Consider the following 191,926-nt stretch of genomic DNA (forward strand, 5'->3'; position numbering starts at 1 on the left):
GGTGGCGGCGGCGGCGCGGGTCGCGCCATCGGCGGCGGCGCCGGCCGAGCGACCGCCGCGGGGGGAGCCGGCCGTGCCGGTGGCGGCGGCGCAACACGCGGTGGAGGCGGAGGCGTCGGCCTCGCCACGGCCTGAGGCCGCGGTGGTGGTGCCGACGGCCGGGCAGCCTGGGCGGGAGCAGCGGTCGGCTGATGTTGCGGCCTGATCGGCTCCCGCGCCGCCTGGGGCGGCGGCGTGACCGGTCGTCCAGCTAGGCCGGGAGGCGGAGGCATGCGGGCAGCCGGCGAACCAGCCGGCTCGCGGGTCGCGGACTTGCCATGCTCCCCAGGCCCGGTCCCGGGCGGGGCCTGGGCCACTGGCGCCTTCGGCAGTTGGCCGGGCACGGCGGCCGGGTTTGTCGCCGTGGGCGCAGTCGTCGGCGCGCCGGTCGGTGCACCGGGATGCGCTTTCGGCGTGGTGCCAGCAGCAGTCGTCGGCGCCCCCGCAGGCGCCCCGGAATGGGTCGGCAGCGGCGCGCCGGGTGCAGTGGCCGTCGGCTGCCCGGGTCTGCCGCCTTGCAGTGGCCCGGCTCCCGCTGACGGTACAGGTGGGCCGCCTTGAGTGCCGGGAACCGGCAGCGTGTTGGCTTGGGGCAGCCTGGCCGGTGGGATGCCAGGTGGACTGGCAGGTGGAGTGGCAGGTGGCGTACCGGTCGGTGCGACATTGGCGGGCCTCGCCGGAGGCGTTCCTGGCCTCGTCGTCGGCTGCACCGTCGCGCTCGGCGGCATCGGCGCCTTGCCCTGCTGGATCAGGGCGGCGCGCTGCACGGCCGCCTGCGGCATGGCTGGACCAGCCGGATTGATGCGCCCGGCAATGGCCGGCGTGAGATTGCCCGGTCCGGCACCCGCCCCCACCGGCGCTGCCGGCGGCTGGTTGATCACCGTGTTGATGACCGTCCTGTTATGGATGTTCTGATAGATGATATTGTTCGGCGGCGGAGCGACATAGACCGGCGGCCTGACGAACACAGGAATCGGCACGAACATCGGCTGCGGCAGCACGAACAGGCCGATCACCGGCATCGGCGGCGACAGCACGACGAAATCCGGCGGCGGCGGCGGCAGATAGTAGACCGGCGGCGGCGGTGGCGGCGCGAAGCCAAAATCCGGATCGCTGAAATACAGCACCGGACGGTCGACATAGACCACCTCCTCCGGCGGCGGTGGCGGCACGTCGTAGTCGATCATCGCGAAGCTCGGCGGCGGCTCGGCCGGCGCGGTGAGAATCGCCAGGCGCCGGCGCGCATCTGCCGCATGCGGACCGCGCGAATAGCGACGCAGATACGACCAATAGGCTTCCGGCGTGTCGGTGCGATAGGTTCGCCGCCAGGTGATGGCCTCACGGCGCGCCGCGACGATCGCCATCACGCGCTTCGACAGCGGGTCGCCGGGATAGGCGGTGAGAAACTCTTCATAGGCCGGCAGCGTGTCGCGCGTGAGCGCGGCGGCATAGGCATCCTGCACGCCGAGATCGCGGATCGGCTTGTTGCGGATCGCGGCGACCTGGTCGGGTGCGGCCTCAGGCGGCGGCGCGTCGGGCCCGCGCTCGAAGAACGAGAATTGAGCGGAAATCTTCTGCTCGTTCCAGGGCACTTGCGCGCCCTTGCTGGCCTCGTTGACGCGCAGGCGAACGCGGTCGAACACCTCGGGCAGCGGCAGGCCGCCGGTGCGGATCATCTCCGCCAGCGACTGCGCATAGATGCCGTAAGGTCCGGGCTCCTCGAGCGCCACCGTGCCGGGCGCGGCGTTGAACGCGATCAGCATGTTGGCCTCGGGCTCGACCAGCGCAAGTCCGCTCGCGATCTGCTGGCCGCCCTCCACGAAGGGCTGGGCCCGCGCGGCGTCGAGCACGACGATGTTGGCCTTGAGCGGAACGGAAGCCAGCTGGCGGAGATAGTCGCCGATGCGCAGGCCTTCCGTCGGAATGTCGGTGTCGCGGGTGATGTTGGAATCGACCGGGATGAAATAGTTCTCACCCGCGAGCTGCACGCCATAGCCGGCGAGATAGACCATTGCGACGGTGCCCGGGCCTGAGGCCTGCGCCTTCTGGATGAAATCGCGAAAGCTCTTGCGCAGCGTGTCGCCGTCGAGATCGCGGGCGCCGACGACGTCGAAGCCCGCCGCCTGCAGCGTCTGCGCGATCAGGCCGGCATCGTTTGCCGTCGTCGCCAGCGGCGACTTGGCATAGGCGCCGTTGCCGACCACGAGCGCGATACGCTTTTCCTGCTGCTGCGCACGCGCCGGATCCGGCGCGCCCGCGGCAAGGACCGCGATCGGCAGGAGAAGGCAAATGAAGGCTCTGAGCGTCCCACGCATGGCTTGCTTGCCCGTTTTTGTTGTTGAGGTGCCACCACGCATCAGACGCGCCGCCAGCTGAATGGCACTTGAACGAAAGGCTTCCAAATAACGAAGGCTTGGATTGAGGCGGCGGCATGGCCACCCCGCGCCGGCGTCAGCTCCGCGCAAGTGACGCGGCGACGCACCGGTGCGAGGCGAGTCAGCCGGTTCAGCCCTGCGCGATTAGATCGACCGTTCCCGTCGTGAGCCGATAGATGCCGCCGACGACCTTCAGCTTGCCCTGCTCCACCGCCGCATTGAGGATCGGCGTTGCCGACTTCAGCTTCGTGACGTTGTCGGTGACGTTCTGCCGGATCGCCTTGTCGAGGACGTCCCCACCCTGCTGCATTGCAGCCTTGGCTGCGGGCGTGATCGCATCGACCAGCGAGGGAATATGGCCCGGCGGCGGCTTGTTGTCCTTGATCGCCTTGAGCGTCGCATCGACCGCGCCGCAAGCGTCATGGCCGAGCACGAGGATCAGCGGCGTATTCAGCACGGCCACCGCGTATTCCATGCTGGCGATGGTTTCGGTGCCGGCAAAATTTCCGGCGACGCGGCAAACGAACAGATCGCCGCGGCCGGCGTCGAAGGCATACTCCGGCGCGATGCGCGAATCGGCACAGCTCAGCACGGCCGCGAACGGATTCTGTCCGCCGACCAATGCCTCGCGCTCGTGCTTGAAATCGTGCCGCCGCGACACGCCGTCGACATAGCGCGCATTGCCTTCCGTCAGCCGCTTCAATGATGCGTCGGGCGACAGCACGTTCTGCGGCTTGGGCGGCGCCTTGGTCTCCTTGGCGAAGGCTCTGCCAGTGAGGGCGAGGCCGAGCGCCGAGGCACCAAACAACATCGCGGATCGTCGCGACGGCGCGATCCTCTCATGTGGGGATTCATTGCACTTGTCGCACATGTCACGTTACCTCCCGGCACGATGGACGAACGGCCTTACTGCGATCATAGCCGCAACAATGTGACGACACCACAAATGACGGTGCGGGCGGGGCCGAATTCGCGCGGGGCTATTCCGCCAACCGAAGCTCTGCGATCGTCGTCCTGGCGGCCGGTTCATCCAAGGGCAGGAAATCCAGCGGCCCCTGATTTTTATAGCCGGACGTCATCGCAAGCGTGAGACCCCAGCCCAGCACCCCCGTGCTCGCGTTCGCGATCATGGCGCTCTTGCGCTGACTGAAGCGCGCTACGAAGAACACGGTCTGCCCCGACTGAGCCGAGAAGTCCACGCGCGTGACGCCGAGCGCCGCCTCCTCTGCTACGAACTGGTGCTGGCCTGCCGGGCGATCGACATAGACATATGTCCCGGTCTTCAGACCCTTGATCGGCGTACCGTCGAGGGAAAATTCCCAGTCCGGATCGCCGATGCCGCCGAAGCCTTTCTCGCGAAACACGACGACGCGGGCCTGCCCGGCTTTCGGCGGACCCAGCTTTCGTACCGTCTCCGAATATCCGAGCCCGCTCCTCGCCGTCTCACAGCCGCACAGCAGTGCCGCAGCCACGAGCAATACCAGCCCACGCAATAGCATCACGCCCCCAGATTTTCCCCGAGTGCATGCTAACCGAAAACAGCGACAGGTTGCAACAGGGCCGCAGCATGTCCCGCGCAAGACATGCAACTGCCTGCAACACCGTGCGCGTTGCTAGAGCTGCTGCACGTCCACGACGCCCGCGACCGCCTTGATGGCGCCGGCGATCTGCGGCGAGACCTTGAAGCGGCCGGGCAGCTTCATCTCGACCTCGGTCTCGAGGTCGAGCATCATGACCAGCGAGACCTCGCCGTCGCCGTTGGAGCGGGGCGCGATGCCCGGACTGCCGACCTTCGGCGCGGCGCCGTTCGAAGCGGCCATGTCGGGGCCGGCGAGACGCTTGGCGATCGATTCCAGCGGCTTGGTGTCGCGCACGAAGATGCGCAGGCCCTTCTGCGTCTTGGCCGCGGCCTCGTCCAGCGGTTCGGCGTGCAGCACGCGCGCGCGGACGTCCTCGCCCTGGAGCTCGGCGCCGAGCTGGAGCAGCACCGCAGCGCCCGGCTCCAGCACGTCGCGATATTGCGCGAGTCCTTCGGAGAACAGCACCGCCTCAAAGTGACCCGTGGGATCAGAGAGCCCCATGATGCCCATCTTGTTGCCGGTCTTGGTGCGCCGCTCCATGCGCGACACCACGGTGGCGGCGACCTTGCCGGCGGTGGCGCCGGTCTTCACCGCGCGCGCGAACTCGGCCCAGGACTGCACCCGCAGCCGCTTCAGCACGGTGGCGTAATCGTCGAGCGGATGTCCCGACAGGAAGAAGCCGATCGCGTCGTATTCGCGGCGCAGCCGCTCGGCCGGCAACCAGGGCTCGATCTGCGGCAGCATGATCGTCGGCGCGTCGGCCGAGCTGCCGAACATGTCGTTCTGGCCGATGGTTGCAGCTTCGTTCGCCCGCTGGCACGCGGCGAGAATCGAGTCGGCGCCGGCGAAGACCCGCGCCCTGTTGGCCTCCAGCGTGTCGAAGGCGCCCGCGGCGGCGAGGCTTTCGATGATGCGCTTGTTGATCGCGCGCGGCGACACCCGCGCGGCAAAGTCGGCGAGCGAGGTGAACAGGCCGTTCTTGGTCCGCTCCGCGATGATCTGCTCGACGGCCGCGATCCCGACGCCCTTCAGCGCCGCGAGCGCGTAGTAGATGGTCTTGTCGCCGACCTCGAAAGTCGCGCCGGAGCGGTTGACGTTGGGCGGCTCGACCTTGATGCCGAGGCGCTGCGCCTCGGCGCGGAATTCGGACAGCTTGTCGGTATTGTTGAGATCGAGCGTCATCGACGCCGCGATGAACTCCACCGGGTAATGCGCCTTCATGTAGGCGGTGTGGTAAGATACCAGCGCATAGGCCGCCGCGTGGCTCTTGTTGAAGCCGTAGTCGGCGAATTTCGCCAGCAGTTCGAAGATGGTGTCGGCCTGCCCCTTCGGCACGCCGTTCTTCACTGCGCCTGCGACGAAGATCTCGCGCTGCTTCTCCATCTCGGCGCGGATCTTCTTGCCCATGGCGCGGCGCAGCAGGTCGGCGTCGCCGAGCGAATAGCCCGACATCACCTGCGCGATCTGCATCACCTGTTCCTGGTAGATGATGACGCCGAAGGTCTCCTTGAGAATCGGCTCCAGCACGGGGTGGAGATATTCCGGCTCCTCGTCGCCGTGCTTGCGCGCACAATAGGTCGGGATGTTCGCCATCGGACCCGGTCGATAGAGCGCGACCAGCGCGATGATATCCTCGAAACGGTCGGGGCGCATGTCGACCAGCGCGCGCCGCATGCCCTGGCTTTCAACCTGGAACACGCCGACCACCTCGCCGCGCGCCAGCATCTGGTAGCTTTCGGCATCGTCGATCGGCAGCGTCGCGAGGTCGACATGGATGTCGCGCGGCTTGAGCAGTTTGCACGCGACGTCGAGCACGGTCAGCGTCTTCAGGCCGAGGAAGTCGAACTTCACGAGGCCGGCCGGCTCGACCCATTTCATGTTGAACTGGGTCACCGGCATGTCGGATTTGGGATCGCGATACATCGGTACGAGTTCGCTCAAGGGGCGATCGCCGATCACGATGCCGGCCGCGTGCGTCGAGGCGTGACGGGTTAGGCCTTCGAGGCGCTGCGCGATGTCGAAGGCGCGCGCCACCACCGGGTCCTCGTCGCGGAATGCCTGGAGTTTCGGCTCGCTCTCGATCGCAGCCGCAAGCGTCACCGGCGCGGCCGGATTCTGCGGCACGAGCTTGGTGAGCTTGTCGACCTGGCCATAGGGCATCTGCAGCACGCGGCCGACGTCGCGGAGCACGCCACGCGCCTGCAGCGTACCGAAGGTGATGATCTGCGCGACCTGGTCGCGACCGTAGCGCTCCTGGACGTACCTGATCACCTCGCCGCGGCGGTCCTGGCAGAAGTCGATGTCGAAATCCGGCATCGAGACGCGTTCCGGATTGAGGAAGCGCTCGAACAGCAGGCCGAACTTGATCGGGTCGAGGTCGGTGATGGTCAGCGCCCACGCCACCAGCGACCCTGCGCCGGAGCCGCGGCCCGGCCCGACCGGGATGCCCTGGCCCTTAGCCCATTTGATGAAGTCGGAGACGATCAGGAAGTAGCCCGCGTATTTCATGCGCATGATGACGTCGAGCTCGAACGCCAGCCGCGCGCTGTAATCTTCTTCCGTCGTGCCTTGCGACAGTCCGTGCACGCGCAAGCGGTTGGCGAGCCCCTCCTCCGCCTGCCGCTTCAATTCGGCCGCCTCGACCGCGGCGGCATCGGAGCTTGCGGCGGCGCCGACCGTGAAGAACGGCAGGATCGGCTTGCGCGTCATCGGCCGGAACGAGCAGCGCTCGGCGATCTCGACCGTCGAGGCCAGCGCCTCCGGAATGTCGGCGAACAGCACCGCCATCTCGGCGCGGGTCTTGAAGCGGTGATCGGGCGTAAGCTGCTCGCGCTCGGTCTCCGCGATCAGCCGCCCGCCGGCGATGCAGAGCAGCGCGTCATGGGCTTCGTAATCGTCGGTCGCGGCGAAATACGGCTCGTTGGTGGCGACCAGCGGCAGGCCCTTGGTATAGGCGATGTCGATCAGGCTGCTTTCGACCCGCCGCTCCTTCTCGATGTTGTGGCGCTGCAATTCGATGTAGAGGCGGTCCCCGAACAGGCTGGCCAGACGCTCGCAGCGCGCCGCCGCGAGCTCGGTATAACCGCCCGCAAGCGCCAGCGAGATCGGCCCGTCCGGACCGCCCGTCAGCGCGATCAGGCCTTCGGTCTCGCCTTCGAGCCAGTCGAACTTGATGTGGGGAGCATGAGTGTCGGGCGTCTCCATGAACGCGCGCGAGTTCAGCCGCATCAGGCTGCGATAGCCGCGCTCCTGCGCGGCCAGCAGCACCACGCGCGAGGGCAGAAGCGCGTTGCGGGCAGTGGGGTCCTGGTCGCCGAACTCGATCGCGATTTCGCAGCCGACGATCGGCTGGATTCCGGAGCCCGCCATCTTGTCGGAGAACTCCAGCGCGCCGAACATGTTATCGGTGTCGGTCAGCGCCAGCGCCGGCTGATGGTCTTTCTTGGCAAGCTCCGCGAGCTTGGCGATCTTGATCGAGCCCTTGAGCAGCGAATAGGCCGAGTGAACGTGAAGGTGGACAAATCCGGCGCTCGGCATGGTCGCGTGACGGCCTCTTGCAGATGAGATGGAGCGGTCACCGGCACGGGAGGCATCCTGCACTCGCCCGGCCGACTCGCCTCACAATGGTGGGGCGTCATGGTGCCAGAGTCCACGCCGGAACGGCCGATCGGCCGCGTCGTCCTGCTTTTCCCCAACCTGGCCGCGCCTAGAGCTGCGGGAGCACCTGGGCCCAGATCGCGATCATCCCGACAAACAGCGCGATCGAGGCTAGCGCGGCGGCTTCTTCGACGAAAATCCTGAACATGGCTTACTCCATGGTGAGAACGTATGAAGAACATTGTTCTCATTTCGTTCTCGGGAGTCAAGCCATCTTCGCCATCTCGAAAGCGAATGGTTAACCTGCTGAACTTGAACAACAAAAAAGCCCCGGCCGATGGCCGGGGCTTTCGCCGACCGCTCGAAGTCGAGCGATCGATATCAGGCTTCTGCTCAGTAACGGCCGAGGCTCGGGCCGCCGAACTTGTAGTTCAGGCGGACGAGGCCCATGTCGACGTCCTGACGGATGCGGTCGGTCGAGGGCACCAGCGCGAAGGTGACGTCCTTGTCCTGCAGGAAGATGTGGTTGTACTCGACGCCGACTGACCAGTTCGGCGCGAAGCCGTACTCGAGGCCTGCACCGACCGTACCACCCCAGCGGGTCTGGTCGGCCGACGAGAGCAGCGCACCGCCAATGGTCGAGACTTCGTACTTGCCGCCGACGACAGCCGCACCGCCCTTGGCGTAAACGAGGACGTTGTTCCAGGCGTAGCCGATCTGACCGGTGATCAGACCAAACGAGTCGATCTTCGAGCGGTTGCGAGTCCCGAACCCCGGGATCGCGCTGACGTTGTCGCCCGAGAAGTCAGCCCAGTTGCCCTGACCTTCGATGCCGAACACCCACTGACCCGACTGCATGCGGTAGCCGATCTGACCGCCGACCGTGCCGCCGGTCGCATCGTGCGAACCCTCGCGGCCACCGCCGACGAGATCCCAGGTCGAATGCGCGGAACCGCCGCCGCCGTTGACGCCGATGTAGAAGCCGCTCCAGTCGTAGATCGCGGCAACCATCGCCGGCGCCTTGGTGTAAGGCCGCGCAGCGAGGTCAGCAGCCACCGCCGGTGCAGCCGCGCCGAGCGCGACAAGGCTCACAGCAGCAAGCAACAGATTCTTGTTCATTTGATTCCCGTTCCAGTTTCGTCGTTAGGCCCCCGGGCCGTGGCGTCGTCATAAACAGCGCTCGACGGAATTGCTGTAACCTCGACGCCACAGTCCGCGCCAAAGGATCGCGCTTCATTAATGAAGATTTACCAGCGCGCGCGGGAAACCCTTTGAAACAAGTGTTTTCATGAGTTCCATCGTCGGCTACACGACATCTGCAGCACGAGCGCGTGACAACGTCGCGCGCACGTTCGCGTGATTGGAGAATTGAATGCGCAGACGAACTGCTCTCCCCATTGTCGCCACATTTTCGCTCGCACTCGCCACATTTGCGCTAACGCTCGACGCAAGCACGCCGGCGCGCGCGTTCGGCACTCACCATGCCTTTTGTCTCACCGGCGATGAATGGCCGGGGCTGAGCAATTGCACGTTCGACACTTACGCGCAGTGCCAAGCGAGTTCGTCAGGCCGCGCCCTTACCTGCATCGCGAACCCGTATTTCGCGGGCCAGAGCGACGATCCCTATGCGTATCAGAACCGGCCGCGCGCGCAGGTGCCGGGTTATTCACCCGGCTACTACGTGCCGCGCTGAGATGCGCCTCGCGCTCCTTGCGACCGGCCTGCTCCTCGCGGGCGCGCCTGCGCACGCGCAGACCTACGATCCGAGCTATCCGGTCTGCATGCATATCTACGGTCCCGTCGGCTATTTCGATTGCCGCTACACCTCGCTCGAGCAGTGCAGATTTTTAGCCGTCGGTCGGTCGGCGGCGTGCGAGGCGAACCCGTATTTTGCGCAGAAGAAGCCCCCTCGCCGCTCGCGGCGCGTCAATTAGATCGGGACGCTGATATGCGGCCCGCCTCGCGTTGAGCTTCCGGCGCCACGCTCGGCAATCTGGTCGGCGAGACTAAGCACCGCCGCTGGCGCGGGATAATCGAAGTCGAAGCCATTCGGATGCTGCCCGAGATCCGGTGGCTTGAGGACGCCTCTTAACCAGCCATCGTAACGATCAACGGTCCGCTTCGGGTTGCGATCACGGTGTGCTCGTATTGAACGGTCGGCGCCTCGGGGCTGCTGTAGAGCGTCCACGGATCATCGCCATCCTGTGCCCATTCGGCGCCAAGGGACAGGAACGGCTCGACGGTGAACACGAGGCCTTCGCTCATGACGCGGCGTTCGGAGCGGTCCGGCCATGTTGCGATCTCCGTCGGCTCCTCGTGGAGCGACAGGCCGACGCCGTGACTGGCAAGGTTCCTGACCAGGCTGTAACCGTTCTTCCGCGCAAAGGTCCCGATGGCTTGGCCGATACCGGCGATCGGCTTGCCGGCTCCAACCTGCTGCAGGCCCGTCCACATCGCGCGCCGGCCATCCCTGCAAAGACGTTCGACGGCGCGGGTTGCGGGTGGAACGGCGAATGAGGCTCCCGTATCCGCAAAGAAGCCGTTCTTCTCGGCTGACACGTCGATGTTCACGAGGTCCCCACGCGCGATCCGCCGATCGCCCGGGATGCCATGAGCGATCTCCTCGTTCACGCTGATGCAGGTCGCCCCGGGGAAGTCGTAGGCCAGCTCCGGAGCCGAACGTGCGCCGGCAGCCTCCAGCAGCGTTCGGCCAATCCGGTCGAGCTCGGAGGTGGTCATGCCCGGCTCGAGCGCCTTTCCCATTGCCTCCAGGATATTGGCGACGATGCGCCCGATTTCTTTCAGGCGCGCGAGGTCGTTGTCGTCCGAGATTGTCATGTCGTGCTCTTCCGAAAGCCGGGACATAGCCCTTGTGAAGGCGGCTTGCAAACGGGAGAGATCGTTTGCAAAGCGCGTTCAGATCTCGTCGAGCAAGATGCGGACTTTGGCAGCCAGGTCTTCGATAGCGAAGGGCTTCGGAAGCAGATGCTTGCCGGCATCGAGCACGCCATCGTGAACGATTGCATTGCGTGTGTAGCCGGTGGTGAACAGCACTTTCAGCCCCGGGTATCGTCTCGACAGCTCGGCCGCAAGCTCGGCGCCGGTCATATCGGGCATGACGACATCCGTGAACAGCAGATCTGGAACGAAGCCATTCTCGATCGTCCTGATCGCGTCTTTGGCGCTGACTGCCTCGATGACGGTGTAGCCGAGTTCGCGCAGGCTTTCGGACGACATGCTGCGGACGCGCTCATCGTCTTCCACGACGAGAATGGTTTCGTTCTGATGGCTTGCACCGGCAGGTATCGCTTCCAGCGACAGATCTTCGCCCGCCTCCTCGCCGGCGAAGCGTGGAAGGTAGATCTTCACGGTCGTGCCAACATCGACTTCCGAGTCGATTTTGACATGGCCGCCCGACTGCCGCACGAAACCGTAGACCTGACTGAGGCCGAGGCCGGTCCCCTTGCCCACGACCTTGGTCGTGAAAAACGGATCGAACACCTTGCCGAGCACATCGGCCGGAATTCCGGTGCCGTTGTCCGTCACGACGACGAGAACGTACTGCCCAGGTGCGAGCGCATACTCGCGAGCATATTTTCGATCGATCGAGGCGTTGCTGGTTTCTATCGTCAGCCTGCCCCCCTTTGGCATGGCATCGCGCGCGTTGACCGCGAGATTGATCATGGCGCTTTCAAGCTGGGCCGGGTCCGCCTTGACCCGCCAGAGGCCAGCCGCCAGCACCGTCTCGAGGCGGATCAGCTCGCCAAGCGAGCGCTCGAGCAGCTCGCTCATCCCGCCGACCATCTTGTTGATGTCCACGATTTCAGGCGCGAGCGGCTGTTGGCGCGAGAACGCGAGGAGCCTCTGCGTCAACGTGGCTGCGCGATTTGCGCCGTCGATGGCGCCCTCGATGAAGCGGTCTATGCTGACCTCTCCCCTGCCGAGCCGCCGCTTGGCAAGGTTCAGGCTGCCGAGAATAACGGCCAGCATATTGTTGAAGTCGTGGGCAATGCCGCCGGTCAATTGCCCGACGGCTTCCATCTTCTGGGATTGCCGCAGCTGCTCTTCGGCTTTCATGCGCTCGGCAATTTCGTCGGCAACACGTTGCTCCAATCCGGCATTGAGCGCCTCCAGCCGGGTCAAGAGCTGGGCGTTGTCGATAGCGGTTGCGGCATGGCCCGCAATACCAAGCAATGCGGCCTCATGCTCGGCCTGGAATTTGCCCGTCTCGGCGTGACCGAAGAAAAGTCCGCCGAGGACTTCGCCGGTTCGCGAGATCACGGGGACCGCCAGGTAGGATCGGACCGGAAGATGCCCCGCGGGCATGCCTTTCCGCGGCGCGTTCTTGCCGTAGCGCGGGTCCTGCAGGATGTCATCGGACCTCATCACACCCGTGCCCTTGAACGTCGGCTCGAACACGGCGGTGTTGCGGGGCATCGGAAAGTTCTCGAAAGCCGACCGCGGCACACCGGACAGCGAATACAGCATGTAGCTGCCGCCATCCGGCGCAACGACATTGTAGAAGAAGGCCCCGAACTGAGCGCCAGTCAGCTCGACGCCGGCATCCGTTACGATCTGGACGATCTTCTCGAGATCGCGTTCGCGAGAGACCGAAGCCCCGGTATCATTCAGCAGTCTAAGATGACGCTCGGTTTTCTTTTGCGCGGTGATGTCCAGAACCGTTCCGATGAACCGAACAGCCTGGCCATTGGCAAAGATGGCTTGACCGGTCGCGGCGATCCAGCGTTCGACCCCATCCTCGATGCCGATGGTTCGGTATTCCATATTGTAGGTCGTCGGCGCGTGCGGCGTCAGGGCTGCGGAGACGGCCTCGTGGGCGCGCTGCCTGTCCTCGGGATGAAGGCCCTTCAGGAACGACCCTTCATAGCTGACTTCGGCGTCCGGCCGTAGACCGAACACCTCCCTGCAGCGGCTATCCCATCGAAGGACGTTGTTGACCGGGTCGTAGTCCCAGGTGCCGATACCGGCCGCCTTGTTTGCAAGCGTCAGTCGTTCGGCGGCCTCCCGCGCCGCCTGTTCCGATCGGACGCGCTCGATGTGGGCCCACGATCGCTCGGTCACTTCGGTGAGCAAGGCGAGTTCGCGCGGCGTCCACCGGTGCGGGCCGCGGTGATGAATCGCCATCAGGGCTGTCAGTCGTCCTTCCTTCACCAAGGGCATACAGATCGTCGAACCGATCCCGATGTTCTGGAAAGTGGCGGCTTCGTCCGGCGCAATCTCCCTCAAATTGTCATTGATGATGAGCGGCCTGCCCGCGCCCAACTCTCGCACCGCCTTCTTGCCAAAGTCGGCCAGACTGTAGTGACCGAGGATATGCATTGCGCCGGGCGCGGCCCAATCGCCGCGTATCGTGAAGCCGTCCTGGTCCGGGTCCATGTCGGCATAGGCGCAGTTCGAGACGCCGAGATGCTCGCCGACCATTTTGGTCGTGACCGCCATCACACCGTCGGCATCGCGAGTCCTGGCCGTCTCCTTGTTGAGTGCGTCCAGGAAAACCAGCCGGGCTTCGTTCTCCCGCACGGCCGTCTCCGCACGGCGGCGCTCGACCGCCGTGCGCGTGCGCTCGGCAACGTCGCGAATAAGCTCCAGCTCTTCAGGGCTCCATTCGCGCGGCCCGGCATTGTTCAAATACAGCAGCGCCACGACCCCATCGGGCTCCGAGATCGGCATGTTGACCAGCGCGCGCGCCGAGATCGCCTCGAGAGCTTCGGCACGATCGCCGACGCGAGGGTCTTTTTCCGCATCGGCACAGATGACGGTCTCGCCCCGCTTGAGATCTTCGATGTAGCTGCCATAGTCGCGGAAGCGCAGGACGCCTGCGAGGCTCAGGATGCCCGGTGCGTTCCAGTCGCGGACAATGGTGATGGTCTCGGCTGAGGTGTCGACCGTGCCGTAGCCCGCCCGGCTGACGTTGAGGCTGCGGCCGAGCAGTTCCGCCGCAGCATAGGCGAGATCGTCGGGATTGCTGATCTCTCGGATGTAATCGCCGAGTGTGGCTAAGACGGAATTGCGATCGGCCGAGCGGACCCCGGTCGCTGTCGTCATTGGTCTTCCCCTGCCACTTCCCTAGCTCCACGATGAGCTAGCTGCCTGATCGTCCCGCTGCTGTTCGCTTCAGTTAGCCCGCCTGAACTTCGAGTGATGCAGACGGGTCGCGCAGATTGTCTGCGCGATAACCGCATGATGGCATTTAGGTTCCCGTCATCACTGTCCCTGGCAGATTGCCGTTCTGCCTGCTTCCACGTGGCCGCCCGATTGCCAATCCAGGCCCCGTGGACAGAGCCGCGCGGACGCGCCACTTCAAGTTGTGGCAGTGCGGATCGTCGTGTAGCATCCATCTCTGCTTTTCACCGCGTGGTCCCCGTCGTTTCATGCTCGCCCGTAGTCTGCTTGTCCTGGCCTCGCTGTTGCTTCCCGGCGCATTGCATGCCGAAGGGACGCCGGCCGAGAAGGCTGGATTTGCGTCCAGGCTGACGATCTATCTTGCCAAGGGGTCACCTGACGCGTGCGGGCCGGGCTGCGACCGCTGGATCGCCATCGAGGGCGATATCGACCAGGACGCTGCGCCGCGCATTCGCCGCTTCCTCGCCGGCGTCAAGGACACGCAGCGTCCGATCTACCTCTATTCGCCCGGCGGAAACGTGGAGCAGTCCTATGTCATCGGGCGGCTGTTGCGCAGCCGCAAGGCGATCGCCCGGGTCGGCCGAACCATCGCGACGGCGTGCGCCGCGGGCACGCAGGTGGACGCCGCGTGCCTGAAAATCAAGAACTCAGGCGGCGAGGTGGACGCCGAACTCACCACGTACCATGCGATGTGCAACTCGGCCTGCGGTTACCTATTTATTGGCGCGACATCGCGCGAGGTTGCCCCGGACGCCGCACTGGCGGTCCATAACTCCAGGCTGGTCCTCGCCTTTCACGGGCACCCGGCTCCGGCGGCGGTCGCGGAATACAGACAGCGCCGGATGGCGACGGCCGATCGCGATCGCGCTGCGTTCATCGCGGCGATGGGGATCAGCCGCGAGCTTGACGATCTGATCCGGACAGTGAAGTTCGAAAACCTGCACATGCTGACGCGAGCCGAGCTCTATCGTTTCGGCATCGACACGCGTTCGATTGCCGAAACGGCGTGGAAGCTGGAGAAGGAATCGCGTCCCTTCGTCCGGAAGTTCGCGATGCTGAAGAAGGAGAACGGCGCTTCGTTCCGGACGATGGAATGGCGCCTGTCCTGCGAAAGCGGGAAGCGCGTTCCGCTGACATTCGCCAGCGAAGTCGACGAGACGGCTGCCGGCAAGAGCACCATCCTAGTGACGGCGGACGCCGAGCCGGACAAGACGGCCGGGGGATCTCCGCTGCGGGCCGGAAAATACGAAGTGTGGCGCGGCAGCATCGATCCTGACATGGTCAGGGTGATACTGGCGTCCCGCTCGCTGCATGTCCGCGAAACCACGCTGATGCCCGATGACGAGGCGGATATCTCGCAGTTTAACATCGACTTGACGGGCCTGACGTCTGTGTGGACGCAACTTGTCGCCTCGTGCGCGTCAGTAGCATCGGCTCCGAAAGGCTCCTGGCCGGCAGTCCCTTGGCAATCGACTGCCTGGCCGGTGACAGCCAATCCTGTCCCGAGCGGCGGGACAACGCCTTCGGCAACGCCGTCGCAAGGGGCGCGATGAGCAGCCTTGTTGGTACTCAGCTCATCGTCAACTCCCTTACACCGGCGTGTAGATCACGAGCTTCAGCGCCGGATCGTCATTGGCCTGAAAGCTGGTGTGCTCGAACCGGAGCACGCCCTTGGTCGGATGGTTCATGATCTTGAGGCCCGCGGCGGTGCTGCGGATCTCGTGTGCTTCCCACCATTTGACGAATTCCGGACTGCCCTGGCGCAGCCGCGTCAGCAATTCCGCAAAGGCGGGATCGCCGGCCCAGACGTCGTGAGTGGCGCGAAACATCGCAACCATGCTCTTCGCGACATCCGCCCAGCCGGCACCGTAGAATTTTCGCGTCTGCTTGTTCGTCATCACCAGCAGCAGCGTGTTGCGGTCCTGCTCGGGCAATTGTCCAAACCCGAAGATCTCCTCGGCCGCCGCGTTCCAGGCCAGCACGTCCCAGCGCCGCCCCGTGATGTAGGCCGGCTGCGCCAGGCTCTCGATCATCCGCCGAACCGGCGGGGGCACGATCTCGCGCGTGAACGCGCGCCTGTCGCCGTCGCGCGCCAGCGCCTTGAGATGGGCGTGCTCGGTCTTGCTGAGGCGGAGCGCGCGCGCCAGCGCGTCGACCGTGGTGACCGAGGGGCTGACGGTGCGGCCCTGCTCGAGCCGGATGTACCAGTCGACACCGATGCCGGCGAGCTGCGCGACCTCCTCGCGGCGCAGGCCCGCCGTGCGGCGCCGCAGGCCCGCGGGAAGCCCGACGGTCTTCGGCGACAGCTTTTCGCGGCGGGACCTGAGGAAGTCGCCGAATTCAACGCGGCGTGGGTCGGCCATGGTGACGTGCCTCGATGGAGGGCCCAGGGAATACTAGGATAATACCAGGCCTTCCCGGACCTGAAAAGCCGGCGCATATGGGCCTCACCCGAACATGAGGTGAGATCATGAAAGCTGCCGTATTGAAATCGTTTGGATCGCCGCTTGCGATTGAGGAAGCCGCGGAGCCTGTACTCGGCACGGGCGAGGTCATCGTGGACGTCATCGCAACGCGGGTGCTGTCCTACATGAACGAGGTCTTCAGCGGCGAGCGGAACTATGCGCTCGACCTGCCGATCATCCCGGGGCCAGGCGGCATCGGCCGGGTCCGCGCCGTCGGCCCGGACGCGACAAAGCTCAGCGTTGGCGACTGGGTGTTCTGCGATCCGACGGTGCGCTCGCGCGACGACGCCGCAGCGCCCGACATTGCCCTGCAAGGACTCACCGCACCCGGTGCCGGCGCCATGCGCCTGCAACAGCATTTTCGCCACGGCTCGTTCGCCGAGCAGATGCGGGTGCCGACGGAGAACGCGAAGCGTCTTGGCCAAATCACGTCCGACGAAGCCACGCGATGGTGCGCGCTGGGGACGCTGCTGGTGCCCTATGGCGGTTTCCTCGCCGCCAACCTTCAGCCCGGCGAGACCGTGCTGGTGAGCGGAGCCACCGGCAATTTCGGCAGCGCAGCCGTCTCGGTCGCGCTCGCGATGGGCGCCGCCTGCGTAGTCGCGCCCGGCCGCAACGACAAGATCCTGGCCGACCTCGTCCGCCGCTTCGGCGATCGCGTCAAGCCGGTCAGGCTCTCCGGCAACGAGGACGACGACCGCGAGAGCATGAAGCGCGCGGCGCGAGGGCCCATCGACTGCGTGCTCGACATCATGCCGCCCTCGGTGAGCACGAATGTGGTGCGCGCGGCGATCATGACGGTGCGTCCTTACGGCCGTGTCGTGCTGATGGGCGGCGTCGGCATGGCCGGCGGCCCGGGGCTCGAACTGCCCTACCCCTGGATCATGCGCAACTGCATCAGCATCCACGGCGTCTGGATGTACCCGCCGGATGCGGCAGGCCGCCTGATCGCGCTGGTGCGCGCGGGACTGCTGAGGCTGGAGGAGTACGAGGCCACCGCCTTCGATCTCGACCACGCCAACGAGGCGGTGGACCATGCCGCCGCCAATGGCGGACCGTTCAAATTGACGGTGATCCGGCCTTGAGGGCTCCGGGGGGCGCCATTTTTTTCGTCAGTCCGGCCAAGCACTTGGCTACTGTGCATGGGGTTGTTTTCGCGTTTCTTACTCGAGCTCGACCACCTGGCCGTTCGACAGCGACACGCGACGGTCCATGCGGCCGGCGAGCTCCATGTTGTGGGTCGCGATCAGCATGGAGACCTTGGTCGCCTTGACGAGCTGCATCAGCGCCTGGAAGACGTGGTCCGCGGTGTGCGGATCGAGATTGCCGGTCGGCTCGTCCGCAAACAGCACCCGCGGCGCATTGGCCACCGCGCGCGCGATCGCAACGCGCTGCTGCTCGCCGCCCGACAGCTCGGCCGGACGATGCGTGATGCGCTCGCCGAGGCCGAGATAGCCGAGGATCTCCTTGGCGCGCTTGACGCTCTCGGACTTCTTGAGGCCGCGGATCATCTGCGGCAGCATGACGTTCTCCAGCGCCGAGAACTCCGGCAGCAGCCGGTGGGACTGGTAGACAAAGCCGATGTCGGTGCGGCGAAGCTGGGTGCGCTCGATGTCGGGCAGTTGCGAGGTCGGCGCGCCATTGACGTAGACCTCGCCGGAATCGGGCGCTTCCAACAGTCCCGCGATATGCAGCAGCGTCGACTTGCCCGAGCCGGACGGCGCCACCAGCGCGACGGACTGGCCCGCCCACAGCGCGAGCTTGGCGCCGTCGAGGATCGTCAGCGGCACCTCTCCCTGCAAGTACTGCCGCTTTATCTCGTGGAGATAAATGACCGGTACATCTTCCGCCCCCTGGCTCTCCATCAGCCCCTCACTCGTACCGCAGCGCTTCGACGGGATCGAGGCGCGCGGCGCGCCAGGATGGATACAGCGTCGCCAGGAACGACAGCGTCAGCGCCATGATGACGACGGCCGAGGTTTCGCCGATGTCGATCTCGGCGGGCAGCTTCGACAGGAAATACAGCTCTGGCGAAAACAGTTCGGTGCTGGTCAGCCAGGACAGGAATTGCCGGATCGACTCGATGTTGAGGCAGATCACCAGCCCGACGATGAAGCCGACCATCGTACCGACCACGCCGATCGAGGCGCCCGTGATCAGGAAGATGCGCATGATCGAGCCTTGCGAGGCCCCCATCGTGCGCAGGATCGCGATGTCGCTGCCCTTGTCCTTCACCAGCATGATCAGGCCGGAGACGATGTTGAGCGCCGCGACCAGCACGATCATGGTGAGGATCAGGAACATCACGTTGCGTTCGACCTGGAGCGCGTTGAAGAAGGTCGAGTTGCGCTGACGCCAGTCGACCAGGAACACCGGCCGCCCCGCCGCCTCCGTCACGGCCTGACGGAACGCGACGATCTGATCCGGATTGGTGGTGAAGACCTCGATCGAGGTGACGTCGTTGCTGCGGTTGAAATAGGCCTGCGCCTCCGCGAGCGGCATGAACACGAAGCCGAGATCATACTCCGACATGCCGATCTCGAACACCGCGGCGATCTTGTACGGCTTGATGCGCGGTGTCGTGCCCATCGGCGTGACCGCGCCCTTCGGCGCCACCAGCGTGATGCTGTCGCCGGCGTGCAGCGACAGCTGGTCAGCGAGGCGCCGGCCGATCGCGACCCCCTGCCCGTCGTCAAAACCCTCGAGCGAGCCCTGCTTGATGTTCTTGGCGATCGAGGTGAGGTTGTTGAGGTCGTCGGAGCGGATGCCGCGCACCAGGACGCCGGAGGCGTTCCACGGCGATGACGCCAGCGCCTGACCGTCCACCACGGGCGCTGCGAGCCGGATACCCTGGACCTGGCTGAGCCGGTCGGCGACGTCCTTCCAGTCCGTGAGCGGCGATTCCAGCGGCTGGACCAGGATGTGGCCGTTGAGCCCCAGGATCTTGTCGAGCAGCTCCTTGCGGAAGCCGTTCATGACGGCCATGACGATGATCAGCGTCGCCACGCCCAGCATGATGCCGAGAAAGGAGAACCCGGCAATGACCGAGATGAATCCCTCCTTGCGGCGCGCGCGTAGGTAACGCGCCGACAGCATCCACTCGAATGGCGCAAAAGGCGCGGTTTGAACGGTTTCGGTCATGGGTTCATCCATCGCTTGATAGTCCCATGATTCGGGGTCAAATGTGGCCGGATTGGCGGCCGCGATCTCGGGCGATGAACAATATTCAGCCGACCAGCCTTATCAGCCCACAAGTCTTGCGACCGCGTCCGCAGGCGACATGGTCTCGCGGGCGCCGTCACTTCGCCGCTTGAGCTCGACCTTGCCGTCGGCGAGCCCTTTCGGCCCGATCATGATCTGCCAGGGGATCCCGATCAGGTCGGCGGCGGCGAATTTGGCTCCGGCGCGCTGGTCGGTGTCGTCGTAGAGCACGTCGACGCCCTTGGCGGACAGCTCCGCATAGAGCTTCTCGCAGGCCGCATCGACCGCGGCATCGCCCTGCTTGAGGTTGAGAATCGACACGCGGAACGGGGCAACGGCCTCCGGCCATTTGATGCCGGCATCGTCATGGCAGGCCTCGATGATGGCGCCGAGCAGGCGCGAGACGCCAACGCCGTAGGAGCCGCCATGGATCGGCACGTCGACACCGTCGGGGCCCGCGACCAGCGCCTTCATCGCGTCGGAATATTTCGTGCCGAAATAGAAGATCTGCCCGACCTCGATACCGCGGGTGTTCACCCGCTTGTCGGCGGGCACTTCCTGCTCGAAGCGCGCGGCGTCGTGAACGTCTTCCGTCGCCGCATAGACCGAAGTCCATTGCTTGATGATCGGCGTCAAGTCGCTCTCATAGTCGACGTCCTCGCCCGGCACCGGCAGGTCCAGCACGTCGCGATTGATGAAAACGCCGGATTCGCCGGTCTCGGCGAGCACGATGAACTCGTGGCTGAGATCGCCGCCGATCGGGCCGGTCTCGGCGCGCATCGGGATCGCCTTCAGCCCCATCCGCGCGAAGGTGCGCAAATACGCCACGAACATCTTGTTGTAGGCGACGCGTGCCGCGGCCTCGTTGAGGTCGAACGAATAGGCGTCCTTCATCAGGAACTCGCGGCCGCGCATCACGCCGAAGCGCGGGCGCTGCTCGTCGCGGAATTTCCATTGAATATGATAGAGATTCAGCGGCAGGCTCTTGTAGGACTTCACATAGGCGCGGAAGATCTCGGTGATCATTTCCTCGTTCGTCGGCCCGTACAGCAGCTCGCGCTTGTGCCGGTCGGCGATGCGCAGCATCTCGGGACCATAGGCATCGTAGCGGCCACTCTCGCGCCAGAGATCGGCAAGCTGGAGCGTCGGCATCAACAGTTCCAGCGCGCCGGAGCGGTCCTGCTCCTCGCGCACGATTTGCTCGATCTTCTTCAGGACGCGGAAGCCGAGCGGCAGCCAGGCATAGATGCCGGCGGCCTCCTGCCGGATCATGCCGGCACGCAGCATCAGCCGATGCGAGACGATCTCGGCCTCTTTCGGATTTTCCTTCAGGATGGGCAGAAAGAACCGCGACAACCGCATGGCAATACTCGAGGAATCAGTGATGGCTTGCAGTGAAACCGGATTGGGAGCCAAAACACAAGACCGGGAATGAGGAAAAGCCGCTAACGCAGCGGAATTCCTGTCATTTTTCGGTCGACTTCAGGTTCGACGCGAGGTGCCGAAGAGCCCGATTCAGCGCGCCGCCACCTCGAGCTCGTCCTCCAGCGTGATCTTCTCGAAATCGCTCACCAGAGCGTCGATCCGCACATGCCAGCGGCCGGCAAAGGGCAGCTCGACCTTGCGCACGTGCCAATAGCTGTCCGGCCCCAGCAAGGCGTTCCGCTCCATCGGCTCAATGCCGCGTTCGGGCAGGCTCAGCGTCAGCGTCACCTCCTTGGCCTCGAGCACCGCCCCCTCGCCGGTCATGAGCTGCAGCACGAAATCGTCGACACCCGCCTTACCCGGCGAGACCAGGACCTGGAACATTGCCCGGTCGGTGTGGATGTGGATCGCCAGCGGCGTCTCCGGGACGATGGTTCGCGGCGGCGGCGTGAAGCGCCAGCCGGCCACGACGCCGAAGATGCCGAGCGCGATGACGCATTCGAGCACAATCGAGCGCTTCAGGCTCTGCGCGGCCTTGTGATCCTCCGCCAGCGCCGGGGTCAGGTGAAAGCGGTTGAACGCGGCAAGCGCCAGCAGCACGAGGACCAGCGCAAGCTTGATCGAGAGGATCAGTCCGTAGCGGGTCTCGACCAGCGCAGACGGCTTTTCAAGCTGGACGATGGCGAGCGCCAGGCCGGTCAATGCGAGCACGCCAACGATCGGCGCGGCGACGCGAGCAAAGCGGTTTACGACAGGCAATGCCGCGGCGGGCCGCTTTGACAACAGGGCGACCAGCGGCGCGAGGGCACCAATCCAGAACGCGACACCGAGACCATGGAGAAAGATTGCCGGCCGGGTCAATAGTTCAGGCGATGCCGTAGCGGCGTGCCCGGTCATGGCCAGCGACAAGCCGACTCCGACGAAGGCAATGATCGCCAGAGCGCGCGCGCACCACGCGTTGCCTAGCGCCAGCAACGCGAACAGCATCGCGACGATGGCCACGAGCAAGGCTGGGCCCGCGCTCGTCCCGGATGCAACTTTCCAGGGAGCTATCGTCGCGAGACCCGATAGCGGTAGCCCGAGGAGATCCAGCCCCAACACACCAAGGGACACCACCGCGCTCGGGACGCCGATAGCGAGCGCCACGCACGGCACGGTTATGCCGGTCATCGACCACGCAACCCAGCGCGCAAAGAACACGCCGCCGACGCCGACGAAGAGGCCAAGGTAGAGACCGACCCGCGCCAGCCAGATCAGTACGTTCAATCCGGCATCGGCGGTTGCGGGAGGTTGCGTCCCCGTCGGCATGCCGATCGAGAAGATCACCGATCCCGCGACGGGATGGCCATCCTGCGAGATCACGTGATAGCTGACGACGGCCGTGCCCTGCGGCAGGTCCGCCGGCATCGCGACCGAGATGGTCTCGCCCGATGCGTCGACGCGCACATCATCCCGCGCCCTGCCCGCCCCGTCGATCAATTGGATGGCGCCCGGCGTGACCGCCTCGTTGAAGTGCAGCTCCACGGCCTTCGGCGCGCTCGCGAGCATGCTGCCGCTCGCCGGCTCGACCGCGACCAGCGCCGCGTGCCCCGAGGCGCCGGTCGCGAAACCGACAAAGAGGAGCAGCGTCGCGAACGCGGCGAGCAGGCGCATCAGGGCTTTGGCAGGAGTTGCAGGCCAGGCGCCGGAGAACTGCCCTCGTGCGAATGCTTCGCCCCCTCCGCGGGGATCTCGATCCAGCGGCTGACGCCCGTCTCGCATTCCTGGACGACAGGGAAATACAGCGTCGTGTTCGGCTTCAGGCTCGTGGTGAGGAAGCTGCTGACGACGAACTCATCGTAATTGTGGTCCGGCAGCTTGCCGCCGGACCAGGCCACCTCCTTGACGCCGGAGGAAAGCTTGTTGCCGTGATAGTCGTACTCGTTGGCGTATTTGCCCTCGAAGATATCGACGGTCCAGCCCGCCTTCGGCATCGGCTTCACAGCGATCACGCCTTCCGGAATCTGCACCCGGATCTTCACCGTGGGCGAGCCCTTGCAACCGTGCGGCACGGCGAAGACGGCCTTGTAGTAGGAGCCGACCGCCGCCTGTTTGGTCTCTAGCGTGATATGCGCCGCCGCGGGCGACGCTGCGAGCGCGGCGATCAGACTCGCAAGGATTCGATGCATTGTCATGGAAGGGTTGATCTGTTTCATCACATCTTCATTCCCGAATGATCAGGCATTTTCTTCATCATGTGCCCACTGTCGCCGGGCGCCTGCGCGCCGACGCCCTGGACATCGAGGGAGACGGCGACCTTGCCCGCCTTCTCGAACTGAAGCGTCACCGGCACCTTGTCGCCCTGCTTGAAGGGGCCCTTCAGCTCTTGCAGCATCAGGTGGTAGCCGCCGGGGGCGAACTTCACTGTCTTTCCGGGATCGATCACGAGACCCTTGTCGAGCAGGCGCATCTTCATCACGCCGTTCTCCATCGCCATCTCGTGAACCTCGGCCTTCCCCGCGATGTCGGCGGAAACGCCGACCAGCTTGTCGGCCACTGTGCCCTTGTTCTCGATGGTCAGATAGCCGCCGGCGACCTTGGCGCCGCCCGGTGTCGCCCGGCTCCACGCCTGCGAGATGACGAGATCGCCGGCCTTGACGTCGTCGGCCGCCGCTGGTGCCGTGCAGAGCGCGAGAGCGAACGCTGCGATCAGCACATCTTTCAACATCGTCTTCATATCGGTCTTCCCGTTTGCAGATTGACTTTCAGTGGTTGGTGAGTTGTTGCGCAGACCATTTTTCGAAGTCGGCTAGCTCGGCCGAGCCTTCAATCGTCGTGATGACTCCATCGCGCGATATGAGCATTGTCCGGGGAATGTCGCCCTGCCAGCCGGGGTCGATCTCGAACCTCAAACGCTCGACAAAACCGTCGTTGAAGATGAAGTTTTCGGTCGTCGACAGCCCCGCTTTATCGAGCATCGATTGCGTCGCCGCCGGTAGGTTCGGCACGAGATCCGCGCTGATCGTGACGACGTCGATCCCGGGATGATCCTTCGCAAATTGCCCGAGCAGCGGCAGCTCGACCTTGCAGGGCCCGCAGGTTACGCCCCAAAAATGCACGAGCGTCGGGCGACCCGCATGCCCCCTCAGCACGCTTTGCCACGTGCCGCGCTCGAAGGGCTTAAGGGCTGGCGCCGCTCCTAGCGCTGAGGCTGATGCGATTAAGATACCGAGGCCCAGAAGGCCCACAAACCGACGTTTCATGGTTGGTCCTCGATTGCCGTGAAACGATAGCCGTCCGCCTTCGTCATCCATGACAGGTAGGTCTGTCGGCCATTGGAAACGAGCAAGGGATGATCGGATGTATAGGTCGTGCTCGATATCGTCTTCGGCAGCGACCACGTCTCGCCATCGTCGCGGGAGATCGTCATCTGGACCGAGGTCCTCTCACCATCGAACTCTTTCCAGACCATCAGGGTTCCCGCCGGGCCTGCGAGCAAGAACGGGCGCGTCGGGTTGCGCCCCGGCTGCCCCAGCGCCATCGGCGTGGAAAAGGTGCGGCCTTCGTCGCGCGAGTGGGCGTAGAACAGTCCTTTCCGCACCTTTCCGTTCGTGTACCAGGCAACGTGATAGGTCCCGTTCGGCGCAACTGTGAGGCTCGGCCCGTGATGCGGACAGGCGTTGATCTGCCAGTCGTCGTTGCTGACGCGATGGATCTCGCCTGGTGTCGAGATGTCGGCAAAGGTCATGACTGCGTGATCGCGCACGCCGCCCTCGAAGATGTTTCTGAAGATCACGGCCGGCCGGCCTGCCGCTGCGAATGTCAGCCCCAATCGGCAACATTCGCAGGTGTTGTCACGCGCGAGACCAGCATCCGCGAAAGTGGCGCCCCCATCGCGCGACGAGGCAAAGAACAACCCTGCCCCCTCGTATTTTCGCCCCGCCTCCTTTGGAGGAACACGATTGCGCTTATCGAGCCAGGCCGCAAACACCGTTCCATCCTGATCGAGCGCGAGCGCCTCAAAACGCTGGCTCTCGTTGTTTGCGGTGATGGGCTTCAGCTCCGCAAAGTGCTTTCCGCCGTCTGACGAGCGGGTGTAGAGCACCTGGCCGTTGAAAGCTTCATCCCTGAAGATCGAGAACGCCAGCGCGATGCCCCCGTTTCGATCGACCACGATCTTCGGCCGGGCATCCGGCCCCCAATCAAGGTTGGGCCGCTTTGTCGTGACTTGGGTGGGAGGCGAAAAATTCCGCCCTGCATCCTGCGAACTCGCAACCAAAACTTGCCCGCCCGCCATCCAGGCGAGCCACAGCGTTCCGTCCGGACCGAATGCGGGGGTCGCCTTGGTTGCGCAGCGCAGCGTCGGCTCGTCACAAGCCGCTTCCGACGCATGCTGACCGTGCATCTGCGCGAACGCCGCACCTTGCAGGAACGCAAGAGCGACCATCCCGAGCAAACCACTTCGGATCATGGCCCTACTCCCATCGAGAGCCCGTATCATTTGAACGCCACCTTCATACCCGCGACGAACGTGCGCGGCGAGCCCGCGTAAATCGATCCCGTCGTGTTCGCCAGCACGCTGGCAAGATTTGGAAGTCCGGCTGTGGTCACCGTATTGGTGATGTTGTTTGCCGACGCAACATAAGTGCGATCAAATACGTTCCTGACTTCGAGAAACAGGTTGAGGGATCTGAAGGTGTCTGACACCAGGTCCGTCTTGTAGTGGACGTTCACGTTGATCAGCTCATAGCCCGGCGCTTTCAGCAGATTTGCATTGTCCATGTAAAAGGAGTCCTTCCACTGGACTTCGACAAAACCTCCGAGCCCCGCCAGCGACCCCGCGAATTCGTCGTAGCCGATCCTGGCCGTCAGCTCGTTCGGCGAGATTCCGGGGATCTTGTTGCCTGCCCGGTTGAAGCTGAACACCGCGACATTGGTGATGTTCTCCACATACTCGGTGTAGACCTCGTCGAGATAGGTATACGCCGCCATGAACCGCCAGCCCGGATGGAACTTCCAATCGGCAGCAAGTTCGACGCCCCGATGCTCGGATCGCGGTGCGTTGAACATGTAAGTCGCGTTGCTCGCGCTCGGGTTACTGACGGCCTGACTCACCAATTCATTTCGAAAAAACTCGTAAAAGGCCGTCGCGCTCAGTTTGACCGCACTGCTCGGCGTCCAGTCGAAGCCCAGATCGTATCCGACATTGGTTTGCGTCTGGAGCTGCGTGTTGCTGCCAAAATCACCGTTCGGAAGAACGAACAGATTCGAGACCTGCGGCGTTCCGTATCCGGTCGCCACACGTCCGCGAAACTGCCATTCTGGATTGAGCCTGTAGAGCAGCGCCAACTCAGGAGCCGTGTTCTCGATCTTGCGATCGGCGGCGGTAGGCACCGGTATCGTCGCTACCGGAACATTGAAGGTGTTGTATTTATAGAGGGTATTGACGCCTCTCAGAATTGTAGTTTCCCAACCGATTCCGGCTATCGCCGTCAAATCAGGAGTGAGCTTCAGTTCCTCCCTCGCCCGTATTCCATAGTTGGATGTATCGCTGAAGGTATTGGCCGAGATCAGTCCCAGTGTGGCGTTTCCGCCTGGCATGACGTTACGCGTATCGCTTGACGCCACGAGTGTATTGTACCAGGCGCCGACCAATGTGGTGGACTCCACGCCGAAGATTTCGCCACGCTTCGTAATGTCGCTCATGTAGTTGTAGGAGGGGAAATCGCCGATGGCGCTGGTCGCGCCGGTCGGCTGGCTGATGTTCCTGTCGTCGAAAACGAACTGGTTTCGCCACGTGGTCGTATTGTCGAAGTCGTGGTCCCATCGTGCTCCGACAATGGTTCGTCGATCGTTTCGCCCGAGACCGGCTTGCGTCGCTGTCTCGTTGTCCTTGCCGCCGTTGAAGCCGTTCTTGAAGAGAGACACGGTGGGACATCCGGCGGCCGCCGCCGTACCGCTCGTACACCCCTGCTGGTAGGGATTGGTGTAGAATTGGTTCAGCGACTGCCGGAGCGGCAACCGCGCACTCAGGTCATTGTTGATGATCTTGACCGTAAAGCGGTCGTCCGGCGTGGCCTTGAGCGTGCCGAGGAAGTTGACAGTCTGCGTATTGAACCAGCTATTGCCGATGTAGCCGTCGCCCCGCGTGTCGCTTGCGAACAGCGATCCCTCGAAATTACCGACCTTCTTTCCGGCCGCCAGGTAGTTGTTAAGATAGCCGTAGCTGCCGCCGTCGACGCCATACTCGACGCCGTCGATCGTGCCACCGGGCCGGGTTCGGAAATTGAGCGCGCCGCCGGTCGCGTAGTTTCCATAGAGAGCCGACGAGGGACCGCGGACCACGTCGATTTCCCCATAGGCATGCGGATCGATCAGATCGCTGCGCGACAGGCCATCCGGTTGCGTCACCGGAAAACCGTCGTCGAAGATCACGAGATTGCGGATGCCAAAACCGTTCCGGGCGTTGGATCCGCGGATCGAGATGCCGAAATCGCGGGGACCGTTCCCCTGTTTGATCGAAATACCCGGACTATCCCGCAGGACGTCGCTGACCGAAAACGACGGGCGGTTGTCGAACTGGCTCCGATCGATGGTCGTCGCGGTCTGACCGGCCGGCGCCTGATTGACGCCATCGCGGGCAGCGCTGGCCGTCACGGCCCTGTTTTGGGTGGATACGCTGACGCTTGCGCTTGGCGTCACGGGCCTTGCCGCACGGCCCACCGATGCGGAGCGCGGTTTCGACGGTCGGCTTATTGGTTTGGGACGGGCAGCCTGCGGGGCCACGACAGTCACCGCGGGAAGCTCGGTATTGCCGCTTTGGGCAAAGGCTCCGCTCGACGATGCAAGCAGCGCGGCCTGAACGGCGACGACGCTCGCGCCACGGCGGGCATGACAACATAACATGGGGCATTCCTGACGCCGGGCTTTCTCTCCGGCCATTCGACAGCATCAATCGCCTGCGGCGGACCGCGGCGATCACGAGAGTCGTCAGGAAAATTGAGGCGGCGCGCGCGCCTGGGCGTTTGTGCCTTTATGGGTCGCGCCGGCGGATGCCTCCACGGCGTGCCATACCACGCGCTCGGCGTGGCGGAAGGGAACGGAAAGCGCGGCGTGCGACGGCGAATCGAGCGACGCGCCCAATTGCGCCAAGCAACAGAGGGCGCATGCACCGGCATGTGCGACCGGCGTACCCGCCGGATCGTTCAGGCCGCCTTGCTCGCCTGCGCTGTGACAGATGATGGAGGCAGAAAGCGGATCGGCCACAGCCTGGCCGGCCGCCAGACAGGCGGCAATCGGCGCCAGCACCTGCATCACCAAAGCGAGCAGGACCAAGGGTAGGAATTTTTGCAGCCGTGCGCGCATCCGCCGAACCATTCGTTCGCCTACTAACTAAACACCGCGCTAGGGCCGAGTCGAGCCCGGTTCCGCCACCTCCTTAATCCAGCGCAAATTTCCCGGAAACTGTGGTCCGGCCGTCCCAAGGGAGGGGACCTCCGGCATTTGAGGCAGTCGAGCCCCTGCCCCATCCACAGATTTCTTATATTTGTCATATGCTTACACGGCGGGCCACCCGATCATTTCGTCAAATGCTCGAATTTTGAACATTCGTTGCCGAAAATGATGACAAGTGAGAAAAGTTGATCTAGCATCCCCTTGCTCAGGCTGGCCGCGAGGTCGAAGTCTGGTGGTCCAAGTCTCGGGAGGAGCCCCTGACGCGCAAAATGCAGCGTCGCCCCGCCAATCAAGATCAAATCTTAGAATCGGGGATAATAGGGTCGACACAATTTTCGAGCGGGGCTAGGGCCCCGCTCTTTTTTTGTCTGCGGGGCTCATGCGCCGATGAATCCTTCTCCCAATCTGGTCGAACAGAGCTTTGAACTTGCAGCCTCGCGCTGCACCGATCTCACGCCACACGTCTATCAGCGGCTGTTCGAACAGTATCCTGAAACGCGGGCGATGTTCCGCACGCAAGGCAGCGAGCTCGTGATGGGATCGATGCTCGCACTCACGATCGAGGCGATTCTCGACTTCGCCGGTGATCGCCGTGGGCAATTCCGGCTGATCGCGTGCGAGGTCGTGTCGCACGATGGCTACGGCACGCCGCGCGAGCTGTTCACCGCCTTCTTCGCCGTCATCCGGGATACGCTGCGCGATCTTCTCCGCGATAAATGGTCGCCGGACATCGCACAGGCGTGGGACCGACTGCTCATCGAGATCGACGCGTTCGCGGGTGTCCCGGCCTGACGCCTTGCGCTGCACCAACACGGGCTCGCGGCGACCCGCCGTTGATTGCGGATTGAGTGGCACCAACTCTTGTGAGACACTTTCGGACATCGGTCGCGCAATCAATGACGCGCCGAGATAAAATTGTATGGGAGCGAGCGATGTCCGGGACGAAAGATTTCTCGACGACGAGGCGCGATCTTCTTCAGGCGGCAGCAACCGCCGGCGCGGCGACTGCCATCCTCGGCAGCATGGGCATTAACTCCGCCCTTGCAGCCGAAGTCGGACGCAGCGAGAAGCCGCTCAAGGCGGCGTTCTCCAACGCAGGCCTCCAGGCGACCTGGTGCGCGCAGGGCAAGCAGGCCGCGGAATTCTGGGGCAAGCTGTTCAACGTCGAGGTCACCTGGTTCGACGGCCAGCTCGATGCGGTGAAGCAGCGCGCGGCGATCGACAACATGGCTTCGCAAAAATGGGACTTCGTCGCGATCCAGGCTTTCGGCATCGGCACCCTCACCCAGCCGGTGCAGAAGATGATCGACGCCGGCACGCCCGTGATCGACATGGACACGCTGATTGCGCCGCTGGACCAGATCAACGTCCACTCCTTTCTCGCCCCCGACAACGAGTTCATGGGCGCCTCGGTGACGCAGGCGCTGTGCAACGCCATGGGCGGCAAGGGCAAGATCATCATGACGCAAGGAGCCCTCGGCCACACCGGCGCGCAGGGCCGCGCCAAGGGCTTCAACAATGTCGTGAAGCAATTCCCCGGGATCGAGGTGCTCGACACCCAGCCGGCCGACTGGGATGTGTCGAAGACCGCGCGTCTCTGGGAAACCTACCTGACGAAGTATCCGCAGATCGACGCGGCGTTCTTCCACAATGACGACATGGCGCTCGCCGCCGCCAATATCATGAAGGCGCGGGGCCGCACCAACATCCTGATCGGCGGCGTGGACGCGATGCCGCCGGCGATCCAGGCGGTCAGCGAAGGCCGCATGTTCGCGACCGTCCGCAATCCGTCCTGCCGCATCCACGGCGGCGCCGTCATCGCGGGCGTTTCCGCCGTGGTCGGGGGCGAAAAGAGCGGACAGGGCATCCCCAAGAACGTCGTCACCGACGGACCGGTCGTCACCAAGGCCAACGCCGCAGGCATGCAGTGGATGCAGGATCACTTCCTGATCTGAGCCTCCAAGATCTGAAATTCCATGCGAGAGGATCGTTCGCCCATCCTGGAACTGCAGGGCATCACGAAGAGCTTCGGCGGCGTCGAGGCGCTTCGTGGTGTCGACTTCGCGCTCCACGCGAGCGAGATCCACGGTCTCGTCGGCGAGAACGGCGCGGGAAAAAGCACGCTGATGAAGATCATCGCCGGCGTGCACACCGAATTCTCCGGCCGCTTCCTGATCGACGGACAGGAGATGCATTTCCGCTCCGCCCGCGACGCGCACAGCGCCGGCATCGCCATGGTGCACCAGGAGCTCTCGGTCGCGCCCGACCTCACGGTGGCGGAGAACGTGTTTCTGGGCAACCAGCCGACCAACCGGCTCGGCTTGGTGCAATGGCGGCGGATGGCGCGCGAGGCCGGCGAGCAGCTCGCCCGCTTCGGCATCGACGTCGATCCGATGAGCAGGCTGGGCGATCTCCCGATCGGACTCCAGCAGCTGATCGAGATCGCGCGCGTGCTGTTCTCCGGCGCGCGCATCGTCATCCTGGACGAGCCGACCTCCGCCCTCTCCCCACCCGAGGTCGAGCGACTGTTCGCAACGCTGCGGCGCCTGCGCGAGGAAGGCACGGCGATCGTTTTCATCTCGCATTTCATCGAGGACATCTTGCGCGTCTCCGACACGGTGACCGTGTTCCGCAACGGACGGAAGGTCGCGGAAACGGCAAGTGCTGCGACCAGCAAAGGCGCGCTGATCGAGGCCATGATCGGCCGCGCCGGCGAAGCGCTCGAGCACAGCTACAGCGACGATCTGATGCTGCCCCAACCGAGCGATAGCTCGGTGGTCCTCAAGGTCGACCAATTGTCGCTGGCCCGCAGCCTGAAGGACATCTCCTTCGAGGCGCGCGCCGGCGAAGTGCTGGGCATCTACGGGTTCATGGGCTGCGGCCAGCAGGAGCTGTCGCGCATCCTGTTCGGCAAGCTGAAGCCGGACGGCGGCACGCTCGCGGTCGAGGGCAAGCCCAAGACCTTCGCCAGCACGGCAGCGGCGCGGCGCGCCGGCGTGGCGCTGGTGCCGGAGAGCCGGCGCGCGATGCTGTTTCACCAGGAGCCGGTCTACAAGAACATTTCAATCAGCATTCTCGATCGCATCTCGGCGTTGCTGCTCAAGCCGGCGCAGGAGCGCGACATCGCAAAGCGCCAGGTCGAGCAGCTCCAGATCAGGCCGCCGGTGGTCGGGCTCGATCTCGGCATGCTCTCCGGCGGCAATCAGCAGAAAGTCGCGCTGGCGAAATGGCTGACCTATCCGCCAAAACTCCTGGTGCTGTGCGAGCCCACCCGCGGCATGGATGTCGGCGCCAAGAACGACGTCATCAACATCGTCCGCGATCTTCGCGCCAGAGGACTCGCGATCATCGTGCTCTCGACCGAGCCGGAAACGGTGCTGTCGCTGGCCGACCGCATCCTCGTGCTCAAGCGCGGCGCATTGGTGCGCGAATTCACGAACGAGCCGGTCAGCAAGGACCGCCTGCTGGAAGCGGCGTGACGGAGAAGCACATGGCGAGCAGTGAGACGGCTTTGGCGGCGGGGCAGCGGGCGCGCGGCTTAGCGCCGTTCCTGCGCTCGCAGATGCGCAACATCGCCCCGTTCCTGACGCTGATCTTCCTGTCCGGCTTCTTTGCGCTGGCCAGTCCCTCCTTCGCGACGCTGGACAATCTCGGCAACATCCTGACGCAGGTGTCGGTCACAGGCATCATCGCCGTCGGCCTCACCTTCGTGATCCTCTGCGCGGAGATCGACCTCTCGATCGCCAGCATCGCCAACGTCACGGGCATCGCGGTTGCCTACTTCACGCTCCAGGAATCCTACGTCAACATTCCCAACATTCCCCTGCCCGGCGCCGCGGCGATCCTGCTGGCCATTTTGCTCTGCGCGTTGCTCGGCCTCGTCAATGCGCTCGGGCTGACCGTGATCGGCATCCCCTCCTTCATCATGACCTTGGCGATGATGCAGATCGCGGCCGGCATCTCGGCGCTGCTGGTGCGCGGCCAGATCGCCTACAAGGTGCCCGGCGTGATCACCACGCTCGGCTCCGGATCGATCGGCGGCATCCCATGGATCGTCATCGTCGCCGCGATCATGCTGCTCTCGGGACATCTGGTGCTGACCTACACGCGCTTCGGCCGCTACGTCTACATGGTCGGCGGCAACCGCGAGGCGGCCGAATATTCCGGCCTCAACGTCAAGCTCATCCTCGGCGCCGTGATGGTGATTTCGGCGGTGTGCTCCGGTATCGGCGGCATGCTCGGCGTCGCTCATTTCGGCAGCGCGCAGCAGAACGAGTTCGATACCTATCTGCTCGACTCCATCGCCGCCGTTGTGGTCGGCGGCACCAGCCTGTTCGGCGGCCGCGGCGGCATCGGCAACACCATCGTCGGGCTCTTCGTTCTCGGCGTTCTCAACAACGGCCTCGACCACGTCAACATCGACAGCTTCCTGAAGATCCTGATCCGCGGCCTGATCCTGCTGGCGGCGCTGGTGATCAACGTCTATGCGCAGCGGCTGAGGGAAAAGGCGGTGGAATAGCGGCCCCTCAAAACAAAAAGCGCGAAAACAACCCCATGCACAGTAGAGACTGTGAGGGAATTCAACGACTTACAAAAACCAGAAATTGTGTAGCTGCGACCGTGGCGGCGTTTGACTCGTCGGGCAAAACAGGAGCAGGATATCATCATGGCGATGTGCGCGGGTCGGCTCCGGACAGCGCCCCAACCTCCGTCATTGCGAGCGCAGCGAAGCAATCCAGACTGCCGCCGCGGAAAGATTCTGGATTGCTTCGCTGCGCTCGCAATGACGAGGTGACAGCAGGGGCAATCGAGCCTCACCTTCATCGCGGAGCATGAGAACGCGGCCTAACTCTGCGCTTTCCCATCCTGCCCAAGCCGCGAGAACCGGAAATTGCAATAGCTCGCACCGCCCGCTAGCGTCTGTGTCCTCTCCAGGCGGATGCCTCGCGCAGCGTAGGCGACGAAATCGAGCCCGCAAATATTCGGCAGGATGTCCTTGTCGTCATGGCGCGCCGCGAGTTTGCAGAAGCCGCAAGCCTTGTAATTGATGCCGAATTCAAAACTGTCATCCGTATCAGGCTCGACGAAATCGTAGACGAAATCTTCCGGAAATTCGGTCTGATGGCTTTCACTCGCGCTTCTCGCCGCCTGCGCGCGCAGCAAGGCCTGGTTCTCCGGCGACATGAACTGACGACCCGAAGCGAGACGTTCGGCTTCCGATACGGTGAGCAATTGCGCCTTGTAGGTGTCCCGCTCGATCTCGCCGATCACAGGCACCGGCACGCCGTGGCGTCGCAGCACCCGGCTGATCGCCGTGAAGCCCATCAGACGCATGAAGAAATCGCTCATGCGGCTCGCCGCGCCGCCGACATAGGGCATTTGGGTGAGCACGATCTCGAACTCGTCCATCACCTCCCGCCTGATGCCGTCGATCTCGGAGAGCTGCGCGCGCTCGCGCAACATCGCTTCGGCCAAATCGAGCCGCTCGCGCATAGCGGCCTTCATGGCACCGCGATGGGCTTCGTAAAACGGATGGATGATCTCAGCCATGGACACCTGATATGATTGGCTCATTGCAAAGTCGGCCGGTCTCACTCGGCGGCGATCGCCTCGATCTCCAGCAGCCATTTGCTGTCGACGGTCTCGACGATCACGACCGTCAGCGCAGGCTGGTGTTCGCCCAGCATCGCGCGACGAATGGAGCGGTTGGCTACGAGCTGATTGCGGTCGGTCAGGAAGGTGGTGACCTTGACCAGATGCGCGATGCCAAGGCCGGCGGCGGCGAGCACCTCGATCAAATTGCGCCAGGCCTGCTCGCACTGCGCCTCGAAACCGTGGGGCACGGTGCCGTCGGATCTCTGGGGCACCTGGCCGCTGATGAACAACAGGCGACGGTGCTGCGTCAGTTCAAGTCCCATGCAGTAACCGCCGGCGGGAGCGTGGACCGTTGCGGGATTGTGGCTGACGATGTGAGCTGGGGGCATAGGGTTTCTCCGGATTGCGGGTTCGACCGTAGCCGGCGCCATCGCCGCTCCGCAAAGCATCATTGCTGCGGTTCAACGCAAGAAAATCTATTGCAAGGCCACAGCCCATCAGTGTCAAAATGAAACCCGATGACCTACGCCCTTCCCCCACTCAACGCGCTCCGCGCCTTCGAAGCCGCCGCCCGGCATCTCAGCTTCAAGCTGGCCGCACACGAGCTGCACGTGACGCCCGCCGCCGTGGGGCAGCAGGTGAAGGCACTGGAGGCACGCCTCGGCGTGCAACTGTTCGAGCGGCTGCATAAGCAGCTGATCCTCACCGTCGCCGGTCAGGCCTATCTGCCCGGGGTCTCCGAAGGCTTTCGCCACATTGCGGAGGCGACCTCGCAATTGAAACCGGCAGGCGCGGTGCTGCTACAGCTAGGCGTCCATGGCAGCTTCGACCTCCGCCGCCTCGATCTGGCAGCGTTTCGCAGCGCGCATGCGGAGATCGGTTTGCGGGTGCTGCACCCGGCCGGTCTCCACGAATTGGTCGAGGGCAAGGTCGACCTGCTGATTGCCCGCGGCCTCGGCCACCATCCCGGCTATCGCTGCGACCGGGTCGATGAGGGATCAGGTCTGGGTGATTGGCTCGTTGCGCCTGAAGGCACCGCGGATTGCCCGGAGATCGTCAGTTTTCGCGCTTGGCTGCGGGCTTTGCCGGCTGAGAACGCAAACCGCCGCCCCTATGTGGTCGGTGTCAGACGATAGGCTTGACCGGAATCCATAGCCTTGCTGGGCCGCGCTTAATGGGTCGGGCGAAAACAGGAGCACGATCTCATCATGGCGATTGTGGCATCAGTGGTAGCTGCCCCTGAGGGAGCGGACGGCTGTATTGCGGCGGCTACAAAGCCTTGAAGGGGGTGGACCGCCGCTGGTGAGAGTGACCAACCCGGCTTGCGTTCGCGGAAAAGCTGCGTTCTAATAAATCAATCAACTTAAGAGGATTTCATGAAACCCTTCATCGTCGCTATTGCCTTTGCTCTTCTCCACCGGAGCCTTCGCTCAAGACAGCTCGATGTGCACCAACAGCGGGTTTTCCGTAAGGTGTTGTAAGCAGTCGCTTGCCAAGCACGGCCCGTTTGGCTCTGCCCATGGCCAGGCGAAGGCCGCACGGGAATCCGATATGCAAAAGTGTATGGCGGCAGAGACCGCAAAGAAGAAGTGAGAACGGTACCATGAAAGCTCTCTTTTTCGCAGCACTCATCGTAGTTGCGTCACATCCAGCTCAAGCAACGTCATGCTCGGAATACAAGGCGATTTGTGTATCCAGAGCGGCCAAGCCCGAACGGTGCGGCGCCGCATGGAAGCAGTGTATGAAGACCGGCATTTATATCGGTCCAGAGAGCGGGACGAACCACGGACAGGCCGATAAGCGTTGAAGACGGGGGTGACTTAAAAGCCCCGTTCAAAGCCCTGCCGAACTCGCGTTGAATGGTTTCCGCAGGACCAATGGTCGGTTTTTTGGCGGCGGGATCACTGTCCCCTGAGTGGAGTGGACGTCAGTCGGGCCGCCTGCTTAGCTGGGTTGATCGTCAAACACGCCCACCACTAAGGCTATCGACTCAGTGACAATCAATGCAGCGTACCGGAGCGGCAATATTCCGATCTTGCTCGCCGATTATCTTGCAACGCGACCGGCAGCGGGTAGCCACATCCAAATCCCGACCGTTGAAGAGATCAGGGCTCAAGATACCGTGGTCGCGTTAGTCCGCAAGGCGCGATTGATCCTGCCAAATCTAGTCGTGGCGGGCTCAGGCGATGGCAACGCCATCGAGATGATCTTTGAGAGACTCATTAATTTCGCGGTAGGTGGTCTCACAGTCGACGAGTGGCAGGGATACCTGGACCTTCAGGACGGCCTCGCCGACTGCACAATCATCGGCCATCTCGTCGATGACGCAGCCTATACCTTTCGCTGGAACTCGACGGATCGCAGCTTTCGACTCGACGAGAGATTCATTGAAGGCAACGGCCGTCGCTTATTCGCTGATGTTCTGCCTCACATCGATCTGGGACGGGCAGCAGATGGCTACGACTTCGAAGTAGCGCGCGAAGCCGCTATCAATGCCGTCACGACCCTCATCGGAAACGAAGTGAGCTCAGGCAATACCATAGCCGAAAAATTCGGCGGCGGCTACGACATCTACATCTGGGACGGACGGGGCTTCGTCCTCTTAGGTGACATCGTGTATCTCTTTTACAGGATAGCCTTCCCGAATGACCGAGACATTCGGATTTACCAAATGCCGTTCTACGTCAAGATATTTGCGATCGACGACTACATGGGCGTGATGACATTTCTATCCAATACCGCCGTGTCGAACCTGAAAGGCGATCCGCACCAGCGCATCAGCATTGTCTCTCCTTTACCCGCTTCGGCAAGGCCGGTCCCAGACCGCCAGATTGGGGAGATTCAACTGACGGCGCCACTCTACGGTATCGGAATAATTGGCCCAAACCTCGCAGGCCGCGACGAAATCTTTACGGCCGTTTTAGCGGGCAACGGCTATGGCGCCGAACTCGTCAAAATTTTCCTGACCGGCAATCAGAAGGAAAAACTGCACGAAGTCCGCTTCGAACTTCCCGAGGACGTGATGAACAACATCCTTGTAGCGGCAGTACGCCATCTTGGCCGGGAAGCGTGGTTTGGGCCACGCTCCTGAGATACTGGACAAACCGAGCCGGGCCGAGCGATTGAACTCTGGTCGGCATCCCAAGATCGGGCGCGACCGTATCGGCACGGGTGAAATTGTCTAGAACAGCCCATCCGCGCGCTCCCCCAAGGAGTGTGAACAATGCCCGTCATCACCGCAGCAACGGCGAAGCCGTAGTCGCTGAAGGTGCGAGGCCGCGACCCGAACGCATCGCACGCGGAGCAGATGCAGCGGGGCCATCGCCTTCGAGGGACGCTGAAGAAGTGGCCACTCAGAGTGACGGTGATAGGGCGACGCTCTCTCCACGAATCTCCTCACTTCGCCAGCACCTCACCGCATGTCCGTCAGCTCGCATCTCCAGCACCGGTCCCGGCTCACTCCGGCACACGGCTTCCGCATACCGACACCGCGGGCTGAAGGCACATCCGTTCGGCGGATTGAGCGGATTGGGAAGATCGCCGCCTGTCGTCGCCAGCGGTGCGTGGCGCAGTGGATCGGGGATCGCAGCGATCAGGGCTTGCGTATAGGGGTGCGCGGGCCGCTCGAAGATCTCGCGCCAGTGGCCGTTCTCGACGATGCGGCCGAGATACATCACGGCGACCTTGTCGCTCATGTGTTCGACAACGCCGAGATCGTGGCTGATCATGATGTAGGAGAGACCGAGGGTTTCCTTCAACTCCAGCAGCAGATTGATGATCTGGGCGCGGATCGAGACGTCGAGCGCCGAGACCGGTTCGTCGCAGATGACGATTTTTGGATTGAGGATCAGCGCACGCGCAATGCCGATGCGCTGGCGCTGACCGCCCGAAAATTCATGCGGGTAGCGGTCGGCCTGCTCCGGCCGCAGGCCCACATGCCGCAGCATCTTCGCGACGCGGTCCTCGATCTCGCTCTTGGCCGTGACGCCATGCACACGCAGGGGATCCTCCAGCGTGCGGCGAACGGTCTGGCGCGGATTGAGCGAGGCGTAGGGATCCTGAAACACGATCTGCACGATGCGGGCCAGCGCCTTGCGATCCCCGGATGGCCGGTTCGTCACGACCTGTCCGTCCAGCACGATGCGGCCGCGCGTCGGCGTCAACAGGCCAAGGATCGACAATGCGACGGTCGACTTGCCCGAGCCGGACTCGCCGACGAGGCCAAGACATTCGCCGCGCTTCAGGGTGAGATCGACGCCGTCGACGGCACGGAGCAGCCGACGACCGCGGCCGAGCAAGCCGCCTCCGAGCGGAAAATGGACGGCGAGATCCCTCACGCTGAGAATGACATCGTCGTCTGGCCGTGTCTCACCCAACCTGTCCTGCGGCTCATGCATGGTGATGACACCTCACCAGACCGCCGGCCTCCAGCACATCCGCTCCCGGCGCGGTGGTCCGGCAAATATCGGTCGCCTGCGCGCAACGCGGATTGAACCGGCAGCCCTCGGGGAAATTGGTGATGGCCGGGACCACACCCGCGATCTCCGTCAGCCGGGTCCGGCCAAGCGCGGCGCGACTGCCGAGCCGCGGCAGCGAGGCGACCAGGCCTCGCGTATAGGGGTGCGAGGGTGCCCGGAAAATATCGGCGGAGCCGCGCTCCTCGACGATGCGGCCGGCATACATCACGGCCACGCGGCGACAGACATTGGCGACCAGCCCCAGATCGTGGCTGATCATCAGGATGGCGGTTCCCCGCTCGGCGCACAAATTCCGCATCAGCTCGATGATCTCGGCTTGCACGGTCACGTCGAGGGCCGTGGTCGGTTCGTCGGCGATCAGGAGATCCGGACCACAGGCCAGCGCGATGGCGATCATCACGCGCTGACGCATGCCGCCGGACAGCTGGTGCGGGTAATCCTTCACGCGTCGCTCCGGCGCGGGAACGCGGACGCTCGCCAGCGCCTCGACCGCGAGTCTGTCGGCTTCCCGCCAGCTCTTGCCCTTGTGCAGCACGAACATCTCGGCGATCTGCCGGCCCACCGGCGAGACCGGGTTCAGCGCCGTCATCGGCTCCTGGAAGATCATGGCGATGCGATTGCCGCGTAGCTCCCGTTGCCTGGCGGCTGAAAGGTGCTGGATCTCCCGCCCCTCAAACCGGATGACGCCGCCGCCGATCGACAGCGGCTGCCGCAACAGGCCGATCAAGGCGAGCGCCGTGATGCTCTTGCCGCAGCCGGATTCGCCGACGAGGCCGAAGGTCTCGCCGCGATCGATGCGGAATGAAATGCCCTCGGCCGCCGCAACGCGCCGCGATCCATCGTCGAGATCGATGCGCAAATCCTCGACTTCGATCAGCGGCGCGTCGGTCATGTCCGCCGGCTCCGCGATTGGGGATCGAGAATGTCGCGCAGGCCGTCGCCGAGCAGATTGAGGCCGAGCACCGTCAGGAAGATCGCAAGGCCGGGAAACACCGAGAGCCACGGCGCCGTCGTGATCTGATCGCGGGCATCCGACAACATGCTGCCCCAGCTCGGAAACGGGGGCCGGACGCCGAGGCCGAGGAACGACAATGCGGCTTCCGACAAGACCGCGCTGCCCATGCCGAGCGTGCCGATGACGACGATCGGTCCCAGCATGTTCGGCAGCAGCTGGGTGATCATGATGCGCAGATCGCCGTAGCCGAGCACGGTCGCCGCCTGCACATAGCCTTGGCTCCTCAGCGACAGCGCCGACGCACGCGCGATCCGGCACGTGAAGGACCAGTTGGTCAAGCCGAGTGCGATGAGCAGGCTGGTCAGGCCGGGGCCGAGCACCGCCATGATGGCCAGCGCGAAGATCAGCGAGGGGATCGCGAGCATGAGATTGGTCAGGCCGTTGACGACATCGTCCCACCACCCGCCCCAATAGCCGGCGCTCAGGCCCAGCGCCACGCCGATGACGCTGTTGATGAGCTGCGAGACGATGCCGACCGTCAGCGAAACGCGCGCGCCATAGACGACGCGGGAATAGATGTCGCGGCCCTGGTCGTCGGTGCCGAACCACCAGGTCCAGCTCGGCGGCTCTTCCGCATTGAGCAGATTGGCGTCAAGGACAGGATCGGTATGCGCGAGCCAAGGCGCGAGCAGGCCGACCAGGATCGCAAGCGCGAACAGCGCGCCACCGATGATGAGATTGGCGCGGAGCTTCATGCGTATCTGATCCTGGGATCGATCACGCCGTAGAGCACGTCGATCAGCAGATTGATCGCGAGAAAGGACAGCACCACGACGAGAATGGAGCCCTGCACGGCCGGAATGTCGCGCTGCAGGACACTGTCGACCAGCAGCGAGCCGATGCCCGGCCAGGAGTACAATTTCTCGACCACGACCGCCTGCCCCATCAGCGCGCCGAACTGGAGGCCGACGGTGGTGAGAATGATGACGAGCGCGTTGCGCATCACGTGCCACTTCACGACCCGGGTCTCGCTCATGCCCTTGGAGCGCGCGGTGCGGACGAAATCCGCGGTCATGATCTCGAGCACCGCGGCGCGTGTCGTCCGGGCGAACAGCGCCATGGGCGAGACGCCAAGCGTCACGGCCGGCAGGATCAGATATTTCAGTCCGCCGTCGCCATAGCCGAAACTCGGCAGCCAGCCGAGCTTCAACGCAAACAGATACATCAGCACCAGCCCGAGCCAGAATTTGGCGATCGAAAGTCCGGATACCGCCACGACCATGGCCAACGTATCGACGATGCCCCCCGGCTTCAGCGCGGCGATGAAACCGAGGGGAACGCCGATCACGACAGAAAACGCCATGGCGGTGAAGATGAGCTGGAGCGTCGGCCATATCCGTTTGGCGATCATGAACCTCACAGGCTCGCGGGTCCGGAACGAGGTTCCGAAATCACCGGTCGCAAGCTTGGCGATGTAGGTGCCGAAGCGGACATAGACGGGATCGTCGAGCCCGAGCTGCTTCTTCATGCGCAGCTCGACCTGCGGATCGGCATCGTCGCTCATGGACGAGACGATGCTGCCGGGAACGACACTGAACAGCACGAACACCAGAGCCACCACGGCGAGCACGGTCGGAATGGTCTGCAGCAGGCGGCGGAACAGGAAAGAGAGCATCGGCAGTTTTCCTCTCTCCCTCCGTCGTTCATGGCGACAGAGGGAGCGCGAGAGCGCGTGTCACTTCGCGGGCGAGGTCTCGTCGACCCAGAGATCTTCGACGTTCTGATGGGTGAGTTCGGTCGCGTTCAGCTGAATCCCCTTGAGCCACGGCTGCACCGCCATGACCGCCTTGTTGTAGTTGAAGAACCAGACCGGCGCCTCCTCGTAGAGCAGCGCATTGGCCTTTCGCAGCAGCTGGGTGCGCTTGGCCGGATCGTCCGCCTGCCCGGCCTCGTCGATCAGCTTGTCGAACTCGGCATTCTTGAAGTTCATGTAGTTGCAGGCCGGTTGCGGCGTCGCCGAGTGGAAGCATTTGAGGGCAGCCTGCGGATCAGGGCCGCTCGCCTGGGAATAGATGAAGGCCTGGTAGTCGCCGCTGCGAACCACCTCCGCCAGCACCGCGGTCTCGACCTGCTTGACCTTCGCCTTGATGCCCACCCTGTCCAGCATCGGGATCACGGCCGAGACGATCGGCAGGCCCCAGCTCTCGTTCTGGCTGGTGGTCCATTCGAATTCGAAGCCCGAGGGATAGCCGGCGTCGGCGAGCAGCTGCTTGGCCTTGGCGGGATCAAAGGCGTAGGGCTTCATGGACTTGTCGTAGGCTGGCGAGGTCAGCGGCAGCCAGCTGGTGGCGCGGTAGGCCTTGCCCTTGACCAGCTTGTTGATGATCAGGTCGGTGTCGATCGCGTAGTTGATCGCCTGCCGGACCCGCTTGTCGGCAAACGGCTTGAACGTTGGATTCATCCCCATGTAGCGGGTGAAGACCTCGGCGACTTCGACGACGGTGCCCTTGAGGTCGGCGTCGTTCTGATAGGCGACATATTGCGCCGGTCCCAGCACGGAGGTGTCGATCTCCTTGTTGCGGAAGGCGACATCGCGGGCCGCGGCCTCGCCCATCACCGACACGATGATCTTGTCAGCGTAGGGCTTGCCGGGCTTGTAGAAGCGGTCCCAGCGTTCCAGGACGATGCGCGATCCCGGCACGTGCTCGACGAATTTGAAGGGGCCAAGACCGATCGGCTTCTGGAGAAAGCTCTCCTTGGCGGCTTCGTCGGCGGGATAGATCGACGTGATCGCGTTCCAGAAATAGAAGCCCGGATCGACTTTCTCGGTCAGCTTCATCTCGATCGTAAAGTCGTCGATTTTCTTCAGGCCGGAGATCTCCTTGGCCTGGCCCTTCTCGACTGCCGCCGCACCCTCGATCACGCGGACATAGCGCGCGCCGGGATAGGCCTTGGTGCCATCCATGATGCGGTTGTAGGTCCAGACGACGTCGTCGGCCGTCATCTTGCGGCCATTGTGGAAATAGGCGTCGTCGCGCAGCTTGAAGGTGTGAACGAGGCCGCCGCCCGAGACGACGTCCTCCTTGGCGAGCTCCAGAACCGGCTTGCCTTCCGCGGAATTCCAGATGTAGAGCGACCGGTGCAGGGCCTTGGCGTAGATCTCGTCCTGGGCGCGCTGCGTCGTATGAATGTCCAGGCTGGTGAAGCTCGACCCATAAGGCGCGGTCATGCGGATGGTTCCGCCCTTGCGCGGAGTCTGGGCCTCTGCTGAGGCGGCGAGTGCCAGTGCCAAACCCGCGACGATCGCCACTATCCTGAACATCATGGTCCCTCCGACAACGCAAGCCGTGCTCTGGTCCGAGAGTTGACCATCCACGGCAGGTCGAGCGCAAGCGCCTTGACGGGGTTGACGTATGCGAGCGTCGCGCGCGGGGCCCGCCGATTTGTGAGGAAGCCCGCTAGAACTCCGGCTGCCAGTCGCGCAATTTTCGCGCTGCGGCGGTGACATCCGCGATGGCCGGAAACGCCCCCGTCTCCAGCATCATCGTCCTTGCCAGCCTCACGGCCCTTGCTTCGCTGATCGCGCGCCGGCGCGGACCCTCGATCAGCTCGAAATCGATATTGTGGGCGAGACCGAAGATACGGCGGATGGTTTTTGCCGCGGCGAAGCCGACCGTGTCCGCGAACAGCCGCTGCATGTAGGCCTGCCGCTCGGCCTCCAGCCGTGCCGCGCCTGTCTCGCCGGCGAAGAGCGAGGCGGGATAGGCATCGCCTGCGGCGCCGGCGCGCCAGAGCTCGAGGAACTTGCGCGCGAACGCGTTCCAGACCTGTTCGACCGTTTCCAGCACCCAATGCTCGAACGCCGTCCGTTCGCCCGGCGAGCGTTCGTGACCGGCGGAAGCAAAGTAAGCCATCAGCAGGTTGGCCAGCACGGCACCGACATCGAAACCCATCGGGCCATAGAATGCGAATTCGGGGTCGATCACTCGCGTCTGGCCGTCCGTGACCATGATCGAGCCGGTGTGCAGGTCGCCGTGAAGCAGCGCCTCGGGGCTTGCCATGAACTTCAGCTTCAGCCGGGAGATCGCGACATGCAGATCCATGTCCTCGCGCAGCTCTGCGGCGAGCGCATCGAGATATGGCGCGGTCCAGCGGTTCTGCTCGGCGATGCGGTAGGGATCGGTGAAGATCAGATCCTCGGTGATCTTGCACAGCGCATGGTTGCCGGCGAAGTCGGCGATGCCCTGCTTCTTCTCGGCCGCCGACAACGCGAGGTCGGAGGTGAAGAACAATGTCCGCGCCATGAAGGTGGTGATGTCATCGGCAAAGCGCGGATATCGCGCCCCCGCAACCATCCCCTTGCGCATGATGATGTGGGGCTCGAGCAGTTCCATCACCGTCAGCGCCAGGGCCTCGTTATGATGCAGCAGCGCCGGCACGAGGCCGGGCGCGAGCTCGGCCTGCCGCGACAAAGCGAGATATTCGTAATGAGCGCGGGACAGCGGCAGCGGCCAGCTCTCGCCGACGAGGCGGACATAGGGCAGCGCCTGCTTCACGGCGACGCCGCCACGGCCGCCCTTGACGATGAAAACGAGATTGAGATTGCCGTCGCCGACTTCGGTGATCGACCAGGAGGCCGGCTCGCCACCGAGCGTCCCTGCGAGGTCCGGAACCCCTGCGAGATAATCCCGCAAGTCAGCCTCATGCAGAATCCGATAATCCCCTGCCCGGTCTCCGGTCATGACGATCCCATCCCATTGTTATTTGAGCATGATCTTGTCGGAAAACCGCTTCACACTTTTCCGGATCATGCTCCTGTATGGGCCGGATCGTTACTCCCGCTCCAGGAAGCTCGAGCCGATCTCGGCCTTTCTTTTGATCGGATCGTAATCACAATAGACGCTGTCCGCCACCAGCGTGTAGCTGGCGCTGACGGTGTATTTGTCTGTCTTGACCGAGTTCAGGCCGATCACCGAGGTGCTCTTGCCGCCGTTCCATTTGAACGGTGTCGAGCTCTTGGCCTGCTCGCAGGCGATGACGGCCTCGTTGAAGACGTAGCCCTCGACGAACGCCTTCAGGGTGCGCACCTGCACGGCCATCTTCCACTCGAAATAGCCGATGGCACCGAGGCCGGCGACGATCAGCACCAGAAGCGCGACGACGATCCGCTGAAAAGTCATTGGTCCCCCAACAAAGCCAACCAAAAATTCCTAGAACGGCATGCCCATCAATTTCGACAGGCGTTCGATCGAGAGATAGCCGGCGTGATAGGCGACCATGGCGATGGCGTAGATGATCGCCGAGATGATCGTGGTCCAGATCAGCTTGCTCCTCATTCGCGTCAGGATCGGCGCGCCGGGGTCGCTGCCCGGCACTCCGACGCCGTCCTCGTGCTGGCTGCGCACGCCGAACGGCAGCGTCAGGAACAGCGCGACCCACCAGATGACGAAGTAGATCGCGATTGCGGTTGAGATCTGGATGGCCATGGCTTCGGCCTATGCCTGCTCGATTTCGACCAGCGCGCCGGAAAAATCCTTCGGGTGCAGGAACAGCACCGGCTTGCCGTGGGCGCCGATCTTCGGCACGCCGTCGCCGAGCACCCTTGCGCCCTCCTTCACCAGCGTGTCGCGCGAGGCGATGATGTCGACCACCTCGTAGCAGACGTGGTGGATGCCGCCGTCGGCGTTGCGATCGAGAAACTTAGCGATCGGCGAGGCCTCGCCGAGCGGCTCGATGAACTCGATCTTGGTGTTGGGCAGCGTCGCGAACACGGTGGTGACGCCATGCTCGGGTAGCGCGACGGCCTCCGAGATCTGGGCCCCGAACGCGGCGCCATAGATTTTGGCGGCCTTGACGGCGTCCTTGGTCGCGATCGCGACATGGTTGAGCCGGCCCAGCATGTTTCTTCTCCCGTTACACTGTCAGGACGTGTACCAGACAGGGGGGCTTTTTGCCCCAATGTTCGTTGATCACGGAACGGACAGCGCGTCGCACCGACTCCGCCAGCGCATCCGCGTCGCGACGGCGCGCCTTCGGCAGGCCCTCGACAGTGGAGACCACGGCGTCGAAGACGATGTCGTCGAAGGGCTCGCCCGCTTTGTTCTTCTCGGGGATGCCGACGAGTTCGACCGCGGGATCGTCGGCAAGCTCGCCCTGCTCCGTCATGGCGATGGCGACAAAGGCGCAGCCGGAGAAGGCCATGCGACGCCGCTCGACCACCGCGCGGGACTTGGAGTCCTCCAGAATCGTGCCGTCCTTGTAGAGACGGCCTGCAGGCACTTGCCCAATGATGCCGGGATCGCCGGGGCCGAGCTTGATCAGGTCGCCGTTGCGGCAGACCAGCACGCGCGGCACGCCGGCGGCACGCGCGAGCTTGGCGTGCTCGTTCAGGTGCAGGGCCTCGCCATGGACCGGAATCAGGAGCTGCGGCCTGGTCCAGGCGATCATGTCGCGCAATTCGTCGCGGCGGGGATGACCGGAGACATGGACCAGCTGGTCGCGGTCGGTGATGACCTCCACGCCCTGCATGACCAGGCCATTGATGATCGCGCCGACCGCCTTCTCGTTGCCGGGAATGGTGCGCGAGGAGAAGATCACGCTGTCGCCGCGATTGAGCGTGATCTCGGGATGGTCGTCATTGGCGATGCGCGCCAGCGCGGCACGGGGCTCGCCCTGGCTGCCGGTGCAGAGCGCCAGCACCTTGTCCTGCGGCAGATGACCGTAGACGTCGGGCGAGCGGAAACTCTGCACGCCGTCGAGATAGCCGGTCTCGCGCGCGACCTGCACCACGCGTTCCATGGCGCGGCCGACCACGACGACCTCACGGTCGGCGGCCTTCGCGGCGATGGCGACGGCCTTGAGGCGCGCGACGTTGGAGGCGAAGGTCGTGACCGCGACGCGGCCCTTGGCGGCCTTGACGAGCTCGGTGATGGATTTGGCGACCTCGGCTTCCGACGGTGAGCGGCCGTCGCGCACGGCGTTGGTGGAATCGCCGATCAGGGCGAGCAGGCCCGCATCGCCGAGCTCGCGCAGCCGCTTTTCGTCGGTCGGGCGGCCGATGATCGGGGTCGGATCGATCTTCCAGTCCCCGGTGTGAAGCACCGTGCCGACATCGGTGTGAATCGCCAGCGCATGCGACTCCGGAATCGAATGCGCGACCGGGATGAACTCGACGTTGAACGGGCCGATATCGACGCGCCCGCCTGACGGCACCACCGTCACCGGGATCTTCGGCGCATTGCGCTCGGCGGCGCACTTGGCCTCGAACAGCGCGGCGCTGAACTGGGTCGCGTAGATCGGGCATTTCAGCTTCGGCCACAGGTCGATGATGGCGCCGAAATGGTCCTCATGGGCGTGAGTCAGCACCAGCCCCATCAGGTTCTTGCGTTCCTTCTCCAGGAAGCTGATGTCGGGCATGATCAGGTCGATGCCCGGCAGATGCTCCTCGTCGCCGAAGGAGACGCCGAGATCGATCGCCAGCCAGGCACGCTGCTGGCGGTTGCCGAGGCCGTAGATCGACAAATTCATGCCGATCTCGCCGACCCCGCCGAGCGGGGCAAATACCAGTTCTTCAGGCTTCGCCATCACGCAGCTCCCACGGAGGCGGCCGTGCCGAAGAACACCTCGCCGGCGGCCACCGGCACGCGCCGGCCCTCCGCGGTGCGGACGATCAGGCAGCCGGTGTCGTCGATCGTGTCAAAAATGCCTTCCAGCGTCATCACTCCCGTGTGGATCGCGACCCGCTCGCCGAGGCCGGCGGCGCGCTCCAGCCACAATTTGCGAATGTCGGCAAAGCCGCGGCCATTGTCCCAGATACCGCGGAATTCCACCCAGGCGTCCGAGAGCGCCGAGAACAACTCCTCCGCGCTGATCTGGACGCCGAGCGCGGCCAGTGACACCGCCGGCGTGGGCGTACCCTCGGGCGCGGCGACGACGTTGGTGCCGATGCCGACGACAATGGCAAGACGCTCGCCGATGGCTTCGGCCTCCAGGCCGATGCCGACCAGCTTCTTGCCGCCGGCCAGCACGTCGTTAGGCCATTTCAGGGTGTAGCGGGGACGGCCCTCGCCGAGGCGCAGTGCAGCCTCCAGGCTGACCTTCTCCAGGGCGGCCTCCTCGGCCAGCCCGGCCGCAAAGCCGATCGTCGCGGCGACGGAAGGGGCGACGTCGAGGACTTCGAGGACGCTGGCGGCAAGGTTACCCTTCGGTGCGATCCAGGCGCGTTGGCGGCGGCCACGGCCGGCGGTCTGCTCCGACGTCACGAACCACATCGGGCCGCGTTCGCCGCGCCTCGCGTGCTCGATCGCCTCGGTATTGGTCGAGCCGGTCCGTTCGAAAGCTGCGAGCTTGTAGCCCGCCGATGCCGCACGAGGACCGAGCGCGAATGCCATCCTAGAACAGCGACTTGGCGGCGGCGGAAGCGACGCTCACCACCGGGCCCGCGAACAGGGCGAAGAGAATGTTGAACAGGCCCGCGACCGCCAGCACCGTCTTGACTTCGACGCGCACCGGATCGACCTGTCCGGCCGGCTCGTCGAAATACATCGTCTTGACGATGCTGAGATAGTAGTAGGCGCCGACCACGCTGGTCAGCACGCCGATGACGGCGAGCGTGAACAAATTCGCCTTGATGGCGGCGACGAAGACGTACCATTTGGCGAAGAAGCCGGCGAGCGGCGGGATGCCGGCAAGCGAGAACAGCAGCATCGCGAACATGAAGGCGAGCAGCGGATTGGTGCGCGAGAGACCCGCGAAATCGCTGATCTGCTCGACCGGCTGGCCGCTGCGCTTCATGGCCAGGATGATGGCGAAGGAGCCCAGCGTCATCGCGACATAGATCACGATGTACATCAAGACGCCCTGCGCGCCCTCGACCGTGCCCGCCGCGAGCCCGACCAGGGCAAAGCCCATATGGCCGATCGAGGAATAGGCCATCAGGCGCTTGATGTTGCTCTGGCCGATCGCAGCGAACGAACCCAGCGCCATCGAGGCGATCGACACGAACACCAGGATCTGCTGCCACTGCGAGACGATGCCCGGGAATGCGGTTAGCGTAACGCGGGTGAAGACCGCGAGCGCGGCCACTTTCGGGGCCGAGGCGAAGAAGGCTGTCACGGGCGTCGGCGCGCCCTCGTAGACGTCGGGCGTCCACATGTGGAACGGCACCGCCGAAACCTTGAAGCAGAGGCCGGCGAGCAGGAAAACGAGGCCGAACACCAGGCCGACATTCGAGATCGTCGCGGCCGCCGCGATGCCGGTGAAGGCGACCGTGCCGGTGAAGCCGTAGATCAGCGAGGAGCCGTAGAGCAGCATGCCCGAGGACAACGCGCCGAGCACGAAGTACTTCAGGCCGGCTTCGGTCGACTTGGCGTTGTCGCGGTTGGAGGCCGCCACGACGTAGAGCGCCAGCGACATCAATTCGAGGCCGAGATAGAGCGAGATCAGATCGCCGGCCGAGATCAGCACCATCATGCCGAGCGTCGAGAGCAGCACCAGGATCGCATATTCGAAGATGCGGCGCGATGGATCCGACAGGAACTCGGTCGACAGCACCAGCGTCACCGCCGAGCCGATCAGGGCCAGGATCTTCATGAAGCGGGCAAAATCATCGACGATGAAGCTGCCGCCGAAGGTCACGTGCTTGCCCGCGGGCAACATGTATTCGAGCACGCCGACCACGATCAGGAGCAGCACCGCGAGCGTCGTGACCGTCTTGGTGGTCTCCTGCCCGCGATAGGCGCCGAGCATCAGGAGTGCCATGGCTCCGACCGCGAGCACGAGCTCGGGCAGCACCGGCGCCAGTTGATAACCTGCAGTCTCAAAGCTCATGGCGATATCCTGACCTGCCCGCTCACTGGAGCAGTGCGGCGGCCTTCACGGCCGTCACAGCGGTGTTGTAATTGTTGACGAGTTGCTGGACCGAGGCCGCCGACATGTCGAGCACCGGCTTCGGGTAGATGCCGAACAGGATCGTCAGCGCGATCAGCGGGAACAGCGTCAGGCCCTCCCGGAAGGTGAGATCCTTCATGCTCATCAGCGAGGGCTTGACCAGCGCCCCGAACACGACCTTGCGGTAGAGCCACAGCGCGTAGCAGGCCGACAGGATCACGCCGAAGGTGGCGAAGAACGCGGTCGGGATCGAGACCTTGAAAGTGCCGAGCAGCGTCATGAACTCGCCGACGAAGCCGGAGGTGCCGGGCAGACCGACGTTGGCCATGGTGAAGACCATGAAGGTCAGCGCGTAGAGCGGCATCCGGTTGACGAGGCCGCCATAGGCCGCGATCTCGCGAGTGTGCATGCGGTCGTAGACGATGCCGACGCAGAGGAACAGCGCGCCGGAGACGATGCCGTGCGAGATCATCTGGAACACGCCGCCGGCGACGCCCTGCATGGTGCCGGCAAAGATGCCCATGGTGACGAAGCCCATATGCGCCACCGAGGAGTACGCGATCAGCTTCTTCATGTCCTCCTGCATCAGCGCCACCAGCGAGGTGTAGATGATGGCGATGGCCGAGAGCGTGAACATCAGCGGCGCGAAGTCGTGCGAGGCCAGCGGGAACATCGGCAGCGAGAAACGCAGGAAGCCGTAGCCGCCCATCTTCAACATGATCGCAGCCAGCACCACCGAGCCTGCGGTAGGCGCCTCGACGTGGGCGTCGGGGAGCCAGGTGTGCACCGGCCACATCGGCATCTTCACCGCGAACGAGGCGAAGAAGGCAAGCCACGCCCAGGTCTGCAAGCTGCGCGGCACGGCGGTGTGCATCAGGGTCGGGATGTCGGTGGTGCCGCCGTTCCAGTACAGCGCCATGATGGCGAGCAGCATCAGGACCGAGCCGAGCAGCGTGTAGAGGAAGAACTTGAAGGACGCATAGACCCGGCGCGGACCGCCCCAGACGCCGATGATCAGGAACATCGGGATCAGGCCGCCTTCGAAGAACAGGTAGAACAGCACGAGATCGAGCGCCGAGAAGGTGCCGATCATCAGCGTTTCCAGGATCAGGAACGCCATCATGTATTCGCGGACGCGGTTGGTGATCGCCTTCCAGCTCGCGATGATGCAGAACGGCATGATGGCGGTGGTCAGGATCACGAGCGGCAACGAGATGCCATCCACGCCCATGTGGTAGGTGATGCCGGTGGCGAGCCAGTTCGCCTTCTCGACGAACTGGAAGTCGGCGTTCGACGCGTCGAACCGCATGACCAGGATCACCGACACCGCGAAGGTGATCAGCGTGGTCCACAGCGCGATCCAGCGCGAGTTGCGCCGCGCCGCCTCATCGTCGCCGCGGCTGAGATAGACGATCAGCGCGCCGACCAGCGGCAGGAACGTCGTGACGGATAGAATTGGCCAGGTCGTCATTTTACTGGCCCCCAAAGCCGAACATGAACCAGGTGATCAGGCCGGCGGCACCGATCAGCATGGCGAACGCGTAGTGGTAGAGATAGCCGGTCTGGATCTTCACGACGTTGCGGGTGACGTCCAACACCCGGGCAGAGACGCCGTCGGGACCGAGGCCGTCGATGATGAAGCCGTCGCCCTTCTTCCAGAGCTGGTAGCCAATCCACTTCGCCGGACGGACGAAGATGATGTCGTAGAGCTCGTCGAAGTACCATTTGTTGAGCAGGAACTTGTACAGCATCGGCTGCGTGTTCGCGAGCTCGACCGGCAGATAGGGCCGGCGGATGTAGAACAGGTACGACACCAGGAAGCCCAGCACCATCATCGCCGTCGGCAGGAAGGCGATGGTCTCGGGGATGTGGTGCATATCCTCGATGATGTGCGGGTTCATCTTCACGGATTCGCGGAAGAACTCCTCGATGCCGTGACCGGCGAACAGCTCCTTGAACGGGAAGCCGGCCAGGATGGAGCCGACCGCGAGCACACCGATCGGGATCAGCATCCAGATCGGCGCTTCATGCGCGGCCTCGTAATGGTGATCGTCATGCGGCTCGCCGTGGAAGGTCTTGAAGATCAACCGCCACGAGTAGAACGAGGTCAGGCCGGCCGCGACCACCGTCATCAGGAAGCCGTACATCGCGAAAGGATTGTGCGAGGCGTAGGCGGACTCGATGATCGCGTCCTTGGAGAAATAGCCGGCGGTCAGCGGGAAGCCGGTGAGCGCGAGCGTGCCAACCACCATCACCGCGTAGGTGTAGGGGATCTTGCGCCACAGGCCGCCCATGTTGCGGATGTCCTGCTCGTGATGCATCGCGTAGATCACCGAGCCGGAGCCCAAGAACAACAGCGCCTTGAAGAAGGCGTGCGTGAACAGATGGAACATGCCGACCGAATAGGCCCCTGCCCCCATCGCCACGAACATGTAGCCGAGCTGCGAACAGGTCGAGTAGGCGACGATGCGCTTGATGTCGTTCTGGACGAGGCCAATGGTCGCCGCGAAGAACGCCGTGGTGGCGCCGAAGAACATCACGACGGCCTGCGCGTTCGGCGCAAGCTCGAACAGCGGCGACAGGCGCGCCACCATGAAGACGCCGGCGGTGACCATGGTCGCGGCGTGGATCAGCGCCGACACCGGGGTCGGGCCTTCCATCGCGTCCGGCAACCAGGTGTGCAGCAGGAACTGCGCCGATTTGCCCATCGCGCCCATGAACAGCAACAGGCAGGTCAGGGTCAGCGCGTCGGCGTGCCAACCGAGGAAGTTGATGGTCTTGCCGGTGAGACCTGGCGCAGCGTGGAAGATGGTCTCGAAATCGGTCGAGCCGGCCAGCAGGAAGATCGCGAAGATGCCGAGCGCGAAGCCGAAATCGCCGACGCGGTTGACCACGAAGGCCTTGATGGCGGCGGCGTTCGCCGAGGGCTTCTGGTACCAGAAACCGATCAGGAGGTAGCTCGCCAGACCCACGCCTTCCCAGCCGAAGAACAGCTGCACGAGGTTGTCGGCGGTCACCAGCATCAGCATGGCGAAGGTGAACAGCGACAGATAGCCGAAAAAGCGCGGCCGGTTCGGGTCCTCGTCCATGTAGCCGATGGAATAGAGGTGCACGAGCGAGGACACGGTGGTCACGACCACCAGCATCACGGCGGTGAGCGTGTCGACCCGCAGCGTCCAGTAGACCTGAAGATCGCCGGAGAGGATCCACGGCAGCAGCGGAATGCGCATGTCGTGGTGCATGAAGCCGACATCGACCAGCGTCATCCAGGACAGCGCCGCCGACACGAACAGCAACGCCGTGGTGATCAGCTCGGCGCCGCGCGAGCCCGCCGCGGGCGGCTCGGAGACGTGGTGGTCATCGTGGCCGTCGCCGGGCTCGTGATGGGTCTCGTGAATGACCGACGCATCGTCGGTGATCGTGTCGGACGCATGGGCGTGCGCGCCATGACCGTGATCATCGTGATGCTCGACCGTGTCGCCCGAAGGGTTGCGGGCATGCGCGCCGAACAGCGCGATCAGGCCGGCCAGAATAGCGCCCAGCAGAGGCAGAAAGACGATTGCCTGGACCATGATTTAATCTTTCCGCACGATCTGGTCGGAAAACCGGTATCCACTTTTCCGGATCATGCGATCAGCCCTTCATCAGATTGACGTCCTCAACCGCGATCGAGCCGCGGTTGCGGAAATAGACCACCAGGATGGCGAGACCGATCGCGGCTTCAGCGGCCGCGACGGTGAGCACCAGGAGCGCGAAGACCTGCCCGACGATATCGCCGAGGAAGGTCGAGAACGCCACGAGATTGATGTTGACCGCGAGCAGGATCAGCTCGATCGACATCAGGATGACGATGATGTTCTTGCGATTCAGGAAGATGCCGAGGATCCCGAGCGTGAACAGGATCGCGCCGACCGCAAGATAGTGTCCGAGCCCGATCGTCATTTCACCCACTCCGCCGCGTCAGAGTCCTGGAGCCCCTGCCCCGGCGCCACCTTGCGTATCGCCATCGCGATTTCGGGCGTGCGCGCGTTCTGAACGTTGATGTCCTGCCGCTTGACGCTCGCCTTGTGCCGCAGCGTCAGCACGATGGCGCCGATCATTGCGACCAGCAGCACCATGCCCGAGAGCTGGAAGTAGTGGATGTATTTGGTATAGAGCACCAGGCCCAGCGCCTCGGTATTGGAGACGTTGGTCGGGATCGCCGCGGTGATCGTCTTGGCGACGCCGGGGTTGATGACCCAGAAGCCGACGGTGAGGAGCAGCTCGAACAGGAAGATGCCGCCGATCACGAGGCCGACCGGGAGGTACTCGATGAAGCCCTCGCGCAGCTCGAGGAAGTCGACGTCGAGCATCATGATCACGAACAGGAACAGTACCGCGACCGCGCCGACATAGACGACGATCAGGATCATCGCCAGGAATTCGGCGCCCATCAGCACGAACAGGCCGGAGGCGTTGACGAAGGCCAGGATCAGGTACAGCACGGAGTGCACGGGATTGCGCGAGACAATCACCATCACCGCCGAGGCGACGCAGACGCCGGCGAACAGATAGAAGAACAGCGCGGGAAGGATCATGCTCTCATCTCACCGGTACGGCGCGTCGAGTTCGATCGCTTTCGCGATCTCGCGTTCCCAGCGGTCGCCATTGGCGAGCAGCTTGGCCTTGTCATAGAACAGTTCCTCGCGGGTCTCGGTCGCGAACTCGAAGTTCGGACCTTCGACGATGGCATCGACCGGACAGGCTTCCTGGCAGAGGCCGCAATAGATGCACTTCACCATGTCGATGTCGTAGCGCACGGTGCGGCGGGTGCCGTCGTTGCGGCGCGGGCCGGCCTCGATGGTGATGGCCTGCGCCGGGCAGACCGCCTCGCACAGCTTGCAGGCGATGCAGCGCTCTTCGCCGTTCGGATAGCGGCGCAGCGCATGCTCGCCGCGGAAGCGCGGCGAGATCGGGCCCTTCTCGAACGGATAGTTCAGCGTCGGCTTCGGCTGGAAGAAATAGCGCATGGCGAGGAAGAACGCCGAGACGAATTCCGACAGCAGGAGCGAGCGTGCAGTGGCGTTGATGTTGATACCCATGACGGCCCTCACTTCGGCGCGATGCCGGCAAAGTGCAGCACACCGGCCACCACGATCACCATCGCCAGCGACAACGGCAGGAACACTTTCCAGCCGAGGCGCATCAGTTGATCGTAGCGGTAGCGCGGCACGATCGCCTTGGCCATCGCGAACAGGAAGAACATGAAGAACAGTTTCAGCGAGAACCAGATGATCCCCGGCACCCAGTTGAAGGGCGGCAGGTCCACCGGCGGCAGCCAGCCTCCGAGGAACAGGATCGTCGCCATCGCGCACATCGTGGCAATCGCGACATACTCGCCGAGCATGAACAGAAGATACGGCGTCGAGCCGTACTCGACCATGAAGCCGGCGACGAGCTCGGATTCCGCTTCGACGAGGTCGAAGGGCGGACGGTTGGTTTCAGCCAGCGCCGAGACGTAGAAGATCACGAACATCGGGAACAGCGGCCAGACGTACCAGTTCAGGATGGTGAGCTGCGGCAACCCGATCAAGCTCGCCAGGCCGCGGACATGCTGCGCCTCGACCACGGCGGAGAGGTTCAGCGTGCCGGCGCAGAGCAGCACCGTGATGATGACGAAGCCGATCGAGACCTCGTAGGACACCATCTGCGCCGCCGAGCGCAGCGCCGCCAGGAACGGATATTTCGAGTTCGACGACCAGCCGGCCATGATGATGCCGTAGATCGACAGCGACGAGATCGCGAAGATGAAGAGAACGCCGACATTGATGTCGGAGATCACCCAGCCGAGATTGGTCGGGATCACCGCCCAGGCAGCGAGCGCGAGCACGCATGAGACCAGGGGAGCCAGGAGAAACACGCCCTTATTGGCGCCGGACGGGATGATCGGCTCCTTCAGCACGAACTTCAGGAGGTCGGCGAAGGATTGCAGCAGACCCCAGGGCCCGACCACGTTCGGGCCACGGCGGATCTGCACCGCTGCCCAGATCTTGCGGTCGGCGAGCAGGATGTAGGCGATCGCCACGAGCAGGACGACCAGCACAAGGACGCTCTCCGCGATCATGATGATCAGCGGCCAAAGGAACCCGGTCCAGAATGCGCTTTCGAAGAATTCCATCAGCTCACTCCGCTGCGGTCAGCATCTGCCCGGAGGCAAGCCGCGAACACTCCGCCATCACGGCGGACGCACGCGCGATTGGGTTGGTCAAATAGAAGTCCTCGACGACCGGCTTGAACGGAGCCTTCTCCGTCGTGCCGCCCTTCCCCGCGAGTTTCTTGATCTGGTCGGCCGAGCCGGCCTCGATCTGGTCGAGACGGATCAGATGCGGCACCGCCTTGAAGATCGCCTGGCGCAGGGCCGACAACGAGTCATAGCCGAGCTTCTTGCCGAGCGCCTCCGACAGCGCGCGGACAATCGCCCAGTCCTCGCGAGCCTCGCCCGGCGGGAATGCGGCCCGTCCGGTCATCTGCACGCGACCTTCGGTGTTGACGTAGATCGCCGACTTCTCGGTATAGGCGGCGGCCGGCAGGATCACGTCGGCGCGATGGGCGCCGCGGTCGCCGTGGGTGCCGATATAGACGACGAAGGTGCCGTCCGACGGCTTGATCTCGTCCGCGCCGAGCAGAAACAGCAGATCGAGCGTCCCGAACGTCGTCATCTGCGCCGCGTTCAGCCCGCCCTGACCGGCGACAAAGCCGATGTCGAGCGCGCCGACGCGCGAGGCGCTCTCGTGCAACACGCCGAAGCCGTTCCAGCCGTCCTTGAGCGCGCCGACATCGAGCGCGAGCTTGGCGGCGGCTGCGAGAATGGCGGCGCCGTCGTGGCGCGAGGCAGCGCCAGCGCCGACCATGATGATCGGATTCTTGGCGTTCTTCAGCACGTCCATGAAGGAGTGCTTGCCGGCCGCGAGCTCGCCGAGGGTCTCGGTGCCTGCGCCGAGATGGTCATAATCGTAGGTCAGATCGGGCTTGGCGCCGATCACGCCGACCTTGAAGCCGCCGGCGCGCCAGCGCTTGCGGATGCGGGCGTTGAACACGGCCGCCTCTTTCCGCGGATTGGCGCCGATGATGAGCAGCGCATCGGCCTGCTCCACGCCGGCCAGCGTCGGATTGAAGATGTAGGAGCCGCGGCCGAGCGCGGGCTCGAAGGCGTCGCCGCCCTGCACCGCGAGATTGCCCGAGCCATACTTGGCCAGCAGATCCTTCAGCGCGAACATCTCTTCGACGCCGGCGAGGTCGCCCGCGATGGCGCCGATCCGCTTGCCGTCGGTGCGCGCCGCCTTGGAGGCGATCGCGGCAAAGGCCTCGGGCCAGCTTGCCGCGCGCAGCTTACCGGCTTCGCGGATATAGGGCCGGTCGAGGCGCTGGGTGCGCAGGCCGTCGACGACGTGGCGGGTCTTGTCGGAGATCCACTCCTCGTTCACGGCCTCGTTGATGCGCGGCAGGATACGCATCACTTCGCGGCCGCGGGTGTCGACGCGGATCGCAGAGCCCAGGCCGTCCATCACGTCGATCGACTGGGTCTTGCCGAGCTCCCACGGGCGCGCGGCGAAGGCGTAGGGCTTCGAGGTCAGCGCGCCGACCGGGCAGATGTCGACGAGATTGCCCTGGAGCTCAGACGTCAGCGCGTGCTCGAGATAGGTCGTGATCTCCATGTCCTCGCCGCGGCCGGTCGCGCCCATTTCGGGGGCGCCGGCCACTTCCGCCGAGAAGCGGACGCAGCGGGTGCACTGGATGCAGCGGTTCATCGACGTCTTGACCAGCGCGCCGAGATATTTGTCCTCGACCGCGCGCTTGTTCTCGGCGAAGCGGCTAGTGTCGACACCGTAGCCCATCGCCTGGTCCTGAAGGTCGCACTCGCCGCCCTGGTCGCAGATCGGGCAATCCAGCGGATGGTTGATGAGAAGGAATTCCATCACGCCTTCGCGCGCCTTCTTCACCATCGGCGAACGGGTGGAGATTTCCGGCGGCTCGCCCTTGGGACCCGGACGGCAATCGCGCACGCCCCAGGCGCAGCTCGCGACCGGCTTCGGGCCGCCCTTCACCTCGACGAGGCACATCCGGCAATTGCCGGCGATCGACAGCCGCTCGTGATAGCAGAAGCGCGGAATCTCGGCGCCGGCCGCCTCGCACGCCTGAAGCAGCGTGTATTCGGCGGGGACATCGATCTCTTTGCCGTCGATGATGAGCTTGGTCATTGTCTCTACTCCGCCGCGACCATGTTCACGGGATCGCGGACGCCGGCATCGTCGATGTCGGCCTTGTGCGAATATTGGTCGATGCGCGCTTCGATCTCATGACGGAAATGCGCGATCAGGCCCTGGATCGGCCACGCCGCGGCGTCGCCCAGCGCGCAGATGGTGTGGCCTTCGACCTGCTTGGTGACTTCCAGCAGCATGTCGATCTCGCGCTTGTGGGCGCGGCCGTCGGCCATGCGGGTCAAGACGCGCCACATCCAGCCGGTGCCCTCGCGGCACGGCGTGCACTGGCCGCAGCTCTCGTGCTTGTAGAAATAGGAGATGCGGGCGATGGCGCGGATCAAATCGGTCGATTTGTCCATCACGATCACGGCCGCGGTGCCGAGGCCCGAGCGCAGCTTGCTCAACGAGTCGAAATCCATCGGCGTGTCGATGATCTGCTCGGCCGGCACCATGCGCACCGAGGAGCCGCCGGGGATCACGGCCTTGAGGTTGTCCCAGCCGCCGCGGATGCCGCCGCAATGCTTCTCGATCAGCTCACGGAACGGGATGCCCATGGCCTCTTCGACGTTGCAGGGCCGCTCGACATGGCCGGAGATGCAGAACAGCTTGGTGCCGACATTGTTCGGACGGCCGATGCCGGCGAACCACGCCGCGCCCCGGCGCAGAATGTCCGGCGCAACCGCGATCGACTCGACATTGTTGACGGTGGTCGGGCAGCCATACAGGCCGACATTGGCCGGGAACGGCGGCTTCAGACGCGGCTGGCCCTTCTTGCCTTCGAGGCTCTCGAGCAGCGCGGTTTCCTCGCCGCAGATATAGGCGCCGGCGCCGTGGGCGACGTAGATGTCGAACGGCCAGCCGTTGACATTGTCCTTGCCGACCAGCTTGGCCTCATAGGCCTGGTCGATCGCTGCCTGGAGATGCTCGCGCTCGCGAATGAACTCACCGCGGACATAGATGTAGCAGGCATGCGCGTTCATCGCGCAGCTCGCGATCAGGCAGCCCTCGATCAGCAGATGCGGATCGTGCCGCATGATCTCGCGATCCTTGCAGGTCCCGGGCTCGGATTCGTCGGCGTTGACGACCAGATAGCTCGGCCGTCCGTCGGTCGATTCCTTCGGCATGAACGACCATTTCAGGCCGGTCGGGAAGCCGGCGCCACCGCGGCCGCGCAGCCCCGACGCCTTCATCTCGTTGATGATCCAGTCACGGCCCTTGTCGATGATGTTCTTCGTACCATCCCAGGCGCCGCGGCGCCGCGCGCCCTCGAGCCCCCAATCATGGAGGCCGTAGAGGTTCTTGAAGATGCGGTCCTTGTCCTCGAGCATGTCAGTGCTTTCCGATCAACGGTTGGCTTGCTTGTAGGCAAGCCCGGCGGCGCAGACGGCGAAGGTCAGCGCCCAGAGCAGACTGGATTCCAGCGACGCGTTCAGGGCGAAGCGCTGAAGCAGGAAAATGAACGTGGCCGCCACGGCGGAATGCATTGCGACGAAGCCCCACTTCTTCACAACACTGCTCCCTTCAACTGGCGGCGAGAGATCACGCATCAGGTGATCTCCTTCAGCGTGGTCGGCCCACCGGTCGGCGCCGAGAACTGGCGGCCGTTCTGCGGACCGGGCTTGGGCGGATTGCCAGACGCAAAGCCGTCGAGCACCTTGCCGAAGCTTTCCTTGGTCAGATCCTCATAGGTGTCCTTGCCGATCAGCACCATCGGCGCATTCACGCAGGCACCGAGGCACTCCACCTCTTCCCAGCTGAAATTGCCGTCCTTGGAGAGATGGAAAGGCTCGTGATGGATGCGGTGCTCGCAGACGTGGATCAGATCCTCGGCGCCGCGCAGGCGGCACGGCGTGGTGCCGCAGACCTGGACGTGGGCCTTCTTGCCGACCGGGGCCAGCTGGAACATCGTGTAGAAGGTCGCGACCTCGAGCACGCGAATATAGGGCATGTCGAGCATGTCGGCGACAGCGCGGATCGCGGCCTCGGACACCCAGCCGTCGTGCTGTTCCTGAACGCGCCAGAGGATGGCGATGACGGCCGAAGCCTGGCGCCCGGCCGGATATTTCGCGATCTGCTGCTTGGCGAACGCGAGGTTCTCCTCCGTGAACGCAAAGCTCGCGGGCTGGACTTCCTTCGGTGCTAATCGGCGAACGGACATCTCTTCAATCTCTCACTGCACGCGGCGCGCGGTTTTCGCATTCAGGGCATTGATCCTGTCCTGCCAGAATGCGCTTGCGGTGCCGAAAACATTGTAGCCGACGTGAGTCGAGACCTTGATGCGGTCGAGGATCGACAGCTCGGTCACCGTCTCCATACGCCTTGTGCTGGGATCGTAGACGATCAGCTTCAGCGGGGTGTGTTCGAGGATGTGGCGCGAGACCGCGTGCGAGCGGTCGCTGCCGTGCTCCTCGCACATGACGACGCTGTCGGCCTGGAGCAGCCGGGCGCCGCCCTTGATCGCCTCGATCTCGACGCCCTCGACGTCGAGCTTGATCAGGTACTTGCCGCTCGCGGCGATCTTGCCGTCGTCGATCAGATTGTCGAGCGCGATGACCGGCACGTCCTCGCCGCCTGCCGACGCGTCGCCGGCGATGCTGAAGGCCTCGTGCTTGGTGCCTGACAGACGCGCGGTGCCACGGGCCGCGCCGATCGCGCATTTCATGGTCTCGAAGCGGCTGCCGTTGATGCGGGCGTTATTGGCGAGCTTCGGATGGTTCTGCCCCGACGGCTCGATCGCGATCGCCTTGTGCGAACCGAACGGCTTGCTCGACACCAGCACCGACCAATAGCCGTAATTCGCGCCGCAATCGAGCAGCGTATAGTCGACGTCGATGGAGTCGGCGAACAACAGCTCCAGCTCGTCCTCGTAATTGTAGGAGCGGTTGAGCAGCTTGCTCCAATAGCCGTCGCCGTAGGGAAATTCGAACACGGCGTCGGGGTTGAGCTTGATCGCGATGTTGCGCTCGGCCAGCGTCTTGCGCAGCAGATTGGCGCAGGCGATGTAGCCCATATGCGAGAAATGCGAGGAGATCTTCGATCCCGTCACCAGCGCCAAGGCAGCCGTCCGCTCCCACAGGTTAGCCCCTTCAAGGGCCCCCGAGGCGCGGTCAAACTGGATCGGCGCCTGCGCCATCACCGATCGACCTCTCCGAACACGATGTCGAGCGAGCCGAGGATCGCGGAAACGTCGGCGAGCAGATGACCGCGGCAGATGTGGTCCATGGCCTGCAGATGCGCAAAGCCCGGCGCGCGGATCTTGCACTTGTACGGCTTGTTGGTGCCGTCCGAGATCAGAAAGACGCCGAACTCGCCCTTGGGCGCCTCGACCGCGGCGTAGACTTCGCCCGCGGGCACGTGGACGCCTTCGGTGTAGAGCTTGAAGTGATGGATCAGCGCTTCCATCGAGCGCTTCATCTCGCCACGGCGCGGCGGCGCGACCTTGTTGTCTTCGACGACGACGGGGCCCTTGCCGTCCGGCGCATTCAGCTTCTGGATGCACTGCTTCATGATGCGCACGGACTGGCGCATCTCTTCCATGCGGATCAGATAGCGGTCGTAGCAGTCGCCGTTCTTGCCGATCGGGATGTCGAAATCCATCTCGGCGTAGCATTCATAGGGCTGCGACTTGCGCAGATCCCACGCCGCGCCCGAACCGCGCACCATCACGCCGGAGAAGCCCCACTCCCAGGCTTCCTTCAGCGACACCACGCCGATGTCGACGTTACGCTGCTTGAAGATGCGGTTGGCGGTAAGCAGCCGGTCGAGATCCTCGACCACTTTGAGGAACGGATCGCACCAGGCGTCGATGTCGTCGACCAGCTTCTGCGGCAGGTCCTGATGCACGCCGCCGACGCGGAAGTAGGCTGCGTGCATGCGGCTGCCGGAGGCGCGCTCGTAGAACACCATCAGCTTTTCGCGCTCTTCAAAACCCCACAGCGGCGGGGTCAGCGCGCCGACGTCCATCGCCTGCGTGGTGACGTTGAGCAAATGCGACAGGATGCGGCCGATCTCGCAATAGAGCACGCGGATCAGCTGCGCGCGGCGCGGCACCTCGATGCCGAGCAGCTTCTCTGCAGCCATGCAGAAGGCGTGCTCCTGGTTCATCGGCGCGACGTAGTCGAGGCGGTCGAAATAAGGGATCGCCTGCAGATAGGTCTTCTGCTCGATCAGCTTTTCGGTGCCGCGGTGGAGCAGACCGATATGCGGGTCGACGCGGGCGACGACTTCGCCGTCAAGCTCCAGCACCAGGCGCAGCACGCCGTGCGCGGCCGGATGCTGCGGACCGAAGTTGATGGTGAAATTGCGGAGTTCTTGCGGTTGCTCGTTCATGTTCAGACCTTCGGCCCCGCTTTTTCATCGCCCGGAGGGACCGGATAGTCGGCGCCCTCCCACGGGGACAAAAAGTCGAACTTGCGGAATTCCTGGTTAAGCCTGACCGGCTCGTACACGACCCGCTTCTCCTGGTCGTCATAGCGGACCTCGAGGAAGCCGGTGGTCGGGAAATCCTTGCGCAGCGGATGACCCTCGAAGCCGTAATCGGTCAGGAGGCGGCGCATGTCGGGATGACCGACGAAGATCACGCCGTAGAGGTCGTAGGCCTCGCGCTCGAACCAGTCGGCGCCGGGAAACACCTCGATCAGCGACGGCACCTGCGTGGTCTCGTCGGCCTGGGCCTTGAGCCGGACCCGCGCGTTCAGGGTCGGTGACAGGAAGTGATAGATCACGTCGAAGCGCTTCTCGCGCGAGGGATAGTCCGCCGCTGTGATGTCGGTGAAATTGATGAAGCGGCAGTTCGGGTCGTCGCGGAGGTACTTGACCACCTCGACGATCTTGCTGGCCTCGACATCCACCGTGAGCTGATTGAAGGCCACCGAATGACCGATGGCGGCGCCCGGAAGCGCGCTAACGATCGTCTGCCCCAGGGCGTCGAGCTTGGCGTCGTCCATGACGTAAAACCTTAGCGTTCGATGGTGCCGGTGCGGCGGATCTTCTTCTGCAGCAGCAGCACGCCGTAGAGCAGCGCTTCCGCCGTGGGCGGGCAGCCCGGCACGTAGATGTCGATCGGCACGATACGATCGCAACCGCGCACGACCGAGTAGGAATAGTGATAATAGCCGCCGCCATTGGCGCAGGAGCCCATCGAGATGACGTAACGCGGCTCGGGCATCTGGTCGTAGACCTTGCGCAGCGCAGGCGCCATCTTGTTGGTCAGGGTCCCCGCGACGATCATCACGTCCGACTGACGCGGCGAAGCGCGCGGCGCGAAGCCGAAGCGCTCGACGTCGTAGCGCGGCATCGAGACCTGCATCATCTCGACCGCGCAGCAGGCGAGACCGAAGGTCATCCACATCAGCGAGCCGGTACGCGCCCAGGTAATGAGGTCGTCGGTCGCGGCCACGAAGAAGCCCTTGTCGGACAGTTCCGAATTGACCTCGAGGAAGAACGGATCATTGGCCCCGACCGGCTTGCCGGTCGACGGGTCCAGGATGCCCTTGGGGGCCGGCGCGAGCACCGGACCGGCGGACGACACAGGGTTCAATCCCATTCCAGTGCGCCTTTCTTCCATTCATAGGCGAACCCGACCGTCAGCACGCCAAGGAACACCACCATGGACCAGAAGCCGGTCGCGCCGAGCTTGCCGAACGCCACCGCCCAGGGAAACAGGAACGCCACCTCGAGGTCGAAGATGATGAAGAGGATGGCGACGAGATAGAAGCGGACGTCGAACTTCATTCGGGCATCGTCGAAGGCGTTGAAACCGCACTCATACGCCGACAGCTTTTCCGGGTCAGGCTGTTGGAACGCCACGATGAACGGCGCGATCAGCAGCACCAGGCCAATGAGGCCCGCTACCCCTATGAAGACGACGAGTGGAAGATAGTTCTGCAGAATGCCGCTCATTGACGAGCCCTTTTTCCCGCAGCCTCGGGACAGCCACGGATTCGTCCAGTTTGGAATTGTTCTGAGCCTTAGCGCAGTGCACCAATGGGCGCAAGACACGCTCTTTTTAGGCCCTTTGTCGCCCTCAGAACGGTGGAAATCCCGGAATCACCCCGCGGCTGGTATGGAGCAGATCGACGGCCCCAGCAAGGGCGCCCCGATCAGTCCACACGCGCTGGGTCGTGACGTCCGTTCTTGGGAAGGCTCACTTTATCTAGGCCGCGGCGCAGCAAAGTCCAGATTACAACGACGACAGGCGCACCCATTCTCGGGCGAGCGATCCGGGAGCCATGCATCACGATCGGACCCGGGCCCGTCTGGCGAATGCGTCGGGCGGGCGGCGCCCGCTTCTGCCGCCCAGGAAAATCAGCGGCGAGCGCGGCGGCAACGTTGGCTAGCTCGTCGCGCGCCGCGCTCGCATGAGCTTCGGGCCGGGGGGCATGGCCCGCGAGCTCATCGATCTCGTGGCGAAAGCCGGTGACGGGCCGGTCAGGCTCTCACGACGGCCTTCCCTCGCCCGTTCTCGTCATCTGCCTCACCACTTGTAGGAGACGCTGGCGGTCACGCGCCGGCGGTCGCCGTAGAAGCAAGAGGACGCCGCCGCGCAGCTCGCGACGTAGATCTTGTCGGTCAAATTGACCACGTTCAGCGCGGTGCGCCAGTTCTGCCACTCATAGTGGAGCGCGAGATCGCCGAGCACGACTGCGGGAACCTCGAGGGTATTGGCGGTATCCGCCCACGACGAACCGACATAGCGGACACCGCCGCCGAAGCCGAACCCCGCGAGCGGCCCGTCCTTGAAGGTGTAGTCCGCCCAGCCCGACACCAGGAGCTCAGGCGTGTTGGTCGGGGTCTTGCCGACCAAAGATGGGTCCAGATCCCTGCTGTTGAACAAATGGTAGGCCGTGAACGAGCCGATCAGCTTCAGCTCACGCGTGGCGTTCGCCACCGCTTCGAGCTCGATGCCGCGCGAGGTCACCTCGCCGGTCTGGTTCTGCAAGGTCGGGACGACAGGATCAGTGGTTGCCACGTTCTGGCGCTTCAGGTCGAACACCGAGGCGGTGAAATAGCCGTTAAATTCCCTCGGCGCGACCTTCACGCCGATTTCGGCCTGCTGGCCGGTCTCCGGCAGGAACAGCTGGTTTTGCGCGTTGAGGCCGATGATCGGATTGTAGCTCGTGGCGTAGGACACATAGGGCGCGATGCCATTGTCGAAATTGTAGATCAGCCCGGCGCGTCCGCTGAACCTGCTGTCGTCGCGGCTGGCGAGCGTGGCGCCAGTATCGCGGGCAGCCTGCGTCGTCTCGACCCAATCATTGCGGCCGCTCAGCACCAGCGTGAAATTGCCGAGCTTCATCTGGTCCTGAAGATAGGTGCCGGCCTGCTTCTGCGTGATCTGGAAGTTGCGGAACGGTGCGCCCGTCAATGGGATGTCAGACCCGTAGCCGGGATTGAAGACGTTGATTGAAGGGACAGTGCCGAAGTTGAAAGCCTGATAGTCGTCGATCTGATAACCCTTCAAATCGACCCCGAACAGCATCGTGTGCCGCACCGCGCCGGTGTTGAAGCGGTACTCCAGCTGGTTGTCGAGATTGGCCTGGTTGGCGGTGTTCTTCGCATACCAATTATAGCGACCGAGACTGGCCGTGTTGATGTCAGCCCAATTATTGCCGACGTAGCCGCGATAGGTCACGTCGACATGGGCAAACCGCGCATTCTGCCGGAACGTCAAATCGTCGGTGAGATTGCGCTCGAACTGATAGCCCAGCATCTCCTGCTCGCGCGTGAACTTGTCGACGCTGGGATCGCCGGCGAAAAAGCTGGTCGGGATCTTGCCAAACCGAGCGTTGGTCACCGTGCCCTCATAGGGCAGGAAGTTGATGCCGCGGGTTTCCTGCCGGGAAGCTGAAGCCAGCACGGTGAACGTCGTGTCGGCGTCCGGCTTCCAGGTCACCGACGGCGCGATGAAGTAATTGTTGTCCGGGGTGAAATTGACCTGCGTCGGGCCGTTCTGGACCTGGCCGACGACGCGGTAGAACAGCTTGCCGTTTTCGGGCTGGGTCGCGACCGGACCGCCGACATCGAAGCCGACATAGGCGTTGCCGAAATTGTTGACGCCGGTCTCGATGAAACGGACGGGCTCAGCGGGCGGCATCTTGCTGATGACGTTGATGATGCCGCTCGGGCTCGACCCGCCATAGAGCACGGCCGACGGACCGCGCAGCACCTCGACGCGCTCCATGTTGGGCGTCTGAAGCTTCCAGGTCGCATAGGACGTGGAGAACAGCTGCATGCCGTCGAGGAACAGTCCGACGTCGTCGGACTTGAAGCCGCGGATCAGCCACCAATCGTTGCGCGTGTCCGCGCCGAAGGTCCCGGCGCGGACGCCGGCCGTGTAGCGCAGGACCTCGTCGAGCTTGTTCGCCTTCTGGTCGCGGATCTGCTCCGCGCCAATCACCGACACCGCCTGCGGCGTCTCCATGATGGGCGTGTTGGTCTTGGTGCCGGACGAGCTTCGGCCGGCGACGTAGCCGTGCACCGGCCCTCGTGGCGTCTCGACGAAACCGACATTGCGCGGCGGCTGCGGCCTGCTTCGGTTGGCTGTCTGCTCGGATGATCGCGGCGGGCGGCGCTGGGCGGAGGTGGCGCGGCGGCGCGCTTCCGGCGCGGTGACGGTCACCGACGGAATGTTCTGCGCGCCACTCTGCGCAGGAGATTGTGCAAGCGATGCCTGCGGCAGCAAAACCCAAGCGGATGCGGTCGCCAATACGGCCGACCGCAGCATTCCAAGACTGTTCAACGCGCAACCCCAAAACTGCGTATTTTGATTTGCACATGCCGTCAGTCCCATGACGGCATGCGCTTGCGGTGACGCTTAGGGGAGCGCGCGCGAATTCCCTAATTGAAAGCCTCTTAGAGAGAGTCCTAGAAAGAGTCTTAGAAAGAGTCTTGGAAGCGATCCAACATGTCCCGGGTTGCCAAAACGTCAGCGCGAAATCTTCTCGCTCTCGAGCAGCTCGGCGGCGATCTTCGTCAATTGATCGACCTGCTGCAGCAGCGTCTCGAACTCGGCTTCGCTCAGATGTTCGCGCAAACGCCGATTGCGCTCCTGCGCACCGGCGACGATCGCATCATGCGCCGCAAGGCCCGTCGCGGTCAGCGAGACCAGCACCTCGCGGCTGTCTTTCGGGTTCGCTGATTTCGCGATCAGCTTGCGCGATACGAGTTCCGCAAGCGCGCGGCTGATTTGCCCCTTGTCCTGGCCGACGGCTTCCGCAAGCCGCGCCACGCTCATCGGCGGCCGCCGGCCGAGCGAGGCGACCAAGCCGAACTCGACCGATGACAATCCGGCGAGGCGCTTGTAGCGCAGGATGGCGCCACGCTTGAGCAGATTGGCCAGCACCATCAGCCGAGACGACAGCATGACGGTGATCGGCGCCGGCGACTGAATTTCGTCCGCATCGGACGATGTGCGCCCGGCCCTGCTTGATGTCTGGCTCATGAGCCACCTCTGCCAAGAAAGCCGCGGCGTGCCAAGTCTTGGTAGCGCAACCTCCCCAGCCCGATCCGAATGCGACTAAGAGGCATTTGGAAATTCGTTGACATTGTCATCAATCGGCCCTTCACTGGTGTTCAAGGCGTCACAAGCCGAGCCAGCAAGGCCGACAGCGGGAGGATCTGCATGACCATCACCCAGCGGGATCGCGATCTCGGCACGGCCTATGCGATGAAGCCCACGCACACCCGCACCGAGCTTACTTCGGTCGTGCGTGGCACGCCGATGGGCGAACTGCTGCGACGTTACTGGCATCCGGTCGGGCTCATCAGCGACGCCACCGACACCCCAAAAAAGGTTCGCGCGCTGGGCGAGGACCTGGTGCTGTTCCGCGACAAGCACGGCCGCGCCGGCCTGCTGCACGCCCGCTGCTGCCACCGCGGCACCACGCTCTATTACGGCAAGGTCGAGGAGGACGGCATCCGCTGCTGCTATCACGGCTGGAAGTTCGACGCCGAAGGTCACTGCCTGGAGCAGCCCTGCGAGCCCGAGGGCGGCCAGTTCAAGGACAAGGTGCGGCAGCCCTGGTATCCGGTCGAGGAACGCTACGGGCTGATCTTCGCCTATATGGGCCCGGCCGAAAAACGCCCGGTGCTGCCGGCCTATCAATGCCTGGAGACCATGGACGACGGCGAGTTCGTCGAGGCCGACGATTCCTCGATCGGCGGCGGTGGTCCCGCGATGATCCCCTGCAACTGGCTCCAGCATTTCGAGAACGTGGTCGATCCCTACCACGTGCCGGTGCTGCACGGCTCGTTCTCGGGTCCGCAATTCACCAACATGATGGCATCGATGCCGGAGGTGACGTTCGACAAGACCCCGCGTGGCATCGCCGTGCGCTCGATCCGCAAGCAGGATGACGGCCGTGTGTTTTACCGCGTCACTGAGGCGGCGCTCCCCACCTTGCGCGTCGTGCCGAACCCGCGCGTGGCGCAGTTCGCCCGCGTCGAGTCGATCGGCTGGACGTTGCCGATCGACGACACCTCGTTCCGCATCTACGTCGCCGGCCGCGTCAAGAACCCCGGCGACATCGGCCGCATGCGCTCGAAATTCAACGGCAAGTTCTGGTGGGACATGACCGAGGAAGAGCACCAGCAATTTCCGGGCGACTATGAAGCCCAGGTCGGCCAGGGACCGCAGACGATCCATTCCGAGGAGCATTTCGGCCAGAGCGACCGCGGCATCCTCATGATCCGGCGCATGCTGACCGAGCAGCTCGAGGCGATGGAAGCAGGCCGCGATCCGATCGGACTCTCGTTCGATTTGAGCGCGCCTCCGGTCGAATTCGAAGCGGGGAACTACATCCGCGACGCGTGAAGCGGCCAACGCCAATCAAAGCTGGACCGACAACGATAACAAAGACTAATTTGGGGGAAGCGATGGTCGATGTGACGTCACAAATGTCGGTGCAAACGGCCGCCGCGACAAAACCCTCGGCACGGCGCTATTACGTGCTCGGCCTGCTCACGATCATCTACGCGCTGAACTTCCTCGACCGCACGATCTTCAACGTCCTGATCGAGCCGATCAAGAAGGAGTTCCAGCTCAGCGACACCATGATGGGCTTGCTCGCGGGCTTCGGCTTCGCGCTGTTCTACTCCCTGCTCGGCATTCCCATCGCGCGCGTCGCCGACCGGCTCAACCGGCGCAATATCGTCGCTGCCGCCTTCGCCTTCTGGAGCGCGATGACGGCGTTATGCGGCGCCGCTTCGAGCGTCACTTCGCTGGCGCTGGCGAGGATCGGCGTCGGCATCGGCGAATCCGCAGGGTCGCCCGCCTCGCAATCGATCGTCGCTGATCTCTTTGCCAAGAATGAGCGTCCGCGCGCGCTCGGCATCTACGCCGTCGGCACCTATCTCGGCGTCTTCCTCGGCTATTTCGTCGGCGGCTACGTCAACCAGCACTATGGCTGGCGGATGGCGTTCTACGTCGCGGGCCTGCCCGGCATCCTGCTCGCTATCGTTGTGTGGCTGACGATCTCCGAACCGAAGCGCGGCGCCATGCAGGAAAAGTTCGTGCCTGAGCCGCTCGGCCCGACGCTGCGCTTCCTGGCCTCGCAACAGAGCTTCATCATCGTGTTGATCGGCTTCTGTCTCACCACTTACACCAACTACGCGACCGCGGCCTGGATCCCGCCGTTCCTGGCGCGCGTGCACCATCTGTCGAGCGCCGAGATCGGCACCTATGCCGGCACTTTCAAGGGGCTCGCCGGCATGGCGGGCACGCTGCTCGGCGGCTTCGTGGTGGCGCAAGTCAGCCGCCGCGACGATCGCTGGAAGCTGTGGGCGCCCGCCGTCACCTCGGGCCTTGCCGGCCCGGTGTTCGCGCTGTGCATGCTGACGCAGGACTTTGCGATGATGGTGGCCACGCTGGCGCTGACCTCGTTCCTGGTCGGCTTCCATCTCGGACCGATCTTCGCGATCGCGCAGACGGTGGCAAAGCCGAGCATGCGGGCGCTGGCCTCCGCCCTGATCGCGCTCACCGCGACCTGCTTCGGCCAAGGCGTCGGGCCGCTCGCGGTAGGCGTGGTCAATGATGCCCTGAAGGGCGCTTACGGCGCCGATGCCGTGCGCTATTCCTTGCTCTCGGCGGCGGTCACGACCACGCTGGGGGCGCTCCTGTTCGTCTGGGCGGCGCGCTCAATCCGGGACGATATCGGCCGGGCGGCCGCCTGAGGCCCGATCCGGGACGCCTCAGCCCGGCGAAACCGGCCGGCGGGGAGATGAAACCATTTTGCGGAACCCGCGAAACCATCCGGAAACAGATGGTCCTTACAAGAAGAGCCATAGACGGCGGCAAAGCCCGTCGGGAGGCTCAGATGAACCACTCCATTCACTCTGCTGATCGTGCGACGCACCTGAAGATCGTGGTGGTGGCGCTGGTGGCCGGCATCACGGTGGCCGGCTTCGGGATCGCAGCCCGCACCAATGCCGATTACAGCCAGACCGCCCAATCCGCCCACGTGATCAAGGCCGGCAAGCCGGTCGTGGTGACCAGCGCGGGGACGTCAGAGATCCGCTGAGGACGAAAAAGGTCCGGTTTGATACCAAACGGCCGCCTTCGGGCGGCCTTTTTGATTCAGGCGACGGCGAGGACGCCAACATGAAGCGGGTCAATAGCTGCCGCAGCAGTGCTTGAATTTCTCGCCTGAACCGCACGGACAGGGATCATTGCGGCCCACACCGCTCCGCCCATAACGCAGCCGGTTGAGGGCCTTCCTGTTCTGCTCCAGGATCATCTTGCGGCGCGTCTCCTGCACGCCGATCACAGCAGCATTGTCGCCGGCGTCCCAGAACGCCTGCGGCTTCAGATGGGCGAGCTTGCCGCCGACATAGACCGGATAGAACCAGCCGAGCGTTCCGTCGCGCAGGCGCTGCAGCGTCGTCAAATCGTAGAGGAAGAAACCTGCGTCCAGCAGCATCGTGTTGATGTCCTGGAAGTCGTCAACGTCGGTCTCGCAGACGACCACGCTGCAATTCTCGAGCACGCCGCGCGCGCCCTTCAGTGCGGCCTGTTCCGCGCCCTGCACATCGAGCTTGAGCAGGAACGGCGGCTTGAGCGACAGCTGCTCGACCAGCGCATCCAGCGTCGTCGCCGGCACTTTTACCTTGCTGGTGGAGAGGTCGTTGACCCGCGACCAGTAGACGTCGCCCGCGGGGCGCAGCGATGACCAGTAGGGATGCACGGATTCGGTGATCTCGATCTCGCCCTCGTGGTCGGTGATGGCGCAAATGCGATAGTGTCCGCCAAGCACCTCCTTGATCGCCTTGAGGGAGTCCTCATAGATCCGATTGGCGTCCACGTTCAGCGGCAACGCACCGCCGAGGCACGACTGATGGTTGAGCACGAAGTGCCCATCGGCGCAGCCCAGATCGATGACGGTCCCGTAGCGCACGCCCTTCGCGAACAAATTCTGCAACGTCGCGCTGAAATCGGCTGCCTGCATCAAATCGATCCGAACAATCCCGGATTGAGCGGTACCATCTGATCAACGGCGCAATCAACTCGATCGCCTGGCGGCCGTCGCGCGGACGAGGAATTTTGCGCAGGTCGAAGACCAAAAAGCAGGCAGAAGCCCGCTCGCGCATGACCCGGGATCGAAGCGAGATCAGGATTTGAAGGTAAGGGTATGAAAGGATTGCCAAAAATGGCGCGAGAGACGGGGCTCGAACCCGCGACCTCCGGCGTGACAGGCCGGCGCTCTAACCAACTGAGCTACTCCCGCGTGACACGCAAATGTCTGCGGAACGAGGGGGGACTTAAAGGCCGGACCTGTTGAAGTCAAGGATGTTGCATCCACTGCCGGAATGACCGGATTTCCGCTGATGGCGCGCACGAACGTGACCCTCGGCCGCGCGGGCTGACGTAGTCAGTCCAGCCCCGAATCGTCTACCCCTCCGGGAACTTGCGGGGTTTGGGGCCCTCATCCCGACCACCGGCAGGAATCGAGGAGGCCAGACATGGCTAAGAAAGACTTGGCCAAGAAGGATTCGGCGAAGAAGGCTGCCGCTCCCGCCACCATCACGCTCAAGCACCTCGCTGCCGACATCGCGGAGAGCCAGGATCTCTCGAAGAAGCGCGCTGAGGCCGTTCTGACCGACATGGTCGACCTCATCACCAAGCACCTGAAGAAGGGCGACCGTGTCCGGATCGTCGGACTTGGAATCCTCCAGGTTCGCAAGCGCGCCGCCCGCACCGGCCGCAATCCCGCCACCGGCGAGCCTATCCACATCAAGGCCAGCAAGAAGGTCGCCTTCCGCCCGGTCAAGGAGCTGAAAGAGGCGATCTGACCCCTCACGTTTCGTTAAGCCTGATCCGCGTCCTCCGGCCGCAACGCGGCTCGGTTTTCTGGTATACCGCCTGTCTCCCCTCACTCGGCGGTTTGACCAGAAATGTCCTCCCTCACCTTTTCGCATACCGTGACCGAGCGCTTCCTGCGCTACGTCACCATCGACACCCAGTCCGACCCGGAATCTCCGGCCTCGCCGTCGACCGAGAAGCAGAAAGATCTCGGCCGTGTGCTCGCCGCCGAGCTCAGGGAAATGGGGGTCGAGGACGCTCATCTCGACGATTACGGCTACGTCTATGCAACGATCCCGGCGAACACGGCCAAGAAGGTGCCGGTGATCTGCTTCTGCTCGCACGTGGACACCTCGCCCGACGTCACCGGCAAGGACGTCAAGCCGCAGATCGTGAAGAACTATCGCGGCGGCGATATCACCCTCCCAGGCGACACCAGCCAGGTGATCCGCTTCGCCGAGCATCCGGCACTGAAGAACCAGATCGGCAACGACATCATCACCACCGACGGCACCACCCTGCTCGGCGCCGACAACAAGGCCGGCGTCGCCGAGATCATGGATGCCGCGCATTTCTTCATCAACAACCCGCAAGTGAAGCACGGCACCATCAAGATCCTGTTCACGCCCGACGAGGAGATCGGCCGCGGCGTCGACAATGTCGACATCAAGAAGCTCGGCGCCGAGTTCGGCTACACCATGGACGGCGAGAGCGCGGGCTGCGTCGAGGACGAGACCTTCTCGGCGGACGGCGCCACCATCACCATCAACGGCGTCAGTGCCCATCCCGGCTATGCCAAGGGCAAGATGGAGCACGCGATCAAGATCGCCGCCGCAATCGTCGAGCGCCTGCCCCGGGAAGGCTGCTCGCCCGAGACGACATCAGGCAAGCAGGGCTTTCTGCATCCGATCGGGATCGAGGGGGCGCTGGAGCAGGCGACGCTCTCCTTCATCGTGCGCGACTTCACCGAGGAAGGGCTGAAGGAGAAGGAGATCCTGCTCGAGAACATCGTCAAGGACGTGATGAAGGAATATCCGCGCTCGACCTACACATTCGAGGTGCGGGAGCAGTACCGCAACATGAAGCAGGTGATCGATCGCCACCCGCACATTCTCGAATACGCCATTGAAGCGATCCGCCGCGCCGGCCTGCGCCCGATGCGCACCGCGATCCGCGGCGGCACCGATGGCTCCCGCCTCTCCTTCATGGGGCTGCCCTGCCCCAACATCTTCGCCGGCGAGCACGCGTTTCACTCCCGGCTCGAATGGGTCAGCCGGCAGGACATGGAGAAGGCGGTGCAAACGATCGTCCACCTCGCCATGATCTGGGAGGAGAAGGCCTAGCTCGCCACAGCGATGTGGCCGGGATCGCTCCCGGCCATCGCTGCATTCTTACGGCACCGGCATCGCGCGCGGATTGCGATGGAAGCGGTTCGAGCTTGCCATCCAGTTCGGCAGCGGCTCTCCATCGCGGTGCCGCCCGCCGGCCACCGCCGCAGCCCAGGCCACGGCAGCGCCGATCAGGGTTGCTGCGGCAACGGAGAAGGCGACGATGATGGAATTACGCCGCGCCCGATTGATGGCCGTCCTCGAATCCGCAATCGCCGCGTCGACCCGTCGTTCCGCGTCGGGTGCCGCGAGGCCCGTCAGCGCGGCCACCTGCTGCACGAGGTAGGCCCGGTCATCGGTGCTGACGCCGCTGTGGCTCGATGACGTCATCAGGATCCGTCCCGCTTCGGCACGAGGTTCCCTGAGGTCGGTGTTGGGAGGCCGCCGCGCTGCGCGAAACAGCTTGTCCAGCTCATAACTCAACAAAGGCTCGGCGGCGGAGGTATTGCTGGCCGAACTGCGCATCGGCGAGCGGTCAATCGCTGCGGCGCCGAGGATCGCGAGCAGAGCGGCACCAAGCAGCACGGCAAGCGCCCAGGACATCAGGCCATGCAGCCCGTCCCGCCGTTCGCCGTCGTCTTCGATCGTTGTGACCGCCGGGGCTGGTCGCGTTGTCCGGCCGGCGACATAGCCGCCGAAGCCGAAGCTGATCATCGCCTGGATGATCAGATACAGCCCCGACAGCAAAGCCAGCGCCGCCGATGCATCGCGCCATGTCGGCGAGGCTGAACTGACGCCCAGGCCGACGGCGACTCCAAAGCCGACCAGGATGAACGACATTGCGCCGGCAGCCAAAGCGCCTGCGATGACCGAGCTCCACTGGATGGTGCGCCGGTCGTCGGCAGCGACGCCGCCGCCTTCCATGATCTCTTCCCGTATGAGAGTTTCCATCGTCATCGCCGCTCTCTCAGCGCAGGCCGAAGAACGACAGGATCGCCATGACCACCACGATCAAGCCGATGAGATAAATCAATCCGTCCATGGTCCGTCCTCCTCGATTTCTCCTCGTCGCTAATCACAACGAAGAAAGAACGTTCCAAACTGGACCGAGCCTGCGGGAACGAACCGGCGCGATGCGGATTATCTGTCCAAGTCCCAAAGGATGAAGTTTGTGAGCACGAAAGCCCCAGCCGGTCAGTCCCGGCTGGGGCTTTCTTTTTGGGCGGCGGTTCCTGTCCTATGTTAACGACGCCGGCTCTCCGATCATCAAGGATGCGATCGGGGCGGAACCTCCGGATCGGGAGAGCCGCGTGGATCGCAGAACCGCGTGCCTTCATCAGGCAGATGCATTCCGGGAAAAGGCAATCGCCGATCCCGAGCACCACGACCAGTGGATCGATGAAGCCATCAAATGGCTGGAACGAGCCATGGAAGCGGGCTGTCGCGCCGTCGTCACGCTCGAAGCCGGCGATGCTGGCGACATAGCGGACGCAGCACGCGGTGCGGCAGCCGATGCTCGACTGAGCTTGATCACGCGCCAATGAGAAGCACCGGCGTCTTCGCGGCCGCTGCGGCAATTGTTCCAGGGACGTAACAATGTTGCGGGTCGACACTGTTCTCGCCCCCATGCTAGGCCGGGCGCAGACCGCAACGAGAGTGACGTCGTGCTCCCGAACCGCCAGCCCTCAGGATCATGCCGGCCGCGCAACTGGCGCGGGCTGCTGTCTGTGCTGATCGCGGTTGTCTACCTGCTCGCGGGAGCGCTGCATGGCCTGCACGACATCGACGTCACCACGCCCGGTGGCGGCTCGGAGATCAGCGCGGTCCTTGACGGCTCCACAGATCACAACGAGCACAAGGCCGTCGGCGGGCATCATTGCCATGGCTGCTTCTCGGTGACGGTGGCGCAGCCGGCGCCACCGGCCGGATCGATCGGGCTCGTGTCCGCATCGCGCCCGCAACGCGTAGCCCGGCTCGCCGGCATTGTCCCCGATACCGACTCCCCGCCTCCCAAACAGATGGCCTGAACGGATTTGGTCGGGCGCCCCGCGCGCCCATTGGGTTCATCCTTTACAGGTCGGTTTCATGTTTTGCAGGGGAATGGCCGCGCGCCTGGCGTGCGCGGCAGCGTGTCTGATTGCCGGATTGGCGCTTGCGCCGTCTCACGCCCAGACACTGACGATGCGGAGCGCGCTCTCGCGCGCGCTGGCCACGAGCCCGCGGCTGACCGCGGCGGAGCGCGATGTCGGCATCGCCACGGGCCAGCGCATCCAGGCAGGTGCGCTTCTCAATCCGGAACTGACCTACGAAAAGGACAATTCATTCGGGTCCGGCATCTATCGCGGCACGCGATCGGCCGAGACCACGCTCCAGATCAGCCAGGCCTTCGAGCTGTTCGGCAAGCGCGACGCGCGCATTGCAGCGGGTGTCGCCGGCATCGAGGTCGCCGCGATCCAGCGCAAGGCCGTCAGGCTGGAGGTGCTGTCGGAGACCGCGATCGCCTTCCTCAGCGTGCTCGGCGCACAGCGGCGCATCCAGATCCTCGACGAGCAGATCACCGCCATTGACCGGCTGACGCCGCTCTTGCGCCGCCGCGTCGAGGCCGGTGCCTCCTCGCCGGCCGAGACCGGCCGCGCGGAAGTGGCTTCCGCCCTGGTGAAGGCCGACCGCGAGCGCTTCAAGGCGACGCTGGCCAGCGCCCGGCGCGAGCTTGCGGTCCTGATGGGCGACGCCGCACCGAAATTCAGCGAGGTCTCCGGACGGCTCGACACCATGGGCCGGCCGCCGACATTCCAGTCGGTCGTCGCCGCGATCGATGCCAATCCGCAGCTGGTGCGCTGGACCGCGATCTATGCCCAGCGCAACGCCGAGCTGTTGCTGGCGCGGCTGCGGCCCTATCCCGACGTGCGGATCGCCGCCGGCTGGCGCCACTTCAACGAGACCAATGACGACGCTGCACGCCTCACCGTCTCGGTGCCGATCCCCGTGTTCGACCAGAACCAGGGCAATATCCTTTCGGCGCAGGAAAGCCTCGCCAAGACCAAGGCCGAGCGCGAGGCCAACCGCAACACGCTGATCGTGGTTGCAGGTCGCGCCTACGACTCGCTCCAGGGTTCGCTGCGCGAGCTCGCGCTGCTGCGCGAGAGCGCCATTCCCAAAGCCACCGAAGCCTCGGACGCCATCGCTCAAGGCTACGGCCAGGGCCGCTTCAGCCTGCTCGAAGTGCTCGATGCCCAGGCCAGCGTCACCCAGGCGCGGCTGCGCGAGCAGGAGGCGCTGCAGAATTTCCACGCGGGGGTGGCGACCATCGAAGGCCTCGTCGGCAATCCCTTCACGCTGGCGCGGGAGAGCGCACGATGAAGACGTCCTCCACCATCCTCGTCGCAATCGTTGCCAGCGCACTTGGCGCTTACGGCTATTCCCTGCTCAGTCCGTCCAGGGTCGAGCAGGCCGAACACGCCGCAGACAAGAAGCCGGAGAAGCCGAACGACCATGTCGAGCAGGACGAGCACGGCGCCGACCGGATCCGCATCTCCGACGTCAAGCTCGCAGCCGCGGGCGTGACGCTGGCGGAAGCCGGGAGCGTCACGCTGACCGACACGCTTGCCTTCAACGGCATCCTGCGCGCCAACCAGGAAGCCGTGGTGCAGGTGACGCCGCGCTTTCCCGGCGTCGCCAAATCGATCCAGAAGCGCATCGGCGATAGGGTCGGCAAGGACGATCTGCTCGCCGCGATCGAGAGCAACCAGAGCCTCACCGTCTACGAGCTCAAGGCGCCGCTTGCCGGCACCATCATCGAGCGGCAGATCTCGCTCGGCGAATACGCCTCCGAGCAGAAGCCCGCTTTCGTCGTCGCCGACCTCACCACCATCTGGGTCGATCTGTCCATCTACCGGCAGGATCTGCGGCGCGTCCGCCTCAACGACGAGGTGCTGATCGATCCCGACGACGGCCGCGGCGAGATCAAGGGCACCATCTCCTACATGGCCCCGATCGGCTCGAGCGAGACCCAGACCGCGCTGGCGCGCGTGGTGCTGGCAAATCCGGACGGACGCTTGCGTCCCGGCCTGTTCGTCACGGCACGGCTGATCCTCGCCGCGCGCGACGTCGCGGTCGCCGTGCGCAAAAGCGCGATCCAGACGCTGGAGAACAGGACCATCGTGTTCGTCCGCGAGGATGGCGACAAGATCGAGGCGCGCCCGGTGGAGCTTGGAGATTCCGATCCGCGCCATGTCGAGATCAGAGCCGGCCTTTCGGCCGGCGAGCATTACGTCGCGGAAAACAGCTTCGTCGTGAAGGCGGAGATGGGCAAGGGCGAGGCCGAGCATGATTGAGCGCCTCATCGCCGTCTCGCTGCAGCAGCGCTGGCTGGTCCTGCTGCTCGCGCTTGGCGCCGTCGCTTTCGGAGCCTGGAATTTCCAGCGCCTTCCGATCGACGCCGTTCCTGACATCACCAACGTCCAGGTCCAGATCAACACCCGCGCCCCCGGCTATTCGCCGCTGGAAACCGAGCAGCGCATCACCTTCCCTGTCGAGACCGCCATGGGCGGCCTGCCGAAACTCGACTACACCCGCTCGCTGTCGCTCTACGGCCTGAGCCAGGTGACCGTCGTCTTCAAGGACGGCACCGACATCTATTTTGCCCGCCAGCTCGTCGGCGAACGGATCAGCCAAGTGAAGGACCAGCTTCCGGCCGGCGTCGAGGTCGCGATGGGACCGGTCTCGACCGGCCTCGGCGAAATCTTCATGTACACGGTCGAGGCCAAGGCGGGCGCGAAGACCCAAGGCGGCCACGATTATTCGCTGACCGATTTGCGCACCGTGCAGGACTGGATCATCAAGCCGCAGCTTCGCAACGTGCCGGGGGTGATCGAGGTCAACACCATCGGCGGCTTCGAGCGGCAATTCCATGTGCTTCCCGATCCCGGCAAGCTGATGGCCTACCGGCTCGGCTTTCGCGACGTCATGACGGCGCTCGCCGCCAACAATACCAACGTCGGCGCCGGCTATATCGAGCGCAATGGCGAGCAATATCTGGTTCGCTCGCCGGGCCAGGTCGGCAATGTCGGCGAAATCAGGGACATCGTCATCGGCTCGCGCGGCGGCAATCCGGTCAGGATCAGGGATATCGCGATCGTCACCGAAGGCCGCGACCTGCGCACCGGAGCCGCGACGCGGGATGGCGAGGAAACCGTGCTCGGCACCGCCATGCTGTTGATCGGCGAGAACAGCCGCACCGTGGCGCGCCGTGTCGCGGCCCGGCTCGAGGAGATCGCCAAGTCGCTGCCCGACGGCGTCGTGACGCGGACCGTCTACGACCGCACTGATCTGGTCGAAGCCACCATCCGCACCGTCGAGAACAATTTGGTGGAGGGCGCGGCCCTGATCGTGGCCGTGCTGTTCCTGATCCTCGGCAACATTCGCGCCGCGCTCGTGGTGGCCTGCGTCATTCCGCTGTCCATGGCCATGACGGTCACCGGCATGGTCGAGACCAAGGTCAGTGCGAACCTGATGAGCCTGGGCGCGATCGATTTCGGCATCATCGTCGACGGCGCCGTGATCATCGTCGAGAATTGCCTGCGCATGCTGGCCGAGGCCCAGCGCGAGAAAGGCGGGCTGCTCACGATCTCCGAACGGCTGCGCGCGATCCGGCGGGGGTCGCGCGAGGTCATCAAGCCGAGCCTGTTCGGAACGCTGATCATCGCGGTGGTCTACCTGCCGGTGCTGACGCTGACCGGCGTCGAAGGCAAAATGTTCACGCCGATGGCGCTGACGGTGCTGATGGCGCTGGGTGCAGCGGTGCTGTTCTCCATCACCTTCGTGCCGGCGGCGGTCGCGATCTTCGTCACCGGCAAGGTATCGGAACACGAAAACCTGTTCATGCGGCTGGCGAAGCGCGCCTACCTCCCCCTGCTCCGGCTTGCGATCGACCATCGCCTCAGCGTCGCAATCATGGCCGCCATCATCGTGGTTGCAAGCTGCGTTGCGGCCGCGCGCATGGGCGGTGAGTTCATTCCGAGCCTGGACGAAGGCGACGTCGCGCTGGCTTCGATCCGGATTCCCGGCACCAGCCTGACACAGTCGCTGGACCTGCAAAAGGCGCTGGAAAAACGCATCAAGCAGATTCCGGAGGTGAAGGAGTTCTTCACCCGCATCGGCACAGCGGAGATCGCAACCGACCCGATGTCGCCGGCACAGACCGACGGCTACATTATGCTGAAGCCGCGCGCCGAATGGCCCGACCCGGGCAGGTCCAAGTCGGACGTGATCGAGGCCATCGACCGTGCCGCCGACGACATCCCCGGCAGCGCTTATGAAATCTCCCAGCCGATCCAGTTCCGTGTCAACGAGCTGATCTCCGGCGTCCGCAGCGATGTCGGCGTCAAGATCTTCGGCGACGACCTCGACATCCTGCAAGGCGCGGCGAAACAGGTGGAGGCCGCGATCCGCGGCATACGCGGCGCCAGCGACGTCAAGATTGAGCAGGTCTCGGGCCTGCCGATCCTCACCGTCCGTCTCGACCGCCAGGCGCTCGCCCGGTACGGGCTCAGCATCAGCGAGGTGCAGGGCATCGTCGAGATCGCGGTGGGTGGCAAGTCGGCCGGCAAGCTGTTCGAGGGCGACCGCCGCTTCGACATTGTCGTGCGCCTGCCGGAACATCTGCGCGGCAATCTCGAGGCCATCCGGGCGATCCCGATCCCGCTGCCGCCGGGTGAGGAAGCAACAATCGGTGCGCCGATCCGGACGGCACTGCCCGGCTCCCTCCTCGCCCAGATGCGCTATGTGCCGCTGTCGTCGGTTGCCACCGTCGATGCGACGCCCGGCCCGAACCAGATCAGCCGCGAGAACGGCAAGCGGCGCATCGTCGTCACCGCCAACGTCCGCGCACGCGATCTCGGCTCCTTCGTCACCGAAGCCGAGGCAGCGGTCGCGGAGAAGGTCAAGCTGCCGCCGGGCTACTGGATCGGCTGGGGCGGGCAGTTCGAGCAATTGGTCTCGGCGACCAAGCGGCTGACGCTGGTGGTGCCGGTGGCGCTGCTGCTGGTGTTCCTGCTGCTGTTCATGGGCATGGGATCGGCGGCGGATGCGGCGCTGGTGTTCTCCGGCGTGCCGCTGGCGCTGACCGGCGGAGTCATGGCGCTGCTGCTGCGCGGCATTCCCCTATCCATCAGCGCCGGTGTCGGCTTCATCGCGCTGTCGGGCGTGGCCGTGCTCAACGGGCTGGTGATCATCGCCTTCATCGAGCGGCTGCGCAGCGAGGGGCACCCCGTCGCCGACGCGGTGCGCGAGGGTGCGCTGACACGCCTACGTCCGGTGCTGATGACGGCGCTGGTGGCGTCCCTCGGCTTCGTGCCGATGGCCCTTGCCACCGGGGCCGGGGCCGAGGTGCAGCGGCCGCTTGCGACCGTGGTGATCGGCGGCATCATCTCCGCGACCGTGCTGACGCTGCTGGTGCTGCCGGCGCTCTACGTGCTGTTCCGCCGTGACGTGGCAAACGAAACGCCTACAATGGCGCCTGATTTGGCAGCGTCCGGGGAGCGGTAGAGGTGGGCAGCCACGACCATCACGGCCATCATCACCATGATCATAGCCACGGCCATGATCACGATCATGGTGGCCACGCGCATGTCCATGCCCCCGCCAGCTTCGGCAGGGCGTTTGCGATCGGCATCTCGCTCAACACCGCGCTGGTCGTGGCCGAGGCCGTCTACGGCTATATCGGCAACTCCACTGCCCTGCTTGCGGACGCCGGCCATAATCTTAGCGACGTGCTCGGCCTGGTCGTGGCCTGGTGCGCATCGATCGCGGCGCGGCGCGCGCCGAGCGGCCGCTTCACTTATGGCTTGCGCGCCTCCACCATCCTGGCGGCGCTGGCGAACGCGGTATTCCTCCTGGTCGCGACCGGCGCGATCGGCTGGGAAGCGTTTTTGCGCCTGCGCGAACCGGAGCCGGTCGCCGGCATCACCGTGATGGTCGTCGCCGGCATCGGCATCCTCATCAACGGTTTTACGGCCATGCTGTTCGCACGCGGACGCAAGGACGACATCAACATCGAAGGCGCCTATCTGCACATGGCGGCCGACGCCGCGGTCTCGCTTGGCGTCGTGGTCTCGGCGGCGCTGATCATCTGGACCGGCTGGCTCTGGCTCGATCCCGTCACCAGCCTCGTCATCTGCGCCACCATTCTCTGGAGCACCACCAGCCTGCTCCGTGGCTCCATCGACATGTCGATGGCAGCGGCTCCCAAAGGCACCGACATCGCCGCGATCAGGGTGTTCCTGCTGGCACGTCCCGGTGTGTCCGCGATCCACGATCTCCACGTCTGGCCGATCTCGACCACCGAGACGGCGCTGACCTGCCACCTCGTCATGCCCACCGGCGCTGGCGATGCATTCCTGATGGAGACGGCGCAAATGCTGAAGCGCTCCCACCGCATCGGCCACACCACCCTTCAGGTCGAGACCCATCCCGACAATGGCTGCGCTTTGGCGCCGGATGATGTGGTGTGAGGTAGTTGCGTGCGGGCTCCAATCTCCGGTGTCGTCCCGGACAAGCGCAGCGAAGCGGAGCGCTGATCCGGGACCCATAACCACAGGGAGTAGTTTAACGAAGGCTCGTGATTATCAGCCTCGTGCCGCACTTCTCCCTAGGGTTATGGGTCCCGGCCCCCGTGCGCAATTGCGCACTAGGCCCGGACGACACTGACTGTTTGGCGCGGGGACGCGTGAACAGCGACGCCTACGCCGCCTTCGCCGTCACGATCCAGATCGCGCCCTGGAGCGCCACGCTCTGACCCTTCAGGAACGGCGCGAGCATTTCGCGGATCGAGGCTTTTGCCGCGGCATACGTCTCCGGCGGATGGCCCTGCAGCGCGCGGCTGGCGGGGCCGATCTGGAGCGAGCCCTCGACCGCGGCATCGAGCCCGCCGCCGATCGCGACATCCATCGCGAGATTGTGCGGCTCCATCGCGACGTCGACGAAGCCCGCGCCTTTCAGGATGCGCGTCACGCGCTCTTCCGAGGCGAAGGCGAACGGGCCCGGCTCTTCAGGCCCGACCGGCGGCATCTTGGCCACGTGTTTGTAGACCGCCATCAGCGGCGCCATCATCCACGGATTTTCCTTCGGCTCGCGCCAGCAGGCAAATGCCAGTCGCCCCGTCGGCTTCAGCGCGCGGCGGAGGTTGGTGAAAGATGCGATCGGATCGGCGAAGAACATCACGCCGAACCGCGAGGCCAGCAGGTCAAAGCTCGCCGGCTCGAACGCATGCACCGTCGCATCCGCCAGCGCGAAATCCAGCGGCAGGCCTTTTGGCGCAAACGCGCGCGCCTGCGACAGCATCGGCTCGGAGACGTCGAGCCCGAGCGCGAAGCCATCAGGCGCGACAGCCTTCGCGAATGCGAACGTCGTCGCGCCGGAGCCGCAGCCGACATCGAGAACGCGCTCGCCCGGCTTCGGCCTGGCGCGGTCAATCAGCACATCGGCGATGGAGCCAAGCAGGCTCTCCTGCGCCGCATGGCGATCGGCCCAGCGCTGCCCGCTGGGGCCGTTCCAGTAAGCGATCTGGTCGGCGTTCTGCTCGTGTCCGCTTGGTTGTTGCATCAGGGCCTCTGTGTCTCGGTATTGCCCGCCTGCGCCTATCGGCTTCTGCGCGGCAGCCTTCGTTCGCTTCGCGCCAATAACGTGTGAGGCTGGCTCGCCGAGCCGAAGCTCGCGAAGCGAGCAAAGGCTGGTGGGCGGTGAGAGATTCGAACTCCCGACCCTCTCGGTGTAAACGAGATGCTCTAACCAGCTGAGCTAACCGCCCCTCGCCGCTTCTTTATCCCCACCTGCCCCGAACGGGCAAGCGCGGAACTGCACTTCCTCGGCCTCAATCCCCCGGCCGTCCCGGCAGCAGTGGCACCGCGTCGATCCACACCGCCGCCGACTGGCACCAGATCTGCCTGACGGGCCGCAATTTATCGCGCTGGCGGATGCTGCCCCAGCGGATGCCCCAATCGTCTTCCTGGTCGCCCTCGCCGCTCGTGAACAGCGGGGAACCGCACTCGGCGCAGAAGTGCTGGAAGCGCATCCGGCCGTTGTCGCCGCGCTTGCCGTAGATCCTGGGCGTGCCGGCGGTCAGCTTGACGTCGGCCTTGGTGCAGATCGCCGTCACCCGGAACGGCGACCCCGTTAGGGTCTGGCAGTCCCGGCAATGGCAGACCGACACCGTCTCCGGGTCGATCTCGGCTTCAAAGGTGATCTCGCCGCAATGGCATTGCCCGTCGATGTGCATCGTCGTCATCCGCTGCCCAAAACAAAATGCCCCACAACAAAAACGGCGCCCGAAGGCGCCGTTTTATCATCTTTTCGAGCTGCGATCTCAGTGAGCGGTCAGGCCGCCGGCGGCTTCGTCGCCGTCCGGCTTCACCGTCACCTTGGTGTCCTCTTCCCAGACGATCGGCACCGGCTTCTTGACCAGCGCCTTGGCGACGACATCGTCGAGGCGCGAGACCGGGATGATCTCCATGCCGCCCTTGATCGCATCGGAAATCTCCGTGAGATCCTTGGCGTTGTCCTCGGGGATCAGCACCGTCTTGATGCCGCCGCGGGCAGCAGCCAGCAGCTTCTCCTTCAGGCCGCCGATCGGCAGCACGCGGCCGCGCAGCGTGATCTCGCCGGTCATCGCGACATCGTGGCGGACCGGGATGCCGGTCATGACCGAGATGATCGCGGTGGCCATCGCCACGCCCGCCGACGGACCGTCCTTCGGCGTCGCGCCTTCCGGCACGTGCACGTGGATGTCGCGCCGGTCGAACAGCGGCGGCTCGATGCCGTAGACGATCGCGCGCGAGCGGACGTAGGACGCCGCCGCCGAGATCGATTCCTTCATGACGTCACGCAGATTGCCCGTGACCGTCATCTTGCCCTTGCCGGGCATCATGACGCCTTCGATCGTCAGCAGCTCGCCGCCGACATCGGTCCAGGCAAGGCCGGTGACGATACCGACCTGCGGCTCGCTCTCGATCTCGCCGAAGCGATACTTCGGCACGCCGAGCAACTCTTCCAGAGTCTTCTCGGTGACCTTGACCGACTTCTTCTTGGAGATCATCAGCTCCTTCACCGCCTTGCGGGCGAGTGTGGAGAGCTCACGCTCCAAATTGCGCACGCCCGCTTCGCGGGTGTAGCGGCGGATCAAAAGCAGCAGCGCGTCGTCGTCGATCGAGAACTCCTTGGAGTCCAGACCGTGCTTGGACACCGCGTTCGGGATCAGGTGCTTGCGCGCGATCTCGACCTTCTCGTTCTCGGTGTAGCCAGCGATCCGGATGATCTCCATGCGGTCCATCAGCGGTCCGGGAATATTGAGCGTATTCGCGGTCGTGATGAACATCACGTTGGACAGATCGTAGTCGACCTCGAGATAGTGGTCGTTGAAGGTCGCGTTCTGCTCGGGGTCGAGGACCTCGAGCAGCGCCGAGGACGGATCGCCGCGGAAATCGGCGCCCATCTTGTCGATCTCGTCCAGCAGGAACAGCGGATTCGACGACTTCGCCTTCCGCATCGACTGGATGATCTTGCCGGGCATCGAGCCGATATAGGTGCGGCGGTGACCGCGGATCTCGGCCTCGTCGCGCACGCCGCCGAGCGAGACGCGCACGAACTCACGCCCGGTCGCCTTCGCGATCGACTTGCCGAGCGAGGTCTTGCCGACACCGGGAGGGCCGACGAGGCACAGGATCGGGCCGGTCAGCTTGTTGGCGCGCGACTGCACGGCGAGATACTCGACGATGCGGTCCTTGACCTTCTCCAGCCCGTAGTGATCCGCATCCAGAACCGCCTGCGCGGCTTCCAGATCCTTCTTCACCTTGGACTTCTTGTTCCACGGGATCGACAGCAGCCAATCCAGATAGTTGCGCACGACGGTCGCTTCTGCGGACATCGGCGACATCTGGCGCAGCTTCTTCAATTCATGCTGCGCCTTCTCGCGCGCTTCCTTGGAGAGCTTGGTCTTGGAGATCTTCTCTTCGAGATCGGCGAGCTCGTCGCGACCGTCGTCGTCGCCGAGCTCCTTCTGGATCGCCTTCATCTGCTCGTTGAGATAGTACTCGCGCTGGGTCTTCTCCATCTGGCGCTTGACGCGCGAGCGGATGCGCTTCTCGACCTGGAGCACCGAGATCTCGCTCTCCATCAGGCCCAGCACCTTCTCCAGGCGCTGCGTGACCGACAGCGTCTCCAGGATGCCCTGGCGATCCGCGATCTTGACGGCGAGATGCGAGGCGACGGTGTCGGCGAGCTTGGCGAAATCGGTGATCGCCTGCACGACGCCGACGACCTCGGCCGAGATCTTCTTGTTGAGCTTCACATAGCTCTCGAAGTCGGACACGACCGAGCGCGCCATGGCCTCGGCCTCGACCGACTTCGCATCGGTGTCGGCGAGCGCAACCGCGGTCGCTTCGTAATAGTCGGCGCGATCGGTGTACTTCTGCACGCGCGCACGCTCGAGCCCTTCGACCAGCACCTTCACGGTGCCGTCGGGAAGCTTCAAGAGCTGAAGCACGCTGGCAAGCGTACCGGTCTCGTAAATGGAATCGGGTGCCGGATCATCGTCGGACGCGTTCTTCTGGGTCGCGAGCATGATCAGCGCGTCGTTCTTCATCACCTCTTCGAGCGCGCGGATCGACTTCTCGCGGCCGACGAAGAGCGGAACGATCATGTGCGGGAAGACGACGATGTCGCGCAGCGGCAGCACGGGATAGGCGTGCGTTTCGCCATGAACGATGGTTGGCCTGGGTTTTGGATTGGTCATGGCCTTTTCCTTTTGCTTTGCCCCCTTGCACGCAGCCCGCCATGCTCATGCGCAACCGCCACAAGGTGCCGAGGTGATCCGCTAAACCGGTCGGTCCTTTTGAGGTTGGACCGGCCTGCCGGATCGGAACTGAGGCGAATCTTGAAGAGAATTTTTGCTCGCCGCCGACATTAGGTGGCTATCGACTGGGGGGGTGTCAAGTCATTGAAAGACGCGCGCCATCAGGCGCTTACGCACGCGAATAAAGCGACGCAACACCGGCTGCGGAGATACCTTCCGCAGCCTTGCTTGAGGAGACGATTGGAGCGTTCCAGCGCCGAAATCAGGCGCTGGCGTTCTCGACGGCGCGATCGGACCGATCGGCGTAGATGTAGAGCGGACGCGCCGTTCCTTCCACGACTTCGCGGGAAATCACGACTTCTTCCACACCTTCGAGGCCCGGCAGGTCGAACATGGTCTCGAGCAGGATCGCCTCCAGGATCGAGCGCAGTCCGCGCGCACCGGTCTTGCGCTCGATCGCCCTGCGGGCAACCGCGCCAAGCGCCTCGTCGGCGAAGGTCAGCTCGATGTTCTCCATCTCGAACAGCCGCTGGTACTGCTTCACCAGCGCGTTCTTCGGCTCGACCAGGATCTTCTTGAGCGAAGCCTCGTCCAGATCCTCCAGCGTCGCCACGACGGGCAGACGGCCGACGAACTCAGGGATCAGGCCGTACTTCAGGAGATCCTCCGGCTCGACGTGACGGAAGATTTCGCCGGTACGGCGGTCTTCCGGCGCGAGCACCTGAGCGGCGAAACCGATCGAGGTCGACCGACCGCGTGCCGAGATGATCTTTTCGAGGCCCGAGAACGCACCACCGCAGATGAACAGGATGTTGGTGGTGTCCACCTGCAGGAATTCCTGCTGCGGATGCTTGCGGCCGCCCTGCGGCGGGACCGAAGCCACCGTGCCTTCCATGATCTTGAGCAATGCCTGCTGCACGCCCTCACCCGACACGTCGCGCGTGATCGAGGGATTGTCGGACTTGCGGCTGATCTTGTCGATTTCGTCGATATAGACGATGCCGCGCTGGGCACGCTCGACATTGTAGTCGGCGGCCTGGAGCAGCTTCAGGATGATGTTCTCGACGTCCTCGCCGACATAGCCGGCTTCGGTCAGCGTCGTCGCATCCGCCATCGTGAACGGAACGTCCAGGATGCGGGCGAGCGTCTGCGCGAGCAGCGTCTTGCCCGAGCCGGTCGGACCGATCAGCAGGATGTTCGACTTCGCAAGCTCAACGTCGTTGTGCTTGGTCTGGTGGTTGAGGCGCTTGTAGTGATTGTGCACCGCGACCGAGAGGACCTTCTTCGCATGGTTCTGGCCGATCACGTAATCGTCCAGCACCTTGCAGATTTCCTTCGGCGTCGGAATCCCGTCGCGCGACTTCACCAGCGAGGATTTGTTCTCCTCGCGAATGATGTCCATGCAGAGCTCGACGCACTCGTCGCAAATGAAGACCGTGGGACCCGCGATCAGTTTGCGAACTTCGTGCTGGCTCTTGCCACAGAACGAGCAATACAGCGTGTTCTTGGAGTCGCTCGTGCCGACCTTACTCATTCATGTCTCCGTCCGCGGTTCGATCCCGTCCGCTCGATCGCCCTATTCCGGCACGACAGCCGGTACAGTCCTTCAAATAGAGCAAATTCCGTACCAAAAAAGACCCTACGCGTTGCATGCCGTGCGAATCACGGTCACTCGATTCTCCGCGATCATAGCCGATCAGTCGTAGCGAACCATGCTGTCACCCGACTATCAAGAATTCGCTAATCGGGGGGCGCCGGCTACCCGTGACAATACCGTGATTTCCGGTCTTGGCACGGGCGAAGTGATCGAAATCACCCCGGCGTTGCTGGATTGCCACGAAAAACAAGCACGAAAGCGGAACTTTCTGCCTGTCGCAGGGCGCAAAACCGCGTTTTGCGACGCGCGCACGTGTCCTTAACGTGAACGCTCCCTGATGATGCCGGCGATCCCACAGGGATTGCCGGCACAGTAGTGCTACGGAGTCTTCGGCGCGGCGGTTTCCTCGGCGCGCTTGTCGATGACCTTGTCGACCAGGCCGAACTCCTTGGCGTCGCTCGCGGTCAGGAACTTGTCGCGTTCCAGCGCGTCCTCGATCGCCTTGTAGGTCTGGCCGGTGTGCTTCACGTAGATCTCGTTGAGCCGCTTCTTCAGGTTCAGGATTTCCTGGGCGTGCAGCATGATGTCGGTGGCCTGGCCCTGGAAGCCGCCGGAGGGCTGATGCACCATGATGCGCGCGTTCGGCAGCGAGAAGCGCATGTCCTTCTCGCCGGCGCAGAGCAGCAGCGAGCCCATCGAGGCAGCCTGGCCCGTGCACAGTGTCGAGACCGGCGGACGAATGAACTGCATGGTGTCGTAGATCGCAAGGCCCGACGTCACCACGCCGCCCGGCGAGTTGATGTACATCGAGATTTCCTTCTTCGGATTTTCCGCCTCAAGGAACAACAGCTGCGCGACGATGAGCGTCGACATGCCGTCCTCGACCGGCCCGGTCAGGAAGATGATGCGCTCTTTCAGAAGGCGCGAGAAAATGTCGTAGGCGCGCTCGCCACGGTTGGTCTGCTCGACCACCATGGGCACGAGGTTCATGTAGGTTTCAACCGGATCGCGCATGAGTCACCTAGGTTTTGAAGAGGCGGACATCGCCAGGCCCGGCTGCCAGTCGGAGCTGGATCTGCCGGAAGGCCGATGGACGTCCCGTGATGCAGGAACTTGATAGTAGAAGAGCTTGGTAGAAGCAGAAGGCGTAGCGACAGATATAGCCCAATTCGCGCCTGACAAGTGCGGAGCGAATTAAGGCTTAATCCGTGAGGCAGTTGAAGCTGATTCGTACAAAGAGGCCCAGCCGGCCAACTGGCTAGCTCGACCTCTTCGCTGATCATCCTTAATGCAAGGCTATCCCAAAGGCTCTCCTAAAGGCTCTTCGGGAGCCCTCAGGCGGCGGTCTTTTCCGTCTCGTCGTCCTTGTAGAGATCGTCGCGCGAGACCTTCTTCTCGGTCACCTTGGCAAGCTCGAGGATGAAGTCGACGACCTTGTCCTCATAGATCGGTGCACGAAGCTGGGCCAACGCTTGGGCGTTGCTGCGGTAATAGTCCCAGACCTCCTTCTCGCGGCCCGGCATCGAGCGCGCCCGCTCGATCACGGCGCGGCCGACCTCGTCGTCGGTCACGGAGATCTTGTTCTTCTCGCCGATCTCGGAGAGCACGAGGCCGAGCCGCACGCGGCGGTCGGCGATCTTGCGGTACTCTTCCTTGGCGGCGTCTTCAGTGGTGTCTTCGTCGGCGAAGGTCTTGCCGGCGGAGTCCATCTCGGCCTTCACCGAGTTCCACATCAGATTGAACTCCTCGTCGACCAGCGAGGGCGGGGCTTCGAAGCGATGGGCCTCGTCGAGGCGGTCGAGCAGCGCGCGCTTGACGCGCTGGCGCGTCGCGGTCGCGAACTCGGCGACCAGCCGCTCGCGCGCCGCTTCCTTCAGCTTGTCCAGCGATTCGAGGCCGAGCGTCTTGGCGAACTCGTCGTCGATCGCGAGATCCTGCGGCGCCTCGATCAGCGTCGCGGTGGTCTCGAACTCGGCTGGTTGGCCGGCGAGCTTTTCGTTCATGTAGTTCTTGGGGAACGCCACCTTCAGCGTGCGGGTCTCGCCCGCGCCGATGCCGGTGAGCTGCTCTTCGAAGCCGGGGATGAAGGTGTTGGATCCGATCACCACCTGGATGCCCTCGCCGGCGCCGCCCTCGAAGGCTTCGCCGTTGATGGTGCCCTTGAAGGCGACGGTGACGCGATCACCCGACTCGGCCTTGGCGCCCTCGTCCTTCGCGGCATACCCGCGGTTCGAATCGGCGATGCGCTTGATCGCCTCGTCGACGTCGGCGTCGGTGACTTCGGCGACGGGCTTCTCGACCTCGAAGGTCTTGAAGTCGGCGAGCGCGATCGACGGCACCACCTCGATCGCAACGGTGTAGGTCAGATCGGTTTTGCCGTTGAGCAGCTCCTCGACCTCGGCCTGCTCGGTGGGCATGGTGATCTTCGGTTCGGTCGCAAGGCGGAAGCCGCGCTCGGAGAACAGCTGCGTGTTGGTGTCGCGGATGGTCTGGTCGATGGTCTCGGCCATCACCGAGCGGCCATAGACCTTCTTGAGGTGCGTGACCGGCACCTTGCCGGGACGGAAGCCGTTGATGCGAACCTTGTCCTTGAGATCGACGAGCTTGGCACCGGCCTTGGCGTCGAGATCAGACGCGGGAACGCTGATCTTGAACTCGCGCTTCAAACCTTCCGAGAGGGTTTCTGTGACCTGCATGGTGTCCAATCTTCTTTTCGTTCGGTCCCGGCGCGCATGCGTCGGGACGCTGTCATTAATCGATCCGGCGCGAGGCGAACGCCTCAACGCCGGTGGTTCATCGGACCGGCTTCCGGCGGACAAACATCCGCGCGGGAGCAGATCGCGTAATCCGTGCAAACGCTGAAAGCGCTTGGTGCGGGCGGAGGGACTCGAACCCCCACAACTTTCGTCACTGGAACCTAAATCCAGCGCGTCTACCAGTTCCGCCACGCCCGCGTAAATTTGCATCAAGACCGGCCGCGATGCCGCGGGCGGCGGGCTTATAGCATGTGCCCGCCTGTTCGCAGCAAAAAAATGGCCCGATAGAGGCAGGCTTCACCTAGGCACGACGGCTGGACTTATCCAGCACGGCGTGGTCCGGATCGGCCATGAAAACTCGGATCTTCGACCCGACGAGGCGCGAGATTTTGGCCGGACTTGGCGCCGGACTTGGCGCCGGACTTGGCGCCTCTGCGGCCGGGCTGATGGCGGGCGGCGCAGTCCCGGCCATGACCGCCCAGCTCGCCCTTCAGGCAAGGCCGGCGACGCTGGCTCTGAGGCCGGGGCAGCCGGCTACACCCATCTGGGAGCTGGCCGCCGTAAGCCACCTCGGGGATGTCCGTCTCAAACGTGGCGACCGCTGCGAGGTGGTCTTCCGCAACGGCCTGCCTGTACCGCTTGCACCAGTCTGGTACGGCCTCAACGGCCCGGCCGCCGCCGACCCGCTTCGGGGACGCGCCCCGACGGCCCCGGAAGCGACGGAAACATCAATCGTTTCAGTGCCAAACGCGGGAACCCTGCTGGCCGACTTCCGGCTGTTCGAGGACGGCCTGAAGCAGCCCGCCCGCCCGCTTCCGATCATCGCCACCGAGACCAACGCGGTCGCCGCCGATCGCGACGTGGTGCTCTTGATCGAGGAATGGCGGCTGCGGCCGGATGGGACCGCGCTTACCCCAGGCCGGGACCCGAAGGACACATCCCCGCTCTTTACAATCAACGGAACGACTTCATTCGAACTCTCAGCTTCGACGAATGAGCGGCTGCGGTTGCGCTTTATCAACGGCTCGCAACGTTCTGTTCTGGCGATCAAATTGGAAGGTCACGAGGTCCAGGTGCTGGCCCTGGACGGACAGCCGGCCGAGCCGTTTCCGGCTCGCAACGGCGCGCTGGTGCTGGCTCCCGGCGCACGCGCCGACGCCTTCGTGGATGCGGCCACGTCGGCCCCATTCCTGCTGCATGACGGCAAGGAGGCGCGCCAGGTCGGCCGCCTGACCGTCTCCGGCAAGCTTGAGCGGCGCGCGCCGCTGTCGCCGCCGCAGCCGCTCCCTCCGAATGACCTGCCCGACCGGCTCGATCTGAGGGGCGCCCTGCGATTTGATGTCGCGCTCGGGGCGGCCGACGCCGGGTGGGTACGGCCCGCAAATTTCTCGACGTCCTCCGCCCCCGCCTTTCGCACCAAGGCTGGCCGCACCGTCGTGTTGGCCCTCAAGAACCCCGCACCCGTCGCCACCGTCTTCCATCTCCACGGCCACCATTTCCGGCTGCTCGACAAGCTCGACGACGGCTGGAAGCCCTATTGGCTCGACACGCTCGCGATCGAACCCGGCCAGACCCAGCGCATCGCGTTCGCTGCGGCCTCCCCCGGGCGGTGGCTGATCGAATCCGTCGTAACCGATTGGGCCGCGCCGCGGTTGGTGCGCTGGTACGGGGTGGAGTGAGCTATCGGCCTGGACGCATCCAAAGATAGCAAGCGTCCGGTTCTTTCTCCTCGTTTCGGGTCCCGTTGGTCTGCTCGATCAACGTAAACCCGCGCGCTTCATAGAAGCGCCTTGCGCGCGTATTGCGCTGAAAGGTCCAGAGCTCCAGCCGTTCGCTGGCTTGCTTGGCGACGTCAAGGAGTTCGGTGCCAGTCCCCCGCCCTTGAACAGCAGGAAGCACGTAAAGCTGCTCGATCAAGCCGTCACGGAAAGCGATGATCCCGCTCAGTACATCGGCATCGAAGCGTCCCCACACGCGGCACCTGGCGAACACACGCTCGGGGTAGAACCAGCGATCCTCGTCCGGCGTATGCAGCCCAGCGAGCCTGGGCATCGCATGGTCGAATGCGGCCCGGTGAACCTGCGCCGCCGCGCCCATATCGGTGAGCGCGAGCTGCCTGAGCATTAGTACTCGATCCCCAGCGCATGATAGATTCGTCGGTGCACGGCGGGCAGCGTCTCGGTGAGATCCTCCGCGATCAGGCCCGGCCCCGCCTCGCTCGCCGCTTCGCCATGCATCCACACGGCGATGCTGGCGGCTTCAAACGCCGGGACGCCTTGCGCGAGGAGGCCTGCGATGATGCCGGCGAGCACGTCGCCGGCACCCGCGGTGGCGAGCCAGGGCGGTGCGTTGGCGGCGATGGTGGCGCGGCCGTCGGGCGCGGCAATCGTGGTGTCCGCGCCCTTCAGCAGCACGACCGCGCCTGAGCGCTCGGCGGCGGCGCGCACGCGCTCGATCTTCGAGCGCCCCGGATGTTTATTGCTGAGGTCGGAGAACAGCCGCGGGAACTCGCCCTCGTGCGGCGTCAGCACCACCGCCTTGTCCTGCGACATCTTGATCGATTCGAACAGGCGCTCGGGATTGGCGGCAAAGCTCGTCAGCGCATCCGCGTCGAGCACCAGGCGCCGCTGCGCATTAAGCGCCGTGTGGACGAGATCGCAGGTGCGCTCGCCGACGCCCGCGCCGGGGCCGATGATGCAGGTGTTGTAACGCTTGTCGCCGAGCAGCTCGCCGAACTCGATGGCGGTATCGACGGGGCGAACCATCACCGCGGTGAGCGCAGCCGCGTTGATCGCGAGCGCATCACGCGGTGTGGCCAGAGTCACCAGGCCCGCGCCGGCGCGCAGCGCCCCGCGCGCGGCGAGCCGCGCCGCACCGGTCGCGGCCGCATCGCCCGAGACCGCCAGCACATGGCCCCGCGCGTATTTATGGCCGTCGATGCGCGGCACCGGAAAGGCGGCGCCCCAGAAGTCCGGATCGTTCTCGAATATCTTCGGCGCGATCTCGTCCAGCACCTGTGCCTCGATACCGATGTCGGCGACACGGACGTGGCCGCAATGCATGCGCCCCGGCAGCAGCAGATGCGCCGGCTTCTTGCGGAAGAAGGTGACGGTCTCGGTGGCGTTGACCGCCACGCCCAGCATGGCCGCGCTGGTGCCGTTGATGCCGCTCGGCAGGTCGACCGCGAGCACCGGCGCACCGTTGGCGTTGATCGCCTCGATCATCTCACGCGCCTCGCCCTCGACCGGACGGCTGAGGCCCGCGCCGAACAGCGCATCGACGATCAGCGCCGGCCGCCCGATCGCCTGCGGGTTGAACGGGAGCACCGGGTGTTTCCAGCCCCGCGCGGCCGAGGCCGCATCGCCCTGGAGCTGGTCGCGCTCGCACATCAGGATCACCGAGACCTCGCGGCCTTGCGCGGCGAGCTCGGCGGCTGCGACAAAACCGTCCCCGCCATTGTTGCCGGGGCCGGCCACGATCAGGATCGGCCCCTGCTCCACCAGCGCGTTGGCGGCCTCGGCGACCGCCTGGCCGGCACTGAGCATCAGCTTGAAGCCGGGGGTGCCTGCCGCAATGCTGAGCTGGTCGGCACGCTGCATTTCGGCGTTGGTCAGAACTTCCATGCCACTTCCCTGTCCAAAAGCCTTCTCAACAGGCACGTTCCGCGCCGGCCCATGCAACGGAACAACGATCTGCACAGATATTGAACCGTTTGCCTATTTCGTAGTCTGCGGTATTTTGTGCGGGTCGGCGTCACCTATCAGAGCTGCACGTTAAAAGGCTGATAACGCTCCAATAATCAGGGCATTTGCAACTTGGCATAGACCCTGCTTTCGCGGAAGTCGCTTCGGTTCGTCGTGCTCACTGGCATTTATCAGGGTGTGGCCGGCCGTTGTTGCCGGACTGGTCAGGGATCCCGGCATAGCGAAGACAAGATCGTGCGTCATGAAAAGCGCATCCTGACGAAGACGTTGCTATTTGTTCGAAAGGCCGGGAGGCGCGCAGTGAAGAAAATCGAAGCCATCATCAAGCCATTCAAGCTCGACGAGGTGAAGGAAGCGCTTCAGGAAGTCGGCCTTCAGGGCATCACCGTCACCGAAGCCAAGGGCTTCGGCCGGCAGAAGGGTCACGCCGAGCTGTACCGCGGCGCAGAATACATCGTCGACTTCCTGCCCAAGGTGAAGATCGAGATCGTGATCGGCGACGATCTGGTCGAGCGCGCCATCGACGCAATCCGCCGCGCCGCGCAAACCGGGCGCATCGGCGACGGCAAGATCTTCGTCTCCAACATCGAAGAGGCGATCCGCATCCGAACCGGCGAATCCGGGCTGGACGCTATCTGAGCCGGGTGCTATCCCGCATTTTGCGACATTCTGACAAGAAATAGGCTGCTTCGGCGGCCTCATTTTGTTTGTGCCTCGCGCGCCTCAAGAAGCGTGAACACGGTCGCTCGAAGTTTGGAAACCGACCCGCAGAGCCAAAAGGGGTATGCATGAAGACCGCCAAAGACGTCCTGAAATCGATCAAGGACAACGACGTCAAATACGTCGACCTGCGCTTCACCGATCCGCGCGGCAAGTGGCAGCACGTCACCTTCGACATCAGCATGATCGATGAGGACATTTTCGCCGAAGGCACGATGTTCGACGGCTCCTCGATCGCCGGCTGGAAGGCGATCAACGAGTCCGACATGTGCCTGATGCCCGATCCGGTGACCGCGACGATCGATCCGTTCTTCGCCGAGACCACCATGGTCATCACCTGCGACGTGCTCGAGCCGACCACCGGCGAGCCCTACAACCGCGATCCCCGCGGCATCGCCAAGAAGGCCGAGGCGATGGTGAAGTCGATGGGCGTTGGCGACACCGTGTTCGTCGGCCCCGAAGCCGAGTTCTTCGTGTTCGACGACGTGCGCTTCTCCGCCAATCCCTACAGCACCGGCTTCCGCCTCGACTCCTCGGAGCTGCCGACCAACTCCGACACCGAATACGAGGGCGGCAATCTCGGCCATCGTGTCCGTACCAAGGGCGGCTACTTCCCGGTGCCGCCGCAGGATTCCGTGCAGGACATGCGCTCGGAGATGCTCGGCGCCATGGCCAAGATGGGCGTCAAGGTCGAGAAGCATCATCACGAAGTCGCCTCCGCCCAGCACGAGCTCGGCATGAAGTTCGACACGCTGACCTTGATGGCCGACCACATGCAGATCTACAAATACTGCATCCACCAGGTCGCGCACATCTACGGCAAGACCGCCACCTTCATGCCGAAGCCGGTCTTCGGCGACAATGGCTCGGGCATGCACGTGCACCAGTCGATCTGGAAGGACGGCAAGCCGGTGTTCGCCGGCAACAAATACGCCGACCTGTCGGAGACCTGCCTCCACTACATCGGCGGCATCATCAAGCACGCCAAGGCGATCAACGCCTTCACCAACCCGTCGACCAACTCCTACAAGCGTCTGGTTCCGGGCTATGAGGCCCCCGTGCTGCTCGCCTATTCCGCGCGCAACCGCTCGGCCTCCTGCCGCATCCCCTACACCGCTTCGCCGAAGGCCAAGCGCGTCGAGGTGCGTTTCCCCGATCCGCTCGCCAATCCCTATCTCGGCTTCGCCGCGATGCTGATGGCCGGCCTCGACGGCATCAAGAACAAGATCGATCCGGGTCCGGCGATGGACAAGGACCTCTACGATCTGCCGAAGGAAGAGCTGAAGCAGATCCCGACCGTGTGCGGCAGCTTGCGCGAGGCGCTCGAAAACCTGGACAAGGACCGCGGCTTCCTGAAAAACGGCGGCGTGTTCGACGACGACTTCATCGACGCTTACATCGAGCTGAAGATGACCGAAGTCGCCCGCTTCGAAATGACCCCGCACCCGGTCGAGTTCGAAATGTACTATTCGGGCTAAGCGGCCGGAACGACTACGATGCACGAAAGGCGCCCCACGGGGCGCCTTTTTTGTGGTCATCAAGTTTCGTTCTGCGTCTGACTCCACCTCGTTCTCAAGGAACGAATCGGAATCGAGAAAACCGGCGCGCACCATTTCTTGATAGCTGGTTTATTCCGCCCGAGAGATCGAGGTCGCCTCCACGCCGTCACCCGACAGCGACTGGATTTGCTTCGCTGCGCTCACAATGACGATGGTTATAGGCCTCGGCGCGCCCTGCAGCTACGCCGCCGCGCGCTGCTTCGCAACCATGGCCTGACCGAACGCCTCGAACAGCTTGCGGTTGATCGGATTGTGCTGCGGATCGTACTCGGCGTGCCATTGCACGCCGAGCGCAAAGGCCTTGGCTTCCGCGATGCGGATCGCCTCGATGGTGCCGTCCTCGGCAATGCCCTCGATCAGCACGCGCTTGCCGGGATCGAGAATGCCCTGGCCGTGCAGCGAATTGACCCTGATCTTGTTACAGCCGAGCAATTCTGCGAACGCGCCGCCCGGCGTCAGATCGACATCATGACGATCGGCGAACACCACTGTCGGGTCGGGGTGGATCTCACCGTTCTCGAGCCTCGGCATGCGATGGTTCATGCGGCCCGGGATCTCGCGGATCTCGGGATGCAGCGAGCCGCCGAAGGCGACGTTCATCTCCTGGAGGCCCCGGCAGATGCCGAACAGCGGGATACCGCGGGCAACGCAGGCGACCGAGAGCGCCAGCGCCACCTCGTCGCGGTGGATGTCGTAGGGCTCGTGCGCCTCACACGGATCGACGTTGAAACGGGTCGGGTGCACGTTGGCGCGGGCGCCGGTGAGCACGATGCCATCGACGGTATCGAGCAGCGCGCCGATATCGGTGATGTCGGGCGAGCCCGCGAACATCACCGGCAGGCCGCCGGACACCTCGGCCACCGCGCGCAGATTGCGCTCGCCGACCATCTGGACCTGAAATCGACTTTCAACGCGATGGGCGTTCCCGATCACGCCGACGACCGGCTTTCTCATCTCCCGTTCAGACCTCTCCCGTAAGAAGATTCCCTAAACATGCCCCTGGGATGGAACAAATTCAACAGAAGGGTACGCGGGACGGCAATGCTATTTTCGCGCAAATGCCTCCCGGGGCTCGATCGCGCCGCCGAGGGGCAGGCCGGCGGCCTTCAGCGCGGTCGCCGCCGCGTCGCCCGGCGCGGCCAGCCAGGGCAGTTTCGCCTCGATTCCGCGCGTCACGGACTCCCCGAGCACGCCACCGAAATCAATCGGCCAAAGCCCGTTGGGCACGATTTCGGCGGTAAGGCCACGGAGTGCATAGCCGTCGCCCAGGACCGCCTCCGCATGGTCGCCGGTGACAAGCCGCGCGGTTGCAGGGTCGAGGGGATCGCCAAAGCTCACGAGCACGGGCATTAGATCCCCCTGCACCGCGACGACGCCGGTCTGCCGGTTGAGCTCGTTGAACGAGACGCGGTTGCCGCGCGCGGCGCCATAAGCGCGGAGCGCGACATAGTTGATGTCGTCGAGATCGAGCTTCGCGCCCTGCTGATGCGCGAGCAATGCCACCACATTCTTTCCCCGGCCGAGGTCGACGAACACAGCCTCGCCGCGCATCGTGGTGCGGCCGCCCCGGCTATAGCCGCGATCGGGCACGACGGACAGAATGCCCGAGCCGGTCTTGATCCCGTCAGGCGTCGTCACCTCGACCGTGAGGCGATATTTGTGACCGGGCCGGTTGATCCGGATCTGGTCGCCTATCACGAGCACGGCGAGAAGGCCGAGCAGACCGGCCCACTTGCTGATGAAACTCAAGCGCCCTCACCTGTTCTTTCCTCATCGCTCTGCACCGTTCACGCACCAGCGTCAAACCAGCGCGTTGACGCGGTCTTGATCCGGATCGCGTTTGTCGAAAGAGTGCGGTGCGCACCGCGCTGAAAAGGACCCGATGTGACCATTCCCGCAGATGAACGACCCCGGACCCGCACCGATCTGGCCTGGTCGATCTCGGTCGGGGGCATCGGAATCGTGCTGTTCACGGCAATGCTGGTCTTTACCTGGTATTTTGCCGCGACCCTGCTCCTGATCTTCACCGGAATGCTGCTCGGCGTCGGCCTCAACGCGCTGATCAACGCGCTTGGTCGCCGCGTGCACCTGCCCCACGCGGTCCGGCTCGCCATCGTCTGTGCCGCGCTGGCCGTGATGCTTGCGGGCGTTGCCTATCTCGGCGGCGCCACCATCGCCGAGCAGGCCTCGCTGCTGAGCAAGACGATCAAGTCGCAGATCACCAACGTCCGGTCCTTCCTCGAAAACCATGGGATCGACACCAGCTTCTTCGATCTCGGCAACGCCGCACCCGCTGCCTCCACCGATGTGACGCCGGCGCCGGCCCCGAACTCGGGCTCGCACGGCGGATTGCCGGGCGCTGGCGCGCTGGCCTCGAGCGGTGGGGCGATCGTGAGCCAGACCTTCAAGCTGCTGCTCGGCACCATCAGCGCGGTCGGCAACATCTTCATCGTGCTGTTCCTGGGGCTCGCCTTCGCCGCCCAGCCCGGCGTCTATCATGACGGCCTGTTGTTTCTCGCGCCGGCCAGGCATCGTACTCGCGTAGCCCTGATCATCGACCGAATCGGCGAGACGCTGGAGCGCTGGCTGATCGCGCAGATCGTCGTGATGCTTGCGGTCGGCGTGGTGACCTGGATCGGACTCGTCCTCATCGGCATTCCCGGCTCGTTCATCCTGGGGATCCAGGCGGGCCTGCTCGCCTTCATCCCGACCGTCGGCGCCATCATCGCCGGCGTCGTGGTCGTGCTGGCGAGCCTCGCCTCGGGATGGATTCCGGCGCTGTCGGCCTTTCTCCTCTTCATGGGCGTGCACGCCATGGAGAGCTATGTGCTGACGCCGATCCTCCAGCGGCAGGCACTGGACATTCCGCCGGCCACGCTGTTCGCGTTCCAGATCCTGCTCGGCGTCGTGTTCGGAATCTGGGGCCTGGCGCTGGCGCTACCACTGGTCGCCATCGCCAAAGTCATGATCGACCACTTCAAGACGTATGAAGCACCGCCTCTGGCTGAGGCGGCCTGAGCCGCCTCAGGTGGTGAGCACCGTTTCGGTGTGCTCGACCTCGGGGGGTGCCGCAAAATACTGGCCGACAAGGCCGCGCCACTCGGTGAAATTCTCGGAGCCGCGAAAATCGACGGTGTGGTTCTCCAGCGTTTCCCACTTCACCATCAGGCGATAACGCTGCGGCTTCTCGATCGACTTGTGCAGCTCGAAACCATGAAACCCCTTGGAGCGGCCGAAAGCGGCCTTGGCCTTGGCGACGGCGGCCTCAAAATCCTTCTCGCTGCCCGGCTTGACGTCGATTTGCGCGATCTCGGTGATCATCTGTTTCCACCCATTTTTGTTCGATGGGCGTGTCTACCGCAGCCCGCGACAAAGAAAAAGGCGCCGAAACGGCGCCCTGCCCGGTCCAGACATGCAGATCACTCAGGCGAGCAGCAGAACGGTGCCAGCCACCGTCAGCGCACAACCGGCGAACAGGGCGAGCGGCCAGTAGCTGCGGCCTTGCGTGTAACGCCCCTGGGCGCGGCGCTCGGTGATCAGCGCGCTCTCGTATTCGTCCGCGGTCGAGAACAGGCAGGCGAAGCCGCCGCGTGCCGAAGTCGCAGCGGCTTCGAGCGACATCAAGGCGGCCTGCGGATTCTGTCGACGGATCGATTCCATGTCCGCAATGGTAGGGATCGAATGGTAAACAGGGGCTTACCGCGAGGCCTCCTTAGCCTAAGCGGTCGCCGGTTGTGTCTTGGATTGCGTGTTGGGCATGCCGATCCGCGCCGCGCTCTGGCGGCGCCAGTTCTCCAGCGACAGTGGCAGCTCCTCCGCCGCCTCGACGCGGTTTCGGCCGCCGCGCTTGGCCTGGTAGAGCGCGGTGTCGGCCGAAGCCAGCAGCACTTCGAGCTCGGTGCCGGCCGGACCGCCGGCCACGCCGATGCTGACGGTGGTGTCGACCGGGCCCTCGTCGACGACGATGCCGGAGGTCTCGAAGGCCTCGCGCACGCGCTCGGCGACCAGCACGCCCTCCTCCAGCGAACACGGCAGGAGCGCTGCGAACTCCTCGCCGCCGATGCGACCGGACATGTCGCTGATGCGCAGATTGCTGACGACGACGGTCGAGAACAATTTCAGCATCTCGTCGCCGGCGGGATGGCCGAAGCGGTCGTTGATCGACTTGAAATGGTCGATGTCGAAGATCATCACGGTCACGGGACGGCCGGCCTTGGCCTCGCGCTCGATCACGCGTCCGCAGGCTTCCGAGAAGCCGCGGCGGTTGAGCATTCCAGTCAGCGGATCGGTGGAGGCGGCGGTCCGGTGCGCGGTGACGGTGCGCTCGGACACCAGCATGAAGATCACGAACACGGTGCCGACGGCATAAAGCACGAGTTCGACCGCGAACACGGTGACCCAGATGCTGTTGGCAAAACCTGCATCGTGCGGGCGCAGGAAGCTGCCGAGCAGGATCGGCAGCATCAACACGCAGCCGTGCATCACCGGGACCACGAAGGCCGGCCAGCGCCGCTGCAGGCTCTTGCGCCGCTCGACCCAGAGCTCGCTCGCGGTCAGCGCCGCGTAGATCGAGACGATGCCGGCGCCAACGATCATGCGCAGCATGGACGCGGAGGGATCGAGCAGCGTGGCGGCAGCGGCCCAGGCAAGCGCGCCGATCAGGAGACCCGGCCAGTTCGGCTTGCGACCATGAAAGACGCGCGCCGCGTTCCACACCATGCCGCAGGCGACGAAGCCGACCGCGTTCAGCGCAAGGTAAAGATGCGGCCCCAGTCTGTCGCCGGCCGCCGTCCAGAGCGCCACCGATGCAGCGCCGAGCAGATACGCGGTGCCCCACCATTTCAGCGCAGCGCTATTCTCCTGCCTTCCGAAAAACACCATCATGGCGCCGAGCAGTGCGGCAACCATGGTGGCGACCAAATAGAGCGTGATGCTATCGAGCGACATCATGTCGGCCCCCTTCTAGACATAGCAGTTACGCGATCGGCTCAGCCGATTTGCGCGCCCTTCCAAATGCGACGCTATGTCCAGCGGGTTCCATTCAGGTTTTCATGCGAGCCCAAGTTTTCAGGAAACACGCCATCAATTTGCATACAAACGAACAGCAAAAAGGGCGCTGAAATCAGCGCCCTTTTGCATCTCATTGAAGCCGCTTTCGCGGCGAATGCGACCGAAGCGATTAACGCTTCGAGAACTGGAAGGACCGGCGGGCCTTGGCCTTGCCGTACTTCTTGCGCTCGACCACGCGCGAGTCGCGGGTGAGGAAGCCGCCCTTCTTGAGCACGGTGCGCAGCTCCGGCTCGAAATAGGTCAGCGCCTTGGAGATGCCGTGACGGACGGCACCGGCCTGGCCGGACAGACCGCCGCCGGCGACGGTGCAGATCACGTCATACTGGCCGGACCGCGCGGCCACGGAGAACGGCTGCTCGATCATCATGCGCAGCACTGGACGGGCGAAATAGACCTCGACCTCGCGCGCATTGACCGTGACCTTGCCGGCGCCCGGCTTGATCCAGACGCGGGCGACCGCGTCCTTGCGCTTGCCGGTGGCGTAGGCGCGGTTGAACTTGTCGACCTTCTTCTCGTGCTTGGGCGCGTCGGGCGCGGCCGCCGTCTTGAGCTGCGAGAGCTGGTCGAGCGACTGGATGGATTCGGCCATGTTATGCGGCCCTCGTGTTCTTGCGGTTCAACTTGGCGATGTCGATCTTCTCGGGCGTCTGGGCCTCGTGCGGATGATCGGCGCCGCCATAGACGCGGAGGTTGCCCATCTGGACGCGACCGAGCGGGCCACGCGGGATCATGCGCTCGACGGCCTTCTCGAGCACGCGCTCGGGATGCTTGCCCTCGAGGATCTGGCGCGCGGTGCGCTCCTTGACGTGGCCGACATAGCCGGTGTGCTTGTAATAGGTCTTCTGCTCGCGCTTGCGGCCGGTGAGAACCGCATGCTGCGCGTTGATGATGATGATGTTGTCGCCGCAATCAACGTGCGGGGTGTAGGTCGGGAGGTGCTTGCCGCGCAGGCGCATGGCGACGATGGTGGCGAGACGGCCGACGACCAGACCCTTGGCGTCGATCAGTACCCACTTCTTCGTCACCTCAGCCGGCTTTGCCGAAAAGGTTTTCATGTCAGAGTTTCCGTGAACGGGGAGCATCGGCGCGAACACCGCACCGGACTGGCGGTTTTCTAGAGAACACAGGCGCCGCGGTCAATGCCCAAAGGCGGAATTTACTTGTTAAATATCAATGACTTAGAAATATGGTATCACGATACCCGCGAAAAGCTCAAACGTTTGGAATGGAATAGGTCGAGGTGACATGCGCAATCGGATCGGGCGAGGTGCCGGACAATAGCTTCACCTCACCGACTGCGAGGCGCTTGCCGAGCTTGAGCAGCCGCGCCTCCGCCAGCACGTCCTGCCCGGGCTGCCCCTTGCGCAGGAAGTTGATGTTGAGATTGGTGGTCACGGCGAGCCCGATCGGCCCGATCGCGGACAACAGCACCACGTACATCGCGAAATCGGCGAGCGCCATCAGGGTCGGGCCAGAAACGGTTCCGCCCGGCCGCAGCATCCTTTCGCTGTAGCGCTGACGCAAAAGGCAGGCCTGACCGTCCGCGCTCTCGATCGTGATGTCGTCGCCGCTGAAGGCCTGAGGAAACTCGTTGCGGAGGAACTGCTCGAGCTCCGCCACGCTCATTTTCGCTAACGCCATGCTCCCCCTCACCCTCGCTTCACGTCCCCTGTTACATTAAGTTATCTGCGTCATCCAATCGCAATAATCCAACCGGAAACACTTTGATGTCCGTCCAGGCCGCCCGCGCCCCCTCCCCGCAACCGCCGATCCTGCTGCGCGAGACCGTGGGCCCCATCGCGGTCCTGACCCTCAACCGCCCGGCCGCCCGCAACAGCCTGTCGGAGAGGATGATCGCAAGCCTGCATGCCGAGCTCAACGAAATCCGCGACGACAAGGCCGTCCGCGGTGTCGTGATCGCGGCCAACGGTCCCGCCTTCTCCGCCGGCCACGACATGAAGGAGCTGACCGCGCGCCGCGCCGACCCGGATCGCGGCCGGGCCTTCTTCGCCGAGATGATGACCGCCTGCAGCGCGATGATGCAGGCGATCGTGCGCCTGCCCAAGCCCGTGGTCGCATCGGTCCAGGGCATCGCCACCGCCGCCGGCTGCCAGCTCGTGGCAAGCTGCGACCTCGCGATCGCCTCCGAAGCAGCACACTTCGCTACCCCCGGCGTCGACATCGGCTTGTTCTGCTCGACGCCGATGGTGGCGCTGTCGCGCAACGTGCCGCGCAAGCAGGCGATGGAGATGCTGCTGACGGGCGAGCCGATCCCGGCCGCGCGCGCCCGCGAGATCGGGCTCGTCAATCGTGTCGTCGCCGCCGGCACCGAGCGCGACGCCGCCATTGCGCTGGCTGAACAGGTCGCACTGAAATCCGCCTATACCGTCAAGCTCGGCAAGGAGGCGTTCTATCGCCAGGCCGAGATGAGCCTTGCAGACGCCTATCGCTATGCGGCAGAGGTGATGACCGAGAACATGATGGCGCGAGACGCCGAGGAAGGCATCGGCGCTTTCATCGAGAAGCGCACGCCGACATGGCGGGACGAGTAATTCGTCATTGCGAGCGAAGCGAAGCAATCCAGAAATCCCACCTCGGAGGCGGACTGGATTGCTTCCTCGCTTCGCTCCTCGCAATGACGGCGAAAAAGATGAGCCCGAAAAGATGAGCCAATGAACCACGACGCGTATCCCGACAATTACATCCGGGGCATCCTCAACAACGTGAAATCGATCGCGATGGTCGGCGCTTCGCCGGCCAACGTGCGGCCGAGCTATTTCGCGTTCAAATATCTGGCCCAGCGCGGCTACGACATGATTCCGGTCAACCCCGGCCATGTCGGCAAGGAGCTGCTCGGAAAACCCTTCGTCGCCTCGCTGTCCGACATCGACCGTCCCGTCGACATGATCGACATTTTCCGCAACTCCAGCCACATCATGCCGGTGGTCGAGGAAGCCCTCACCCTCGATCCGCTGCCGATGGTGATCTGGATGCAGTTGGGGGCGCGCGACGATGCGGCGGCGCTGAAGGCGGAATCGGTCGGTATCAAGGTGGTGATGAACCGCTGCCCCAAGATCGAATATGGCCGCCTGTCGTCGGAGATCTCCTGGATGGGCGTCAATTCCCGCACGCTGAGCTCCAAACGCGCACCGGTGCCGACGCAGGGCATGCGCTTATCCCTCAATCGGATGAGTGTCGGGGGCGGAGACACCGCGGCATCGGACCGCGCCGCCAAAAACAAGAGCGAGCAAAGCTGACGCAATTGCGAAGGTTCATTTCGCGAACGCGGCAATGCGTAGCACGATCGTTCCGATGTGAAGCCGCGTCTTGACGGCAGCCGCGGCGCCCATCAGCATGCCGCGCGATTTCAGACCACGAGAACAGGACGCCCTCAATGAGCGATCGCCTTCCGGGATTTTCGACCCTCGCCGTGCATGCCGGTGCACAGCCCGATCCCACCACCGGTGCGCGCGCGACTCCGATCTATCAAACGACGTCGTTCGTCTTCAACGACGCCGACCACGCCGCCTCGCTGTTCGGCCTGCAGGCATTCGGCAACATCTATACCCGCATCGGCAATCCCACCAACGCGGTGCTGGAAGAGCGCGTCGCGGCCCTCGAAGGCGGCACGGCCGCGCTTGCGGTGGCCTCGGGCCATGCCGCGCAGGTCGTGGTGCTGCAGCAATTGCTCCAGCCCGGCGACGAGTTCATCGCCGCGCGAAAGCTCTATGGCGGCTCGATCAACCAGTTCACGCATGCGTTCAAGAGCTTCGGCTGGAATGTGGTGTGGGCCGATCCCGACGACATCGCGAGCTTCGAACGCGCGGTCACGCCGCGCACGAAAGCGATCTTCATCGAGTCCATCGCCAATCCCGCCGGCAGCATCACCGACATCGAGGCGATCTCGACGGTGGCGCGCAAGGCGGGCGTCCCGCTCATCGTCGACAACACGCTGGCCTCACCCTATCTGATCCGTCCCATCGACCACGGTGCCGACATCGTCGTGCACTCGCTGACGAAGTTTCTCGGCGGCCATGGCAATTCGATCGGCGGCATCATCGTCGACGCCGGCACCTTCGACTGGTCGACCGGCGGCAAATATCCGATGCTGTCGGAGCCGCGGCCCGAATATCACGGCATCCGGCTGCAGGAGACGTTCGGCAATTTCGCCTTCGCGATCGCCTGCCGCGTACTCGGCCTGCGCGACCTCGGACCGGCGCTGTCGCCGTTCAACGCCTTCATGATCCTCACCGGCATCGAGACATTGCCGCTACGCATGCAGAAGCACTGCGACAATGCGAAAGCGGTCGCCGAATTCCTCGCCGGCCATCCGGCGGTGGCCGCGGTGAACTATGCGGGCCTTGCAAGCGACAGGTACAACCAGCTCGCGCGCAAATACGCGCCGAAGGGTGCCGGCGCCGTGTTCACCTTCAGCCTGAAGGGCGGCTACGACGCCGGCGTCAGCCTGGTGTCGAAGTTGCAGCTGTTCTCGCATCTGGCCAATGTCGGCGACACCCGCTCGCTGGTCATCCATCCGGCCTCGACCACACACAGCCAGCTCGACGACGCTGCCAAGATCAAGTCCGGCGCCGGCCCCGACGTGGTGCGGCTCTCGATCGGCATCGAGGACAAGGAAGATTTGATCGCCGATCTGGAACAGGCGCTGGGCGCGTAGCCATCCTGGTCATTCCGGGGCGCCTGAGTGCGCCCCGGAATATGGCTCCAGTTAACAGTCATTAACCATATCTGCCGCATACATCGTCACTGGATCGCCCTTTTGATTCGGAGCCGACGATGCTGCGCTGGATGGTGCCTGCCCTTGCGGCGATGCTGACGGTCTCAGCCGCGATTGCTGCCGATTTGCCGGCCACGCCGAGGCGGCGTGCGGCCGCTCCGCCGCAGGAGCCGCCGCGGGTTTATGTCGAGACCGATCCGGATGCGCTGATCTCGCCGGCCTACGGCATCGGCAGCTACATCCGCAATTTGCCGGGTACGCCACTGCTGCCGGGCTCGCACACGCTGCCGGGCTATTACGGGCGCCCCTGGGACTACGATTACCAGGGCGCGTATTACGGCGGGAAGCAGGTCGATTATTTCTGGCGTCTGCCCTACTCGTGCGGCATCTACGGCTATTGCTGATCAGCCGGGCTGATAGTGATCAGCCGGGCTGACCGACGGGAACCGCGCGCGGCTGCGCTTCGGTGGAATGCCGTGGAGCGAGCCGCTCTGTCTGCATCACCGCAAGCGTCAGCACCACGATCGCGACCGCCTGATGCGCGAGCGCGAGATCGATCGGCACCTGGTTGAGCAGCGTGAAGATGCCGAGCAATGCTTGCAGGCTGACTGCGCCCAACAGCAAAAGCGCGCCGCTCGCCGCAGACCCCGCCCGTGAACTCATCGCATCGAACGCGTGCAACGCCGCCAGCGCGAACAGCGCATAGGCCGTCATGCGGTGCTCGAACTGCACTGTCAGCGCATTGTCGAACATGTTGCGCCACCACGGCGTCTCGAACCACAGCCGCTCCCCTGAGGGAATGAACGCACCGTCGATCTGCGGCCAGGTGTTGTAGGCGCGGCCGGCGCGCAGGCCCGCGACCAGCGCACCGAAATAGATCTGGATAAAGGTCACGACGAGGAGCAAGGCGCTGGTGAAGCGCAGCCGCGACGATGCCGCGATCTGCGGACGCCCGGCGAGCCGCCGCACCGTCCAGACAATGCCGGCGAAGATGACGAGCGCGAGCACAAGATGCGTCGCCAGCCGATATTGCGACACCTCGACGCGTTCAGACAGCCCCGAGGCCACCATCCACCAGCCGACCGCGCCCTGGAGCCCGCCGAGGCTGAACAACAGCCACAACCGCCGCTTCAACTCACCGGACAGGCCGCCGCGCCAGAGGAAGAACAGGAACGGCAAGAGATAGGCGACGCCGATGAAACGGCCGAGCAGCCGGTGGCTCCATTCCCACCAGAAGATCTCCTTGAACTCGGACAGGCTCATGCCGGCGTTGAGCTCGCGATATTGCGGGATCTTCTTGTAGGCCTCGAAGGCCGCCGTCCACTGCGCTTCCGAGAGTGGCGGCACGCTGCCCGTGACCGGCTTCCATTCGACGATCGAGAGCCCGGATTCCGTCAGTCGCGTCGCGCCGCCGACCAGCACCATCAGCGCGATTAGCGCAGCCACTGAGATCAGCCACCAGCGCACGGCGCGATGCGGTTCGGACGGGGCGGAAATCGTCGTCATTCGAGGCAAAACCAGAGCTTGAACCGACAAGGCTTGAACCAAACTGCGTGCCCCTTATAGTCCCCCGCTCCCGCAGCGCAAGTTTACGCGAAAGCCGCGATATTCCGTCATGACAATCCGCACGCGCAAGTTCCTCGGCACCATCCTGCTCCTGGTGCTCGCCACCGTCTGGGCCCTGCTCGGCATGGCGCTGGCGCAGATGCCGTGGATCGCCGAATCCGGCTGGCGGCAGGCGATCTATTACGTGGTGGTCGGCATGGGCTGGGTGCTGCCGGCGATGCCGATCGTGAGCTGGATGCAGCGGCCCGACCGGGCGAAAACTAATTCGTAGTTCCACCGGTCGGCTTCACCGGCGCAAAGGCAACCCCCGACACCAGCACCCGCATGATGCGCAGCGAGCGCACCCGGCCATCCCAGGAAATGCGCGGCAGCGCGCGCAGATTGGTGCGCCCCTCCGCATCCACGACGCCCGGGATCGTCGTCACCGCGCCGGCAAAGCCGGCCTCCTCCGCCATGATGACATGGCTGCGCCGGAACGAGGCGCGATCGCCGAACGGAAAGGCGAGATGCCGGATATCGCGATCGAAGGCCGCCTCCGCCACCGCCTTGCCCATCGTCATCTCGCGCAGCGCCGCCGCGTCCTTCATGTTCGCGAGAACGGGATAGTTCACGGTCGCACTGCCGATCGTCACCAGCGGATCGGCCGCAAGCCTCGCCAGATCCTCCCACTTCATCGATGCCTCGCGCGAGAGCGCGGCAAGGTCGATCCGGTAGCGCGTGCAGAGGTCTGCGATCGCAGCCGACACATCCGCCGGCGGCAGCGAGCGCAGCCAGGCATCGAGGAACGAAAACAGCGCCTGCTTCTCCGCGTTGCCAGTCACAGTGAAGCGCTGCTCCTTCTCGCCCATCATCAGGCTGACACGGCTCTCGCGCGCGATCACCTGTTCGAGTCCGAGCCACCACGCCTCACCGACACCGTCGGGAAACGCCGTGGGCACATAGACCGTGAAGGGCACGGCGTGGCGCGCCAGCACCGGACAGGCAAACTCGATCAGATCCTTGCCGGCGCCGTCGAAGGTGAGTGCCACGAAGCGCCGCTGTTCCGACAGCGTCACCGCGCGCCGGCAGACCTCGTCCATACCGAGAAAATCATACTTCCACCGCTTCAGCGCGCGAATGGCACGATCGAGGAAATGCGGCGTGATCTCGTTCTCGCGCAGCGGCTGAAACCCGCCGCGCCGCCTCGGCCGCACATGCGCAAAGCGCAGGATGGCGCCGGCACCACGGCTGCGCAGCGCAGCCTGGCCCGTGAACCAGGTCAGCTCGAGGCGCAGCCGTTCCAGCCATCTGTCGTCGGATGCCAATGTCCCACCTCGCGCCCGTCGGCGGCCGTTCCCCCTCTTATAGTCATTACTCTTTGTTGACATTTCTTTGCAAAGGTCGGCCACAGGCCGAATTACGCATATTTTTGATTTCTCGACAGGTTCGCGAATGACCATGGCTGCGGCGATGCAAAGCCGGACGGCAGAATTGCCAGCGCGGTCGAAAGCGGGCCGCATCGCGCATGTCGATATTGCGACAGATCTCGGCGCGACCGAGGCCGTCTGGCGCGCCTTCGAGCAGCCCGGTCACCTCTTCACGCCCTATCAGCGATTTGATCTGCTTAGTCCCTGGCAGCGTCTGGTCGGCGAGCACGAAGGCGCCCGCCCTTTCATCGTCGTTGCCCGCGACGCCGAGCATCAGCCGCTGCTGCTGCTGCCGCTCTCGCTGCGCCAAAACCACCGCGTGCGCACGGCCTGCTTCATGGGCGGCAAGCATACGACCTTCAACATGGGCCTGTGGAACGCCGAATTTGCAGCGCAGATCACCAGCGGCGATCTCGACGCGCTGTTTGCGCCGCTCGGCGAGCATGCCGACGTGCTCGCATTGACCCAGCAGCCGCTGCACTGGAACGACCAGCAGAACCCGTTCGCGCATTTGCCGCGCCAAAGCGCGGTCAACGGCTGTCCGCTGCTTACGATGGAACCGGGCGGCCCCCCGGCATCGCGGATCAGCAACTCCTTCCGCCGCCGCCTCAAGAGCAAGGAGAAGAAGCTCCAGGCGCTCGCCGGCTATCGCTATCATTTGGCGACCGCCGACGCGGACATCACCCGCCTGCTCGACTGGTTCTTCCGCGTCAAGCCGGTCCGGATGGCCGAACAGAAGCTTCCCAACGTCTTCGCTGAGCCCGGCGTCGAGCAATTCATCCGCAGCGCCTGCCTTGCGCCACGCGGTGACGGCCGCGTCATCGACATCCATGCGCTCGAATGCGACGACGAGGTGATCGCGATCTTCGCCGGCGTCGCCGACGGCCAGCGCTTCTCGATGATGTTCAACACCTACACGATGTCCGAGCACGCCCGCTACAGCCCCGGGCTGATCCTGATGCGCTACATCATCGACCGCTGCGCCGAGCGCGGCTACCGCTCGCTCGACCTCGGCATCGGCTCGGACGAGTACAAGCGGATGTTTTGCAAGGACGACCAGGACATCTTCGACAGTTTCGTTCCGCTGACGTCACGCGGAAAACTGGCGGCAATGGCGATGTCCTCGCTGAGCCACGGCAAGCGGCTGGTGAAACAGAACCAGATGCTGTTCGATTTGGCGCAGCGGCTGCGGCGGGCGTTCGGGTAAGTTCTCAGCCTCTTGATCTCTCGCCACTTGCGAGCTGCCCTCCCTTCTCCCCTTGTGGGAGAAGGTGGCGCGAAGCGCCGGATGAGGGGTATCTATCCTCACACTCAAAAGACGGTGGGACTCGCGGAGAGATACCCCTCACCCGTCTCGCCGCTATCGCGGCGAGCCACCCTCTCCCGCAAGGGGAGAGGGAAAAACAATCACGCCGCCACGACGCGCGGCGCGTCCCTCGCATCCGACGGCTGCACGGGTCTGCTCAGCATCGTCACTTCGCTGAAGCCGACGGCGCTGAGCTGCTCGCGCATCAGTGCGCGCGCATCCGGCGCCATCGAGGCGTCGGGCACCACGACGGCGCGGGCATTCGCCGTCAGGAGCTCGGCCGGGAGGTCGGAGGCACTGCCGGCATCGAGCAGCACGTGGTCGTAGGCGCGCAGCAGCGCGTCGACCGCGAGCGTCACGCGCGGCGACTGCAACAGGCTGCGATCGAAACCGGGGCGGCCGGCCATGACCAGATGCAGCCGCGAGAGCTTGTCCCGGGTGATGATCTGCGCGAACGACGCTTCGCCCTGCATCAGTTCGGCAAGGCCGGGCGCCGAGGCATCGACGGACACGGCGGCCATGGTCGGCGAGGACGCGGCGAGATCGACCACGACGACGCGCGCGTCGCGCGCCAGGTGCCGGGCCAATGTCAGCGTCGACAGCGTGATGGCTTCGCCGCTCGCGGTGCCCAGTACCGTGACCTTCTTCGCCAAGGCCCCGGCGGCGCGCAGGCTGTCGGCCAGACGCTCGATCTCCGCGAATTCGGTGACGTCGCCATCGGCCGTCATCTCCGGCTGCAGCGGCGCGGGTTCTACCATGACTGGATCGATGACCGGATCGACGAAGGGCTCGACCACCACCGGTTGGACGATCTGTTCCTGGCGAGCCGACGCCCGCGTCAGCGCTGGCGCGAACACCGCCACCGCACGGGGCGCGGTCTGGCGCAACAGCTCTCCGGTGACGACGACGCCGGACGAGAGCAGCAATGTCGCGATCGTCGCGATCAGCACGATCGGCAGCTTCTTCGGATAGGCCGGCGTGTTCGAGACGATCGCGCGCGAGATGATGCGGCCATCCGTCGGCGCGGTGTCGATGGTCTCGCGGGTGTTGGCTTCGCGGTACTTCGCGAGATAGGTTTCGAGCAGGTCGCGCTGGGCCTTGGCTTCACGCTCGAGGGCGCGGAGCTGCACGTCCTGGCCGTTGGTGGCCGTCGCCTGTTTCTTGAGCTGCTCGAGGCTCGCCGACAGTTCCTGGACGCGCCCGCTGGCGGCACGCGCATCGTTTTCGAGCGTGCGGGCGAGCTTGGCGGCCTCGTCGCGGATCTGGGTGTCGAGGTCGGCGAGCTGCGCCTTCAATTCCTTGATGCGCGGATGGTTGCCAAGCAACGTCGAAGATTGCTCGGCCAGCTGCGCCCGCAACGCCACGCGCTGCTGCGAAGGCGTGCGCATCGATTCCGAGTTCAGCACTTCCGACGATTCGATCGGCTTGCCGCTCTGGATCATCTCGCGGATCAGGCGCGCCTTGGACTCGGCGTCGGCCTTGAGCGCGCGCGCATTGTTGAGCTGGGTGTTGACCTCGCCCATCTGCTGGTTCGACAGCGTCGTGTTGTTGGTGCCGACGAACAGGCTCGACTTGGAGCGGAAGTCCTCGGCCTTCGCTTCGGCCTCGGAGACATTCCGCCGCAGCTCGTCGATCCTGCCGGCATACCACTGGCTGGCGTTTCGGGCCTGATCCTGGCGCGCATCCTGCTGGAGCACGAGATAGCCGTCGGCGATGGAATTGGCGACGCGCGCTGCGAGATCGGGATCGGCAGACTGGAATTCGATCACGATGACGCGGGACTTGTCGACGGCGTAGGCCTGGAGGCGCTCGTAATAGGCGTCCAGCACGCGCTCTTCCGGCGTCATCGAGAACGGATCGCGGCCGATGCCGACCAGCGCCGCAAGCGATTTCAGCGGCGAAATGCCTTGCAGCACAGGATCGAACTCCGGCCGTTCCGCAAGCTTGTTCTTCTTGATGATCTCGCGCGCGAGATCGCGCGACAGCACGAGCTGCACCTGGCTGGTGACGGCTTCGGCGTCGAGCGCCTGCCGTTCCTCGGCGCGATCGCTGTTGGGGCGCAGAAACACGTTCTCGCGGCCGTCGATCAGGATGCGGGATTCGGACTTGTAGCGCGGCGTGATGAGATTGACGATCGCGACGGATGCGACGAGCGCCAGCACTGTCGGCACAATGATCCAGCCGCGCTTGCGCGCCAATGCCGCGCCGAGCGCGTGCAGGTCGATGTCGCCGGATTCGACTGGCGCGGGGCGCGGAGCAACCGGCGCAGCCTTTGCTTCAATCCGGGGCTCGAGCTCGGCCCGCTTGGCTGCCGCTTTCGAGACAGCCCGCTCGACCACCGCCTTGTCCTTGCCGGCACGCCAGAACGCTAAACGCATCGAACACTCCCGCAGGCGCAACGCCACGAACCTACCTCAACCAGGGCGATTACACTCCATTAAGGTTGCCGCTGGGTTAATCGCGGCGTGCAGCAGCTCGCGCGTGCACGTCCGTCACCGTTTGTTAACCACGAGGGCTCTTAATCCGCCTCGATATTTCGTCAGATTGTTCGAGCATTCGCCGTCGAGCGCTGGTTTTGATCATGCCCCCCTCTCCCGACCAGCCGCTTCGCATCCTGCACGCCGTACGCGCTCCGGTCGGCGGCATCTTCCGCCACATCCTCGACGTCGCCAACGGCCAGGTCGATCGTGGCCATCATGTCGGCATCCTCGCCGACAGTCTCACCGGCGGTGAGCGTGCCGACAAGGCCCTTGCCGAGCTCGCACCGCGGCTGAAACTCGGCGTGCACCGGATGGCGATCCGCCGCGAACCGTCGCCTGACGATCTCCTGGTCTGGTTCCGCTTGCGGCGCCTGATCGCTACGCTCAAGCCCGACGTCATGCATGGCCACGGCGCCAAGGCCGGCGCTTTTATCCGCATGCGGCGACGATCCGACGACACCATCCGCATCTACACCCCGCATGGCGGCTCGTTGCATTATCCCCTCAACACCCTCAAGGGCGAGTTTTACGCGCGGCTCGAGCGTACGCTGATGGACGCTACCGACCTGTTCCTGTTCGAAAGCGCGTTTGCCCGCGACACCTATCAGCGCATCGTCGGCAAGCCGAAGGGCGTGGTGCATTGCGTCTTCAACGGCGTGACGCCGGAGGAATTCGAACCTGTCGTCATGGCCGACGACGCCACCGACCTCGCTTATGTCGGTGAGTTCAGGCACATCAAGGGCGCCGATCTGCTGGTCGACGCGGTGGCGCGCCTGCACGAGGGCGGCAAGAAGGTCACACTGACGCTCGGCGGCGACGGCGAGGAGACCGCGGCGCTGAAAGCGCAGGTCGAGAGGCTCGGCCTCTCGGGTGCCATCCGCTTCATCGGTCATGTCAAGGCACGCTACGGCTTCTCCAAGGGGCGGCTGCTGGTCGTTCCCTCGCGTGGCGATTCCATGCCCTATGTCGTGATCGAGGCCGGTGCCGCCGGCATTCCGATGATCGCGTCCAAGATTGGCGGCATTCCCGAGATTTTCGGCGCGGAGAACCCGGCGCTGTTTGCGCCGAGCAACGCGGAAGCCATGGCGGAGGCGATTGCGGCCGCGCTCGACAATCCGCTGGGAACAGCGCAGCGCGCCTCGTCGCTTCGCGAGCGCATCTCCGCGCATTTCTCCCAGCAGGCGATGGTCGAGGGCGTCCTCGCGGGCTATCGCGACGCGTTTACCAACCACTAACCATTCTTAAGACCGGCTTTAGAGAATCTTCCGATTTGTCCGATAATCCAAGGCCCAGGGGATGCTCGCCCGGGGCGCAAGGACGCGGTCCGCGGGTTTTTGGAATGGACGTGGACGCCCGTGGAACCGCTCAACGCACGCTCGATGCTCGATGCCGCGACCAGCGCCGCGGCGAAGCCGGCTGACCGGCCCTTTGTGGAGCGCCGCCAGCGGCTCTCGCCCGCCGCGCTCGACGTCGTCAACCAGAAGGTCGCCCGCGCCTATTCACCGATCGTGATCGCCGGCTTCGTACGGCTCGCCGATTTCGCGCTGCTGAGCCTCGTCGGCATCGTGCTCTATCTCGGCTATGTCATGCCGCACGCCGGCTCCTTCAGCTGGATCTATCCCGCGCAGGTCATCGCCGTCGCGGTTTCCGCCGTGGTCTGCTTCCAGGCCGCCGACATCTATCAGGTGCAGCTGTTCCGCGGTCAGCTCCGGCAGATGACGCGGATGATCTCGTCCTGGTCTTTCGTCTTCCTGACGTTCATCGGCATCTCCTTCTTCGCCAAGTTCGGCAGCGAAATATCGCGGCTGTGGCTTGCCACCTTCTACGTCCTCGGGCTCGCCGCGCTCCTCTGCGAGCGTCTGGTGCTGCGCTCGCTCGTGCGCGCCTGGGGGCGTGAGGGCCGGCTCGACCGCCGCACCATCATCGTCGGCTCCGATCGCAACGGCGAACAATTGGTCGGGGCGCTGAAGGAGCAGGAGGATTCCGACATCCACGTGCTCGGCGTGTTCGACGACCGCAACGACAGCCGCGCGCTCGACACCTGTGCCGGCGCGCGCAAGCTCGGCAAGGTCGACGACATCGTCGAGTTCGCCCGCCGCACCCGCGTCGATCTCGTGCTGTTCGCGCTACCGATCTCCGCCGAGACGCGGATCCTGGAGATGCTGAAGAAGCTCTGGGTGCTGCCGGTGGACATCCGCCTCTCCGCACACACCAACAAGCTGCGCTTCCGCCCCCGCTCCTATTCCTATATCGGCGAGGTGCCGACGCTCGACGTGTTCGAGGCGCCGATCACCGACTGGGACCTGGTGATGAAATGGCTGTTCGACCGCGTGGTCGGCACTCTCGCGCTGCTCGTGGCCTTGCCGGTGATGGGATTGGTGGCGCTGGCCGTGAAGCTCGACAGCCCCGGCCCCGTGCTGTTCCGCCAAAAGCGCTTCGGCTTCAACAACGAGCGCATCGACGTCTACAAGTTCCGCTCGATGTACCATCATCAGGCTGATCCGACGGCCTCGAAGGTCGTGACCAAGAACGACTCGCGCGTCACCCGCGTCGGCCGCTTCATCCGCAAGACCAGCCTCGACGAGCTGCCGCAGCTCTTCAACGTGGTCTTCTCCGGCGATCTCTCTTTGGTCGGGCCGCGTCCACATGCAGTGCAGGGCAAGCTGCAGAGCCGCCTGTTCGACGAAGCCGTCGACGGCTATTTCGCCCGCCACCGGGTCAAGCCCGGCATCACCGGCTGGGCCCAGATCAATGGCTGGCGCGGCGAGATCGACAATGAAGAGAAGATCCAGAAACGCGTCGAGTTCGACCTCTATTACATCGAGAACTGGTCGGTGCTGTTCGATCTCGTCATTCTGCTGAAGACGCCGATCTCGCTGCTGACCAAGAACGAGAACGCGTATTGAGTTGTGGTCTTCCGTCGTGCCTCGCGAAGGCGGGCACCTGGCGGTGTTTGTGTATGAGTTGCGTAAACGTATGAGCGTGTGATGGCGTATGCGGCAACAGCCGGGGAGATGAATGCAGCGGTTCGCGCTGCGCCCGGCGTGCTGGCGCTCCAGCGCGCGCTGGTATGGCTGGTCGGCGCCTCCGGCGCGATCGTCTTCATCGAGCCGAGCCCCTACGAGATCGTGACGCTGCTGGCCACCGTCACCTTCTTCGCCACCGGCCTGCGTCTGCGGCTCGCTTTGATGCCGCTGCTGCTGATGCTGGTCCTGCTCAATATCGGCTACACGATCAGCGCGATCCCGCTGTTTGAGCAGTCCGAGGTGGTGAGCTGGATTGCGACCTCCTGGTACATGGCGGTGACGGTCGTGTTCTTCGCCATGGTCACGTCGGAAGACACCGCTGCCCGGCTCGACATGCTCCGCCGCGGGCTCGTGGTCGGCGCGATGGTCGCCTCGCTATTGGCGGTCGCCGGCTACTTCCACCTGGTTCCCGGCGGAGACGACCTCCTCACGCTGTATGGACGCGCGCGCGGCACCTTCAAGGATCCGAACGTGCTCGGCGCCTTCCTGATCCTGCCGGCGCTGTTCTCGTTGCAGAGCGTCGTCTCCGACAAGGCCGGCAAGGCGTTCCGCAACGTCATCGCCTTCGGCACCATGTCGCTGGCGATTCTGCTCGCGTTCTCCCGCGCCGCCTGGGGCGGACTGGTGCTGACATCCGCTTTCATGCTGGCGCTGATGGTGCTGACCAGCCGCACCAACGCGCAGCGCTCGCGCATCATCGTCATGGCGATCCTGGCCGCGGTGCTTGGCCTTGCGCTGATCGCGGTGTTGATGTCGTTCGATTCCACCGCCGAGATGTTCAAGCAGCGCGCGAGCTTCGACCAGAGCTATGACGAAGGCCGCTTCGGCCGGTTCGGCCGGCACATCCTGGGAGCGGAGATGGCGCTCGACCTGCCGTTCGGCATCGGCCCTCTGCAATTCCACCGCTTCTTCCCCGAGGACACCCACAACTCCTATCTCAACGCCTTCATGTCGGGCGGCTGGTTGTCCGGCATCTGCTATCCCGCGCTGGTCTTCACCACCGTCATCATGGGCGTCAGGCACATCTTCGTGCCTGTGCCCTGGCAGCGCGCTTATCTCGCGGTGTTCTCCGCCTTCGTCGGCACCGTCGGCGAAAGTTTTGTGATCGACACCGACCACTGGCGGCATTTCTGGATGATGCTGGGCGCGATGTGGGGCATGATCGCGGCGGCGCAGATCTACAAGTCTAGGGCTGGCGACGAAGCTTCTTCAGCTTGAGAGTGGGCCGCTTTTCCGGCGGCGTATCGAGCAGGCCCTTCAGCGCTGCGGTCGCCGCGAGCACGCCCTGGTAGCCCTCATTGGCGAAACGCAGCAGCAGGCGCAATTCCTGGTCGGAATAGCCGCCAAAAACCTTCTCCATCGCCTGCTGCATCGGCACGTAGAACTGGCCGAGCCTTTGTATCGCCTCCGGCACGACGGTAATGAAAACCTTGCGACGATCGGCATCGTCCCGTTCTCGGCGCACCAGCCCCGCCTTTTCGAGGCGGTCGACCACGCCGGTGATGGCGCCGGTCGTGAGCCCCGTCACGTCGGCGAGACGGCCGGCAGTGACGCGGCCTTCGAGATATAGGATGTCCATGCATTCGAGATCGGAATTGGCAATTCCGGCAACGTTCGCAACGGTCTGCCCATAGAGCACGCCCTGCGCTGACGACCTGCGCATCGCCTCCTCGAGCTCCTGCAGCAGCGCGGCGCGCGCCTTCGTCCTTGACAAGGCAGACCTCGTATCTTAGTGGACATATATCTTAGTCACTAAGAGATTTAGCGACCGTAATTCTCATAGCACCACGGAAACGTCGGGAGCAAGCCATGTCCTATCGTCCCCGCAAGGCCCTGATCATCGGCGCCGGCATCGCCGGGCCCGTGGCGGCGATCCTGCTGCGCCGCGCCGGCATCGAGTCCGCGATCTACGAGGCCTGGCCCTATTCGAAAGGCATTGGCGGCGGCCTTCAGATCGCACCGAACGGCATGCAGATCATGGACGAGATCGGCCTTTCGAACGAGCTGATCAGCCGCGGCTCGATCGCGGAATCGTTCGACTTCTATTCGCAAGCCGGAGAGAGGCTCGGCTCGATCAACCGCGACATGGCGCGGCGCTTCGGCCAGCCCGCGGTCAATGTCTGCCGCGCCGCGCTGAACGACATGCTGATCGACAAGGCCTGGTGCGCATGCGTTTCACTCCATTTCGAGAAGCGCCTGATCAAGATCGAGGATCGCGGCGACCAGCCGATCATCGCCTATTTCGCCGACGGCACCACGGCCGAAGGCGACTTCCTGATCGGCGCCGACGGCGTGCACTCGGTGACGCGCCGCCAGGTGGTGCCGGACGGGCCGCAGCCGTTCGATACCGGACTGATCGGCTTCGGCGGCTTCGTGCCGCACGCCGTCCTCGACGGCCGGCCGATCGGCCGGCACGTCGAGACTACGTTCGGGCAGAGCGGCTTCTTCGGCTACGGCTATTGCAGCCCCGATCCGACCGACGGCGTGATGTGGTGGAGCACGCAGCCGGCGCACGGCATGGACGCGGCGATGTTCCGCGCGCTCGACCACGCGACGCTGAAGCAGCACCTGCGCGGCTTCCACCGCGGCTGGCACGATCCAATCCCTGGCATCATCGAGGCAGCCGAGAACATCGTGGTCACCGACACGCTCGACGTCGCCACCCTGCCGACCTGGTCGCGCAAGCGCTCGCTGCTGATCGGCGATGCCGCCCATGCAACCAGCCCCCACGCCGGCCAGGGCGCTTCGCTCGCGCTGGAGGATGCGATGCGCCTTGCCCGGTTGATGCAGGAGGGTCAGGAGCTCGGCGCCACCTTCAGGGAATTCGAGGCCGAGCGCCGTCCGCGCACCGAGAAGATCGTCGCCATGGCGCGACGCAACGGCAACAGCAAGCGCGAGTTCAGCGCCACCGGCGCCTGGATGCGAAATCAGATGATGAAATGGCTGCTGCCGCTCGGCGCAAAGGGCATGGATTTCATGTACGCCTACGACGCGCGGGCGGTGTAAGCGCATCAGGTCGAAACGAACTCGGCACAGGCGGCGCGAGAAGGACCAGTCGCAGAGCGTCACCACATAGTCGATGTCGGCACGACGATTGATCAAGCCTCTGTCGCACTCTCTTCGTCTTCAAGCTTCTTGCGCAGTGCCTTCATGAGGCGACCGGCGGTCCTGAGCTCTTCCATCGGCAGACCTTGCACGAGTGCGTTGATTCTGGGGTCGTACAGGCGGATGGCAGCGTCGTAAGTCTTCCGCCCCTTGTCCGTCAGCACCACGAGGTGGGCGCGACGGTGATGTGGATTGGGCTCGAACGTAACGAGCCCTTCCTGGGCCAGGTCATTGACGATGCGCTGAACGTTCTGCCGGTTCGCTCCGAGGTCTCGGGCGAGCCAGGCGACCGGCTGGGCGCGGTCCGCGGCTACGATTGCCCCCAGAATTTGCCAGCGCGCGCTGGTCAGGCCGAGCGGAGCGACCAGCCGGTCGCCCCACGTCACGGTCAGGTTGTTGACCCTGAACAGATCGAGAATGAGCTCAGTCAAAGCATCACCGGCCGGGGATCGCTTGGTAGCGCGCATATTGTTACCATACCTTAATTGACATCATAATGTCAATATGGCTCTCTGCAGCATAGATATCGACATCATCATGTCACATTGAACAGGCTGGCCGTCTTCGGTCAAGGGAACCCAATTATGATCAAGGTGATTCATCCCATCGCTGGCGCAATCGCGCTTCTGACCATCTCGACATTTTGGCTGTCGACCGCACTCAGCGAGCTTTTCGCATCCCAAGCCGTCATCACCGCCGTCAAGACCGCCATACCATGGGGCTTTCTTTTGCTGGTCCCGGCGCTGGCGGCGGCGGGGGGCACGGGCCTTACGCTGGCACGGGGTCGGCGAGCCGGCCTGGTCGGCGCCAAGATCAAGCGAATGCCGCTGATCGCCGGCAATGGCGTCCTGGTCCTCGTCCCCGCCGCACTGTTCCTCGCACATAAGGCGAGCGCCGCCGAGTTTGATGCAGTCTTCTATGCGGTGCAGGCTGTCGAGCTTGCCGCAGGAGCTGTGAACATCACCTTGCTCGTGCTCAACACGCGAGACGGCTTGAGGATGAAAGGTCGGTTTCGCCGCCCGGGAGAGGCGAAGGTGACGGCTACTCCTCCACAGCGAACGTCAGCCCAGCATTCTCCTGCAGCCGCTTGATCAGCTTGTGCTGCATCGCTGCGCCCGGCGTCCAGAAGCCGGCTGCGACGTCGGTCGTGTCGCGCAGCATGCAGATCGCGCATTCGGAGATCATCTTCGAGGTCGAGCCGTAGCCGGGATCGCGATCGCCGGTGACGCCGGCGCGAACCATGCGGCCATCGGGTGCGATCGCGATATAGAGCAGATCGAACAGACCGTTCTCGCGCTCTTCCTTCGACGGCCCCTCGCCCGGCTTCGGTGCGTCGGGGCCGGTCTTGCCCGCATTGGCAGCCATCACGAGCTTGGCGTTGGCCTCGCCCTTCTCGCCGGGACCGGTCAGGACCATCTCGTCGTAGACGAAGTCCTGGCCGTAGGGAAATCCCATCAGCATGTTGGAGCGGTGAACGTTGCGGGTGTTGATCAGCGCCATCATGAACGGCGCCGCCCAGGATTGCAGGTCCTCCTCGAAGGCGGCCCTGTTGCCTTTCGGCTGCTTCGGGCCGCTGAAGCCGGGCGTCAGCGCAAAATGATCGTTGAGAATCGCGACAAGGCTGAGATCCTGCGCCACGGCATCGAAGGTCGCCTTCGCGCTCGCGGCGGTGCCGCCCGAAAGCGTGCCGCGCATGTCGCGCACGCGGCCCTTCACGCGCGGGGCCGGCGCGCCGAAGGCACGTTTGGCCTCTTCCTGCACGAAGAACGTACCGAGCTCGAACGGCACGGAATCGTAGCCGCAGGAAAACACGATCCGCGCGCCGCTCTCTTTTGCAGCCGCCTCGTACTTGTCGATCATCTGGCGCATCCAGATCGGCTCGCCGCAGAGATCGAAATAATCCGTGCCCGTGGCGACGCAGGCGGCGAGCAGTTCCTCGCCATAGAGCTGATACGGGCCGACGGTGGTGATCACCGACATCGTCCGTTCCGCCATCGCCTTCAGCGAGGCCGGGTCCGACGCATCCGCGACAATAAGCTCCGTATTCCCGGGTGCGCCGATCGCATCGCGCACCGATTTCAGCTTGCCGAGGCTGCGGCCTGCCATCGCCCATTTGAGCGAATGGTCGCTCTTGTAATGCTGGGTCAGGTATTCGGCGACGAGCTGGCCGGTAAAACCGGTCGCGCCATAGACGACGATGTCGAATTTCGCAGAGCTCATGGTCGGCCTTCGCTTTACTTCTTCGCGTAGCTCACGCCCATGCCGGCACGGACGTCGCTTTGAACCCCATAGGGCGGGATCGGATAACGCAGGCCGTTCTTCGCCAGCGCCTTCATGCCCACAACTGCCTTGGCGAGATGTTCCGGCTTAAGGGCCATCAGCATCTCCTCGTCCGGCACGCCGCCATAGCGCCGTTCGGCATAGCATGGCAAGGACAGGCTGGGCTCGCCCGTCTTGAGCGCCCTGCCCCACGAATCGGCGCAAGCGGTCTCGCCGACCACGCCCCATTCGAACTTCTTGTAGCCGGTATATTGCAGCCCGTTGATCAGGATGATCATCTGCCCCGGGGTCGCATAGACGAGACAGATGTCCGGCGGATCGAGCCGGCCGCTCGCCAGCGGACTGACCGCGAGCGCCTGATATTGTCCGAACGGAACCACGTCCAGCGCCTCCTGGCGCTTGCGTGCGTCCTCCGCCGTGCCGTGCCAGACCCCGACATAGTTTTCGCCGGCGAGCCATTTCTCGTCCTGCGGTGCAAGGCCGATCACCGCGCGGCATTGCGCGCCGACGAGATCGTCGGCTGTGATGCCGACCGTCCAGCCCAGACGCGCCGCCATGCTGACGATCTGGTCGGTGGTGTGGACCGCGTTCGGCCGCCGGATTTTGGGGATTGCCTCCATGTCCGCGGTCCGCGCGAACAGCTTCATGCCGATCACCGTGGTCTTCAGCCGCAACAGGCTGTTGAGATCGGCGACGAGGCCGGCAAGATCGATGCGGTCTGCACTCTGCTGTTGCATGGCGTCCTCCCGGCCGGCAGTCGCGCGCCGGCGCTGTTATTGTTTCTTGAACGGTTCTAGTCCTTCGCCGGTCCCGGGAGCAACTCGCCAGTCCGGCCCATCAGGCGGTAGGCGACGAGTCCGATCCATTCGCGCACGGCGACCTCGGTTCGGCCGAGCCCGTCCGTGCCGACATTGGTGAAAGAGAAGAGATCGTCACGCCCGCCCATTCGCCAGTCCACGGGATAGGCTTCCACGTCAAATCCCGCCTTGCGAAAGATCCCCATCGAACGCGGCATGTGAAAGGCCGAGGTGACCAGGAGCCAGCGTTCGCCTGGCTTGGGCGCCACCAATTGTTTTGTAAAGATGGCATTCTCGTAGGTGTTGCGAGAGTCCCGCTCGAGGATCAGGCGCTGCTTGGCGATGCCCAGATTCTCCAGGATCGGCGCGGAGTAGTCGGCCTCCCGAGAGTCCGTCGAAACCAGGTTCGCGGTGCCCCCGGTGAAAACAACGCGCGTGTTCGGATAGCGGCGCGCGAGCTCGGCCGGCGCAAACAAGCGATCGGCCGCGTGCGCGACGACGGGCGTGCGGTGCGCCGCCGAAAGATCGGTATCGACCGAGCCGCCGAGCACGATGATGCCGTCGGGCGCACCGCGCGACGGATCCCACGGCGGGAAACGCGACTCCAGCGGATAGAGCAAAAGGTTGCCGACCGGCGAAAACGCGGCGAGCGCAAGCATGATCAGCGTGGCCGCGGCGAGCTTGCGGCCGAATGCGGCAAAGCGCGTCGCCATCAGGACGACCGAGACGATCCCGAGCTCGATCATGAAGTTGATCGGCAGCACCGCGGCGCCGAGGGTCTTGGACAGGACAAAAAGCAGGGGAGCCTCGCTGGAATGATCGTGCCTGTTGCGCGCGGGCTTGACCCGCCCGTCGATCTTCAGAAAGCTTCTTGGAAGAGGATCGATTGCCTGGTCAAGCCCGGGCCTGTGAAACGGAGGGACACCCCATGACCCATCACCACCTGCATTCCAGCCCCGAGACCTGTCATTGGGGCTTCTTCGAGGCCGCGCTCAAGCCCGTCCTCACCATCGCGAGCGGTGACGAGGTCACGGTCGATACCATCAGCGGCGGTCCGGACATGCTGCCCGACCGCAGCAAGTTTCACATTCCGCCCGAGATGCACGAGGTTCATGCCAGGAACGAGCGCATGCTGCCGGGCCATATCCTCACCGGCCCGATCGCGGTCGAGGGCGCCGAACCCGGCGACGTGCTCGCGGTCGAGATCCTCGACGTCCAACTCCGGCAGGACTGGGGCTGGAACATGATCAAGCCGCTGTCCGGCACCCTGCCCGACGATTTCCACGAGACGCGCATCCTGAACATCCCGCTCGACCGGTCGCGGATGGTCGCCCGCATGCCGTGGGGGCTCGACCTGCCGCTCAAGCCGTTCTTCGGCGTGATGGGCGTTTCGCCCCCTCCCGCCTGGGGCCGCATCTCCTCGCTGGTCCCGCGCGCCATGGGCGGCAATCTCGACAACAAGGAGCTTGGCGCCGGTGCGACGCTGTATCTGCCGGTGTTCGTCCCGGGCGCGCTGTTCTCCTGCGGCGACGGCCATGGCGTGCAGGGCGACGGCGAGGTCTGCGTCACCGCGATCGAGACCGCGCTTCAGGGCCGCTTTCGCCTGACACTGCGCAAGGACCTCAGGCTCGAATATCCCCGCGGCGAGACGGCGACGCATTACATGACCATGGCGATGGACCCCGACCTCGACCAGTGCGTGGTGCGGGCGCTGCGCGACATGATCGTGCTGCTCGGCGAGAGGCGCAATTTGTCGCGCGAGGACGCCTATACGCTGTGCAGCCTGGCGGCCGACCTGCGGGTCACCCAGACCGTCAACGGCTCAAAGGGCATCCATTGCATGATCGAAAAGACGATCGTGCACGGCTGAGCCGACCTGCCCACGCCTGACCTGTCGAGGCCACACCGCCGCCTGCCTGCCGCGCGGCGTGTCCTACCATGCCTGATTTCCCTCGCGATTCCAACGAGCTGACCAAGCGCCGCGGCCTGCATTTGACTTCCGCCCTCAAACCTAAATAGAGTCTTAATCGTTACTTTTATGTACCCAAGTAAGAGGCTAGCGTTTCGTCCATGGCCACCGAAAAAGCCGAGACTGACCGCATTCCCGTAACCTTGGCGCTCTCGACCATCACCTATCTGGAGAAGCTGGTGAGACAGGGCACCCACGGCACCAGCGTTCCCGGCGTCGCACGTACCCTGATCGAGGAAGGCATCCGTCTCGCCATCAAGGACGGGCTTTTGTCGATTCGCGACAATGGCAGGACGTGAGCGCGCGCCGAACGTGAGGCGGACGGATCTCGAGAGGCGGATGGCCGCCATCTGCAACCTGGGACCGCACCAATGCCTGTTCTCTCCCCGACCTGGACCGACGAAAGAATCGAACTTTTGAAGCAGCATTTCGAGGCCGGGCTCTCCTGCCGCGAGATCGCCGCCGACATCGGCGTCAGCCGCAATGCCGTGATCGGCAAGCTGTCTCGCCTCAATCTGACGCGCGGCCGGACCATCGACGATCGCAAAGTTCAGGACCGGGGCTTGGCGCCTTCGCGCACATCGCGGACCGTGCCGCGGCTGCAATACGAGATGCTCGCCACGATCTATGGCGAGCCTAGCGCGCCCGTAGTCACTGGCCCTATCGACGACGCCAACCGCTGCTCGCTGCTGGAGCTTGCCGAGAACCGCTGCCGCTGGCCGATCTCGACGCCCGGCGCGGACGATTTCTGCTTCTGCGGCAACTCCGCACCCGACGGCCAGTCCTATTGCGCCGGCCACAGCCGCCTCGCCTACCGGCCGAATTCCCGCGCGCGCGTCATGCGCGCTTAGAACCGTATTCTAGAGCCGTGTCCTCAAACGAAAAACCTCCGGCAGGGCATTGCCGGAGGTTTCTGGAGGTTTAGCATCAAGTCAGAGCCGCAACTTTCGTCATCGGCTGCGAGTTATATAGCTTAGTAACTCAGGTAAGTAAATAAATTTGGGGCGGTCGAATCGCATGGCTCGTCTTCGTCGCCCGCACAGGCCGCGGGATTTTCCGAAAGCCATCGTCGTACAAAAGCTCATCTCATAAAAAAGCCCCGGCGGTGTCCCGCCGGGGCTGCGTCATATCCGAAGATCAAGGCTTACCAGTTGCGCTGGGCGCGAACCAACAGGCTGTAGGTGTCCTGGTCCTTCAGCTCATAGGTCGCCGCAGGCTTGGCAACGCTGGTGAGCGCCGGCGTCGTGATCACGCCCGAGTACTTCTGGTCAAGATGGCTGTAGGTGAAGTCAGCCGAGAAGGTCAGGTTCTTGACCGGGGTCCAGCGGGTGATGACACCGATCTGGCCGATGTTGAAGTCCGGGTTGCAGGTGCCGGTCAGGGTCGCGAACGCGGCGCTGCCGCAGATCATGCCCTTGGCCGTGCCGCTGTAGTTGACGGCGGCCCACGCACCATAGAGCGCCGAGTTCCAGTACGGGCTCCAGTTGTGGGTGTAGGCACCACGGAAGCCGTAGGTCTTGGTCAGCTCGAGGCCGCTGCCGGGTGCGAACACCGCGTCAGACACGCCGGCGAAGCCGATGCTCTGATACGCGCCGCCCGAACCGCCGAACATCGAGTAGCTGGTCGCTGCCAGCTCCTGGAAGTTGTAGCGGCTCGCACCTTCGGTGTAGACGCCCGAGATGTTGATCACGTCGCCGGCACCGGTCGGGATGTTCTTGATCCCCAGAGCCAGCTGGACGGCCCAGCCCCACTTGTCTTCAGGGTGACCGGTGGCTTCGCTCGCGCCGTAATAGCCGACATGGTTGTCGTGCGCTGCGACCGAGGCCTGGAACAGGCCCCAGGCCTGGTCGACGCGGAGCGTGCCGACGAGATCGGGAGAGCGGGTGCCGCCGAGATCGTTGGAGCCGTAAGCACCGCCGAGGACGCCGGTGGTGGACATGCCGGCCGTATTCCAGAGCGCGGTCTGGAACACCTGCGTCTGGTCCTGGGCCGAGACGATCGCCGTCACGCCCTGGCCGAGATCGGCGGTGTAGGTGAACTGGGCAACACCGTTGGTGCTGCCGCTGCCGCCGACGAGCTGGTCGAAGTTGTTGCCGGGATAGTTGATCCAGGGCGCGTCGAACTGCGACACGGCCTTGCCCATGGTGAAGCCGGCGAACTGGATGAAGGCGTAGTAGACGCCGAGCGCGCCGCCGGAGGTCGTGCCGTCGGTGCCGTTCACCGCGCCGCCGGTCGAGCCGATCAGGCCCGTGCCTGCGGCGTTGAGCCCTAGCGTGCCGCTGTACTGGGTGGCACCCGTTCCCGAACCGGCGCCGACATAGTTGCCGGTCGTCCAGGTGAAGACCGCATCGAAATAGGTGCGGACAACGCCGTATTCGGTCGCGGTGCGGGTGTCGATGTTGAGATCTTCACGAGCGCGCATCGAGTAATAGTTGGTCAGGCGGTTGTTGGCCGCGAAGACGTTGTTGTACTGGGCGCTGTAGTTGCCGCCGGCATTGAGCGCCACTTCGGCACGCAGATAGCCGCCCAGCTTGATGCAGGTGTCGCTGCCCGGGATGTAGTAGAAACCCGCGCCGTAAAGCGAGCAGACCTTCACGTACTCGACCGCCTTGGCCTTCACCGGAAGATCAGCCGCCTGAGCTCCACCGACGGCGATCAGACCCGCCGCAGTGCCGAGCAAAAGGCTCTTCACCAATTTCATATTAAAACCTCCAAGTTGCTCATGTTACGAAGACCGGACCGTGAGGCCCCCCAGATCCCCGTCTTTCAAATCCGCTCGGCCGCTTTGCGCTTTCGGACACACCCTCTTTCCACGCGAGGGCCGTGAGCAAACCACCTGCAACGGGACGATCGAGTACCCCCCACCGTCAAGGAGCAATATGCCTGCGCCGTTCACTAATCAAAATACCTTATTTGGTAAGCTTTGTGGTTTCGCTAAACCTGTGCCCCCTGAGCAACACCGCTGCGAGGCGATTCCGTGAGCTGATCATCTTTGTAGTTTTAGTGACGAAATTACCCTGCTCTGCACTTGCGTCAGAGCAGGCTTGCGTGGACTATGGCTTGCACGACACCGGCCGCATACAAATCAGATCACGGGAGTGACGCTGTGTCAGCGACGAGGAAAGAAGGGGCGCGCCTCCGCTCCATCGGCAATCTGGATATCATCAGGCGCTTCACCTGGGAGATATCGTCGATCAACATGTACCTGGAGGAGCTGCGTCAGTTCTGGGCGAGAACGCTCGGCATCAGCGGCCCGCAATGGCTGATCCTGATGGCGATCTCCGACCTCGACAAGGACGACGGCATTCCGGTCAACGTCGTCTCGAAACTGCTCCACGTCGACCCGTCGTTCGTCACCACCCAGTCCAAGCTGCTCGAGAAGAAGGGCCTGTTGCGCCGTCGTCCCTCGCCGACCGACGCACGGGTGGTGCGGCTGTCCCTGACCGAGAAGACGCAGAAGCACCTGGCGAGCCTCAACGAGCAGTACAAGACAATCAAGGAATTCGTCTTCCAGGAGTTCGACGAGAAAGAGCTGACGGAATTTACCACCAAGCTCGCGATGCTGAAGACCCGTCTCGAAAAGGCCTGCGTCCGCCTGACCCTCGACTTCTGAGTCGACGTCCTCAGATGTGCCCCGCGGCGCCGAGCCGGGATTCGAGCCAGTCGAAGATGTATTCATTGGCGAGGCTCGGATTATCCGCATGGCCCTGCGCCGCGCCGGTTTCGGCCGCGGTGAAGACCTTCAACATGACATCCGAACTGCCGAGCCGGGACGTCTGGACGATCTGACGCGCCCGATCGGCCTTGAGCCAGCCGTCCTCACCCAGCGTGATCAGCACCGGACAGTCTGCGCTGGAGGCCATCAGCGGCGCATGCGGCACCGGAACGATGCTGACGTCGCTCATCGCGAACCGGCTGGCAAAGAAGGCCCGCTCGTGCAGGTCCCACAGGCCGCCATCGCAGACGGCGGCGGCAAGCCGCGGCTCCTGCAGCACCGCGCGCGCCACGAAGGAAGAGCCCCAGCCATCGGCGACGATCGCGACGCGCTCGAAATCGACGTCGCTGCAGGTCTCCAGATAGTCCATGACGCACGGAATCGCGCTCTCGAGATCCCGGCGCCGCAACAGCGCGTCGAGATAGTCGTCGCGCTGGTCGCCGAACAGATCCAGCGCCAGCAGCGAGAAGTCGCGCTCGCGCGCATGCGGCGCGAGCTTGAACAGAAACTCCTCCTTGCGGTGGCCCGGCTCGCCGATGCAGATCACGGTCGGGGCTCGCACGCGTCCCGACGGCGCGGGCAGGAAATAGCCCTGCAACGAATGGCCGTCGAGCCAGGGGATCGTCACGACTTCGCCGGCAGGCTCGCGCGCGGCGAGGAAGCGGCGGGCGCAATCCTGCATCGCGAGGACCGCGACCCAGCGGCGCTCGTCCGCCTGATCGAGCGGCATCGCGGCCGCACTGTAGTAATTCATGGCACGGAGCCAGTTGCGTTGCGCGGTCGCCCTGTGACCTTCCGCGAACGCGGCCTCGGCACGATGTCGATTGGTCTGCGCCAGCTTCTTCCACTCGCGGTGCCAGGACTGGTCGTCGCCCCGCTTCAGCTGCCGCGCGATCATCAGGCATTCCGCGATCGTGGCGCCGCCCTCCTGGGCCGCGGTCAGGAGCCGCGTGAACTCAGCGGAGATGTCCTCTCGCTCCGGGCAAAGGATCCAGTCGTCGGAGAGGCATGCGGGTATCATCGGGAGCTACGCTCTGGTCATCGCCTTACACATGACTGACTAAACTATTTTGGTTCCCTGACCAAGCTGCCGTGCGCCGAATGAGAGCCGTTGGAGATCACCATCGCTTGAACGCAGGGACGGGTCGCATGCGTGACATTCCTGTCCGTCATGAATGGCCGAACACGGGCAGGACGCCGGCAGCGAACTGGCAAGAGAACTGGCAAGAGGTGGCACGCGAAATTGCCTGCGCGCCTCTTGCTATGATGAGCATCATACCTATATCGGCGCGCCCGGCGGCCGCCTCAGCCGAGCCGCCAGCCGACCTCCTGCGTGAAGCTTTCGTAGAAGGATCTTTCGTAGGCCTGTTCCGGTGTAGCACGAACGCGCTCGTCAAGGCGCTTTGCGTCCTCGCCCACGAGAATGCGCCATTGCTCCGCCTTGACCCCGTCGAGAATGATCCGGGCGGCCTGCGCCGCCGTCGTCGGCGCATCCTCGAGGAAGCTGCGGGCGCGCTCGGTGAACACCGCCTGGATGTCTTCGTCCGACATCTTGTCGGCATCCGGCACGCCGGCCGCGACCATGCGCTTGCGGGTCAGCGCGACCTCGTCGGCGTTGAGCCGCTCCGAGCCGTCGGCGCTCTGCACCTTGCGCGAATTGGAGACGATCGAGGTGCCGATATGGCCGGGCATCACCACCGAGCATTTGACATGCGGCGCGTGCAGTCGGAGGTCGTTGATCAGCGCTTCGGTAAACCCCTTCACGGCGAACTTCGCCGAGCTGTAGGCGGTGTGGGACTGGTTCATGCCGATCGAGGCCCAGAAGCCGTTGACGCTCGCGGTGTTGACGATGTGGGCCTCGTCGGCCGCGACCAGCATCGGCAGGAAGGTGCGGACGCCGAGATAGACTCCGCCCCAGCAGATGTCGAAGGTGCGCTCCCACTGCTCGCGGGTGTTGGTGAACAGGCTGCCGCCGCCGCCGATGCCGGCGTTGTTGAACAGAAGATGGATCCGGTCGGTCTTCTGCTGCTCGGCGAGCTCGTCGCGGAATCGCTTCAGATGATCCTCGATCGAGACGTCGGCGACATGGGTCGTGACGCGCAGGCCCTGCGGCAGCTTCTCGACCTCGCACAGCCGCCTGGTCTCGGCCATCGCGCTTTCCGAGACGTCGCACATCGCGACATTGCAGCCCTCGGCGACGAGCTGCCGCGCAAGCTCGCGTCCCATTCCCGTGCCGCCGCCGGTGATGACGGCGATCTTTCCTGCAAAATCCTTCATGGGACTTTCGGCCCCTCCCTTGTCGGTATGTTTCTTCACAGCTCGCGCCGCGCGCATCTGAGCGCGCGCAAAATGTAGCAGCGCCGCATCCGCAGGTAAAAGCGGATCGGCGCTGCCGTGCTCACAGTTATTTCGGGGCGTGGACTATTCGGCCGCCTCGACGCGCCGCCCGTTCAACGCGCCGAGCCCGTCCAGCGCCTTGCGGATCGCCGCCTGCTGCACGGGCGATGCCTCCGGCATCGGTGCGCGCGGATAAGTCCTGGGCAGGCCCTGCAGCGTCTGCGCATAGCGCGTGCAGGCCGGCAGATTGTCGGCGATGACGGCGTTCCACAGCGTCAGCAGCTTCTTGTGCAGGTCGAGCGCGCGCGGATGGTCACCCGCCTTCACCGCATTCCACAGCGCGACCGAGGCGTGCGGCGCCGCGGTCAGGATCGCGGCGATCGAGCCATGGGCCCCCAATGTGTAGGACGGATACATCAGGGCATCGACCGCGCTGTAGATCAGCTTGTCAGGCGCCATCATCATGAGGTCCGCGAACAGCTTCAGGTCCCCCGCGCTCTGCTTGACGCCGACCACCAGCGGCACCTCGGTCATGATCCGCGTCAGCAGCGCCGGCGACAGATACGACCACGGCACCACGTTGTAGATGATGATGGGCATGCCGGTCTCATCAGCCATGGCGCGGAAATGCGCCACCATCGCCTCGTCGTCAGGCTTGAACAGATAATGCACCGGCGTGACCTGGAGCGCGGCGACATTCATGTCGCGCACCAGCTTGCCGCGGCGGATCGCATCGCGCGTGGAATCGACGATGATGCCGGCGATCACGGGAATGCGCCCCTTCACCGCCGCGACCGTCGCTTCCATCAGGTCGCGATATTCCTCGTGATCCAGCGTGTGCCCCTCGCCGGTCGAGCCGCCGGCCGCGACGCCGTGCGCGCCGGCCCCGATCATCCAGTCGACCTGGGGCGCCACGAGCGTGTAGTCGATCTCGCCATCCTTGCGGAACGGCGTCGTCATCGGCGGGATCACGCCGGTCGGTCGTGCCTTCATGGTCTGCCCTCGCGTTTCCATATCCCTTGTGGCGGTCCCGCTCTTTTGGCGGGTGCCCACGGTCCTTCCGAGCCTACCGGCTGCAAGCGGCCTGTGAAGCGCCCCCGGCGCGGCGCTGCCCCCACAAACGATCATCCCTGCGACTCACCCCTTACTCACCCCTGCCGGTTCCCGTATTTGCCCGGCTTCGGTTTAAGGGCAATTTTTTTACAATCCGAATCTTCAATGGACTCCGGACGCTGGGTCGAGTCGGCCAGGCCAGCGTGTTGTTTGTGTCACAGGCTCTGGCACTCCGCTTGCATCCTCTTCGTGGTCAGAAACTACCGATGAGGTGACTGGAATGTTCGTGACCGTCGTTGCCGTGCTCTGCCGGCTGAGTGCAGCCAGCTCAGGCAGTTGCATCGAGGAAATCGTGACCGACAGCAACATGACGCCCGAGATGTCGATGATGCAGTGTGCGATCGGCGCACAGGCCCCATTGGCGAAATGGATGGGCGAACATCCGATCTACCACGCCAACTGGCGGCTCGATCGCTACAAATGCGTTCCGGGCCACTACGAGATCAAGGGCCACGCCTAAGGCCCCGCAAAACTACTGATACCAAGACGACGGACCAAGACTAAAACGAGGAAACGCCCCGGAGGCCGACTGGCTTTCCGTGCGGGCACCGACAGCGCCAGACCCCATTGCGGCGGCGCGCTTTGTGACAATCACACCCACTCCTTAAGCCACTGCTCGCAAGATGATCACACGCGCACGCCGCCCATCCGGCGTCAGCGCGGGAAGCCGAATAGCGGTTGCCCGACGCTGGGGCCGAGGCCATACTTGGCGCCTCGATAGTCGTCGATGGCGAGCCCGGTGTCGAAGCGCTCTGTTCTTCCCCCCAGCCGCGGACCTCATCAAACCGATTTACGCGAGCACGCCACGCTCGCGCTGCGGATGCAGAATTTCGCCGAGGCTGAGCGGCTTGCAGCCGAAGTCTTGAAGACGAGCCGGAACGATATCGTCGCGACATGGGTTCTTGGCCGCGCCTTGCTCGCTCAGAACCGCGCAGCGGAGGCCATCCTGCCCTTGGACAAGGCGGCGCGCCGCACGAGTGATCCGGGCATTGAAACTCTACTTGGCGCGGCCTTGGGCGAATCCGGACGTCGCACGGAAGCCGTCGAACAATTGCGCCGGACCGCGGCGCGTCGCCCGCCTTTCCTGCCGGCGTTCCAGGAACTCGCCGGCCAGCTTGCCAAGGATCGGCGCCTCGATGAGGCCATCGCGGTGATCGGCAACGCTCTCGCGCTCGCGCCGGAAAGCATCGACCTACAACTGGATCTTGCGCGCCTGCATCTCGAGCGCAATACGCGCGGTGAGGCGCGCGCGATTCTCGTCAAGGCCCACGAGGTCGCGCCTGGGCGTCCCGATATCTCGACCCTACTTGCACGCGTGCTGCGCCAGGACGGTGACTATGCCACGGCCGCAGAAATGTACCGGCTCGCGCTGGCGCTGCGCCCTGACGATGCCATGGCACGCACCAACCTCGCGGCCTGCCTGTTCGAGTTGGGTGAGCGCGAAGCGGGCGAGGCGAGCCTTCGTTCGGCCTTACACGGCCGCCCTCGCATGCTGGCACAAGCCGCCTACACGCTCGTCCATTCATCGCACGGCCGCTTCTTCTTCCGCCCGAGCGCGCTCAAGAAGTTTCTGCAAGGCGAGGTACCGTAACGCGGCTCACGCACGGAACTGCCGTCGATAGGCGCCGGGCTCCTGCGCGACCGACTTCGTCACCTCGAACACCCGCTGCATCTCCTCTGCAGTCAGTGGTGCGGTCTGAGCGACCCAGGTTTCCCGCTTCACCGCCATGCATTGCGCAATCGGTGTCCCCTTCTGCAGCACGCCGTTGAAATTCACGTCGTGCCAATGCACCGGGAAGTGGATCCAGCTGTCACGATATTGATCGCAATCGACGAGGCCCGTCAGCGTCGTGAAGGGCAAATCAAACCGATTGATCGGATGCATGAACAGAACCGAATAGCCTTCCGGCGCTTCGATCAGCCATGGGTTACGAAACTTGATGAGAAGCCGGTCCGGCTCGAACAACGGCGATCCCGTGACCTGACTGGAGTCGTGAAATCCAACGGGAGAGCGCGGGAAATCGAGCTCACCACCGGCTGGCAGGTCATTGTCCCAGGAAATTTCCCCGTTCTCAAACCTGACATCGCACATCAATGGGATCAGGAAGCCGCTCGTCATGGCGTCGACGACCGGAGGACACCGCTTGACCGTATCCTCCTCGCGCTGATTGATCGCGTTGAACGCCTGCGTCGGCATCGCCTTCAGCCAGGCAGGCAGGCCTAAACTCGCAGGGACCGGCGGCGGCAATTTGTCTTCAAGACCCGGCGGACAGCGGAACTTGAGGGTCATCGGCTCGTCGGGCACTTCTGATGCTCTCATTGTCGCCGGGCGAGCCCTAGGCCTGATCGCGAACAGACAATGCATCCGTTGCGATGCTTTTCGCGCGTGTGCTCAGCCAAGCCTACGAACAAATGGTCGGAGCGAGAGGATTTGAACCTCCGACCCCTAGTCTCCCAGACTAGTGCGCTAACCGGGCTGCGCCACGCTCCGAACGTCGTTCCATTAGCTAGGATCGCCGGTTTGCGCAAGGCGAGGTGACACCATTTTGCTGCCTCCGCCGAAAGGCGCCGGAACTGACCCACAGCCGGGGAGATCCGGCGTCAGGCGTCCTTCAGCGCCTGATCCAGCATCTCGCGGCAGGCGATCAGTTCGGCGAGCACCCGCCCGAGGCGCTCCCGGTCGATGGCGCTGGGGCCGGCGGGCGCGGGGGTGCCGCCCTTGCGGAAGGTGGTGAGGATTTCCTCGTCGTCGGTCTCGGAGAAGCGGAAGTCGATGCCCTCCTCCTCCTCGCCCTGGTAGTCGTCATCGTCGCTGTCGCGGGCGCCGCGGACGCCGGTCTCCTCCTCGGGCTCCATCAAGCTGGCGCCGACGGCGTCCTCGATGGCGCCGAACGAGACCGCGGCCGCGCTGTCGGCGAGGCCCTGCACTGATTTGACGCCGTGTTCTTTCAGGATCCGCTGCACCCCGCGGATGGTGTAGCCCTCCCCGTAGAGCAGCCGGCGGATGCCCTTGAGCAGGTCGACGTCGTCCGGGCGGTAATAGCGGCGGCCGCCGCTGCGCTTCATCGGCTTGATCTGGGAGAATCGGGTCTCCCAGAACCGCAGCACGTGCTGCGGAATGTCGAGTTCCTGCGCTACTTCGCTGATGGTTCGGAACGCATCCGGCGCCTTGTCCAAATGCCAAATCCTTATCCGGAGGGCGGATTACGCCTCGGGTTGCGCCTTGCTGGCGTCGCCATTGGTGCGGTGCTGGCCGTTGATCCGCTGCTTCAGGATCGCCGACGGCTTGAACACCATGACCCGGCGCGGCGAGATCGGCACCTCGGTGCCGGTCTTGGGATTGCGACCGATGCGCTGACCCTTCTTGCGGACCATGAAGGAGCCGAACGAGGACAGCTTCACCGTCTCGCCTTTCTCAAGGCAATCGGTGATCTCCTTCAGCACGAGTTCCACGAAGGCAGACGATTCCGTGCGCGACAGCCCCACCTTCTGGTAGACGGCCTCGCACAGATCGACACGCGTTACGGTTTTACTTTGATCGGTCATCGCCCTGCCCCACATCACGGCGAACAATTGTTGTCTGAAATTATGAGCTTACGATACGGCGGTCAACAGCGCTCATCAATGCAGGCGCATCGATAATCCGATCTGATTCGGGCAAAATTTTATCGACTGTGGCTTACCAGCGCACCAGCGCGGAGCCCCAGGTGAAGCCGCCGCCCATGGCTTCCAGCAGAACCAGGTCGCCACGCTTGATGCGGCCGTCCTTGCGCGCCACCGACAGCGCCAGCGGGATCGAGGCCGCCGACGTGTTGCCGTGAAGGTCGACCGTCAGCACCACCTTCTCCGGCGCGATATGGAGCTTGTGCGCGGACGCGTCGATGATTCGCTTGTTGGCCTGGTGCGGCACGAACCAGTCGATGCTATCGGCATTGAGCCCGGTCGCCTTGAAGGCATCGACGATCACGTCGGTGATCATGCCGACCGCGTGCTTGAAGACCTCGCGGCCCTCCATGCGCAGATGGCCGACAGTCTGGGTCGAGGACGGGCCGCCGTCGACGAACAGCTTCGCCTTGTGGCGGCCGTCGGAGCGCAAATGCGTGGTCACGATGCCCCGGTCGGTCGCGGCATTGCCCGGCTGCTCCTGCGCCTCCAGCACCACCGCGCCGGCGCCGTCGCCGAACAGCACACAGGTGCCGCGGTCGGTCCAGTCGAGGATGCGCGAGAAGGTTTCCGCGCCGATCACCAGCGCGCGCTTGAAGGCGCCCGTGCGCAGGAAATTGTCGGCGGTGGCGAGCCCGAACACGAAGCCCGAGCACACCGCCTGAAGGTCGAAGGCCGCGCCATGATTGATGCCGAGCCCGTGCTGCACGGCGACCGCGCTTGCGGGGAAGGTGTTGTCGGGCGTCGAGGTCGCGAGCACGATCAGGTCGATCGACTGCGCGTCCACGCCGGCATCGGCGAGCGCAGCTTGCGCCGCCTTGAGCGCCAGATGCGAGGTGAACTCGCCCTCGGCCGCGATATGCCGCTCGCGAATGCCGGTGCGCTGCACGATCCACTCGTCGGACGTGTCAATGCGCGCCGCCAATTGGGCGTTGGTCACCACCTGCTCCGGCAAATAAGAGCCGCAGCCCAGCACGACCGAACGAATTTGAGTCACGAAACAGCCTCCTGCGCGGCCTGCACGGAATTGAGTGCACCACCTTCGCGGTTGAGCATCTGATTGATCTTGTTGAGGAGATCGAATTTGACCATCTCATAGCCAACATCAATCGCATAGGCAAAGCCTTCGGCAGCGATTCCGCCATGGCTCTTGACCACGATCCCGTTCAACCCCAGCAACACGCCGCCGTTGGATTTGTTCGGGTCCATCTTGTTCCGCAGGGCCTGGAAGGCGTTGCGCGCAAACAGATAGCCGAGCTTTGACAGCCAGCCCCGTTTCATCTCGTCCCGGAGCAATTCCGCCATCTGCCGCGCGGTTCCCTCCGCGGCCTTCAGCGCGATGTTGCCGCTGTAGCCCTCGGTGACGATGACGTCGGCCACCCCCTTGCCGATGCCGTCGCCCTCGACGAAGCCGAGATAGTCGAGCTCGGGCAGGTTCCTGGCGCGCAGGATTTCGCCGGCCTCGCGGATCTCCTCGTGCCCCTTGATCTCCTCGACCCCGATATTGAGCAGGCCGACCGTGGGACGCTTCTTGTTGAACAGCACGCTGGCCATCGCCGCGCCCATGATGGCGAGCGACACCAGATGATGCGTATCGCCGCCGATGCTGGCGCCAAGGTCGAGAACCACGGAATCGCCGCGCCTGGTCGGCCACATGCCGGCGATGGCCGGACGGTCGACGCCCGGCAGCGTGCGTAGGTGGAAGCGCGACATCGCCATCAGCGCGCCGGTATTCCCGGCCGAGACCGCAACATCCGCCTCGCCCTTTTTCACCGCATCGATGGCAAGCCACATCGAGGAGGTCCTGCGGCCGCGCCGCAGCGCCTGGCTCGGCTTGTCCTCGCCGCTGACCGCGACATCGGTATGAATGATCTTCGAGGCGGCCTTCAGCGCGGGGTGGCGGTCGAGCTCGGGCTCGATCTTGGCGCGGTCCCCGATCAGCAGGAATTCGATCTCGCGATGCCTAGCGAGCGAGATGGCGGCGCCTGGAATGACCACGGCGGCGCCGGCGTCGCCCCCCATGGCGTCAAGCGCGATGCGAACCTTGCTTGGCATAAAAGTCCTGGAAACCTGGTCTGGTGCGGTCTTGAACGAGCGGGGCCGCAAATGGGTTCGCCACGAACATGGCGGTCGGTCAAGCGCCACGCCGCACCCGGACCGGGGCGCGACAATAGCGTTTTGTTATCCCGAAACAACCTCTTGCCCCCAGCCTTTTGCATTCGGGAGCATCGGGCCGCGGACGGACTAATTCACGAGAAACACATCAAAATCAAACAGATAATTCGACCTTTCAAACCACCACCGCAAACACTTCGCGCCCCGTAGCAAAGCGGTCCTCTGGGAAAGACGGCAGCTATTGGTCTTTCTTCTTGCCCTGGAGTGCCTTCAGGACCGCAAAGGGATGGTCCTCCGGATCGGGGGCGATGACCTCGGGCTCAAACACCACCCCCGGCTTCCGCGGATAGGGATCGACCGCCAGAAACAGGGCGTCGGTGGCGAGCCGGCCGAGGTCGATAATTCCATTGACGATCGCCTCCGGGGGGTCGGCGACCTGCTCCTGATCGTCCTGCCCCTCCTCCATCAGGTCGGCCAGGCGGCGGACCTCCGCCTCGGGGGCAAATATCAGGTCCACCGCCTCGTCGATGTCGCTCTCCATCGGGTCAAGCGTGACCACACAGGTCTGGCCGATCCGGGCACGAACGTGGCCCGTAACCTGGATCCGGTTGCCGCTTTTCGGCACGACATCGAAGTCGGCCTGGACCGACACAACCTCGCGCAAGCCAGCCGTCTCGGCCATGGCCTGCCGCTCGGCGGCCGAGGCCTCGAGCTTGCGATGCAGGCCGGTATCCGGGATCTGTGCAACGATGACGGGCACCCGCCAGGGATCGGGCCCGGTTGCTGGTATCGGTCGGGTCATGGCGTGACATCCTCGGGAAGCGCTGGAGGAAACTTGAAGGACGCACCCAGCAGTGCGGCCTCGCCGGTCCGGCCGAGCTCGGCCTCGACAGCCCTGGCATAGGCCGCGAGCCGCTGCGCCTGGTCCATGCCGACCCCATTCAAGATATTCTTGCAGATCGCCGATGCCAGCGCCTCGCCGCCGCTTTCCATGGCCTGATCGTAGGCCTGGACCCGGCCGTAAAATGCCTCGCCGAAGGCTCGCATCCGCTTCGGAACGGTCTGGTCGCCTATCCCCATCTCGCGCAGATTGTCGTCCATGTCCTCGCAGAAGCGGTCGAACAGCGCCTGCGACAGCTCGGTGGCGCCGTGTCCGGGAGCGCCCTGGACCGTGCGCAGGCGGCGCAGCAGCAGCCAGAGGTGCAGCAGCAACAGATCGAAACGCCCGTTAACGGTATCCGGCACGCCCAAGTCGCGGTAAAATATGGGTTCTCGCGCCTGCGTCACGATCATGCCATAGATGGCTTCAATGGTGCCCGGCGAGGCTAGGCGGGGTTTCCTGAAGTGATTGAACGGCCAAAGCATTGTGGTTTCCGCAAGCGGGCGCGCGCGTGTTGCATTCAGAGCCTCCGCCCGGTACTTCAGCGCCTCGCGCGACGCAAGGGGACGGAATCAGTTCCGCTATGACGATAACGAACCAGACCAGCCTGCGTGCAGACAAGCGGCGCGGCCTTCATGCACATTGGCGCTGCTTGCGCCTGCTCGCGGCCGCGGCCCTGGTTGGCGTTGCGCTTGCCGGCTGCACCGGCGAGCAGTTCCAGAAGGGTTATATCCTGCCGCCTGGCGCGCTGGAGCAGATTCCGATCGGCGCGAGCCAGGACCAGGTGCTGATCGTGATGGGCACCCCCTCCACCGTGGCAACCCTCGACGGCGAGGTGTTCTATTACATCTCGCAGCGCTCCGAGCGCATGGTCGCCTTCATGAACCAGAGAGTGGTCGATCAGCGCGTCATCGCGGTCTATTTCGACAAGAACCGGCGCGTGCGCCGGCTTGCGAATTACGGTCTCCAAGACGGCAAGATCTTCGACTTCATCAGCCGGACCACGCCGACGTCGGGCCAGGAGATGAGCTACCTCACGCCGATCTTCAAGCTGCTCAGCTTTAACTGAGCCTTCAGCCTGCGGCTTCGTGCGGCTTGCCGTTGCGCGTCCTGTTCCATACGCTCCCTGCAAAACAAGATGCAGGGAGTGGATTCGTGCCCAATCAATTGCTGTCCCGCCGTCGCGTGCTCACCGGCGCTGCCGCCCTCTCGACCGCAGCGATCCTGCCGCGATCGAGTCTGGCGGACTGGAAGCCCACCGAAAACGTCCGCCTTGTCGTGCCGGCGGCCGCCGGCGGTTCGACCGACGTGATGGGTCGGCTTCTGGCGGCGCATCTGCAGACCGCCTGGGGCCAATCGGCCGTGGTGGAAAACCGGTCCGGCGGCGGCGGTACGATCGGCACAGCCGAGGTGGTCCGCGCCAAGCCTGACGGCCACACGATCCTGATAGGCAATCCCGGGCCGAACGCGATCGCCTACAGCATTTTCAAGAACCTCACCTACAAGCCGGACCAGCTCCAGCCGGTCTCCAACATGATCCGGATCCCGAACATCGTCTCGGCGCATCCCAAGACCGGCATCAAGTCGATCGCCGAGCTGGTCGCCTATCTCAAGGCCAATCCGGACAAGCTCAGCTACGCCTCCTCCGGCGTCGGCCAGAGCCCTCACCTCACCGGCGCCTGGTTCCTGCAGCTCACCGGCCTGAAGATGACGCACATCCCGTTCCGCGGCGCCGGTCCCGCGCTCCAGGCGGCGCTCGCCGGCGACATCCAGATCCTGTTCGACAACCTCTATCCGAGCCTGCCGCAGGTACAGAACGGCACCCTTACTGGCCTCTGCGTCACCACGACTGAGCGTAGCGACCTCGCGCCGAACCTGCCGACCATGCGCGAGAGCGCGCCGGAGCTCGCGGCTTTCGACGTCTCGTCGTGGTTCTCGGTTTTCCTGCCGAAGGGTGTGCAGCCCGCCGTTGTCGAGGCGCTCAACCTTCAAGTGAAGGCGATGCTCGAGCGTGACGATATCAAGAAGAACATCGTCGCCATGGGCGCCCGCGCCGACTACGGCACGCCCGACCAGTTTGCCGCCTTCGTGGACGCCGAGACGAAGAAGTTCGCCGGCATCATCCAGAAGGAAGGGCTGCAGATGGACGTGCAGTAGGTCCCGCTTGTGGCGCTGGGGATTTGAACCAGTTGAAGGCGAGGAGGATGGCCGCCGCCAGCGCGACTGCCAACATTGTGCGAGGCCCGGATTGCCGAGAGCCCCTTTGCGCCTTGCCGCAAGTTGGACAAACACTGTCTGCCGCCAACATGTCGCAGCCGCACCCTATACATCTGGTCGTCTCGAACTTCATGGCGACGGTCTCTTAGAGCGAACAACAAAAAACCCGCGGTTTGCACCGCGGGTTTGTCGCTTGTCGCGCACTGCAGGTTCAGTGCGCGAGGATCGCCAGCAGCAGCAGCGCCACGATGTTGGTGATCTTGATCATCGGGTTCACCGCCGGTCCCGCCGTGTCCTTGTAGGGATCGCCGACCGTGTCGCCGGTCACGGCCGCCTTGTGGGCGTCGCTGCCCTTGCCGCCGAAATGACCGTCTTCGATGTACTTCTTGGCGTTGTCCCAGGCGCCGCCGCCCGAGGTCATGGAGATCGCGACGAACAGGCCTGTCACGATCACGCCGAGCAGCATCGCGCCCACGGCCGAGAACGCCGCCGACTTGCCGGCCGCCCCGCCCCCCGCGATCGCATAGATCACGAAGTAGACGAAGATCGGTGACAGCACCGGAAGCAGCGAGGGGATGATCATTTCCTTGATCGCCGCCTTGGTCAAAAGATCGACCGCCTTGCCGTAATCCGGCTTGTCGGTGCCTTGCATAATGCCCGGCTTCTCGCGGAATTGGCGACGGACTTCCTCGACGATCGCGCTCGCCGCACGGCCCACGGCGGTCATGCCCATCGCGCCGAACAGATACGGCAAGAGACCGCCGAACAACAGGCCGACCACGACGTAGGGGTTGTTGAGCGAGAAGTCGGGTTTGACGCCGGCGAAGTAGGCGTGGTGCGCGGAATCCGCAATGAAGAACTTGAGGTCCTCGTTGTAGGCCGCGAACAGCACCAGGGCGCCGAGACCGGCGGAGCCGATCGCGTAGCCCTTGGTCACCGCCTTGGTGGTGTTGCCGACCGCATCGAGCGCGTCGGTCGACTTGCGGACCTCCTTCGGCAGGCCCGCCATCTCGGCGATGCCGCCGGCGTTGTCGGTGACCGGACCGAACGCGTCGAGCGCGACGACCATGCCGGCAAGCGCGAGCATCGTGGCGGTCGCGATTGCGATACCGAACAGGCCGGCGAGGCTGTAGGTGACCAGGATGCCGGCAATGATGACGATCGCGGGCAGCGCGGTCGATTCCATCGAAACGGCGAGGCCCTGGATCACGTTGGTGCCATGGCCGGTCACCGACGCCTGGGCGATCGACTTCACGGGACGATAGTCGGTGCCGGTGTAGTATTCGGTGATCCAGATGATCAGCGCGGTGACGGCGAGGCCGACCACGCCGCACTCGAACAGCGCCATGCCGGTGTAGTCGACGCCGGCGAGCTTGCCGAAGCCGATCAGGTAATAGATCACGCCGGCGATGCCGACCAGCGACAGGACGCCGGTTGCGATCAGGCCCTTGTAAAGCGCGCCCATGATCGACTGGCTCGGCCCGAGCTTCACGAAGAAGGTGCCGATGATCGAGGTGATGATGCAGATGCCGCCGATGGCGAGCGGCAATGTCATCATGTCGGCGAGGATCGGCGTCTTGGCGAAGAAGATCGCCGCCAGGACCATGGTGGCGACCGCGGTCACCGCATAGGTTTCGAACAGGTCGGCGGCCATGCCGGCGCAGTCGCCGACATTGTCGCCGACGTTGTCGGCGATGGTGGCCGGGTTGCGCGGATCGTCCTCGGGAATGCCGGCCTCGACCTTGCCGACGAGGTCGCCGCCGACGTCCGCACCCTTGGTGAAGATGCCGCCGCCGAGACGGGCGAAGATCGAGATCAGCGAGGCGCCGAAGCCGAGCGCCACCATGGCGTCGATCACGACGCGGCTGTCAGGCGCAAGCTTCAGCGAATGGACCAGGAAGCCGAAATAGAGGGTCACGCCGAGCAGCGCGAGACCCGCCACCAGCATGCCGGTGATGGCGCCCGCCTTGAAGGCAAGCTCGAGACCACCCGCGAGCGACGTGGTCGCCGCCTGGGCGGTGCGCACATTGGCGCGGACCGAGACGTTCATGCCGATGAAGCCGGCCGCCCCCGACAGGATCGCGCCGATGGCAAAACCGATCGCGACATAGAGCCCCAGGAAATAGGCGAGCAGCACGAAGATGACGATACCGACCATCCCGATCGTGGTGTACTGACGCCGCAGGTAGGCCTGTGCGCCTTCGCGCACCGCTGCCGCGATTTCCTGCATGCGCGGAGACCCCGCATCCGCGCTCAAGACCGAAGACGTCGCCCAGATCGCGTAGACGACGGAAAGCACTCCGCAGAGCACAATCAACCATAATGCTGTCATGTGATTTTTTGCCTCAGATCCTTGATGAACGTACCCCCGGCGCCTTTTGTTTTCCGTCGTGCGGTGCGGCGCCTTGATTTGAAAAAGGCCGCTCCTTGCCCGAAGGCGCGGCCCTAGTCGGTCACGACCTTGCCAAAATCAAATTGAGGGTGCAACGCCGGATGACCCGAAAAAGCCGATCTCGGCAAGTATTTAGGCCGGTCCGGAGTCGCCCGTTTGCCACAGAACAGGCAAGCGACCTACCGAAGGGACCGAGCCCAGCCGTGGCCAAGCCTAGGCCGCCGACCTCACAGGATGACGGGATGAGGACGCGATCTCGAAGGTCTGGCCATCATCCGTCCTCCGCGTAGTCGAGACCTTGATCTCATAGACGCCACCGTTCGGACCAGGCTCCAAACGAACTGCGATCGTCTGGTCGGGTGTCACGGGACCAAGCGCCACATCCTGGTCAGGCAAAACGAGTGTCGCCAGCTCGTTGACGAAAACGACCACATGCATGCCCTTCGGCATGTTCTTCGTCGCCCATTGCCGTAGGTGATCGTGATAGGGCTGTCGGCTCCATGCCGATGGCAGGCCTGGATCGACCTGGATCTGGATGTTCCGGCTGATCGGATGGATGGTGACCACCATCTTCGCCTGATCGGGCTTCCATTGCGCCGGCATCGCCGCATCCGTTCGCCAGAGGCAATTGAATTCCGCGCACTGGTCCGGCAGGCTGTCGTGGATCTTGCAGCCGCGCCCGGGCTTGCACTGCCCGCACCACTTGCCGGCAGGCTTCTGGATCTCAGGAATGTTGTAGACCTTGCAGCAGAGCGTGCAGCTTCCACATTCCCTGCCGGGAACAGGCTGCAGCTTGCTCGCGGTTGAGGTCGCTGTCATCCGAATCAAATCCGCCGGTTTGCGATTGCCGATAGTACCCGGTTGTCCCCAAAAAGCAGAGAGACTAGACGCGCCTGGCCGCACCAGGGCCTAGAAATGGCTATAGGATAGGCGGCGCAGTGTGATTTTGCGGCCTTCTGCGCCCGTCCATCGCGGCGCTTGTTGGCCGGCGATGATGGTGCCGATCGCCGTGACGCGGACACCAGCCTGCTCGGCCTCCCGTATGAAATCGGCGCAGCGCGATTCGGGAATGGCGCACAGAACTTCGTAATCGTCCCCGCCGGACACGAGCCTTTCAAGGCCGACGGCGGACATCGCAGCGGCTGGTGACAGCGGAACATGGTGCGCCTCGACCAAGGCGCTGACGCCGGAGGCGGCGCAGAGCTTGGCAAGATCACCTGCCAGACCATCGGACACGTCCATCGCTGCGCTGGCATGGGCGAGCACTGCCCCGGCCAATGCATTGCGCGGCCGAGGGAGGCGATAGCGATCGATCAGATAGTCCTGCGCGGCCTGATCTGCCGTCAGCATGGCCGCCATCGTCCCGCCCGTGAGCACATCGAGGCCGAGCGCGGCATCGCCGATCGTCCCCGTGACCAGGATACGGTCGCCCGGCTTCGCGCCGGTGCGGCCAACCATCCGCCCCTGCGGCACGCGGCCAAAGGCGGTGATCGAGATCATCTGCGGCCCCGGCGTCGACACCGTGTCGCCGCCGAGCAGCGGACAGGCGAAGGTCTTGGCATCCTCGCCTAGCGCATCGGCGAATGGCCTGAGCCAGGCGTCTTCCTGGCTGCGCAGCGCCAGTGTCAGCACGAAGCCGGCCGGCGCGGCACCCTTGGCAGCGAGATCGGACAGGTTCACCCGCAGCGCCTTGCGCGCGATGGTATCGGGCGGATCGGTGGCAAGATAATGCACGCCCTCGACCACCGCGTCTGTGGTGACGACGATGTCGCTGCCAAGCGCCTGCAGGATGGCGGCATCGTCCACCAGCCCCAGCGCGCCGGGATCAGTCGCCAGCGGCTTGAAATAGCGCGCGATGAGGGAGTCTTCGGCGGATACCGTTTCTTTGTCCTGCGTCACGGCACTAGACCCGTCATCCTGAGGTGCGAGCCCTTGCGAGCCTCGAAGGATGCGCGGCCGAGATGCACCTTCGGTGGCACGCCGCCGTCCTTCGAGGCCTCCGCTTCGCTCCGGCACCTCAGGATGACGGCTACGGCGGACGTCGTCTCAATCTACCCCCGCCCGAACTCGTCACCGCGAAACTGGCGGCCGATCTGGTCGAGCACCGCGTTGACCATGCCGGTCTCCTCGCGGTCGACGAAGGCATTGGCGACGTCGACATATTCGGACACGACGACGCGGCCCGGCACGTCCTTGCGGTGCTCCAATTCGTAGGCCCCTGCCCGCAGCACCGCGCGCAGGATCGCTTCGATGCGCTTCAAAGGCCAGCCCTTCGACAGCGCCTCGTCGATCAGCGGATCGAGCTTCTTCTGGTCGCGCACGACGCCGGAGACGACGTCGCGGAAGAACGCCGCTTCCGCCGGCAGATATGTGTCGCCCTCGACCTCGTTGCCGAGCCAGTGGCTCTCGAACTCCGCAAAAATGTCGTTGATGCCGGCACCGCCGATATCCATCTGGTACAGCGCCTGGACGGCTGCGAGCCGCGCCGCACCGCGCCGGTTCGCCTTCTTCTCCGTGCCGGCCGGCGGCTTCTTGTTGTTGTCGGCCATGATCAAGCCCGCGCCAGCCGGCGCTTGATGCGCAGCATCGCAATCGCGGCCCGCGCGGCATCGCCGCCCTTGTTCAGCTCGCTGGCGCGCGCCCGCGCCCAGGCCTGCGCCTCGGTGTTGACGGTGAGGATGCCGTTGCCGAGCGGCAGCTTTCGCGCCACCGCCAGGTCCATCAGCGCGCGCGAGGATTCCTGCGAGACGATCTCGAAATGGATGGTGTCGCCACGGATCACGCAGCCGAGTGCGATCGCGGCGTCGTAGGGCTTGCCATTGGCGGCCGCGGCATCAACCGCTATGGCGATCGCCGCAGGAATCTCCAGTGCGCCGGGAACCGTGATGACGTCATGGGTCAGACCGGCCGCCTTCAGCTCGGCCACCGCGCCTTCGAGCATCGCGTCCTGGAGATCGTCATAGAACCGTGCCTCGACAATCAGCGCGCGTGCGCCGGAGATGTCGGTCTGGTCCTTGAGGGGTGCGCGCCGCGCGTCTGCCATAGTCAAATCCGTTCCACAGGGGTTGGCGCTATGTAGTCGCCACCAGCGGGTAAGCCAAGTTCAAAGACGCCGTCACTTCATTTCCGTCAGCCGCGCCGCGTAGCGGGCCATCAGATCGACCTCGATATTGACCTCATTCCCCGCCTTCCAGCCGCCGATCGTCGTGACCGTCAGGGTGTGCGGGATGATCAGCACCGAAAAGCTCACGTCCTTCACCGTATTAACCGTCAGCGAGACGCCGTCGAGCGTGATCGAGCCCTTGGTCGCGATGAACCGCGCCAGCTCCCGCGTCGTGGAGAGCTCGAACCGCGCCATGTCGGACAGGTCCTCGCGGCTGACGAGGGTCGCGATGCCGTCGGCATGGCCGGCGACGATATGCCCGCCGAGCTCGTCGCCGATCTTGAGCGCACGTTCGAGATTGAGCCTGGTGCCGACCCTCCAGTGCTTTGCGGTCGTCAGCGCCAACGTCTCGGCCGCGGCATCGACGTCGAACCATGTCCTTTGAGCAGAGTCCTTGCCGCTTTCGACGCCGGACGCGACCACCGTCAGGCAGACGCCATTGCAGGCGATCGAGGCGCCGTCCGCAATGGTGGTCTGGTCGTAGCGGCAGGCGATGCGCAGCCGGTGCAACTGGCCCTGCGCGGTCGGCGTGAAGCCGACGATCTCGCCGATATCGGTGACAATGCCGGTGAACATTACGCGCGCTCGTAGATGGTGAGAATATCCTTGTCGAAGGTCTCGCTAGCATGAACCTTGTAGGCCTGCGACTGCGTGATTTTCGACAGCGGCAATGCGGCGAGCGCATCCACCCCGTCGGCGCCCACCGCCTCCGCGCCGCGAAACAGCCAGATCTCGTCAACGAGGTCGGCGGCGACAAAGGACGCGGCGACGCGGCTGCCGCCCTCGACCATCAGCCGCGTGATGCCCTTGCCGGCCAATGCATGCAGCACCGCCGCAAGATCGAGTCCCGAGGCGTTGCCGGGCGGCACGCGGATCACCTGCGCGCCGGCAGCACCGAGCCGCGTGGCGGCCGCGGCCTCCGCGAGTTCAGAACCCACCACCCACAGCGGAATCTCGCGCGCGGAGCCCACGAGCCTGCTTGCGCCGGGAATGCGCAGGTTCTGGTCGAGCACCACGCGCACCGGCGAGCGCACCGCCAGGCCCGGCAGGCGGCAGTCGAGCTGCGGATCGTCCGCCAGCAGCGTGCCGATGCCGACCAGGATGGCGTCACTCTGCGCGCGCAGGAGATGCACCCGGTTGCGCGCCGCCTCGCCGGTGATCGCGACCGGCTTGCCGCCAGCCGCGCCGATCTTGCCGTCGGGCGAGACCGCGAGCTTCAGGATCACATGCGGGCGGTGATCCCTGATGCGACGGAAATGCCCGGCATGATCGAAAGCGGCTTCGCGCGCGCACAGACCCACATCCACCATGATGCCGGCGGCGCGCAGGCGCGCATGACCTTGACCCGCGACTTCCGGATTGGGATCCTCGATCGCGGCGACCACGCGCTTGATGCCCGCGGCGATCACTGCGTCGGCGCACGGGGGCGACTTGCCGAAATGCGAGCACGGCTCCAGCGTGACATAGAGCGTGGCATCGCGCGCGGCCTCGCCTGCGCGCCGCAGCGCTTCAGGCTCGCCATGCGGCCGTCCGCCGGGCTGGGTCCAGCCGCGGCCGACGATCACGCCGTCCTTGACGATGACGGCTCCGACGGCGGGATTGGGCCAGGTACGTCCCTGCCCGCGCCTGCCGAGCGCCAGCGCAAGCTCCATGAAGCGCCGGTCGGCATCCCTGGACTCGCGCGCCTTTTGCGCGAATTGATCCTCCAGGATGCGAAAGATCATTTGCGGATCGCGGCGAGCCGCGCTTCCTCCTCACCGGAGAGCTCACCGAGCACGTCGGCGAAATCCTTGGCCTCGCGGAAATTGCGGTAGACCGAGGCGAAGCGGACATAGGCGACGTCGTCGAGCGTGCGCAAATGTTCCATCACGGTCTCGCCGATCACCTCCGATGAGATTTCGGCTTCACCCCCGGTCTCGAGCTCGCGCACGATGGTGGAGACCATTTTCTCCACCCTTTCAGGCTCGACCTGCCGCTTGCGCAAGCTGATCGACACCGAGCGCATCAGCTTGTCGCGCTCGAACGGCACGCGGCGGCCGTTGCGCTTGATCACCGTGAGCTCGCGCAGCTGCACCCGCTCGAAGGTGGTGAAGCGGAAATTGCAGGCGACGCACACGCGCCGCCTGCGGATCACGGAAGAGTCCTCGGTCGGACGCGAGTCCTTTACCTGCGTATCGAGACTGTTGCAGTTCGGGCAGCGCATCCGTTGACCTTGACCGGTTTTCTTGGATCTTACTGATAGATCGGGAAACGATCGGTGAGCGCCTTGACCCGTTCCTTGATCGCGGCTTCCACCAGCGGCGCTTTGCCGTCGGAGGATTGCGCGATCGCGTTCAGGACCTCGGCGATCATGCCGCCGACCTGCTGGAATTCAGCGACGCCGAAGCCGCGGGTGGTTGCCGCAGGCGTGCCCAGCCGAATACCGGAGGTGACAAACGGCGACTCGGGGTCGAAAGGAATACCGTTCTTGTTGCAGGTGATGGCAGCGCGAACCAGCGCCTTCTCCGAAGCATTGCCCTTCAGGCCCTTCGGCCGGAGGTCGACGAGCATCAGATGGTTATCGGTGCCGCCGGAGACGATATCGAAGCCGTGGCTCTTCATCGTCTCGGCCAGCGCCTTGGCGTTCTCGACGACGTTCTTCGCATAGACCTTGAAGTCCGGCCGCAGCGCCTCGGCAAAGGCGACCGCCTTCGCCGCGATCACATGCATCAGGGGGCCGCCCTGCAGTCCCGGGAAGATCGCCGAGTTGAATTTCTTGGTCAACGCCTCGTCATTCCACAGCATCAGGCCGCCGCGCGGTCCGCGCAGCGACTTGTGGGTCGTGGTAGTGGTGATGTGGGCATGCGGCACCGGCGAAGCATGCACGCCACCGGCAACGAGACCGGCGAAGTGCGCCATGTCGACGAGGAGGTAGGCGCCGACGCTGTCCGCGATCTCGCGGAAGCGCTTGAAGTCCCAGGCCCGCGAATAGGCCGAGCCGCCGGCCACGATCAGCTTCGGCTTGACCTCCTCGGCCTGCTTGGCGACGGCGTCCATGTCGATGATCTGGTCCTCGCGGCGCACGGTGTAGTGCGCGGCCTTGAACCATTTGCCGCTCATGTTGACGGGGGAGCCGTGGGTGAGATGGCCGCCGGCGGCAAGATCGAGGCCCATGAAGGTGTCGCCGGGCTGAAGCAGCGCCAGAAACACCGCCTGGTTCATCTGGCTGCCGGAGTTCGGCTGCACGTTGGCGAAGTTGGCGCCGAACAGCTTCTTGGCGCGATCGATCGCAAGGTTCTCGGCGACGTCGACCCACTCACAACCGCCGTAGTAGCGCGCGCCCGGATAGCCTTCCGCGTATTTGTTGGTCATAACCGAACCCTGCGCTTCCAGCACGGCACGGCTGACGATGTTCTCGGAGGCGATCAGCTCGACCTCATGACGCTGACGGCCGAGCTCGCCCTTGATGGCGGCTGCGATTTCCGGGTCAGCCTGCTCGAGCGAGGCGGTGAAAAACGAATCGGGCGCGGAGGCGGTTTTGGCGAAGGTCATCTTGCGAATATCTCCACCGCCGCAGCCTTTTGGCGGGCTACGGGCGGGTCTGGTGTGGCGATCGGAAGCGGCGAGCGCGATCTACCACATCGCCCGCAACAGGCCAAGGGTTTGCGGGTCGGACCTGTGATTTATGCAAGATATGGTGGGATTGGAGGATTTGGACGACCGGCCGGCATCCGGTCGTCCAATGTCCGGAAAGGCCCGCTTTGGGTTCGAAACGCCGCGGGGTGCGACCGGCTGACCGGCCGCCGGCCTCTACAGCCCGGTATACCCCGCCTTCACGGGATCCACGCTGCCGTCGAGCTGCCGCAGATAGGTCAGGCCGCACACGGTCAACCTGTGCGTGTCCTTCTCGCCGGCTTGCATCAAGGTATTTAGGTAGTTCGTCACCTTTTCCCGCGCCTCCGCGCTCGCCGCAGAGGTGCGGTTGGCGAGCAAATCGTAGGTATGCATGATCCGGTCGATGGCAGCTTCCATGGCACCCTCTGATTCTTGCCGCGTTTGGGAGTTGAGATCAGGCAACCGCTTTGGCCTCGGACTGCGCCTCGAACCTGACGATGGCCTTGTTGGCCAGCCTGATCTTGTTGAATTCGCCGTGCTGGAGCAGCTTGATGACGATTTCGAGCAGGTGTTCGTCGGTGACGAGGGTGTCCCGGATCGCGCCGGAGCGGCGAAGATAGTTCGCGGCGATGGCATAGGCCTCGCTCACGAGTTCCACGTTCATCACCCCCACGCCACGCTCGACCAGCATCGTCCGCCCTCCGATCGAAGGGGATAAGCACCGAACCGGGAACTCGTTCCCACCGGTTGGGGATTTTTTCGCAACCGCGAAATAGAAAAAACGCACCGGTCCGGACAGAGCCGGGCCGGCGCGCTTGGGGAAGCTCAGGCACGTTCGGGAGACTTGCCGGTCTTGTTGTGGGCCGGCTTGGCCAAATCCCGTCGAAGAGCTCAGAGACGATACAGGATCTGGTCGGTCCAGAACCGCTCGAGGCGATGCAGCGACTTGTTCAGGGTCGAGAACTCCTCGCCCGAGATGCCACCGACCTGCTCCACGGTCTTGACGTGCTTCTGGTAGAGCGAGTCGACGATGCGGCGAACTTCCTGGCCCTGCGGCGTCAGGCGAATGCGCACCGAGCGGCGATCGACGCGCGAGCGCTGATGATCGAGGAAGCCGAGTTCGACGAGCTTCTTCAGATTGTAGGAGACGTTGGAGCCGAGGTAATAACCGCGCGTGCGCAGTTCGCCCGCGGTCAGCTCCTTGTCGCCGATGTTGTAGAGCAGGAGCGCCTGCACCGAGTTGATGTCCGCACGGCCGCGGCGATCGAACTCGTCCTTGATGACGTCGAGCAGCCGGCGATGCAGCCGCTCCACCAGAGTCAAAGCTTCCAGATAGAGCGTCTGCACCGAACCCTGCTGGCCGGAGACGCGTTCTGCGGTATCTGCCGCAGTTGCGACGGCTTTCATCATGACACTTCCCCTGTTGTCGTTTTTATCGACACTCATTCGACGAAACTTGTGTCCCGTCTGATAGGTGCAACTTAAGGGGGCTCGTTTGAAGATCGGCTTAAATAAGAGAATAAAGAGATCATGAATTTAAGACAGTGAATTGCGGATTAAGCCTGTGCCACAAGCACTTTTCGCAACAGTCTGTTGACTCTCGAAAGGTCCTGTTCACCCTCCGTCCGCCCCGATTGTCGCATTCCAGAACAGCCCCGCCCCGTTTCGAAACGCCCGCGTAAGAGCTGTGGCGGAACAGGCTGGTTAGCGAAAACTTACGTCGAATTTTACGCAACGAACGGTCAACCAAGCGGGCACAACTGCGCCCTCGTGTCCCGGACGAGCGTAGCGAAGATCCGGGACCCAGGGGCTACAAACGCGCTTGTGGAGAGATGGGCCCCGGCTCAGCAGCGCATCACTACGTGCTGCGCAGCGTCCGGGGCACGAGAGAAAGAGAGAGAGAGAGAGAGAACGTTGAAATGACTTCGCCTATGGCGGCCGTTCGCGTGCGGCCATCCAGGCGAGCGCGAGATAGGCGGCGAGCATGAAGGCTTCGACGCCGACCACAATCAGGCTGCCGCCGTAGATGCCCGGGAACATCAGCTCGATCACCGCCATCGACACCACGGTCGTCAGCCACACCACGGCGCCCCAAGGTGTGGCGAGCCAGAGGCCAACCGCGGCAACGAGCTCGATCACGGCGAAGTAGATGGTTGAGGCCTGCCAGGCCATCGACTGGTTCTCGAACGCCTCGTCCTCGCCGCCGACGAAGCCCGTCACCTGCGCCCAATGATAGAGGCCCTTGAGAATCGAGAGCAGCGCCATCACCCGCAGGAACAGCACGAGCCGGCGCGTCCAGACATTGTCGTCGGACTCGGCCCGATCCGACGAGATCGCCGCCACCGACATTGCGCTGTCTCTGGCATTGTCTCGGACGGCATCCCTGGCGCTGTCGCGGGCCGCATCGCGGGTGGAGATCTCGGACATGCCCCCTTCTGGCTGCTTTGCCCCGCAAAATCAATCGGCTGCCATCTTTTGCGGCAGGTCAACCCGCGGTGACGGGAACCATGCGAGCTGGTATAAGAATAATTCCAGCCGGAGGAAGAGTGATGGCGATCAAGTACGGGCGTCCGATCGAATTGCGCGAGGTCTCGCGCCGGGATGGCACTGGGGCCTCCCCTGCCCTCGATCTGACCGTCCGCCCACGCCGCAACCGCAAGGCCGAATGGGCCCGGCGCATGGTGCGCGAGAACGTGCTCACGACGGACGATCTGATCTGGCCGCTGTTTCTGATCGACGGCAACAACAAGCGCGAGCAGATCGCCTCGATGCCCGGCGTCGAGCGTCTCAGCGTCGACCAGGCCGTGCGCGACGCCGAGCGCGCGATGAAGCTCACCATCCCCTGCCTCGCGCTGTTTCCCTACACCGACCCGTCCCTGCGCGACGAGGAGGGCTCGGAAGCCACCAACCCGAACAATCTGGTCTGCCAGGCGGTGCGCGCGATCAAGAAGGAATTCCCGGAGATCGGCATTCTCTGCGACGTTGCGCTCGATCCCTTCACCAGCCACGGCCATGACGGTCTGATCTCCGACGGCAAGATACTGAACGATGAAACCGTCGCCGTGCTGGTGCGTCAGGCCCTGGTGCAGGCCGAAGCCGGCTGCGACATCATCGCGCCGTCAGACATGATGGACGGCCGCGTCGCCGCGATCCGCGAGGGCCTGGATCGCACCGGCCTCCTTGACGTGCAGATCATGGCCTATGCCGCAAAATACGCCTCCGCCTTCTACGGCCCGTTCCGCGATGCCATCGGCTCGGCCAAGACGCTCACCGGCGACAAGCGCACCTACCAGATGGACAGCGCCAACACCGACGAGGCGTTGCGCGAGGTCGAGCTCGACATCGCCGAGGGCGCCGACATGGTGATGGTCAAGCCCGGCATGCCCTATCTCGACGTCGTCCGTCGCGTGAAGGACACGTTCGCAATGCCGACCTTCGCCTATCAGGTCTCCGGCGAATACGCGATGATCGCCGCCGCCGCCAACAACGGCTGGCTCGACGGCGACCGCGCCATGATGGAGAGCCTGCTCGCCTTCAAGCGCGCCGGCGCCGACGGTGTGCTGAGCTACTTTGCACCGAAGGCGGCGGAGAAGCTGCGCGCTCAGGGGTAGGCCCCAATGTCGTCCCGGCGAAGGCCGGGCACACCTGTCTCTTCATCGTCGTCCTGGCGAAAGCCAGGACCCATACCGCGTGATCTATCGAGAGCACGCGGTATCGATACCGGCGAACGTACCAACTTCCAGTCATCGCCAAACTACGCCCTGGGGTAATGGGTCCTGGCTTTCGCCAGGACGACACGGAGGGTGTGGCGCCGCCACCACCTCCACCGCCCCCGAATCGCCGGAATATTTCGTCTTGTTAATCCCGGCACCCTTGGCACGCGGACGGCCTATTCCCATGTGCTGCCACGGGAGTTTCCCCTCGGGAGGACGGTGATGTCGTATTCGGACTCGGGCAATGCCTGGCGCAGTGATGGTGCGGCTCACGCCTACGATCCCTATCTGCACCCGGAACTGTTCCGCGGCGTTGCGACGCGGCGCGTGTTCGCTTTCCTGATCGACATGGTCGTGATCTCGGTGCCGGTGATCCTCGGCTACCTCTTCATCGCGGTGTTCGGCGTGGTCACGCTCGGCATCGGCTGGGCGCTTTTCTGGCTGGCCTGGCCGGCCTCCGTGATCTGGGCCATCGTCTATTACGGCGCCTGCATCGGCGGTCCGTCGTCCGCGACCATCGGCATGCGCGTGATGGATCTTGAATTGCGCACCTGGTACGGCGCGCCCGGCTATTTCGTGCTCGGCGCCACCCACGCCGTGCTGTTCTGGGTGACCGTCTCGTTCCTGTCGCCTTTCGTCGTCCTGGTCGGCCTCTTCAACGGCCGCAGGCGCTTGCTGCAGGATTTCGTGTTGGGAACGGTCGTGATCAACAATTCCGTTCGCGCGCCGGTGCCTCAAGGCGCCAGGACATACTGATCAGCGACCTTTCGATCATGGACCCGCTGATCAAGAACCTATCAACCTGGACCCGCTATGCTGTCCGATCTGACCTGCCGAGTAGACCAATTGACCGGCGGCTTTCGTAGCGCGATGCTGATGCATATTTTGGAGGCCCACGACGTCCCTTGACCCAGCACTCGCGCGACACCCCACAATTTTACCTCACGGCGCCCTCCCCCTGCCCCTATCTGCCGGGCCGGCACGAGCGCAAGGTGTTTACGCACCTCGTAGGTGAGCGCGCCGGTGACCTCAACGACCTCCTGACCCATGGCGGCTTCCGTCGCAGCCAATCGATCGCCTACCGGCCCGCCTGCGACCAGTGTCGCGCCTGCGTCTCGGTCCGGGTGATCGCCAACGAGTTCCGCCCCTCCCGCAACTTCCGAAAAGTCATCGCGCGAAACGCCGACATCATCGGCGAGCAGCGCAGCGCGGTGCCGACCTCCGAGCAATATTCGGTGTTCCGCGCCTATCTCGATTCCCGTCACCGCCATGGCGGCATGGCCGACATGACCGTGCTCGACTACGCCATGATGGTCGAGGACAGCCACGTCGAGACCCGCATCATCGAGTACCGCAAGCGCGGTCCCGACAGCGGCATCACCGGCCGCGGCGAGCAGCTGATCGCGGTCGCGCTGACCGACGTGCTCAGCGACGGCCTGTCGATGGTCTATTCATTCTTCGAGCCCGGCGAAGTCAGCCGCTCGATGGGCACCTTCATGATCCTCGACCACATCGCCCGGGCTCGCCGGCAAGGACTGCCTTACGTCTATCTCGGCTATTGGATCGAGGGCTCGAAGAAGATGGACTACAAGGCCCGCTTCCTGCCTCAGCAGCGCCTCGCGCCGTCAGGCTGGCTGCGCATCGACGCACAGGGCGATGCCGCGTCCGAGCCGCAGGATTAGCTCTCCGTCATGCCACGCGAAAGCGGCGCATCCAGTACGCCGCGACGCCTCGGGTCATTCACAACTGTCTCTGGAATACTGGGTCGTCCGGTCGAGCCGGACGACGACAGCCGTGTTCACCCGAACAGCGTATCTGCGAGCAGCTTCAAGTTCAAAATCACAATGATGCCCGCGACGATCCACGCGATCGCCGCGACCCACACCGGGATTACGAACTTGCCCATCTTGCGACGGTCGGAGACGAAGCGGACCAGCGGGATGACCGCGAAGGGCAACTGCATCGACAGCACGACCTGACTGAACACCAGCAGATCGGCCGTGCCGCGCTCGCCATAGATTGCGGTGACGACGATCACGGGAACGATCGCGATGCCGCGCGTCAGCAACCGGCGTGCCCAGCTCGGCAGGCGCAAATCGAGAAAGCCCTCCATCACGATCTGTCCGGCGAGCGTCGCCGTCACCGTTGAATTCAGGCCCGAAGCGAGCAGCGCCACCGCGAACAGCGTCGAGGCGATGCCGAGGCCGAGCAGCGGAGACAGCAGCTCGAAGGCCTGGCCGATCTCGGCCACATCAGAATGGCCGCTCTTGTGGAACGTCGCAGCCGCCACCACGAGGATCGCCGCATTGATGAACAGCGCCAGCATCAGGGCGACGGTCGAATCCGTCGTCGCCCATTTGATCGCCTCGCGCCGGCCCGTGTCGTTGCGCTCATAGGCGCGCGTCTGCACGATCGAGGAGTGCAGATAGAGATTATGCGGCATCACGGTCGCGCCGATGATGCCGATCGCGATGTAGAGCATCTCGGGGTTGGTGAAGATCTCGGTCTTCGGCACAAATCCCTTCAGCATCTCGGCCACCGGCGGTGCCGCCGCGGCAAGCTGGACCGTGAAGCAGACTGCGATCACGACGAGCAATGCGATGACGAAGGCTTCGAGGAAACGGAAGCCACGATTCATCAGGATGAGCAGCAAGAAGGCGTCCAGCGCAGCGATCAGCGCGCCGCCGATCAGGGGAATGCCGAACAGGAGTTTTAGCGCGATGGCGGTGCCGATCACCTCGGCGAGATCGCAGGCGATGATCGCCGCCTCGCAGGCGATCCAGAGCAGGAAATTCACGGCCGGCGAATAGGTCGCACGGCAGGCTTGCGCGAGATCGCGGTCGGTGACGATGCCGAGCCGTGCCGCCAGCGATTGCAGCAGGATCGCCATCAAATTTGAGAGCAGGATGACCGAGAGCAGCGTGTAACCGAACTTGGACCCGCCGGCGAGGTCGGTCGCCCAATTGCCGGGGTCCATGTAGCCGACCGACACCAGATAGCCCGGACCGACGAAGGCGAGCAGCCGCCGCCACCACACCCCCGCGATGGGGAGGGCGACCGAGGCATTCACCTCGGCAAGGCTCTTGGTCGCAGGCGCGTCATTGCGCCAGCCGGCGGCGTCTCGGGTCAAATCGGGCGAGCGAGCATCCATGGGGCGAGAATACCGAAGTCGAGCCTTATTGCAACTCATTTGCAACTGCATCTAGCCGGGTGCGTTCCGGTGGCGGTCGCTATTTGGCGCCCTGTCGGGAACCGGGTGGGTTCGGCGGCCTCCCGAGGCGGATAGTGGCGCTAACCCGACTTTGCAGGAAATGAGCCATGTCAAATTCCCCACGCCTCCCCGAGACATTCAACCGCCTCGCCTGGTCGAACCTGGCGGCACAGTCGGCCGAACAGATCGCGCTGGCCGCGGCCCCCATCGTCGCGGTGCTGACGCTCGGCGTCGCCGAAGGCCAGACGGGCCTGCTCCAGACCGCGCTGACCCTGCCCTTCGTCCTCTTCGCCATCCCGGCCGGCCTGCTGGCCGACCGCATCTCCCGCCGTTCGCTGATGGCGGGCGCGGAGGCGCTGCGGGCCGCGGCCCTTGCAGCGATCGTGCTGCTGCTCGCACTCGGCGCGCTCAATCTGCCGCTGCTGGCTCTGCTCGGCTTTGCCGCCGTGTGCGGTACCGTCGTCTACAGCGTGGCCGCGCCGGCGTTGGTGCCCTCGCTGGTGAGTTCGGACCTGTTGCCGGCCGCCAATGCGCGGATCGAGCTTGCACGCACCATCGCGTTCGCCAGCGGCCCTGCGCTCGGCGGCGCGCTGGTGGGGTGGTGGGGCGCGGGCCCCGCCTTCGGCTTTGCGGCCGCGCTGTCCGCAATCGCCGTCGTGCTGCTCTCCGGCATCTACGAGCCCGCCCGCACGCCGGCGCCACGGCGGCATCCGTTCCAGGACATCCGCGAGGGCGCAGCGTTCGTGTTCCACCATCCGCTGCTGCGGCCGGTCTTCATCACCCAGTTCATCTTCAACACCGGATGGTTCCTGCAGATCGCGGTGTTCGTGCCCTACGCCGTACGTCACCTCGGCCTGACCGCTGCCGGTGTCGGCGCCGTGCTGACGATGTACGGCGTCGGCATGGTGATCGGCGCGCTGTTCGCCACCCGCGTGATGAAGCGCATCGCGTTCGGCACGGTCGTCGGCCTCGGCCCCGTCACCGGGTTCGTCGCCGCGATGGTGATGGCGCTGACGGTGCTGGTCCCCTCGCCCTGGCTTGCGGCGTTGAGCTTCTTCCTGCTCGGCGTCGGGCCGATCCTGTGGGTGATCTCGACCACGACGCTGCGCCAGTCGGTAACCCCGCCGCGCCTGCTCGGCCGCGTCTCCGCCATCAACATCATGAGCTACGGCGCCCGTCCGGTCGGCTCGGCGCTCGGAGCTATCGTCGGCGGTGTCTGGAGCGCGGAAGCCTGCCTGTATCTCGCCGCGGCGGTGTTCGGCGTGCAGGCGCTGGTGATCTGGCTCTCGCCCGCGGTGGCGCTGGACCGGCAGCCGGACATGGTGGGCGATGAGGTGGCGGCGCGGTGTTAGACAATTTCTCTGGCGTCGTCCTGGCGAAAGCCAGGACCCATTACCCAAGGGAGCAGTTTGGCAAGAAATCGCCAACTACAAGTCTTCGCAAAACTACAGTCGGTGGTTATGGGTCCTGGCTTTCGCCAGGACGACATTGGGGGAGCAGCCAGCCTAGCCCGCCAGATATCGCTCGTAGCTCCCCGTCACCGGCTCGCTCGCGTCCACCTCGGGATCGAGCGTGTAGAGATCCTGCGCGCGGCCGATGCCGCGCAGGGCGTAGCGGCCGGTGGAGACGAGATAGCGACGGCCGGCGGCGTCAAGGCCCTTGTAGAACTCCGCCGAGGCCAGCAGCTCGCGATCGACCGAACGGCTCATCGAGGCGATGCGACTGACCTCGTTCACGGTCGGACCGACCACGGTGAAGTCTAGCCGGTCCTCGCTGCCGATATTGCCGTAAAAGACCTCGCCGACATGCAGGCCGATATAGGCGGACGTGGTGGGACGGCCCTCGGCCCCCCGCCGCAGGTTCAGCGCAGCGACGTTCTTGCGGAACAGATGCTCGGCGCGTAGCGCCGCGCGCCGGGCATGCGCCATGTCCTCGCCGGTGAACATCGCGAGCACGCCGTCGCCGATCAGCTTCAGCACATCGCCGCCGGCGTCGTGGATCGCATCGATCACGGCCTGCGCATAGTCGTTGAGGAACGGGATGATCTCGTCGGGGCCGATGCGCTCGCTGATTCCGGTCGAGCCGCGCAGATCCGAATACCAGAGCACGGCGTTGATGCGCTCGGTGACGCCGCGCGAGATACGTCCGCTCAAAACCTGCTCTGACGCATCGCGTCCGAGATAGACGCGGCCGAGCGTGCGCGCGATGTCGACCTGCTGCGCCGACTTGATCGCGAGCCCCAGCACCGGCACGAGATCGCGCAGCGCCGCGAGCTCGCCTTCCGCGAAGCCGCTGTCGCGTCGCGTTGTCCAGGAGGAGTAGAGGCAGTCCATCTGCCCAAGCGCTCCGGTCTCGCCGAAGCGGTGCACAAAGGCCAGGAAATGGCGGTGACCCGTTTCGGCGAGCTCGCCGATCTGCGAAAAATCGAGCGAGGGCGCGTCGGCGAGGTCGATCACCATCTCGTCGTGGCCATGCTCGAGCAAATGATAGAACACCGACCGGCGCCAATTGTTGGCCGCGTCGCCCTCGGCCGTCGAGCCGTATTCGACCACGTCGCTCTCGTTGCTCGGCGTATCGCTCCAGCGGAAGGCGCGCCCCTCGTAGATCGGGTGCAGCGTATCGATGACGACAAGCCCACGCGAGAGTTCCAGCCCCTCGGCGCGGCAGCGCTCGCAGAAGCCGCGCAGCAGTTCGGGTTCGGGCAGGCCGGTGAGCCCCTGGCCGGCCAACCAGTTCATCAACGCAAGGCGCGAGGTCAATTGCATGCGCCATTATGCCGTGCATTCGTGACGAGCGAAAGGCGGGGCGCGACCTTGCGTCAAGGCTCCCACCCGCGGTAGGTCGCATATGTCGCGGACGCTGTTGACGCGCTGCCGCCTCGGGCCGCAAATGCGAATGATGACACCGCCGACCAGAAATACCGGGATATGAGCCAGCGCCAGCTTCCGATCATCCTGGCGCTCGGTACCACGCAGACCCTGGCCTGGGCCTCGAGCTACTATCTGCCGGCGCTGCTCGCCGATCCCATGGCGCGCGATCTCGGCATCTCCTCGAACTGGGTCTTTGGCGCGTTCTCGGCCTCGCTGGTGATCTCGGCGCTGCTCGGCCCGCGTATCGGGCGACAGATCGATCTCGTCGGCGGCCGGCAGGTCCTCTCGGTGTCGAACCTGACGATCGCCGCCGGTCTCGTTCTGCTCGGCCTCTCGCAATCGGTGGCGGTGATGACGATGGCCTGGCTCGTGCTCGGCATCGGCATGGCGATGGGGCTCTACGACGCCGCCTTCGCCGCGCTCGGCCGCATCTACGGCACCGAGGCGCGCAGGCCGATCACCGGCATCACGCTGATGGCGGGCTTTGCATCCACCATTGGCTGGCCGCTCACCGCCTGGGGCCTCGCCCATATCGGCTGGCGCGACACCTGCTTCGCCTGGGCCGCCGCCAATATCCTGATCAGCCTGCCGCTGAATTTCTTCATGCTGCCGACGATCAAGGGCGCGAGGCAGGCCGCGGCGACAGCAGAGAAGCCGCATCTGCCGCTCGACCGCACCATGATCCTGCTCGCGTTCGTCTTCGCCGCGGTCTGGACCGTCACCGGCGCGATGGCCGCGCATTTTCCGCGTATCCTGGAGACCACCGGCGCGACGCCGGTCGAGGCGATCGCGGCCGGAGCGCTGATTGGCCCTGCGCAAGTGGCCGCGCGGGTTCTGGAAGCAGGCTTCCTCAGCCGCTTTCACCCGCTGTGGTCGACGCGGCTTGCCTGCCTCACCCACCCGATCGGCGCGGTGGTCGTGGCGATCTTCGGCGGCGCCGCAGCCAGCGCGTTTGCGCTGTTCCACGGCTCCGGCAACGGCATTTTGACCATCGCGCGCGGCACGCTGCCGCTGTCGATCTTCGGCCCCAAGGATTTCGGCTATCGCCTCGGCATCATCGGCGCGCCGGCACGGATGGCGCAGGCCGTGGCGCCGCTGGCCTTCGGCCTGCTCATCGACGTCATGGGCGCCAAGGTGCTGATCGTCTCCTCCGCGCTCAGCCTCTCGGCGCTGGCCGCGCTGTTCATGATCCGCGCGCAACCGCGGCCGGATTGACCGGGCGGGAGCTTTCGCGCACAAGCGGAGCATGACCGAAGACACGCGCCCGCCCCGCACATTCAAAGGCCTCCTGCGCTGGGCGACCACGCCGCCGCAGGCCTGGGGTGTCTATCTCCTCGCCATCATCCTGGTCTGGCTGATCTCCTTCTACGCCGGCTCGCTGAAGCCGAAGAAGGCGCCGGACGCGAGCCCGCCCGCCGTGACCGCACCGAAAGGCTAGCCGCGCTAGTCGTAAAACTCCGGCGACATCTTCTGGCTGTCGCGCTGGGACTTGTCGTGGTTGATCCACAGCTGCGCCTTCTCCTTACTGAGCGTGTCGGCGATCTTCTGCATCGAGGCCGCGCTATGGTCCTTGTTGGCGTTCATGCTGGGCACGCGGCGGTTGTCCCAATTGTCCTTGAAATGCACCGCATCGCCCGACAGCACGACGGCGCCGGTCTTCGGCAGCTTTACCAGCAACGATTGGTGTCCCGGCGTATGGCCGGGCGTCGACAGGATGGTCACGCTGCCGTCGCCGAACACGTCCTTGTCGCCCGCAAGCAGCTCGACCGGATGTGACGGCTTGAACCGCGGCTCGTTGTTGGCGCCGGGCCAGTCATACTCGGCCTTCTGCACGTAGAGCGTGGCCTGCGGGAATAGCTCGACATTGCCAGTGTGGTCGGGATGGGTGTGCGAGACCGCCATCATCTTGACGTCATCCGGCTTGAGGCCGAGCTGTTCGAGCTGGGCGGCAAGCGTCTTCGGCCGGCGCCAGGTCACGGCTTTGGGATCGGCTGGCGCAAGGCCATTCGGCATCGCGGCGACTGCGTCGGTGATGCCGGTGTCCCACAGGAACCAGCCCTTGGCGTGCTTGATGAGATAGCAGCTGTCGACGAAGTCCATCGTCTTGCCCTCGTTGAGGCCGGGCGTCCAGCGCGAGATGTCGCCAGCGGTGCCCTCCCCGCAATTGAAGACGTAGAGCTTTTCGACACCCGTCTTTTCGGACTGCGCGAGCACCGCATGACCGGACAGAACGAGTGCAGCGACGGCGACAGCGAGCTTGGTCCTTTTGATCCTCTTGACCCTTGGCATCATTCGTCCCTCCCTTGCAGCCATGTCGACTGCCATGTCGGCTGTGACCGAAGATCAACCCCGGCCAGTCCGCAGAATTCCCGCAAAAGACATTGTCAACGCGGGCAGGTCTCGACCTCGACGGTAACGTGGCTCAGCCCCTTCAGTCCGGCGAGCCGCTTTTTGTAGACCGCCGGCTGCTTGGGCTTGTCCGACACCACGGACACCAGCACGGCGCAATGGCCGGGACCGACCTGCCACAGATGCAGATCGGTGACGCGGTCGTCGCCGACCTCCATGCGCGCCCGGATCACACGCTCGAGCTTCTCGTCGGCGCGCACGTCGAGCAGCACCGCGCCTGACGTCTTGATCAGACCGAACGCCCAGCTTGCGATCACGGCACTGCCGATCAGGCCGACCGCCGGATCGGCCCAGGCCCATCCCGAATACATGGCGACCACGAGCGCGACGATCGCCAGCACCGAGGTCGCTGCGTCCGCCATGACGTGGACATAGGCCGCGCGGAGATTGTTGTCGTGATGCTGGTGATGATGATGATCATCGTGATCATGATGATCGTGATCATCATACGCATGGCCATGATGGTGATGACCATGGCTGTCGCGGAGCAGCCAGGCACTGGCGAGGTTGACGCACAGACCGAGGGCAGCGACCGCGATCGCCTCGCCATAGACGATCGGCACCGGATTGATCAGCCGCAGCACGCTCTCATAGGCGATCTCGACCGCGATCAGACCGAGGATGATCGCGCTGGCGAAGGCGGCGAGATCGCCGAATTTCCCAGTCCCGAAGCTGAAATGCGAGCTCCCCAGGTGCCTCCGCGCAAAGCGATAGGCGAACGCGGCAATCCCCAGCGCCGCCGCATGCGTGCCCATGTGCCAGCCGTCGGCGAGCAGTGCCATCGAGCCGAACAGCGAGCCGGCGACGATCTCGCCGACCATCATGACCAGCGTCAGGATGACGACGAGCCAGGTGCGCCGCTCGTTCTCGTCGTGCTTGTCGCCCAGGAAGGCGTGGTCATGGGTCCATTGTTCGACGGAATGAGAATGCATCGCAAAGTCTCCGAAAGGCCCGGGCCGTTGACCCCTAATATAGACCTGCGAGTCTTCTGGGCAAAATCGCCGGAACGAGCCGATTGACAGGTAGGTGCCGTTTCGGTGTAATGAAGGCCATGGGGATTTGAGCGATCTCCCCACGAGGCGACATGCCCAAGTATCGCGTCCCGTTGTTTTTCACGAGGGCGCATCATGTCTTCCTACACGACGATATCATCTGACAAACTGGCACGGTTGATCGGCACGGCGAACGCTCCTGCCCTGATCGACGTGCGCACCGACGAGGATTTTGCCGCCGACCGGCGGTTGATCCCGGGTTCGATCAAGCTCAGTCACGACAATGTTCCGGAATGGGGTGCCGAATTCGCCGGCCGCACCGCCATCGTCTCCTGCCTGCGCGGCGCAAAGCTGGCGCAGGGCACGGCGGCCTGGCTCAGGCAGCTTGGGGTCCAGGCCGAGACGCTGGAAGGCGGCTTCGAGGGCTGGAAGGACGCAAAGCTGCCGCTCCTCGATACCCGCAAGCTGCCGCCGCGCGACGCCAAGGGACGCACCGTCTGGGTGACGCGGGCGCGGCCCAAGGTCGACCGCATCGCCTGCCCCTGGCTGATCCGACGCTTCGTCGATCCAAACGCGGTGTTCCTGTTCGTGGCTCCGTCCGAAGTGGTCGCCGTCGGCGAACGCTTCAAGGCAGCCCCGTTCGACATCGAGAACGTGTTCTGGAGCCACCGTGGTGAGCTCTGCACCTTCGACGTGATGATCGAGGAGTTCGGGATTGCAGCGCCGGCGCTGCTCCGGCTCGCAACGCTGGTGCGCGGCGCCGACACCGGGCGGCCCGACCTTGCGCCGGAGGCCCCCGGCCTGCTCGCAGCTTCGCTCGGGCTGTCGCGGATGTATGATGACGACCTCGAACAGCTCGAGGCCGGCATGCTGCTCTACGACGCGTTCTACCGGTGGTGCCGTGACGCCACGTCCGAGACCCATAACTGGCCGACCAACAAGGCGAAGGCTTGATGGATACGCGTACGATCGAAGCAGGAGCTGATGCCGGTCACGGCGTCAGCTTCAGTGAAGCCTTTCGCGTCTGGCTCCGCGTCGCCTGCCTGAGTTTTGGCGGGCCCGCGGGCCAGATCGCGGTGATGCACCGCATCCTGGTCGAGGAGAAGAACTGGATTTCGGAAGCCCGTTTCCTCCACGCGCTCAATTACTGCATGCTGCTGCCGGGCCCGGAAGCACAGCAGCTCGCGACCTATGTCGGCTGGCTGATGCATCGCACCGCCGGCGGGCTGATGGCGGGCGGGCTGTTCATCCTGCCCGGCATCATCGCCATCATGGGACTGAGCTACGTCTACGCCGCCTTCGGCAACGTCAGCTTCGTCGAGGCGCTGTTCTTCGGGCTGAAGGCCGCCGTGCTCGCCATTGTCGTCGAGGCGGTGGTGCGCGTCGGCAAGCGCGCGCTGAAGAACCGCATCATGATCGCGCTTGCCGCGATCGCCTTCGTCGCGATTTTCTTCTTCGCGATCCCCTTCCCGGTCATCATCATCGCCGCAGGCGTCATCGGATATATCGGTGCCAAACAGGGCCGTCCGGAATTCGCGCCGGCCGGTCACGGCCCTGCCGGCAGCAGCGCCGTGATCGACAGCATGCTCGGCGACGCCGTGCCCGAGCATGTACGCCCCAACACCGCGCGCACGATTCGCGTCGGCGCGTTGTGGCTGGCGCTGTGGCTGGTGCCGGTGATCGCGCTGCTGCTCGCTGTTGGACAAGAGAATGTCTTCAGTCACATCGCACTGTTCTTCTCGAAAATGGCGCTGGTCACCTTCGGTGGCGCCTACGCAGTGCTGGCCTATGTCGCCCAGCAGGCGGTCGAGAATTATCACTGGCTCAAGCCGCACGAGATGCTCGACGGTCTCGGCATGGCCGAGACCACGCCGGGCCCCTTGATCATGGTGCTCCAGTTCGTGGGCTTCATGGCCGCCTACCGCGACGCCAGCGGGCTGTCGCCGATGCTCGCGGCCACGCTCGGCGGGCTGCTCGCGACCTGGGTCACCTTCACACCCTGCTTCCTCTGGATTTTTGTAGGCGCCCCCTACGTCGAACGGCTGCGCGGCAACAAGGGCCTCGGCGGTGCGCTCAGTGCCATCACGGCTGCCGTCGTCGGCGTGATCCTCAACCTCTCGATCTGGTTCGCGCTGCACACGCTGTTCCGCGACACCGTTCCGGTGCACGCCTTCCCGTTTGCCTTCGACATGCCGGTGCTGACCAGCGTCGATATCCCCGCGCTCGTGCTGTCGATCGCGGCCGCAACGGCGATTTTCCGCTTCAAGCTGGGGATGCTGACGGTGCTGGCGGGCAGTTGCGCTGCGGGCGTGGCATTGCGGTTGGCGGGGGTGATCTAGGACGCGAACTCAGTGGTTCGTTGCGTCCGGGGTGCCCTTGAAGGCGTCACTAAGCCGTCAGATTGCATGGCGGCTATGGGCCAAAAAGCGGCTGTCGTACACCGTCTCTTGAACTGGAAGGAGAGGCCGCCTTGCAAACGGCATCTCCTTCGTGCGGGAGACGATGACGGATGAGCGATGTCGTCAAGACCTGATGAACGAGAGCAGGTCGGGGTTGAGGACATCCGCATGTGTGGTGAGCATGCCATGGGGATAGCCGGGATAAGTCTTCAGCGAGCCGTTCTTAAGCAGGTTGACCGCACGCGGCACGGTACTTGCGAATGGGACGACTTGATCCGCCTCGCCATGCATCACCAGCACCGGCACGGTGATCTTCTTGAGATCCTCGGTGTAGTCTTCGAGCCAAGAGTCGACGGTCGCATAGTGAGCGAGGGCACCACCAGCCATGCCTTGGCGCCACCAGTTGGCGATAATGGCCTCCGAAGGCTTGGCTCCGTCGAGATTGTAGCCGTAGAACGGATTCTCAGGGACGAAACGGTAGAACTCCGACCGGTTACCCAACATACCTGCCCGGATCGCTTCGAACCACTCCGGCGGTTGACCGGACGGATTGTCCTCGCTCCGGTACATGTTCGGCGTCAGTGAAGCGACCAGCACGGCCTTCGCGACGCGCGCCGGGTGGCGAGCAACATAGCGAGCGACCTCACCGCAACCTGTCGAATGCCCGATATGTATCGCGTCGCGCAGGCTGAGGTGTTCAGTCAGGGCCGCGAGGTCGGCAACCCAATTGTCCATATTGTTGCCGGTGTTGGGTTGGTCGGACCGGCCGTGGCCGCGCCGGTCATGGGCGATCACCCGGTAGCCGTGGCGAAGGAAGAACATCATCTGGGCATCCCAGTCGTCCGCTGTCAGCGGCCAGCCGTGGCTGAACACGATAGGCTGACCTGATCCCCAATCTTTGTAGAAAATGCTTACGCCGTCTGTAGTCGTGATCGTCGACATCGAGTCGCTCCATCTGCGCTGTCAGATCTTTGTTGAAACGTTTGCGGACGGGGGTCTAAAAAGCAGGCAGGCCCAAGCTGATCAGGCCACAGACCGCGCCCCCTGGCTTTCCAAAAGACACGATGTTCAGCGGCCTCGCAGGCGAGCCCTTGGCGTGACGACACCCGATCGCCGACGCGTTATCGCCGGATCCGGCACGGCGCTATTCGTCGCTCCTGCGCATTCGCGTGCGTTTCCCGCTAAATGAGGGACTCCACTCTCGATCGCGCTGCAGAATTGTCGAGGCCGTACTGAATTGCGATCACGCCGTGCCTATCGGCCTGGAGTGCTGGGATCACTTTGCTAAAGACGATACTATGCTTCGGCGAAGACATTGTTCGTTGTCCTTTTTGGTTGAAGACTGCGAAACGGTAAATCCCTCTTTGGCTCCTGACCAAGACCTTGTAGGCTTCAAGCTATGCCTGGAAGATATACGAGGGATCATGGAGCTCCGGCACCTGCGCTATTTCGTTGCCGTCGCTGAAGAAGGCAGCCTGCTGAACGCCGCCGAACGGCGACTGAACACCTCCCAGCCGTCCTTGAGCCGGCAAATTCGCGATCTGGAAGCCGAAGTCGGCGTCCAATTGTTGGAGCGCCAGGCGCGAGGCGTGACGCTGACCGCTGCCGGACGCGTGTTTCTCGATCATGTGCGGCTGGCGCTGCTGCAGGTCGAGGCCGCAACGGAAGGGGCCCGGCAGACGGCGCAACCGCAAAGGCCCGTCCTCTCGATGGGCTTTCTCGTCGGGCTGGAGGTGATGTGGCTCCCCCAGCTGCTGCGCATCCTCCGCGAGGAAGCCCCCGATGTCGACGTGACGCTCAGCACGCAATCTTCGCCAGAACTCGCACTGGCATTGATGCGGGGAAAGCTGGACATTGCTTTCCTTCGTCCAGAGAAAGACAACGAGGGCGTCGTCTTCAAGATATTGGCGAAGGAGCCCTTGATTGCCGTGCTGCCGGCCGAACACCGCTTGGCGTCACGGAAGAAGATTCGTCCGCAGGATCTCGCCCGCGAGATCTATGTCAGCTCGGCAAGAACATCGCCGGTCTTGCAAGAGGTCATACAGGATTACGCATCTCGGGTCGGCATTACCCTCAAGGCGAAATACGAAGGCGAAAACATATCATCGGCCATGTCGCTCGTGGCTTCCACAGGCGGAATTAGCCTCGTCCCGCTCTATGCGCAGAACATGCTTGCACCGAACGTCGTCGCCAGAGCGCTCGAGGGCGGCACGCCGTCGGTCGATCTGGCGCTGGGATACAATCGGACCAATCCGTCGCCGCTGCTCCGCCGTCTTTTGTCCCGCGCGGATGAATTGGTTGCAAACGTTCAAAATCAGAGCATCATTCGCTACGTTGAAGCTGACTAGTAACCGATGCGAGAGTCCGCTACGGGGTCACAAGCCGTCGATGATGACCGAGCCGAACGACTCCCGCTCCGCCCTCAAAAGCTGCCGTCTCTCAGCACTTTGGGCCAAAGCTCGTCCCCCTCGCCTCCCCGTGCCCGTCGGGCAAAACAGCCGCGACCATTTCCGCCACACCGCCTGTCAAGCCCACCCCGCGAAATATTCCACTTTACCGAAATTCGGATTTGACGTACAAGCGACACACCCTGGCCCGAGACAAGGGGCGGATCGCGATCGTCACGAACCGCGGGCTGGGCAGCGATGGACGCGACGGCGTCGGGCATAACAGGCATTGCAGGGCGGCTTCGGCTGTGAGCAATGGCTTTCGTGCCTACGACACGATGCCGAAAGCGTCTTGGCATGGTTTCGGGTGTGAGCACACGCCAGCACTCGAAGCGACATGCGAGGACGTGCGCGGACGAACAAGTCGTGTGGTCCTGACGCCCGGGGTCTGTGCGTCAAGTCCTGCGGTGATGTGGCGGCCCAACCGGGCGCGCGCATCAGTCATCTGCATGGCGACGGGGGCAATAGTGCATCGCTCCCCGAGGAGAGCACGAAGGAGACGTTAAAACCATCGCGCAGGGAAGGCCGGGCGATCCGGCGAACCTGTGGTCCACCCCGTGTGCATTTCTATCGCGCACGGACCTGCGGGTGCCAGCCGGCGCCCGGCCTTCCCTGCGCCCTTGTCTCAACGAGGGCAATGCGACGAAGCAAACTCGGGCGGAACGCGCCGCGAGATCGCGAGCGCTCGTCCGCTGTTTGGATTGTATATCGGCGCGAAGACCAGTCATTCCACTCTCGCTGTCGTCGCCCGGCTTGACCGGGCGACCCAGTACTCCGAGACGATCGTGATTGAGAAGAGAAGCCGCGGCGTACTAGATGCCCCGGTCGAGCCGGGGCATGACAGCCTAGCGCGATCCCATCAGTTCCAATGTGGGAAGATTGGAACGGGGAGAATTCGCCAAGGTTAGCTCCCACTGCCGAGGACTCCGCTTTTTGGATGAGCCATGACCGATCTATCCATCGATGCGCGACTGCTTGCCCCTGACAATGACCGGCACGGCGTCAATTTCACGGTCGTCGTTGTCGCTGCGGCAATTCTTCTGGCGGGCGCAGCGGCCTTGTCAGGTACGATCTCCCGGCAACAGGGATTGTTGTTTCTTGTCGGAGGCGCACTTGGCCTGACGCTGTACCATGCGCTGTTCGGGTTCACCTCGGCCTGGCGCGTCTTCATTGTCGCGCGACGAGGCGCCGGCCTCCGTGCGCAAATGGTCATGCTGGCGCTGGCAACCGCCCTCTTCTTTCCGGCCCTGGCGCAAAGCACGCTGTTCGGCGTCGCCGTGCATGGCGAGCTCGGCGCAGTGGGCGTGGGCATGCTGACCGGGGCGTTCCTGTTCGGCCTTGGAATGCAGCTTGGCGGCGGCTGTGCATCGGGAACGCTTTATACCGCCGGCGGCGGCAACACCCGCATGCTGGTGACGTTGGCGGCCTTCATCGCCGGATCTACGCTCGGTGCATTGCATTTGCCGTGGTGGAGCGCGCTGCCGAACATCGGCGCCGTCTCGTTGATCGAACGGCTCGGATGGCTGCCGGCGCTCGTGCTCTGCTGGGCTGTGATGGCTGCAATCTACCTCCTCACCGTCAGGGCCGAGATCGCCCGGCACGGCCAACTCGAGCCGGGAGCGCGGACGAAGCTGCGCGGCGCGCGCCGCTTCATGCAGGGGCCGTGGCCGCTCCTGTGGGGCGCGATCCTGCTTGCGATCGGAAATTTCGCCACGCTGTATCTAGCGGGACGTCCCTGGGGCATCACCTCCGCTTTCGCGCTCTGGGGATCGAAGATCCTGATGGGCTTCGGCGTCGACGTCGCCTCATGGCCCTATTGGCAGGGTGCTCGGGCCGCCTCGCTGCACCAAAGCGTCTTCGCCGACATCACCTCCGTGATGGACTTCGGCATCATCCTGGGAGCGTTGCTGGCCGCGGGCCTCGCCGGCAAATTCCATCCGACATGGCGCATCTCCGCATCCTCGCTCCTTGCAGCCATCATCGGCGGCCTGCTGCTCGGGTATGGCGCCCGGCTCGCCTATGGCTGCAATATCGGCGCTTATTTCAGCGGAATCGCATCGGGCAGCCTGCACGGCTGGTGCTGGCTGGTCGCGGCTTTCGTCGGCAACATTCTGGGAACACACCTCCGACCGCTGTTCGGCCTGGCCGTCGAGCGGTAGGTTTTTCGCATGCGCGTTCGTCAGACCGCCGTGGCGGGACCGGCGATTGAACCTACCGCATCATCATCCGCGCAATCGCTTCCCCAATCACCACTGTCGTGAAGTGGGTGTTGGCCCGGCAATCCGATGGCATGATCGAGGCGTCGGCGACGCGTAGGCCGGAGATGCCCTTCACGGTGCCGTCAGGGTTGACCACGCCGTCAGCGTCGTTGACGCCGGTCATGCGGCAGCTGCCGGCAGCATGCTGGATGTCGCCGGTCTCACGCCGCAGCAGCGCGTCGAGCTCCTGATCGGGCAAGGCCGCAGCCTGCGGCAGCGTCAGATCGGTGTCGGCGAGCCGGATCCAGTCGGTGATGCCTGATAACGCCGGCTGGGCGGTGATCACGGCGAGCCGCCTCACCGCATCCATCATGCGCAGCATGTCGCGGGGATCGGCCAGCATGTTCTCCTCGACAACGGGATCGATCGCGGGATCGGTCGAGGCCAATTTGAGCGTGCCACGCGAATAGGCGTTGAACAGCCCGGCCCCGATCGCTCCGGGCACACCGATGCCGCGGTGGTTGAAGGCGATCAGGATCATGTCGCGCTTGCCGCCGTCGGCGAGGCCCGACGAGTAGGTCACGCAGCAATTGGTATGACGCGTGTCCGGATCGGTCGGCCGCAGGTCTTCCTGGAGCTGGATCGTGGCGCGAAACAGCGGATGGTCGAAGAAGTGCTTGCCGACCGGCAGGTCGCGCTCGACCGCAATCCCCATCGCCTTCAGCTCATCCGCAGGTCCGATGCCCGAGCGCAGCAGGATTGCCGGGCTGTGGATGGCGCCTGCGCACAGCACGATCTGGCGCGCGCTGATCTCGCGGGTGCCCTGCCCCTCGATGTGAACACGAAGACCGGTCGCCCGACCGTCGCTGATCAGCACGCGATCGACCAGCGCATGCCCGCGAATTTCCAGATTGGCGCGACCGCGCGCGGGCTCCAGATAACCCTCATTGGTGGTGATGCGGCGGCTGTCGCGGCTGTTGATGGGATAGCAGGCGACGCCCTCGCCATCAGGGCCGTTGACGTCGGCGCACCAGGGATAGCCGCTCGCCAGCGCCGCATCGCGCAAGCCACGATCGATCGGGCCCCACTTTTCCGGCGGCGCCCGATAGACCGGCAGCGGTCCGCCGCGGCCATGGCCGGCGGCGTCGCCGAATTCCAGATCATCCTCGATCACCGAGAACAACGGCATCACGTCCCTGGCCGACCAGCCGGTGCAGCCATTTGCGGCCCATTCGTCGAACGCATCGGCGACGCCGCGGATGGCGATCTGGCCGTTCATCATCGAGGAGCCGCCGAGCCCCTTGCCGCGCCAGTAGAAGCGCGGCTCCTGCCCGGCCACTCGGCGCGTCAGAAGATCAGGCCACTGCCATTTCTCCTGGTACTCGCGCTTGTGGATGATCGGGATGGGATTTGGCGTCCGCACCTCCCAGGGCGCTTCGGCAGCGCGCCAGTCGAGGCCGGCTTCAAGCAACAGCACGCGGCGTGCGGGATCTTCCGAGAGCCGCGCCGCAACAGCGGCGCCGGCGGAGCCGCCGCCGACAACAATGACATCGTACATCGCGCTACTTCTCAACGTTCCAGAACACCGGGATGGCCGACGGTATCTGACCGCGCAAAGTCGTGCGAGAGGCGGCGGGCTGGGCGAACTGGCCCCACGGTATAGCGGGCGCCTGGTCGTACATGACGGCCTGGATATCGCCTGCGATCTTCTTGCGATCCTCCTCGGCGGGCGCCTTGGCAAAGGCCTCCATCAGCGGCGTGATGCGCGCGTCGCATTGCCAGCCGGTGAAGTCGGCGCAGTTGAAGGCGACCATGACGTTGGTCAGCGGCGAGCCGAGGTCAAAACCGCCGGCGTGAACGCCATAGACGCTCCAGCCCTCCTTCTTGGCGCGGCGCGCCAGCACGCTCGCCCAGTCCATCACCTGGAGGTCGACGTTGAAGCCGGCCTGTTTCAGCCGCTCGGCCAGCACCTGCGCCGAGACGCGGGGGGCTTCGAGATCGTTGGCCTCCATCACGACGACAGGCTCACCGGCATATTTCGTCGCCTTCAGCGCGGCCTTCGCCGCTTCGATCGACGGCTTGGCGGCGGATTCCGTGCCGGCCTTGCTGTCATAGGTGGTGCCGCAGGTGAAGTACGTCGCGCAAGGAGCCGCGTATTTGGCGTCCAGGCCGAGTGCGTCCAGCACCTCGCGCTGATCGACCAGCTTCCACAGCACGCGTCTGATGGCGGGATCGTCGAACGGCTTCGATGCGGCGTTGAGGCGATATGCGCCCGCGAACATGTTGCCGCCGGTGAAATTGACGAGCTTCACGCGTGCGTTCTTCTCCATCGTCGGCAGCAGATCGAACGGCGCGTATTGCATGAAATCGACTTCGCCGGCCTGCAGCGCGGAGGCTGCGGTCGCACCATCTGGAATAACGCGGATCTCGAGCGTGTCGATGTTGACGCGCTTGCCGCCGGCGAGGAAGTCGGCAGGCTCGGGACGCGGCACGTAATCGGCGAACTTCTTCAGGATCATGCGATCGCCGGTGCGGTGATCTGCTTTGCTGTAGACGAACGGGCCGGAGCCGACGATTTCGGTGATGCGCTGGTCGCCGGGCGTTTTGGCAACGCGCTCGGGCATCATGAAGGCGACCGGACTGACGGGATTGCCGAGCGCGTCGATGACGAGACCAGACGGCTCCTTCAGCGTCAGCACGAAGGTTTTTGCGTCGGTGGGCTCGAGCGAGGCCGTGATCGCGAAGATGCGGCGGCCGAGCGCACTGCGGGTGCCCCAACGACGCAGCGAGGCGACGCAATCGGCGGCCGTGACCGGCTGGCCGTCATGCCATTTCAGGCCGTCGCGCAGCGTGAAACTGTAGGTCAGGCCATCGGCCGAGACTTTCCAGTCCTGCACCATCTGCGGCTTGATCTCGCCTTTGGAATCCTTCGCAAACAGCGTGTCGAACACCATGTAGCCGAACGTGCGCGTAATGTAGGCTGTGGAGAAATGCGGATCGAGCGTGATGATCTCCGCCTCGAGCACCGCGACGAGATTGCCCGCCGCATGCGCCGGCGGCGCGGTCAGCGCCAAGGCGAATAGCGCCGGAATAAAAGCCTTCAGTTTGGACATTGGTGCCTTTTGCCTGTTGACGAGCTGTTTGCTGTCGCCAGGAAAAGGCAATGTTCGTGCCCGTTCGAGGAAGGCACTTATGCGCTCACAGCTATCTGCCGCGCGTTTGCGCGCTGCACCCTCGCTGTCGTCGCCCGGCTTGACCGGGCGATCCAGTACTCCAGAGAAAGCTACGATTGAGCCGAGAGGTCGCGGCGTACTGGATGCCCCGCCGGAGCCTGTCATCGGGCTCGCCGAAGGCGAGACCCGGTGGCGGGGCATGACACTGTCGATATGGCGACGGCCCGCGTCCTACCCGATCACCCTGCCGAACTTGTTCGACTTCGGGAATCCCTTCGGCGCGAGGCGGCCGGCATCACCGCGGTTGCCGCGCCACTCGGCGAGCTCCTTCATGGTCGCAGAGAATTCGCGGCCCGCGGAGTCCTTCCAGGTCAGGCCCGCCTTGGCGTCGAACACGGCGACGTCGGAAAGACCACCGTCCTTGTATTTTTGCAGGCGCGCACCGCGGCCACGCGGCATCTCCTGCACCTGCTCGAGCGGGAAAAGCAGCATCTTGCGATTCTCGCCGATGACCGCGACGGTGTCGCCGAGCACCTCGGTGACCGTGCGCGCCTCATTCGGCATGTCGACGTTGAGGACCTGCTTGCCCTTCTTGGTGGTGCCGACGCAATCGTCCTCGTTGACGACGAAGCCCTGGCCCTCGTGGCTCGCGACCAGGAATTTGCGTCCGCCCTTGTTGACGAACAGCGTGACCGGCGCGGCCTCCGGCTCGAGATCGATGAACTGGCGGATCGGCTCGCCGTGACCGCGGCCGCCCGGAAGTTTTGCGACATCGAGCGAGTAGAATTTTCCATTGGTGGCGAACAGCAGCAGCTTCGAGGTCGTTTCCGCGAAGAACGCGAACCCGAGCTTGTCGTCCTGCTTGAAAGCCAGCCCCGAGAGATCCTCGACATGGCCCTTCAGGGTGCGGATCCAGCCCTTGTCGGAGACGACGACGGTCACTGGCTCGCGCTCGACCAGGGCCTCCTCGATCGCAGCGAGATCGTGCTCGGGCGCGTCCGCAAAGGTGGTGCGGCGCTTGCCGAGCGGCGTCTTCGGTCCGAACATGTCGCGGACCTTGCCGACCTGCTCGCCGACCTTCTTCCACTGCTCGGGTTCGGACGCCAGCAATCCCTCAATGCCCTTCAGCTCCTTGCGAAGATCCTTGTCCTCGCTGCGGATCTCCATCTCCTCGAGCTTGCGCAACGAGCGCAGCCGCATGTTGAGGATGGCTTCGGCCTGCACCTCGGTGAGCTTGAACGCCTTGATCAGCGCGGGCTTCGGCTCGTCCTCATTGCGGATGATCCTGATCACCTCGTCGATGTTCAGATAGGCAATCAGCAAGCCGCCGAGAATCTCCAGCCGGCGCTCGATCTCGGCCTTGCGATGGTTGGTGCGACGGATCAACACGTCGCGCAGATGGTCGAGCCATTCGCGCAAGCATTCCGCCAGCCCCACGACTTTGGGAATGCGGCCCTTGATCAGCACGTTGAGGTTCAGCGGAATCTTGTTTTCGAGCTCGGTCAGCCGGAACAGCGATTCCATCATCAGCGCGGGATCGACGTTCTTCGACTTCGGCTCGATCACGATGCGAACGTCTTCGGCCGACTCGTCCCTGATATCGCCGACCAGCGGCAGCTTCTTCTGGTCGAGCAGCTCGGCGATCTTCTCGATCAGCCGCGACTTCTGCACCAGAAAGGGAATCTCGGTGACGACGACGACCCAGGTGCCGCGCGCGCCCTCTTCCTGCTCCCATCGCGAGCGGACGCGGAACGAGCCGCGGCCGGTGGTGTAGGCTTCAGCGATCGCCTGCTTGGAATCGACGCAGATGCCGCCGGTGGGGAAATCCGGACCCTTGACCCATTTCAGCAAGGCCTTGGATTTCGCGTCGGGCTTCTCGATCAGATGCAGCGCGGCGTCGCAGAGCTCGGCGGCGTTGTGCGGCGGGATTGAGGTCGCCATGCCGACCGCGATGCCCTGCGCACCGTTGGCGAGCAGGTTCGGGAAGCCGCCGGGCAGCACGACCGGTTCTTTCGACTGGCCGTCATAGTTGGGACGGAATTCGACCCCGTCTTCGTCGATGCCGTCGAGCAGAAGCCGCGCGACGTCGGTCATGCGTGCTTCGGTGTAACGGTAGGCGGCGGGATTATCGCCGTCGATATTGCCGAAATTGCCCTGGCCGTCGACCAACGGATAGCGCGAGGAGAAGTCCTGCGCGAGACGCACCATGGCGTCGTAGATCGCCTGGTCACCGTGCGGATGGAACGAGCCCATCACGTCGCCGACGATTTTTGCGGATTTCTTGAAGCTGGTGCCGGGGTCGAGCCGGAGCAGGCGCATGCCGTAGAGGATGCGCCTATGCACCGGCTTCAGGCCGTCGCGGGCATCGGGCAGTGCGCGGTGCATGATGGTGGAGAGCGCGTATGCAAGATAGCGCTCTTCCAGCGCCTCACGCAGCGGCACCTCGTGAATTTCGGCCGGTTCCTCCGGCGGAATCAATCGTTTTCCCATGCCGCCCGGTTAAACCGTGGAAGCGAATCGGGCAAGGATCGATTGGTTCCCTGTGGGCGGCCTACTGGCCAGCCCAGCCTGCGGTGAAGGTCTGGGTGGGTGGCGCGGCTTTAGCCTGCGTGGTGCCCGGGGCATTGGTCAGGCACCGCCGCGCCGTCTCGATCTCGGCCTCCGTCGCGCCCTTGGACCGCGCCCATGCCTCTGCGGCTGCAGCGGAATATTTGGCCACATAGAATCTGACAACGGTGCAGGAGGCACGGCGAAAGACGCCCGGCTGCTCACCCGCAAGGGCGTCCGGCGCCAGCGCGATCAGCGCTGCCGATATCACAAGTCCCTTGATCAGCATCAGGATATCCCCGGTTGGAACCCCGGGGGCAAGTCACGGAAACCCGATTTCGTTCCACGGCGGGCCGCTATATTGCGACAATGCAGAGCCGCGCTAGGCTCATGGCGCGGGAATCGCGGCCTTTGCCTGCTGTCGCGTCAACGCGCTGATGAAGCCCGCCCGCGCGTCGGAATGGCCCTGCCCACGCGGCTCCAGCACGTGGCGCAGCAGGAACAGGCCGGTCAGTCGAAAGCCGTCCTGGAGATCCTGATCAGTGAGGTCGCCCTGCACCTCGCCCTGGCGCAGGAACGGCGGTAGCCGCAATAGGCGGTCGCGCCACGGCTCGCCCGCCCCGCGCGACACCGCGCCACCGGATTTGGGCGAGACGTAGATCAGGTCGGTGGTCTCTCCGGTCACCGCGCAGTTTTCCAGCGCCAGCCCAAAGCCGAGTTCGGTGAGCATTGCCAGTTCGAAATGGATCACGTGTACGGCGGCGCTGCCGATATCATCGAAATCGTCCAGCGAATGTTCGAGCAGCGCCAGGAGGTGTTCGTGCGGATCGCGCTCCGGCAGCAACCGCGCAATCGAAGCGAGATGAGTGATGCCGTAAACGCCGTGGGATGATCCCAGCAGCGTCGCGGCCCGCAGCTTCAGGCCTTCGATGGCATAGGTGCCGAGATGCTCGTCGAGCCGCGCCCGCCACACCACGCTGAGGCTGTTGCCGGGCTGCAGCAGCGGCCGCATCCGAGAGCCGGCGCCGCCGCGGACGAGACCGAGATGGCGGCCGTGCGCGCGGGTCAGCAGCTCGACGATGGCGCTGCTCTCGCCATGCCGCCGCACCCCCAGCACGATGCCTTCGTCGGTCCATTCCATCGGTGAAGTCTAGCGGATTCCGGTCTTCAATCGTAGGGCGGATTGGCCGAAGGCCGGAAGGTGAAGCGCCGCCAATCCACCCGACGCCTTACGCGTTGAACCAGCCCTGCGCGTCGCCGCGGAACGAGAAGTACAATCCCATCGCCGTCAGCACGCAGGAGACGATCTCGATGGCGCTGTCGAGTTCCATGCCTTTCTCCCCGATGATCTGGCCGAGCGAGATCACCGACAGTACGAGTGCTGCCGCCAGAACCCAGCGCGGCCAGTTCTTGCGCCCGCGCGCGGCCAGCCGCACGAAATAGACCAGCAGCAGGATCATGCCGCCGGCAAGCAGCGACGACGTCATGATCATCTGTTCGGTCATCTCGGCAGTCGGCGTGCGGTCCTGCACCGCCACCGACAAGGCATCCAGCATCAACGATGCATAGAGCAACGCTTCGAAGCGCCGTACGTTGCTTGGTACGCTCATCGCCGACCGATCTTTTCGTGGTTATTCTTTGGGAAATTCCAGGCCCATCTCGCGGTAGCGATCGGGATCGTCGCTCCAGTTCTCGCGCACCTTGACGAACAGGAACAGGTGCACCGGCACGCCCAGGATCTCGCCGATCTCCTTGCGCGAGTCCGCGCCGATCGACTTGATGGTGGCGCCGCCCGCGCCTAGCACGATCTTGCGCTGGCTCTCGCGCTCGACGAAAATCGTCTGCTCGATGCGCACCGATTTGTCCTTACGCTCCTCCCACTTGTCGGTCTCGACGGTGGACTGGTAGGGCAATTCCTGGTGCAGCTTGCGAAAGATCTTCTCGCGGGTGATCTCGGCCGCAAGCTGCCGCATCGGCGCGTCCGACATCTGGTCTTCGGGATAGAGGAACGGCCCCGGCGGCACGATCTCGGCCAGTGTATGCCTGAGGTCGTCGACGCCGTCGCCGGAGATCGCCGCGATCATGAAGGTCTTCGCGAAGGCCATGCGCTCGTTGGCGGCCTGCGCCAGCGCCAGCAGCTTCTCGCGCTGGACCAGGTCGACCTTGTTGATGACCAGAATCTTCTCGTGCTTGACGCTGGCGACCTTGGTGAGGATCGCCTCGGCTTCCTCGTCGATGCCGGCCTTGGCATCCAGCAGCACGCAGACGAGATCGGCGTCATGCGCGCCGCTCCAGGCGGTCGAGACCATGGCGCGGTCCAGCCGGCGCTTGGGCAGGAAGATGCCGGGCGTATCGACCAGGATGATCTGTGCGTTGTTCTCGATCACGATGCCGCGGATCAGCGCGCGCGTGGTCTGCACCTTGCGCGAGACGATCGTGACCTTGGCCCCGACCAGCGCATTGACCAGCGTGGATTTGCCGACGTTGGGCGCGCCGATCAGCGCGACGAAGCCGCAGCGCGTAGCAGTTGGCGCCTCGCCGCTTGCTTCAACCGTCATTGCCGCCGCCAACGCCTTCACGTTCGATCATCACTGAAGCTGCCACTTTCTCTGCCGCGCGCTTGCTGCCGCCGATACCTTCCGCCGGAGCGAGACCCGGCAGATCGACCGCGACGCGGAATTGCGGATCATGATGCGGGCCGGTGCGCTCGACCTCGCGATAAACAGGCGTCGGCAATCCCTTGCCCTGCGCCCATTCCTGGAGAACGGTCTTGGGATCGCGCAAGGGACGTCGCGGCTTGTGCATGCGCTCCGTCCAGTTGCGCTTGACGAAATCGGCCGCCGCCGCGTAGCCGCCATCGAGGAAGACGGCGCCGATCACGGCCTCGCAGATATCGCCGAGCACGCTCTTGCGCAGGCGCGCGTCGGCGCTGGAGCCGACCGAGCCGAGCTTGATGTCGTCGAGCAGACCGAGCGACTTGGCAACGTCGGCGCAGCTCTCCTTGCGCACCAGTTCGGCAAGTCGCTTGGACATCTCGCCTTCGTCGGCGTTCGGGAAGGCGTGATAGAGCATGTCGGAGACGACGAGCCCGAGCACGTGGTCGCCGAGGAATTCCAGCCGCTGATAGCTGTCACCGCGCTTGCGCCCGGACTTCAACGCGGAGACATGCGTGATGCCTTGCATCAAAAGGTTCGGATCGGCAAAGCTGTAGCCGATGCGCGCCTCGAGCCCCGCATTCGCATCCAAGCCCCTGGCCTTGCTGCTCCGCACCCGCTTCTTCTTTGCAGGCGCCTTGTTTTCAGGCGTCTTGCTCTCAAGGCTCTTGGTCGCAGCTTCGCCGTCGGGGCCCGCTTGCGCCTCGGTCGGCAGGGTTGCGATGTCCTTGGCTTCGTCTTTCATCGGACGATTTTGAAGAAGCGATTCCAGCGCACCGCCCAGGGCCAGCGCCAGAACATCCAGGCATGCTCGCCTTCGGCGATCGAGAAGAAGATCATCTGGGCGCGCCCGATCAAATTCTCCTGCGGCACGTAGCCAACCTGGCCAAGGAAGCGGCTATCGGTGGAGTTGTCGCGGTTGTCGCCCATCATGAAGAAGTGGCCGGTCGGCACGGTGTAGACGTTGGTGTTGTCGACGTATCCGTTGTCGGCGCAGTCCAGCGTTTCGTAGGACACGCCGTTCGGCAGCGTTTCCTTCCAGCGCTTCACCCGGGAGACGCCGCCGCCTTCGGCGCCGCAGGGGTCCTCGCCGACAAATTCGCTCATGCGCTGCCGCTCGACCGGCGTGTCGTTGATGTAGAGCAGCCCGTCCCGCATCTGGATGCGGTCGCCGGGCAGGCCGATCACGCGCTTGATGTAGTCGGTGGAATCGTCCTTCGGCAGGCGGAATACGACGATGTCGCCGCGGTTCGGGTCCGAGCCCCAGATGCGCCCCGAGAACAGCGGCGGCGAGAACGGGATCGAGTAGTGGCTGTAGCCGTAGGAATATTTCGAGACGAACAGATAGTCGCCGACCAGCAGCGTCCCCTTCATCGAGCCGGATGGGATGTTGAACGGCTGAAACAGGAAGGTGCGGATCACCAGCGCGATCAGGAGAGCGTGGATCACGACCCGGATCGTTTCGCCGACGCCGCTCTCAGTTTTCGTTCCTGAAGTCACGCTCATTGCTCTCTCAATTCCGGCGGGCGGTCACAGCGCGCCCTCCTCCCGCGAACAGCCCATCGCTCGCGGCCCAAGGAGATTGTCCTGATTCTGATAATGAGGGCCAATTCCGGCGTAAAGCCGAATTCGCCCAGCCTGATTTGCGTCCGCGGACTTTTAGACGGTTGTCGGAGGCCACGCAATCAAGGATCGCATCAAAACTGCCTAAGCATTTGATTTTGAATACGAATTATAAAATGATCGGTGCCTAATCAGGGTTTCGCCAGCGGCACGGCGGAAATGATGACGAAGGCCTGCGCCAACGGCCAGTCATCGGTGATCGACAGGTCGATCTGCGCCGCGAAGCCCTCCGGCGTCAGGGCCTGGAGCCGGGCCAGCGCCCCGCCCGTCAATTGCATCGTTGGGCGTCCTCCCGGCAGGTTGACCACCCCCATGTCGCGCCACCACACGCCGCGCCTGATGCCGGTGCCGAGCGCCTTGGAACAGGCCTCCTTGGCGGCGAAGCGCTTGGCGTAGGTTGCCACCACCATCTTCTCGTTCTTGGCGCGCCGCTCCGCCTTGGCCCGCTCGGCCGCGGTGAAGATGCGGTCGAGGAAGCGCTCGCCATGGCGATCGATCACCTTGCCGACACGGGTGATGTCGATCAGATCGGAGCCGATGCCGATGATCATGCCCGGCTCCGGCCGCGGTCCATCGCCGCGCGCATGCTGCGCACCGTCTCGGCGAGACCGACGAACAGGGCTTCGCCGATCATGTAGTAGCCGATGTTGAGCTCCATGATGTCCGGCAAGCCGGCGATCGTCTCCGCCGTCGCGTAGTCCAGCCCGTGTCCGGCGTGAACCTCCAGCCCCGCTTCCTTCGCCAGCTTCGCCCCTGCCACGATTCGCCGCCATTCGGCATCGGCCTTATCGGCGTGACCGTCGAGGACGGCGTCGCACCAGGCGCCGGTGTGGATCTCGATCACGGGCGCGCGCAGCCGCGCCGCCGTCTCGATCTGGGCGGGATCGGCCGCGATGAACAGCGACACCCGGATGCCGGCATCGTTCAGCCGCGCGATATAAGGCGCCAGCGCATTGTGCTGGCCGACGGCGTCGAGCCCGCCTTCGGTCGTCACCTCCTGGCGCCGCTCTGGCACCAGGCACACCGCATGCGGCTTGGTGGCGAGCGAGATGCGCATCATGTCGTCGGTCGCCGCCATCTCGAAATTGAGCGGCTTGGAGATCTCGGCTTTCAGCCGCGCCATGTCCTCGTCGCGGATGTGCCGGCGATCCTCGCGCAGATGAGCAGTGATGCCGTCGGCACCGGCCTCGATCGCCAGCAGCGCCGCGCGCACCGGATCGGGATTGCGGCCGCCGCGCGCGTTGCGCAGGGTCGCGACATGGTCGACATTGACGCCGAGGCGGAGCGGAGGTGCAGGCATTTCGGGACTCACGGAATCATAGGAATAGACCAAGACGGAAGGCGTCTATCCATTAACACGTTCGGCGCGGGCGACGACCGCCTTCGCGCGCAGCTGGGCCAGGATCGCGCTCAAATGCTTGAGATCGTAGACTTCGAGATCGATCGTCGTCTCCGTGAAATCCGGTGAGCGGCGCTGCATGCTGATGTTGTCGATGTTGCCGTCGTGCTCGGCGATTACGGTCGCGATCTGCGCCAGCGCGCCGGGCTCGTTGACGTTCTCGACCTTGATGCGGGCCGGGAAGCGCTGCGGCGCGGAGTCCTCGATGTCCCAGCGCACGTCGAGCCAGCGCTCCGGCTCTTCCTCGAAATCCTTCAGGGCCGGTGCCTGGATCGGGTAGATGGTGATGCCCTCGCCCGGCGTGACGATGCCGACGATGCGGTCACCGGGCACTGCGCCGCCGTTCGGCGCGAACTTCACCGGCAGGTCGGAATTGATGCCGCGGATCGGGATCGCGACCGGGCTGCGCGGCGATTCCGACGACTTCTCCTTGAGCTTGGCGGCAAGCCCCTTCTTGACGCCGTAGCGCGCGATGCGCTCCTCCTTGTAGTCGGGATACATCGCACGCGCGACGTGGGAAGCCTTGATCTCGCCGCGCCCCACAGCCGCCATGACGTCCTCGATCGAGGTCCGCGCGAGGCGCGGCAGCGCGCCTTTGAGCTTGTCGTCGGCATATTCGATCTTGGCGCGCTCGAACAGGCGCTCGACGATGCGTCGGCCGAGACCGACATATTGATCGCGCACCGCCGTCCTGGTGGCGCGGCGGATCGCGGCGCGCGCCTTGCCGGTGACCGCGAGCGTTTCCCAGGCGGACGGCGGCGCCGCTTGCGCTTCCGAGGTCAGCACCTCGACCTCGTCGCCGTTCTGGAGCTCCGAGGACAGCGGCGCAAACTGGCCGTTGATCTTGCAGCCTACCGCGCTGTTGCCGACGTCGGTGTGCACGGCATAGGCGAAGTCGATCACGTTGGCATGGCGCGGCAGCGCGATCAGCTTGCCCTTCGGCGTGAAGCAGAACACCTGGTCGTGGAACAACTCGAGCTTGGTGTGCTCGAGGAATTCCTCGGGATTGGCGCTCTCCGAGAGGATGCCGATGGTGTGGCGCAACCAGGCGAACGCATTGGACTCGCGCTTGAGGAATTCGGTCGGCGAGCCCACGCCTTCCTTGTAGAACACGTGCGCGGCGATGCCGCGCTCGGCGATCTGGTCCATCGCCTCGGTGCGGATCTGCAGCTCGACGCGCTGGTTGCCGGGGCCGATCACGGTGGTGTGGATCGAGCGGTAGTCGTTCTGCTTCGGCGTCGAGATGTAGTCCTTGAACCGCCCGGGCACGACCGGCCAGTTCGTGTGGACGATGCCGAGCGCGCGGTAGCAGGCCTCGATGTCGTTGACGACGACGCGGAAGCCGAAGATGTCGGACAATTGCTCGAAGCCGACCGACTTGCGCTCCATCTTGGTCCAGATCGAGAATGGCTTCTTGCGGCGGCCATAGACCCGCGCCCCCAGGCCGCGGTGGCGCAGATTGTTGGAGAGCTGGTCCTCGATTTCGCCGATCAGATTGCGGTTGCGCTCGGCCAGCGCATCGAGCCGCTGCATCACCACCGAATACGCTTCTGGATCGAGGGTCCGGAACGACAGGTCCTCCAGCTCCTCGCGCATCTCCTGCATGCCCATGCGCCCGGCCAGCGGCGCATAGATGTCGAGCGTCTCCTCGGCAATGCGCCGTCGCGATTCCGTCGGCACAAAGTCCAGCGTGCGCATGTTGTGCAGGCGATCGGCGAGCTTCACCAGGAGCACGCGGACGTCGTCGGCAATCGCCAGCAACAATTTGCGCAGATTCTCGGCCTGCTTGGCCTCCCGCGACACCAGTTCCAGCCGCTTCAGCTTGGTCAGGCCCTCGACCAGCGCGCCGATCTCGGGCCCGAAGATCTGGTCGATCTCGGCCCGCGTCGCTTCGGTGTCCTCGATCGTGTCGTGCAGCAGTGCAGCCACGATGGTGGCGTCGTCGAGCTTCAGGTCGGTGAGAATCGCCGCCACTTCGAGCGGATGCGAGAAGTACGGGTCGCCCGAGGCGCGGGTCTGCGAGCCGTGCGCCTTCATGGCGTAGACATAGGCGCGGTTCAGCAAATCTTCGTCGGTGTTGGGATTGTAGGACCTGACGCGCTCGACGAGGTCATATTGACGCATCATGCGGGCGCGAGGCTTCGCAGGGCGCGCCACCGGCGCAGTCGGGGCCACGGCAACCGATTCGGTTGCGGCCTGCATCTGCGTTGGTGTGCGGCGTCGATATACCATGCCGTCCTGCCTTCAAACGGACCACGACAGAGCCCGTTGTATACATCTTAGCTCCGATCGCGCGCGTGTCCGATCAATTCAGTGACAGGGACAGGCGCGAACCGACGACGCTATGGTAACCACGAAAACGCCAACAAAAGCAAAGGCCCGAACGACGGTTCGGGCCTTTGATAAGATCACAAAGAAGTCGATGAGCGCGATGGGACGATTTACTCGTCTTCCTCGGGCTGCTCCTCGGGCGGCGCGAGGCCTTCGAGACCCTTCAGGAGCTCTTCTTCCGTCATGCGCTCAACCGCGACTTCGGTATCGTCTGCATCCACGCTTGCACCGGCGGAACCGATCAGCGGCACGGTGTCCGGCTCGGGCTCGTCGACCTCGACGAACTTCTGCAGCGAGTGCACCAGCTCCTCGCGGAGGTCTTCCGGAGAAATGGTGGTCTCTGCAATTTCGCGCAAAGACACAACAGGGTTCTTGTCGTTATCGCGGTCAACCGTTAGTTGTGAACCAGACGAAATCATGCGGGCCCGGTGGGCGGCCAGCAGGACCAGGTCAAACCGGTTGTCGACCTTGTCGATACAATCTTCTACGGTGACGCGAGCCATCGACTGTCGCTCCGTTGTGGGTGGGACGAAATATGTGGATGAATGCCGGTAGTTATAGGGGCCGGGAGGGTTTCGCAAGGCCAATTTGTGATTTGGCCTCGCCAAACGGCTCTGCTACCCCCACATTGGGGCTGGGATGGGTGGTTTCGCGGTCTGCCGGCGACGGCAGCGCCGGGTCTGTGCAAGTTGGCCATAACTATACCTTGATTGCCCCGACTTCTCCGGATTTGCGGTTTCGACGGGTTTCGGCGGGACTTTAGAAGTGCGCGGCTTGCTGTCGCCGCGCCAACAATAAACGATCAATCACGAACTCTACGCGAGCAAACTGAATGTCACCTTCCTCTACCGACAAGATCGCGCTCTTCATCGACGGAGCCAATCTCTACGCGACGGCGAAAACTCTGGGCTTCGACATCGATTACAAGCGCCTGCTGAAGGAGTTTCAGAGCCGCGGGACGCTGCTGAGGGCGTTCTACTACACCGCGATCATCGAGGATCAGGAGTACTCCTCGATCCGGCCGCTGATCGACTGGCTCGACTACAACGGCTACACCGTCGTCACCAAGGCGACCAAGGAGTTCATCGACGCCTCCGGCCGCCGCAAGGTCAAGGGCAACATGGACATCGAGCTCGCCGTGAACGCGATGGAGCTCGCCGAGCACATCGACCAGATGGTGCTGTTCTCGGGTGACGGCGACTTCCGCTCTCTGGTCGAGGCCGTTCAGCGTCGTGGCGTGCGGGTCACCGTGATTTCCACGATCGCGAGCCAGCCGCCCATGATCGCCGACGAGCTGCGCCGCCAGGCCGACGTCTTCACCGACCTCGTCGAGCTGCAGTCAAAGCTCGGCCGCGACCCGTCGGAACGCCCCGCCCCGCGTGACCGCGGCGACCGCGAGGCGCGCCACCACGCTCCGCAGTTCCTCCAGCGCGCAACCACGATGGCGCCGGCGAGGGGCGATGACGACTTCGAGGAGTGAGGCGGCCCGGTCAAGCCGCCAGCCTCTCAGCCTCGTCCCCGACCGTGACTGTCCGCTCTGTCCGCGCCTGGTCGCCTTTCGCGAGGCGAACCGCGCGCGCGAGCCATTGTGGCACAATGCGCCGGTTGCGCCTTTCGGCGACATCAAGGCGCGCCTGCTGATCGTCGGCCTTGCGCCGGGGATGCAGGGCGCCAACCGCACCGGCCGTCCCTTCACCGGCGACTATGCCGGCGACCTGCTCTACGCGACGCTGCTCGAATACGGCTTCGCCAAGGGCCAATATCAGGCACGTCCCGACGACGGCCTGAAGCTGGTCGACTGTCGGATCGCCAATGCGGTGCATTGCGTGCCGCCGCAGAACAAGCCGCTGCCGGTCGAGATCAACACCTGCCGGCAGTTCCTCGTGGCGAATCTCGCAACGATGCCGAACCTGCGTGCGATCGTCGCCCTTGGGCGCATTGCGCACGACACCGTGCTCAAGCCGCTGAACCTGAAGGGATCGCAAGCCCCCTTCGGCCACGGCGCCGTGCATCAGGCCGGCGCATTCAGGCTCTACGACAGCTATCACTGCTCCCGCTACAACACGAACACCCGCGTGCTGACGCCGGACATGTTCCGCTCCGTGTTCGCGAAGGTGAAGGCCGACCTCGACTAATCCTTCGACAAATCCTTGGCCGGATTGGCCTTCAGCCAGTCCAGTACATCGCCGGCGTTCCGGTCGGGCGGAAACACCGGATAGAACACATGCGTGATCCTGGCGTCGTCGACGATCAGCGCGAGGCGCTTGATCAGCGTCAGGCCCGCGACCTCCATCGTCGGCAAATTCAGGGCGCGCGTAAGCGCCAGCTTCTCGTCCGAGAGCACCGGGAACGGCAGATGCAGCCGCGAGGCCATTTCGGTCTGGTATGCGTTGCTTTGGGTCGAGAGGCCGTACACCTGCGCGGCGCCGGCGGCCTTCAGCTCGGCGAACAGATCGCGAAATGCACAAGTCTGCGGCGTACAGCCGCGCGCGCCCGGGATCATGTCCCAATCGTCGACCAGCGCAATCTTGCCGGGCTCGCCGGTGCGCGGATAGGCGAACACCACGGTCCGGCCACGCAGCGCCGACAGCGCAACTGACGTGTCGTCAGTGGCGAGCAGGCTGACCGGCGGCAGCGTCATGCCTTTCAGGTGCGCGGCGCCGCCATCATCCGCGGGTGCGGGAATCCGGGTCCAATCGACCTCCAGCAGGTTTCTCTGAGTCATCCCGCTATCCCCTCGCCCGCATCAGGCGGCCCTTCTCCCGGCTCCAGTCGCGCTTCTTCTCGGACTCGCGCTTATCGTGCAGCTTCTTGCCCTTTGCAACCGCGAGCTGCAATTTGGCGCGACCACGCTCGTTGAAGTAAAGCTTGAGCGGGATCAGCGTCATGCCTTCGCGGTCGACCGCACCCATCAGCTTGTTGATCTGCTTGCGATGCAGCAGCAATTTTCGCGGCCGCTTGGGCTCATGATTGAAGCGGTTGCCCTGGAGATATTCCGGAATAGTGGCGTTGATCAGCCAGATCTCGCCGTCCTTGGAATCGGCGTAGGATTCCGCGATCGTGCTCTTGCCGTTGCGGATCGACTTGACCTCGGTGCCGGTCAACGCAATGCCGACCTCGATCGTATCCTCGATCGCATAGTTGAAGCGGGCCTTGCGATTTTCCGCCATGACCTTGATCGGACGTTCGTTCTTGTCAGCCATGGAAGACAAACCTGATCGAGATGCGCGAGGACGCTAACAGTTTGGATGAAGCGAGCGCGTCAAGACTTCTTGAGGAGATCGCGGATCTCGGTCAGCAGCTCGACCTCGGCCGACGGCTTCGGCGGAGCGGCAGGCCCGGCCTCGTCCTTGCGCTTCAACTTGTTCATGGCACGGATCACCAGGAACAGCACGAAGGCAATGATGATGAAGTTGATCGTCAGCGTGAGGAAGTTGCCCCAAGCCAAGACGGCGCCCTGCTTTTTCGCGTCCGCGAGATTTGCGGCGGTGACCTTGCCCGAAAGCGGCGTGAAGTAGTTCGAGAAGTCGAGGCCGCCGGTGGCCGCTCCGATGATCGGCATGATCACGTCGCCGACCAGCGACGTCACGATGGCGCCGAAGGCCGCGCCGATGATGACGCCGACCGCGAGGTCGACGACGTTGCCCTTCATGGCGAACTCGCGGAACTCCCTGAGCATCCGCGTGCCTCTTTCCTCGATCGCCATGAAAAATTCCCCGATCGGCTAGCGCGTCAGTTGATAAGGCCAGCATGAACCATCGCGCTGCGCACGGCAACGCGGGTCGGTTCGGTGACCGGCACCATCGGCAGCCGCAACGTCTCGTCCAGCTTGCCGAGCAGAGACAGCGCGTACTTGATCGGCGCCGGATTGCTCTCGATGAAGAGGTTGTTGTGGAGCGGCATCAGCTTGTCATGCAGCTTCAACGCGGTGGCATGGTCGCCTTTCGCCCAGGCGGCCTGGAACTCGGAGCACAGCCGCGGCGCGACGTTCGAGGTCACAGAGATGCAGCCATGGCCACCATGCGCCATGTAACCGAGGATGGTCGCATCCTCGCCCGAGAGCTGGTTGAAGTCCTCGCCCATCGCCGCGCGCTGCTGCGAGACGCGGACCATGCTGGCGGTGGCGTCCTTGACGCCGGCGATGTTCTTCAGCTCCCACAGCCGCGTCATGGTGTCGACCGACATGTCGATCACCGAGCGCGGCGGGATGTTGTAGATGATAATCGGAATCCCGATCGCGTCGTTGATCGCCTTGAAGTGCTGATACATGCCTTCCTGAGTCGGCTTGTTGTAGTAGGGCGTCACGACCAGAACCGCATTGGCGCCCGCCTTCTCGGCGTGCTGGGCGAGCTCGATCGCCTCCTTGGTCGAGTTGGAGCCGGCGCCGGCGACGACAGGCACGCGGCCTTTCGCTTCCTCGATGCACCATTCGACGACCTTCTTGTGCTCGTCATGGCTCAGCGTGGGGCTCTCGCCGGTGGTGCCGACCGGGACCAGGCCATTGGTGCCCTCTGAAATCTGCCAGTTGACCAGGGAGCGGAACGCCGCCTCATCCAGCGAGCCGTTCTTGAACGGCGTGACCAAGGCGGTGAACGATCCCCGGAATTTCGTCTTTGCTGCCATGGACTTCCTCCGTACGCGGCAATCTTGAGCGCAGGCCGCATTCATATCGGGTCTATCCCGCCGGTAAAAGACCCGCCTCCGCCTGACGCACCGTTTAGGCCGCGATTTTGCCGCGGTGGTGGTGCAAACCCGGCGAAGGTAAGCGGCTGTTGGTATTTTGTCCGCATATTCAATCAAATACAGCCAGATATTGTACAGCTGGGTCTTGAGCCAATTGACTGATTCGGGGCGACGAAACGCCGTGATCTCCTTTCCGCGCGCCGCATGGCGATCCGCCGGCCTGATCGTGTGCCTGATGGCAGGGCTGTCGGCCGGCTGCGCCGCCTGGGCCAAATCCAACGAGACAACGGCGGAGACTGCCAAGGAAACCCCGAAGCCCGCCGCCAAGGACACTGCGAAGGGCGCGCCCAAGGGAACCGGCAAGGAAACTTCGAAGGACGCCGCCAAGGGGGCAAGTAAGGGCGCAAGCAAGGGCGCGACCAGTCCCCCCGCCAAGGATGCCGCGAAGAAGCCTGCCAAGGATGCTGGCAAGGATGCTGGCAAGAACGCAGGCAAGAACGCAGGCAAGGAACCTGCGAAGGACAAGCTGAAGCCTGCGGCTCCCGCGCCAAAGTCAACGCCGACCGCTGGCGGCTCGGTCCCGAAGACCGCACCCGCGCCGGCTGCGACAGCCACCGTCAGACCGACCGCCCCGGCGCCCGCCAGACCCGTCGCGGCTCCTGTCCTGGCTCCGGCGACCCGCCAGCACGCCGCCCCGCGCAAACCGGTCACACCGGCTGCGATTGCCGCGACATCCTCGACGTCGCAAGCCGACAAGGACACGCTGGAGACCGTCATCGAGCTCGTGCGCAAGCGCAAGGCGGGCGATGCGACTAATGCCGCAGCCACGATCTCGGATCCCGTCGCGCGAAAACTCGCGGAATGGATCATCCTTCGCAGCGAGGACAATGGCGCGACTGTGGAGCGCTACCGCGCCTTCCTCTCCGCCAATCCGAGCTGGCCGTCGCAGACCTTCCTGCGTCGGCGCCTGGAGGCCGCGATGTGGGACGACAGGCGCGACGACCAGGTCGCATGGTCGTGGTTCGAGAACGAATCCCCCGTGTCCGCCAAGGGCCGCTTCACGCTCGCCAAGGCGATGCTGTCGCGCGGCGACCGCGCCAACGCCGAACGTCTGGTGCGCGATGCCTGGCGCAGCGACCCGATGTCGGAAGACACCGAGAACAACGCACTCGACCAGTTCGGCGCGCTGCTGACGCCCGGCGATCAGAAGGCGCGGATGGACACGCTGCTCTACGGCAGCGAGAACGAGGCCGCACTGCGTGCTGCGAAGCGCCTCGGAGCCGGCTACGTCGCCCTCGCCAAGGCCCGCATCGCCTCCCTCAAGAAAGCGCCAAACGCCCGTGCCCTGCTCGACGCCGTGCCGCGCGAGCTGCACGGGGATCCTGGCTTCATCTTCAGCAAGATCCAGCTGCTGCGCCGCGAGGAGAAATTTGCGGAAGCCGCCCAGCTCATGCTGTCGGCACCGAAGGATCCGGGCCGGCTCTACAATCTCGACGAATGGTGGATCGAGCGGCGCCTCCTGGCGCGCAAGATGATCGACACCGAGGAATTCCGCAGCGCCTATCTGATCGCGCGCGATGCGGCCCTGCCCTCGCGCGACATCTACAAGACCGAGCAGGAGTTCACCGCAGGCTGGATCGCGCTGCGCTTCCTCAACGATCCCGCGGCCGCTACCCAGCATTTTGCCCGCATCGGGATCGGCAGCGTCAATCCGACCACGCTGGCGCGCGCCGGCTATTGGCAAGGTCGCGCCGCGGAAGCTGCAGGCCGCCAGCAGGAGGCGCGCAACGCCTACGCACGAGCCGCCGAGCAATCCACCAGCTATTACGGCCAGCTCGCACGCGCCAAGCTCGGCCTGCCGCAGATCGAGCTCAACGCTCAGCCGCGCAGCCGCGGTGCCGAACGGCTGGAGATCGTGCGCGCCGCGCAGCTGCTCTACGAGTTCGACGAGCGCGAGATGGCGATACCGTTGCTCGCCGACATGGGCGAGAACGGCGATCCCGAAGCGCTTGCCGGCCTCGGCGAGCTCGCCCAGCGCCACAACGACGCGCGCGGCATGCTGCTGCTCGGCAAGGCCGCGCTCAATCGCGGGCTGCCGTTCGATTTCTATGCCTATCCCGTCAACGGCATTCCGCAATTCACGCCGATCGGCCCCGAGGTCGAGCGCAGCATCATCTACGCCATCGCGCGGCAGGAGAGCGCCTTCAATCCCCGTGTGGTCTCGCCGGCACAGGCCTACGGGCTGATGCAGGTGACGCCGGACGCTGCGCGCTATGTCTGCAAGCGGCACGGCGGGACCTACGATCTGGCGCGTCTGAAGAACGATTCGGCCTACAACGCCACGCTCGGCTCGGCCGAGCTCGGTGGGCTGCTCGAGGACTATCGCGGCTCTTACATCATGACCTTCGCCGCCTACAATGCCGGCCGCGGCAGTGTGAAGAAGTGGATCGATCGCTACGGCGATCCGCGCGACCCCAAAGTCGACGCGGTCGACTGGGTCGAGCTGATCCCGTTCTCCGAGACGCGCAACTATGTGCAGCGGATCATGGAGAACCTTCAGGTCTACCGCGCCCGCTTCGGCGGCGGCACGCGGTTGCAGATCGAGGCCGATTTGCGCCGCGGCGCCGGCAGCGTGGAATAGCGGTCATCCTCCGTCGGCACGCTGTTGGGAAGCCATTGGTCGCGAGCGCCATCGTCGCCGGGACTTGAGCCACTGAAGAAGAGCTGGAGTACGATCGCCAGGCGCGCTTTCTCGACACGCGCCTTCGTGACTGCCAGAACCTTGCGAACTGTCAGAACGTTGTGAGCTGCCAAGCTCTTCGGGCCTGCAGGGTCGCCGTCAATTGGCGAGCTCTCCCTTGCCCTGCGGCTCCAACAAGAAGGCGTCGATCCTTGCGGGTTTAACACCAGATAAGCGGGGGGCGCAGGTCTGCGTTCGTCAACGCGGGTCAGAACCGCGCGGTTGGTCGGGATGGCGTGCGCAGAGACCCCCTCTCCCGCAGCAGCTTCGATCCGGTCACGACGAACGATCGAGCAACGGACAGCCTCGCTCCGACGCCACCGCCATGGGCAGAGCCAAGAACAAGCAGCGCCGGCAAAAAGAAAAAGCCCCGGCGGTTTCCCGCCGGGGCTCTCTGTCAGGTCGTTAGACCGAACTTACCAGTTGCGCTGAGCGCGGAGGAGCATAACGACCGAATTCTGATCCTTCAGCTCGTAGGTCGCCGCCGGCTTGGCGGGAACCGCGATGGTCGCAGCCGGGGTCACCGTACCAGAGTACTTCTGGTCGAGATGAGTCCAGGCGACGTCCGCCGAGAACGTCAGGTTCTTGACCGGGGTCCAGCGGGTGATGATACCGACCTGACCGACGGCGAAGTCCGGGTTACAGGAGGTAACGCCAGCTGCAACGCCCGTCACGAACGCACCACCAGCGCCGCAGAGCGTGGTCTTGGCGAGAGTGCCGAACTGGGCCTGAGCGTAAGCACCGTAGATCGCGGTGTTCCAGTAGGGATCCCAGTTGTGGGTGTAGGCGCCACGGAAGCCCCAGGTCTTGACCGTCTCCTGCGACGAACCAGTGACATACACCGTGTCCGGAGCCGAAGCGAAGCCGAAGCTGCCGTAGGCACCCGCGAGACCCGTGCCGCCGAACATCGAGTAGGAGCTGCCCGCCAGGTTCTGGAAGTTGTAGCGGGTGGCACCGTCGGTGTAGACGCCCGAAATGTTGATCACGTCACCCGCACCAGTCGGGATGTTCTTGATCGACAGAGCCAGCTGAACTGCCCAGCCCCACTTGTCGTCGGGGTGGCCAGTGGCCTCGGATGCGCCGTAGTAACCAACGTGGTTGTCATGCGCAGCCACCGACGCCTGGAAAAGACCCCAGGCCTGATCGACACGCACCATACCAACGAGGTTCGGCGAACGGGTGCCGCCGATGGCGTTGGAGCCATAAGAGAAGCTGGCGGACGAAGCGCCGGTCATGTTCAGGTTGCCGGCCTGATAGTACGAGGAAACGTCTTCAGCCGAGAACGACGCCGTGACGCCCTGACCGAAGTCCGCGGTGTAGGTGAACTGGTTGACACCAGTGACCGTGCCGGAACCGCCGACGAGGCTGTCGAAGTTGTTGCCGGGATA

Annotated in this window: 179 protein-coding genes, 4 tRNA genes and 1 pseudogene; 57 read left to right on the forward strand and 127 right to left on the reverse strand. The window is 64.3% G+C overall.

What is annotated here, in order from left to right; all coding sequences use genetic code 11:
* The 5 genes from AC0L3S_RS11470 to AC0L3S_RS11490 form a co-directional block, all read right to left on the reverse strand.
* Positions 1 to 2,354 (reverse strand): caspase family protein (locus AC0L3S_RS11470; protein WP_473279143.1); only part of this gene is annotated, 2,354 nt, incomplete at its 3' end.
* Between the two features lie 190 nt (positions 2,355 to 2,544).
* Positions 2,545 to 3,285, reverse strand: coding sequence for a carbonic anhydrase (locus AC0L3S_RS11475; protein WP_473279144.1), 741 nt, complete (start codon positions 3,283 to 3,285; stop codon positions 2,545 to 2,547).
* A gap of 109 nt (positions 3,286 to 3,394) precedes the next feature.
* Positions 3,395 to 3,913, reverse strand: a complete 519-nt coding sequence (locus AC0L3S_RS11480) for a hypothetical protein (RefSeq protein ID WP_027518200.1) — start codon at positions 3,911 to 3,913, stop codon at positions 3,395 to 3,397.
* A gap of 114 nt (positions 3,914 to 4,027) precedes the next feature.
* Positions 4,028 to 7,531, reverse strand: coding sequence for a DNA polymerase III subunit alpha (gene dnaE, locus AC0L3S_RS11485; protein WP_473279145.1), 3,504 nt, complete (start codon positions 7,529 to 7,531; stop codon positions 4,028 to 4,030).
* Positions 7,532 to 7,984: 453 nt separating this feature from the next.
* Complete coding sequence (locus AC0L3S_RS11490; RefSeq protein WP_473259949.1) at positions 7,985 to 8,710, reverse strand: outer membrane protein; 726 nt, start codon at positions 8,708 to 8,710, stop codon at positions 7,985 to 7,987.
* 253 nt (positions 8,711 to 8,963) lie between these two features.
* Here AC0L3S_RS11490 and AC0L3S_RS11495 point away from each other — a divergent pair, with 253 nt between their 5' ends.
* Together AC0L3S_RS11495 and AC0L3S_RS11500 are read left to right on the forward strand one after the other, a co-directional pair.
* Positions 8,964 to 9,284, forward strand: a complete 321-nt coding sequence (locus AC0L3S_RS11495) for a DUF3551 domain-containing protein (protein WP_473259947.1) — start codon at positions 8,964 to 8,966, stop codon at positions 9,282 to 9,284.
* 1 nt (position 9,285) lies between these two features.
* Positions 9,286 to 9,525, forward strand: coding sequence for a DUF3551 domain-containing protein (locus AC0L3S_RS11500; RefSeq protein WP_473259945.1), 240 nt, complete (start codon positions 9,286 to 9,288; stop codon positions 9,523 to 9,525).
* Positions 9,526 to 9,679: 154 nt separating this feature from the next.
* Here the strand turns inward: AC0L3S_RS11500 and map are convergent, their stop codons facing one another.
* Positions 9,680 to 10,429 carry a type I methionyl aminopeptidase gene (gene map / locus AC0L3S_RS11505; protein WP_473259943.1) on the reverse strand — a complete coding sequence of 250 codons (750 nt, stop codon included), beginning with the start codon at positions 10,427 to 10,429 and terminating at the stop codon, positions 9,680 to 9,682.
* 78 nt (positions 10,430 to 10,507) lie between these two features.
* The gene (locus AC0L3S_RS11510; RefSeq protein ID WP_473279146.1) at positions 10,508 to 13,657 is read right to left on the reverse strand and encodes a GAF domain-containing protein; all 3,150 of its coding nucleotides are present in this window, start codon (positions 13,655 to 13,657) and stop codon (positions 10,508 to 10,510) included.
* A gap of 596 nt (positions 13,658 to 14,253) precedes the next feature.
* Between AC0L3S_RS11510 and AC0L3S_RS11515 the strand changes: the two genes are divergently transcribed.
* Positions 14,254 to 15,288, forward strand: coding sequence for a hypothetical protein (locus AC0L3S_RS11515; RefSeq protein WP_473279147.1), 1,035 nt, complete (start codon positions 14,254 to 14,256; stop codon positions 15,286 to 15,288).
* A gap of 36 nt (positions 15,289 to 15,324) precedes the next feature.
* Here the strand turns inward: AC0L3S_RS11515 and AC0L3S_RS11520 are convergent, their stop codons facing one another.
* Positions 15,325 to 16,098 carry a helix-turn-helix transcriptional regulator gene (locus tag AC0L3S_RS11520; protein ID WP_473279148.1) on the reverse strand — a complete coding sequence of 258 codons (774 nt, stop codon included), beginning with the start codon at positions 16,096 to 16,098 and terminating at the stop codon, positions 15,325 to 15,327.
* A 107-nt stretch (positions 16,099 to 16,205) separates the two neighbouring features.
* On the opposite strand from AC0L3S_RS11520, the gene AC0L3S_RS11525 reads away from it, so the two are divergent.
* On the forward strand, positions 16,206 to 17,285 hold the full coding sequence (locus tag AC0L3S_RS11525; protein ID WP_473279149.1) for an alcohol dehydrogenase catalytic domain-containing protein: 1,080 nt from the start codon (positions 16,206 to 16,208) through the stop codon (positions 17,283 to 17,285).
* A 78-nt stretch (positions 17,286 to 17,363) separates the two neighbouring features.
* On the opposite strand, the gene AC0L3S_RS11530 is transcribed toward AC0L3S_RS11525, so the two are convergent.
* The 10 genes from AC0L3S_RS11530 to AC0L3S_RS11575 form a co-directional block, all read right to left on the reverse strand.
* Entirely contained in the window at positions 17,364 to 18,065 is a 702-nt protein-coding gene (locus AC0L3S_RS11530) for an ABC transporter ATP-binding protein (RefSeq protein ID WP_473279150.1), read from the reverse strand.
* A 7-nt stretch (positions 18,066 to 18,072) separates the two neighbouring features.
* On the reverse strand, positions 18,073 to 19,353 hold the full coding sequence (locus tag AC0L3S_RS11535; protein WP_473259931.1) for a lipoprotein-releasing ABC transporter permease subunit: 1,281 nt from the start codon (positions 19,351 to 19,353) through the stop codon (positions 18,073 to 18,075).
* A gap of 90 nt (positions 19,354 to 19,443) precedes the next feature.
* A complete protein-coding gene (gene proS, locus AC0L3S_RS11540) occupies positions 19,444 to 20,763 on the reverse strand; it encodes a proline--tRNA ligase (RefSeq protein ID WP_007610920.1) in 1,320 nt (439 codons plus the stop codon).
* Between the two features lie 153 nt (positions 20,764 to 20,916).
* Complete coding sequence (locus AC0L3S_RS11545) at positions 20,917 to 22,479, reverse strand: copper resistance CopC/CopD family protein (RefSeq protein ID WP_473279151.1); 1,563 nt, start codon at positions 22,477 to 22,479, stop codon at positions 20,917 to 20,919.
* A complete protein-coding gene (locus tag AC0L3S_RS11550) occupies positions 22,479 to 22,994 on the reverse strand; it encodes a YcnI family copper-binding membrane protein (protein ID WP_473260114.1) in 516 nt (171 codons plus the stop codon). Before AC0L3S_RS11550 ends, AC0L3S_RS11545 begins: the two co-directional genes overlap by 1 nt.
* Positions 22,995 to 23,020: 26 nt before the next feature.
* On the reverse strand, positions 23,021 to 23,542 hold the full coding sequence (locus AC0L3S_RS11555; protein ID WP_473259927.1) for a copper chaperone PCu(A)C: 522 nt from the start codon (positions 23,540 to 23,542) through the stop codon (positions 23,021 to 23,023).
* Positions 23,543 to 23,570: 28 nt separating this feature from the next.
* Positions 23,571 to 24,068 (reverse strand): TlpA disulfide reductase family protein, encoded by a 498-nt coding sequence (locus AC0L3S_RS11560; protein ID WP_473259924.1) that lies wholly within the window; start codon positions 24,066 to 24,068, stop codon positions 23,571 to 23,573.
* Positions 24,065 to 25,276, reverse strand: coding sequence for a sialidase family protein (locus AC0L3S_RS11565; RefSeq protein ID WP_473279152.1), 1,212 nt, complete (start codon positions 25,274 to 25,276; stop codon positions 24,065 to 24,067). The genes AC0L3S_RS11560 and AC0L3S_RS11565 overlap by 4 nt, the downstream gene beginning before the upstream one ends.
* 26 nt (positions 25,277 to 25,302) lie before the next feature.
* Complete coding sequence (locus AC0L3S_RS11570) at positions 25,303 to 27,711, reverse strand: TonB-dependent receptor family protein (RefSeq protein WP_473279249.1); 2,409 nt, start codon at positions 27,709 to 27,711, stop codon at positions 25,303 to 25,305.
* 84 nt (positions 27,712 to 27,795) lie between these two features.
* Entirely contained in the window at positions 27,796 to 28,170 is a 375-nt protein-coding gene (locus AC0L3S_RS11575; RefSeq protein ID WP_473279153.1) for a DUF2946 family protein, read from the reverse strand.
* Between the two features lie 477 nt (positions 28,171 to 28,647).
* Here AC0L3S_RS11575 and AC0L3S_RS11580 point away from each other — a divergent pair, with 477 nt between their 5' ends.
* From AC0L3S_RS11580 to AC0L3S_RS11595, 4 genes are all read left to right on the forward strand, one after another.
* On the forward strand, positions 28,648 to 29,052 hold the full coding sequence (locus tag AC0L3S_RS11580) for a globin (RefSeq protein ID WP_473279154.1): 405 nt from the start codon (positions 28,648 to 28,650) through the stop codon (positions 29,050 to 29,052).
* A 140-nt stretch (positions 29,053 to 29,192) separates the two neighbouring features.
* The gene (locus AC0L3S_RS11585; RefSeq protein WP_473279155.1) at positions 29,193 to 30,215 is read left to right on the forward strand and encodes a sugar ABC transporter substrate-binding protein; all 1,023 of its coding nucleotides are present in this window, start codon (positions 29,193 to 29,195) and stop codon (positions 30,213 to 30,215) included.
* Between the two features lie 21 nt (positions 30,216 to 30,236).
* Entirely contained in the window at positions 30,237 to 31,739 is a 1,503-nt protein-coding gene (locus tag AC0L3S_RS11590; RefSeq protein ID WP_473279156.1) for a sugar ABC transporter ATP-binding protein, read from the forward strand.
* An 11-nt stretch (positions 31,740 to 31,750) separates the two neighbouring features.
* Positions 31,751 to 32,779 carry an ABC transporter permease gene (locus AC0L3S_RS11595; protein WP_473279157.1) on the forward strand — a complete coding sequence of 343 codons (1,029 nt, stop codon included), beginning with the start codon at positions 31,751 to 31,753 and terminating at the stop codon, positions 32,777 to 32,779.
* 326 nt (positions 32,780 to 33,105) lie between these two features.
* Here AC0L3S_RS11595 and AC0L3S_RS11600 read toward each other — a convergent pair whose 3' ends face one another.
* Both AC0L3S_RS11600 and AC0L3S_RS11605 read right to left on the reverse strand, forming a co-directional pair.
* Positions 33,106 to 33,810, reverse strand: coding sequence for an L-2-amino-thiazoline-4-carboxylic acid hydrolase (locus tag AC0L3S_RS11600; RefSeq protein WP_473279158.1), 705 nt, complete (start codon positions 33,808 to 33,810; stop codon positions 33,106 to 33,108).
* A gap of 41 nt (positions 33,811 to 33,851) precedes the next feature.
* Positions 33,852 to 34,244: a RidA family protein gene (locus AC0L3S_RS11605; RefSeq protein WP_473279159.1), complete on the reverse strand. Its 393-nt coding sequence runs from the start codon at positions 34,242 to 34,244 to the stop codon at positions 33,852 to 33,854.
* A gap of 129 nt (positions 34,245 to 34,373) precedes the next feature.
* On the opposite strand from AC0L3S_RS11605, the gene AC0L3S_RS11610 reads away from it, so the two are divergent.
* Together AC0L3S_RS11610 and AC0L3S_RS11615 are read left to right on the forward strand one after the other, a co-directional pair.
* Entirely contained in the window at positions 34,374 to 34,991 is a 618-nt protein-coding gene (locus tag AC0L3S_RS11610; protein ID WP_473279160.1) for a LysR family transcriptional regulator, read from the forward strand.
* Positions 34,992 to 35,848: 857 nt separating this feature from the next.
* A complete protein-coding gene (locus AC0L3S_RS11615) occupies positions 35,849 to 36,946 on the forward strand; it encodes a hypothetical protein (RefSeq protein ID WP_473279161.1) in 1,098 nt (365 codons plus the stop codon).
* Between the two features lie 262 nt (positions 36,947 to 37,208).
* On the opposite strand, the gene AC0L3S_RS11620 is transcribed toward AC0L3S_RS11615, so the two are convergent.
* From AC0L3S_RS11620 to AC0L3S_RS11760, 29 genes are all read right to left on the reverse strand, one after another.
* Positions 37,209 to 38,252 carry an ABC transporter ATP-binding protein gene (locus AC0L3S_RS11620; RefSeq protein WP_473279162.1) on the reverse strand — a complete coding sequence of 348 codons (1,044 nt, stop codon included), beginning with the start codon at positions 38,250 to 38,252 and terminating at the stop codon, positions 37,209 to 37,211.
* Complete coding sequence (locus AC0L3S_RS11625) at positions 38,245 to 39,225, reverse strand: ABC transporter ATP-binding protein (RefSeq protein WP_473279163.1); 981 nt, start codon at positions 39,223 to 39,225, stop codon at positions 38,245 to 38,247. Before AC0L3S_RS11625 ends, AC0L3S_RS11620 begins: the two co-directional genes overlap by 8 nt.
* Complete coding sequence (locus AC0L3S_RS11630) at positions 39,222 to 40,043, reverse strand: ABC transporter permease (RefSeq protein WP_007603580.1); 822 nt, start codon at positions 40,041 to 40,043, stop codon at positions 39,222 to 39,224. Before AC0L3S_RS11630 ends, AC0L3S_RS11625 begins: the two co-directional genes overlap by 4 nt.
* Positions 40,040 to 40,963, reverse strand: a complete 924-nt coding sequence (locus AC0L3S_RS11635) for an ABC transporter permease (RefSeq protein WP_473279164.1) — start codon at positions 40,961 to 40,963, stop codon at positions 40,040 to 40,042. The genes AC0L3S_RS11630 and AC0L3S_RS11635 overlap by 4 nt, the downstream gene beginning before the upstream one ends.
* A gap of 60 nt (positions 40,964 to 41,023) precedes the next feature.
* Entirely contained in the window at positions 41,024 to 42,613 is a 1,590-nt protein-coding gene (locus tag AC0L3S_RS11640; RefSeq protein ID WP_473279165.1) for an ABC transporter substrate-binding protein, read from the reverse strand.
* Positions 42,614 to 42,746: 133 nt separating this feature from the next.
* Entirely contained in the window at positions 42,747 to 44,030 is a 1,284-nt protein-coding gene (gene mtnK, locus AC0L3S_RS11645) for an S-methyl-5-thioribose kinase (RefSeq protein WP_473279166.1), read from the reverse strand.
* A 90-nt stretch (positions 44,031 to 44,120) separates the two neighbouring features.
* Complete coding sequence (locus tag AC0L3S_RS11650) at positions 44,121 to 44,468, reverse strand: hypothetical protein (protein WP_275171304.1); 348 nt, start codon at positions 44,466 to 44,468, stop codon at positions 44,121 to 44,123.
* A gap of 30 nt (positions 44,469 to 44,498) precedes the next feature.
* Complete coding sequence (locus AC0L3S_RS11655; protein ID WP_473259891.1) at positions 44,499 to 44,774, reverse strand: DUF1467 family protein; 276 nt, start codon at positions 44,772 to 44,774, stop codon at positions 44,499 to 44,501.
* A gap of 9 nt (positions 44,775 to 44,783) precedes the next feature.
* Positions 44,784 to 45,188: a methylmalonyl-CoA epimerase gene (mce, locus tag AC0L3S_RS11660; protein WP_007603572.1), complete on the reverse strand. Its 405-nt coding sequence runs from the start codon at positions 45,186 to 45,188 to the stop codon at positions 44,784 to 44,786.
* 13 nt (positions 45,189 to 45,201) lie between these two features.
* A complete protein-coding gene (locus tag AC0L3S_RS11665; protein WP_473279167.1) occupies positions 45,202 to 46,872 on the reverse strand; it encodes a ribonuclease J in 1,671 nt (556 codons plus the stop codon).
* Positions 46,872 to 47,678: a biotin--[acetyl-CoA-carboxylase] ligase gene (locus AC0L3S_RS11670; RefSeq protein WP_473259884.1), complete on the reverse strand. Its 807-nt coding sequence runs from the start codon at positions 47,676 to 47,678 to the stop codon at positions 46,872 to 46,874. The genes AC0L3S_RS11665 and AC0L3S_RS11670 overlap by 1 nt, the downstream gene beginning before the upstream one ends.
* Before the next feature lies 1 nt (position 47,679).
* Positions 47,680 to 49,116 carry an NADH-quinone oxidoreductase subunit NuoN gene (gene nuoN / locus AC0L3S_RS11675; RefSeq protein ID WP_473279168.1) on the reverse strand — a complete coding sequence of 479 codons (1,437 nt, stop codon included), beginning with the start codon at positions 49,114 to 49,116 and terminating at the stop codon, positions 47,680 to 47,682.
* Between the two features lie 22 nt (positions 49,117 to 49,138).
* A complete protein-coding gene (locus tag AC0L3S_RS11680; RefSeq protein ID WP_473279169.1) occupies positions 49,139 to 50,647 on the reverse strand; it encodes an NADH-quinone oxidoreductase subunit M in 1,509 nt (502 codons plus the stop codon).
* Position 50,648: 1 nt separating this feature from the next.
* Positions 50,649 to 52,748, reverse strand: coding sequence for an NADH-quinone oxidoreductase subunit L (nuoL, locus tag AC0L3S_RS11685; protein ID WP_473279170.1), 2,100 nt, complete (start codon positions 52,746 to 52,748; stop codon positions 50,649 to 50,651).
* Between the two features lie 61 nt (positions 52,749 to 52,809).
* Positions 52,810 to 53,118, reverse strand: a complete 309-nt coding sequence (gene nuoK / locus AC0L3S_RS11690) for an NADH-quinone oxidoreductase subunit NuoK (RefSeq protein WP_015685769.1) — start codon at positions 53,116 to 53,118, stop codon at positions 52,810 to 52,812.
* Complete coding sequence (locus AC0L3S_RS11695) at positions 53,115 to 53,753, reverse strand: NADH-quinone oxidoreductase subunit J (RefSeq protein ID WP_007610978.1); 639 nt, start codon at positions 53,751 to 53,753, stop codon at positions 53,115 to 53,117. Before AC0L3S_RS11695 ends, nuoK begins: the two co-directional genes overlap by 4 nt.
* Positions 53,754 to 53,762: 9 nt before the next feature.
* A complete protein-coding gene (nuoI, locus tag AC0L3S_RS11700) occupies positions 53,763 to 54,251 on the reverse strand; it encodes an NADH-quinone oxidoreductase subunit NuoI (RefSeq protein ID WP_026232873.1) in 489 nt (162 codons plus the stop codon).
* A gap of 14 nt (positions 54,252 to 54,265) precedes the next feature.
* Complete coding sequence (nuoH, locus tag AC0L3S_RS11705) at positions 54,266 to 55,333, reverse strand: NADH-quinone oxidoreductase subunit NuoH (protein WP_007603555.1); 1,068 nt, start codon at positions 55,331 to 55,333, stop codon at positions 54,266 to 54,268.
* A 4-nt stretch (positions 55,334 to 55,337) separates the two neighbouring features.
* Complete coding sequence (nuoG, locus tag AC0L3S_RS11710) at positions 55,338 to 57,413, reverse strand: NADH-quinone oxidoreductase subunit NuoG (protein ID WP_473279171.1); 2,076 nt, start codon at positions 57,411 to 57,413, stop codon at positions 55,338 to 55,340.
* 5 nt (positions 57,414 to 57,418) lie between these two features.
* Positions 57,419 to 58,744: an NADH-quinone oxidoreductase subunit NuoF gene (gene nuoF, locus AC0L3S_RS11715; protein ID WP_027518249.1), complete on the reverse strand. Its 1,326-nt coding sequence runs from the start codon at positions 58,742 to 58,744 to the stop codon at positions 57,419 to 57,421.
* Positions 58,745 to 58,759: 15 nt separating this feature from the next.
* A complete protein-coding gene (locus tag AC0L3S_RS11720; protein ID WP_026232874.1) occupies positions 58,760 to 58,963 on the reverse strand; it encodes a hypothetical protein in 204 nt (67 codons plus the stop codon).
* Complete coding sequence (nuoE, locus tag AC0L3S_RS11725) at positions 58,963 to 59,574, reverse strand: NADH-quinone oxidoreductase subunit NuoE (RefSeq protein WP_007610983.1); 612 nt, start codon at positions 59,572 to 59,574, stop codon at positions 58,963 to 58,965. The genes AC0L3S_RS11720 and nuoE overlap by 1 nt, the downstream gene beginning before the upstream one ends.
* A gap of 12 nt (positions 59,575 to 59,586) precedes the next feature.
* On the reverse strand, positions 59,587 to 60,549 hold the full coding sequence (locus AC0L3S_RS11730; RefSeq protein ID WP_473279172.1) for an FkbM family methyltransferase: 963 nt from the start codon (positions 60,547 to 60,549) through the stop codon (positions 59,587 to 59,589).
* A complete protein-coding gene (locus AC0L3S_RS11735) occupies positions 60,549 to 61,745 on the reverse strand; it encodes an NADH-quinone oxidoreductase subunit D (RefSeq protein ID WP_354058961.1) in 1,197 nt (398 codons plus the stop codon). Before AC0L3S_RS11735 ends, AC0L3S_RS11730 begins: the two co-directional genes overlap by 1 nt.
* A gap of 2 nt (positions 61,746 to 61,747) precedes the next feature.
* Complete coding sequence (locus AC0L3S_RS11740; protein WP_473279173.1) at positions 61,748 to 62,362, reverse strand: NADH-quinone oxidoreductase subunit C; 615 nt, start codon at positions 62,360 to 62,362, stop codon at positions 61,748 to 61,750.
* 11 nt (positions 62,363 to 62,373) lie between these two features.
* Positions 62,374 to 62,961 (reverse strand): NuoB/complex I 20 kDa subunit family protein, encoded by a 588-nt coding sequence (locus AC0L3S_RS11745; protein WP_007603537.1) that lies wholly within the window; start codon positions 62,959 to 62,961, stop codon positions 62,374 to 62,376.
* Positions 62,952 to 63,317 carry an NADH-quinone oxidoreductase subunit A gene (locus AC0L3S_RS11750; RefSeq protein WP_007603535.1) on the reverse strand — a complete coding sequence of 122 codons (366 nt, stop codon included), beginning with the start codon at positions 63,315 to 63,317 and terminating at the stop codon, positions 62,952 to 62,954. The genes AC0L3S_RS11745 and AC0L3S_RS11750 overlap by 10 nt, the downstream gene beginning before the upstream one ends.
* A gap of 574 nt (positions 63,318 to 63,891) precedes the next feature.
* Positions 63,892 to 66,141, reverse strand: a complete 2,250-nt coding sequence (locus tag AC0L3S_RS11755; protein WP_473279250.1) for a TonB-dependent siderophore receptor — start codon at positions 66,139 to 66,141, stop codon at positions 63,892 to 63,894.
* Between the two features lie 201 nt (positions 66,142 to 66,342).
* Positions 66,343 to 66,858 carry a MarR family winged helix-turn-helix transcriptional regulator gene (locus AC0L3S_RS11760; protein ID WP_473279174.1) on the reverse strand — a complete coding sequence of 172 codons (516 nt, stop codon included), beginning with the start codon at positions 66,856 to 66,858 and terminating at the stop codon, positions 66,343 to 66,345.
* A gap of 180 nt (positions 66,859 to 67,038) precedes the next feature.
* Between AC0L3S_RS11760 and AC0L3S_RS11765 the strand changes: the two genes are divergently transcribed.
* From AC0L3S_RS11765 to AC0L3S_RS11775, 3 genes are all read left to right on the forward strand, one after another.
* A complete protein-coding gene (locus AC0L3S_RS11765) occupies positions 67,039 to 68,229 on the forward strand; it encodes a Rieske 2Fe-2S domain-containing protein (RefSeq protein ID WP_473279175.1) in 1,191 nt (396 codons plus the stop codon).
* A 62-nt stretch (positions 68,230 to 68,291) separates the two neighbouring features.
* Entirely contained in the window at positions 68,292 to 69,587 is a 1,296-nt protein-coding gene (locus AC0L3S_RS11770; RefSeq protein WP_473279176.1) for a spinster family MFS transporter, read from the forward strand.
* 143 nt (positions 69,588 to 69,730) lie between these two features.
* Positions 69,731 to 69,934, forward strand: a complete 204-nt coding sequence (locus AC0L3S_RS11775; protein WP_026232877.1) for a hypothetical protein — start codon at positions 69,731 to 69,733, stop codon at positions 69,932 to 69,934.
* A 90-nt stretch (positions 69,935 to 70,024) separates the two neighbouring features.
* Here AC0L3S_RS11775 and AC0L3S_RS11780 read toward each other — a convergent pair whose 3' ends face one another.
* Both AC0L3S_RS11780 and AC0L3S_RS11785 read right to left on the reverse strand, forming a co-directional pair.
* Positions 70,025 to 70,858 carry an FkbM family methyltransferase gene (locus AC0L3S_RS11780; RefSeq protein ID WP_473279177.1) on the reverse strand — a complete coding sequence of 278 codons (834 nt, stop codon included), beginning with the start codon at positions 70,856 to 70,858 and terminating at the stop codon, positions 70,025 to 70,027.
* 202 nt (positions 70,859 to 71,060) lie between these two features.
* Positions 71,061 to 71,137: transfer RNA gene (locus tag AC0L3S_RS11785), tRNA-Asp, on the reverse strand.
* Between the two features lie 235 nt (positions 71,138 to 71,372).
* Here AC0L3S_RS11785 and AC0L3S_RS11790 point away from each other — a divergent pair.
* A complete protein-coding gene (locus AC0L3S_RS11790; RefSeq protein WP_473279178.1) occupies positions 71,373 to 71,702 on the forward strand; it encodes an HU family DNA-binding protein in 330 nt (109 codons plus the stop codon).
* A 102-nt stretch (positions 71,703 to 71,804) separates the two neighbouring features.
* Positions 71,805 to 73,055: a peptidase T gene (gene pepT / locus AC0L3S_RS11795; protein ID WP_473279179.1), complete on the forward strand. Its 1,251-nt coding sequence runs from the start codon at positions 71,805 to 71,807 to the stop codon at positions 73,053 to 73,055.
* Positions 73,056 to 73,103: 48 nt separating this feature from the next.
* Here pepT and AC0L3S_RS11800 read toward each other — a convergent pair whose 3' ends face one another.
* A complete protein-coding gene (locus AC0L3S_RS11800; protein WP_473279180.1) occupies positions 73,104 to 73,997 on the reverse strand; it encodes a hypothetical protein in 894 nt (297 codons plus the stop codon).
* Between the two features lie 353 nt (positions 73,998 to 74,350).
* Here AC0L3S_RS11800 and AC0L3S_RS11805 point away from each other — a divergent pair, with 353 nt between their 5' ends.
* From AC0L3S_RS11805 to AC0L3S_RS11830, 6 genes are all read left to right on the forward strand, one after another.
* Positions 74,351 to 74,584, forward strand: a complete 234-nt coding sequence (locus AC0L3S_RS11805; protein ID WP_473259847.1) for a hypothetical protein — start codon at positions 74,351 to 74,353, stop codon at positions 74,582 to 74,584.
* 120 nt (positions 74,585 to 74,704) lie between these two features.
* Complete coding sequence (locus tag AC0L3S_RS11810) at positions 74,705 to 75,067, forward strand: hypothetical protein (protein ID WP_473279181.1); 363 nt, start codon at positions 74,705 to 74,707, stop codon at positions 75,065 to 75,067.
* 58 nt (positions 75,068 to 75,125) lie between these two features.
* Complete coding sequence (ihpA, locus tag AC0L3S_RS11815) at positions 75,126 to 76,400, forward strand: divalent metal ion exporter subunit IhpA (RefSeq protein ID WP_473279182.1); 1,275 nt, start codon at positions 75,126 to 75,128, stop codon at positions 76,398 to 76,400.
* Positions 76,397 to 77,374 (forward strand): divalent metal ion exporter adaptor subunit IhpB, encoded by a 978-nt coding sequence (gene ihpB, locus AC0L3S_RS11820; protein ID WP_473279183.1) that lies wholly within the window; start codon positions 76,397 to 76,399, stop codon positions 77,372 to 77,374. Before ihpA ends, ihpB begins: the two co-directional genes overlap by 4 nt.
* Positions 77,367 to 80,585 (forward strand): efflux RND transporter permease subunit, encoded by a 3,219-nt coding sequence (locus AC0L3S_RS11825; protein WP_473279184.1) that lies wholly within the window; start codon positions 77,367 to 77,369, stop codon positions 80,583 to 80,585. The genes ihpB and AC0L3S_RS11825 overlap by 8 nt, the downstream gene beginning before the upstream one ends.
* Before the next feature lie 2 nt (positions 80,586 to 80,587).
* Complete coding sequence (locus tag AC0L3S_RS11830) at positions 80,588 to 81,550, forward strand: cation diffusion facilitator family transporter (protein WP_473279185.1); 963 nt, start codon at positions 80,588 to 80,590, stop codon at positions 81,548 to 81,550.
* A gap of 229 nt (positions 81,551 to 81,779) precedes the next feature.
* On the opposite strand, the gene AC0L3S_RS11835 is transcribed toward AC0L3S_RS11830, so the two are convergent.
* From AC0L3S_RS11835 to AC0L3S_RS11870, 8 genes are all read right to left on the reverse strand, one after another.
* Positions 81,780 to 82,640 carry a class I SAM-dependent methyltransferase gene (locus AC0L3S_RS11835; RefSeq protein WP_473279186.1) on the reverse strand — a complete coding sequence of 287 codons (861 nt, stop codon included), beginning with the start codon at positions 82,638 to 82,640 and terminating at the stop codon, positions 81,780 to 81,782.
* Between the two features lie 128 nt (positions 82,641 to 82,768).
* Positions 82,769 to 82,845: transfer RNA gene (locus tag AC0L3S_RS11840), tRNA-Val, on the reverse strand.
* 63 nt (positions 82,846 to 82,908) lie between these two features.
* Positions 82,909 to 83,313 (reverse strand): GFA family protein, encoded by a 405-nt coding sequence (locus tag AC0L3S_RS11845; protein WP_473259829.1) that lies wholly within the window; start codon positions 83,311 to 83,313, stop codon positions 82,909 to 82,911.
* Between the two features lie 87 nt (positions 83,314 to 83,400).
* A complete protein-coding gene (gene lon / locus AC0L3S_RS11850) occupies positions 83,401 to 85,824 on the reverse strand; it encodes an endopeptidase La (RefSeq protein ID WP_473279188.1) in 2,424 nt (807 codons plus the stop codon).
* 322 nt (positions 85,825 to 86,146) lie between these two features.
* Positions 86,147 to 87,418 carry an ATP-dependent Clp protease ATP-binding subunit ClpX gene (gene clpX, locus AC0L3S_RS11855; protein ID WP_007603503.1) on the reverse strand — a complete coding sequence of 424 codons (1,272 nt, stop codon included), beginning with the start codon at positions 87,416 to 87,418 and terminating at the stop codon, positions 86,147 to 86,149.
* Positions 87,419 to 87,859: 441 nt separating this feature from the next.
* The gene (locus tag AC0L3S_RS11860) at positions 87,860 to 88,495 is read right to left on the reverse strand and encodes an ATP-dependent Clp protease proteolytic subunit (RefSeq protein ID WP_473259823.1); all 636 of its coding nucleotides are present in this window, start codon (positions 88,493 to 88,495) and stop codon (positions 87,860 to 87,862) included.
* Positions 88,496 to 88,815: 320 nt separating this feature from the next.
* Positions 88,816 to 90,177 carry a trigger factor gene (tig, locus tag AC0L3S_RS11865; RefSeq protein WP_473279189.1) on the reverse strand — a complete coding sequence of 454 codons (1,362 nt, stop codon included), beginning with the start codon at positions 90,175 to 90,177 and terminating at the stop codon, positions 88,816 to 88,818.
* 173 nt (positions 90,178 to 90,350) lie between these two features.
* Positions 90,351 to 90,435: transfer RNA gene (locus tag AC0L3S_RS11870), tRNA-Leu, on the reverse strand.
* A 152-nt stretch (positions 90,436 to 90,587) separates the two neighbouring features.
* Between AC0L3S_RS11870 and AC0L3S_RS11875 the strand changes: the two genes are divergently transcribed.
* Positions 90,588 to 91,916, forward strand: coding sequence for a multicopper oxidase family protein (locus tag AC0L3S_RS11875; protein WP_473279190.1), 1,329 nt, complete (start codon positions 90,588 to 90,590; stop codon positions 91,914 to 91,916).
* 1 nt (position 91,917) lies between these two features.
* Here the strand turns inward: AC0L3S_RS11875 and AC0L3S_RS11880 are convergent, their stop codons facing one another.
* Positions 91,918 to 92,361 carry a GNAT family N-acetyltransferase gene (locus tag AC0L3S_RS11880; protein WP_473279191.1) on the reverse strand — a complete coding sequence of 148 codons (444 nt, stop codon included), beginning with the start codon at positions 92,359 to 92,361 and terminating at the stop codon, positions 91,918 to 91,920.
* On the reverse strand, positions 92,361 to 93,860 hold the full coding sequence (locus tag AC0L3S_RS11885; RefSeq protein ID WP_473279193.1) for an NAD(P)H-hydrate dehydratase: 1,500 nt from the start codon (positions 93,858 to 93,860) through the stop codon (positions 92,361 to 92,363). The genes AC0L3S_RS11880 and AC0L3S_RS11885 overlap by 1 nt, the downstream gene beginning before the upstream one ends.
* 381 nt (positions 93,861 to 94,241) lie before the next feature.
* On the opposite strand from AC0L3S_RS11885, the gene AC0L3S_RS11890 reads away from it, so the two are divergent.
* The gene (locus AC0L3S_RS11890) at positions 94,242 to 94,580 is read left to right on the forward strand and encodes a P-II family nitrogen regulator (protein ID WP_007603495.1); all 339 of its coding nucleotides are present in this window, start codon (positions 94,242 to 94,244) and stop codon (positions 94,578 to 94,580) included.
* A 149-nt stretch (positions 94,581 to 94,729) separates the two neighbouring features.
* Positions 94,730 to 96,139, forward strand: coding sequence for a type I glutamate--ammonia ligase (gene glnA, locus AC0L3S_RS11895; protein ID WP_007603494.1), 1,410 nt, complete (start codon positions 94,730 to 94,732; stop codon positions 96,137 to 96,139).
* A gap of 261 nt (positions 96,140 to 96,400) precedes the next feature.
* Here the strand turns inward: glnA and AC0L3S_RS11900 are convergent, their stop codons facing one another.
* Entirely contained in the window at positions 96,401 to 97,174 is a 774-nt protein-coding gene (locus tag AC0L3S_RS11900; RefSeq protein ID WP_473279194.1) for a gamma-glutamyl-gamma-aminobutyrate hydrolase family protein, read from the reverse strand.
* A 90-nt stretch (positions 97,175 to 97,264) separates the two neighbouring features.
* Positions 97,265 to 97,969 carry a hypothetical protein gene (locus AC0L3S_RS11905; RefSeq protein WP_473247961.1) on the reverse strand — a complete coding sequence of 235 codons (705 nt, stop codon included), beginning with the start codon at positions 97,967 to 97,969 and terminating at the stop codon, positions 97,265 to 97,267.
* Between the two features lie 135 nt (positions 97,970 to 98,104).
* On the opposite strand from AC0L3S_RS11905, the gene AC0L3S_RS11910 reads away from it, so the two are divergent.
* Positions 98,105 to 99,238, forward strand: coding sequence for an AI-2E family transporter (locus AC0L3S_RS11910; protein WP_473279195.1), 1,134 nt, complete (start codon positions 98,105 to 98,107; stop codon positions 99,236 to 99,238).
* Positions 99,239 to 99,244: 6 nt separating this feature from the next.
* Here AC0L3S_RS11910 and AC0L3S_RS11915 read toward each other — a convergent pair whose 3' ends face one another.
* The 6 genes from AC0L3S_RS11915 to AC0L3S_RS11940 all read right to left on the reverse strand — a co-directional run bounded on the left by AC0L3S_RS11915 (position 99,245) and on the right by AC0L3S_RS11940 (position 102,931).
* Positions 99,245 to 99,541 carry an antibiotic biosynthesis monooxygenase family protein gene (locus tag AC0L3S_RS11915; RefSeq protein WP_027518288.1) on the reverse strand — a complete coding sequence of 99 codons (297 nt, stop codon included), beginning with the start codon at positions 99,539 to 99,541 and terminating at the stop codon, positions 99,245 to 99,247.
* 102 nt (positions 99,542 to 99,643) lie between these two features.
* A complete protein-coding gene (locus AC0L3S_RS11920) occupies positions 99,644 to 99,880 on the reverse strand; it encodes a hypothetical protein (protein ID WP_473279196.1) in 237 nt (78 codons plus the stop codon).
* 57 nt (positions 99,881 to 99,937) lie between these two features.
* Positions 99,938 to 101,170 (reverse strand): GGDEF domain-containing protein, encoded by a 1,233-nt coding sequence (locus tag AC0L3S_RS11925; RefSeq protein WP_473279197.1) that lies wholly within the window; start codon positions 101,168 to 101,170, stop codon positions 99,938 to 99,940.
* A gap of 229 nt (positions 101,171 to 101,399) precedes the next feature.
* Positions 101,400 to 101,879 carry a 30S ribosomal protein S9 gene (gene rpsI / locus AC0L3S_RS11930; protein WP_007603485.1) on the reverse strand — a complete coding sequence of 160 codons (480 nt, stop codon included), beginning with the start codon at positions 101,877 to 101,879 and terminating at the stop codon, positions 101,400 to 101,402.
* Between the two features lies 1 nt (position 101,880).
* Positions 101,881 to 102,345 carry a 50S ribosomal protein L13 gene (rplM, locus tag AC0L3S_RS11935; protein WP_018455120.1) on the reverse strand — a complete coding sequence of 155 codons (465 nt, stop codon included), beginning with the start codon at positions 102,343 to 102,345 and terminating at the stop codon, positions 101,881 to 101,883.
* 157 nt (positions 102,346 to 102,502) lie between these two features.
* Positions 102,503 to 102,931 carry a PaaI family thioesterase gene (locus tag AC0L3S_RS11940; RefSeq protein WP_007611026.1) on the reverse strand — a complete coding sequence of 143 codons (429 nt, stop codon included), beginning with the start codon at positions 102,929 to 102,931 and terminating at the stop codon, positions 102,503 to 102,505.
* Between the two features lie 86 nt (positions 102,932 to 103,017).
* Here AC0L3S_RS11940 and AC0L3S_RS11945 point away from each other — a divergent pair, with 86 nt between their 5' ends.
* The 4 genes from AC0L3S_RS11945 to AC0L3S_RS11960 all read left to right on the forward strand — a co-directional run bounded on the left by AC0L3S_RS11945 (position 103,018) and on the right by AC0L3S_RS11960 (position 106,429).
* Complete coding sequence (locus tag AC0L3S_RS11945) at positions 103,018 to 103,842, forward strand: enoyl-CoA hydratase (protein ID WP_473279198.1); 825 nt, start codon at positions 103,018 to 103,020, stop codon at positions 103,840 to 103,842.
* A 120-nt stretch (positions 103,843 to 103,962) separates the two neighbouring features.
* Positions 103,963 to 104,547 (forward strand): CoA-binding protein, encoded by a 585-nt coding sequence (locus AC0L3S_RS11950; RefSeq protein ID WP_473279199.1) that lies wholly within the window; start codon positions 103,963 to 103,965, stop codon positions 104,545 to 104,547.
* A gap of 137 nt (positions 104,548 to 104,684) precedes the next feature.
* Positions 104,685 to 105,965 carry an O-acetylhomoserine aminocarboxypropyltransferase gene (locus AC0L3S_RS11955; protein ID WP_473279200.1) on the forward strand — a complete coding sequence of 427 codons (1,281 nt, stop codon included), beginning with the start codon at positions 104,685 to 104,687 and terminating at the stop codon, positions 105,963 to 105,965.
* 119 nt (positions 105,966 to 106,084) lie between these two features.
* Positions 106,085 to 106,429: a hypothetical protein gene (locus tag AC0L3S_RS11960; RefSeq protein WP_473279201.1), complete on the forward strand. Its 345-nt coding sequence runs from the start codon at positions 106,085 to 106,087 to the stop codon at positions 106,427 to 106,429.
* A 19-nt stretch (positions 106,430 to 106,448) separates the two neighbouring features.
* Here the strand turns inward: AC0L3S_RS11960 and AC0L3S_RS11965 are convergent, their stop codons facing one another.
* Entirely contained in the window at positions 106,449 to 107,531 is a 1,083-nt protein-coding gene (locus AC0L3S_RS11965) for a COX15/CtaA family protein (protein WP_473279202.1), read from the reverse strand.
* 109 nt (positions 107,532 to 107,640) lie between these two features.
* On the opposite strand from AC0L3S_RS11965, the gene AC0L3S_RS11970 reads away from it, so the two are divergent.
* Entirely contained in the window at positions 107,641 to 107,862 is a 222-nt protein-coding gene (locus AC0L3S_RS11970; RefSeq protein ID WP_473279203.1) for a DUF2842 domain-containing protein, read from the forward strand.
* On the opposite strand, the gene AC0L3S_RS11975 is transcribed toward AC0L3S_RS11970, so the two are convergent.
* The gene (locus AC0L3S_RS11975) at positions 107,852 to 108,895 is read right to left on the reverse strand and encodes a polysaccharide deacetylase family protein (protein ID WP_473279204.1); all 1,044 of its coding nucleotides are present in this window, start codon (positions 108,893 to 108,895) and stop codon (positions 107,852 to 107,854) included. The genes AC0L3S_RS11970 and AC0L3S_RS11975 overlap by 11 nt on opposite strands.
* Positions 108,896 to 109,022: 127 nt before the next feature.
* On the opposite strand from AC0L3S_RS11975, the gene AC0L3S_RS11980 reads away from it, so the two are divergent.
* Positions 109,023 to 110,204, forward strand: coding sequence for a GNAT family N-acetyltransferase (locus AC0L3S_RS11980; RefSeq protein ID WP_473279205.1), 1,182 nt, complete (start codon positions 109,023 to 109,025; stop codon positions 110,202 to 110,204).
* Positions 110,205 to 110,404: 200 nt separating this feature from the next.
* On the opposite strand, the gene AC0L3S_RS11985 is transcribed toward AC0L3S_RS11980, so the two are convergent.
* Positions 110,405 to 112,681: a GumC family protein gene (locus AC0L3S_RS11985; protein WP_473279206.1), complete on the reverse strand. Its 2,277-nt coding sequence runs from the start codon at positions 112,679 to 112,681 to the stop codon at positions 110,405 to 110,407.
* A gap of 203 nt (positions 112,682 to 112,884) precedes the next feature.
* On the opposite strand from AC0L3S_RS11985, the gene AC0L3S_RS11990 reads away from it, so the two are divergent.
* The 3 genes from AC0L3S_RS11990 to AC0L3S_RS12000 all read left to right on the forward strand — a co-directional run bounded on the left by AC0L3S_RS11990 (position 112,885) and on the right by AC0L3S_RS12000 (position 117,027).
* On the forward strand, positions 112,885 to 114,018 hold the full coding sequence (locus AC0L3S_RS11990) for a glycosyltransferase family 4 protein (RefSeq protein ID WP_473259785.1): 1,134 nt from the start codon (positions 112,885 to 112,887) through the stop codon (positions 114,016 to 114,018).
* A gap of 120 nt (positions 114,019 to 114,138) precedes the next feature.
* Positions 114,139 to 115,689 (forward strand): undecaprenyl-phosphate glucose phosphotransferase, encoded by a 1,551-nt coding sequence (locus AC0L3S_RS11995; RefSeq protein ID WP_473279207.1) that lies wholly within the window; start codon positions 114,139 to 114,141, stop codon positions 115,687 to 115,689.
* A gap of 81 nt (positions 115,690 to 115,770) precedes the next feature.
* Positions 115,771 to 117,027: an O-antigen ligase family protein gene (locus tag AC0L3S_RS12000; RefSeq protein WP_473279208.1), complete on the forward strand. Its 1,257-nt coding sequence runs from the start codon at positions 115,771 to 115,773 to the stop codon at positions 117,025 to 117,027.
* Here AC0L3S_RS12000 and AC0L3S_RS12005 read toward each other — a convergent pair.
* Complete coding sequence (locus AC0L3S_RS12005; RefSeq protein WP_473279251.1) at positions 116,996 to 117,472, reverse strand: MarR family transcriptional regulator; 477 nt, start codon at positions 117,470 to 117,472, stop codon at positions 116,996 to 116,998. The genes AC0L3S_RS12000 and AC0L3S_RS12005 overlap by 32 nt on opposite strands.
* 146 nt (positions 117,473 to 117,618) lie before the next feature.
* On the opposite strand from AC0L3S_RS12005, the gene AC0L3S_RS12010 reads away from it, so the two are divergent.
* On the forward strand, positions 117,619 to 118,815 hold the full coding sequence (locus AC0L3S_RS12010; protein ID WP_473279209.1) for an FAD-dependent oxidoreductase: 1,197 nt from the start codon (positions 117,619 to 117,621) through the stop codon (positions 118,813 to 118,815).
* Between the two features lie 92 nt (positions 118,816 to 118,907).
* On the opposite strand, the gene AC0L3S_RS12015 is transcribed toward AC0L3S_RS12010, so the two are convergent.
* On the reverse strand, positions 118,908 to 119,381 hold the full coding sequence (locus tag AC0L3S_RS12015) for a MarR family winged helix-turn-helix transcriptional regulator (protein WP_473279210.1): 474 nt from the start codon (positions 119,379 to 119,381) through the stop codon (positions 118,908 to 118,910).
* Between the two features lie 117 nt (positions 119,382 to 119,498).
* On the opposite strand from AC0L3S_RS12015, the gene AC0L3S_RS12020 reads away from it, so the two are divergent.
* Positions 119,499 to 120,005: a hypothetical protein gene (locus AC0L3S_RS12020; RefSeq protein ID WP_473279211.1), complete on the forward strand. Its 507-nt coding sequence runs from the start codon at positions 119,499 to 119,501 to the stop codon at positions 120,003 to 120,005.
* Here the strand turns inward: AC0L3S_RS12020 and AC0L3S_RS12025 are convergent.
* The 3 genes from AC0L3S_RS12025 to AC0L3S_RS12035 are packed head-to-tail and all read right to left on the reverse strand — an operon-like array spanning position 119,956 to position 122,755.
* The gene (locus AC0L3S_RS12025; RefSeq protein WP_473279212.1) at positions 119,956 to 121,134 is read right to left on the reverse strand and encodes a saccharopine dehydrogenase family protein; all 1,179 of its coding nucleotides are present in this window, start codon (positions 121,132 to 121,134) and stop codon (positions 119,956 to 119,958) included. The two genes, AC0L3S_RS12020 and AC0L3S_RS12025, sit on opposite strands and share 50 nt — an antisense overlap.
* Positions 121,135 to 121,148: 14 nt before the next feature.
* A complete protein-coding gene (locus tag AC0L3S_RS12030; protein WP_473279213.1) occupies positions 121,149 to 121,931 on the reverse strand; it encodes a DUF169 domain-containing protein in 783 nt (260 codons plus the stop codon).
* Positions 121,932 to 121,987: 56 nt separating this feature from the next.
* The gene (locus AC0L3S_RS12035; RefSeq protein WP_473279214.1) at positions 121,988 to 122,755 is read right to left on the reverse strand and encodes a YdcF family protein; all 768 of its coding nucleotides are present in this window, start codon (positions 122,753 to 122,755) and stop codon (positions 121,988 to 121,990) included.
* A 164-nt stretch (positions 122,756 to 122,919) separates the two neighbouring features.
* On the opposite strand from AC0L3S_RS12035, the gene AC0L3S_RS12040 reads away from it, so the two are divergent.
* From AC0L3S_RS12040 to AC0L3S_RS12050, 3 genes are all read left to right on the forward strand, one after another.
* The gene (locus AC0L3S_RS12040; protein WP_473259765.1) at positions 122,920 to 123,861 is read left to right on the forward strand and encodes an acetamidase/formamidase family protein; all 942 of its coding nucleotides are present in this window, start codon (positions 122,920 to 122,922) and stop codon (positions 123,859 to 123,861) included.
* 200 nt (positions 123,862 to 124,061) lie between these two features.
* The gene (locus AC0L3S_RS12045) at positions 124,062 to 124,259 is read left to right on the forward strand and encodes a hypothetical protein (protein WP_007603456.1); all 198 of its coding nucleotides are present in this window, start codon (positions 124,062 to 124,064) and stop codon (positions 124,257 to 124,259) included.
* Between the two features lie 72 nt (positions 124,260 to 124,331).
* Positions 124,332 to 124,811 (forward strand): GcrA family cell cycle regulator, encoded by a 480-nt coding sequence (locus AC0L3S_RS12050; protein ID WP_473279215.1) that lies wholly within the window; start codon positions 124,332 to 124,334, stop codon positions 124,809 to 124,811.
* Between the two features lie 293 nt (positions 124,812 to 125,104).
* Here the strand turns inward: AC0L3S_RS12050 and AC0L3S_RS12055 are convergent, their stop codons facing one another.
* Complete coding sequence (locus AC0L3S_RS12055; protein WP_473259761.1) at positions 125,105 to 126,661, reverse strand: porin; 1,557 nt, start codon at positions 126,659 to 126,661, stop codon at positions 125,105 to 125,107.
* Between the two features lie 405 nt (positions 126,662 to 127,066).
* On the opposite strand from AC0L3S_RS12055, the gene AC0L3S_RS12060 reads away from it, so the two are divergent.
* Entirely contained in the window at positions 127,067 to 127,573 is a 507-nt protein-coding gene (locus tag AC0L3S_RS12060) for a MarR family winged helix-turn-helix transcriptional regulator (RefSeq protein ID WP_007603453.1), read from the forward strand.
* Positions 127,574 to 127,583: 10 nt separating this feature from the next.
* Here the strand turns inward: AC0L3S_RS12060 and AC0L3S_RS12065 are convergent, their stop codons facing one another.
* The 3 genes from AC0L3S_RS12065 to AC0L3S_RS12075 all read right to left on the reverse strand — a co-directional run bounded on the left by AC0L3S_RS12065 (position 127,584) and on the right by AC0L3S_RS12075 (position 131,005).
* On the reverse strand, positions 127,584 to 128,696 hold the full coding sequence (locus tag AC0L3S_RS12065) for an alpha/beta hydrolase family protein (protein WP_473279216.1): 1,113 nt from the start codon (positions 128,694 to 128,696) through the stop codon (positions 127,584 to 127,586).
* Between the two features lie 284 nt (positions 128,697 to 128,980).
* Positions 128,981 to 129,952: an SDR family NAD(P)-dependent oxidoreductase gene (locus AC0L3S_RS12070; RefSeq protein ID WP_473279217.1), complete on the reverse strand. Its 972-nt coding sequence runs from the start codon at positions 129,950 to 129,952 to the stop codon at positions 128,981 to 128,983.
* A gap of 144 nt (positions 129,953 to 130,096) precedes the next feature.
* Positions 130,097 to 131,005, reverse strand: coding sequence for a dihydrodipicolinate synthase family protein (locus AC0L3S_RS12075; protein WP_473247984.1), 909 nt, complete (start codon positions 131,003 to 131,005; stop codon positions 130,097 to 130,099).
* A 340-nt stretch (positions 131,006 to 131,345) separates the two neighbouring features.
* Here AC0L3S_RS12075 and AC0L3S_RS12080 point away from each other — a divergent pair, with 340 nt between their 5' ends.
* Together AC0L3S_RS12080 and AC0L3S_RS12085 are read left to right on the forward strand one after the other, a co-directional pair.
* Positions 131,346 to 131,585 (forward strand): hypothetical protein, encoded by a 240-nt coding sequence (locus AC0L3S_RS12080; protein ID WP_007611067.1) that lies wholly within the window; start codon positions 131,346 to 131,348, stop codon positions 131,583 to 131,585.
* 267 nt (positions 131,586 to 131,852) lie between these two features.
* Positions 131,853 to 132,716 (forward strand): tetratricopeptide repeat protein, encoded by an 864-nt coding sequence (locus AC0L3S_RS12085; RefSeq protein ID WP_473259752.1) that lies wholly within the window; start codon positions 131,853 to 131,855, stop codon positions 132,714 to 132,716.
* 6 nt (positions 132,717 to 132,722) lie between these two features.
* Here AC0L3S_RS12085 and AC0L3S_RS12090 read toward each other — a convergent pair whose 3' ends face one another.
* The 8 genes from AC0L3S_RS12090 to AC0L3S_RS12125 all read right to left on the reverse strand — a co-directional run bounded on the left by AC0L3S_RS12090 (position 132,723) and on the right by AC0L3S_RS12125 (position 138,268).
* Positions 132,723 to 133,415, reverse strand: coding sequence for a hypothetical protein (locus AC0L3S_RS12090; RefSeq protein ID WP_473279218.1), 693 nt, complete (start codon positions 133,413 to 133,415; stop codon positions 132,723 to 132,725).
* A 123-nt stretch (positions 133,416 to 133,538) separates the two neighbouring features.
* Positions 133,539 to 133,616: transfer RNA gene (locus AC0L3S_RS12095), tRNA-Pro, on the reverse strand.
* A gap of 110 nt (positions 133,617 to 133,726) precedes the next feature.
* Positions 133,727 to 134,302, reverse strand: coding sequence for a MerR family transcriptional regulator (locus tag AC0L3S_RS12100; protein ID WP_063996100.1), 576 nt, complete (start codon positions 134,300 to 134,302; stop codon positions 133,727 to 133,729).
* 27 nt (positions 134,303 to 134,329) lie between these two features.
* Positions 134,330 to 134,671, reverse strand: coding sequence for an integration host factor subunit alpha (locus AC0L3S_RS12105; protein ID WP_179950105.1), 342 nt, complete (start codon positions 134,669 to 134,671; stop codon positions 134,330 to 134,332).
* 133 nt (positions 134,672 to 134,804) lie between these two features.
* Positions 134,805 to 135,785, reverse strand: a complete 981-nt coding sequence (locus AC0L3S_RS12110) for a beta-ketoacyl-ACP synthase III (protein WP_026233249.1) — start codon at positions 135,783 to 135,785, stop codon at positions 134,805 to 134,807.
* Positions 135,782 to 136,843, reverse strand: a complete 1,062-nt coding sequence (gene plsX, locus AC0L3S_RS12115) for a phosphate acyltransferase PlsX (RefSeq protein ID WP_247289367.1) — start codon at positions 136,841 to 136,843, stop codon at positions 135,782 to 135,784. The genes AC0L3S_RS12110 and plsX overlap by 4 nt, the downstream gene beginning before the upstream one ends.
* 298 nt (positions 136,844 to 137,141) lie before the next feature.
* Positions 137,142 to 137,705: a YceD family protein gene (locus AC0L3S_RS12120; protein ID WP_473279219.1), complete on the reverse strand. Its 564-nt coding sequence runs from the start codon at positions 137,703 to 137,705 to the stop codon at positions 137,142 to 137,144.
* Entirely contained in the window at positions 137,702 to 138,268 is a 567-nt protein-coding gene (locus AC0L3S_RS12125) for a ubiquinol-cytochrome C chaperone family protein (protein WP_473279220.1), read from the reverse strand. Before AC0L3S_RS12125 ends, AC0L3S_RS12120 begins: the two co-directional genes overlap by 4 nt.
* Before the next feature lie 98 nt (positions 138,269 to 138,366).
* On the opposite strand from AC0L3S_RS12125, the gene AC0L3S_RS12130 reads away from it, so the two are divergent.
* Positions 138,367 to 138,852, forward strand: coding sequence for an outer membrane protein assembly factor BamE (locus tag AC0L3S_RS12130; protein ID WP_473279221.1), 486 nt, complete (start codon positions 138,367 to 138,369; stop codon positions 138,850 to 138,852).
* Positions 138,853 to 138,938: 86 nt separating this feature from the next.
* Positions 138,939 to 139,940, forward strand: coding sequence for a Bug family tripartite tricarboxylate transporter substrate binding protein (locus tag AC0L3S_RS12135; protein WP_473279222.1), 1,002 nt, complete (start codon positions 138,939 to 138,941; stop codon positions 139,938 to 139,940).
* A 271-nt stretch (positions 139,941 to 140,211) separates the two neighbouring features.
* Here AC0L3S_RS12135 and AC0L3S_RS12140 read toward each other — a convergent pair whose 3' ends face one another.
* From AC0L3S_RS12140 to AC0L3S_RS12200, 13 genes are all read right to left on the reverse strand, one after another.
* Positions 140,212 to 142,332, reverse strand: coding sequence for a sodium-translocating pyrophosphatase (locus AC0L3S_RS12140; protein ID WP_473259686.1), 2,121 nt, complete (start codon positions 142,330 to 142,332; stop codon positions 140,212 to 140,214).
* A 273-nt stretch (positions 142,333 to 142,605) separates the two neighbouring features.
* Positions 142,606 to 143,211, reverse strand: coding sequence for a hypothetical protein (locus AC0L3S_RS12145; protein WP_473279224.1), 606 nt, complete (start codon positions 143,209 to 143,211; stop codon positions 142,606 to 142,608).
* A 90-nt stretch (positions 143,212 to 143,301) separates the two neighbouring features.
* Positions 143,302 to 144,291 (reverse strand): thiamine-phosphate kinase, encoded by a 990-nt coding sequence (gene thiL / locus AC0L3S_RS12150; RefSeq protein ID WP_473279225.1) that lies wholly within the window; start codon positions 144,289 to 144,291, stop codon positions 143,302 to 143,304.
* A gap of 152 nt (positions 144,292 to 144,443) precedes the next feature.
* The gene (gene nusB / locus AC0L3S_RS12155) at positions 144,444 to 144,941 is read right to left on the reverse strand and encodes a transcription antitermination factor NusB (protein ID WP_007611091.1); all 498 of its coding nucleotides are present in this window, start codon (positions 144,939 to 144,941) and stop codon (positions 144,444 to 144,446) included.
* Between the two features lie 2 nt (positions 144,942 to 144,943).
* A complete protein-coding gene (ribH, locus tag AC0L3S_RS12160) occupies positions 144,944 to 145,435 on the reverse strand; it encodes a 6,7-dimethyl-8-ribityllumazine synthase (protein ID WP_007611095.1) in 492 nt (163 codons plus the stop codon).
* A gap of 72 nt (positions 145,436 to 145,507) precedes the next feature.
* Entirely contained in the window at positions 145,508 to 146,131 is a 624-nt protein-coding gene (locus AC0L3S_RS12165; RefSeq protein ID WP_473279227.1) for a riboflavin synthase, read from the reverse strand.
* Positions 146,131 to 147,279, reverse strand: coding sequence for a bifunctional diaminohydroxyphosphoribosylaminopyrimidine deaminase/5-amino-6-(5-phosphoribosylamino)uracil reductase RibD (gene ribD, locus AC0L3S_RS12170; RefSeq protein ID WP_473279228.1), 1,149 nt, complete (start codon positions 147,277 to 147,279; stop codon positions 146,131 to 146,133). Before ribD ends, AC0L3S_RS12165 begins: the two co-directional genes overlap by 1 nt.
* The gene (nrdR, locus tag AC0L3S_RS12175) at positions 147,276 to 147,758 is read right to left on the reverse strand and encodes a transcriptional regulator NrdR (protein WP_473279229.1); all 483 of its coding nucleotides are present in this window, start codon (positions 147,756 to 147,758) and stop codon (positions 147,276 to 147,278) included. Before nrdR ends, ribD begins: the two co-directional genes overlap by 4 nt.
* A gap of 29 nt (positions 147,759 to 147,787) precedes the next feature.
* Entirely contained in the window at positions 147,788 to 149,086 is a 1,299-nt protein-coding gene (gene glyA / locus AC0L3S_RS12180; protein WP_473259671.1) for a serine hydroxymethyltransferase, read from the reverse strand.
* 258 nt (positions 149,087 to 149,344) lie between these two features.
* Positions 149,345 to 149,566, reverse strand: a complete 222-nt coding sequence (locus tag AC0L3S_RS12185; RefSeq protein WP_473279230.1) for a hypothetical protein — start codon at positions 149,564 to 149,566, stop codon at positions 149,345 to 149,347.
* Positions 149,567 to 149,603: 37 nt separating this feature from the next.
* Entirely contained in the window at positions 149,604 to 149,840 is a 237-nt protein-coding gene (locus tag AC0L3S_RS12190; protein WP_473259669.1) for a hypothetical protein, read from the reverse strand.
* A gap of 200 nt (positions 149,841 to 150,040) precedes the next feature.
* Positions 150,041 to 150,559, reverse strand: a complete 519-nt coding sequence (gene ldtR / locus AC0L3S_RS12195; protein ID WP_007603420.1) for a transcriptional regulator LdtR — start codon at positions 150,557 to 150,559, stop codon at positions 150,041 to 150,043.
* Positions 150,560 to 151,078: 519 nt separating this feature from the next.
* Entirely contained in the window at positions 151,079 to 151,576 is a 498-nt protein-coding gene (locus AC0L3S_RS12200; protein WP_473259667.1) for a DUF6163 family protein, read from the reverse strand.
* A 122-nt stretch (positions 151,577 to 151,698) separates the two neighbouring features.
* Here AC0L3S_RS12200 and hemB point away from each other — a divergent pair, with 122 nt between their 5' ends.
* The 3 genes from hemB to AC0L3S_RS12215 all read left to right on the forward strand — a co-directional run bounded on the left by hemB (position 151,699) and on the right by AC0L3S_RS12215 (position 154,544).
* A complete protein-coding gene (gene hemB / locus AC0L3S_RS12205; protein WP_247289350.1) occupies positions 151,699 to 152,760 on the forward strand; it encodes a porphobilinogen synthase in 1,062 nt (353 codons plus the stop codon).
* A gap of 324 nt (positions 152,761 to 153,084) precedes the next feature.
* The gene (locus AC0L3S_RS12210; RefSeq protein ID WP_473279231.1) at positions 153,085 to 153,618 is read left to right on the forward strand and encodes an RDD family protein; all 534 of its coding nucleotides are present in this window, start codon (positions 153,085 to 153,087) and stop codon (positions 153,616 to 153,618) included.
* 149 nt (positions 153,619 to 153,767) lie between these two features.
* Positions 153,768 to 154,544 (forward strand): arginyltransferase, encoded by a 777-nt coding sequence (locus AC0L3S_RS12215; protein ID WP_027518334.1) that lies wholly within the window; start codon positions 153,768 to 153,770, stop codon positions 154,542 to 154,544.
* Between the two features lie 116 nt (positions 154,545 to 154,660).
* Here AC0L3S_RS12215 and AC0L3S_RS12220 read toward each other — a convergent pair whose 3' ends face one another.
* The gene (locus AC0L3S_RS12220) at positions 154,661 to 156,013 is read right to left on the reverse strand and encodes an Nramp family divalent metal transporter (protein ID WP_473279232.1); all 1,353 of its coding nucleotides are present in this window, start codon (positions 156,011 to 156,013) and stop codon (positions 154,661 to 154,663) included.
* A gap of 167 nt (positions 156,014 to 156,180) precedes the next feature.
* Here AC0L3S_RS12220 and AC0L3S_RS12225 point away from each other — a divergent pair, with 167 nt between their 5' ends.
* A complete protein-coding gene (locus AC0L3S_RS12225) occupies positions 156,181 to 157,425 on the forward strand; it encodes an MFS transporter (RefSeq protein ID WP_473279233.1) in 1,245 nt (414 codons plus the stop codon).
* 153 nt (positions 157,426 to 157,578) lie between these two features.
* Here the strand turns inward: AC0L3S_RS12225 and AC0L3S_RS12230 are convergent, their stop codons facing one another.
* Positions 157,579 to 158,838 (reverse strand): adenylate/guanylate cyclase domain-containing protein, encoded by a 1,260-nt coding sequence (locus AC0L3S_RS12230; protein ID WP_473279234.1) that lies wholly within the window; start codon positions 158,836 to 158,838, stop codon positions 157,579 to 157,581.
* Between the two features lie 162 nt (positions 158,839 to 159,000).
* Between AC0L3S_RS12230 and AC0L3S_RS12235 the strand changes: the two genes are divergently transcribed.
* Positions 159,001 to 160,158: an MFS transporter gene (locus AC0L3S_RS12235; protein WP_473279235.1), complete on the forward strand. Its 1,158-nt coding sequence runs from the start codon at positions 159,001 to 159,003 to the stop codon at positions 160,156 to 160,158.
* A 31-nt stretch (positions 160,159 to 160,189) separates the two neighbouring features.
* Positions 160,190 to 160,381 carry a hypothetical protein gene (locus AC0L3S_RS12240; RefSeq protein WP_473279236.1) on the forward strand — a complete coding sequence of 64 codons (192 nt, stop codon included), beginning with the start codon at positions 160,190 to 160,192 and terminating at the stop codon, positions 160,379 to 160,381.
* A gap of 5 nt (positions 160,382 to 160,386) precedes the next feature.
* Here AC0L3S_RS12240 and AC0L3S_RS12245 read toward each other — a convergent pair whose 3' ends face one another.
* Together AC0L3S_RS12245 and dmeF are read right to left on the reverse strand one after the other, a co-directional pair.
* Positions 160,387 to 161,232 carry an N-acyl homoserine lactonase family protein gene (locus AC0L3S_RS12245; RefSeq protein WP_473279252.1) on the reverse strand — a complete coding sequence of 282 codons (846 nt, stop codon included), beginning with the start codon at positions 161,230 to 161,232 and terminating at the stop codon, positions 160,387 to 160,389.
* A 95-nt stretch (positions 161,233 to 161,327) separates the two neighbouring features.
* Entirely contained in the window at positions 161,328 to 162,284 is a 957-nt protein-coding gene (dmeF, locus tag AC0L3S_RS12250; protein WP_473279237.1) for a CDF family Co(II)/Ni(II) efflux transporter DmeF, read from the reverse strand.
* 195 nt (positions 162,285 to 162,479) lie between these two features.
* Between dmeF and AC0L3S_RS12255 the strand changes: the two genes are divergently transcribed.
* Positions 162,480 to 163,298, forward strand: coding sequence for a chromate resistance protein ChrB domain-containing protein (locus AC0L3S_RS12255; RefSeq protein ID WP_026233570.1), 819 nt, complete (start codon positions 162,480 to 162,482; stop codon positions 163,296 to 163,298).
* Positions 163,298 to 164,683: a chromate efflux transporter gene (chrA, locus tag AC0L3S_RS12260; RefSeq protein ID WP_473279240.1), complete on the forward strand. Its 1,386-nt coding sequence runs from the start codon at positions 163,298 to 163,300 to the stop codon at positions 164,681 to 164,683. The genes AC0L3S_RS12255 and chrA overlap by 1 nt, the downstream gene beginning before the upstream one ends.
* 183 nt (positions 164,684 to 164,866) lie before the next feature.
* Here chrA and AC0L3S_RS12265 read toward each other — a convergent pair whose 3' ends face one another.
* Both AC0L3S_RS12265 and AC0L3S_RS12270 read right to left on the reverse strand, forming a co-directional pair.
* Positions 164,867 to 165,685, reverse strand: a complete 819-nt coding sequence (locus AC0L3S_RS12265; protein WP_473259642.1) for an alpha/beta fold hydrolase — start codon at positions 165,683 to 165,685, stop codon at positions 164,867 to 164,869.
* 275 nt (positions 165,686 to 165,960) lie between these two features.
* A pseudogene (locus tag AC0L3S_RS12270) lies at positions 165,961 to 166,059 on the reverse strand (alpha/beta hydrolase); the annotation flags it as partial.
* 108 nt (positions 166,060 to 166,167) lie between these two features.
* Here AC0L3S_RS12270 and AC0L3S_RS12275 point away from each other — a divergent pair.
* On the forward strand, positions 166,168 to 167,091 hold the full coding sequence (locus AC0L3S_RS12275; RefSeq protein WP_473279253.1) for a LysR substrate-binding domain-containing protein: 924 nt from the start codon (positions 166,168 to 166,170) through the stop codon (positions 167,089 to 167,091).
* A 1,043-nt stretch (positions 167,092 to 168,134) separates the two neighbouring features.
* Positions 168,135 to 169,349, forward strand: a complete 1,215-nt coding sequence (locus AC0L3S_RS12280; RefSeq protein ID WP_473279241.1) for a YeeE/YedE family protein — start codon at positions 168,135 to 168,137, stop codon at positions 169,347 to 169,349.
* A gap of 52 nt (positions 169,350 to 169,401) precedes the next feature.
* Here the strand turns inward: AC0L3S_RS12280 and AC0L3S_RS12285 are convergent, their stop codons facing one another.
* The 13 genes from AC0L3S_RS12285 to rpoZ all read right to left on the reverse strand — a co-directional run bounded on the left by AC0L3S_RS12285 (position 169,402) and on the right by rpoZ (position 183,618).
* Positions 169,402 to 170,946: a GMC family oxidoreductase gene (locus AC0L3S_RS12285; RefSeq protein ID WP_473279242.1), complete on the reverse strand. Its 1,545-nt coding sequence runs from the start codon at positions 170,944 to 170,946 to the stop codon at positions 169,402 to 169,404.
* Between the two features lie 4 nt (positions 170,947 to 170,950).
* Positions 170,951 to 172,501: an ABC transporter substrate-binding protein gene (locus tag AC0L3S_RS12290; protein ID WP_473279243.1), complete on the reverse strand. Its 1,551-nt coding sequence runs from the start codon at positions 172,499 to 172,501 to the stop codon at positions 170,951 to 170,953.
* A 291-nt stretch (positions 172,502 to 172,792) separates the two neighbouring features.
* Positions 172,793 to 175,051, reverse strand: a complete 2,259-nt coding sequence (gene parC, locus AC0L3S_RS12295) for a DNA topoisomerase IV subunit A (protein WP_473279244.1) — start codon at positions 175,049 to 175,051, stop codon at positions 172,793 to 172,795.
* Between the two features lie 61 nt (positions 175,052 to 175,112).
* On the reverse strand, positions 175,113 to 175,397 hold the full coding sequence (locus tag AC0L3S_RS12300) for a hypothetical protein (protein WP_473259628.1): 285 nt from the start codon (positions 175,395 to 175,397) through the stop codon (positions 175,113 to 175,115).
* 99 nt (positions 175,398 to 175,496) lie between these two features.
* Positions 175,497 to 176,249, reverse strand: coding sequence for a DNA repair protein RecO (gene recO / locus AC0L3S_RS12305; RefSeq protein ID WP_473259626.1), 753 nt, complete (start codon positions 176,247 to 176,249; stop codon positions 175,497 to 175,499).
* Between the two features lie 88 nt (positions 176,250 to 176,337).
* Positions 176,338 to 176,718 carry a hypothetical protein gene (locus tag AC0L3S_RS12310; protein WP_007603399.1) on the reverse strand — a complete coding sequence of 127 codons (381 nt, stop codon included), beginning with the start codon at positions 176,716 to 176,718 and terminating at the stop codon, positions 176,338 to 176,340.
* A gap of 21 nt (positions 176,719 to 176,739) precedes the next feature.
* Positions 176,740 to 177,666 (reverse strand): GTPase Era, encoded by a 927-nt coding sequence (era, locus tag AC0L3S_RS12315; protein ID WP_007611165.1) that lies wholly within the window; start codon positions 177,664 to 177,666, stop codon positions 176,740 to 176,742.
* Positions 177,656 to 178,507 carry a ribonuclease III gene (gene rnc, locus AC0L3S_RS12320; protein ID WP_473279245.1) on the reverse strand — a complete coding sequence of 284 codons (852 nt, stop codon included), beginning with the start codon at positions 178,505 to 178,507 and terminating at the stop codon, positions 177,656 to 177,658. Before rnc ends, era begins: the two co-directional genes overlap by 11 nt.
* The gene (lepB, locus tag AC0L3S_RS12325; protein ID WP_473259622.1) at positions 178,504 to 179,268 is read right to left on the reverse strand and encodes a signal peptidase I; all 765 of its coding nucleotides are present in this window, start codon (positions 179,266 to 179,268) and stop codon (positions 178,504 to 178,506) included. The genes rnc and lepB overlap by 4 nt, the downstream gene beginning before the upstream one ends.
* A gap of 248 nt (positions 179,269 to 179,516) precedes the next feature.
* A complete protein-coding gene (gene acpS, locus AC0L3S_RS12330; protein WP_007611179.1) occupies positions 179,517 to 179,936 on the reverse strand; it encodes a holo-ACP synthase in 420 nt (139 codons plus the stop codon).
* Entirely contained in the window at positions 179,933 to 180,685 is a 753-nt protein-coding gene (locus AC0L3S_RS12335; protein ID WP_473279247.1) for a pyridoxine 5'-phosphate synthase, read from the reverse strand. The genes acpS and AC0L3S_RS12335 overlap by 4 nt, the downstream gene beginning before the upstream one ends.
* A 45-nt stretch (positions 180,686 to 180,730) precedes the next feature.
* Positions 180,731 to 183,016, reverse strand: coding sequence for a RelA/SpoT family protein (locus AC0L3S_RS12340; protein WP_473259618.1), 2,286 nt, complete (start codon positions 183,014 to 183,016; stop codon positions 180,731 to 180,733).
* 209 nt (positions 183,017 to 183,225) lie between these two features.
* Positions 183,226 to 183,618 (reverse strand): DNA-directed RNA polymerase subunit omega, encoded by a 393-nt coding sequence (rpoZ, locus tag AC0L3S_RS12345; RefSeq protein WP_007603391.1) that lies wholly within the window; start codon positions 183,616 to 183,618, stop codon positions 183,226 to 183,228.
* 329 nt (positions 183,619 to 183,947) lie between these two features.
* Between rpoZ and AC0L3S_RS12350 the strand changes: the two genes are divergently transcribed.
* Complete coding sequence (locus tag AC0L3S_RS12350) at positions 183,948 to 184,595, forward strand: LabA-like NYN domain-containing protein (RefSeq protein WP_007603390.1); 648 nt, start codon at positions 183,948 to 183,950, stop codon at positions 184,593 to 184,595.
* Positions 184,576 to 185,250 carry a uracil-DNA glycosylase gene (locus tag AC0L3S_RS12355; protein WP_473259616.1) on the forward strand — a complete coding sequence of 225 codons (675 nt, stop codon included), beginning with the start codon at positions 184,576 to 184,578 and terminating at the stop codon, positions 185,248 to 185,250. Before AC0L3S_RS12350 ends, AC0L3S_RS12355 begins: the two co-directional genes overlap by 20 nt.
* On the opposite strand, the gene AC0L3S_RS12360 is transcribed toward AC0L3S_RS12355, so the two are convergent.
* From AC0L3S_RS12360 to dapA, 4 genes are read right to left on the reverse strand one after another with little or no spacing between them, the layout of a single operon-like run.
* A complete protein-coding gene (locus AC0L3S_RS12360) occupies positions 185,247 to 185,840 on the reverse strand; it encodes a peroxiredoxin (protein WP_473259614.1) in 594 nt (197 codons plus the stop codon). The two genes, AC0L3S_RS12355 and AC0L3S_RS12360, sit on opposite strands and share 4 nt — an antisense overlap.
* Before the next feature lie 4 nt (positions 185,841 to 185,844).
* Positions 185,845 to 186,318 (reverse strand): SsrA-binding protein SmpB, encoded by a 474-nt coding sequence (gene smpB, locus AC0L3S_RS12365; RefSeq protein ID WP_007603387.1) that lies wholly within the window; start codon positions 186,316 to 186,318, stop codon positions 185,845 to 185,847.
* A gap of 59 nt (positions 186,319 to 186,377) precedes the next feature.
* On the reverse strand, positions 186,378 to 186,794 hold the full coding sequence (gene mscL, locus AC0L3S_RS12370; protein ID WP_473260095.1) for a large conductance mechanosensitive channel protein MscL: 417 nt from the start codon (positions 186,792 to 186,794) through the stop codon (positions 186,378 to 186,380).
* A 53-nt stretch (positions 186,795 to 186,847) separates the two neighbouring features.
* The gene (gene dapA / locus AC0L3S_RS12375; protein WP_473259612.1) at positions 186,848 to 187,738 is read right to left on the reverse strand and encodes a 4-hydroxy-tetrahydrodipicolinate synthase; all 891 of its coding nucleotides are present in this window, start codon (positions 187,736 to 187,738) and stop codon (positions 186,848 to 186,850) included.
* Between the two features lie 295 nt (positions 187,739 to 188,033).
* Here dapA and AC0L3S_RS12380 point away from each other — a divergent pair, with 295 nt between their 5' ends.
* Complete coding sequence (locus AC0L3S_RS12380; protein WP_473260093.1) at positions 188,034 to 190,439, forward strand: lytic transglycosylase domain-containing protein; 2,406 nt, start codon at positions 188,034 to 188,036, stop codon at positions 190,437 to 190,439.
* A 515-nt stretch (positions 190,440 to 190,954) separates the two neighbouring features.
* Here the strand turns inward: AC0L3S_RS12380 and AC0L3S_RS12385 are convergent.
* Positions 190,955 to 191,926 (reverse strand): porin (locus AC0L3S_RS12385; protein WP_473279248.1); only part of this gene is annotated, 972 nt, incomplete at its 5' end.

It is taken from the genome of Bradyrhizobium sp. Ken01, assembly GCF_055807355.1.

Coding starts and splice junctions, on each gene's coding strand:
- AC0L3S_RS11475 (WP_473279144.1), bottom strand. CDS start 3,285: ATGTGCGACAAGTGCAATGAATCCCCACATGAGAGGATCGCGCCGTCG.
- AC0L3S_RS11480 (WP_027518200.1), bottom strand. CDS start 3,913: ATGCTATTGCGTGGGCTGGTATTGCTCGTGGCTGCGGCACTGCTGTGC.
- dnaE (WP_473279145.1), bottom strand. CDS start 7,531: ATGCCGAGCGCCGGATTTGTCCACCTTCACGTTCACTCGGCCTATTCG.
- AC0L3S_RS11490 (WP_473259949.1), bottom strand. CDS start 8,710: ATGAACAAGAATCTGTTGCTTGCTGCTGTGAGCCTTGTCGCGCTCGGC.
- AC0L3S_RS11495 (WP_473259947.1), top strand. CDS start 8,964: ATGCGCAGACGAACTGCTCTCCCCATTGTCGCCACATTTTCGCTCGCA.
- AC0L3S_RS11500 (WP_473259945.1), top strand. CDS start 9,286: ATGCGCCTCGCGCTCCTTGCGACCGGCCTGCTCCTCGCGGGCGCGCCT.
- map (WP_473259943.1), bottom strand. CDS start 10,429: ATGACAATCTCGGACGACAACGACCTCGCGCGCCTGAAAGAAATCGGG.
- AC0L3S_RS11510 (WP_473279146.1), bottom strand. CDS start 13,657: ATGACGACAGCGACCGGGGTCCGCTCGGCCGATCGCAATTCCGTCTTA.
- AC0L3S_RS11520 (WP_473279148.1), bottom strand. CDS start 16,098: ATGGCCGACCCACGCCGCGTTGAATTCGGCGACTTCCTCAGGTCCCGC.
- AC0L3S_RS11525 (WP_473279149.1), top strand. CDS start 16,206: ATGAAAGCTGCCGTATTGAAATCGTTTGGATCGCCGCTTGCGATTGAG.
- AC0L3S_RS11530 (WP_473279150.1), bottom strand. CDS start 18,065: ATGGAGAGCCAGGGGGCGGAAGATGTACCGGTCATTTATCTCCACGAG.
- AC0L3S_RS11535 (WP_473259931.1), bottom strand. CDS start 19,353: ATGGATGAACCCATGACCGAAACCGTTCAAACCGCGCCTTTTGCGCCA.
- proS (WP_007610920.1), bottom strand. CDS start 20,763: ATGCGGTTGTCGCGGTTCTTTCTGCCCATCCTGAAGGAAAATCCGAAA.
- AC0L3S_RS11545 (WP_473279151.1), bottom strand. CDS start 22,479: ATGCGCCTGCTCGCCGCGTTCGCGACGCTGCTCCTCTTTGTCGGTTTC.
- AC0L3S_RS11550 (WP_473260114.1), bottom strand. CDS start 22,994: ATGCATCGAATCCTTGCGAGTCTGATCGCCGCGCTCGCAGCGTCGCCC.
- AC0L3S_RS11555 (WP_473259927.1), bottom strand. CDS start 23,542: ATGAAGACGATGTTGAAAGATGTGCTGATCGCAGCGTTCGCTCTCGCG.
- AC0L3S_RS11560 (WP_473259924.1), bottom strand. CDS start 24,068: ATGAAACGTCGGTTTGTGGGCCTTCTGGGCCTCGGTATCTTAATCGCA.
- AC0L3S_RS11565 (WP_473279152.1), bottom strand. CDS start 25,276: ATGATCCGAAGTGGTTTGCTCGGGATGGTCGCTCTTGCGTTCCTGCAA.
- AC0L3S_RS11570 (WP_473279249.1), bottom strand. CDS start 27,711: ATGTTATGTTGTCATGCCCGCCGTGGCGCGAGCGTCGTCGCCGTTCAG.
- AC0L3S_RS11575 (WP_473279153.1), bottom strand. CDS start 28,170: ATGCGCGCACGGCTGCAAAAATTCCTACCCTTGGTCCTGCTCGCTTTG.
- AC0L3S_RS11580 (WP_473279154.1), top strand. CDS start 28,648: ATGAATCCTTCTCCCAATCTGGTCGAACAGAGCTTTGAACTTGCAGCC.
- AC0L3S_RS11585 (WP_473279155.1), top strand. CDS start 29,193: ATGTCCGGGACGAAAGATTTCTCGACGACGAGGCGCGATCTTCTTCAG.
- AC0L3S_RS11590 (WP_473279156.1), top strand. CDS start 30,237: ATGCGAGAGGATCGTTCGCCCATCCTGGAACTGCAGGGCATCACGAAG.
- AC0L3S_RS11595 (WP_473279157.1), top strand. CDS start 31,751: ATGGCGAGCAGTGAGACGGCTTTGGCGGCGGGGCAGCGGGCGCGCGGC.
- AC0L3S_RS11600 (WP_473279158.1), bottom strand. CDS start 33,810: ATGGCTGAGATCATCCATCCGTTTTACGAAGCCCATCGCGGTGCCATG.
- AC0L3S_RS11605 (WP_473279159.1), bottom strand. CDS start 34,244: ATGCCCCCAGCTCACATCGTCAGCCACAATCCCGCAACGGTCCACGCT.
- AC0L3S_RS11610 (WP_473279160.1), top strand. CDS start 34,374: ATGACCTACGCCCTTCCCCCACTCAACGCGCTCCGCGCCTTCGAAGCC.
- AC0L3S_RS11620 (WP_473279162.1), bottom strand. CDS start 38,252: ATGCATGAGCCGCAGGACAGGTTGGGTGAGACACGGCCAGACGACGAT.
- AC0L3S_RS11625 (WP_473279163.1), bottom strand. CDS start 39,225: ATGACCGACGCGCCGCTGATCGAAGTCGAGGATTTGCGCATCGATCTC.
- AC0L3S_RS11630 (WP_007603580.1), bottom strand. CDS start 40,043: ATGAAGCTCCGCGCCAATCTCATCATCGGTGGCGCGCTGTTCGCGCTT.
- AC0L3S_RS11635 (WP_473279164.1), bottom strand. CDS start 40,963: ATGCTCTCTTTCCTGTTCCGCCGCCTGCTGCAGACCATTCCGACCGTG.
- AC0L3S_RS11640 (WP_473279165.1), bottom strand. CDS start 42,613: ATGATGTTCAGGATAGTGGCGATCGTCGCGGGTTTGGCACTGGCACTC.
- mtnK (WP_473279166.1), bottom strand. CDS start 44,030: ATGACCGGAGACCGGGCAGGGGATTATCGGATTCTGCATGAGGCTGAC.
- AC0L3S_RS11650 (WP_275171304.1), bottom strand. CDS start 44,468: ATGACTTTTCAGCGGATCGTCGTCGCGCTTCTGGTGCTGATCGTCGCC.
- AC0L3S_RS11655 (WP_473259891.1), bottom strand. CDS start 44,774: ATGGCCATCCAGATCTCAACCGCAATCGCGATCTACTTCGTCATCTGG.
- mce (WP_007603572.1), bottom strand. CDS start 45,188: ATGCTGGGCCGGCTCAACCATGTCGCGATCGCGACCAAGGACGCCGTC.
- AC0L3S_RS11665 (WP_473279167.1), bottom strand. CDS start 46,872: ATGGCGAAGCCTGAAGAACTGGTATTTGCCCCGCTCGGCGGGGTCGGC.
- AC0L3S_RS11670 (WP_473259884.1), bottom strand. CDS start 47,678: ATGGCATTCGCGCTCGGTCCTCGTGCGGCATCGGCGGGCTACAAGCTC.
- nuoN (WP_473279168.1), bottom strand. CDS start 49,116: ATGAGCTTTGAGACTGCAGGTTATCAACTGGCGCCGGTGCTGCCCGAG.
- AC0L3S_RS11680 (WP_473279169.1), bottom strand. CDS start 50,647: ATGACGACCTGGCCAATTCTATCCGTCACGACGTTCCTGCCGCTGGTC.
- nuoL (WP_473279170.1), bottom strand. CDS start 52,748: ATGGTCCAGGCAATCGTCTTTCTGCCTCTGCTGGGCGCTATTCTGGCC.
- nuoK (WP_015685769.1), bottom strand. CDS start 53,118: ATGACGATCGGGCTCGGACACTATCTTGCGGTCGGCGCGATCCTGTTC.
- AC0L3S_RS11695 (WP_007610978.1), bottom strand. CDS start 53,753: ATGATCCTTCCCGCGCTGTTCTTCTATCTGTTCGCCGGCGTCTGCGTC.
- nuoH (WP_007603555.1), bottom strand. CDS start 55,333: ATGGAATTCTTCGAAAGCGCATTCTGGACCGGGTTCCTTTGGCCGCTG.
- nuoG (WP_473279171.1), bottom strand. CDS start 57,413: ATGACCAAGCTCATCATCGACGGCAAAGAGATCGATGTCCCCGCCGAA.
- nuoF (WP_027518249.1), bottom strand. CDS start 58,744: ATGCTCGAGGACAAGGACCGCATCTTCAAGAACCTCTACGGCCTCCAT.
- AC0L3S_RS11720 (WP_026232874.1), bottom strand. CDS start 58,963: ATGCGTGATCTCTCGCCGCCAGTTGAAGGGAGCAGTGTTGTGAAGAAG.
- nuoE (WP_007610983.1), bottom strand. CDS start 59,574: ATGTCCGTTCGCCGATTAGCACCGAAGGAAGTCCAGCCCGCGAGCTTT.
- AC0L3S_RS11730 (WP_473279172.1), bottom strand. CDS start 60,549: ATGGCGCAGGCGCCGATCCAGTTTGACCGCGCCTCGGGGGCCCTTGAA.
- AC0L3S_RS11735 (WP_354058961.1), bottom strand. CDS start 61,745: ATGAACGAGCAACCGCAAGAACTCCGCAATTTCACCATCAACTTCGGT.
- AC0L3S_RS11740 (WP_473279173.1), bottom strand. CDS start 62,362: ATGGACGACGCCAAGCTCGACGCCCTGGGGCAGACGATCGTTAGCGCG.
- AC0L3S_RS11745 (WP_007603537.1), bottom strand. CDS start 62,961: ATGGGATTGAACCCTGTGTCGTCCGCCGGTCCGGTGCTCGCGCCGGCC.
- AC0L3S_RS11750 (WP_007603535.1), bottom strand. CDS start 63,317: ATGAGCGGCATTCTGCAGAACTATCTTCCACTCGTCGTCTTCATAGGG.
- AC0L3S_RS11755 (WP_473279250.1), bottom strand. CDS start 66,141: ATGCTGCGGTCGGCCGTATTGGCGACCGCATCCGCTTGGGTTTTGCTG.
- AC0L3S_RS11760 (WP_473279174.1), bottom strand. CDS start 66,858: ATGAGCCAGACATCAAGCAGGGCCGGGCGCACATCGTCCGATGCGGAC.
- AC0L3S_RS11765 (WP_473279175.1), top strand. CDS start 67,039: ATGACCATCACCCAGCGGGATCGCGATCTCGGCACGGCCTATGCGATG.
- AC0L3S_RS11770 (WP_473279176.1), top strand. CDS start 68,292: ATGGTCGATGTGACGTCACAAATGTCGGTGCAAACGGCCGCCGCGACA.
- AC0L3S_RS11775 (WP_026232877.1), top strand. CDS start 69,731: ATGAACCACTCCATTCACTCTGCTGATCGTGCGACGCACCTGAAGATC.
- AC0L3S_RS11780 (WP_473279177.1), bottom strand. CDS start 70,858: ATGCAGGCAGCCGATTTCAGCGCGACGTTGCAGAATTTGTTCGCGAAG.
- AC0L3S_RS11790 (WP_473279178.1), top strand. CDS start 71,373: ATGGCTAAGAAAGACTTGGCCAAGAAGGATTCGGCGAAGAAGGCTGCC.
- pepT (WP_473279179.1), top strand. CDS start 71,805: ATGTCCTCCCTCACCTTTTCGCATACCGTGACCGAGCGCTTCCTGCGC.
- AC0L3S_RS11800 (WP_473279180.1), bottom strand. CDS start 73,997: ATGACGATGGAAACTCTCATACGGGAAGAGATCATGGAAGGCGGCGGC.
- ihpA (WP_473279182.1), top strand. CDS start 75,126: ATGTTTTGCAGGGGAATGGCCGCGCGCCTGGCGTGCGCGGCAGCGTGT.
- ihpB (WP_473279183.1), top strand. CDS start 76,397: ATGAAGACGTCCTCCACCATCCTCGTCGCAATCGTTGCCAGCGCACTT.
- AC0L3S_RS11825 (WP_473279184.1), top strand. CDS start 77,367: ATGATTGAGCGCCTCATCGCCGTCTCGCTGCAGCAGCGCTGGCTGGTC.
- AC0L3S_RS11835 (WP_473279186.1), bottom strand. CDS start 82,640: ATGCAACAACCAAGCGGACACGAGCAGAACGCCGACCAGATCGCTTAC.
- AC0L3S_RS11845 (WP_473259829.1), bottom strand. CDS start 83,313: ATGCACATCGACGGGCAATGCCATTGCGGCGAGATCACCTTTGAAGCC.
- lon (WP_473279188.1), bottom strand. CDS start 85,824: ATGACCAATCCAAAACCCAGGCCAACCATCGTTCATGGCGAAACGCAC.
- clpX (WP_007603503.1), bottom strand. CDS start 87,418: ATGAGTAAGGTCGGCACGAGCGACTCCAAGAACACGCTGTATTGCTCG.
- AC0L3S_RS11860 (WP_473259823.1), bottom strand. CDS start 88,495: ATGCGCGATCCGGTTGAAACCTACATGAACCTCGTGCCCATGGTGGTC.
- tig (WP_473279189.1), bottom strand. CDS start 90,177: ATGCAGGTCACAGAAACCCTCTCGGAAGGTTTGAAGCGCGAGTTCAAG.
- AC0L3S_RS11875 (WP_473279190.1), top strand. CDS start 90,588: ATGAAAACTCGGATCTTCGACCCGACGAGGCGCGAGATTTTGGCCGGA.
- AC0L3S_RS11880 (WP_473279191.1), bottom strand. CDS start 92,361: ATGCTCAGGCAGCTCGCGCTCACCGATATGGGCGCGGCGGCGCAGGTT.
- AC0L3S_RS11885 (WP_473279193.1), bottom strand. CDS start 93,860: ATGGAAGTTCTGACCAACGCCGAAATGCAGCGTGCCGACCAGCTCAGC.
- glnA (WP_007603494.1), top strand. CDS start 94,730: ATGAAGACCGCCAAAGACGTCCTGAAATCGATCAAGGACAACGACGTC.
- AC0L3S_RS11900 (WP_473279194.1), bottom strand. CDS start 97,174: ATGAGAAAGCCGGTCGTCGGCGTGATCGGGAACGCCCATCGCGTTGAA.
- AC0L3S_RS11915 (WP_027518288.1), bottom strand. CDS start 99,541: ATGATCACCGAGATCGCGCAAATCGACGTCAAGCCGGGCAGCGAGAAG.
- AC0L3S_RS11920 (WP_473279196.1), bottom strand. CDS start 99,880: ATGGAATCGATCCGTCGACAGAATCCGCAGGCCGCCTTGATGTCGCTC.
- AC0L3S_RS11925 (WP_473279197.1), bottom strand. CDS start 101,170: ATGATGTCGCTCGATAGCATCACGCTCTATTTGGTCGCCACCATGGTT.
- rpsI (WP_007603485.1), bottom strand. CDS start 101,879: ATGGCCGAATCCATCCAGTCGCTCGACCAGCTCTCGCAGCTCAAGACG.
- rplM (WP_018455120.1), bottom strand. CDS start 102,345: ATGAAAACCTTTTCGGCAAAGCCGGCTGAGGTGACGAAGAAGTGGGTA.
- AC0L3S_RS11940 (WP_007611026.1), bottom strand. CDS start 102,931: ATGGCGTTAGCGAAAATGAGCGTGGCGGAGCTCGAGCAGTTCCTCCGC.
- AC0L3S_RS11945 (WP_473279198.1), top strand. CDS start 103,018: ATGTCCGTCCAGGCCGCCCGCGCCCCCTCCCCGCAACCGCCGATCCTG.
- AC0L3S_RS11950 (WP_473279199.1), top strand. CDS start 103,963: ATGAACCACGACGCGTATCCCGACAATTACATCCGGGGCATCCTCAAC.
- AC0L3S_RS11955 (WP_473279200.1), top strand. CDS start 104,685: ATGAGCGATCGCCTTCCGGGATTTTCGACCCTCGCCGTGCATGCCGGT.
- AC0L3S_RS11960 (WP_473279201.1), top strand. CDS start 106,085: ATGCTGCGCTGGATGGTGCCTGCCCTTGCGGCGATGCTGACGGTCTCA.
- AC0L3S_RS11965 (WP_473279202.1), bottom strand. CDS start 107,531: ATGACGACGATTTCCGCCCCGTCCGAACCGCATCGCGCCGTGCGCTGG.
- AC0L3S_RS11970 (WP_473279203.1), top strand. CDS start 107,641: ATGACAATCCGCACGCGCAAGTTCCTCGGCACCATCCTGCTCCTGGTG.
- AC0L3S_RS11980 (WP_473279205.1), top strand. CDS start 109,023: ATGACCATGGCTGCGGCGATGCAAAGCCGGACGGCAGAATTGCCAGCG.
- AC0L3S_RS11985 (WP_473279206.1), bottom strand. CDS start 112,681: ATGCGTTTAGCGTTCTGGCGTGCCGGCAAGGACAAGGCGGTGGTCGAG.
- AC0L3S_RS11990 (WP_473259785.1), top strand. CDS start 112,885: ATGCCCCCCTCTCCCGACCAGCCGCTTCGCATCCTGCACGCCGTACGC.
- AC0L3S_RS12000 (WP_473279208.1), top strand. CDS start 115,771: ATGGCGTATGCGGCAACAGCCGGGGAGATGAATGCAGCGGTTCGCGCT.
- AC0L3S_RS12005 (WP_473279251.1), bottom strand. CDS start 117,472: ATGCGCAGGTCGTCAGCGCAGGGCGTGCTCTATGGGCAGACCGTTGCG.
- AC0L3S_RS12010 (WP_473279209.1), top strand. CDS start 117,619: ATGTCCTATCGTCCCCGCAAGGCCCTGATCATCGGCGCCGGCATCGCC.
- AC0L3S_RS12015 (WP_473279210.1), bottom strand. CDS start 119,381: ATGCGCGCTACCAAGCGATCCCCGGCCGGTGATGCTTTGACTGAGCTC.
- AC0L3S_RS12020 (WP_473279211.1), top strand. CDS start 119,499: ATGATCAAGGTGATTCATCCCATCGCTGGCGCAATCGCGCTTCTGACC.
- AC0L3S_RS12025 (WP_473279212.1), bottom strand. CDS start 121,134: ATGAGCTCTGCGAAATTCGACATCGTCGTCTATGGCGCGACCGGTTTT.
- AC0L3S_RS12030 (WP_473279213.1), bottom strand. CDS start 121,931: ATGCAACAGCAGAGTGCAGACCGCATCGATCTTGCCGGCCTCGTCGCC.
- AC0L3S_RS12040 (WP_473259765.1), top strand. CDS start 122,920: ATGACCCATCACCACCTGCATTCCAGCCCCGAGACCTGTCATTGGGGC.
- AC0L3S_RS12045 (WP_007603456.1), top strand. CDS start 124,062: ATGGCCACCGAAAAAGCCGAGACTGACCGCATTCCCGTAACCTTGGCG.
- AC0L3S_RS12050 (WP_473279215.1), top strand. CDS start 124,332: ATGCCTGTTCTCTCCCCGACCTGGACCGACGAAAGAATCGAACTTTTG.
- AC0L3S_RS12055 (WP_473259761.1), bottom strand. CDS start 126,661: ATGAAATTGGTGAAGAGCCTTTTGCTCGGCACTGCGGCGGGTCTGATC.
- AC0L3S_RS12065 (WP_473279216.1), bottom strand. CDS start 128,696: ATGATACCCGCATGCCTCTCCGACGACTGGATCCTTTGCCCGGAGCGA.
- AC0L3S_RS12070 (WP_473279217.1), bottom strand. CDS start 129,952: ATGAAGGATTTTGCAGGAAAGATCGCCGTCATCACCGGCGGCGGCACG.
- AC0L3S_RS12075 (WP_473247984.1), bottom strand. CDS start 131,005: ATGAAGGCACGACCGACCGGCGTGATCCCGCCGATGACGACGCCGTTC.
- AC0L3S_RS12080 (WP_007611067.1), top strand. CDS start 131,346: ATGTTCGTGACCGTCGTTGCCGTGCTCTGCCGGCTGAGTGCAGCCAGC.
- AC0L3S_RS12085 (WP_473259752.1), top strand. CDS start 131,853: ATGGCGAGCCCGGTGTCGAAGCGCTCTGTTCTTCCCCCCAGCCGCGGA.
- AC0L3S_RS12090 (WP_473279218.1), bottom strand. CDS start 133,415: ATGACCCTCAAGTTCCGCTGTCCGCCGGGTCTTGAAGACAAATTGCCG.
- AC0L3S_RS12105 (WP_179950105.1), bottom strand. CDS start 134,671: ATGACCGATCAAAGTAAAACCGTAACGCGTGTCGATCTGTGCGAGGCC.
- plsX (WP_247289367.1), bottom strand. CDS start 136,843: ATGCCAAGCAAGGTTCGCATCGCGCTTGACGCCATGGGGGGCGACGCC.
- AC0L3S_RS12120 (WP_473279219.1), bottom strand. CDS start 137,705: ATGACCCGACCGATACCAGCAACCGGGCCCGATCCCTGGCGGGTGCCC.
- AC0L3S_RS12125 (WP_473279220.1), bottom strand. CDS start 138,268: ATGCTTTGGCCGTTCAATCACTTCAGGAAACCCCGCCTAGCCTCGCCG.
- AC0L3S_RS12130 (WP_473279221.1), top strand. CDS start 138,367: ATGACGATAACGAACCAGACCAGCCTGCGTGCAGACAAGCGGCGCGGC.
- AC0L3S_RS12140 (WP_473259686.1), bottom strand. CDS start 142,332: ATGACAGCATTATGGTTGATTGTGCTCTGCGGAGTGCTTTCCGTCGTC.
- AC0L3S_RS12145 (WP_473279224.1), bottom strand. CDS start 143,211: ATGACAGCGACCTCAACCGCGAGCAAGCTGCAGCCTGTTCCCGGCAGG.
- nusB (WP_007611091.1), bottom strand. CDS start 144,941: ATGGCCGACAACAACAAGAAGCCGCCGGCCGGCACGGAGAAGAAGGCG.
- ribH (WP_007611095.1), bottom strand. CDS start 145,435: ATGGCAGACGCGCGGCGCGCACCCCTCAAGGACCAGACCGACATCTCC.
- AC0L3S_RS12165 (WP_473279227.1), bottom strand. CDS start 146,131: ATGTTCACCGGCATTGTCACCGATATCGGCGAGATCGTCGGCTTCACG.
- ribD (WP_473279228.1), bottom strand. CDS start 147,279: ATGATCTTTCGCATCCTGGAGGATCAATTCGCGCAAAAGGCGCGCGAG.
- nrdR (WP_473279229.1), bottom strand. CDS start 147,758: ATGCGCTGCCCGAACTGCAACAGTCTCGATACGCAGGTAAAGGACTCG.
- glyA (WP_473259671.1), bottom strand. CDS start 149,086: ATGACCTTCGCCAAAACCGCCTCCGCGCCCGATTCGTTTTTCACCGCC.
- AC0L3S_RS12185 (WP_473279230.1), bottom strand. CDS start 149,566: ATGGAAGCTGCCATCGACCGGATCATGCATACCTACGATTTGCTCGCC.
- AC0L3S_RS12190 (WP_473259669.1), bottom strand. CDS start 149,840: ATGCTGGTCGAGCGTGGCGTGGGGGTGATGAACGTGGAACTCGTGAGC.
- ldtR (WP_007603420.1), bottom strand. CDS start 150,559: ATGATGAAAGCCGTCGCAACTGCGGCAGATACCGCAGAACGCGTCTCC.
- AC0L3S_RS12200 (WP_473259667.1), bottom strand. CDS start 151,576: ATGTCCGAGATCTCCACCCGCGATGCGGCCCGCGACAGCGCCAGGGAT.
- hemB (WP_247289350.1), top strand. CDS start 151,699: ATGGCGATCAAGTACGGGCGTCCGATCGAATTGCGCGAGGTCTCGCGC.
- AC0L3S_RS12210 (WP_473279231.1), top strand. CDS start 153,085: ATGTCGTATTCGGACTCGGGCAATGCCTGGCGCAGTGATGGTGCGGCT.
- AC0L3S_RS12220 (WP_473279232.1), bottom strand. CDS start 156,013: ATGGATGCTCGCTCGCCCGATTTGACCCGAGACGCCGCCGGCTGGCGC.
- AC0L3S_RS12225 (WP_473279233.1), top strand. CDS start 156,181: ATGTCAAATTCCCCACGCCTCCCCGAGACATTCAACCGCCTCGCCTGG.
- AC0L3S_RS12230 (WP_473279234.1), bottom strand. CDS start 158,838: ATGCAATTGACCTCGCGCCTTGCGTTGATGAACTGGTTGGCCGGCCAG.
- AC0L3S_RS12235 (WP_473279235.1), top strand. CDS start 159,001: ATGAGCCAGCGCCAGCTTCCGATCATCCTGGCGCTCGGTACCACGCAG.
- AC0L3S_RS12240 (WP_473279236.1), top strand. CDS start 160,190: ATGACCGAAGACACGCGCCCGCCCCGCACATTCAAAGGCCTCCTGCGC.
- AC0L3S_RS12245 (WP_473279252.1), bottom strand. CDS start 161,232: ATGCCAAGGGTCAAGAGGATCAAAAGGACCAAGCTCGCTGTCGCCGTC.
- dmeF (WP_473279237.1), bottom strand. CDS start 162,284: ATGCATTCTCATTCCGTCGAACAATGGACCCATGACCACGCCTTCCTG.
- AC0L3S_RS12255 (WP_026233570.1), top strand. CDS start 162,480: ATGTCTTCCTACACGACGATATCATCTGACAAACTGGCACGGTTGATC.
- chrA (WP_473279240.1), top strand. CDS start 163,298: ATGGATACGCGTACGATCGAAGCAGGAGCTGATGCCGGTCACGGCGTC.
- AC0L3S_RS12265 (WP_473259642.1), bottom strand. CDS start 165,685: ATGTCGACGATCACGACTACAGACGGCGTAAGCATTTTCTACAAAGAT.
- AC0L3S_RS12275 (WP_473279253.1), top strand. CDS start 166,168: ATGGAGCTCCGGCACCTGCGCTATTTCGTTGCCGTCGCTGAAGAAGGC.
- AC0L3S_RS12280 (WP_473279241.1), top strand. CDS start 168,135: ATGACCGATCTATCCATCGATGCGCGACTGCTTGCCCCTGACAATGAC.
- AC0L3S_RS12285 (WP_473279242.1), bottom strand. CDS start 170,946: ATGTACGATGTCATTGTTGTCGGCGGCGGCTCCGCCGGCGCCGCTGTT.
- AC0L3S_RS12290 (WP_473279243.1), bottom strand. CDS start 172,501: ATGTCCAAACTGAAGGCTTTTATTCCGGCGCTATTCGCCTTGGCGCTG.
- parC (WP_473279244.1), bottom strand. CDS start 175,051: ATGGGAAAACGATTGATTCCGCCGGAGGAACCGGCCGAAATTCACGAG.
- AC0L3S_RS12300 (WP_473259628.1), bottom strand. CDS start 175,397: ATGCTGATCAAGGGACTTGTGATATCGGCAGCGCTGATCGCGCTGGCG.
- recO (WP_473259626.1), bottom strand. CDS start 176,249: ATGGAATGGACCGACGAAGGCATCGTGCTGGGGGTGCGGCGGCATGGC.
- AC0L3S_RS12310 (WP_007603399.1), bottom strand. CDS start 176,718: ATGAGCGTACCAAGCAACGTACGGCGCTTCGAAGCGTTGCTCTATGCA.
- era (WP_007611165.1), bottom strand. CDS start 177,666: ATGACGGTTGAAGCAAGCGGCGAGGCGCCAACTGCTACGCGCTGCGGC.
- rnc (WP_473279245.1), bottom strand. CDS start 178,507: ATGAAAGACGAAGCCAAGGACATCGCAACCCTGCCGACCGAGGCGCAA.
- lepB (WP_473259622.1), bottom strand. CDS start 179,268: ATGAGCGTGACTTCAGGAACGAAAACTGAGAGCGGCGTCGGCGAAACG.
- acpS (WP_007611179.1), bottom strand. CDS start 179,936: ATGATCATCGGCATCGGCTCCGATCTGATCGACATCACCCGTGTCGGC.
- AC0L3S_RS12335 (WP_473279247.1), bottom strand. CDS start 180,685: ATGCCTGCACCTCCGCTCCGCCTCGGCGTCAATGTCGACCATGTCGCG.
- AC0L3S_RS12340 (WP_473259618.1), bottom strand. CDS start 183,016: ATGGTATATCGACGCCGCACACCAACGCAGATGCAGGCCGCAACCGAA.
- rpoZ (WP_007603391.1), bottom strand. CDS start 183,618: ATGGCTCGCGTCACCGTAGAAGATTGTATCGACAAGGTCGACAACCGG.
- AC0L3S_RS12350 (WP_007603390.1), top strand. CDS start 183,948: ATGTCACCTTCCTCTACCGACAAGATCGCGCTCTTCATCGACGGAGCC.
- AC0L3S_RS12355 (WP_473259616.1), top strand. CDS start 184,576: ATGACGACTTCGAGGAGTGAGGCGGCCCGGTCAAGCCGCCAGCCTCTC.
- AC0L3S_RS12360 (WP_473259614.1), bottom strand. CDS start 185,840: ATGACTCAGAGAAACCTGCTGGAGGTCGATTGGACCCGGATTCCCGCA.
- smpB (WP_007603387.1), bottom strand. CDS start 186,318: ATGGCTGACAAGAACGAACGTCCGATCAAGGTCATGGCGGAAAATCGC.
- mscL (WP_473260095.1), bottom strand. CDS start 186,794: ATGCTCAGGGAGTTCCGCGAGTTCGCCATGAAGGGCAACGTCGTCGAC.
- dapA (WP_473259612.1), bottom strand. CDS start 187,738: ATGGCAGCAAAGACGAAATTCCGGGGATCGTTCACCGCCTTGGTCACG.
- AC0L3S_RS12380 (WP_473260093.1), top strand. CDS start 188,034: ATGGCAGGGCTGTCGGCCGGCTGCGCCGCCTGGGCCAAATCCAACGAG.